The 176,098-nt window shown below is 66.8% G+C and carries 141 protein-coding genes, 3 tRNA genes and 5 pseudogenes (1 of these 149 only partly in view); 82 read left to right on the top strand and 67 right to left on the bottom strand.

Translation table 11 applies throughout. The features are described from left to right. Positions 1-284: 284 nt before the first annotated feature. The 3 genes from ACZ1JS_RS17525 (at position 285) to ACZ1JS_RS17515 (ending at position 4,719) form a co-directional block, all read left to right on the top strand. Complete coding sequence (locus tag ACZ1JS_RS17525; protein ID WP_465167155.1) at positions 285-1,367, top strand: PLP-dependent cysteine synthase family protein; 1,083 nt, start codon at positions 285-287, stop codon at positions 1,365-1,367. After that, entirely contained in the window at positions 1,364-2,716 is a 1,353-nt protein-coding gene (locus ACZ1JS_RS17520) for an L-serine ammonia-lyase (protein WP_465167154.1), read from the top strand. Before ACZ1JS_RS17525 ends, ACZ1JS_RS17520 begins: the two co-directional genes overlap by 4 nt. Positions 2,717-2,778: 62 nt before the next feature. After that, positions 2,779-4,719: a M3 family metallopeptidase gene (locus tag ACZ1JS_RS17515; RefSeq protein ID WP_465168731.1), complete on the top strand. Its 1,941-nt coding sequence runs from the start codon at positions 2,779-2,781 to the stop codon at positions 4,717-4,719. A gap of 343 nt (positions 4,720-5,062) precedes the next feature. Here ACZ1JS_RS17515 and ACZ1JS_RS17510 read toward each other — a convergent pair whose 3' ends face one another. Then, complete coding sequence (locus ACZ1JS_RS17510; protein WP_465167153.1) at positions 5,063-5,860, bottom strand: bifunctional transcriptional activator/DNA repair enzyme AdaA; 798 nt, start codon at positions 5,858-5,860, stop codon at positions 5,063-5,065. 62 nt (positions 5,861-5,922) lie between these two features. Here ACZ1JS_RS17510 and ogt point away from each other — a divergent pair, with 62 nt between their 5' ends. Further along, positions 5,923-6,489, top strand: coding sequence for a methylated-DNA--[protein]-cysteine S-methyltransferase (ogt, locus tag ACZ1JS_RS17505; RefSeq protein ID WP_465168730.1), 567 nt, complete (start codon positions 5,923-5,925; stop codon positions 6,487-6,489). Positions 6,490-6,740: 251 nt separating this feature from the next. Here the strand turns inward: ogt and ACZ1JS_RS17500 are convergent, their stop codons facing one another. After that, positions 6,741-8,156: a mannitol dehydrogenase family protein gene (locus ACZ1JS_RS17500; RefSeq protein WP_465167152.1), complete on the bottom strand. Its 1,416-nt coding sequence runs from the start codon at positions 8,154-8,156 to the stop codon at positions 6,741-6,743. Further along, positions 8,153-9,562, bottom strand: coding sequence for a glucuronate isomerase (gene uxaC / locus ACZ1JS_RS17495; RefSeq protein WP_465167151.1), 1,410 nt, complete (start codon positions 9,560-9,562; stop codon positions 8,153-8,155). The genes ACZ1JS_RS17500 and uxaC overlap by 4 nt, the downstream gene beginning before the upstream one ends. 65 nt (positions 9,563-9,627) lie before the next feature. On the opposite strand from uxaC, the gene ACZ1JS_RS17490 reads away from it, so the two are divergent. Further along, positions 9,628-11,121, top strand: a complete 1,494-nt coding sequence (locus ACZ1JS_RS17490) for a UxaA family hydrolase (protein WP_465167150.1) — start codon at positions 9,628-9,630, stop codon at positions 11,119-11,121. A 9-nt stretch (positions 11,122-11,130) separates the two neighbouring features. Here ACZ1JS_RS17490 and ACZ1JS_RS17485 read toward each other — a convergent pair whose 3' ends face one another. The 4 genes from ACZ1JS_RS17485 to ACZ1JS_RS17470 all read right to left on the bottom strand — a co-directional run bounded on the left by ACZ1JS_RS17485 (position 11,131) and on the right by ACZ1JS_RS17470 (position 16,236). After that, positions 11,131-11,529 (bottom strand): hypothetical protein, encoded by a 399-nt coding sequence (locus tag ACZ1JS_RS17485; RefSeq protein ID WP_465167149.1) that lies wholly within the window; start codon positions 11,527-11,529, stop codon positions 11,131-11,133. 44 nt (positions 11,530-11,573) lie between these two features. Continuing rightward, complete coding sequence (locus ACZ1JS_RS17480) at positions 11,574-12,107, bottom strand: gamma carbonic anhydrase family protein (protein WP_465167148.1); 534 nt, start codon at positions 12,105-12,107, stop codon at positions 11,574-11,576. A 12-nt stretch (positions 12,108-12,119) separates the two neighbouring features. Further along, complete coding sequence (locus tag ACZ1JS_RS17475; protein WP_465167147.1) at positions 12,120-13,283, bottom strand: histidine-type phosphatase; 1,164 nt, start codon at positions 13,281-13,283, stop codon at positions 12,120-12,122. 193 nt (positions 13,284-13,476) lie between these two features. Then, positions 13,477-16,236 (bottom strand): TonB-dependent receptor, encoded by a 2,760-nt coding sequence (locus ACZ1JS_RS17470; RefSeq protein ID WP_465167146.1) that lies wholly within the window; start codon positions 16,234-16,236, stop codon positions 13,477-13,479. A 205-nt stretch (positions 16,237-16,441) separates the two neighbouring features. Between ACZ1JS_RS17470 and ACZ1JS_RS17465 the strand changes: the two genes are divergently transcribed. Continuing rightward, positions 16,442-17,197, top strand: coding sequence for a DeoR/GlpR family DNA-binding transcription regulator (locus ACZ1JS_RS17465; RefSeq protein WP_465167145.1), 756 nt, complete (start codon positions 16,442-16,444; stop codon positions 17,195-17,197). Positions 17,198-17,331: 134 nt separating this feature from the next. Here the strand turns inward: ACZ1JS_RS17465 and ACZ1JS_RS17460 are convergent, their stop codons facing one another. Further along, entirely contained in the window at positions 17,332-18,600 is a 1,269-nt protein-coding gene (locus tag ACZ1JS_RS17460) for a PQQ-dependent sugar dehydrogenase (RefSeq protein ID WP_465167144.1), read from the bottom strand. 301 nt (positions 18,601-18,901) lie between these two features. Here ACZ1JS_RS17460 and ACZ1JS_RS17455 point away from each other — a divergent pair, with 301 nt between their 5' ends. Both ACZ1JS_RS17455 and ACZ1JS_RS17450 read left to right on the top strand, forming a co-directional pair. Continuing rightward, the gene (locus ACZ1JS_RS17455) at positions 18,902-19,924 is read left to right on the top strand and encodes a polysaccharide pyruvyl transferase family protein (protein WP_465167143.1); all 1,023 of its coding nucleotides are present in this window, start codon (positions 18,902-18,904) and stop codon (positions 19,922-19,924) included. Positions 19,925-19,931: 7 nt separating this feature from the next. Further along, complete coding sequence (locus ACZ1JS_RS17450; RefSeq protein ID WP_465167142.1) at positions 19,932-20,816, top strand: glycosyltransferase family 2 protein; 885 nt, start codon at positions 19,932-19,934, stop codon at positions 20,814-20,816. Between the two features lie 152 nt (positions 20,817-20,968). Here ACZ1JS_RS17450 and glmS read toward each other — a convergent pair whose 3' ends face one another. Together glmS and glmU are read right to left on the bottom strand one after the other, a co-directional pair. Next, a complete protein-coding gene (gene glmS / locus ACZ1JS_RS17445; protein ID WP_465167141.1) occupies positions 20,969-22,792 on the bottom strand; it encodes a glutamine--fructose-6-phosphate transaminase (isomerizing) in 1,824 nt (607 codons plus the stop codon). Positions 22,793-22,818: 26 nt separating this feature from the next. Next, positions 22,819-24,183: a bifunctional UDP-N-acetylglucosamine diphosphorylase/glucosamine-1-phosphate N-acetyltransferase GlmU gene (gene glmU, locus ACZ1JS_RS17440; RefSeq protein WP_465167140.1), complete on the bottom strand. Its 1,365-nt coding sequence runs from the start codon at positions 24,181-24,183 to the stop codon at positions 22,819-22,821. Positions 24,184-24,245: 62 nt separating this feature from the next. On the opposite strand from glmU, the gene ACZ1JS_RS17435 reads away from it, so the two are divergent. Together ACZ1JS_RS17435 and ACZ1JS_RS17430 are read left to right on the top strand one after the other, a co-directional pair. Next, positions 24,246-24,920 carry an HAD-IA family hydrolase gene (locus ACZ1JS_RS17435; RefSeq protein ID WP_345880013.1) on the top strand — a complete coding sequence of 225 codons (675 nt, stop codon included), beginning with the start codon at positions 24,246-24,248 and terminating at the stop codon, positions 24,918-24,920. A gap of 26 nt (positions 24,921-24,946) precedes the next feature. Further along, positions 24,947-25,732, top strand: coding sequence for an SDR family NAD(P)-dependent oxidoreductase (locus ACZ1JS_RS17430; RefSeq protein ID WP_465167139.1), 786 nt, complete (start codon positions 24,947-24,949; stop codon positions 25,730-25,732). 19 nt (positions 25,733-25,751) lie between these two features. Here ACZ1JS_RS17430 and ACZ1JS_RS17425 read toward each other — a convergent pair whose 3' ends face one another. The 8 genes from ACZ1JS_RS17425 to pyrE form a co-directional block, all read right to left on the bottom strand. Continuing rightward, positions 25,752-26,945: a glycosyltransferase gene (locus tag ACZ1JS_RS17425; protein ID WP_465167138.1), complete on the bottom strand. Its 1,194-nt coding sequence runs from the start codon at positions 26,943-26,945 to the stop codon at positions 25,752-25,754. A 19-nt stretch (positions 26,946-26,964) separates the two neighbouring features. Then, entirely contained in the window at positions 26,965-27,480 is a 516-nt protein-coding gene (locus tag ACZ1JS_RS17420) for a DUF2141 domain-containing protein (protein WP_465167137.1), read from the bottom strand. Next, positions 27,477-28,391: a hypothetical protein gene (locus tag ACZ1JS_RS17415; RefSeq protein WP_465167136.1), complete on the bottom strand. Its 915-nt coding sequence runs from the start codon at positions 28,389-28,391 to the stop codon at positions 27,477-27,479. Before ACZ1JS_RS17415 ends, ACZ1JS_RS17420 begins: the two co-directional genes overlap by 4 nt. A gap of 42 nt (positions 28,392-28,433) precedes the next feature. Beyond that, a complete protein-coding gene (maiA, locus tag ACZ1JS_RS17410) occupies positions 28,434-29,072 on the bottom strand; it encodes a maleylacetoacetate isomerase (RefSeq protein WP_465167135.1) in 639 nt (212 codons plus the stop codon). Then, positions 29,069-30,025: a signal peptidase I gene (gene lepB / locus ACZ1JS_RS17405; protein ID WP_465167134.1), complete on the bottom strand. Its 957-nt coding sequence runs from the start codon at positions 30,023-30,025 to the stop codon at positions 29,069-29,071. The genes maiA and lepB overlap by 4 nt, the downstream gene beginning before the upstream one ends. A gap of 8 nt (positions 30,026-30,033) precedes the next feature. Further along, on the bottom strand, positions 30,034-30,441 hold the full coding sequence (gene acpS, locus ACZ1JS_RS17400; protein ID WP_465167133.1) for a holo-ACP synthase: 408 nt from the start codon (positions 30,439-30,441) through the stop codon (positions 30,034-30,036). 151 nt (positions 30,442-30,592) lie between these two features. Beyond that, positions 30,593-31,321 carry a pyridoxine 5'-phosphate synthase gene (locus tag ACZ1JS_RS17395; protein ID WP_465167132.1) on the bottom strand — a complete coding sequence of 243 codons (729 nt, stop codon included), beginning with the start codon at positions 31,319-31,321 and terminating at the stop codon, positions 30,593-30,595. Next, the gene (gene pyrE, locus ACZ1JS_RS17390) at positions 31,318-31,899 is read right to left on the bottom strand and encodes an orotate phosphoribosyltransferase (protein WP_465167131.1); all 582 of its coding nucleotides are present in this window, start codon (positions 31,897-31,899) and stop codon (positions 31,318-31,320) included. The genes ACZ1JS_RS17395 and pyrE overlap by 4 nt, the downstream gene beginning before the upstream one ends. Before the next feature lie 203 nt (positions 31,900-32,102). Here pyrE and coxB point away from each other — a divergent pair, with 203 nt between their 5' ends. The 13 genes from coxB to ACZ1JS_RS17325 all read left to right on the top strand — a co-directional run bounded on the left by coxB (position 32,103) and on the right by ACZ1JS_RS17325 (position 46,666). After that, positions 32,103-33,299, top strand: a complete 1,197-nt coding sequence (gene coxB / locus ACZ1JS_RS17385) for a cytochrome c oxidase subunit II (RefSeq protein ID WP_465167130.1) — start codon at positions 32,103-32,105, stop codon at positions 33,297-33,299. Between the two features lies 1 nt (position 33,300). Beyond that, a complete protein-coding gene (gene ctaD / locus ACZ1JS_RS17380; protein WP_465167129.1) occupies positions 33,301-34,959 on the top strand; it encodes a cytochrome c oxidase subunit I in 1,659 nt (552 codons plus the stop codon). 200 nt (positions 34,960-35,159) lie between these two features. Further along, positions 35,160-36,926, top strand: a complete 1,767-nt coding sequence (locus ACZ1JS_RS17375) for a DUF1800 domain-containing protein (RefSeq protein WP_465167128.1) — start codon at positions 35,160-35,162, stop codon at positions 36,924-36,926. Continuing rightward, complete coding sequence (locus ACZ1JS_RS17370) at positions 36,923-38,314, top strand: DUF1501 domain-containing protein (protein WP_465167127.1); 1,392 nt, start codon at positions 36,923-36,925, stop codon at positions 38,312-38,314. The genes ACZ1JS_RS17375 and ACZ1JS_RS17370 overlap by 4 nt, the downstream gene beginning before the upstream one ends. Before the next feature lie 186 nt (positions 38,315-38,500). Continuing rightward, positions 38,501-40,780, top strand: coding sequence for a TonB-dependent receptor (locus ACZ1JS_RS17365; protein ID WP_465167126.1), 2,280 nt, complete (start codon positions 38,501-38,503; stop codon positions 40,778-40,780). A 96-nt stretch (positions 40,781-40,876) separates the two neighbouring features. Beyond that, positions 40,877-41,776 carry a heme o synthase gene (locus tag ACZ1JS_RS17360; protein ID WP_465167125.1) on the top strand — a complete coding sequence of 300 codons (900 nt, stop codon included), beginning with the start codon at positions 40,877-40,879 and terminating at the stop codon, positions 41,774-41,776. Further along, positions 41,773-41,907, top strand: a complete 135-nt coding sequence (locus tag ACZ1JS_RS17355; RefSeq protein ID WP_440487744.1) for a hypothetical protein — start codon at positions 41,773-41,775, stop codon at positions 41,905-41,907. The genes ACZ1JS_RS17360 and ACZ1JS_RS17355 overlap by 4 nt, the downstream gene beginning before the upstream one ends. Beyond that, complete coding sequence (locus ACZ1JS_RS17350; protein ID WP_465167124.1) at positions 41,904-42,437, top strand: cytochrome c oxidase assembly protein; 534 nt, start codon at positions 41,904-41,906, stop codon at positions 42,435-42,437. Before ACZ1JS_RS17355 ends, ACZ1JS_RS17350 begins: the two co-directional genes overlap by 4 nt. Positions 42,438-42,489: 52 nt before the next feature. Continuing rightward, positions 42,490-43,404: a cytochrome c oxidase subunit 3 gene (locus ACZ1JS_RS17345; protein WP_465167123.1), complete on the top strand. Its 915-nt coding sequence runs from the start codon at positions 42,490-42,492 to the stop codon at positions 43,402-43,404. Continuing rightward, on the top strand, positions 43,404-43,787 hold the full coding sequence (locus tag ACZ1JS_RS17340) for a DUF983 domain-containing protein (protein WP_465167122.1): 384 nt from the start codon (positions 43,404-43,406) through the stop codon (positions 43,785-43,787). Before ACZ1JS_RS17345 ends, ACZ1JS_RS17340 begins: the two co-directional genes overlap by 1 nt. Continuing rightward, a complete protein-coding gene (locus ACZ1JS_RS17335) occupies positions 43,784-44,392 on the top strand; it encodes an SURF1 family protein (RefSeq protein WP_465167121.1) in 609 nt (202 codons plus the stop codon). Before ACZ1JS_RS17340 ends, ACZ1JS_RS17335 begins: the two co-directional genes overlap by 4 nt. A gap of 10 nt (positions 44,393-44,402) precedes the next feature. Beyond that, positions 44,403-45,797 carry a threonine synthase gene (gene thrC, locus ACZ1JS_RS17330; protein WP_465167120.1) on the top strand — a complete coding sequence of 465 codons (1,395 nt, stop codon included), beginning with the start codon at positions 44,403-44,405 and terminating at the stop codon, positions 45,795-45,797. After that, on the top strand, positions 45,797-46,666 hold the full coding sequence (locus ACZ1JS_RS17325; RefSeq protein WP_465167119.1) for a class I SAM-dependent methyltransferase: 870 nt from the start codon (positions 45,797-45,799) through the stop codon (positions 46,664-46,666). The genes thrC and ACZ1JS_RS17325 overlap by 1 nt, the downstream gene beginning before the upstream one ends. 27 nt (positions 46,667-46,693) lie before the next feature. On the opposite strand, the gene ACZ1JS_RS17320 is transcribed toward ACZ1JS_RS17325, so the two are convergent. Genes ACZ1JS_RS17320 through ACZ1JS_RS17310 form a run of 3 tightly spaced genes read right to left on the bottom strand, consistent with a single transcriptional unit; the run spans position 46,694 to position 48,284 of the window. Next, positions 46,694-47,329 (bottom strand): heme exporter protein CcmB, encoded by a 636-nt coding sequence (locus tag ACZ1JS_RS17320; protein WP_465167118.1) that lies wholly within the window; start codon positions 47,327-47,329, stop codon positions 46,694-46,696. Next, on the bottom strand, positions 47,326-47,892 hold the full coding sequence (ccmA, locus tag ACZ1JS_RS17315) for a heme ABC exporter ATP-binding protein CcmA (RefSeq protein WP_465167117.1): 567 nt from the start codon (positions 47,890-47,892) through the stop codon (positions 47,326-47,328). Before ccmA ends, ACZ1JS_RS17320 begins: the two co-directional genes overlap by 4 nt. Then, entirely contained in the window at positions 47,889-48,284 is a 396-nt protein-coding gene (locus tag ACZ1JS_RS17310; protein ID WP_465167116.1) for a metallopeptidase family protein, read from the bottom strand. The genes ccmA and ACZ1JS_RS17310 overlap by 4 nt, the downstream gene beginning before the upstream one ends. 45 nt (positions 48,285-48,329) lie before the next feature. On the opposite strand from ACZ1JS_RS17310, the gene ACZ1JS_RS17305 reads away from it, so the two are divergent. After that, positions 48,330-48,617, top strand: coding sequence for a 4a-hydroxytetrahydrobiopterin dehydratase (locus ACZ1JS_RS17305; RefSeq protein ID WP_056456550.1), 288 nt, complete (start codon positions 48,330-48,332; stop codon positions 48,615-48,617). A gap of 44 nt (positions 48,618-48,661) precedes the next feature. Here the strand turns inward: ACZ1JS_RS17305 and ACZ1JS_RS17300 are convergent, their stop codons facing one another. Beyond that, a complete protein-coding gene (locus ACZ1JS_RS17300) occupies positions 48,662-49,423 on the bottom strand; it encodes an SDR family oxidoreductase (RefSeq protein WP_465167115.1) in 762 nt (253 codons plus the stop codon). Between the two features lie 41 nt (positions 49,424-49,464). After that, positions 49,465-52,614, bottom strand: a complete 3,150-nt coding sequence (locus ACZ1JS_RS17295) for a helicase-related protein (protein ID WP_465167114.1) — start codon at positions 52,612-52,614, stop codon at positions 49,465-49,467. Positions 52,615-52,761: 147 nt separating this feature from the next. Between ACZ1JS_RS17295 and ACZ1JS_RS17290 the strand changes: the two genes are divergently transcribed. Further along, the gene (locus tag ACZ1JS_RS17290; RefSeq protein WP_465167113.1) at positions 52,762-53,697 is read left to right on the top strand and encodes a TraB/GumN family protein; all 936 of its coding nucleotides are present in this window, start codon (positions 52,762-52,764) and stop codon (positions 53,695-53,697) included. A 270-nt stretch (positions 53,698-53,967) separates the two neighbouring features. Here the strand turns inward: ACZ1JS_RS17290 and ACZ1JS_RS17285 are convergent, their stop codons facing one another. The 5 genes from ACZ1JS_RS17285 to ACZ1JS_RS17265 all read right to left on the bottom strand — a co-directional run bounded on the left by ACZ1JS_RS17285 (position 53,968) and on the right by ACZ1JS_RS17265 (position 62,195). Next, complete coding sequence (locus ACZ1JS_RS17285; protein ID WP_242119293.1) at positions 53,968-54,351, bottom strand: hypothetical protein; 384 nt, start codon at positions 54,349-54,351, stop codon at positions 53,968-53,970. 90 nt (positions 54,352-54,441) lie between these two features. Continuing rightward, a complete protein-coding gene (locus tag ACZ1JS_RS17280) occupies positions 54,442-55,494 on the bottom strand; it encodes an aldose epimerase family protein (protein WP_465167112.1) in 1,053 nt (350 codons plus the stop codon). A gap of 56 nt (positions 55,495-55,550) precedes the next feature. After that, positions 55,551-58,403 carry a glycoside hydrolase family 31 protein gene (locus ACZ1JS_RS17275; protein ID WP_465167111.1) on the bottom strand — a complete coding sequence of 951 codons (2,853 nt, stop codon included), beginning with the start codon at positions 58,401-58,403 and terminating at the stop codon, positions 55,551-55,553. Next, a complete protein-coding gene (locus ACZ1JS_RS17270; protein ID WP_465167110.1) occupies positions 58,403-60,016 on the bottom strand; it encodes a DUF5597 domain-containing protein in 1,614 nt (537 codons plus the stop codon). The genes ACZ1JS_RS17275 and ACZ1JS_RS17270 overlap by 1 nt, the downstream gene beginning before the upstream one ends. A 409-nt stretch (positions 60,017-60,425) precedes the next feature. Next, entirely contained in the window at positions 60,426-62,195 is a 1,770-nt protein-coding gene (locus ACZ1JS_RS17265) for a tetratricopeptide repeat protein (RefSeq protein WP_465167109.1), read from the bottom strand. 233 nt (positions 62,196-62,428) lie between these two features. Here ACZ1JS_RS17265 and ACZ1JS_RS17260 point away from each other — a divergent pair, with 233 nt between their 5' ends. Both ACZ1JS_RS17260 and ACZ1JS_RS17255 read left to right on the top strand, forming a co-directional pair. Continuing rightward, on the top strand, positions 62,429-67,042 hold the full coding sequence (locus tag ACZ1JS_RS17260) for an NAD-glutamate dehydrogenase domain-containing protein (protein WP_465167108.1): 4,614 nt from the start codon (positions 62,429-62,431) through the stop codon (positions 67,040-67,042). 654 nt (positions 67,043-67,696) lie between these two features. Next, the gene (locus tag ACZ1JS_RS17255) at positions 67,697-69,175 is read left to right on the top strand and encodes a S41 family peptidase (RefSeq protein WP_465167107.1); all 1,479 of its coding nucleotides are present in this window, start codon (positions 67,697-67,699) and stop codon (positions 69,173-69,175) included. Between the two features lie 96 nt (positions 69,176-69,271). On the opposite strand, the gene ACZ1JS_RS17250 is transcribed toward ACZ1JS_RS17255, so the two are convergent. Next, positions 69,272-70,330, bottom strand: coding sequence for a PAS domain-containing protein (locus ACZ1JS_RS17250; protein ID WP_465167106.1), 1,059 nt, complete (start codon positions 70,328-70,330; stop codon positions 69,272-69,274). 252 nt (positions 70,331-70,582) lie between these two features. Here ACZ1JS_RS17250 and ACZ1JS_RS17245 point away from each other — a divergent pair. Continuing rightward, positions 70,583-70,658: transfer RNA gene (locus tag ACZ1JS_RS17245), tRNA-Thr, on the top strand. Here the strand turns inward: ACZ1JS_RS17245 and ACZ1JS_RS17240 are convergent. Together ACZ1JS_RS17240 and ACZ1JS_RS17235 are read right to left on the bottom strand one after the other, a co-directional pair. After that, positions 70,629-72,257 carry a recombinase family protein gene (locus ACZ1JS_RS17240; protein ID WP_465167105.1) on the bottom strand — a complete coding sequence of 543 codons (1,629 nt, stop codon included), beginning with the start codon at positions 72,255-72,257 and terminating at the stop codon, positions 70,629-70,631. The genes ACZ1JS_RS17245 and ACZ1JS_RS17240 overlap by 30 nt on opposite strands. 255 nt (positions 72,258-72,512) lie before the next feature. Beyond that, positions 72,513-73,061, bottom strand: a complete 549-nt coding sequence (locus ACZ1JS_RS17235; protein ID WP_465167104.1) for a hypothetical protein — start codon at positions 73,059-73,061, stop codon at positions 72,513-72,515. Between the two features lie 274 nt (positions 73,062-73,335). Here ACZ1JS_RS17235 and ACZ1JS_RS17230 point away from each other — a divergent pair, with 274 nt between their 5' ends. Continuing rightward, positions 73,336-73,866: a hypothetical protein gene (locus tag ACZ1JS_RS17230; RefSeq protein WP_465167103.1), complete on the top strand. Its 531-nt coding sequence runs from the start codon at positions 73,336-73,338 to the stop codon at positions 73,864-73,866. On the opposite strand, the gene ACZ1JS_RS17225 is transcribed toward ACZ1JS_RS17230, so the two are convergent. Together ACZ1JS_RS17225 and ACZ1JS_RS17220 are read right to left on the bottom strand one after the other, a co-directional pair. Then, positions 73,863-74,198 carry a hypothetical protein gene (locus ACZ1JS_RS17225; protein WP_465167102.1) on the bottom strand — a complete coding sequence of 112 codons (336 nt, stop codon included), beginning with the start codon at positions 74,196-74,198 and terminating at the stop codon, positions 73,863-73,865. The two genes, ACZ1JS_RS17230 and ACZ1JS_RS17225, sit on opposite strands and share 4 nt — an antisense overlap. Positions 74,199-74,885: 687 nt before the next feature. Beyond that, positions 74,886-75,566, bottom strand: coding sequence for a recombinase family protein (locus tag ACZ1JS_RS17220; protein ID WP_465167101.1), 681 nt, complete (start codon positions 75,564-75,566; stop codon positions 74,886-74,888). Between the two features lie 607 nt (positions 75,567-76,173). Here ACZ1JS_RS17220 and ACZ1JS_RS17215 point away from each other — a divergent pair. Continuing rightward, positions 76,174-76,982, top strand: a pseudogene (locus tag ACZ1JS_RS17215) (IS3 family transposase); the annotation flags it as partial. Positions 76,983-77,196: 214 nt separating this feature from the next. Here ACZ1JS_RS17215 and ACZ1JS_RS17210 read toward each other — a convergent pair. Beyond that, a pseudogene (locus ACZ1JS_RS17210) lies at positions 77,197-78,493 on the bottom strand (IS110 family RNA-guided transposase). Between the two features lie 154 nt (positions 78,494-78,647). Here ACZ1JS_RS17210 and ACZ1JS_RS17205 point away from each other — a divergent pair. Continuing rightward, positions 78,648-79,004: pseudogene (locus ACZ1JS_RS17205) on the top strand (integrase core domain-containing protein); the annotation flags it as partial. Between the two features lie 15 nt (positions 79,005-79,019). Here the strand turns inward: ACZ1JS_RS17205 and ACZ1JS_RS17200 are convergent. Beyond that, positions 79,020-79,406: a hypothetical protein gene (locus ACZ1JS_RS17200; RefSeq protein WP_465167100.1), complete on the bottom strand. Its 387-nt coding sequence runs from the start codon at positions 79,404-79,406 to the stop codon at positions 79,020-79,022. 84 nt (positions 79,407-79,490) lie between these two features. Here ACZ1JS_RS17200 and ACZ1JS_RS17195 point away from each other — a divergent pair, with 84 nt between their 5' ends. After that, the gene (locus tag ACZ1JS_RS17195) at positions 79,491-80,321 is read left to right on the top strand and encodes a DUF7946 domain-containing protein (RefSeq protein WP_465167099.1); all 831 of its coding nucleotides are present in this window, start codon (positions 79,491-79,493) and stop codon (positions 80,319-80,321) included. Between the two features lie 12 nt (positions 80,322-80,333). Here ACZ1JS_RS17195 and ACZ1JS_RS17190 read toward each other — a convergent pair whose 3' ends face one another. Further along, positions 80,334-80,657 (bottom strand): hypothetical protein, encoded by a 324-nt coding sequence (locus tag ACZ1JS_RS17190; RefSeq protein ID WP_465167098.1) that lies wholly within the window; start codon positions 80,655-80,657, stop codon positions 80,334-80,336. Between the two features lie 265 nt (positions 80,658-80,922). On the opposite strand from ACZ1JS_RS17190, the gene ACZ1JS_RS17185 reads away from it, so the two are divergent. From ACZ1JS_RS17185 to ACZ1JS_RS17160, 6 genes are all read left to right on the top strand, one after another. Further along, a complete protein-coding gene (locus tag ACZ1JS_RS17185; RefSeq protein ID WP_465167097.1) occupies positions 80,923-82,065 on the top strand; it encodes a succinylglutamate desuccinylase/aspartoacylase family protein in 1,143 nt (380 codons plus the stop codon). 165 nt (positions 82,066-82,230) lie between these two features. Then, complete coding sequence (locus tag ACZ1JS_RS17180; protein ID WP_465167096.1) at positions 82,231-83,427, top strand: acetylornithine transaminase; 1,197 nt, start codon at positions 82,231-82,233, stop codon at positions 83,425-83,427. Beyond that, positions 83,424-84,845 (top strand): succinylglutamate-semialdehyde dehydrogenase, encoded by a 1,422-nt coding sequence (gene astD, locus ACZ1JS_RS17175; RefSeq protein WP_465167095.1) that lies wholly within the window; start codon positions 83,424-83,426, stop codon positions 84,843-84,845. Before ACZ1JS_RS17180 ends, astD begins: the two co-directional genes overlap by 4 nt. After that, the gene (locus ACZ1JS_RS17170; protein WP_465167094.1) at positions 84,842-85,858 is read left to right on the top strand and encodes an arginine N-succinyltransferase; all 1,017 of its coding nucleotides are present in this window, start codon (positions 84,842-84,844) and stop codon (positions 85,856-85,858) included. Before astD ends, ACZ1JS_RS17170 begins: the two co-directional genes overlap by 4 nt. A 21-nt stretch (positions 85,859-85,879) precedes the next feature. Continuing rightward, entirely contained in the window at positions 85,880-87,256 is a 1,377-nt protein-coding gene (gene hglS, locus ACZ1JS_RS17165; RefSeq protein ID WP_465167093.1) for a 2-oxoadipate dioxygenase/decarboxylase HglS, read from the top strand. After that, entirely contained in the window at positions 87,256-90,138 is a 2,883-nt protein-coding gene (locus ACZ1JS_RS17160) for an FAD-binding and (Fe-S)-binding domain-containing protein (RefSeq protein WP_465167092.1), read from the top strand. The genes hglS and ACZ1JS_RS17160 overlap by 1 nt, the downstream gene beginning before the upstream one ends. Before the next feature lie 6 nt (positions 90,139-90,144). Here the strand turns inward: ACZ1JS_RS17160 and ACZ1JS_RS17155 are convergent, their stop codons facing one another. Then, positions 90,145-90,597 carry an Lrp/AsnC family transcriptional regulator gene (locus ACZ1JS_RS17155; protein WP_465167091.1) on the bottom strand — a complete coding sequence of 151 codons (453 nt, stop codon included), beginning with the start codon at positions 90,595-90,597 and terminating at the stop codon, positions 90,145-90,147. Then, the gene (locus tag ACZ1JS_RS17150; protein WP_465167090.1) at positions 90,584-92,422 is read right to left on the bottom strand and encodes an isoaspartyl peptidase/L-asparaginase; all 1,839 of its coding nucleotides are present in this window, start codon (positions 92,420-92,422) and stop codon (positions 90,584-90,586) included. Before ACZ1JS_RS17150 ends, ACZ1JS_RS17155 begins: the two co-directional genes overlap by 14 nt. Before the next feature lie 230 nt (positions 92,423-92,652). Here ACZ1JS_RS17150 and ACZ1JS_RS17145 point away from each other — a divergent pair, with 230 nt between their 5' ends. Then, positions 92,653-95,430, top strand: a complete 2,778-nt coding sequence (locus ACZ1JS_RS17145; RefSeq protein WP_465167089.1) for a TonB-dependent receptor plug domain-containing protein — start codon at positions 92,653-92,655, stop codon at positions 95,428-95,430. 70 nt (positions 95,431-95,500) lie between these two features. Here ACZ1JS_RS17145 and ACZ1JS_RS17140 read toward each other — a convergent pair whose 3' ends face one another. The 3 genes from ACZ1JS_RS17140 to ACZ1JS_RS17130 form a co-directional block, all read right to left on the bottom strand. Then, entirely contained in the window at positions 95,501-96,394 is an 894-nt protein-coding gene (locus tag ACZ1JS_RS17140) for a LysR substrate-binding domain-containing protein (protein ID WP_465167088.1), read from the bottom strand. Between the two features lie 528 nt (positions 96,395-96,922). Beyond that, positions 96,923-97,741: an autotransporter outer membrane beta-barrel domain-containing protein gene (locus ACZ1JS_RS17135; RefSeq protein WP_465167087.1), complete on the bottom strand. Its 819-nt coding sequence runs from the start codon at positions 97,739-97,741 to the stop codon at positions 96,923-96,925. Between the two features lie 43 nt (positions 97,742-97,784). After that, positions 97,785-103,565 (bottom strand): beta strand repeat-containing protein, encoded by a 5,781-nt coding sequence (locus ACZ1JS_RS17130; protein ID WP_465167086.1) that lies wholly within the window; start codon positions 103,563-103,565, stop codon positions 97,785-97,787. Positions 103,566-104,197: 632 nt separating this feature from the next. On the opposite strand from ACZ1JS_RS17130, the gene ACZ1JS_RS17125 reads away from it, so the two are divergent. The 5 genes and pseudogenes from ACZ1JS_RS17125 to ACZ1JS_RS17105 form a co-directional block, all read left to right on the top strand. Continuing rightward, positions 104,198-104,710 carry an RNA polymerase sigma factor gene (locus tag ACZ1JS_RS17125; RefSeq protein WP_465167085.1) on the top strand — a complete coding sequence of 171 codons (513 nt, stop codon included), beginning with the start codon at positions 104,198-104,200 and terminating at the stop codon, positions 104,708-104,710. Then, on the top strand, positions 104,707-105,693 hold the full coding sequence (locus tag ACZ1JS_RS17120) for a FecR family protein (protein ID WP_465167084.1): 987 nt from the start codon (positions 104,707-104,709) through the stop codon (positions 105,691-105,693). Before ACZ1JS_RS17125 ends, ACZ1JS_RS17120 begins: the two co-directional genes overlap by 4 nt. 220 nt (positions 105,694-105,913) lie before the next feature. Then, positions 105,914-108,316, top strand: coding sequence for a TonB-dependent siderophore receptor (locus tag ACZ1JS_RS17115; RefSeq protein WP_465167083.1), 2,403 nt, complete (start codon positions 105,914-105,916; stop codon positions 108,314-108,316). A 3-nt stretch (positions 108,317-108,319) separates the two neighbouring features. Next, the gene (locus ACZ1JS_RS17110) at positions 108,320-109,123 is read left to right on the top strand and encodes an energy transducer TonB (protein ID WP_465167082.1); all 804 of its coding nucleotides are present in this window, start codon (positions 108,320-108,322) and stop codon (positions 109,121-109,123) included. Positions 109,124-109,368: 245 nt separating this feature from the next. Then, positions 109,369-109,565, top strand: a pseudogene (locus ACZ1JS_RS17105) (integrase core domain-containing protein); the annotation flags it as partial. A gap of 98 nt (positions 109,566-109,663) precedes the next feature. On the opposite strand, the gene phbB reads toward ACZ1JS_RS17105, so the two are convergent. The 3 genes from phbB to ACZ1JS_RS17090 all read right to left on the bottom strand — a co-directional run bounded on the left by phbB (position 109,664) and on the right by ACZ1JS_RS17090 (position 113,907). After that, positions 109,664-110,386, bottom strand: coding sequence for an acetoacetyl-CoA reductase (phbB, locus tag ACZ1JS_RS17100; protein ID WP_242119276.1), 723 nt, complete (start codon positions 110,384-110,386; stop codon positions 109,664-109,666). Positions 110,387-110,416: 30 nt separating this feature from the next. Continuing rightward, a complete protein-coding gene (gene hemH, locus ACZ1JS_RS17095) occupies positions 110,417-111,424 on the bottom strand; it encodes a ferrochelatase (protein WP_465167081.1) in 1,008 nt (335 codons plus the stop codon). A 254-nt stretch (positions 111,425-111,678) separates the two neighbouring features. After that, on the bottom strand, positions 111,679-113,907 hold the full coding sequence (locus tag ACZ1JS_RS17090) for a xanthine dehydrogenase family protein molybdopterin-binding subunit (protein ID WP_465167080.1): 2,229 nt from the start codon (positions 113,905-113,907) through the stop codon (positions 111,679-111,681). Between the two features lie 102 nt (positions 113,908-114,009). On the opposite strand from ACZ1JS_RS17090, the gene lgt reads away from it, so the two are divergent. From lgt to ACZ1JS_RS17065, 5 genes are all read left to right on the top strand, one after another. Further along, complete coding sequence (gene lgt, locus ACZ1JS_RS17085) at positions 114,010-114,909, top strand: prolipoprotein diacylglyceryl transferase (protein WP_465167079.1); 900 nt, start codon at positions 114,010-114,012, stop codon at positions 114,907-114,909. A gap of 157 nt (positions 114,910-115,066) precedes the next feature. Beyond that, a complete protein-coding gene (locus ACZ1JS_RS17080; protein ID WP_465167078.1) occupies positions 115,067-116,134 on the top strand; it encodes a class I SAM-dependent methyltransferase in 1,068 nt (355 codons plus the stop codon). Beyond that, complete coding sequence (locus tag ACZ1JS_RS17075) at positions 116,131-116,640, top strand: GNAT family N-acetyltransferase (RefSeq protein ID WP_242119269.1); 510 nt, start codon at positions 116,131-116,133, stop codon at positions 116,638-116,640. Before ACZ1JS_RS17080 ends, ACZ1JS_RS17075 begins: the two co-directional genes overlap by 4 nt. Then, complete coding sequence (gene pgeF / locus ACZ1JS_RS17070) at positions 116,637-117,407, top strand: peptidoglycan editing factor PgeF (protein ID WP_465167077.1); 771 nt, start codon at positions 116,637-116,639, stop codon at positions 117,405-117,407. Before ACZ1JS_RS17075 ends, pgeF begins: the two co-directional genes overlap by 4 nt. A 234-nt stretch (positions 117,408-117,641) precedes the next feature. Further along, entirely contained in the window at positions 117,642-118,961 is a 1,320-nt protein-coding gene (locus ACZ1JS_RS17065; protein WP_465167076.1) for a cystathionine gamma-synthase family protein, read from the top strand. 144 nt (positions 118,962-119,105) lie between these two features. Here ACZ1JS_RS17065 and ACZ1JS_RS17060 read toward each other — a convergent pair whose 3' ends face one another. After that, positions 119,106-119,267, bottom strand: a complete 162-nt coding sequence (locus ACZ1JS_RS17060; RefSeq protein ID WP_465167075.1) for a hypothetical protein — start codon at positions 119,265-119,267, stop codon at positions 119,106-119,108. A gap of 72 nt (positions 119,268-119,339) precedes the next feature. Between ACZ1JS_RS17060 and tgt the strand changes: the two genes are divergently transcribed. From tgt to ACZ1JS_RS17030, 6 genes are all read left to right on the top strand, one after another. After that, complete coding sequence (gene tgt / locus ACZ1JS_RS17055) at positions 119,340-120,473, top strand: tRNA guanosine(34) transglycosylase Tgt (protein ID WP_465168729.1); 1,134 nt, start codon at positions 119,340-119,342, stop codon at positions 120,471-120,473. A 21-nt stretch (positions 120,474-120,494) separates the two neighbouring features. Beyond that, the gene (locus ACZ1JS_RS17050) at positions 120,495-120,695 is read left to right on the top strand and encodes a hypothetical protein (protein ID WP_465167074.1); all 201 of its coding nucleotides are present in this window, start codon (positions 120,495-120,497) and stop codon (positions 120,693-120,695) included. A gap of 118 nt (positions 120,696-120,813) precedes the next feature. After that, positions 120,814-123,645, top strand: coding sequence for a M16 family metallopeptidase (locus ACZ1JS_RS17045; RefSeq protein WP_465167073.1), 2,832 nt, complete (start codon positions 120,814-120,816; stop codon positions 123,643-123,645). Between the two features lie 236 nt (positions 123,646-123,881). Next, the gene (locus tag ACZ1JS_RS17040) at positions 123,882-124,805 is read left to right on the top strand and encodes a cell wall hydrolase (RefSeq protein ID WP_465167072.1); all 924 of its coding nucleotides are present in this window, start codon (positions 123,882-123,884) and stop codon (positions 124,803-124,805) included. Positions 124,806-124,860: 55 nt separating this feature from the next. After that, positions 124,861-125,814, top strand: coding sequence for a glutathione synthase (gene gshB, locus ACZ1JS_RS17035; protein ID WP_465167071.1), 954 nt, complete (start codon positions 124,861-124,863; stop codon positions 125,812-125,814). Positions 125,815-125,992: 178 nt separating this feature from the next. Continuing rightward, entirely contained in the window at positions 125,993-126,598 is a 606-nt protein-coding gene (locus ACZ1JS_RS17030; protein ID WP_242119234.1) for a DedA family protein, read from the top strand. Between the two features lie 65 nt (positions 126,599-126,663). Here ACZ1JS_RS17030 and ACZ1JS_RS17025 read toward each other — a convergent pair whose 3' ends face one another. From ACZ1JS_RS17025 to hisS, 4 genes and pseudogenes are all read right to left on the bottom strand, one after another. After that, positions 126,664-127,554: a DUF4167 domain-containing protein gene (locus ACZ1JS_RS17025; RefSeq protein WP_465168728.1), complete on the bottom strand. Its 891-nt coding sequence runs from the start codon at positions 127,552-127,554 to the stop codon at positions 126,664-126,666. Positions 127,555-127,798: 244 nt separating this feature from the next. Further along, positions 127,799-128,617, bottom strand: coding sequence for a peptide chain release factor N(5)-glutamine methyltransferase (gene prmC, locus ACZ1JS_RS17020; RefSeq protein ID WP_465167070.1), 819 nt, complete (start codon positions 128,615-128,617; stop codon positions 127,799-127,801). Between the two features lie 240 nt (positions 128,618-128,857). Beyond that, entirely contained in the window at positions 128,858-129,928 is a 1,071-nt protein-coding gene (gene prfA, locus ACZ1JS_RS17015; RefSeq protein WP_242119228.1) for a peptide chain release factor 1, read from the bottom strand. Further along, positions 129,925-131,272 (bottom strand): annotated as a pseudogene (gene hisS, locus ACZ1JS_RS17010) (histidine--tRNA ligase). Before hisS ends, prfA begins: the two are co-directional and overlap by 4 nt. Before the next feature lie 162 nt (positions 131,273-131,434). Here hisS and ACZ1JS_RS17005 point away from each other — a divergent pair. Beyond that, a tRNA-Gly gene (locus ACZ1JS_RS17005) sits at positions 131,435-131,508 on the top strand. A 5-nt stretch (positions 131,509-131,513) separates the two neighbouring features. Here ACZ1JS_RS17005 and ACZ1JS_RS17000 read toward each other — a convergent pair. Together ACZ1JS_RS17000 and ACZ1JS_RS16995 are read right to left on the bottom strand one after the other, a co-directional pair. After that, positions 131,514-131,867, bottom strand: a complete 354-nt coding sequence (locus ACZ1JS_RS17000; protein ID WP_465167069.1) for a YnfA family protein — start codon at positions 131,865-131,867, stop codon at positions 131,514-131,516. Between the two features lie 11 nt (positions 131,868-131,878). Beyond that, positions 131,879-131,965 (bottom strand) — tRNA-Tyr (locus ACZ1JS_RS16995). A 137-nt stretch (positions 131,966-132,102) separates the two neighbouring features. Here ACZ1JS_RS16995 and ACZ1JS_RS16990 point away from each other — a divergent pair. Both ACZ1JS_RS16990 and rlmB read left to right on the top strand, forming a co-directional pair. Continuing rightward, complete coding sequence (locus ACZ1JS_RS16990) at positions 132,103-133,698, top strand: M20/M25/M40 family metallo-hydrolase (protein WP_465167068.1); 1,596 nt, start codon at positions 132,103-132,105, stop codon at positions 133,696-133,698. Position 133,699: 1 nt separating this feature from the next. Then, positions 133,700-134,452 carry a 23S rRNA (guanosine(2251)-2'-O)-methyltransferase RlmB gene (gene rlmB, locus ACZ1JS_RS16985; protein WP_465167067.1) on the top strand — a complete coding sequence of 251 codons (753 nt, stop codon included), beginning with the start codon at positions 133,700-133,702 and terminating at the stop codon, positions 134,450-134,452. 271 nt (positions 134,453-134,723) lie between these two features. On the opposite strand, the gene ACZ1JS_RS16980 is transcribed toward rlmB, so the two are convergent. Next, on the bottom strand, positions 134,724-135,041 hold the full coding sequence (locus ACZ1JS_RS16980; protein ID WP_465167066.1) for a 2Fe-2S iron-sulfur cluster-binding protein: 318 nt from the start codon (positions 135,039-135,041) through the stop codon (positions 134,724-134,726). Between the two features lie 59 nt (positions 135,042-135,100). Between ACZ1JS_RS16980 and ACZ1JS_RS16975 the strand changes: the two genes are divergently transcribed. From ACZ1JS_RS16975 to ACZ1JS_RS16965, 3 genes are all read left to right on the top strand, one after another. Then, the gene (locus tag ACZ1JS_RS16975; protein WP_465167065.1) at positions 135,101-135,745 is read left to right on the top strand and encodes a DNA-3-methyladenine glycosylase family protein; all 645 of its coding nucleotides are present in this window, start codon (positions 135,101-135,103) and stop codon (positions 135,743-135,745) included. A 408-nt stretch (positions 135,746-136,153) separates the two neighbouring features. Beyond that, positions 136,154-136,513, top strand: a complete 360-nt coding sequence (locus ACZ1JS_RS16970) for a hypothetical protein (protein WP_465167064.1) — start codon at positions 136,154-136,156, stop codon at positions 136,511-136,513. Positions 136,514-136,565: 52 nt separating this feature from the next. Beyond that, on the top strand, positions 136,566-136,973 hold the full coding sequence (locus ACZ1JS_RS16965) for a hypothetical protein (RefSeq protein WP_465167063.1): 408 nt from the start codon (positions 136,566-136,568) through the stop codon (positions 136,971-136,973). A gap of 115 nt (positions 136,974-137,088) precedes the next feature. Here the strand turns inward: ACZ1JS_RS16965 and ACZ1JS_RS16960 are convergent, their stop codons facing one another. The 3 genes from ACZ1JS_RS16960 to ACZ1JS_RS16950 form a co-directional block, all read right to left on the bottom strand. Beyond that, positions 137,089-137,403 (bottom strand): hypothetical protein, encoded by a 315-nt coding sequence (locus tag ACZ1JS_RS16960; protein WP_465167062.1) that lies wholly within the window; start codon positions 137,401-137,403, stop codon positions 137,089-137,091. Then, positions 137,400-139,064 carry a DNA repair protein RecN gene (gene recN / locus ACZ1JS_RS16955; protein ID WP_465167061.1) on the bottom strand — a complete coding sequence of 555 codons (1,665 nt, stop codon included), beginning with the start codon at positions 139,062-139,064 and terminating at the stop codon, positions 137,400-137,402. Before recN ends, ACZ1JS_RS16960 begins: the two co-directional genes overlap by 4 nt. Before the next feature lie 439 nt (positions 139,065-139,503). Next, positions 139,504-140,511 (bottom strand): outer membrane protein assembly factor BamD, encoded by a 1,008-nt coding sequence (locus ACZ1JS_RS16950; protein ID WP_242119207.1) that lies wholly within the window; start codon positions 140,509-140,511, stop codon positions 139,504-139,506. 128 nt (positions 140,512-140,639) lie between these two features. On the opposite strand from ACZ1JS_RS16950, the gene ACZ1JS_RS16945 reads away from it, so the two are divergent. Together ACZ1JS_RS16945 and ACZ1JS_RS16940 are read left to right on the top strand one after the other, a co-directional pair. Continuing rightward, positions 140,640-141,464, top strand: coding sequence for a class I mannose-6-phosphate isomerase (locus ACZ1JS_RS16945; protein WP_465167060.1), 825 nt, complete (start codon positions 140,640-140,642; stop codon positions 141,462-141,464). A 92-nt stretch (positions 141,465-141,556) separates the two neighbouring features. Further along, a complete protein-coding gene (locus ACZ1JS_RS16940) occupies positions 141,557-142,120 on the top strand; it encodes a glycine zipper 2TM domain-containing protein (protein ID WP_465167059.1) in 564 nt (187 codons plus the stop codon). Positions 142,121-142,124: 4 nt separating this feature from the next. Here ACZ1JS_RS16940 and rarD read toward each other — a convergent pair whose 3' ends face one another. Next, positions 142,125-143,027 carry an EamA family transporter RarD gene (gene rarD, locus ACZ1JS_RS16935; protein WP_465167058.1) on the bottom strand — a complete coding sequence of 301 codons (903 nt, stop codon included), beginning with the start codon at positions 143,025-143,027 and terminating at the stop codon, positions 142,125-142,127. A gap of 4 nt (positions 143,028-143,031) precedes the next feature. Next, on the bottom strand, positions 143,032-143,253 hold the full coding sequence (locus ACZ1JS_RS16930) for a hypothetical protein (RefSeq protein WP_345879657.1): 222 nt from the start codon (positions 143,251-143,253) through the stop codon (positions 143,032-143,034). A gap of 124 nt (positions 143,254-143,377) precedes the next feature. On the opposite strand from ACZ1JS_RS16930, the gene ACZ1JS_RS16925 reads away from it, so the two are divergent. Together ACZ1JS_RS16925 and ACZ1JS_RS16920 are read left to right on the top strand one after the other, a co-directional pair. Then, the gene (locus ACZ1JS_RS16925) at positions 143,378-144,073 is read left to right on the top strand and encodes a hypothetical protein (RefSeq protein ID WP_465167057.1); all 696 of its coding nucleotides are present in this window, start codon (positions 143,378-143,380) and stop codon (positions 144,071-144,073) included. A 49-nt stretch (positions 144,074-144,122) separates the two neighbouring features. After that, positions 144,123-144,569 carry a hypothetical protein gene (locus ACZ1JS_RS16920; RefSeq protein WP_465167056.1) on the top strand — a complete coding sequence of 149 codons (447 nt, stop codon included), beginning with the start codon at positions 144,123-144,125 and terminating at the stop codon, positions 144,567-144,569. A 106-nt stretch (positions 144,570-144,675) separates the two neighbouring features. Here ACZ1JS_RS16920 and ACZ1JS_RS16915 read toward each other — a convergent pair whose 3' ends face one another. The 6 genes from ACZ1JS_RS16915 to ACZ1JS_RS16890 all read right to left on the bottom strand — a co-directional run bounded on the left by ACZ1JS_RS16915 (position 144,676) and on the right by ACZ1JS_RS16890 (position 154,205). Continuing rightward, positions 144,676-146,259: an efflux transporter outer membrane subunit gene (locus tag ACZ1JS_RS16915; protein ID WP_465167055.1), complete on the bottom strand. Its 1,584-nt coding sequence runs from the start codon at positions 146,257-146,259 to the stop codon at positions 144,676-144,678. Next, positions 146,256-149,459 carry an efflux RND transporter permease subunit gene (locus ACZ1JS_RS16910; protein WP_465167054.1) on the bottom strand — a complete coding sequence of 1,068 codons (3,204 nt, stop codon included), beginning with the start codon at positions 149,457-149,459 and terminating at the stop codon, positions 146,256-146,258. Before ACZ1JS_RS16910 ends, ACZ1JS_RS16915 begins: the two co-directional genes overlap by 4 nt. A 3-nt stretch (positions 149,460-149,462) precedes the next feature. Then, the gene (locus ACZ1JS_RS16905) at positions 149,463-150,674 is read right to left on the bottom strand and encodes an efflux RND transporter periplasmic adaptor subunit (protein ID WP_465168727.1); all 1,212 of its coding nucleotides are present in this window, start codon (positions 150,672-150,674) and stop codon (positions 149,463-149,465) included. Between the two features lie 244 nt (positions 150,675-150,918). Continuing rightward, complete coding sequence (locus ACZ1JS_RS16900; protein ID WP_465167053.1) at positions 150,919-152,208, bottom strand: L-fuconate dehydratase; 1,290 nt, start codon at positions 152,206-152,208, stop codon at positions 150,919-150,921. A 321-nt stretch (positions 152,209-152,529) separates the two neighbouring features. Beyond that, positions 152,530-153,330, bottom strand: coding sequence for an IclR family transcriptional regulator (locus ACZ1JS_RS16895; protein ID WP_465167052.1), 801 nt, complete (start codon positions 153,328-153,330; stop codon positions 152,530-152,532). A 59-nt stretch (positions 153,331-153,389) separates the two neighbouring features. Continuing rightward, positions 153,390-154,205 (bottom strand): class I SAM-dependent methyltransferase, encoded by an 816-nt coding sequence (locus ACZ1JS_RS16890; protein WP_465167051.1) that lies wholly within the window; start codon positions 154,203-154,205, stop codon positions 153,390-153,392. 366 nt (positions 154,206-154,571) lie between these two features. Here ACZ1JS_RS16890 and ACZ1JS_RS16885 point away from each other — a divergent pair, with 366 nt between their 5' ends. From ACZ1JS_RS16885 to ACZ1JS_RS16840, 10 genes are all read left to right on the top strand, one after another. Further along, positions 154,572-156,689, top strand: coding sequence for a TonB-dependent receptor (locus ACZ1JS_RS16885; RefSeq protein ID WP_465167050.1), 2,118 nt, complete (start codon positions 154,572-154,574; stop codon positions 156,687-156,689). 69 nt (positions 156,690-156,758) lie between these two features. Beyond that, the gene (locus ACZ1JS_RS16880) at positions 156,759-158,924 is read left to right on the top strand and encodes a primosomal protein N' (protein WP_465167049.1); all 2,166 of its coding nucleotides are present in this window, start codon (positions 156,759-156,761) and stop codon (positions 158,922-158,924) included. A 173-nt stretch (positions 158,925-159,097) separates the two neighbouring features. After that, a complete protein-coding gene (locus ACZ1JS_RS16875; RefSeq protein ID WP_465167048.1) occupies positions 159,098-160,645 on the top strand; it encodes a S1C family serine protease in 1,548 nt (515 codons plus the stop codon). Between the two features lie 474 nt (positions 160,646-161,119). Then, complete coding sequence (locus ACZ1JS_RS16870; RefSeq protein WP_465167047.1) at positions 161,120-161,659, top strand: F0F1 ATP synthase subunit delta; 540 nt, start codon at positions 161,120-161,122, stop codon at positions 161,657-161,659. 2 nt (positions 161,660-161,661) lie between these two features. After that, positions 161,662-163,191: a F0F1 ATP synthase subunit alpha gene (gene atpA, locus ACZ1JS_RS16865; protein ID WP_345879634.1), complete on the top strand. Its 1,530-nt coding sequence runs from the start codon at positions 161,662-161,664 to the stop codon at positions 163,189-163,191. 122 nt (positions 163,192-163,313) lie between these two features. Beyond that, positions 163,314-164,201 carry a F0F1 ATP synthase subunit gamma gene (locus tag ACZ1JS_RS16860; RefSeq protein WP_345879632.1) on the top strand — a complete coding sequence of 296 codons (888 nt, stop codon included), beginning with the start codon at positions 163,314-163,316 and terminating at the stop codon, positions 164,199-164,201. Further along, positions 164,198-164,776, top strand: a complete 579-nt coding sequence (locus tag ACZ1JS_RS16855) for a hypothetical protein (RefSeq protein ID WP_465167046.1) — start codon at positions 164,198-164,200, stop codon at positions 164,774-164,776. Before ACZ1JS_RS16860 ends, ACZ1JS_RS16855 begins: the two co-directional genes overlap by 4 nt. Further along, the gene (gene atpD, locus ACZ1JS_RS16850; protein ID WP_056453217.1) at positions 164,776-166,248 is read left to right on the top strand and encodes a F0F1 ATP synthase subunit beta; all 1,473 of its coding nucleotides are present in this window, start codon (positions 164,776-164,778) and stop codon (positions 166,246-166,248) included. Before ACZ1JS_RS16855 ends, atpD begins: the two co-directional genes overlap by 1 nt. Then, positions 166,248-166,430, top strand: coding sequence for an eL24 family ribosomal protein (locus ACZ1JS_RS16845; protein WP_055758524.1), 183 nt, complete (start codon positions 166,248-166,250; stop codon positions 166,428-166,430). Before atpD ends, ACZ1JS_RS16845 begins: the two co-directional genes overlap by 1 nt. 1 nt (position 166,431) lies before the next feature. Beyond that, positions 166,432-166,683 carry an ATP synthase F1 subunit epsilon gene (locus ACZ1JS_RS16840; RefSeq protein ID WP_465167045.1) on the top strand — a complete coding sequence of 84 codons (252 nt, stop codon included), beginning with the start codon at positions 166,432-166,434 and terminating at the stop codon, positions 166,681-166,683. Positions 166,684-166,989: 306 nt separating this feature from the next. On the opposite strand, the gene ACZ1JS_RS16835 is transcribed toward ACZ1JS_RS16840, so the two are convergent. Together ACZ1JS_RS16835 and fsa are read right to left on the bottom strand one after the other, a co-directional pair. Next, positions 166,990-167,880, bottom strand: a complete 891-nt coding sequence (locus ACZ1JS_RS16835; RefSeq protein ID WP_465167044.1) for a tyrosine recombinase XerC — start codon at positions 167,878-167,880, stop codon at positions 166,990-166,992. Positions 167,881-167,897: 17 nt separating this feature from the next. Further along, positions 167,898-168,551 carry a fructose-6-phosphate aldolase gene (fsa, locus tag ACZ1JS_RS16830; protein WP_465167043.1) on the bottom strand — a complete coding sequence of 218 codons (654 nt, stop codon included), beginning with the start codon at positions 168,549-168,551 and terminating at the stop codon, positions 167,898-167,900. A 115-nt stretch (positions 168,552-168,666) separates the two neighbouring features. On the opposite strand from fsa, the gene ACZ1JS_RS16825 reads away from it, so the two are divergent. The 3 genes from ACZ1JS_RS16825 to aguB are packed head-to-tail and all read left to right on the top strand — an operon-like array spanning position 168,667 to position 170,836. Beyond that, on the top strand, positions 168,667-169,635 hold the full coding sequence (locus ACZ1JS_RS16825; RefSeq protein WP_465167042.1) for an agmatine deiminase family protein: 969 nt from the start codon (positions 168,667-168,669) through the stop codon (positions 169,633-169,635). Then, a complete protein-coding gene (locus ACZ1JS_RS16820) occupies positions 169,632-169,982 on the top strand; it encodes a DUF3147 family protein (RefSeq protein ID WP_465167041.1) in 351 nt (116 codons plus the stop codon). The genes ACZ1JS_RS16825 and ACZ1JS_RS16820 overlap by 4 nt, the downstream gene beginning before the upstream one ends. 8 nt (positions 169,983-169,990) lie before the next feature. Next, on the top strand, positions 169,991-170,836 hold the full coding sequence (gene aguB / locus ACZ1JS_RS16815) for an N-carbamoylputrescine amidase (protein ID WP_465167040.1): 846 nt from the start codon (positions 169,991-169,993) through the stop codon (positions 170,834-170,836). On the opposite strand, the gene ACZ1JS_RS16810 is transcribed toward aguB, so the two are convergent. Beyond that, entirely contained in the window at positions 170,833-171,600 is a 768-nt protein-coding gene (locus ACZ1JS_RS16810) for a crotonase/enoyl-CoA hydratase family protein (RefSeq protein WP_465167039.1), read from the bottom strand. The two genes, aguB and ACZ1JS_RS16810, sit on opposite strands and share 4 nt — an antisense overlap. Positions 171,601-171,694: 94 nt before the next feature. Here ACZ1JS_RS16810 and ACZ1JS_RS16805 point away from each other — a divergent pair, with 94 nt between their 5' ends. The 4 genes from ACZ1JS_RS16805 (at position 171,695) to ACZ1JS_RS16790 (ending at position 175,954) form a co-directional block, all read left to right on the top strand. After that, on the top strand, positions 171,695-172,180 hold the full coding sequence (locus ACZ1JS_RS16805) for a hypothetical protein (protein WP_465167038.1): 486 nt from the start codon (positions 171,695-171,697) through the stop codon (positions 172,178-172,180). A gap of 56 nt (positions 172,181-172,236) precedes the next feature. After that, positions 172,237-172,677 (top strand): PaaI family thioesterase, encoded by a 441-nt coding sequence (locus ACZ1JS_RS16800; protein ID WP_465167037.1) that lies wholly within the window; start codon positions 172,237-172,239, stop codon positions 172,675-172,677. Next, positions 172,674-173,051, top strand: coding sequence for a PaaI family thioesterase (locus ACZ1JS_RS16795; RefSeq protein ID WP_465167036.1), 378 nt, complete (start codon positions 172,674-172,676; stop codon positions 173,049-173,051). Before ACZ1JS_RS16800 ends, ACZ1JS_RS16795 begins: the two co-directional genes overlap by 4 nt. Positions 173,052-173,152: 101 nt before the next feature. Continuing rightward, entirely contained in the window at positions 173,153-175,954 is a 2,802-nt protein-coding gene (locus ACZ1JS_RS16790) for a TonB-dependent receptor (protein ID WP_465167035.1), read from the top strand. 9 nt (positions 175,955-175,963) lie between these two features. On the opposite strand, the gene ACZ1JS_RS16785 is transcribed toward ACZ1JS_RS16790, so the two are convergent. Next, positions 175,964-176,098: the final stretch of a flagellar motor protein MotB gene (locus tag ACZ1JS_RS16785; protein WP_345879608.1), read on the bottom strand. It continues 870 nt past the right edge of the window; the window shows 135 of its 1,005 coding nt (coding positions 871-1,005); its start codon lies beyond the right edge, outside the window; the stop codon is at positions 175,964-175,966.

Genomic DNA, 176,098 nt, shown 5'->3' with positions numbered 1-176,098 from the left:
CCGGTATAAAAAGAGCAACTCGCTATCCGCGTCAGCGGAACGATCCGAAGATCAGCGAGGCGACCGGTCGGAGAAGCGAAGAGCGTCTCGTCGTCCGGTGAAGCTGCTTATATGGGCGGCTTCAGAAGGCGTCAACAACGATTCTCTACTTTTTTCGGTTCCCGGCGATTTTTCGATCGTGCGTGCCGTTCCCGGGCGTTTGCGGGCCTGTTGGCGTGGTCTTCCCCCTCCCCGGCTCGCGCGTCATAAGGTCGCTGATAGTATCTTGTGAAAGGATCGCTTCGTTGACCGCTGTTCCCGCGCCGCCTTCGCCGGATCGCACCTGGACGCTCGATGCGATCCGACGACTGGAAGCCGACTTCTGCCGTTCGGCCGATACCCATTTGATTCGCGTCGAACTGCCCGTGACGCCGGGGATCACGCTCTATCTGAAGGACGAATCGGTCCATCCGTCGGGAAGTCTTAAACACCGGCTCGCACGATCCCTAATCCTCTATGGCCTGTGCAACGGGTGGATCGGGCCGGATACGATGCTGGTCGAGGCGACCAGCGGATCGACCGCGGTGTCCGAAGCCTATTTCGCGCGGTTGATCGGACTGCGATTCATCGCCGTCGTCCCGCGATCGATCGCCAGCGCCAAGATCGATGCGATCCGGTTCCAGGGCGGCGAGGTCCACTTCGTCGATGACCCGCGGGAAGTCTATGCCGCAGCGCGCGGCTTGGCCGATGCCAGTGGCGGGCATTATCTCGACCAGTTCACCTATGCCGAGCGTGCGACCGACTGGCGCGGCAACAACAATATCGCCGAATCGATCTTTACGCAGATGGCGAAGGAGGACTCGCCCGAGCCGAGTTGGATCGTCTGCGGCGCGGGCACCGGCGGTACGTCGGCGACGCTGGGTCGCTTCATCCGCTACGGGCGTCATGCCACGCGGCTATGCGTTGCCGATCCGGCGGCGTCGGTCTTTCACCGCCATTATGACGATCCCGCCGTCCAGACCGTCGAAGGCGAATGTTCGTGTATCGAAGGGATCGGACGCCCACAGGTCGAGCCCAGTTTCGTACCCAGCGTCATCGACCGGATGATCGCCGTCGACGATGCCGACAGCATCGGGGCGATGCGGGCGATCAGTGCGCGGCTCGGGCGGCCGGTCGGCGGGTCGACCGGAACCAATATCGTCGCCTGCGCTATGCTGATCGAGGAAATGATGGCGGCGGGGCAGCGGGGATCGGTGGTGACGATCCTGTGCGATTCGGGCCTGCGCTACGGCGATACCTATTATGACGATGGCTGGCTGGCGGCGCGCGGGATCGACTGGCGACCGGCGGCGGCGCGGTTCGAGCGCTTTCTGGGGCAGCCGGCATGACCCCGCTCAGCATCACCGATCTGTTCACGATCGGTATCGGGCCATCGAGTTCGCATACCGTCGGGCCGATGCGCGCCGCCCATGCCTTTGCGACGATGCTGGCCGAAGACGGCATCGTGCCCGAGCGGGTGCTGTGCGACCTCTATGGGTCGCTGTCGCTGACCGGTCGCGGCCATGCCACCGATATCGCGGTGCTGCTGGGGCTGGCGGGCGCGACGCCCGAAGGGATTGATCCGGATGCGGTCGCGGGCATGGTCGACACGATCCACGCGACCTGCTCGATCGATCTGGCCGGCGCGCAACGAATCGCGTTCGATCCGGCGCGCGACATCGTGTTTCACCCCGGTTTCTTGCCCGGCCATCCCAATGCCATGGCGTTCACCGCAGTGTTGGCGGACGGAAGCCGGATCGTGCGGCGCTATTATTCGGTGGGCGGCGGCGCGATCCGGTCCGAAGGCGAGACGCCGCCCCGCCTGAACCTGACGCTGCCGCACCCCTTTGCCAGCGGGGCGGAACTGCTGACGATCTGCACCGACACCCGCCAGTCGATCGCCGAGATCGTCGCCGCCAACGAGAGCGCGTGGCGGCCGGAAGCGGAGACGCACGCGTTCCTCGACGCGGTACGATCGGCGATGCTGGCCTCGATCGATCGCGGTTGTGCGGGCAGCGGCGAACTGCCCGGCGGCCTGCGGGTCCAGCGGCGGGCGCGGGCGATACGCGAGAAGCTGCTGGAGCGTGGGCCGCGCACCGACCCGAGCGTCGTGTTCGAATGGGTCAGCCTTTGGGCGCTGGCGGTGAACGAGGAGAATGCGGCGGGGGGCCGCGTCGTCACCGCGCCGACCAATGGCGCGGCGGGGGTGATCCCGGCGGTGCTGAAATATTACGAGACCTTCGTCCATGGATCGACCCGCGCCGGTGCGCGGGCGCTGTTGATGACGGCGGCCGCGATCGGGTTCCTCTACAAGCAGAACGCGTCGATCTCTGCCGCCGAAATGGGGTGTCAGGGTGAGGTCGGTGTCGCCTGTTCGATGGCCGCCGGAGGGCTGGCCGCCGCGCTCGGCGCGACACCGGCACAGGTCGAGAATGCGGCCGAGATAGGCATGGAGCATAATCTGGGACTGACCTGCGACCCGATCGGCGGGCTGGTGCAGATCCCCTGTATCGAGCGCAACACGATGGGCGCGATCAAGGCGATTAACGCCGCCTATCTGGCGCTGCACGGCGATGGTCGCCACATCGTCAGCCTCGACCAGGTGATAGAAACGATGCGTCAAACCGGCGAGGATATGAAGAGCCAGTATAAGGAGACCAGCCAGGGTGGCCTGGCGGTCAACGTCGTCGAATGTTGAAGGATTTGCGTTTGCCCCAGCTTCCCGATTTCGCCGCGATCACCCCGGACACGATCGCGCCCATGCTCGACACGCTGCTGGCCGGGCGCGAGGCGGTTGCCGAACGGGCCAAGGCGGCGAGCCCCAGCTTTGCCGAGACGTGGCTGCCGGTAGAGGCGGCGGATGTCGCGCTCGATGATTTCTGGTCGACCGTGTGGCACCTGCATGCGGTGGCCGACACGCCCGAACTGCGTGAGGCGCATGCGGCGGGACAGGCGGTGCTGACCGCGCGCGGAATCGCGGCGCAACAGGACCGGGCGATGTTCGATACGCTGCGGACGCTGGCGATCGCGCCCGACTTCGCCGCGCTGGACGATGCCGACCGGGTGGCGGTGGAGCGGTCGATCCGCGATCGCACGCTGGCGGGCGTCGCACTGAACGACGCCGATCGCGAGCGGTTCAAGGCGGTCGCGACCGAATTGTCGGCGCTCCAGACCGAATTTGCCAGCGCAGTGCTCGATGCGACCGATGCGTGGACGCTGCATATCACCGATCCGGCGCGACTGGCCGGGCTGTCGGACGCCGATCGGGCGATGATGGCAGAGGCGGCGGAAGCACGCGGGCTGGATGGCTGGGTCGTGACGCTGCAACAGCCGAGCGTGGTGGCAGTGCTGACCTTCGCCGAGGATCGCGACCTCCGCGCAGAGGTCTATCGCGCCTATGGCACGCGGGCATCGGATCAGGGGCCGAATGCCGGCACGTTCGACAATGGCGAGCGGATCCGCCGGATCCTGGCGCTGCGGCACGAGGCGGCAACGCTGCTGGGCTTTGCCGATCCGGTCGCGCGGTCGCTGAGTACCAAGATGGCGCCCGACGTGGCCGAGGTGCTGGCGTTCCTGCGCGACCTGGCGCAGCGGGCGCGGCCGCATGCCGAGGCGGAGATCGCCGAACTGCGCGCCTTTGCCGCCGAGCATCTGGGGATCGACGACCTGCAGCCCTGGGATACCGGCTTCGTAAGCGACCGGCTGAAACGGCATGCCCATGCCATCGACCAGTCGGTGGTGAAGCAGTATTTCCCGGTCGACCGGGTGCTTGCCGGGTGGCAGCGGCTGTTGGGCGAGTTGTTCGGCCTCGTCCTGACCGAGCGTAGCGACGTCGCGACCTATCATGCCGATGCACATTATTACGATGTGGCGGACGATGACGGCGTGTTCGCGGGCCTCTATCTGGACCTGCACGCGCGCGCGGGGAAGAAGGGCGGCGCGTGGATGGCCCCTGCCCGGCCCTATCGCGCCGATCCGGCCGAGGGCATTCCGGTCGCGTACATGGTCTGCAACTTCGCGCCGACCGGCGGTGCGACGCCACTGCTGAGCCATGACGACGTCACGACGCTGCTGCACGAGACGGGGCATTGCCTGCACCACCTGTTCACCCGCGTGCCGCGGCCGGACATTGCCGGTACGACCGGGTTCGAATGGGACGCGATCGAACTGCCCAGCCAGTTGATGGAGGATTTCGCGTGGGAGCCTTCCGTGCTCTCGGCGATGTCAGGCCATGTCGAGACCGGCGAGCCGTTGCCGCGCGACTTGTTCGAGCGAATGCTGGCGGCGCGGCGGTTCGGCTCGGGCATGTTCCTGCTGCGGCAGATCGAGTTCGCGATGTTCGACCTGCTGCTGCATCTGGGCACGCAGGGCGATGACCCGATGGCGGTGATCGAGACGGTCCGCGATGAGGTGGCGGTGGTGCGGCCGCCGGAATGGCACCGTTTCCCTCACGCCTTCGCGCATATCTTCGCCGGGGGATATGCGGCGGGATATTACAGCTATCTATGGGCGGAATTGCTGGCGGCGGATGGGTTCGCCGCGTTTGCCGAGGCGGGGACGGTGGACCGGGCGACCGGGGATCGGTTGCGCGAGACGGTGTTGTCTCAGGGTGCGGTGCGACCCGCGATCGAGTTGTTCCGGGCGTTTCGCGGGCGCGATCCCGATCCGGCGGCGATGCTGGCGCGGCATGGGCTGGTTTGACCGGTCCAAAGTTCACAAAGTTCACACTTGCGCGCTGTTTGTGACGCGGTCGGACGAAGGGCGTTTTGCTTCAAGCGACAGCGCTAAGGCAGGGAGAAAGTAAGAGAATTGTTCGCGCAGAGGCGCAAAGGACGCGGAGGGCGCGTTCTGGGCAGTCGGTGCGCCACCGGGAGACCGTAGCGCCTTTGGCAGCAGAGAATGGGGCCGCTGACGCAGGGAAAGCTGCATCAACCACAACCCTCTGCGCCTCTGCGCCTCTGCGCGAAAATTCAATCTTCTCTTCTTTACGCTTTCGTGCCTTCGCGTGAATCATTTCGACGGGAGCGATGAGAAACAGCGGCTCTCATGCTGCCGGACGGTTCGCCTGTAGGACAGCATTTTCGGATACCGCCCGCTTCGCGGCGGCGATGGCGCGGCCGAGGGCGGGAAGCGGAACGTCGGTCAGGGCGATGCGAAGCGTCCGGCTTCCGCCAGGCGTAACCTCGGCCCGGCCTTCGGGAAGCGCGACCGCGATCGGACCGGCGGGCGTCCAATCGGGCCGGTGGGCGATGGTGACCGTAATCGGCGCGGCGGGATCGGCGGGCGGACCTTCGCGACGGAGCATGGAGGGGGCGCGCCCGAAGGCGGACTGGAAGGCTTCGTTGAAGCGGCGGACGCTGCCATAGCCGGCGGCGAAGGCGATATCGGTCAGCGGCAGGCGGGTGTCGTGGACGAGATGCTTGGCGAGATGGAGGCGGCGCGTCGCCTCGATCGCAAGCGGGGTCAGCCCGAGATGTTCGACGAACAGGCGGCGGAGATGACGGTCGGTCATGCCCAGCCGGTCGGCGAGCGCGGCCACGCTGCCCTCCGCCAGTGCGCCGTCGTCGATCAGGCGCAGCGCGCGGTGAATCGATGACAGGGTGCCGGCCCATGCCGGGCTGTCGGGGGCGGCTTCGGGACGACAGCGCAGGCAGGGGCGATAACCCGCCGCCTGCGCCGCCGCCGCGCTGGCGTAGAAGGTGACATTGCCGCGCGTCGGGGTGCGCGCCGGGCAGACCGGACGGCAATAGATGCGCGTGGTGCGGACGGCGGTGAAGAACAGCCCGTCCTGTGCCGGGTCGCGGCGGAGGATCGCGGCATAGCATTGGTCGGGGTCGAGCATGGGTGCCAACCTATCGCCGATCCGCCGCGCGACTAGCGGAAAACGGACATGGGCGTGGCGTGATGTCCGGTTTCCGCTGGCAGTCGGTTGCGCGCGGCGGCAGGTTGTCGGGCATGATAACGCTGTACGAAGAGCTGCTGCCCAGTCCGGTCGGGACGATCACCATCCTGACCGATGGCGACGGGGTATTGCGCGTGCTGGAGTTCGAGGATTTCGGTGCGCGGATGGAGCGGCTGCTGCGGCTCCATTACGGGCCGGGCGGGTGGCGGGTCGTGCCGGCGACGCGGACCAGCGACGCGATGCGGGCGATGACCGCCTATTTCGCGGGGGATGTGTCGGCGATCGACGGACTGCCGACCGCGACCGGAGGGACCGCGTTTCAGCGGTCGGTGTGGCAGGCGCTGCGCAAGGTCGGCGCGGGTCAGACGGTCGCCTATGTCGATATCGCCGCCGCGATCGGGCGGCCGAGCGCGGTGCGGGCGGTCGGGCTGGCCAATGGGTCGAACCCGATCGCGATCGTCGTGCCGTGCCACCGGATCATCGGACGGTCGGGGGCGCTGACCGGCTATGGCGGTGGGCTGGAGCGCAAGCGGTGGCTGCTGGCGCATGAGGGGGTCGGGTTGGTTTGATTGGTTCACGCGAAGGCGCGAAGGACGCGAAGAAGGAAAGAGTGCTTTTCGCGCAGAGGCGCAGAGGGGTTGTCCGCAGTGCATCGTCCCCCGCGTCAGCGGCTTCACGCCTCACTGCCAAGGGCGATACGGTCTCCCGATCGTGAGCCGATCGCCCGCAACGCAACCCCTCTGCGCCTCCGCGCCCCTGCGCGACAATCTATCTTCTTCTCTTCGCGAGCTTCGCGCCTTCGCGTGAATCAATCCACCGATCAGACCAACGCCGCCGCCAGATCCTCACCCGGCGCCAGCGCCGCATAAGCCCGCTCGACCGCCGCGACGAACACCGCGTCCTCGCCCAGATCGCCGAACACATCGCGCATCGCCAGCAATGCCGTCGGCTCGCCGGCCCGTGCGAGCAGCGCGTCGGCGCGCGGGTCGATCAGCTTTTCGCCGCTCATCTTGCGCAGTTCGAGGAAGCGGAACCATGCGGCGATCGGCACCGCCAGCCGATCGACCGGACGGCCCGCCGCGCGGGCGTCGCGGATCGTGTCGCACAGGCGATAGGGCAGCTTCTGCGAACCGTCCCACGCGATCTGCGCCAGCTGATGCGCGATCGCCGGATTGGCGAAGCGCGCCAGTACCGCGTCGATATAGGCCGACAGGTCCATTTCGGCGGGCGGCTGGATCGACGGCGCGATATCCTGCCGCATCAGCCGTTCGGCAAAGGCGGCGAGCGGCTGGCACGCCATCGCGTCGCGGACGGTGGCGAGGCCCATCAGCAACCCGACATAGGCGAGCGTCGAGTGGGCGCCGTTGAGCAGGCGCAGCTTGGCGTTTTCGAAGCCGCGCACGTCGCGAGTGAACTGGACCCCGGCGGCATCGAGCGGCGGACGCTCGCCGGCAAAATCATCCTCGATCACCCATTGCGCAAAGCCTTCGCGCTGGATCGGCCACGCATCATCGAGACCGGTGGCGGCGCGCACCGATGCCCGCAGCGCATCGTCGGTCGCAGGCGTGATCGAATCGACCATGGTCGAGGGGAAGCGGACATTATCGTCGATCCATGCCGCCAGGTCGGGATCGCGCGCAGCGGCAAGGTCGCGGACCGAGCGGCGGAAGCGGTGGCCATTATCCGCCAGATTGTCGCACGACAGGAGCGTGATCGCACCACCGCCCGCCGCCCTGCGCGCGGCAAGGCCGGCGACCAGCCAGCCCGACAGCGTCGACGGTTCGGCCCCGGTCAGTTCGCGGACGATCGCCGGATGCTCCATGTCGAGCGCGCCGCTGCCGTCGAGGTGATAGCCCTTTTCGGTAACGGTGGTGGTGACCAGCCGGGTGGTCGGCGCGGCGATGCGCGACAGGATCGCGTCGCGGCGCGGCGCGGTCAGCAATTCGGTGATCGATCCGATAACGCGATGGCTGGTCTCGCGGTCGAGCAGCGCCAGCGTGTAGAGACCGTCCTGCGGCCCCAGTGCGTCCGCGACGCCGGTCGAATTGAGTGCGACAGCGCTGATTGCCCAGCGCGGGTCGCGCGCGAGGATCGAGTCGACATAGGCGGCCTGGTGCGCGCGGTGGAACGCGCCGGGACCGATATGGACGATGCCGGGGGTCAGCGCCGTGCGGTCGTAAGCGGGGCGGGCGACCGATGCGGGCAGTTCGGCGAGGGTGGCGTTGGACAGGTTCACAGCTTGTACGCCTTCTTCACGAGGCCATAGGTCAGGTCGTACGCGACGTCGTGCGCCTCGGCTTCGTCCAGCCGGTGTTCGGCGACCAGCCGGGCGAGGAAGGCGCAGTCGACGCGGCGGGCGACATCGTGGCGCGCCGGGATCGACAGGAAGGCGCGGGTGTCGTCGTTGAAGCCGACGGTGTTGTAGAAGCCCGCCGTCTCGGTCGTCATCTCGCGGAAGCGGCGCATCCCCTCCGGCGAATCGTGGAACCACCATGCGGGGCCGAGCTTCAGGCACGGATAATGGCCCGCCAGCGGCGCCAGTTCGCGGGCATAGGTCGATTCGTCGAGCGTGAAGAGGATGATCGTCAGTTCGGTCGAGGTGCCGACCACATCGAGCATCGGTTTCAGCGCCGCGACATAATCGGTGCGGGTCGGAATGTCGGCACCCTTGTCGCGGCCATAAGTTTCGAACAGGCCGCGATTATGGTTGCGGAACGAACCCGGGTGGATCTGCATCACCAGCCCGTCGTCGATCGACATCCGCGCCATTTCGGTCAGCATCTGCGCACGGAACAGTTCGGCGTCGGTGGCGTCGGCGGTGCCGGCAATCACCTTCGCGAACAATGCTTCGGATTCCGACGCCGAAAGGTTGGCGGTTCGGGCAGTCGGATGGCCGTGGTCGCTCGACGTGGCGCCGGCGGCGATGAAATCCTGCCGCCGTTTACGGTGCGCGGCGAGATAGCCGGTCCAGTCATGGACGTCCTCGCCGGTCAGTTCGGCGAATTTGGCGAGCGCAGGACGGAAGGCTTCGTGTTCGCAGTCGATTACCGCATCGGGGCGATAGGCGGTGACGACGCGCCCGCTCCAGCCGCTGGCGCGGATCGCGCGATGATGATCGAGCGGGTCATCGGCGCCTTCCGTCGTTGCGAGCAGTTCGATACCGAAACGTTCGAACAGCGCGCGCGGGCGATAGGCGTCGGTCGCGAGCAGTTCGCCGATCCGGTCGTAATAGGTGTCGGCATTGGCGGCGGTCAGCGCCTCTTCGAACCCGAACACCGCGCCGAACACATGGTCGAGCCACAGCCGCGAGGGCGTGCCGCGGAACAGATGCTGGTTGGCGGCGAACACCCCCCACGCCTTGCGCGGGTCGGCGACGATCGTCCCGTCGCGGCGCGGCACGGCAAGGTCGTCGAGCGCGATGCCCTGGCTGTAGAGCATGCGGAAGATATAGTGATCCGGCGACAGCAGCAGCTCGGTCGCGTTGGTCCAGGGGCGGTTGGTCGCGAACCATGCCGGGTCGGTATGGCCGTGCGGGCTGACGATCGGCAGGTCGCGGACGGCGGCATAGAGGGTGCGGGCGATCCCCCGCGTCGTCGGATCGGCCGGGAACAGGCGATCGGGGTTCAGCAGCAGGGCGGGCATCGGCTTCTCCTTTGGCTGCCTATTCGTGGATTGTGCCAGCGGTGGCAATGGCCTATTTCCGTAGCATGCTGGATGTTTCCCCTGCCCGTGCCGTGCGCGTCGATCGCGACGACGACGTCGCCCTGTTGCTCGATCCCGTTGCGGCGGGGGGCGTGGTGACGGTCGATGACGAGCGGGTGGTGGCGCTTGGCGACATTCCGGTCGGGCACAAGATCGCGGTGCGCCCGGTCGTGGCCGGAGCGCCGGTGCGACGCTATCGCAGCCCGATCGGCATCGCGCGCGCCACCATCGCGGCAGGCGAGCATGTCCATGTCCATAATGTCGCGACGGCATTGGCCGGCGAGGACGAATATCGCTACGCCCCTGCCCTGCCGCCTGCCCCGGCGGGCCGCAGCGAGCCGGGCTTTGCCGGCTATGTCCGCGCCGATGGCAGCGTCGCCACGCGCAACGAAATCTGGGTGCTGCCGACGGTCGGTTGCGTCGGACGGCTGGGCGAACGGATCGCGCTGCAGGCGGGGCCGCGCCATGCCGGGCGGATCGACGGCGTCCATGCGTTCAACCATCCGTTCGGCTGTTCGCAATTGGGCGACGATCTCAACCGGACGAGCGCGATCCTGGCGGCGCTGGCGTGCAATCCCAATGCCGGGGGCGTGCTGCTGCTGGGACTGGGATGCGAATCGAACCAGTTGGATGCGATGCTGGCGCGATTGCCGGCCGATGTACTGGCGCGGGTGCGGACGGTGCGAGCGCAGGCGAGCGCCGACGAATTTGCCGAGGCGATGGCGGCGGTCGACGAACTGGCCGAAGCGGCGGCAGCGAAGCGGCAGCCGGTGCCGCTGTCGGCGCTACGGCTGGGCGTGAAGTGCGGCGGGTCGGATTCGATGTCCGGCCTGACCGCCAATCCGCTGATCGGGCGGATGACCGACCGCGTCGCAGCGGCGGGCGGCACGGTGCTGATGACCGAAATCCCCGAGATTTTCGGTGCGGAACGGCTGTTAATGGCGCGCTGTGCCGACGAAGCGGTGTTCGACCGGCTGGTCGACGTAACCAACCGCTTCAAACGCTATTTCCTCGACCATGGTGAGCCGGTTTCTGAAAATCCCAGTCCCGGCAATATCGCGGGCGGGATCACCACGCTGGAGGAAAAGTCGCTGGGCGCGGTGCAGAAGGGCGGCCTCGCCCCGGTCAAAGACGTGCTCGATTATGGCGAGCCGGTGCGCAGGCCCGGGCTGTCGGTGGTCGATGGCCCCGGCAATGACGCGGTGTCGACGACCGCGCTGGCGGCGGCGGGGGCGACCATCACCCTGTTTTCGACCGGACGCGGCACGCCGCTGGGCAGCCCGGTGCCGACGATGAAGATCGCGACCAACCGCGACCTCGCGACGCGCAAGGCGGGCTGGATCGATTTCGATGCGAGTAGGGTGCTGGACGACGGGCAGGACGCGGCGGCGGATGCGCTGCTGGCGCGAATCGTCGCGGTCGCGTCGGGCGAGCCGGCGCGCAACGAGGTGAACGAGGAACGCGCGATCGGAATCTGGAAGTCGGGGGTTACGCTGTAGCCGCGTCGATCAGAGCCGGACCGCACCCATGATATAGACGTAGGGCGGTGGCGCACCCTTGGCGGACCAACCGGCCGGGCATTGGCCGCCGGATACCGTAACGACCGCCCCGGCCCCATGGGCCTTCAGTCGTCGCGCTACGTTTTGGAGAGCGGTGAACCCGCTTCGTTGCGCACGTTCGTCCGCGCCGGGTTGATAGCAGATCGAATAGCTGTCCAACCCGTCGACCATCCATGATCGGGCGGCATTGGCGACGATGCTCTCAGCAGTTTCGTTGAGCGTTCCGTCGAAATCGAAACCGACGACGAATGGCCCCGGAATGGGGTCGATGATGGGTGGCGGCGCGTCGGGCACAGGCGGCACCGCGCGTGGCTGGGCCAAGGCTGCTGCCGACATCAACGTCGACATGCCCGCCACGATACCCCACGCCAGTGGCGCAGGTTCAATCCGACTCACGAATTGTCCCCTACCACCCGCAGGTCGTCGCGATAGTGCTTCGCCTTCTCGACATAGCCCCTCGCCGAGAGTTTCAGCCCGGCCAATTGCTCGTCGGTCAGCATCTTCACCGCCCGCGCCGGGGCACCGACGATGAGGCTTCCCGGCGGAAAGCTCTTCCCCTCCGTCACCAGCGCGCCCGCGCCGACCACGCAATCCTCGGCGATGACCGCGTGGTTGAGGACGGTCGCGCCCATGCCGATCAGCACGCGGTCGCCGATCGTGCAGCCGTGCAGCACCGCGCGGTGGCCGATGGTGCAGTCGGTCCCGAGCGTCAGCGGCGCACCGGGGTCGCTGTGCAGGACCGCGCCGTCCTGGATGTTGGTGCGATCGCCGATGACGATCGCGCCATTGTCCGCGCGCACCACCGCGCCGAACCAGATGCTGGCCCCCGCCCCCAGCCGGACGGCACCGATCACATCGGCGGACGGCGCGACCCAGCTATCGGGAGCAAGGTCGGGGACGGCATCGGTCAGGGCGTAGCACGGCATGGCCGGATGCTATCACCGCCTTACGACCGGAGCGAGCTTTGCGCGCAGCAGCGTGTCGAAGCGGTCGAGGGGGCAGCGCGTGGCGCAGCCGGGGATGGAGAGCGGGGTTTCCACCACCGTCGCCGCACCCGATCGGATCGCGTCCAGCGGCTGTACGCGGTAGGAGACGGTGACGTACGGCCCCTTGCTCCCCCGCCAGCGCTTGAAAACGATCGCACCGCCGGGGGCAACGTCGTTCCGCGCAAAGCCCGGCGCGTCGAGATCGACGCCGAGCGCCGCGCCGAGCGCGGTGACGTTAGTGTCATGGCCGACCAGCATTTCGAGGCGCGGTCCTTGCCCGGCGGACAGCGTCGCCAGCATGTGATGCCCGAGCGGCCCCGCCTGATGCGCGGCCATGTAGGGCGAACGGGTGAACACGTCGAACAGCGCGGCGTGGAGCGTTCCGATCCGGCGGATCGTCGCCGCATCGGCGCGGCCGAAGCCGACCTTCGTCATCGGCATCCCCTCGGCATATTGCAGCAGGATCACCTGTGCGGTGCCCGAAGTCGATCGTATCGGACCGGTAAAGTCGATGCCGCGTCCGTCGCGGCCGGGTTTCAGCGTCGCCGGTCCGGGCGTCGAGCAGCCGGCGGGCAAACCGCAGCCGAGCACATGGTCGAGGGCGCGGATCGCATCGGCATGGCGCGCGGTCAGCGCGTTGACGCCGCCGGTATAGGCGGTGATCGCCGCCACCGCCTTGGCCGCGTCGAAGGCGGTGGCACCGGCACGGAGCGGTTCGAACAGCGCATCGACCCGGCCATCGGGATGATGCCCGACCGGCAGATCGCATCCGGGGGCCAGCGCATCGGCATAGGCGCGGCCGGTGGCGATGGTGCGTTCGGCGGTGTTGGTCCAGATGCGGACGCTGCCGGGGATCGGGCAGGCCTTGGTAGGCAGCCAGCCTCGGTCGTGGCGGGCAAGTTGCGCGATCGCCCGCGCCCCGTGGGGGGTGAGGACTTCAGGAGCTACCGGCCATGCGGGCCATTCGCCGTCGAACCGGGTATCGGCGGGAGCCTCGCCGGTGATCGGGGCGCGGACGCCGTGGCGCATCAGCACGACGACGCGGTCGAGCGTGTCGCGCGCGGCGGCCGGTTGCGGGGCCAGCAGGGCGGCGGTCAGGAGGAGAGCGAGACGCATGGTTGGTCCTGATGGTTCGATAGGTCCGTACCCCCGCGCATTCGGGGGTACGGTAGTTATCCTACCCGTCGCCCCGGCAAAGGCTGGGGCCTCCCGCGGCGAGGCGCGCGGTCTTGCAACGGGGAGATCCCAGCCTTCGCTGGGATGACGTTGGTGGCGGGGCGGCAACGCGAAGGCCGCCACCGCCCCCCACTCACATCTTCATCGTCAGGCTGAACTGGAACACCCGACCGGTCTTCAGGTAACCGCCGTTGCGGTCGTTCGAGATGTACGTCTCGCCCTTCCCCACCGTCGCCCAATAGGTATGCTGGTCGAGCAGGTTGCGCGCCGACACACCGATTTCGAGATTGTCGGTGACCTCATAGGCCGCACCGAAGTTCAGTTCACCGACCGGCTGGACATAGATGTCGGGCTGGCTGTCCTGCACGCCCGCCAGGAACTTGCCGGTATAGTTGTACCACAGGTTCGTGCGGAAGCCGCCGCCGGCATAGAAGATCTCGGCATTGTAGATCAGGTCCGGTGCCTGGGGCAGCGTGCTGGTGCGGGTGGTGCGGACGCCGTTCAGCGGGATGATATAGGTCGCTTCGGTCTTCTGGTACGTGATGTTGCCGCCCACGCCGAAATTGCCGAGGAACGCGCTGTCGACCATGTCGCCCATGGTGAACCGGCCCGACGCCTCGATGCCCTTCGCCGTACCGCCGCCGCCGTTGATCGGGCGGATATAGGTGGTCTTGCCGATCGTCTCGCTGGCGCTGCGCGACGCGGTCGAGACGATGAAGTTGCGCAGGTCCTTGTAATAGGCGGCAAGCTGGACATAGCGGCCGACGCCCATCTGGTAATCGACGCCCGCGTCATAGCTCCACGCCTGTACCGGCTTCAGGTCCGGGTTGGGCTGGGTGATCGTCACCGTGCCGTCGCTGGCCGGTTCGCTGATCCGGGTCGGTCCGGCGAGCAGGTCGAAGGCCGGGCGGGCATAGCTGGAGCGCACCGCGCCGCGCACGGTCAGATTGCCATTGGGCTTCCATGCCGCCAGCAGGCTGGGATCGACATGGTCGTAATCGCGCCCGGCATTGACGAAGCGCGGGCCGTCGCGATCGTTCAGGAAATAGCGCGCGCGAAAACCGTTATCCTCATAGCGGACGCCGGGTATCACTTCGAGATTGCCGAGCGTCAGCGTGGCGGTGCCGTACAGCGCCTTGCGGGTCTCGTTGCCGCTCGACAGGCCTTGGTTGAGCGTCGCCTGCGACACCGGGATCAGCGGTACATAGTCGCGAACCTGCGCATTGAGCTGGGCGCGCGACAGCACCTTGATCGGGCGGGCCGGATAGTAATCGAGGAAGTCCTTCAGGACATAGCCCAGATACTGGTTGATCGAAGGCCCCTGCACCGTGCCGTTCTGCAACGGGGTCAGGAAGCGATAGCGGGTATTGTCGGGCGCGAGGCTGCGGCCCGACCGGTCGGCATCTTCGTACAGGCCGCCGACCTCGACCGACAGGACGCCGTCATTGGTCCAGCCGATGCTGCCCTTCAACGTCTTCTTGGTCTCGCTCAGATAGTCATAGCCGCGCTGGACATAGAGCTGGGTCGGCCGGTCGAGCGAAGAAACATAGGCGATCGCACCGCTCGACAGGACCGGGCGCGGCGACCGGGGGTTGGACAGGTCGACATTGACGCCTTCGGTCGCCGCACCGGTATTGGTCGTGGTGCCGTTATAGGCGATGCCGCGAAACGCCGCCTCGATCCGGGTCGGCTGGTCGAACCGACCATCGGCATAGGCCCCTTCCAGTGCGGCGGTGAAGCCTTCCCAATGCGCCTTCGCGCCGAGCTGGGCCGAGAAGAGTTCCTGCTCGACATCCTCGGTGCGGAAATAGCTGGCCGGGTTGATGCCCAGCGGGGTGTAGACGCCGGCGGCGCTGTACGATCCGCCATTGGGGTTGGTCTGACCGCGCGTCAGTTCGTTGCGCAGGCCGGTCTGGTTCATGGTATTGGTGTTGAGGTAGGTCGCGTAATTGACGCGGGCGAACAGGTCGAGCGCGTCGCCGCGGAAGTCGAACGCGCCGGTCGCGCCATAGCGCTTGATCTTGTTGTTGTAGAAATTCCACTGCACCCCGTCCGCCGTCAGGGCGTTCGGATTGGCGCGCGCATTGCCGCTGTTCGCGCGGGTCGGCTTATAGTCGTTCTGGACGGCGGTGGATTCGGCGGCGTTGCCGCGCTCCTCCAGATAGGCCGCGACATAGACGCCGAACTGGTGATCGCTGCCGAAGCGGCGCGCGGCGTCGAGGCCGATCGCCCCGCCAAACGCTTCCTGTTCGCGGTCGAGCGCGAGGCCGGCGACCTGCCCCAGCACGCGGGCGCGGGTGAAGCTCTGTGCGAAGTCGAACGCGGTCGGGGTGCGCAGGTCGACGATGCCGGCGATGCTGTCGGCATCCTTGGCGGCGCCCGGCGTCTTGTCGGTCACGATCGCGCCGATCGCGAAGGGCGAGAACAGGTTGAGCGAGATCGCGCGATTATTGCCCGAGGTCTGCGGCAGGCGCAGGCCGTCCAGCGTATAGGCGTTGTAGCTGGTGTCGAAGCCGCGGATCGTCACGAACTGCGCTTCGCCGGTCGCGCTCTGGTTGCGGCCCTGGTCACGGCTGACCGACACGCCCGGCAGCATCTTGGCGAGGTCGGCGATGCTGGTCTGCGAATGGATGGCGACGTCGCCGGTGGTCACGATGTCGATCGTCGCGATCGCCGACTGTTCCTCGTTCAGCGCGGTCCGCTGGCGCCGGCCGTTGACGACGATGTCGTCGGTCAGCGATTCGCTCGCGGTCTGCTGATCGGCGGCGGGCGCTTCCTGCGCGCGGGCGGACACGGGCAGCAGCGTTACCACGGCAAGGGCGGTGACAGCGCTCGACAGGGCGAGCGCGGAGGTGCGCCGCCGGCGTGCCGGCAGCGTCGAGAACGACGACATGGATTTCCCCTTTGGATTGGATGCGGGGTTCGCCCCCGTTCGCTGGCGCGCTTAGGCGGCCATTGCGTATAATTTGTTACAAATGATTGGGATAATGAGCGGTTGGCGGCGCAGAACGGGCAAAATCCAAAGCGGATGATGATATTATGTTGATATCGGCACCGGCCGGTTGCGATCGATGCGTTGCGCGATATGCTGCGCGGCCATGATGAAGCGCCGCGACCGCCGCCAGGAAATCCTCGATCTGCTGCGCCAGGGTGAGGCGATTGGCATTCACGGGCTGGCGAACATCCTGGCGGTGTCCGACGAAACCGTGCGGCGCGAATTGCGGCTGCTGGAAGCGGACGGGCTGATCGAGCGGATCCATGGCGGCGCGCGCATCGCCAAGTCGGTCGAGGAAGGGCCGTTCGAGGCGCGGCTGCACCGCAACGCCGCCGCGAAACAGCGCATTGCCGCCGCCGTCGCGCAAGTGGTCGAGGACGGCGAATCGCTCTATCTCGATGCCAGTTCGACCGTGTTTCACATTGCGCAGGCGCTGAAGGGCAAGCGCAACCTGACCGTGGTCACCAACGCGCTGGGGGTCGCCGCCGAGCTGGGCGGGCGCAACGGCAACCGGCTGTATCTGGCGGGCGGCGAGCTGGACGATCGCTATCGCGCATTCTTCGACGCGACGGCGCGGGCCTATCTGGCACAGTTCCGGCCGGGCTTGGCGATCGTGTCGACCGAAGCGGTAGACCCTCGGGCCGGCTTTACCGACTATCATGTCGGCGAGGGCGAAGTTTGCCGGCAGATGATCGGCCAGTCGCGGCGGGTGACGATGGCGGTCGACGCGTCGAAATTCGACCGGGCGAGCGTAATGGCGGTCGCTGCGTTCGCGGAGGTCGACCGGATCGTCAGCGACCGGGCATGCGATGATGCGTATGCGGCGGTGACGGCCGGGGTGGAGTGGATCGTGGCATAGCCCGCCAAAACCGTTCGTGCTGAGTAGGGGCTGAGCGAAGTCGAAGACCCGTATCGAAGCACCCTTGGCGGTCCTTCGATACGCCGCTTCGACAAGCTCAGCGGCTACTCAGGACGAACGGTCGAGAAATGGGGTCACCCCGTCCGGCGCACCATCCACACCGTGTCGCCGGCATCGTCGACGACGAAGATCGCACCATCGGCGCGCGTCTGTATGCTGACCGGGCGACCATGGACGGTCCCCTTCTTTTCATCCGCGACGAAGCCGGTCAGGAACGGCTGTGGCTCACCGGTCGGGCGGCCATTGGCGAAGGGCACGGCGAGCACGTCATAGCCGCTGAAGCTCGACCGGTTCCATGATCCGTGGCGCGCGACGAAGGCGGTGGGCGCCCCCTGCTTGGCGAAGCCGATGCCGAGCGCGGCGGCATGGGCGCCGACCGCGACGTCGGGCAGCAGGGTGGTGCTCAGCAATTCGCGCTTCTCGTTGGCATGGCGCGGGTCCTGCTTGCCGTAATAGCTGTACGGCCAGCCATAGAAACCGCCCTCGCGCACGCCGACCAGATAGTCGGGCGAGATGTCGTCGCCGATCTCGTCGCGCTCGTTGACCGCGGTCCACAGGGTCGCGGTGCCGGGGAAGAAATCCATGCCGACCGGATTGCGCAGGCCCGAGGCGTAGAGCCGCTCGCGCCCGGTCGAAAGGTCGATGGCGAGGATCGCGGCGCGGCGCTTTTCCTCGTCCATGCCATATTCGCCGACATTCGACGCCGACCCGACCGAGACATAAAGCGTGCGCCCGTCGGGGCTGGCCAGCAGATTGCGGGTCCAGTGATTATTGTACCCGCCCGCCGGCAGCGTGACATGGGTGCGCGGCGCGCCGGTGATGCTGGTCGCGCCTAGTTGATAGGGAAAGCTGACCACCGCATCGGTATTGGCGACGTACAGCCGCCCGCCGACATATTGCATCCCGAACGGCTGGTTCAGCCCCTCGCGCAGGACGAAGCGCTGTTCGGCCACGCCGTCGCGATCGGCGTCACGCAGCAAGGTGATGCGGTTGGCGCTGAAGCCGGTGGTCTTCGACAGCGCCTGTCCGCGCGCGACTTCGGGATCGGCGTCGAGCTTGGGCAGCGTGCGCGCTTCCGACACCAGCACGTCGCCATTGGGGAGCAGCAACGCCTGCCGCGGATAGTCGAGGCCCCCGGCGAACTTGACCACCTGCCACCCGCGCGGGGCGGTGGGGGTGCGGCCTTCGGGCCAGCCGATCGTGACCGGATGGTTCACCACCGATTCGGTCGCATAGGGCGGATCGGTTTCCTTCAGGCCCGGAATGGCTTTCTGCGGCGCCTGCGCCATTGCTGCATTCGACACCAACGCCAGCGCCACCGCGCCCAGAGTGCGGACCTTCATCGCATATCCCCATGCTGCCATCGCCGCCACAACCGCAGCGCGCCCGCATGGGGTCCGTCAGCAACGAAAAGATACGCGATCGGTACGGCAGGATTCCTGTTCCGCTCCGCACCGCGCACGCGCAGCGGCGATGGGTTTCGAAGAACAATCTTTTGTCGCGGACAAATATCGCGCCGCTTCGGGCGGGCGGAAAAGCTGCGGAGCATCGCTGCTTCCCGTTTGTGGATTAATCGTGATTGCTTGTTCAATTGACTCTTTGGCCGAACCCGATCATGCGCGCCTTATACATCATGGGGGACGTATGGGCGGACACGGTAACGAGACCTCGCGTTCGGCGGAAAGCGTCATCGCGGCACAACGCGCATTGCTGCTGACCGAATTCGGCAAGCATGTCAGCCGGGGTCAGCCCTATGCGATCATCGACTTCCCCGATCACGGCAATGTCGGCGACAGCGCGATCTATCTCGGCGAATTGTCCGTCCTGCGCGAGCTGACCGGTCGCGATCCGAGCTATGTGGCGAGCCTTGCCCGCTTCGACGCCGATGCGCTGCGCCGCGCCGCTCCCACGGGACCGATCTTCCTGCATGGTGGCGGCAATTTCGGCGACGTATGGCCGCGCCATCAGCAGTTCCGCGAAAAGATGGCCCGGATCTTCACCGACCGGCGGCTGGTACAGGCACCGCAATCGATCCAGTTTCAGGACGATGCCGCCATCCAGCAGTGCATCGACTCCTTCGGCGCGCATCCCGATTTCCACCTGATGGTGCGCGATCGCCACAGCGTGACCTTTGCACAGGAACGGCTTGGCCTCGCCCCGACGCTGGTTCCCGATGCGGCGTTCGGCATCGGCCTGCTGCCGCGCCCGGTCAGCCCGAGCCACGACGTCGTCATGCTGCTGCGCACCGACAAGGAAAAGGTGAACCTCGACGCCAGTACGCTTCAGAGCATCCCGAATGCGCGCGAAGCCGACTGGCGGGCGGAATCGTCCAAGTCGCGGACGTGGCAGCGGCGCGTCGCCAATCTCCGCGCGATCGCGACCGGGGCGGTGACCAAGAGCAAGCGGCAAGTCTCGGTCTACAACTACCTTGCCAACCAGCGGTTCGATCGCGGCGCGCGCGTCCTCAGCGACGGTCGCAAGGTCATCACCGACCGGCTGCACGGGCACATCATGTGTACGCTGCTGGATATCCCACACGTCTATCTCGACAACTCCTACGGCAAGATCGGCCGCTATGCCGATGCGTGGACCAAGGAACTGCGCATCGCGCGTCAGGCGACGTCGGCACCGCAGGCCATCGATCTTCTGAAACAAGTCGGAAACTGAGGGCGCCATGACCGACCCCGAATTCAGTGTCATCATCTGCACCCTGAACCGTGCCACGCAATTGCCGCTGGCGCTCGACGCGCTCGGCATCGCCGTCGGTCGGGCGGAGCAGTCGGTCGAGGTCGTCCTGGTCAATAACGGGTCGACCGACGACACGCAGCAGGTGATGGAAGGCTGGGCCGCGCAGCAATCGGTGCCGGTGCGGATCGTGGTCGAGGAACGGCGCGGGCTGTCGTGCGCGCGCAATGCCGGGCTGGCGGCGGCACGCGGTCGGATCATCGTCATGACCGACGACGACTGCACGCTGGAGCCCGATTATTTCGACCATGTCCGCGCCGCCTATGCCAAGGATCCGCGCGAGGTGATCCGGGGCGGCATGGTCGGCCTCGGCGATCCGCGCGACATTCCCTTCACCACCAAGCGCGCGCCCAACCCGGCCGAACTGGGACCGACGGCGATGCCGAGCGGCTTCATCATCGGCGCGAACTTCACCATGCAGCGGTCGGTCGCCGAACGGATCGGGAAGTTCGACGAACGCTTCGGCGCGGGCGCGGCGTTCATCGGGTCGGACGACACCGATTATCTGGTGCGCGCGCAGGACCTCGGCATTCCGATCCTGTACGATCCGACCTTCCGCGTGGACCATTATCATGGCCGGCGCGGGCTGGACGCGGCGCGGAAAATGTATCGCGGCTATGGCTTCGGCAATGGCGCGCTATACGCCAAGCATCTGCGGCAGAAGCGGGTGCGCGGCTGGATGCTGATGAGCCTGCGCGCCGCGCTGCGCGACGTGCTGGGCAGGTCGGAGCACGACCTGATCAAGAATCGCGACCTGTTGAAGCTGAAGCATCAGGTGCGCGGCTTCGCGGCCTATTTCCGGCACAAGGGATGACGCCTTAACTCCTCCCCACATCGTGGGGAGGGGGACCGCCGCGTAGCGGTGGTGGAGGGGGGTGGCGGCAAACGCAGCCTCACCGCCAACGGACACCCCCTCCACCACCGCTACGCGGCGGTCCCCCTCCCCGTGCCGGGGAGGATTTTGCGTCACTCCACCGTGACGCTCTTCGCCAGATTGCGCGGCTGATCGACGTCGGTGCCCTTGGCGACCGCGACATGGTATGCGAGCAACTGCACCGGCACCGCATAGACGATCGGCGCGATCAGCGGGTGGACCTTGGGCATGGTGATGGTGGCGATGCAGTTCTCGCCCGCCGCCTGGATGCCGTCATAGTCGGAGATCAGCACGACCTTGCCGCCGCGCGCCTGCACTTCCTGCATGTTGCTGACGGTCTTGTCGAACAGCGGCCCCGACGGGGCGATGACGATCACCGGCACGGATTCGTCGATCAGCGCGATCGGGCCGTGCTTCATCTCGCCGGCGGCATAGCCCTCCGCATGGATATAGCTGATTTCCTTCAGCTTCAGCGCGCCTTCCAGCGCCAGCGGATAATCGGTACCGCGCCCCAGATACAGCACGTCGCGCGCCGCCGCGATCACGCCGGCCATGCCCTCGATCGATTCGTCATAGGCGAGCGCACCGTTGATCGACGCGGGCGCCTCGGCCAGATGACGGACGATGCTGCGTTCCTCGGCCTCGGAGAGCCGCCCCTTGGCCTTGGCGAGATTGGCGGCGAGTGCCGCGAGGACGGCGAGTTGGCAGGTGAATGCCTTGGTCGAGGCGACGCCGATCTCCGGCCCGGCATGGGTCGGCAGCAGCAGATCGGCCTCGCGCGCCATGGTGCTGGTCGGCACGTTGACGACGACGGCGATGGTCTGCCCCTCGCTCTTGGCATGGCGCAAGGCGGCGAGCGTGTCGGCGGTCTCGCCCGACTGGCTGATGAACAGGGCAAGGCCGCCCTCCTCCATCACCGGCGCGCGGTAGCGGAACTCGGACGCGACGTCCAAATCGACCGGCACACGGGCGAATTGTTCGAACCAGTATTTGGCGACCATGCCGGCATAGAAGCTGGTGCCGCAGGCGACGATGGTGACGCGCTTGATCCCCGACAGGTCGAATTCGGGGATGGGCAGCGACACGCGCCCTTCGAAGCGCTGGAGATAGCCGCGCAGCGTCTGGGCGACGACGATCGGCTGCTCGTAAATCTCCTTCTGCATGAAATGGCGGTGATTGCCCTTGTCGATCAGCGCGCCGGTGACGCCCGACAACGTGACCGGGCGGTCTACGGGATTGTTGTCGCGATCGAAAATCTCGGTGCCGCCCTGACGGCAGACGACCCAGTCGCCTTCCTCCAGATAGGCGATGCGCTGGGTCAGCGGCGCGAGCGCCAGCGCGTCGGAGCCGAGATAGACCTCGTCGTCGCCATAGCCGACGACCAGCGGCGAGCCGAGGCGCGCACCGATCAGCAGGTCGGGATGCTGCCGGAACAGGATGGCGAGCGCGAAGGCGCCGTGCAGGCGCGGCAGGATCGCCTTGACCGCATCGGCCGGGGACAGGCCGGCCTCGACCTGTTCGCTGACCAGATGGGCGACGACCTCGGTATCGGTCTCGCTGGTGAAGAGCCGGCCGCGCGCGGTCAGTTCGTCGCGCAGCGGCTTGAAATTCTCGATGATGCCGTTGTGGACGACCGCGACCTCGTCGGTCGCATGCGGGTGCGCATTGTTGGTGGTCGGGCCGCCATGCGTCGCCCAGCGGGTATGGGCGATGCCGACATGGCCGGGCAGCGGATGGTCGGCCAGTTCGGCGGCGAGGTTCTTCAGCTTGCCCGACGCGCGGCGACGCTCGATCGCCGCGCCCTCGACGGTGGCGATGCCCGCCGAATCATAGCCGCGATATTCGAGGCGCTTCAGCCCATCGAGCAGCCGGTCGGCGACGCTGTCGGTGCCGATGATGCCAACAATTCCACACATGATCGTCTCTCCGGCGGGATGCCCGCTTATTTCTTCGACTTGGCGGCCTTGATCGCCGCCTGCTTGGCACGGAAGCGCTTGGCCCAGCCGGGGTGATCGGCGCGTTCAGCGCGGACCAGCGCCAGCGCGTCGGCCTCGACATCGCGGGTGACGACCGATCCAGCGGCGACCAGCGCGCCGTCGCCGATTTTCACCGGCGCGACCAAGGCACTGTTCGATCCGATAAAGGCCCCCTCGCCTATCTCGGTCCGGTATTTGAAATAGCCATCGTAATTGCAGGTGATGGTGCCCGCGCCGATATTCACATTCGCCCCGACGCTGGCATCGCCCAGATAGGTCAGGTGATTGGCTTTGGCCCCCACGCCCAACGTCGTGTTCTTCACCTCGACGAAATTGCCGACGCGACTGCCCTCCCCCAGCACCGCGCCGGGGCGCAGGCGGGCATAGGGACCGACGTCTGCCTTCGACGCGACCGTCGCCCCTTCGAGATGGCTGAAGGCGTGGACGGTCACGTTGTCGGCGATCGTCACGCCGGGGCCGAACACGACATTCGGCTCGATCGTCACGTCGCGGCCGAGTTGCGTGTCGTGCGCGAAGAAGACGGTGTCGGGCGCGATCAGCGTGACGCCGTCGGCCATCGCCTGACTCCGCCGCTTCGCCTGCCACGCGCCCTCGACCGCGGCCAGTTCGGCGCGGCTGTTGATGCCGGCCACTTCGTCGGCCGCCGTTTCGATCACGACCGCGCCGCGCCCGTCGGCGATCGCGAGCATGACGATGTCGGGCAGATAATATTCGCCCGCCGCATTGGCGTTGCCGACCCGGTCGAGCAGCGCCCACAGGTCGCGGCTGTGCACGGCGGTCACGCCGCTGTTGCACAGGTCGACCGCGCGTTCGTCTGCCGAAGCGTCCTTAAATTCGACCATCTTCGCGATGTTGCCGGCATCGTCGGCGATGATCCGGCCATAGGCGGCGGCATCGGCGGGACGGAAGCCGAGGACGGCGACGGCCGGTGCATCGGGCGCATCGAGCCGGGCGGCCAGCCGCGCGACGGTATCGGCCGACAGCAGCGGCGTATCGCCGAAACAGACGATGACGATGCCGTCATGATCGGCCAGCGTCTCGCGCGCCTGCAACGCGGCATGGGCGGTGCCGAGCTGTTCGCGCTGCCACGCAATCTCTACGCCGCGCCCAGCAACCGCCGATTCGACCTGTTCGCCAACCGCGCCGACGATCACGACGCGGCGCGAGATACCGGCGGCGTCGAGGCTGTCGAGCAGATGGAACAGCATCGGCTGCCCGGCGAGCGGGTGCAGCACCTTGTGCTTCGACGACTTCATGCGCGTGCCCTGCCCGGCGGCGAGGATCACGGCGGCGATCGGTTGCGCGTTCATGGATGCGCTCCTTGGCATACGACCCTTGCCAATTCCATATCGCGCGCGCCAAAGCGGACCAGATGACAGAGATTTCATTCGCCATCGTCGGTTTCGATCTCGACGGGACGTTCGTCGACACCAGCGGCGACCTGACCGATGCCGTCAACCATGCGCTGGCCGATGCCGGCCGGCCGGCGCTGACCCGCGAACAGGTGATCCCGATGATCGGCGGCGGCGCAAAGCATATGCTGCGCCAGGGGATGGAGGCGACCGGCGGCTGCGACGAGGCCGAGCTGAACCGGCTGAACCGCCTACTGCTCGATTATTATGAAGCACATATCGCGGTCCATTCGCGGCCCTTTCCGGGCGCGCTGGCGGCACTCGACGCGCTGGAAGCCGGCGGCGTGAAGGTCGCGATCGTGACCAACAAGCTGGAGGCGCTGGCGCGGCGGCTGCTGGACGAACTGGACCTGACACAGCGTTTCGCCTGCATCCTTGGTGGCGACACGCTGGGGCCGGGCAAGTCGAAGCCGAACCGCGCGCCGATCGACGCGATGATCGAACGCTGCGGCGGCGGACGCGCGGCGTTCGTCGGCGATTCGCATTTCGATATCGATGCGGCGCGCAATGCCGGTATCCCGTCGGTCGCCTGTTCGTTCGGGTTCATGATGCAGCCGGTGGCGGAACTGGGCGCGGACGCGGTGATCGACCATTATGACGAACTGATTCCGACACTCGCGCGTTTGGCCGCCTGACCCCCTACTCCAGTCCAGGAATTGCCATGCCCCGCCCCGTCGCCCTCATCACCGGCGCATCGTCCGGTATCGGCCTCAGCTTCGCGCATCACCTCGCCCGCACCGGCCACGACCTCGTTATCGTCGCCCGGCGCGAGGACCGGTTGCGCGACCTCGCCGAACAGCTGTCGGCCGAACACGGTATCGATATCGAGGTGATCGTCGCCGACCTTGCCGACCCCGACGACCTCGACGTGGTCGAGGAACGGCTGGAGGCGGGCGAGCCGGTCGCGCTGTTCGTCAACAATGCCGGCTTCGCCGCGATGGGCAAGGTCGGTGAGGGCGATCGCGACGACATGACCGACATGCTGCTGCTGAACGTCGTCGCCTTCAGTCGGCTGGCCGATGCCGCGATGGCCGGGATGAAGCGCACGGGCCAGGGCACGATCATCAATGTCGGCTCGGGCACGCTGTTCACCAAGATGCCGGGCTATGCCGGCTATGGCGCGACCAAGGCCTATGTCGCCTATTATACCCGCGTGATGCAGGTCGAGGCGAAGGCGTTGAACATCCGCATCCAGTTGCTGATCCCCGGCGTCACCGCCACCGATTTCCACCATGTCGCGGGCAAGAGCATCGACGATTTCCCGCCCGAACGGGTGATGGAGCCCGACGATCTGGTCGTCGCATCGCTGCGCGGGCTGGAACTGGGCGAAGCGGTGTGTATCCCGTCGCTGCCCGACGCGGCGGATTGGGAAGCGCTGGAGGCGGCGGAGGCGAAGATCGCGCCCAACGCGTCGCGCGACACGGTGGCCGACCGATACCGGAACTGACGCGCCGCCCCGTGCGGGGTTACCGCGCGAACCATTCGGGGTAACGCTGCGCCTTCTGCGCCACCAACCCTTCATAATAGTGCATCAGGTCGACCGCGTGATCGCGGTCGGTCCTGACCTGCGCCGCCGCTGCATTCGCCGCCGCCTTGACCACGTCATAGTCGCGCGCGAACATGCGTCCGATCGCGTCCGCCGCCGAACGGGGATCGCGCGCGGCATAGGTTTCGGCGAAGTCCGGCTCGGCGATCTCGGCACAGCCGCCTTCGTCGGGTACGATCAGCGGCAGGCCCGATGCCAGCCCCTCCAGCCCGACCAGCCCGAAGGGTTCGGCATCGGATCCGTGGATCAGCGCGTCGCAACTGGCCATGATCCGCGCCAGCCGCACCCGGTCGTAGACCGGGCGGAACAGCTTGATATGCGGGCTGTTCTTCAGCCGGTGTTCGAGCCGGCGGGTATGCACCCCGCTGCCGATCTGGATCATGCCGACGGCCATATGTTCGCCCGCCATCTCGACCGCGTCGAAGATCATCGGCCAGCGTTTCTCGGCATGGTGCCGGCCCAGCCCCAGCAGCAAATGCCCCTCCGGCGGCAGTCCCAGCTGTTCGAGCAGCGAGGCGCGCAACTGTTCGTCGCGATGCTCGGGTGAAAAGAAACCGCGCTGGATGCCGAGCGGCATCGATGCATGGACCGTCAGCCCGCGCGCGGCATGGCGCTTTTCCAGCGCCGGACCGTTGGTGACGAACGCATCCATCTTGGCGAGGTAGCGCGCCATGTAGCGCGTCCACCACATGAACGCCTCCTCAATCCGCTCGCGGCTGGCCAGCCGTTCGAACCAGCGCAGCGGATAGGCGCCGACATTGTCGTTATGCGCGAAATAGACCTTCACCGCATGGCCCGGCCAGTCGGCGACGATGGTCGCGGGGCGCCACGGGCTCGATGCCTCGACCACATCGGGATGGAGTTCGTCGAGCAGCGCGTGAATCGCGCCGCCGCGGACGAAGATGCCGTAATTGGGGTCGAGCACCAATGTCGGCGCCTTCACCCAATGGATGCGCCCGCCGCCGGGGCGTTCCTCGACCGCATTGTGCTTTGCCGGCGCGATGACGATCAGTTCGTGGCCCAGCTCGGCCATGATCGTCATCTTGTGATCGATATAGGTGCGGACCCCGCCGCCGGTGGGCGAATAGAATTCGTTAACATCGACGACGCGCATCGGGGATCGATCGGTCGGGTCAGCCGAGCGGGGCGAAACCGCCCAGCCCGCGCAGATACTGGGCGCGCACCGTGGTCGTCGTCACGCCCGCCGGCACGTTGACGATCGCCTGTGCCAGTTTCGGCCGCGCGCGCCCGAGCTTGCCCGCGCCCGGAAAGCCGGCGCCATCGCGCATGAAATTGAACTTGTTGCGCCCGTCGCGGTCATGGGTGAACAACAACGCATAGCGGCCGGGCGACGGGGCGCGGATGCACAACTGCACCGCGCCCGATGCCGGCATGTCGGCCCAGACGCGGCGGAAGAACTTGCCCTCGGCGCGCAGGTCGCGATCGTCCTTCAGGAAATCGTCCTCGTTCGCCGGGTACAGTTCCAGCTTCAGCCGGCCGGTGCGGTCCTTCAACCCGACGACATTGACGCGGATCGCCGGCCCCTGCCCGTTGTTGCAGGCGGCGGCATCGCTGCCGATCGATTGCGCGGCGGCGGGCGTGGCGGCGAGCAACGCTGCGCCGAGCAGCGTCAGGGGCAATTGCATCATTCTTTCCTTGCGAGCGCGGGAAGCCCGAATGCCGCCATCAACACCGCGTGGGTAAACAGGGTGAGCGTCGCGACGAAGGCGACAAGGTCGGACAGGGCTTCGCCATGCCCGATGAACATAATCGCGAAGTTGGCGAAAAGAAGGTCTTTGTTCGGCAGCAGCGGCAGCCGTGCCACGACGAGACGCCCGGCGGCGAGGAACAGCCACCATTTGATCGACACCCATGGCATGGCGAAATAGCTGGCGATACCGAAGGCGAGCGACCCGAGGACGAGGCGCAGGCAGTGGACGCCGAAGATCCAGCCGAGCGTCCGTGCCGGCAGCGAGAATACCCGGCGCGAGAACAGCAGCAGCACGCCCGAAATCCCGACCGCGACCGCCGCCGACCAGCTGAGCATCCGCAGCTGCGGCGCGGTGAACAGTTCGAAGGCGAAGGGCAGCGCGACGGCGAGCATGCCGACGGTGACGATATTGCCGGCGATACCCGACAGGATCGTCACGTCCTTCACCGCCCCGAACGGCGCGGTCACCATCTTCAGCCGGGCACGCGCCCAGGCATAGAAGAAGACGTCGCCCGAATAGCCGATGACGACGTCGTTCGCGATCCGCTTGCGCACCAGCGCGCCGAACCCGTCGAACGGCAGCCGCCAGAGCGCACGGAAGATGATGAAATCGAACAGCGGCGGCGAGAGATAGGCGAGCGCGAAGAAGAGGTAGAACCACGGCGAATCCGGTGCGGCGAGTTCGACCCCCGCCCAGCCATGGTCGAACAGCTCCCATGCCAGCCCGACGATCATCAGCCCCGACAGCGCCGCGCCGAGGATGCGCGGCCAGCGGGGGCGGAACCGTTCGAGCGGCTCCAGCCCGGCAAGGTCGGGACCAGCCCGTACGGCGTCGGTATCGCTTACCATGTCGCGCGACGTCCTACGCGCTCGGCCCGGTATTCGCCAGCATCATGCCGCGGGCGCCACCCGGTCGGGATGCGCATCCGCAAAGGCGGGCAGCGCGGATGCCCGCGCGTCGACCGCGACCAGTTTCGGCCAAGGCGACAGGTCGAGTTCGAACCGCCGGGCATTATAGAGTTGCGGCACCAGGCAGCAATCGACCACCCCCGGCACATCGCCGCCGAAAAACCCGTCCGCCGGTGCGCTCGCCTCCAGCGCGTCGAGCCCCAGCGCGATCCAGTGGCGATACCAGTCGGCCTTCGCCGCCGCATCGGCACCGAACTGGCTTTCGAGGCGCTGCAGCACACGCAGATTGTCGATCGGGTGAATGTCGGCGACGATCACCAGCGCCTGCGCCATCGCCTGTGCGCGCGCCAGCGGATCGGCGGGAAACAGTCGCGGTTCGGGATGGGCGTGGTCCAGCCAGTCGAGGATCGCCAGCGACTGGGTCAGCACGGTCCCGTCGGACAGGGCCAGCGCGGGCACCAGTCCCTGACGGTTGCGCGCCAGATGATCGGGCTGACGCTGTTCGTCCTTCAGCAGCGAAATCTCGACGCGGTCATAGGCGACGTGCTTGAGGTTCAGCGCGATGCGCAGGCGATAGCCAGCCGACGACCGGAAATAGTCGTACAGCGTGACGTCGCTCACTGCGCGGTCCCGCCTGCCGGCACCAGCGACGTGCCGGCGCGGCCGCTGCGGAACGAGCTGAACCAAGTCGCCGGGTTCAGGCTCGTCGTACCGTCGAGCGAGAAGGTGATGAACTCCGCACGCCCGCCGATATTCTCCCATGGCACCGGCCCGCCCAGCCCACGTTCGGCCTCGGAGAAGCGGCTGTCGGCGCTGTTGTCGCGATTGTCGCCCATCAGAAAGACATGGTTGGCCGGGATCACGATCGGCGCGAAATTGTCGCCCTGCGAATAGCCGAGGTCGATCGTGTCGTACTGCCGCCCGTTCGGCAGCGTCTCACGATACATCGGCAGGCGGCAGAACGCGCCCTTGTCGGTCCGCACCAGCGCGCCCGGATATTGATAGGCGTCGCAGCGGGTATTGGCGTCGACCGGGATCATCGCATCGCCCATCGCCTTGCGCGGAATGGCGACGTCGTTGATGTAGACGACGCCCCCCGCCACCTCCAGCCGATCGCCCGGCAGGCCGATGACGCGCTTGATCAGGTCGGTGTTGCTGCCCGGCGGCTTGACGATGACCACGTCGCCACGTTCGGGCATCGATCCCCACAGCCGGCCATGCCATGCCGGCAACTGGACGCTCCACGTTTCCTGCGGTTCATGCAGCACGATGTCGCGGAACATCGCCACCGGATTGGGGATGGTCGGCGATACGAACGACCAGCCATAGGCATATTTGCTCACCACCAGCCGATCCCCGACGCGCAAGCCCGGCAGCATCGATTCGGACGGGATATAGAAGGGTTTGGCGATGAAGCTGTGAAAGCCCAGCACCACCAGCAACAGCCAGAACAGCCCGCGCAATTCGCCCTTCCAGTCGAGCCGCGCACGCCGCGGCGGATGGCGGTGGGCAGGCGCCGGGGTCGGCGACGACGCGGGAACTCCATCGTTCTCCAGCGCCAGATGATCGGCCATCAATCGTCCTACTCTGTTGCCGGCACCGCCTCGATGATGACGAACGCCTGCGCCCAGGGGTGATCGTCGGTCATCGTCAGATGCACCTTCGCGACGTGGCCCTCGGGCATCATCGCGTCAAGTCGCGCTTTCGCACCACCGGTCAGCGCCAGCGTCGGCGCGCCGGAACGGGCATTGACCACGCCGATGTCGCGCATGAACACGCCCTGCGCGAAACCGGTGCCGACCGCCTTGGAAAAGGCCTCCTTGGCAGCGAAGCGCTTGGCGAGCGTCCCGGCGCGGGTGAAGGGGCGCCGGGCGGCCTTGTCCTGTTCGACCTCGGTGAAGACGCGCAGCAGGAACCGGTCGCCGAAGCGGTCGAGCGACGACTGGATACGCTCGATATTGCACAGGTCCGAGCCGAGACCGACGATCATGAAATCCTCCCCGGTACGGGGAGGGGGACCGCTCGCGAATGCGAGTGGTGGAGGGGGGCATCCCCAAACGCAACCGTCGTGGCGGAGGACATCCCCCTCCACCAGCCTGCGGCTGGTCCCCCTCCCCGTGCCGGGGAGGATTTTCCGCCTGTCACCGCGCGGTCTCCATCAGATCCTTCATCCGCCGGACCATCGGCCCCAGGCCGCCGAAGATCGCCTCGCCGATCAGGAAATGGCCGATATTCAGCTCGCGCACCTGCGGGATCGCCGCGATCGGGATGACGTTGTCGAAGGTCAGCCCGTGTCCGGCATGGACCTCGATCCCGTTCTTCGCCGCCAGTGCCGCGGCATCGGCGATGCGGCGCAGTTCGGCGACCTGCTCCTCGCCCGCCAGTTCGGTGTAGCGGCCGGTGTGCAGTTCGACCACCGGCGCGCCGAGCGCCACGGCGGCGGCGATCTGCTGCGCATCGGATTCGATGAATAGCGACACCCGCACCCCCGCCGCGCCCAGTTCGCGGACCATCGGCGCCAGCGCGTCATGCTGCCCGGCCGCGTCCAGCCCGCCCTCGGTCGTGCGCTCCTCGCGCTTTTCGGGGACGATGCAGGCCGCGTGCGGACGATGGCGCAGCGCGATGCCGAGCATCTCGGCGGTCGCCGCCATTTCGAGGTTGAGCGGCACGGTCAGTTCCGCCGACAGCCGCGCGATATCGTCGTCGGTGATGTGACGGCGATCCTCGCGCAGATGGGCGGTGATCCCGTCCGCACCATGTTCGGCCGCCAGCAGCGCGGCGCGAACCGGATCGGGATAGCCCGAACCGCGCGCGTTGCGGACGGTCGCGACGTGATCGATATTGACGCCCAGACGCAGCGGCCCGGTCATGCCGCGCGACTCCCGGGCTTGATCGCCGGGATCGCCGCCAGTTCGGCGGGCAGCGCGTCGGGCTGATAGCTCGGCACGTCGAGACGGATCAGCGGGAAGAAGGGGACGCCCAGATCGGCGGAACCGTTCGACCGGTCGACCAGCGACGCCGCCGCCACGACCTCGCCCCCCGCCGCGCCGATCGCGGCGATCGCCTCACGCGACGACAGGCCGGTCGTGACGACATCCTCCATCATCAGCACGCGGGTGCCGGCATCGATGCGAAAACCGCGCCGCAGTTCGAACGTACCGGTCGGCCGTTCGAGGAACATTGCGGGCACGCCCAGCGATCGGCCCATCTCATGCCCGACGATCACGCCGCCCATCGCCGGTGAAATCACGACATCGATCGATTCGCGCACCTCGTCCGGCAGGCGGCTGGCAAGTTCGTCGCACAGCCGTGCCGCACGGCGCGGGTCCATCAGCACGCGCGCGCATTGCAGATAGCGCGACGAGCGCAGCCCCGACGACAGGATGAAATGTCCCTCCAGCAGCGCTTCCGCCTGCCGGAATTCGTCGAGGATCGCGTCGTCGTTCATGGCTGTCATCCCGCCCATTGCCGTCGCGCGCCCTCTACTGCCGCCCGGGGTGCGTTCGCAACCATCGCTTGAGGCCGGGCGACATGCCGCGTATAGCCCGATGGGTTAGGGTTTCCAAACGCCCGCGCGACGCGACCACGCCAATCTAGAAGCGTGCCGCGTGCCAGATAACGGGGTGACGATACACGATGCGAAGCATTGGGATGAGGATGTTTGTTTTCGCCGCCGCCGCGGCACTGGCGGGCAGCGCCCATGCGCAGCAGCCGGCCGCGGTGACGCCGGGCAGCGGCGAGGTCGCGACCGCGCCGCAGGCGGGGGCCCCGCCCCCCGGATCGGCGGAGGCCAACCCGACCGGACAGGTGACGCCGCCCGCGACCGCCGCCGCCCCGACGCCGCCGGCGGTGCAGGACCCGACGCTCAACGCCGACGGATCGCCGCGCATGATCGCGACGCCGCATATCGGCCAGCCGTCGGACCGCGCGGTCGACCTGCAGACGCAGTTCACGCCGAACGGCCAGGAGGCCAAGGCCTTCCACAACCACATCCTGATGCCGGTGATCGTCGTCATCTCGCTGCTGGTGCTGTTCCTGCTCGCCTATGTCGTGATCCGGTTCCGCGAAAAGGCGAACCCGGTCCCGTCGAAGACGTCGCACAACACCGCGATCGAGATCATCTGGACCGCCGCCCCCGTGCTGATCCTCGCCGCGATCGCCGTGCCGTCGATCGGGCTGCTCGCGCGCCAGTTCAAGCCGGCGCCCGACGATGCGGTGACGATCAAGGCGATCGGCAACCAGTGGTTCTGGTCCTACGAATATCCCGATTATGGCGGCGTGTCGGTGACCGCCAACATGCTGAAGGAAAAGAACGAGGTTTCGGCCGGACAGCGGTTCCGCACCGACGCCGACGGTCCCCGCCTGCTTGCGGTCGACAATCGCATCGTGCTGCCGGTCGGCGTGCCGATCCGCCTGATCACCACCGCGACCGACGTGATCCATAGCTGGGCGATCCCCGCCTTCTGGGTAAAGCTCGACGCGGTGCCCGGCCGGCTGAACGAAACCAGCTTCACCATCAAGGAGCCGGGCCTGTATTTCGGTCAGTGCAGCGAGCTGTGCGGTGCGCGCCATGCCTATATGCCGATCGCGGTCGAAGCGGTGCCGGTGGCGCAGTTCAACCAGTGGATCCGCGCCAAGGGCGGCACGCTGCCCAGCCCCGCCGCAGCCGCCGCGCCCAGCAACGCCGTGATCCCGCAGCCGGGCGCCGACACCGCCGACGCCACGTCGGAAGCCGGCAACACCGCCAGCGATGCGGGCACGCCGGTCGTCAACGCGACCGAAGCCGCCTCCCCCTCCACCCAGCGCGCCACCGGCAACGGCGGCGGCGTCGGCAACGTGGACCAGTAAGATGACCGATTCCGCCCTTTCCGGCCACCATGCGTTCGATGCCCATGGGCATGGGGCCGACGCGCATCATCACGATGCCGACCACAAGCCGGCGTTCTTCGCCCGCTGGTTCATGTCGACCAACCACAAGGATATTGGGACGCTGTACCTGATCTTCGCGATCGTCGCGGGGATCATCGGCGGCGCGATTTCGGGGCTGATGCGCCTCGAACTCGCCGAACCGGGTATCCAGTGGCTGCCATGGCTGTCGGGCCATGAAGGCGATCAGGCGCTCCATTTCTGGAACGTGCTGATCACCGCGCATGGCCTGATCATGGTGTTCTTCATGGTCATGCCGGCGATGATCGGCGGCTTCGGCAACTGGTTCGTGCCGATCATGATCGGCGCGCCGGACATGGCGTTCCCGCGCATGAACAACATCTCCTTCTGGCTGCTGATCCCGGCCTTCGCGCTGCTGCTGGGCAGCACGATGTTCGGCGGCGGCGCGGGCACCGGCTGGACGGTCTATGCCCCGCTGTCGACCTATGGCGAACCCGGGCCGAGCGTCGACATGGCGATCCTGTCGCTGCACCTTGCCGGTGCGTCGTCGATTCTGGGGGCGATCAACTTCATCACCACCATCTTCAACATGCGCGCGCCGGGCATGACCCTGCACAAGATGCCGCTGTTCGTGTGGTCGGTGCTGGTCACCGCGTTCCTGCTGCTGCTGGCGCTGCCGGTGCTGGCCGCCGCGATCACGATGCTGCTGACCGACCGCAAGTTCGGCACGACCTTCTTCGATCCCGCCGGCGGCGGTGATCCGATCCTGTACCAGCATCTGTTCTGGTTCTTCGGCCACCCCGAAGTGTACATCATGATCCTGCCGGGTTTCGGCATCATCAGCCACATCGTCGCGACGTTCAGCCGCAAGCCGGTGTTCGGCTATCTCGGCATGGCTTATGCCATGGTCGCGATCGGCGCGGTCGGCTTCGTCGTGTGGGCGCACCACATGTTCACCACCGGCCTGTCGGTGAATACCAAGATGTACTTCACCGCTGCGACGATGATCATCGCGGTGCCGACCGGCATCAAGATCTTCTCGTGGATCGCGACGATGTGGGGCGGATCGCTGCGCTTCCCGACGCCGATGCTGTGGGCGATCGGGTTCATCTTCATGTTCACCGTCGGCGGCGTGACTGGCGTCGTGCTCGCCAATGGCGGCGTCGACGACGTGCTGCACGACACCTATTATGTCGTCGCGCACTTCCACTACGTCCTGTCGCTCGGGGCAGTGTTCGCGCTGTTCGCCGGCTTCTACTACTGGTTCCCGAAAATGTCGGGGAAGATGTACAACGAACTGCTTGGCAAGCTGCACTTCTGGGTGTTCTTCATCGGCGTGAACGTCATGTTCTTCCCGATGCACTTCCTGGGCGCGCAGGGGATGCCGCGGCGCTACCCGGACTATCCGGACGCCTATGCCTTCTACAATCACATCGCCTCGGCCGGATACGGCATCATGGCGGTCGGCATGGTGTTCTTCTTCGTCAACGTCGTCATCTCGCTGATGGCCGGGCGCAAGGCGGCGGACAATCCGTGGGGCGATGGGGCGACGACGCTGGAATGGACCTTGTCCTCGCCGCCGCCCTTCCACCAGTTCGAAACGCTGCCCAAGGTCGACTGACCGGGCCGCCGCCGAGGAAAAAACACAAACGCCCCGGAGCGATCCGGGGCGTTTTTTTACGTGGTTTTGCAGGGATCGGTACGGGTTCGAAACCGTCCCCCGAAACCTTCGGTTAACCATGTTTCAGCTTAAAAATCCGTACGTTAAACATTCCCCAACCATAGGTCTTTATCCCCGGTGTCAGCGTACAGGGGATTGCCATGTTGGGCGACGAAACGATCATCGACACTGCTGATCGGACACGGATTTCGGAACAGACGGTGCAGGCCTTGCCCGTCGATGCGGTGCCGGCCACGGGACTGGCCGCGAAACATGGCGTCATCGCCGCCGCCGCGTTGCTGGCAGCGTGCGATTCGGGCGGTGGCACCGGTCCCGGCACGGTCACCGTCGCCGGACCCAACCCCACCCCGACACCGACGCCGACCCCCAGCCCGACGCCGACGGTCGCGGCATTGAACGCCCGCAGCGCCAGCCGCTTCCTTGCGCAGGCGACGATGGGCGCGACCCGCACCAGCATCGATTCGGTGCTGAACACCGGCATCGCGGGCTGGATCGAAGCGCAGTTCGCGATCCCGCGCCAGACCAGCCATTGGGACTGGATGGTCGCCAACGGCTATTCCGAGGCGAACAAGGTCAACGTCCAGAGCGGATACGACGCCAGCGTCTGGCGACAGGTCATCGCCGGACCCGACGCATTGCGCCAGCGCGTGACGGTCGCGCTGCTCGACTATCTGGTCGTCGGCATGAACGCGCTGACCATCGACTGGCGCGCCCTGTCGATGGCGGCCTATACCGACATTCTGGCCGACAACGCCTTTGGCAATTATCGCGACCTGCTCGGCGCGATCGCCCGCAACGCGACGATGGGCGTGTTCCTGACGTTCGTGAACAGCAAGAAGGCCAATCCGTCGACCGGCAGCCTGCCCGACGAAAACTTCGCGCGCGAACTGATGCAGCTCTTCACGCTGGGCGTGAGCCAGCTCGAACAGGACGGCACCGTTCGCATGTCGAACGGACAGGTGCTGGAGACCTATACGCTCGACGACGTGTCGCAACTGGCGCGGGTGTTCACCGGGCTGCAACTGGCAACCAGCGACCGGACGACGGCCGACCGGATGCGTCAGCCACTGATCCTGAACGACGCCAACAACGAAACCGGGTCGGCGACCTTCCTCGGCGGGACGGTGTCGGGCGGCGGCTGGGCAGCGGTCAATGCCGCGCTCGACATCATCTTCCGCCATCCGAACATCGCGCCGTTCGTGTCGAAGCAGCTGATCCAGCGAATGGTCACCTCCAACCCCAGCCCGGCCTATGTCGGGCGCGTCGCCGCCGCCTTCGCCAATAACGGCAGCGGCGTGCGCGGCGACATGAAGGCGATCATCCGCGCGGTCCTGCTCGACCCCGAAGCGCGCGACGAGGCCGCGGCGCTGGCCAGCCCCACCGCCGGCCGCCTGCGCGAACCCGTACTGCGCCTGACCAACTGGGCGCGCGCCTTCGGCGTCACCTCGCCCAGCGACGCATGGGCGATCGGCGATACCACCAGCACCACCACCCGGCTGGGCCAGGGCATCGGCCGCGCGTCGAGCGTGTTCGGCTTCGTCCGTCCGGGCTTCAGCCCGCCGGGCACGCCGCTGGTACAGGCCGGGCTGACCGCGCCCGAATTCCTGATGGCCAGCGAACAGACCAACATCGCCTATATCAACTATATGCAGTCGCTGGTCGGCGGCGGCACCGGCGATACCAAGGCGGACTATGCGCCGATGATGGCGTTGGCATCGGACAGCGCGAAGCTGGTCGACGAGGTCAATCTGATCCTCGCCGCCGGGCAATTGCGCGCATCGACCGTCGCCACCATCCGCACCGCCGTCGACAGCATCCCGCTGACCGCGAACAACGCCACGCTCAACCGAACCGGGGTCGCGATCCTGCTGACCCTCGCGTCGCCCGATTATCTGGTGCTCAAATGAACGCTCCGACCATCCTGACCGACGTTTCCCGCCGCGCGTTCCTGCAACGCTCCGCCTTGTTCGGGGTGGCGGGAGTCGCGGCCCCGTTCGTCACCAGCCTCGGCGCGATCGGTGAGGCGGCAGCGGCCACCGCCAGCGATTACAAGGCGCTGGTGTGCATCTTCCTTGCCGGCGGCAACGACCATTTCAACACGCTGGTCCCCTATGACCCGACCAGCCACGCCAAATATACGTCGCTGCGCAGTTCGCTCGCCTTCTCGCGCGAAGCGCTGGCGCCGACCGTCCTGCTGCCGACCGTGGACCTGGGCGGGCGCGCCTATGCGCTGGCCCCGGCAATGGCGCCGCTCAGCCCGCTGTTCGATGCCGGGCGGCTGGCGGTGGCAATGAACGTCGGCACGCTAATTCAGCCGACGACCAAGGCGCAATATCAGAACAAGTCGGTGCGGCTGCCGCCCAAGCTGTTCAGCCACAACGACCAGCAAAGCTTTTTCCAGGCATCGAGCCCCGAAGGCGCCGGTTCGGGCTGGGGCGGGCGGATCGGCGATCTGTTCCAGTCGGGCAACGGCACCGCGGCGACCACCTGCATCAACGCATCGGGCAACGCCGTCTTCCTGTCGGGGCGCAATGCGATCCAGTATAATGTCGGCACCGGCGGTCCGGTCCCGCTGCTGCGTAACGCAACGTTGCTCTACGGGTCGAGCGTTGCGGCCCAGACGTTGCGTCAGATGATGACCGAGACCAATCCGCACATGTTCGGCACCGAATATGCGCGGATCAACAAACGCGCGATGGAGACGCAGGCGCAACTGGCCAACAGCCTGGCCGGCGTGCCCGAATCGAATTTCCCGCTTTTCCCCTCCGACAACGGCCTTGCCGACCAGCTGCGCATGGTTGCGCGGATGATCGCGATCTCGGGCGATCTGGGGACGAAGCGGCAGGTGTTCTTCGTGTCGATGGGCGGGTTCGATCTGCACGACAATCTGGCGGGGAACCAGCCGCGGCTGCTGACCAAATTGTCGGAGGCGATGCGCGCCTTTCACGACACGACGGTGGCGCTGGGTGTGGCGGACAAGGTCACGACCTTCACCGGATCGGATTTCGGCCGGACGCTGCCGTCGAACGGCAATGGTTGCGACCATGGCTGGGGATCGATGCACTTCGTCATGGGCGGGGCGGTCAACGGCAAACGGCTCTACGGCACCGCGCCGCTGGTCGGCACCAACACGCCCGACGATGTGGGGCAAGGCCGCCTGATCCCGACCATGTCGGTCGACCAATATGCCTCGACGCTGGCGCGCTGGTTCGGCGTGTCCGACGGCGACATGTCGAACGTGCTGCCCAATATCGGCAATTACGACAAATCGAGCTGGGGACAGGGGTTCGTCTAAAGCCGCGTGCGGAACCGTGCGCGGGTCGCATAATGCATACGACTGTCACGCAATTGCCATAAGTCGGTCCTAGCGCGCCCGCCGGGGGTGGTCCGCCCTGCCGTACAGTCACTTGGCCATCCGGGTTCGGGGGAACGCGGGTGGCGGTGCGGCAACGGATCCACCCGTCACAGGGAAGGAACCGACATGCATTTTCGCCTGCCGCTGCTCGCCAGCGCCGCACTGATCGCGCTCGCCACGCCGGCATTCGCACAGACCGAACCCGCCGAACCCGAGGCCGGACTCGACGATATCGTCGTCACCGCCGAACGGCGCGAGGAGCGGTTGCAGGACACGCCGCTGTCGGTCGGTGTCGCGACCGGCGACGATCTGCGCCAGTTCCAGGCGGGCGGTGAGGACACGCTGCTGTCGCTGTCAGGGCGCATCCCCGGCCTGTATGCCGAAACGACGACCGGCCGCATCTTCCCGCGCTTCTATATCCGGGGCCTCGGCAATATCGACTTCTATCTTGGCGCGTCGCAGCCGGTGACCGTCATCCAGGACGACGTGATCCTCGAGCATGTCGTGCTGAAGTCGAACCCGGTATATGACGTGGCCCAGGTCGAGGTGCTGCGCGGACCGCAGGGGTCGCTGTTCGGCCGCAACACCACCGCCGGCATCATCAAGTTCGACACGATCCGCCCGACCGCGACCTTCCAGAGCCGGGCACAGGCATCGTACGGCACCTATAACAGCGCCAGCTTCGATGCCGGGGTCGGTGGGCCGATCGCCGATGGGCTGATGGTGCGCGTATCGGCGCTGGTCCAGCACCGCGACGACTGGGTCGACAACACCTATGCCGGGTTCAGCGCCGACAATACCCAGACGCCCAAGAAGGACGCGATGGGCGGCTTCGACGACCGCAACCTGCGCGTACAGGTGCGTGCGCAGCCGAGTGATGCGGTCACCATCGACCTGTCGGGCCATGCCCGCTGGTATGAAGGCACCTCGACCATCTTCCATCGTGCAGCGTTGAAGCGCGGGTCGAACGACGTGTCGGCCGAACCGCGCGACCGCGTGGCATTGGACGAAGGCGGCAACAATCCGCAGGCCTATAACACCTATGGCGCATCGGCGCGGATGGCGTTCGATTTCGGGCCGGTGACGCTCAGCTCGATCACAGCCTATGAAACGACCAGCGGATCGAGCCGGGGCGACACCGATGGCGGCGCTGCCGCGCTGTTCCCGGTCAATGGCGTCCCCAACGGCTTCGGCCAGAGCCGCGGCAATATCCGCGACCTCGACCAATGGTCGCAGGAAATCCGCCTCGCCTCGACCGGCACCGGCCCGTTCGGCTTTCAGGTCGGCGGCTTCTATTTCGACAATCGCGACGTCACCGAATTCTACCAGCGTGGCTTCTTCCTGACGACCGCGGCGCGCAACCCCAACAACTGGGTGCGGCTGCGCGACGTCAACACGTCGTGGGCGGCGTTCGGACAGGCGCATTACGACCTGACCGATCAGCTGACGCTGACCGCCGGCGCGCGCATTACCGAGGATACGAAGCGCACCCGGCTGGTGAAGACCGCCAACACCGCCGCCAACGTCGTCACCTATCTCGGGCGCACCGACGTCCGCTTGTCGTCGACCGAGCCGAGCTGGGACGTGAGTCTGCTGTACAAGGCGAGCGACGACTTCAGCCTGTATTCGCGCGTCGCCCGCGGCTTCCGGGGGCCGACGATCCAGGGGCGCTCGGCGGTATTCAACGCCGACTTCACCACCGCCGATTCGGAAACGATCCTGTCGTTCGAAACGGGGTTCAAGAGCAGCCTGATCGACAACACGCTGCGCCTGAACGCCACGGTGTTCGGCTACCGGGTCAAGGATATCCAGCTGAACGGCAATGATTCGAACGGCAACGGCGTGCTGTTCAATGCCGACAAGGCACAGGCGTACGGCGTCGAGGCCGAGCTCGACTGGAAGCCGGTGCCGCAGTTGACGCTGGGTCTGGGCGGTAGCTGGCTGCATTCGGCGATCCGCGACAAGCGCGTCTATGCGCAGGTCTGCGCACTCAATGGTCGGGTGGTTTGCACGCTCGACACCCTGCCGCGCCAGATCGGCAGCATTTTCGTTGTCCCGATCGACGGCGAACCGCTGCCCAACGCACCCGAATATACGCTCGACCTGACCGCACGTTGGGACCAGCCGCTGAACGACGGTGCCCGCGTGTTCATCGCCACCGACTGGAATTTGCAGGGCTATACGCAGTTCACCCTGTACCGGGCGCGCGAATTCACCGCGAACGGCAATTTCGAAGGCGGCCTGAAGATCGGTTACGCCCCGCCGTCGGACGCATGGGAATTGTCGGTATTCGCGCGCAACATCACCAACGAAAAGAACCTGAAGGGCGTGATCGAAAATTACATGGCCGCCGTGTTCAACGATCCGCGGATCATCGGCGTCTCGCTGTCGGGCAAGTTCCGGTAAGGCGTTCCGCCCGCCCTGCCCTGTCATTCCGGCCACGACTGGAATGACAGGTGGGCGACGCTTTCCCCCGCCGCCACAACCCGATATAGGGCGGCGATGACCGCGCAGACGATCACCCTGCCCGCCGACTGGCGCGATTTCCTTGCCCTTACCAAGCCGCGGGTGATGACGCTGGTCGTCTTTACCGGGCTGTGCGGCATGCTCGCCGCGCCGGTCGCGATCCATCCGGTGATCGGCTTCACCGCCGTACTGTGCATCGCCCTCGGCGCGGGTGCCGCCGGCGCACTCAACCAGTGGTATGAGGCCGACCTCGACGCCAAGATGAAGCGGACACAGGGTCGTCCGCTCCCCGCCGGGCGCATGGACCGGCAATCGGCGCTGCATTTCGGCGTGGGTCTCGCGATCTTTTCGGTCGTGCTGATGGGGCTGGCGGTGAACCTTGCCGCCGCTGCGATCCTGACCGTGTCGATCCTGTTCTACGTGCTGGTCTATACCGTGTGGCTCAAGCGCCGGACGCCGCAGAACATCGTCATCGGCGGGGCGGCCGGGGCGTTTCCGCCGCTGATCGGCTGGGCGGCGGCGACCGGCGATGTCGCGCTGCTGCCGTTCCTACTGTTCTGCCTCGTCTTCCTGTGGACGCCGCCGCATTTCTGGGCGCTCGCGCTGTTCGTGAAGACCGATTACGCCAATGCCGGCGTGCCGATGCTGCCGGTGGTGGCGGGCGAGCGGACGACGCGGACGCAGATCGGGTTGTACACCATTCCGATGGCGGCGGTCGCGGTGGCGCCGTGGCCGCTGGGGCTGACCGGCGCGATCTACGGCATCGCCGCCTGCCTGCTGACCGCGACCTTCGGGTTGCTGGCGGTACAGGTCGCGCTGCGTTCGACCGGACAGGACGACCGGATGAAGCCCGAAAAGCGGCTGTTCGCCTTCTCGATCCTGTATCTTTTTGCGATGTTCGGCGCGCTGGTCGCCGACCGGTGGATGTTGGCATGAGCGAACAGGACGACCGTATCCGCGCGCGGCAGCGCGAACGGGCGAAAGTGATGGCATGGCTGCTCGGCGCGTTCGTGCTGCTGCTGTTCGCGATCACCATCGTCAAGATTCAGGCGGGGATGGGCACGTGACCCGCAATCTGCGCGTGGCATTGCTGTCGGTCGCGGCGGTGGTCGGCATGACCGGCGTCGGCTTCGCCAGCGTGCCGCTCTACCGCATGTTCTGTCAGGTGACCGGGTTCAACGGCACCACTCAGCGCGGGGAACAGGCGCCGGGCGGTATCGGCGACAAGGTCGTCGTGCGCTTCGACGCGAACGTCAATCCGGCGCTCGGCTGGGAGTTCAAGCCCGAACGCGCCTCTGAAACCGTCGATATCGGCGCGCGCGACATGGCGTTCTTCACGGCGAAGAACGTGTCGGGTCGCCCGGTCACCGGCACCGCGACCTTCAACGTGACGCCATCCCAAGCGGGCAAATATTTTACCAAGATCCAGTGCTTCTGCTTCACCCAGCAGACGCTGCAGGCGGGCGAGAAGGTGCGGATGCCGGTCATCTTCTTCGTCGATCCCAAGATCCATGACGATCCGGACGCGAAGGACATTCGCGCGATCACCCTGTCCTACACATTTTACCCGGTGGATTCGGGCGCGACGAAGAGCTAGGATCGCGCGCAAACACGCTCCGCAAAAGGCGCGAACAGCTTAGGGACGGATGATGGCAGGCGCGAAGAACCACGATTTTCATATCCTGCCCCCCAGCATCTGGCCGCTCGCCAGTTCGATGGCCGCCTTCATGATGGCGGCGGGCGGCGTCATGTATCTGAACGAGGCGCCGCTCGGCGGCTTCGTGTTCGGCGCCGGACTGATCGCGACGCTGGCCTGCATGGGCTTCTGGTGGGCCGATGTGATCCGCGAATCGAAGGCGGGCGACCATACGCCGGTGGTACAACTGCACCTGCGCTACGGCATGATCCTGTTCATCGCGTCCGAAGTGATGTTCTTCGTCGGCTGGTTCTGGTCGTGGTTCGACTTCTCGCTCTTCCCCGCCGCGATCCAGTATAATCACGAGGACGGCGTCTCGCTGATCGAGGCGGGCAATACCGCCGTCGCCGCGCAATGGCCGCCCGCCGGCCTCGAAGTGCTCAACGCCTTCGAACTGCCGCTGCTCAACACCTTCATCCTGCTGCTGTCGGGCACGACGGTGACCTGGGCGCATCACGCATTGATCCATAACCAGCGCGGCGGTGCGCTGAAGGGCCTGTGGGGCGCGATCGGCGTGGGGGAGAATGACGGGGTCAAGAAGGGGCTGTGGCTGACCGTCCTCCTCGGCGCGTTGTTCTCCTGCATCCAGGCCTATGAGTATATTCATGCGCCGATGCCGTTCAAAGGTTTGAACTACGGCGCGTCCTTCTACATGGCGACCGGGTTCCACGGCTTCCACGTGCTGGTCGGCACCATCTTCCTCGCCGTCAACCTGATCCGCGCCTATAAAGGCGACTTCACCCCGAAGCAGCATTTCGGCTTTGAAGCGGCCGCATGGTATTGGCACTTCGTCGACGTGGTGTGGCTGTTCCTGTTCGTCGTCATCTATGTATGGGGCGGCTGGGGCGCGCCGATCCACGGCGGCTGATGTCCGACCAACCGGGCGCAGGCGGTCCCGCGCCCTTCGACTGCGGCGTGCGCGGCCTGTGCCCGCGTTGCGCCGCACCGACCCTGTTCCGCAGTCCCGTCGCCTTTGCCGATCGCTGTTCGGCCTGTGAACTGGATTTCGGTGCGTTCAATGTCGGCGACGGCCCGGCGGCGTTCCTGACGCTGGGCATCGGCACGATCATCACCATCCTGGCCATCTGGCTCGAACTCGCCGCCGGTCCGCCATGGTGGGTGCATGTGCTGCTCTGGGTACCGCTGACCATATTGGGCGTGGTCGGCAGCCTGCGCATCGCCAAGGGCATGTTGATTGCCCTCGAATATAAGCGCGGCGCGCGCGAAGGCCGGATCGACCCGCGCCCGTGAAACGCCTGCCGATCCTGCCGACGCTGATCGTGCTGCTGGCGGTCGCGGCGATGGTCGCGCTGGGCGTGTGGCAGTTGCAGCGCCGCGCGGAAAAGGCGGCGCTGATCGCCCATGCCCGCGCCAATCTCGATCGCCCTGCGCAACCGCTGCCGACGCGGATCACCGACGACCTGTTGTTCGCGCGCGTTACCGCCGATTGCGCGCGGGTCGGCGACTGGACGATGGGTGCCGGCCGCGCGGTCGACGGCAGTTCGGGCTATCGCCACATCGCCGCGTGCACCGGTCCGAACGGTCAACGCTTCCGAGTCGATCTCGGCGTCGCACCCGATCCGAAGTTGCGCCCGGTCTGGGCCGGCGGCGCGGTGGCGGGTACGCTCAGCCAGGCACCGGGCGGGCCGACCCTGCTCGACCGCATGACCGGCCGCGTCACGCCACCCGCGCCGATGATCGTGGCGGACACCCCCGCCCCCGGCCTGAAACCCAGCCACCGCCCCGATCCCGCCAGCCTGCCCGACAATCACCTCGCCTATGCGATCCAGTGGTTCGCCTTCGCCTTGGCCGCGGTCATCATATACTTGCTGGCACTTCGCCGTCGCAGCCGCTAACCGCACGCCCATGCGGTATGTCAGCACCAGGGGCCATGCGCCCGATCTCGACTTCGCCGGCGCGACGCTGGCCGGTTTGGCCAGCGATGGCGGCCTGTATCTGCCCGACGCCTGGCCGACCCTGACGCGCGAAGAAATTGGCGCGCTCGCTGGTCTCAGCTATGCCGAGACCGCCGCGAAGGTCATGGCCCCGTTCGTCGGCGACGCGCTGAGCGAGGCCGAGTTGCTCGACCTGTGCGAGACCGCCTATGGCCGGTTCAGTCACAAGGCCGTGACCCCGCTGGTCCAGATCGATCATGACCAGTGGCTGCTCGAACTGTTCCACGGCCCGACGCTGGCGTTCAAGGACGTGGCGCTGCAGCTGCTCGGCCTGTTCTTCGAACGCTTCCTGACCGGCACGACCGAGCGGCTGACGATCATCGGCGCGACCAGTGGCGACACCGGATCGGCGGCGATCGACGCGGTGGCGGGCCGCGAGCATATCGACATCTTCATGCTGCACCCGGCGGGCCGCGTATCCGACGTGCAGCGGCGGCAGATGACGACCGTGCTGTCGCCCAACGTCCACAACATCGCGATCGAAGGGGATTTCGACACCGCGCAGGCGCTGGTCAAGGCGATGTTCAACGATCCCGGCTTCTCGGGTCGCTTCCGCCTGTCGGCGGTGAACTCGATCAACTGGGCGCGGTTGATGGCGCAGGTCGTCTATTATTTCTACGCCGCCGTGCGGCTGGGCGGACCGGACAAGGCGATCGCCTTTTCGGTGCCGACCGGCAATTTCGGCGATGTGTTCGCGGGCTTCGTCGCGGCACAGATGGGACTGCCGATCGCCAGGCTGATCGTCGCGACCAACGTCAACGACATCCTCCACCGCGCGCTGACCAACGGCGATTATTCGAGCGCGCAGGTCACCCCGACCGCGACGCCGTCGATGGATATCCAGGTAAGCTCGAACTTCGAACGGCTCCTCTATGACCTTGGCGGGCGCGACGGCGTGGCGCTGGGTGAGCAGATGCGCGGGTTCGAAGCCAGCCGGGCGATGCGACTGACCAATGCGCAGCAGCAGGGCGCGGCGTCGCTGTTCGTCAGCGCGCGCGTCGATGGCGATCGCATGGCACAGGCGATGCGCTGGGCGTGCGATCATGCCGCGCAGACGATCGACCCGCACACCGCGATCGCGCTTGCCGCCGCCCTCGACAGCGGCATCGACGCGCCGATGGTGACGCTGGCCACCGCGCATCCGGCCAAATTCCCCGAAGCGGTCGAACGCGCGATCGGCACCCGTGCCGCGCTGCCGCCGCGCGTCGGCGACCTGTTCGATCGCGAGGAACGCTATGTCACCCTCCCCGCGACGTTCGACGCCGTAACCGCGTGGATCGCCGAACGGGCGACGCCCCGCGCATAATGGACCCGATCGCGCTTATCGGCGAACCCTGGGGCGATTACGGGCTGATCGACTGCGGCCATGGTCGCAAGCTCGAACGCTATGGCCCGTATCGCTTCATCCGGCCCGAACCACAGGCGATGTGGGCACCCGCGCTGGCCGACTGGGACGCGCATGGCGAATTCGTGCCCGGATCGGACGAGGATGGCGGCGGGCGCTGGCAGTTCTTCAAGCAACCCCCGCGCGACTGGCCGCTGACGTGGCGCGAGGTGCGCTTTTCGGCTAGCAACACCCCGTTCCGGCATCTCGGCTTCTTCCCCGATATGGCGCCGGTCTGGGACTGGATGCGCGGGCGGCTGGACGGGGCGAGCGATCCCGAATGCCTGAACCTGTTCGGCTATACCGGCGTCGGGTCGCTGGCGCTGGCGGCGGCGGGGGCACGCGTCGTCCATGTCGATGCGTCGAAGAAATCGGTCGAACAGGCGCGCGCCAATGCCGCGCTGTCGGACATGACCGACAAACCGGTCCGCTGGCTGGTCGAGGACGCCGCGAAGTTCGTCGCGCGCGAGGTCCGGCGTGGACGGCGCTATGACGGCATCATCCTCGATCCACCGAAATGGGGGCGTGGCCCCAATGGTGAGGTGTGGAAGCTGGAGGAGCATCTCCCCGGCCTGATCGCTGATTGCCGGCAGTTGCTCGACAACGAGTCGCGCTTCCTGTTCCTGACGGTGTATGCGGTGCGCATGTCGGCGCTGGCGATCGGCGAGTTGCTGCGCCAGTCGCTGGGCGATCTCGGCGGCACGGTCGAATGCGGCGAACTCGGCGTGCGCGAGGAAACGCGCGGACTGACCCTGCCGACGGCGATCTTTGCGCGGTGGCGTAACACTTAAGGATCCTCCCCGCTCTGCGGGGAGGATTTACGTTCGCCCGATCCGCATCGCCGCTCCCGCCACGATCGGTCCGCCGGCACATAGCAACAGGCTGGTCGCCGCGAGCAGCTTCATCGCGCCCACACCCCCTTCCAGCGCCCCCGCCCCGAAGATCACGATCGGCAACGCCAGCGGCAGCATGACCAGCCCCGCCACCGCGCCCCCGCCGCGCAGTCCCGCGACCAGCGCCGCCGTCGCGACGCTCAGCGCCGCCAGCCCCGGCGTGCCGATCAGCAACCCCGCCTCCAGCATCAGCAACGTGGCGCCATCGATCCCCAGCAACGCCGCCGACAGCCCCGCCGCCAGCATCACCGCCGGCGCAAAGCCCAGCCAGTGGCCGACCGTCTTGGCCAGCGCGATGCCGCTGTCGCTCCACCCGCGCACGACCAGTTGATCGACCACGCCGCTATCGACATCGGGCGCGACCAGCCGCTCGATCGGAAGCAGCGCCGCCAGCAACGCTGCCGCCCATGCCACCCCGCCGCCGATCCGCGCGAGCAGTGCCGCATCCGGTCCGATCGCGAAGGGAAACAGCGTCGCGACCAGCAGGAAGAAAGCGACCGGCAGCAGCAGCCCGCCCCCGCTCCACGCGATTCGCAATTCGCGGACGATCAGCGCGATCACAGCGTCACCACCCCGGCCCCCGGCAACGCGACCGGCACATGACTGGCGACCAGCACCGCCCCGCCCCCGGCGCGCCGTATGGCGATCACCGCCTCCAGCCGTTCGAGCGATGCCACGTCGAGGCCATTGGCCGGCTCGTCGAGCAACCAGATCGGGGCGTCGGCGGCCACCACACGTGCGATCGCCGCGCGGCGACGCTGCCCGGTCGACAACATCCGCACCGGCACCTCGGCCAGCGCCCCGATTCCCATCGCCGCCAATGCCGCATCCACCCGATCGCGTGCGCCATCCAGCCCGGCCCAGAACCTCAGCGCCTTCGTCAGCGGCAGTTGCGGATCGAGCGCCGCCGCCTCGCTCAACAACGCCACCGCCCCGCAGCGCGTGACGCTGCCGTCGGCGGGCGGCAACAGCCCGGCGGCGATCCGCACCAGCGTCGACTTGCCGACCCCGTTCGGCCCCTGCACCAGCAACGCGTCGCCTGGGCCCAGATCGAACGACAGGTCGGCGAACAGCATTCGCCGTCCCCGCGCGCCGCTCACCCGATCGAACGTCAGCAGGCTCAATCCGCCGCTTCCAGCGCGTGCATATCGTCGTCGGACAGGCCGAAATGATGGCCGACCTCATGCACCACGACATGCCGGATCAGGTCGCCCAGATCGACGCCGGTCTCGCACCATTCGGCGAGCAGCGGCTGGCGATACAGATGGATGCGATCGGGCAGGCGCACCCCGTCGAACATCGATTTCTCACCGACCGGACTGCCATGATACAGGCCGGTCAGCTCGTACGGCTCCATCTCCATCGCCGCCAGCGTCTCGTCATCGGCGAATTCCTCGACCAGCAGCACGATGTCGGACAGGTGGCCGGCGAACGGTTCGGGAATGCGGGCGAGCGCGGCGCGCGCCAACGCTTCCATCTCGGCGGCACTCGGGGCGGTTCGCGCTTGATCGGACATGGCCCAAGCAATAGGCCATCGCGATCGAGAGACAAGGGAGGGACGATGGAACCGCTGAGCCAAGCCGAACGCGCCGATGCGCTGGATGGCCTGCCCGACTGGGACCATGATGCGGGGCGCGACGCGATCGTCCGCAGCTTCACCTTCGACAATTTCTCGCAGGCGTTCGCGTTCATGACGCAGGTCGCGCTGCTGGCCGAAAAGGCCGATCACCATCCCGAATGGTCGAACGTCTACAACCGCGTCGACATCCTGCTGACCACGCATGACGCGGGCGGGCTGTCCGACCGCGACATCGACATGGCACAGGCAATCGACGCTCTGGTGGAGTAGGGGAAGCGTCATGCCCGCGAAGGCGGGGATGACTAGGTCACATACTACCGCCGCCTCATCTGCTGCCGCAGCTTCCCCGGCATCCACCGCGCGGCGAAGCGCATGCGCTTGGCGGTCGGGCCGACCGGTGTGTGGATGGCGTCGCCATGGACCGCATCCCACGCCGCCTGCGCCACCACCTCGACGGGCGTGAACTCCAGCCCCGCCGCGCGCACCTGTTGCCGGACGTTGTAATTGCTTCCGGCCAGCGAGGCGTCGAGCAGCGGCGTGTCGATGAACCCCGGCATCAGCGAGCGCACGCGGATGCCGTCCGCCGCCCATTCGCCGTCAAGCGCTTCGGTCAACCCGCGCACCCCGAACTTGGTCGCCGAATAGACTGCCGCCCCCGCCGTCCCGTAGATTCCGGCCGCCGACGCGGTGTTGAGCAGGCAGCCACCGTTCGCCTTCAAAAACGGGTGGCTCGCATGCGCACCATGGATCACCCCGGTCAGGTTGACGGCGATGGTCCGTTCGATCGCGGCGGGCGTCATCTCGGCAAAGACGCCGCCTGCCGCGATCCCGGCATTGTTGAACAGCACGTCGATCCCGCCGTCCCCGGCAAAACGCTCAAGCGGCACATCCCATGCGGCGCGGTCGGTCACGTCGAACACGAAGGTCGCCGCGCCGCCGGGCAGCGACGCCGCCGTCTCCGCCAGCCCGGCCGCATTCACGTCGGCCAGCCCGATCCGCCAGCCGCGCGCGGCGAACAACTGCGCCACCGCCCGCCCGATACCCGACCCGCCGCCGGTGATGAAGATCGCTTTCATCCCCGCAACATCCGACAGGAACGGGGCCGACGCCAGCGGTTTCAGGCGGCCACCGTCTCCAGCACGTCGCGCACCTTCGTCAACCGCTCGCCGGCATCGTCGATCCGCGCCGGCACGATCCAGCGCCCGTTCTTCTCGGTCAGCCCGTCGACATCGGGCAACGCGCCGCTGCCCTGCGGCGTCAGCGCGATCGCCGCCGGCCCGGCATCGACCTTGGTCACCGCCGCCGCCTGCGCCAGCAACCGGATCCGCGCCAGATCGATCAGCAACTGCGCTTCTTCGGGCAAGGCGCCGAATCGATCCTCCAGTTCCTCCTCGAACGCTTCGAGCACGCCCTCCTCCTCGATTCGTGCCAGACGGCCGTAGAGGACCAGGCGCACCTCGGTTTCCGGGATCCACGTCTCGGGCAACCGCCCGGCAATGCCCAGATGCAGTTCGGGCACCACCCGGTCGACCACCTCGCCCCGCGCCGCGCGCAGCGCGCGACCGAGCAGATACTGGTACAGGTCGATGCCGATCAGCTTCATATGGCCGGCCTGCGCCTCCCCCACCAGATCGCCCGCCCCGCGCAGGTCGAGGTCGCGCGCGCTGATCGCGAAGCCCGCGCCCAGCCGGTCGAACGCTTGCAACGTCCGCAGCCGCTTCAGCGTCGCCTCGGCGATCGCATGGTCGGGATCGGTCAGCAGCAATATCTGCCCGCGCCGCCCGCCGCGCCCGACGCGCCCGCGCAGCTGGTGCAGCTGCGACAGGCCGAAGCGGTCGGCATGGTGGACGATCATGGTGTTGGCGCGCGGCACGTCCAGCCCCGCCTCGATGATGTTGGTCGCGAGCAGCACGTCGCCTTCGCCGTTAGCGAAGGAAACCATCGCCGCGTCGATCTCCGCCGCCGGCATCTTGCCATGCGCGACGGTCAGCGTCAGTTCGGGCGCTAGCTTGCGCAGCCGCGCCTCCAGCGGTGCGATATCCTCGATCCGCGGCACGACGACGAAGCTTTGCCCGCCGCGCGTCCGTTCGCGCAGCAATGCGGTGCGCACCGTCACCTCGTCGAATTCGGTCACTGCGGTGCGGATCGGCTGGCGCAGCGCCGGCGGTGTGGCGAGAACCGAGAGTTGCTGCAACCCGATCAGCGCGCTTTGCAGCGTGCGCGGGATCGGCGTCGCCGACAGCGTCATGACATGGTCGGACAGCTCGCGCAGCTTCGCCTTGTCCTTCGCGCCAAAGCGCTGCTCCTCGTCGATCACCACCAGCGCAAGGTCGCGATACGCGACGCCCTTGCCCGCCACCGCCTGCGTTCCGATGACCACGCCGATCGATCCGTCGGCCAGTCCCGCCTTGACCCGCTTCTTCTCCGCCGCATCGGACAGACGCGAGAGCCCGGCGACCTCGATCCCCGTCCCTTCGAACCGGCGACGGAAGGTTTCGACATGCTGGCGCACCAGCACCGTCGTCGGCGCGGCGATGGCGACCTGCCGCCCCGACAGCGCGGCGATCGCGGCGGCGCGCAACGCCACCTCGGTCTTCCCATAGCCGACATCGCCGATCACCAGCCGGTCCATCGGCCGCCCCGCCGCCAGATCGGCGCGGGCAGCGGCGATGGCCCGCGCCTGGTCGGGGGTCTCGGTGAACGGAAATCCCGCAGCAAAGCGTTCATAGGCGGCGATATCCGCCTCGATCGGCGCCACCTCGATCGCATCGCGCGCCGCCGCGATCGCCGCCAGTTCGCGCGCGCTTTCGGCGATCGCCGCGTCGATCGCGCCGCGACGCTTCTGCCAGCTCGACCCGTCGAGCGCGTCGAGCGTCACCGCATCGCCATCCGCGCCATAGCGCCAGATGCGGTCGGCCTCCGTCACCGGCACCAGCCGCCGCGCACCCTTCGCATATTCCAGCACGATCGCGTCGCCGGCCTCTTCGCCCGGCAACTGCTCCAGCCCGACGATGCGGCCGATGCCGAACTCCTCATGCACGATCACGTCGCCCACCCGCAGCTCGCCCGCTTCGGCGAACAGCGGATTCGCGCTCGCCGCCGCCAGCTCGTCGCCACGCGCCCGTCCGCCCAGCAGGTCGCCGCCGGTGACCACCGTCACCCCGTCCGCCACGAAACCGCGATCGATCGGCGCGGTCAGCAGCATCGCCGTTCCGGGTTCGGCGCGCACCGCCTCGTCCCACGCTTCGATCGTCACCGGCTCGGTCCGGCCGAGCGTCGCCAGCCGCTTGCGCAGGAACCGCAGGTCGCGCGGACTGCCCGCCAGTACCAGCCGCCCGCCATCGAGCACCTCGCGCGCGAACTTGCCGAACGCGCGGGCCGGCGCCCGGTGAGTGACGAAGCGCGGCGGCGGCGCGGCATCCGCCGGCAAGTCGATCCGGTCACGCGCCTTGAGCAGATCCTCCCAAGCCTGCCGATCGACCAGCGTCGCCGCATCGCGTCGCCGCCGCCGCGTCGCATCTTCGGCAAGGTCGAGGAACCGCGCGCGCCGCCGCTCGGCATCGGGGTCCATCGCGACCGCCGCTTCGGGCAGATGGTCGAGCAGCGACACGCCCCTGGTCGTCACCGGCTCGGCAGCGCGACCGATCGTCACCTCGCCCAGATCGGCGTCGCCGCGCTGCGTCACCGGATCATAGCTGCGGATCGTGGTGATCGCGCCATCGGTCACCGTCACCCGGATCGGGCAGATCGCATCGGCGGGGAAGATGTCGACCACGCCGCCGCGCACCGCGACCTCGCCCGGTTCATCGACCCGGTCGTCGACGACATAGCCGAGCTCCACCGCGCGTTCGGCGAAGTCGGCCATGTCGATCGCATCGCCGATCCGCAGCACCGGCGGCGCGGCATCGAAATCCTCGGGCGTCGCGATGCGCAGCGCCGTCGCCTCGGGCGCGGTGATGCAGGCGACGCGCCGCTTGGTCGCCGACGCCATCCGCAACCGTCGGAGCGCCGCGACCCGTGCACCGGCATTGCCGGGCGAAGCAGGCGCATCGTCCCCGGGCAGCGCGTCGCTGGCGGGCAGGTGCACGACATCCGCCCCCGGCGCGAACGCGGCCAATGCCGCCGCGATCGCTGCGGCGCGCGTCTCGTCGCTCGCCACGAACAGTATCGGGCGTTTGCCGAGTTCCACCGCCAGACGTGCCGCGATCGGCCCGATCGCATGCTCCCCCCGGTCAGGACGATCGGGGGCGGCGGTGGTGTTCGGCATAGCGGAGTTCCCGGCAAGGCCCCGATACAGGGCGGAGAGGATCGTTGAACGAAGCGTCTGCCGCGTCCGTTCCTGCGGCCTGTCGCATGCGAAGCGCCGCTGCTATGCAGGCGCCACCGCCGGTCCGCCGGCCCTGTGGAGACGCCGATGTCCTCGATCCTGCTGCGCTTCGGCGCCGCGTTCAGCCTGATGACCGCCCTGCCCGCCATGGCGCAGACCGCACCGGCCCCGGTTGCCGAAACCCCCGCCGCCGACACCGCCGCCGCAACACCGCGCGACGCCGATCCGGCGCTGTGGGTGGTCAAGGACAAGGACACGACCATCTATCTGTTCGGGACGATCCACGTCCTGAAACCCGGCCTGTCGTGGTTCGATCAGGCGGTGAAGACCGCGTTCGACAAATCGAACGAGGTGGTCCTCGAAATCCCGATGCCGACCCCCGAACAGGCGCAGGCGGCGGTGATGAAGTCGGCGGTCAACGTGACCGGCCCGAAACTGAGCGAGAAACTGCCCGCCGCCGAACGCGATGCCTATGCCAAGGCGGTCGCCGATGCCGGACTGCCGGCCGGTGCGCTCGAACAGCTCGATCCGTGGTTCGCCGCCTCGACGCTGACGCTCGTGACGCTGCAGAAGCAGGGCTATGACCCGCAAAGCGGCGCCGAGCAGACGATTTCGCAGGCGGCCAAAGTCGCGGGCAAGCCGGTCACCGGGCTGGAGACGCTCGAACAGCAATTCGGATTCTTCGATACCCTGTCCGACGCCGCACAGGTCACTTTCTTGAGCGAAACCATCAAGGAACTGCCGACCGCGGGCGAACAGATCGACAAGATGGTCGACCAATGGGCAAAGGGCGATCCCGCCGCGCTCGCCGCGACGATGAACGAGGACATGACCGTCTCGCCCGAACTGCGCCGCGTCCTGCTGACCGACCGCAACGCCCGCTGGGCCAAGTGGATCGAGGAAAGGATGAAGCGCCCCGGCACGGTCTTCGTCGCGGTCGGCGCGGGGCACCTTGCCGGCACCGGCAGCGTGCAGGACGCGCTCAAGCGCTACAAGCTGCGCGCGACGCGGGTGAAATATTGAGAGTAGCGTCGGCTGGCGCCCTACACCCCGTCACAACGAAACGTCGCCCCAGCGAAGGCTGGGGCCTCGCGCGGCACCTGCCCCGCGCTATCACGCGGAGATCCCAGCCTTCGCTGGGATGACGGTCGGCGCGACACGGGGTGGATGAAGACCACAAAGCTGATCGCGCGCGGTGCCCCCGCACAAGAAAACGGCCGGCGGATCGCTCCGCCGGCCGTCAGGCTCATGTCACGACGACGGCCCGGAAGGGAGCCGCCATCGGTAATTGGATCAGGCGTTGCAGGCCTGCGCGCCCTTGCCCGGCTGGGTCAGGGTGATCGACTTCGGGGTGCCGGTCAGGCTGTAGCCGCCCTCGGCGGTCAGCGGCTTGCCCTTTTCCTCGGCCTTCAGGCGGACGGGCATCTCGCCCTGCTTCGTGCGGAAATTCGCCTGCGTGTCGCCTTCGAAGAAGTCGACATAGACGAGGCTGTTATCCTTGCAGCGGAACGTCACGCTCGCCTTGACGGGCGGGGGCAGTTCCACCGGGGCACGGTTGGCGAGCTGCGATGCCAGCGGATCGGGCGCGCGCGTGTCGAGCTGCTCCGGCTGCGACTGACCGCAGGCCGAAAGGGCGAAGGCCGCAGCGGTGGCGGCGAGGAGAAGGGGGTGCTTCATAGGATTAAGGTCGTTCGCAAACGCAAACGTTTTCGTCAAGCACGGTTGTGCGCCGCGCAACAAACGTTCGTCGCGCTGCGGTACAAATGGTCACCGGGCAGAGAACGCAAATTGTATAATGCTGTTCCACCTTTGGCCCGGGTCAAGTCGCGCGGACGGAAAATCCGGCCGGTTCGGCGTGTCGGGATAGGCTTGCGGCTCCAGACATACGGCATCGCCCTGTCGGTACAGCCGTCCGCCCTTGCCCGGCTCCGCCCCGCCAAGGAAATTGCCGGAATAGAGTTGCAGCCCCGGCGCGGTGATCGACAGCGTCATCGTCCGGCCCGACTCCGGGTCGGCCAGCACCGCCGCCGGACGCAGCGTCCCCGGCTCCCCGCGCACGATGAAATTATGGTCGTAGCCGCGCCCGATCGCGATCTGGTCGTCGCGTCCGTCGCGCACCCGCTCACCGATCGCATGGGGGGTGCGGAAATCGAACGGCGTGCCCGCCACCGCGCGCTGCTCCCCCGTCGGGATCGACGTCGCATCGACCGGCAGAAACGCGTCCGCCTCGATCGTCAGTTGGTGGCGCAACGCCTCGCCGCGCCCGCTTAGGTCAAAAAAGGCGTGGTTGGTCAGGTTGACGACGGTCGGCGCATCGGTCGTCGCGTCATATTCAATGGTCAGCGCCTGCGACGTCAGCCGGTAGGTCGCGCCCGCCGTTACCTCCCCGGGATAGCCGGCATCGCCATCGGGGCTGGTCAGCGTCAGGCGCACCCATGCCGCGTCGGCGTCGCTGCCAATCTCCGCCACGTCCCACAGCCGCTGATCGAACCCGTCCGATCCGCCGTGCAGATGGTTGGGCGCGTTGTTGGTTTCGAGGTCGTAGCTTTGGCCGTCGAGGCTGAACCGCCCGCCGGCGATCCGGTTGGCATAGCGCCCGACCGTCACCCCGAACCAGGACGGCCGGTCGCGATAGGATTGGACGTCGTCGAACCCCAGCACGATATCGGCCACCGCCCCGTCACGATCGGGCACGCACAGCGATTGCAACGTCGCCCCGAACGGCAGGATGCGCGCCGACAGCCCGCCCGCACCGAGTTCGATCGCCTCTGCGGGTGCGCCGTCCAGCGTCCCGAATGCCACCCGTTTTTCGTCCGCCATACAACCTCTCCGCCACCATTCGCCACCGTACCACCGCGTAGGCGGGGATACGGACGTTACCGAAGCGGCAACGTCTTCTCCCGCCCGTCATACACGAACGCCGTCGCCGCATTGTCGGCGAAGTCGGGCGCCACCGCCGTCCCCGGCGTGTGGAAGCGCACCGACATCGCCCGCTTCGCCGCCATGCCCGGGAAACTGCCCTTGCGCGCACCGATGGTCAGCGTCTTCGTCGCCTCGTTCCATGTCAGCGGGATTTGCGACGACTGCCCCTTGCGATAGCCTTCGGTAAGGCCGTCATCCTCGAACAGCGTGTAGGCACCGTCCTTGCCGGTAAAGACATGCAGCACATAGGGCGCATCGAGCTTCTCGGCGGTCGACTGCACCGCCGCCCCGGTCGGCACGATCGATCCGGCGCGGACATAGAGCGGCAGCACCGCCATCGGTGCGGCGGCGGTGATCGTCTGCCCACCCTTCAGATAGGCACCGGTCGTGAAGTCGTACCAGTCCGCCCCGGCGGGCAGATAGACCGACCGGCTGGTCGCGCGATACTGCGTGACCGGCGCCACCAGGAACGCCGACCCGAACATATATTCGTCGTCGATGCCCCAGCTCTTGCGGTCGGCGGTGAAGTCCATCGCCAGTCCGCGCATCATCGTCCCGTCGCGATGCCACGTCTCGGCCGCAAGCGAGGTGATGTAGGGCAACAGCCGGTAGCGCAGCCGATCATATTTCGCGAGCGCGTCGTACAGCGCCGGGTCGCTGGCGCCCAGTTCATAGATTTCGCGATACGGCGTCTCGCCATGGCTGCGGAACAGCGGGCTGAACGCACCGAACTGGAACCAGCGCAGGTTCAGTTCCTTCCATTCGGCCAGATGCGCCGGATCCTTCTTCGCATAGCGATCCTCGACCGCGAAGCCGCCGATATCGTGCGTCCAGTTGGGAATGCCCGACATCGACAGGTTCACCCCGGCCGAAATCTGGTCGCGCAGATCGTCCCAGCGCGACGCGACGTCCCCTGACCACAGCGCCGCACTGGCACGCTGGATGCCGCCATAGCCCGAGCGGGTCAGGATGAAGGGCCGCACATCGGGCTTGGCGACGCGCAGGCCATCGGCGACCCCTTCGGCATGGACCAGCGGATAGCTGTTGAAGAATTCCTCCGCCGGTCCTTCAGCGGTCGGCCCCATCCGCTCGATCCGCTGTTCGATCGACAGGTTCGAATGGATGTCCGGTTCGGTCGCGTCCATCCACCACGCGTCGAAGCCCTTGTCGACCAGCGCGTCCTTCATCTGCCGGAAATAGATCGCGCGTGCTTCGGGGGCATAGGGATCGTAGAAGGTGTTGAAATAGCCCTTGCCGACCCAATCGCGTTCCTTCGCGATCAGATTGCCCTGATACAGATAGCCCTTGGCGTTCAGTTCCTCGGCATTCTTGGTGTTGGGATAGAATTTCGGCCACACCGAAATCATGATCCGCGCCTGCTGGCCATGGACGGTATCGACCATCTTCTGCGGCTGCGGAAAGCGCGCCGGGTCGAAGCAATGGCAGCCCCATTGATCCTCGGGCCAATAGAACCAGTCCTGCACGATGTTATCGAGCGGCAGGCCGCGCTTGCGATATTCGGCGACGACGCCCTCGACCTCGGCCTGGGTGTTGTAGCGCTGGCGGCTCTGCCAGAAGCCATAGGCCCAGCGCGGCATCAGCGCCGCCTTGCCGGTCAGCGCGCGATATCCGGCGATCACGCCGTCCATATCCTGTCCGCCGACATAATAATAATCGAGCGCATGGGCGACGTCGGACGACCACCACAGCGAATGGCGATCGGCTTGCGGCAACGGATCATTCTGGAACAGCGCGATATAGCCGGCATTCGGCTCCCATTCGATCCGAACCTCCGCCGCCTTGCCGGCGGTCATCGGCAGATCGAAATTATGGAACCACGGATTCCAGTTCTGCCGCCAGCGGTTCAACACTTCCTTCCCGTCGACGAACACCTTGACGTAGCTCGACGAATAGAGGCGGAATTTCTGGACGCCGGTCGTGCTCGGCGTGACGGTGCCGGTCCACACCACCTTCTGCGTCTGCACCGCATTGCCGGCGGTATTCTGTCCGGTGGTCGCGGCGACCGTCTGCGCCTTGGCCTCTGCCGGCCAGTTCGCCTGATCCTTGATGAACTGATAGTTGATCGTCCGCTCGCGCCGCGTCACCGCCAGCCGGTCGCCCAGATAATATTGCGCCTGCCATCCGGCCTGCCCGCCCGAGCGGACCTGCATCCCCTCGCCGACCAGCTTGTAGGGCTGCGGATTGCCGAAGCGGGTAATGCCGTTATTGTCCCACAGCACGCCATAGTTCTTCGTCGACACGACGAACGGGATGCCGATGTCCATATTGTGCTGGGCGAGTTCGACGTCCTCGCCATTGTAATTCATCTGCCGGTTCTGATGCTGACCCAGACCGTAGAATCCTTCGTCGGTCCCGCGGTTGAACTGCTGGCGGATCGACACGAACCGCTCGCCCCCGGCGCTGCGCGGGGTGAATGCGGCGCGCGGCGCTTCCTCCAGCGTCAGCTTGCCGGCAGCATCGCGAAAGCGGACCTGCCCGTCATCGGTGTCGATCTCGGCCGATCCGCCCGCGGTCTTGACCACGACCGTCCGCGCCGTCTGCCGCACGGTGAAGTCGCCCGCCGGCTTCGCGGTCACCATCAGGCTGTCGGGCATGTCGAGGCTGGCGTCGGGCACCGCCGTCACCCGGAACCGGTCGGGGCCATAGACCAGCACCCGCACCCGCTTGGCCGACCCCGCATCGGGGGTCACCACCACCCCGCCCGGCACCTTCGCCACTTCGGCGGCAAGTGCCTGGGTCGAAACCGACAGGGCCAGCGACAACAGCGTCCAGCGAAGCGTCTTCATCAGCGATACGTCCCCATCGTTACGCGCAGCAGCATCGGCTGCGCGGTGAAATTCAATCCGTAATCGGTCTGGTCGCCGTTCAGCACGCGGCGCATCACGAAGCTGCCGTCGTCGGCCAGCGTCCCCTCCTCGACCTTCAGCAACATCGCGGTCTCGCCCTTGCTCTTGTCGGCGAGGTCGATGTTGACGCGAATGTCGGTGCCGGTGACCAGAAACTGGTCGGGGGCGAGGTGCAGGACGGCCATGCCGCCGACCGGCTGTGCTGCATGCGGCGGCGGCGCGGCCTTCAGCCATGGCGAATCCATCGATCCGAACTGCCATTCGCCATATTTGGCCGATAGCTGCCACCGACCCATCGTCCGGGTCTGTTCGGCGTCGGGCGCACCCTTGGCCGTCCCCCAGCCGGGATGGGCATAGGCCAGCTTCGCCCAGCCGCGCGCCATGGGTTTCAGCAACGCATAGGGTCGCGCAAACGCATCCAGCGTCGCCGCGTCCAGCGTCACCGCGCCCAGCGGATGGTTGGAATAGCCGGTATCGTCCATCCCGAACGGCGCCCAGCCGATTCCGCCGCGCCCCAACGTCGGCCACAGGAAGCGCGCGAAATCCATGGCATTGCCGGTCTCCGGCACCAGCAGCGCATTGTCGGGGCGCGCATAATGGTCGAGGAATTTCAGGTAGTTCTTGCCGTCACGGCCATAGAGGTCGGGCGCGACCGCATCGATATGCGGCGCCGCCGCCTTCCACACGTCGATCACCTGCCAGTCGGGGCCACCACTCGCCCCGCCCGACTTGCCCGGCGCGGCAAAGGGGTCGCCGACCGCCGCATTGACGTACATCGGTACCAGCTTGATCGCCTTTCCCGCCGCCGCGATCGCGTCGATATAGCGCGCGGTGTACCAGGCGTTGAACGCCGCCTCGGCCCCCACGCCATAGGCCTGCTCCCACGTACCCTTCTTGCCGAGCTTCGACGGCACCGGTCCGGCGAACAGCCGGTTGGCCTCCGGCGAATAATCGCGTCCCTGCTGGTACACCCCGACCTCGTTCTCGGGCTGGACCATGATGACGCTGTTGTCGGTATCCTTGTCTTTCAGATAGCGCATCAGCGCGACGAACGCCTTGCGGTCCGCCGCCAGCGTCGCGGGCGCATGCGGCGACAGCGCATAATGCGTCTTGCCGTCCTTCGTCCGCATCCGCGGGAACCGCGCATTGTCGCGCTTCACCCATGCCGGGACGTAGCCGGGCGAAGTATTCTTCCACGTCCCGAACCACAGCAGCACCAGCTTGACGCCCCGCTCGCGCGCCTGCGGCAACAGCGCGTCGAGATAGCTGAAGTCGAACTGCCCCTCGACCGGTTCGATCTGCTCCCAAGCGACCGGGATCTCCAGCGTATTGGCGTGGAGCCGTTCGACCACCGGCCACACCTGCGGCAGCATGGCGGGATAGTTGCTCGAATTATTGGCCTGTACGCCCAGCATCAGGAACGGCGCACCATCAACCATCAGCGCGTGGCGGCCATTGCGGCTTTCGATCCGGGGCACCTCGCCCGGCGCTGCCGACGCCGCCGCGCCTGCGACCAGCGCCCATGCAGCCAGTGCCACCGCCCATCCGCGCATCGCCGCCCCCTCCGGTCGTCGTCGGCTTGCTGCCGACAACGTTGTCACGCCCCTTACCGCGGGACGACATGTCAGACAATTGTCTTCTTTATTTGGGCGGCTTCGCTGCGGGGTCTATCCGGGGGTCCGGTCCCCGGTCGACGACCAGCAAACGCATTCTGATCTCAGCCACCCAACCGCGCAGGTTGCCTACGCGCGGGCAAGACCGCCACAAGGGTCCACCCCACCGTGTCCCCGCGAAGGCGGGGACCCAGGGCCGCAGGCGCAAGCCTTCGTCTTCTTGGCTCTGGACCCCCGCCTCTGCGGGGGTACGGCGGGGTCGGCGATAGGTAGCGGATATTCCCGGCGGTGTTCCGCGCGCGGGGGGGTACTTTCATTACGGACGGCCCCGCAACACCACGCCCAAACCCTACCGCCCGCTCACCTTCGGCAGCAGCGCCGCCGCCGCCGCCTGTTCGGGCGTCTCGAACGGCCCCTTCGCCACCGGCAACAACGTGCTGCGCGCCTCGTCGTCGATATCACGCGCGACCAGTTCCTCGCCCAGCTTCAGCCGGGGCTGCGGCGCGGCCGGTACCGCCTGCACCACCTTGTACAGCCCGCCCACCGCGACATCGGTGGCGCGGTCGCCGGCCGCCGCGAAACTATTGTAATAGGCGATCAGCGGCAGGATGCCGTCGGGGTCCTGCCGGTTGGCCTTGACGATATAGCCGCGTGCCTCGTCCAGCCGCTGGCGTCGTTCGCCTGCGGGTGCGCGCATCGCCAATTGCGTCAGCGCGCTCCCCTTCCACACCATCGCATTGGGTTCGGCGGGCGACTGCGCCAGCGCACGGTCGGCGGCGCTCAGGCATTCGGCCGGATTGCCCGCGCGACACTCGGCCTCGGCCAGCAGGAGTTGATTCTCGATCAGATCGGGAAAGCGGGTCGCATTGCCGCGCAGCCGTTCCAGCCATGCCGTGCGCCGCGCCAACGCCGCGTCGCGGTTCGGCCCGCTGTCGGGCACATCGATCCGCGCGCCCATTTCCAGCCGCCCGCGGATCAGCCCTGCCTCGGCACGGGTCAGGCGGCGGATGGTCGGTTCGGGAATGCGATCGGCGGGAAAGGTGACGCGGTCGAACGGTGCCTTGCTGCCGCGAAACAGCATGACCGCGCGCTGCAGGTCGGCGGGTTTGCCGAACACGCTCGCCGCGCGCTTCGGATCGGCCCCGGCTGCGACAGCGGCAAGATATTGCTCAAGCCGCGGTTTCCATGTGTCGGAAAAATAAAGAAAATGAACCATCCGCCATGCGTGATAGGGCGTCCATGCCCGCCCTTCGCCGGTCAGGTAGCGGCCGTCGAAGACATGCTTGATCGGATACTCGCCGAACCGATCCATGACCTTGAAGAAGCCTTCGGGACGCCGGCCGTAATCGATATGGTCCTGGTCGGTGACGATCGTGCTGAACAATTCGCCGAAGCCCTGCACGAACCAACGTGGATAGGCGGCGGGGAAATAGGTCATCAGATAGTTTTGCGCGAACCCGGCATAGAGTCGCGAATTGGCCGACTGACAGACCACGATTTCGTTCGCCGGAAATTGCGAAAGATACTCGGCGGTTTCGCCATTGGCGATCGGATCGGGGCGTACGACGGGGAAGTTATCCACCAGCGGACTGTCTTCCCCCGCACTGCAATTGCGGCTCGACGGACGCCCCCGGGACGGTTGCAGGATCAGGTTGAGATCCGTCTCGGTCGTGGCGAGCACCGGCCCTTCCGGGCGCGGATCGTAATAGATCGTCTGCGCGAACTCGTGCGGGTACGGGCCATATTGCCAACGCGAGTCGGTCAGGCGCAGATGCTCGAACTCCGCCGCATCGCCGATGATCGTCACCGAAATCTTGATCGTATCGTCGGGCTTGTCGGTCCGGCCCAGCAATGCCGACAACAGGAAGTGCAGCTTTTCCAGATTGTGCGCGGTCGCGCGCAATCGCGCCTCGTCGCCCTGGCTGAACACCGCGACGTGCGGCGTTTCCGCCATTCGCCACGCACTCATCTCGATCTTCTTGCCGTCGACCTTCTGTACGTTCGTGCTACGGCCGGTAACGGTGATGGTGGTGTCGCCGTTGCGGACCGGCGCAGTCAGCTGGGCGTGTGCGGGGACCGCCATGACGGCGCAAGCAACGAACAGATAAAAGCGTTTCATATTGCTATGCTCCACTTGCCCGTCGAACGGGATGGGACAAGATCAGGCGCGCTAATCTTGGAAAAAGCAAGTCGCGCACCGCTTCTACTGCGACCGATCTGGACGAAACCCCAGACGTCAGCGACTTAGCGTTGCGTCGGCGCGCATGGTAATATAATTACCGCATCGCGACATTTTGTTCGCAACTGCCACAAGGGTTGAGCCGGTCGACAAGCCGTCGCATAGCCCCGGCCATGACACCAAAAGCCAAGCTCGCCCGCCCCCTGGAAACGCTGCTGGTCGACAGTGCGCTCCCCGGCGAAATCGAAAACCTGGATGCAGCGGCGCGTGCCGATGCCGCGCAGTTCGTGGCGGCGACCGCCGCGCACCGTTCGCCCGGCACGGTCAGCGTCGCGCTGGAGACGCTGAACCGGGGCGAGGCGCGGCGGATGCGGCTCGCGGTCATCAATGACGACATGCCGTTCCTGGTCGATTCGATCGCCAGCACGATCGTCGCCCACGACATCGCCATCGACCGCATCCTGCACCCGGTCGTGCCGGTCACCCGCGACGCGGCCGGGACGCTGACCGATCTGGCGGGCGAGGGTCGCCGCGAATCGATGATCTATATCGAAATGGAGCGCGCCGATGCCCGGGTGCGTCATGCGCTGGTCGCCGAGATCGAACGCAATCTCGACCATGTCCGCGCCGCCGTCGCCGACTGGCGGGCGATGCAGGCGGCGATGCAGGCCGATGCCGCCCGGCTGACCGCGCATGCCGACACTGCCGAGGATGCGGCGCTGCTGAACTGGTTCGTGGCGGGCAATCTGACGCAGCTGGCGCATGAACGCTGGTCGCGCGACGGGGTGGTCGGCGAACGGCTGGGCCTGTCGCGCGCACGGCTGGAGGTGCCGTTGCTCGCCGATGCGTCGCGCCAGCGCGCGATCGAATGGTTCGATGCCGGCAACCGCCAGCCGCTGCTGCTGAAATCCAACTGCATCTCGACCGTCCATCGCCGCGCGCCGATCGACCTCGTGCTGGTGCCGGTGGTCGAGGGCGACCAGGTGACCGGCGTATCGATCCATGGCGGGCTGTGGACCAGCGCCGCGCTGCAGGCCGATCCGGCGGACGTTCCCGTGCTGCGCCGGAACCTGGCGGCGCTGCGCACCAAATTCGGCTTCGATCCGTCGGGCCATGCGGGCAAGGCGCTGAACCACGCCATCTCGACGCTGCCGCACGACCTGACCACCGCCTTCGATCCGGAGGCGCTGGAGCAGCTGGCGCTGACCGCCATGTCGGTCGCGGATCGCCCGCGCTCGCGGCTGGTGCTGATCCGTTCGGCGCTCGGACGGCATCTCTTCGCCTTCGTCTGGCTGGGCCGCGACGACGTGACGACACAGCGCCGCCTCGCGATCGGCGACCTGCTGGCACAGGCGGCCAATGCCTCGATCCTCAACTGGTCGATCGCGATGGAGGATGGCGAGGCGGCGCTGATCCGCTACGTCCTCGACCTGCGGCAGGATGGGCGCATGCCCGAAGCGGGCGAACTCGACCGGCGGATCGAACGCATGGTGCGCGGCTGGCGCCCGGCGGTCGAGGGGGCGCTGGCCGAACTCGCGCCCGAGGGGGCGACGCGCATGGCGCTGCGCTTTGCCAACGCCTTCCCCAACAACTATCGCAACTCGAACCTGCCCGACGAGGCGGCACGCGACATCGTCCGCGTGGCGGCGCTGACCGACGCCACGTCACGATCGGTGCGGATCCTGTCGGCGCCGGGCGAGCGGATGCGGATCAAGGTCTATCGCCGCGGCGGCGCGCTGCCCTTGTCGGATGCGGTCCCGGTGTTCGAGAATTTCGGCTTCCGCGTGATCGAGGAACTGCCGACCCGGCTGGAGGATGACGAGAAGAGCTTCATCCACGATTTCGAGGTCGAGATCGCCTCGGGCACCGCGCCCCGCTTCGATGTACCCACCGTCGAGCGCGCGATCGAGGCGGTGCTGGAGAACCGCGCCGAAAACGACGCCTTCAACCGCCTGACGGTCGAGGCCGGCATCGCCCCCGTCGCGGTCGTGCTGCTGCGCGCCTGGTTCCGCTATCTGCGCCAGACGGGGCTGAGCTACAGCCTCGCCACCGCCGTCGATGCGCTGCGCCGCGCGCCGGGCGTCGCCACCGCGCTGATCGAGCGGTTCAACGCCGCGCACGATCCTTCGCGTACCGACCGGGAGTCCGGCATCGCCGCCGCCGACGCCGCGATCGAAACCGGTCTCGACGCAGTGTCGGCGATCGACGACGACCGTATCTTGCGCAGCTATCGCGGCGTCGTCGCGGCGACGCTGCGCACCAACGCCTTCGCCCCCGCCGCCAACGAAGCCCTCGCCTTCAAGCTCGACAGCGCCAAGGTCCCCGGCCTGCCCAAGCCGCTGCCGTGGCGCGAGGTCTTCGTCTATTCGCCGCGGGTCGAGGGCATCCACCTGCGCGCCGGCCCGGTCGCGCGCGGCGGCCTGCGCTGGTCCGACCGCCGCGACGATTTCCGCACCGAAATCCTCGGGTTGATGAAGGCGCAGCGCGTCAAGAACGCGGTGATCGTACCGACCGGGGCCAAGGGCGGTTTCTATCCCAAGCAACTCCCCGCCCCGTCGAACCGCGACGCATGGCTGGCAGAGGGGACCGAAAGCTACCGCATCTTCATCCGCTCGCTACTGTCGATCACCGACAATATCGTCGACGGCAAGGTCGTCCATCCCCACGGCGTCACCATCCATGACGGCGAAGACCCCTATTTCGTCGTCGCCGCCGACAAGGGCACCGCGACGTTCAGCGACGTCGCCAACGCGCTGGCGCTCGAACGCCATTTCTGGCTGGGCGATGCCTTCGCCAGCGGCGGCAGCGTCGGCTATGATCACAAGGCGATGGGCATCACCGCCAAGGGGGCATGGATCTCGGTCCAGCGCCATTTCCTCGAACTGGGCGTCGACGTGCAGACGCAACCGATCGACGTGGTCGGCTGCGGCGACATGTCGGGCGACGTGTTCGGCAACGGCATGCTTTTGTCTAAGGCGATCCGGCTGAAGGCGGCGTTCGACCACCGCCACATCTTCCTCGACCCCGAACCCGATGCGGCGGCGAGCTGGACCGAACGCGACCGGCTGTTCGCATTGCCCCGGTCGAGCTGGGCCGATTACGATCCGTCGCTGATTTCCGAAGGCGGCGGGGTCTTCCCGCGCACCGCCAAGACGATTCCGCTAACCGATGCGGTCCGCGCGATGCTCGGCGTGACCGAACGCGAAATGGAGCCGAGCGCACTCATCTCGGCGATCCTCCGCGCGCCCGTCGACCTGATCTGGTTCGGCGGCATCGGCACCTATGTGAAGGACCGCGCCGAAAGCCATCTCGACGTGGGCGATCCCGCCAACGACCGCATCCGCGTCGATGCGCAGAGCCTGCGTGCCAAGGCGATCGGCGAAGGCGCGAACCTCGGCGTGACGCAGGCGGCGCGCATCGCGTTCAGCATCGCCGGCGGGCGGATCAACACCGACTTCATCGACAATTCGGCCGGCGTCGATTGTTCGGACAACGAGGTGAACATCAAGATCGCGCTGAACCGCGAAGTGATCGAAGGACGCCTCGCGATCGACGATCGCAACGCGCTGCTCGCCCGCATGACCGACGATGTCGCGCATCTGGTGCTGGAGGATAACCGGCTGCAGACGCTGGCGTTGTCGGTGATGGAGAATGACGGTCCCGTCGCGGTGCCGAGCTATGTCCGCGTCATCGAACTGCTCGAAGCCGCCGGCAAGCTCGACCGCGTGGTCGAGGGGCTGGCGACCAGCGACGACTATGTCCGCCGTGCCCAGGACGGACGCGGCCTCACCCGCCCCGAACTCGCGGTGCTGCTGGCAAGCGTCAAGCTGGCGCTGCAGGAGGCGATCGAACACTCGGCCGTAGCGACCGATGCCGACATGGCGGGCGACCTGCTGGCGGCGTTCCCGAAGGAGATGCAGGAGACCCATAAGCAGGCGATCCTCGACCATCGCCTGCGCGGCGAAATCGTCGCGACCAAGCTTGCCAACCGCATCGTCAACCGGCTGGGCGTGCTCCACGTCTATGAACTGGCGGAGGAAGAGGGCGAGGCGCTGGCCGATATCGCGGCGATGTTCGTCGCCGCCGAACGGCTGTTCGACATCGACGCGCTGTACGACCGGATCGAGGGGGCCGACATTTCGGAACGCGCCCGTATCGCCCTGCTCGACGAAGTCGCGGTCGGGGTACGCTCGCAGATCGCCGACCTGCTGCGCGCCTTCCCCGCCGGCACCATGCCGGCCCATGCCGTCGCGCATCTGCAAAAGGGGGTGGCGAGCCTCGCCGGACAGACCAGTTCGCTGCTCCGTGCCGAGGCCGCGCAACAGCGCGACCGCATCGCCGGCGTGTTGCAGGATGCCGGCGCACCGCAGGAACTGGCCGGGCAGGTCGTCCGCCTGTTCGAACTCGACGGCGCGGTCGGCCTTGCCGATCTCGGCCGCCGGCTGAAGCTCGACGAGACCCGGCTGACGCTGGCGTTCACGCATCTCGGCTTCGCGCTGGGGCTGGACTGGGCGCAGGCGGTGGCGGCGCGGATCCAGACCGGCGATCCGTGGGAGCGGCTGCTCATTGCCGGCCTCGCCCGCGATTTCCAGCAGTTGCGCTTCGACTTCCTCAACCGCAACGCCGGCAAGGACCCGCAGGCGGCGGTCGAGGCATGGCTGGAGGCGAACCGCGACCGCGTCGCCCAGTTCGCCGCCCTCGTCCACCGTGCCCGCCAGGCCCCGGTCGCCAGCGCGGCGATGCTGGCGCAAATCGCCGGACAGGCACGGGTGCTGCTGGCGCGATAGGGCCGACCGACCACTACCGCCCCGCCCTCCCGGGCCCGCCCCGGGGTCTCGCGTCGTCTGCGACTGCAGCACGGCGGGACCCCGGCGCAAGGCGAGCCTCCGACTGGAAACGTCGCCCCGGCGAACACCGGGGCCTTTGGCGCCGCCTGCTGCGTACTATCGCCGCCCCATTCCGGCCTGCACGGGGATGACGTCCGGTCCGACATGGAAGGACCGGACGCTCGACCCGATCGACATGCGGCGCTTTCTACCTGTCTTCGTCATTCCCGCGCGGGCGGGGCTTCAGAGCATGATGGCAGCAAGTCGAACCGTTCGTGCAGAAAAGGGGCTGAGCGAAGTCGCAGACCCGTATCGAAGCACCTGTTTGAAACGGTCCTTCGATCCGTCATTTCGACCAACCCAATGGCTACGCAGGATGGATGGGCCAAGCTTATGGCATCATGGTCCGGCGCCATGACGGTAACGCTCGTCGTGCTCGCCCCTGCCCCCCGCCCCCGCGACGGCCCGGTGGATCCTGAACCATGCCAGCGTTCGCAAAGGTCGCGGCCCGGCCCGGGGCAGTAAAAACATCGTCCGCGCCTGTATCCATCGAAATCATGGCGTTAGGCAGAAAATGGGGCGACCACCCGATACTTTGGGATTACTATACGGCGCATGGACCGCCGCGATCTCCTCTGTGCCCTCACCGCGCTCCCGCTGGTGTCTTCGGGCAGCGCCCTTGCCGCGCCGGACGCTTCCGGCATCGACGAGGATTTTGTGGTGCTGCGCGCGGCGATGGCGATCCATCCCGGGGCGCACCGCTATCTGTCGCCGGGCGAATTGGCCCGTAATCTGGCGGCATTCGAATCGGACTATGCCGCCGGCGCACGCGCGGCATCGTACGATCGTTGCTACCTCGCTTTGTCCCGCTTCCTGACCACCATCCGCTGCGGACACAGCTATCCCAATTTCTTCAACCAGACCGATCCGGCGGTGAAGGCCCTGTTCGACCGGCCTACCCGGTTGCCGTTCGACTTCGAATGGATCGGTCGGTCGATGATCGTCACCGCCGATCACAGCGGCACGAACGCACTGCCGCGCGGGTCCCGCATCACCGCGGTCGACGGACGCGATGTCGGCGACATTCTCGATACGCTCATGCCCTACACGCGCGGCGACGGGCATAATGACGGCAAGCGTCGGTCGCTGCTGGGGGTACGCGGGGCGGAGGATATCGAATATTTCGACGTCTTCCACGGATTGCTGCTGCCGCCGATTGGGGGCGTGCATCGCCTCGCGCTGGTGCAGCCGGACGGTCGGGCAACCCGGGTCGAAGTGCCGGCGATCGGACTGGCCGCCCGGCAGGCGACGATGACCCGCGTGCGCGAGGACAGCGACGCCCCGCGCTGGACCTATCATGTCCGGCCGGACGGGGTCGCCGTGCTGGACATGCCCGGTTGGGCGATGTGGAACTCGAAATGGGACTGGAAAAGCTGGCTGTCGGACCGCCTCGACGATGCGGCAACCACCCATGGCCTGGTGGTCGACCTTCGTCGGAACGAGGGCGGCGACGATTGCGGTGACCCGATTTTGGCGCGATTGATCCAACGCGATCTGATCGGCTGGACCTTCGAACCGAAGGTGCGGTTTCGCGAGGTGCCGGCGACGCTCGCACCGCATGTTTCCACCTGGGACGACGGTTTCCGGCGCATCGGGGTGGGCGGCGCCGATCTGGGCGGCGGATGGTACGGCCTGCCCGACCGCGCAAGGCCGGTGCCGATCCGGCCGGATGCGAAACGCCTCGACATACCCGTCGCGGCGCTGATCGGCCCTGCGAACAGTTCGGCGACCTTCGGTTTCATCTATGCGGCACGGCGCAGCGGCCGCGTCAGGATGTTCGGTGAACCGACCGGCGGCAACCGGCGCGGAATCAATGGCGGTGGCTTCTTCTTCACCAAGCTGCCCGGCAGCGGGATCGAGTTCGACCTGCCGCTGATCGGCTATTTTCCGACGACGCCGCAGCCCGATGCCGGCATCGAACCGGACGTCGTCATCCCCGCGACCGCCGAAGCAATCGCGACGGGACACGATGCCGTGCTCGAAACCGCCGCGACATGGGCGGTGGCGCAACGCACCCGTCCATCGCGGCGCTGACCACGCCGATCCGCTGCGACATCCGCCGGATGTTCCGATGGCGCGCCCGGCCGATCGTCCGTCGGGACGGAACGGCAATCGCCGCCCGCCCGTGCCTCAATATCCCAGATCGCGCAGCGCCGTCTCGACGAACGCCGCATCCGTCTGGACCCGGCCGACGATCTCGACCGATCCGGCGTCGACCGCACGCGCCAGCAGCACGACATAGGGCTCGTCGCCCGGCGCGACGGGCACGACCACGTTCGGCGTCGCGGCAGGGCGGGCACCGGTGCGCTCGATCCATTCGGCGAACTCGCCCTCCCCTACCCCGGCGCGATAGGCGCGGGCGAGCAGGCGGACATGGCCATCATTCGGGGAGCCGAACAGCAGGCGGACCAGCGCCTCCACCGGTGCGCGCGGATCGACGGTCAGTCCCGCACCCGCCAGCATCGCGGCATAGCCTGCCGCGTCGCGGTCGCTCGCGACCAGAAAGTCATAGGCCGTGGCCAGCGCGTCGGGCGATGCCGGTGCCGCCTCGATCGTCCGGCGCGTCGCGACCAGCTGCTCGGCCAGCGTCGGTGCAGGCTTCGCCGCCGCGGTCGTGGGGGTGCTGGCAGCGGCGGGGGTGCTGGGGGCGATCGGTGCGCTTGGGCCGTCGGCCCATGCGGTTGCGGTGGCGAGCACGGGGGTGCGGCGTGGCGCGGTGGTGCGGCGCGCCTCGGTCAGTTCGGCGGCAAGCTGCGACTGGACGCTGGCGTCGACCACTTCCTTCCAGTTGATGACGCCGTACAGGTAATCGATCGCCTCGCCGTCCGACGAAAACGGCATCAGGATGCCGCGATACAGCATCGGAAAGCCGCGATGGCCGACGAATTCGGCCTCGAACCCGATCGGTGCGCGGTTGGCGATGATCTGCAGATAATGGTCGGTCAGCCGCGACAGCAGCGATCGCGACGGCACCTGCGACAGGCGGACGATCGACGAATCGGTGCCGCTTTCCTCGCGCAGGGCATGGCCCAGGAACCGGATTTCGGCATCGTCCTGCCCGCCCGTGAAGTCGAGGAGCACGCTGTTCGGACCGAAATCGGCGATGCCTGCGGGGTCGAGCGACTCGATCAATGGGCACGGCCGCCCGTTCAGCAGCGACACCCAATAGTTGTACGCCCGGACATGCATGCGCCGCTCGTCGGTCCCGACGGAGACCACTTCGCTACCAACGCCCTCCCGGTCCCCATCCCCCCGCTCCGAAGGCCCACCCACGATATCCATATTCAGATCCCCATGGGCCTTCTGCCCGATTGCTCGCCTTGTGTACCACGCGTGGTAAACGTCCGGTAAAGCGCATGGAGACCGTTTCCGGCGTAAATCCACTTGCCACCCCCGCGCCCCGCTGCTAATCGCCCGCGTCCAGACGGCAAACCGTCCAGAGCCGCTTTAGCTCAGTTGGTAGAGCATCGCATTCGTAATGCGGGGGTCACAGGTTCGAGTCCTGTAAGCGGCACCATTTCCGGTCAAAGATGGGCACCATCCACATTACGGCCGGTTCCGTTTTTCCGATGGCCCGTTCGAGTAGCCGGGCGGAGCCGGATATCCGGATGCTTTCCTGATCGACCGCCACTTCAGATCTGAAAAGAGCGACATAGGCTTTACGGAGCGCAGGATCGTCTCCGCTCAGGCGATCGCGCACGAGTGCGCCGAACGCATCCACCATCTGCGGCGTCACACGCTTCGTGGTCTTGCTGATCTGCCGTTCGAGCGCTTCGATCGTCGCGGTCGCCGAGGCGATGCGGTTGTTCGTTTCCGCTAACAGGCCGGTGAAGGTTGCGTCCTTGAGCGAGGCGTGGCCATCCGCCAGCGCCTCGTATAGGTTGCGCAGACGCGTTTCGGCCTGGGTCTTGGTGAGACGGGCCTGGGTGAGATCGCGGGCGCGACGCTCGTCGGCCTCGGCCGACGCTTCCAGCATTTCGGACAGCAGCATCCGCAGCCGCTCAGGCGCAAAAATCTGCCTTTCGAGCGCATCGAGCACGACGGCGTCGAGCCGCTCTTCGCGGATATTTGGGCAGCCACAACGGGAGGCGCCTTTGTTCACCTTCGCATTGCAGGAGTAATAGGAATAGCGACCACCCTTTCCGGTGTGGATCGTCATGCCCTCGCCGCAGATGCCGCACTTTGCGACGTTCGTCAGCAGCGTCGGGCTGTTGACGACACGCGGTGGGGTTACGGTCGGCCGACGCACGGCGCGCAGCGCCGCGACCGCATCCATCGTCTCCTCCGGGATGATCTGCGGGCATTCGACCCGTACCCACGTCTCCTCGGGTGCCTTCCCGCCATGTTCGTCGCGGGTCATGTCGAAATAATAGCCGCGGTAGTGACAACGACCCAGAATGCCGGCGACGTTCGAGTTACTGAACTTGTTGCCGTTGGACAGCGTGTACCCGCGCTCGTTGAGCCATTCGGAGATCGCGCGGGCGCCCAGCGGACCGCTGCCCTTACCAACGGTGGCGAGGTCGAAGATCACCCGGACGGTCCGCGCATCATTCTCGTGGATGAAGAGCTTTTTCTTAGCCTTCGTCCCGCGCATTTCCACCGTGCGACTTTCGTAGCCGAAAGGAACGGGCCCGCCGTTGAAGAAGCCTTCCTCCGCGTTCCGCCGCATCGTTCGACGCGTATGTTTGGCTGTTTCGAGTGCGAAATACTCGTCGAACGCGGCGATGACGTTGCGCATCATGGCGCCCATCGGATCGTCGGAAAAATTTTGAGTCAGCGAGAGCAGTCTGACCTTGGCGCGCTTGAGTCGCGCGAAGGTCGGGATTTGGGTTTCCATGCTGCGGGCGAAGCGCGACAGGGAGAGTATCTTGATCTCGCAGATACCATTGGCGGGATCCTCGACGAAGTCGAGCATGCGGTTGAACTCGGGTCTGCGGGCATCCTGCCCGCTCTCGCCCGGCTCCACGAAGATGCGGACGACGACCTGCCCCTTCGCCTCGGCGTCCGCGCGGATCTGCGCCTCCTGGCTGTCGAGCGAGGTGCGATGATCGGCCTGATCGTCGGTCGAGACGCGGACATAGCCGACGATCCGTTCTGCTTCGGGCTTGATACGCATGATTTACGCTCCCTCGATCAGGTCCATGACCGCCTGACCTAGCAGGTGGAGCAGCATATCAGATTCTCCCTCCAGCGGCGGCACAAAGTCGGGCGCCGGCGCTAAAATGCGGACCAGCCGCGTGACCGTCCCGGAACGAGTCGGTTTGCGCGGCTGGCGTGGTGTTGGAGATTGCGTCGGCGGGTCCATGCGCCGGTGGTGCGGATAGCGATCCGGGAGAGGTTCCCGCAAAAAGTCCCCGGAAAACTGGGATTTTTACGTCCTGAAGATCGTGCAGAATTGCGGATCGGAGGCGAGTGCCGAATACCCCTGGCTTATTCGCGCCATGATTCGCGCGGTCAGGCGGGTCGGACGGCTTTTAACGTAGAGCGGCAGGTAGGCATGAACCGCCTTCTTCGCTTCGAGCATGATCTGCCGCCAGCGCGAGGGCGGCGCATCGGCTGGCGTCGAAGGTCGTCCCTGACAGCCAGGCAGGGCTTCCCGCTCCGCCTGCAGGTGAACGAAGGTGGAGCCCGATGCACCATACCGCTTCGCTTCCGTCTGGAGCCGGTCCCAGAAGGGGACGTCCCGGTCGCGATCGAACCAGCCCGCATAGTCGAAGAAGGCTCCACATGGGCGGTCGAAGTCGCGATCGTCGAACCGTCGGGCGAGTTCGCTCGCCCTGTTCACCAATCCCTTGCACGTGGCTTCGTCGGCACCGAGCGAGGATGTCGCGGCCAGGCGAGCGGCCAAAGTCGGCATCCCGTGCGACAGGATGCGATGCACGACCAAGCCGAAGGCGACCCGCCAGTCGGCACCGGTCACACCCCGGTGGCTGAGTCTGTCCGTGATCTGCCGCACGGCGAGGATGCCCGCGCATACCGCACATACAGATAGGCTGATGAATGAGGCGCGGGCCGGGGCCGCTCAGGATCGCCCTGCGGAAGCCGCTGAGAGGCATTCTGACCGGGCGGCAGGGTATGTGGCCGGGGCGCTCGCAGCGAGTCTGGACGCGGCTGAGAATGACCGTGCCGCCGTGGATGAACAGGAGGAGCGCCGCGCCCTACGGGCCGATGACCGGGCCTATCGGCGGGAGCGAATGGGCTTCACCACCAAGGAGCTTACGCCTCGGGAGGCTGCGGTTAAGGACCTGCTGAGGGAGCGGGACTTTGACCTTGAGATTGCCCGTGCCGAGCTTGCCCACCTACGCATGACGCTCAAGCGGGCCGAGAAGGCCGGTGACCCCGACATCATAGCCAAGGCTGACACGCGCCGGCCTGCGCCTGCAATTACGCCAGTCCCGCTGCTCACCCTTTTTGACGCCTACGCCAAGGAACAAGCCCTTAAGCCGAATACGGCAGGCGAGTGGAAGGCCATGCTTACGGCCCTCACTACCTTCCTCGGGCATGACGATGCGGCACGCATCACAGCCATAGACCTTGATCGCTGGCGCGATGCCCTGCTGACCGAAAAGACCAAGGCCGGGAAGCTGCGCGATCCTCTGACAGTCAAGAGCAAGTATTTCACCGCTCTTAGGGCAACGCTCAACTACGGGGTGGAGAAGCGCAAACTGCCTGAGAATGTGGCCCGTACCCGAGCCTGTGAGAGTGTGATTGCGAAAGGAGCTTAGCTGCCGAAGGTCTGAGCAAACATGCTACTCGGTAAGCCCCGCGCCTCAGCTAGCTTAGCCGCAGCTTGTGCATACTTGATCTTGTTCGCAGCTTCGGCTTTCTCGAAATGCAGTTGCTTCGCGGTCTTGCCGTTATCCAAGGCATGGGCAGTAGCGATGTCACGGGCCGGGGTTCGTCCTGGCTTACGGCGTTCGGCATACATAGGCCGTGGAATGCCAAGGATTTCGAGCGCAGCCCTAAGCCCGATCATCACGCGCCTGTCGGCATTAACAAAGTAATCCTCAGCGTGCGGACTGTTCAAAAGCGTATCATCAACGGTAATCGTAGCCACGGTAATCCTGTGATTAGAAGCGAATATGTGGGAGCAATTAAGTCCCGATGATTTAGAGAGATAGCAGCCGTGCATGTACGCCTAGGCTTAAGCTATGAGAGGCAGAGGCATTAGGATTGTCTGCCCTTGGATCATCCGCTGTCGGCTTAGCTTTGCAGTAGCGCCGATCTACTGCTTAGCCGTTGCTGGACACAGACTTGGATTGCTAGCAGCGGATGATCGAAAGGCAGGATGGTGGCCTGCTCGCGTGGTCATGTACTGTGACCAAAGGGAGATAATGCAGAGGGTATGCCGCCCCACCCGAGGTATATGCGCAGTGTATGCCGAGCAAATAGATACCGGGTCTGAGCCTACAATCCTGTGACCATCGGGAGATGAACGCGCGAGTGTGATGCCGTGCAGCCGCCATATTGCTATGGCCCCACCAATTAAGCTGCTTGATGTTTAGCGCCGTCCCCGGCCTGCACTGTGGATCGGCTGATCCGTTGTGTGTGAGAGTACCAAAACTAGTCCCGGCATAGCGGCGCATCACTCCCGTCGATGCAACCCGTGGAGTGCCATGCTGATGCGCGGCCTCAGAGACTCACACAGCGCCTCAGCGGGAAAGTGGCCCCTGCATGCCCATCGAGCCGGATCGACTCTCCACGGGCCGTTCCGGGCGAATGCGGGCATGTCCAGCCGCGCCCCTCAGGCCTCCAACAGATTGGCAGCGCGCATCACGTCGCTGACGGACTGAGCCGCCCACTTCCCGCCCCGAGCGGTCATGATCCCGCGTGTATTAAGCTCCCCGGCCACTGCCCTGAGGCTGGTATGGCCCTCGGCTTTGATGGCGGTGATGATCGGGGCAACGTCCATAGCGAACGCCTGCGCCTTGGCCTTGATGGCCTCCACGGCTGCGCCATTGCCCTTGGCATCCCCAAAGGCCTTGGCACCCATAGGGTTGCCGAGCTTGGCACCTCGGGCCTTGGCCGCTGCTAGCGCCTCCTTGGTCCGCCTGCTGATGGCCTTGCGCTCAGCCTGTGCCATCGCTGCCATAATGTGGATTGTAAGCTCGTTGGCCTCGGGCATGTCGGCTGCAATGAACCGGGTGCCTGCATCCTGTAGCTTGGCTAGGAAAGCGAGGTTGCGACTGAGCCTGTCCAGCTTGGCAATGATGAGGGTAGCGCCTGTGACCTTCGCATGATGCAGGGCCTTGGCTAGCTCAGGCCGATCATCCCGCTTGCCACTCTCTACCTCGACATACTCAGCCAACGGCTGGCATTCCCGCGATGCGCAGAACGATGCGATGGCTGCGCGCTGCGCCTCTAGGCCTAGGCCGCTGCGCCCCTGCTTGGCTGTCGATACCCGGTAGTAGTTGATGGTCCGCATGGCTGGCTCCCGTGCTGCCAAGCCTATGTGGAAGTGCCGTCCAGAATTGTCAATCGTTCGTTTGTGGATTGTGGACATGGCTGTTTAAGCTGGTCGGCGGCGAAACATTCTCGGCAGGACAGACCGATGCGGGATTGGTTTGACTGCCAGATAATGATGACCTTGCAGGAGCGCCCGCTTTGCGCCGGGGAAGGGCCGGGTACACGGGGCCTGCGCGCCTCATACGATCAGAGGTGTCCCTTCGCGTGCGTTCACCAGATACAGGTCGTGCAGTGGGTAAGATGCAGTGGCCCAGAGCAGCAGAAGGCTGAGCCGACTGATTAAGCTCATTGCTCACGTTGTTGATTATAGCCGCCTTGCCGTCTAGCTTATCTTTGTCAGCCTCGGCCTTATGGTCAGCAAACAGCCAATACCATAGCGCCGCAATAACTACGAGTCCGGCCAGAACCTTCGTGATGATAAACGTAAGCTCGCCTCTCTTAACCCGCTTCCACTCGTATTTGAGAAGCTCTTTGGAGGCGTTTAGAAAGTCGAGTTCGATTTGACGTGACCCCCGTTTCTTCATCCAGATGGAACTAGAGACCGGCCCTTCGAAGGGACGGACGGAATGAAGCGGAAGCAGTTTTCTGAAGAGCAGATCATCGGCATTCTGAAGGAGGCCGAGGCGGGTGCGGTGGTGACGGAGCTGTGCCGCAAGCACGGCATGTCGAGCGCGACCTACTATGCGTGGAAGGCGAAGTTCGGCGGCCTGGAGGTGTCCGATGCAAAGCGCCTGCGGTCGCTCGAAGAGGAGAACGCCCGGCTCAAACGGCTACTGGCGGACACGATGCTCGACAACGCGGGGTTGAAAGACCTGCTGTCAAAAAAGTGGTGATGCCCGCCGCGAAGCGACAAGCGGTCGCGCATCTCCAGGCGACGTTGGGGATGAGCGAGCGGCGGGCATGCGCGGTTGTCGGAGCGGATCGCACGAGCATGCGGTATCGCTCGTGCCGGGCAGATGATGGCGATCTGCGGTCAAGGCTGCGTGAGCTGGCGCAGCAGCGTCGGCGGTTCGGCTATCGACGGCTGCACATCCTGCTGTGCCGGGACGGTATCACGATCAACCGCAAGAAGACCCAGCGGCTCTACCGCGAGGAGGGCCTGACGGTGCGTCGTCGTAAAGGACGAAGGCGTGCTACAGGCAGCCGGGCACCCGCGCCGGTGCTGGCGCTGCCGAACCAGCGCTGGAGCCTGGACTTCGTGCACGACCAGCTCGTCACCGGCCGGCGGTTCCGTGTGCTCAACATCGTCGACGACGTGACGCGCGAATGCCTCCGGGCGGTGGTGGACACGTCGATCTCGGGCCGGCGCGTCGTGCGCGAGCTGGCCGATCTGATCGCCGAACGTGGCAGGCCGAAGATGATCGTCAGCGACAACGTCCTATGTCGGGAAGCAGCGGCGGGTTTTGGCCAGCAGATATCCATGCGCCGACAACCGTCGGCGCGGCATGCAATCTGAGCCAGATGGCTCCCACCGTCAACGGGATCGCTCCCTGCCATAGCAAACACAGGATCCAGCAGCGCCGAGGCGGCCGTGGTCCTCACCATCCTTAAAACGAGATACGCACCCAGGTGGAAGGCCCGAACATTATCTACAGGGTCGCTCGACGAGCGCCCTCACGGCACTTGCAGAGAGGGGTCCTTCCACCTGGCATCCGACCGTTCGAGGAACGGCCGGTACTCTGTCCCCGTCTTGATGACGGCGTGAGCCACGCGCGCCATCTTGGCGGTGAGCGCCGTCATCGCCTTGCGGCGACGGTCGGCATCGTCCGCGTGCCCGGCGACATATCGTCCGAGCTTGTCGCGGAAGCTGTTGTCGCGCTGACGCGCGGCGACCTGGGCAGCCATCCAGAAGGTCCGGCGCAGGCGCGCATTGCCGTACTTGGACAGCTTCGTGCGGCCACGGAACGTGCCTGACTGACACGTTGCGAGATCGAGACCGCAGAACTTCAGGAACTGACGATGATGGTTGAAGCGCCGCAGATCACCGGCCTCGGCCAGGATGGTCAGCGCGTTGATCGGACCGATGCCCGGAATGTTGCGCAGCAGCTGGTAGTCGACGTCATCGGCGAGCCGCGCATGGGCCAGCCGCTCGATCTCGTCTCGCTGGTGGATGAGGCTGCGGCCCTGCGCGATGACCATGCGGAACATGGTGATGGCGGCTGAGTTCTCCGGCACCGGCAGTGCCGTCGAGGCGGACGCCGTCTCGTAGATGTCGTTGATGAGGCGTGCCTTGGAGACCTTGCGGCCGATGAGCGGCCATGCCGCGGCCGAGAACGCCTCGCGGTCCAGCGCCGTGATGGTGGCCGGCGTCGGAAACCGCTCGATGAGCGCCAGGAACCAGTCGGACCGGCTGTTGCCTGCGAAGCGGGCGATCTCGGGGAAGTACAGCGGCAGGTAGTGGGTCAGGATCCGATGCCAGGTCTGCGTCTTCATCCTTGAGATCGTCTCGTGAGTCTTCGAGAGCTCCTGCAGGTCGTTGATTCCGGCCACCAGCGGGTCGACGTAGCGCTGCGTCGCACCGATCCGCAGCATGTGCAGGATGACCTGCGCGTCCTTGGAGTCGTTCTTGTCCCAGCCGTTGTGCAGCGCCTCGCGCGTTCTGGCGAGCGCGACCGACGAGATGAGGCGCAGCTCGAACCCTGCCGTCAGCAGCCGGTGCGCCAGCGTACGATGGTAATTACCCGTCGCCTCGAACCCGACGATGATAGGGCGCCCGATAGCAGCGAGTTGCTCGGCAAAGCCGTCATAGTCCTGCCTGGTCGCCATGACGGTCATCCGCCGGCGCCGGCCGCCTTCCGGTCGCTCGATGAGAACCTCCTGTCGGCTCTTGGACATGTCGATGGCTACCAGCACGGCGCCGGCAGGCGTAGAGGTGAGCTTGGTCATGGTCGGTCGGCCTCCAAAGTGTTGTCTCGACAACCTCACTTTAGATACCTGCTGACCGGCCATGGCTTGCCCTGATGAAGTCTGCGGCCGCTACGCGGCCTTGTCTTCATCAGGGCCATAGCGGCTCCCGAACCAGCGCTTCCCAATGTGCTATGGGACCGAGCTGACGTCGAACGCGGTGCTCGCCTGGTCCGGCGACGTGGGCATCGAGTGGCATTACATCGCGCCGGGCAAGCCGACGCAGAACGGGTTTGTCGAGAGCTTCAACGGTCGCATGCGCGACGAACTGCTCAACGAGACGCTGTTCTTCACCATCGGCCAGGCCCGCTCGATCCTGGCGCGCTGGGTCGACGACTACAATACCGAGCGGCCGCACTCGTCGCTCGGCTACGCCACTCCGGTAGCCTTCGCTGCCGGGCTCGAACAGCAACGGGCGGGCTTAACCCCGCTCGTTGCTTCACCTGCGCTCGTGCGCGACAACACCGGTCGGTCTCTGGTTGCAGCTGGATGAAAGACCGGGGTCACGTCAGATTGGCCTTATGTTGGCGGGTACCATGTTACTGTCGTTAGCAGTAAGCTGCTGAAACCGCTTCATGCAAGCCAGCACTGCCTTCGACCGGCTCTCATCGGGGTTGACCCGCAAAGTTATAGCGAAGCTTGCTTGGTTTAGCTGCGAGTAAAGCGGGGCGAGCGCCTTAACCTTTTCAGCTTGATCCTTGTAGGCAACTCCCACCGCATCCGCTATGGCATTGAAGCTTGTCAGATAGGCCGTGATCTCGGACCTAAGCGCATCCACCCAAGCTTGACGAAACTCGGAAGTTTTCTGCTCCTTGCTGATGATGAGGCCGAGGAGCGACACGACGCCAGCGATGAGTGCGGCACCGACGGCCCCAATGCTGATGTCCCCGCCCATTCAGATGTCCGCGCCTTACCCCTTGACCAACAGGGGTTTAGCACGGAGGCTGTGCGGGGGAAGATAGTAGATAAGTGGGGGCCAATGCCTGCGATTGTACCTTATCGCCTGAAGCTGACTGGCGACCTTGCGGACGATCATCAGTTTGAAGGCTATGATGGGTACATGGCGCTTGCTGGGTTCGCTTGGACCCTATCGCTGGTCGCCAACTATGCCGATACCGGCAAGATAAGGCAGCGGGGTGAGTTCGACGGCAGGCACGCCGTTCGAGCCAAGGCCCCTGAGGAAGGCAGCGTTATCGCTGACTTCTTTGTTAAGCTGACCAATAATTCCGCTGATGTATTTGGCTCTGTGGCTGGTGGTGCGGCCAGTGGCAGCTTTCTTGACGCGCTGGTCCGGCGAGTAATCAATAAGAACCTAGGCCATACCGCCGACGACGAAGCTCTGGCCCGACTTCTCGCTAATCGGGCGCGAACAGGTGATGTCGAGGCGCTAGTAGCTATAACAGAAGCTCCTATCCGCCAAGCTCACAGCGTCATCGGCTCTGGTGCTGAGGAGATGTTGATCTCCGGTGGCATAAACATCAATCCCATAGCGACCTTTGACGAGTCAACCAAGGAATACGTAAAGCAAAACGTCGAGGATAATCATGAGATAACCAAGGAGTTCAGCGTTTCCGCATTCAATGCTAACTCAGGGTATGGAAGCGTCTTTGACCAAGATCATGGCCACGTCATTCCATTTAGCATGAAGCGTGAGAAACTTAGGCAGTTTCGGCAAGTCTTTTCATGGGGCCTAGACCAATACACAAACCGAACTGGCGGTAAGGTCAGCGCCACGTTCACTCGCATCCTTGCGATGGATGGCAGACCGAAGCGGTATGTCATTCACAGTGCCGAAAGGGCTGTCGCTTAGTCCGAAGGACTGTTACATTCGGCTGTACCAACCGGACAGCCGCCCTCGGCTAAGTGTTGATTTTGCTTGGTTTTTCTGGCGCTTCGTCGCTTCCTGTAAGCGGCACCACTTCCAGTCAAAACCGCGAACGGCGGTTGCACTGATCATATCCCCCTTGATCGCTGCCGCTTCAAGCACGGTCGTGGACCCGGCGATGACGATCTCGTTGTTGTCGACCGAAACGTCACCGACCGGGATCCGAACGTAAAAACGTCGCAGTTCCGCGTTCTCGCCGGGGATTTTGGTGCGGATCGTCGTGGAAGGCGCGTAATCGCCGGGCAGGCGCGCCAGCGGCATCCGGGGGACCAATCGATTAATCGACCCCGTTCGGCCAGGAGCAACCGCCTCGCCCCGAACCATCGATGCTATCCGCGACCATTGCGCCTCCCTCAACTCTGAGAGCGACAGCTTAGAAGATCCACCACAAACACGAGGCTGTGGTCGAAGGGACAGTTCCTATCCGCTAACCGATGAGCGATGCGCATCAGGATATGACGGATTATCGCTTGGTCGCCTCCGTAACGACATGCGACGTCGGGTTTGGTTGTTCCGGAGAATTGTCATGACCCACCCGTTCCGTGCCTTGGCTTGGCCCGCGCTGGCTGCAGCATTGTTTGCCGTCCTGCCTGCCGCCGCCATGCCGAGCGCGCCGGGTGATCGCATCGACGGGGCGCCGGTGATAGAGAAATTGGACGTCGCCTCGCTGCCCGCCGGCAAGACGCGGCTGTGGCTGCGGGTCGACGACAATGACGTCGGACAGGGATATTATGTGCCGATCGTGGTGGTCAAAGGCGCGCAGCCCGGCCCTCGCTTCCTGCTGACCGCAGGCATTCATGGCGACGAACTGAACGGCATCGGCGTAATCCACCAGTTGGTCGAAGGCCTCGACCCGATGGCCATGAAGGGAACGCTGATTGCCGTGCCGGGTCTCAACGCGCCGGGCCTGCGCAATTCGACGCGCGCCTTTACCGGTGGTCACCACGGCGCAGGCGAAAATCTCAACCGGCTGATCCCGCGCGATCCGAACGCGCATGGCGATGAGGGGAATGCGGCGCAGCGTTATGCCGGACGCCTGTGGTCGCGAATCTTCATCGGCAATACCGATTTCGCCATCGACCTGCACACCCAGTCGCGCGGCGGCACCTACCCGGCCTATGTCTTCGTCGCGACCCCGGCCGCCAAGCGGATCGCGATGATGCTGCGGCCCGACAGCATCTATGTGAATGCGGGCATCGACGGCGCGGTGGAGGACATGCTGAACGCCAATGCCATCCCGGCCGTCACCTATGAACTGGGCGGTGCGGAGGTGTTCGACAATGCGATGATCGCGCGGGGCCTGCGCGGCGTGCGCAACGTCATGATCGACCGGGGGATGCTGCCCGGCAAGCTCGACCTTCGCGATCCCGAACCATTTCTCGGCAATGTCGTCACCAATGTCGACAGTCCGCGCGGGGGATGGGCACAGTTGCGTGTGAAGCTGAACCAATATGTCAGGAAAGGCGATGTGCTGGCGATCGTCACCGACCCCTTCGGTCGGACGACCGCTACCTTGACCGCGCCGCTCGACGCGCGGGTCGCGGGGCTGGGCACCGACCCGCGTACCCAGCCGGGCGACATGGTCGTCCGCCTGCTGTCATGGGATGACAGCCTCCCCTGCAAGCGCGACGGATGTCCGTCGACCGTCACGCCGATCAAGGGGCGTTGACGCGCGTTCCTTCATTCCGATTACGCATCAACAGATGATGTCATTGCGTTTGTTCGCGCAGGTTCGTGGGACCAATAAGGCCTTCGCATGGCCCGCTTCCGCAAAAGCTGGTGCCACCCTGGCTGCGCCCGCCGGTGCATGTCCGAATTCGCGATAGGAGCCGTCATGACCCAAGCCCTGATGAACCTGTACAACCGCGCACCGATCGCGGTGGATCGTGGCGAAGGCGTGTGGCTGATCGATACCGAGGGGCGGCGTTATATCGACTGCGTGGCGGGAATCGCGACCGACGCGCTGGGCCATGCCCATCCCGCACTCGTCGCGGCGCTGACCGAACAGGCGGGCAAGCTGTGGCATGTCTCCAACATCTTCCGCATTCCGGGGCAGGAGGCGCTGGCTGAGCGGCTTGTTCGTGCGTCGTTCGCCGACTGCGTGTTCTTCGCCAATACCGGCACCGAAGCGGTCGAATGCGCGATCAAGACCGCGCGCCGCTATCACCATGTGAACGGACAGCCGGAGCGGATCGACATCGTCGGTTTCGCCGGATCGTTCCACGGCCGCACCTATGCCGCGATCAACGCGTCGGGCAATGCTGGCTATATGGAGGGCTGCGGTCCGCGCCTGCCCGGCTTCGTCCAACTCTCGATCGACGATCAGGCGGCGATCGAGGCCGCGATCGCCAGCCCGACCACGGCGGCGGTGATCGTCGAACCGGTACAGGGCGAAGGCGGTGCGCGTGCGCTGTCGGGCGAATGGCTGCTGCGCCTGCGCGAGTTGACCCGCCAGCATGGCGTGCTGTTGATCCATGATGAGGTGCAGAGCGGCATGGGCCGCACCGGCCGTCTGTTCGCGCACCAGTGGTTCGACGGCGCGGCGCCCGACATCATGGCGCTTGCCAAGGCGCTGGGATCGGGCTTTCCGGTCGGCGCCTGCCTTGCCACGACCGAGGCCGCCAAGGGCATGACGCCGGGCGTCCATGGCACGACCTTTGGCGGCAATCCGCTGGCGATGGCGGTCGGCATCGCCGCCTTCGACACCATCGCGAACGAGGAGACGCTGGCCCATGCCCGCGCCGCCAGCGCCGATTTCTTCGAACGGCTGGAGGCGCTGCGCACCCGCTTCCCCGACGTGATCGCCGAAGTCCGGGGCAAGGGGCTGTTGATCGGCCTGAAGATGATTCCGAACAATCGCAAGTTCATGGGGGTCGCGCGCGATCACGGCATATTGGTCGCGGGCGGTGGCGAGAATTGCGTGCGGCTGCTGCCCTCGCTGCTGATTTCGGCGGAGGAGATCGCCGAGGCGGTCACCCGGCTGGAAGCGGCCTGCGTCGCGGCGCGCGGGAACATGGCGCAGGCGGCATGAGCGTGCTGACCTCGACCTGCCCGGCGACGGGCGAGACGATCTGGACCGGCGCGACCGCGACCGTCGACGATGTCGATGCCGCGGTTGCCCGTGCCCGCGCCGCGTTCCGCGACTGGCGACGCACCTCCATCGCGGAACGCGTGGCCATCGCCCGACGCTATGCCGGCGTACTCAAGGCCCGCTCTTCCGAACTCGCCGAACTGATTGCGCGCGAAACGGGCAAGCCCCTGTGGGAAACCACGCAGGAAGTCGGCACGATGGTCGGCAAGGTCGAACTGTCGATCGCCGCCCAGGCCGAACGCGCCGGTGAAAAGCGCAGCGCGATGCCGTTCGGGGAATCGGTGCTGCGCCACCGCCCGCACGGGGTGATGGCGGTGCTGGGGCCGTACAACTTCCCCGGCCATCTGCCCAACGGCCATATCGTCCCCGCGCTGCTGGCGGGGAACACGGTGGTGTTCAAGCCGTCCGAACTGACCCCGGCGGTCGGCGCGGCGATGGCCGATGCCTGGGCCGCAGCCGGCCTGCCCGACGGCGTGTTGCAGGTGGTGCAGGGCGCGCGCGAGACCGGGGCGGCGCTGGTCGCGGCCGATATCGACGGGCTGTTGTTCACCGGATCGGCGACCACCGGCGCGCATTTCCGCCGCGCCTTTGCCGACCGGCCGCAAGTGATCCTCGCGCTGGAACTGGGCGGCAACAATCCGCTGATCGCCTGGGACGGCGACGTGGCCGAGGCGGCGGCGCTGATCGTCCAGTCCGCCTATATCACCACCGGACAGCGTTGTTCCTGCGCCCGCCGGCTGATCCTGCCCGACGGCGCGTTCGGCGATGCGGTGGTGGAGGCGGTCGCCGCGCTGATCCCGCGCCTGCCCATCGGCCGCTGGGACGAAACGCCCTATATCGGCCCGCTGATCTCCGACGCCGCCGCCGCGACCGCCCGTGCACAGGTCGCCGCGCTGGAGGCCGCCGGTGCCCGCGCCATCGTGCCGTTCGGCGGGATTGCGGGGCGCAGCGCCGCCTTCGTCACGCCCGCCCTGCTCGACGTGACCAGGGTGACCGTGCCGGACGAGGAGATATTCGCGCCGGTCCTGCAGGTCATCCGCGTCGCCGATGTCGACGCGGCGATCGACGCCGCCAACGACACCCGTTTCGGCCTGTCCGCCGGGCTGCTCACCGCCGACGATGTGCTGTGGGAACGGTTCGTCCTCGAGGTACGTGCCGGCGTGGTCAACCGCAACCGCCCGACCACCGGCGCAGCGGGCGCGCAGCCGTTCGGCGGCATCGGCGATTCGGGCAACCATCGCCCCAGCGCCTATTATGCCGCCGATTACTGCGCCTATCCGATGGCGAGCTTCGAGGCGGGCAGCGCGGCGGGCAATTGGGACGCACTGAAACCCGTGCTGGAGGCTGGCGCGGCGTGACGATCCTTCTGCGCGCGGCGGGCGGGCATGACCTGTCCGCGCTGTACGAGATGGCGCAAACCACCGGCGGCGGGTTCGTAAACCTGCCGGCGGACAAGGCGAAGCTCGGCGACCGGCTGGCCGCCGCCGATGCCGCCTTTGCGCGCGACACCGACACGTTCGGCATCGACCGGTTCCTGTTCGTGCTGGAGGACGTGGCGGGCGAAGCGATCCACGGTACCTGCCAGATCTTCTCCCATATCGGCACCGACACGCCCTTCTACAGCTATCGCATCGACCGGCATGGCGCGGACCATGCGGTGCTCGGCCGGGCGGTCGATCACACCACCCTCACCATCTGCACCGACCATGCCGGGTGCAGCGAGGTAGGCGGGCTGTTCCTGCGCGCCGATGCCCGTTCGGGAGGCGCCGGCACGCTGCTGGCGCGCAGCCGTTATTTGTTCATCGCGATGCACCGCCCGCGCTTCGCCGACCGGACCATCGCCGAACTGCGCGGGGTGGTCGACGATGCCGGCGAAGCCCCCTTCTGGGACGGGATCGCCGCGCGCTTCTTCGGCATGGGTTTCGCGGCGGCGGATGCGTTCAATGCGCAGCATGGCACCCATGTCCTCGCCGGCCTGTTGCCGACCACGCCGGTCCTGCTGGCGATGCTGCCCGACTGCGCGCGCGCCGTGCTGGGCGTGCCGCATCCCTCCGGCCGCCCCGCGCTGCGGCTGCTGGAGAAAGAAGGCTTTCGCTACGATCACTATGTCGACCTGTTCGACGGCGGCCCGACCGTGACCGCCGCGACCGACGACATCGCCACCGTCCGCGATGCCCGCACCGCCATCGTCCGCGCGGTGGCCGACAGCGACGATGCCGCGCCGCATATCACCGCCGCCGGCCGGCTGGCGGCGTTCCGCGCCTGTTTCGCCCGCCTTGCCCCCCGCGACGACGGCATCGTCATCGATCCGGCAGCGGCAGGGGCGCTGCGCGTCGGAATCGGCGACCCCATTACCTTCGCCCCGCGCTGACCTTATCTGACCGAGATAGCCATGACCCACAGCTTCACCGATCCGAACGCCATCCGCACCCGCTTTTCCGAAGCGATGTCGGCAATGTACCGCAACGAGGTGCCACTTTACGGCGACCTGCTGTCGATCGTGGCGGAGGTGAATGCCGCGGTGCTGGCCGACCGCCCCGATCTGGCGGCGGAAATGGCATCGGCCGACGAACTCGACCGGCTGGACGTCGAACGGCATGGCGCGATCCGGCTGGGCACGGCGGACGAACTCTACATTATGCGCCGCGCCTTTGCGGTGATGGGGATGCATCCGGTCGGCTATTATGACCTGTCGGTTGCGGGCGTGCCGGTCCATTCGACCGCGTTCCGTCCGGTCGACGACGCCGCGCTCGGCGCCAATCCGTTCCGGGTCTTCACCTCGCTGCTGCGCCTCGAACTGATCGAGGATGCGGACCTTCGGAACGAGGCGGAAGCGATCCTGTCGACCCGGCGGATCTTCACCGACGAAGCGATCCGCCTGATCGAGCGGGCCGAGGCGCAAGGCGGGCTGGACGCCACCGACGCCGAACGCTTCGTGGACGAGCTGCTCGAAACCTTTCGCTGGCATGGCGATGCCCGGGTCGATGCCGCGACCTATCGCCGGCTGCACGACGCCCACCGCCTGATCGCCGATGTCGTGTCGTTCCGCGGCCCACACATCAACCACCTGACCCCGCGCACGCTCGACATCGATGCCGCGCAGCACGCGATGCAGGCGCGCGGCATCGATGCGAAGGCGGTGATCGAGGGGCCGCCGCCCCGTGCCGTCCCGATCCTGCTGCGCCAGACCAGTTTCAAGGCGATCGAGGAAGCCGTAACCTTCCCCGGCGACCAGCCCGGCCACCACACCGCGCGTTTCGGTGAGATCGAACAGCGCGGCGCCGCGCTGACGCCCAAGGGCCGCGCGCTGTACGACCGGCTGCTGGCGACCGCGCGCGGCGAACAGGGGGCACAGGGGTCGAGCTATGCCGATCGCCTCGCCACCGCCTTCACCGCCTTTCCCGACACGGTAGAGTCTTTGCGCGAACAGGGTCTCGCCTGGTTCCGCTACGAGCTGACCGAGGCCGGACAGCGGCTGGTCGCGACCGGGATACGGCCGACGGGCGATATCGATGCGTGGCTGCGCGCGGGCTATGTCCGCGCCCTGCCGATCGTGTACGAGGATTTCCTGCCGGTCAGCGCGGCGGGCATCTTCCAGTCCAATCTGGGCGGCACCGAACAGCGCAGCTATGCCGCGTCGGCGGCGCAGGCCGCGTTCGAGGCGGCGCTGGGCGACAGGGTGCAGGACGAACTGGCACTCTATGCCGAAACGGAAACGCAGTCGATGAAGGCGGTGCGCGAAGCGTTGCGTGGGGTCGCGGCGGCCTGATGACGGCGGTCGCGAACCTGCTGCGCCGCCTCGACCAGGCTGGGTTCGCCGGCGATGTCGAGGACGGCATCGGCGCGCGGCAGGTCGCATCGACCGACAACAGCATCTATCAGGTCCGCCCGACCGCGATCCTCTATCCCCGCACCGGCGACGACGTCACGCTGCTGGTGCGGACGCTCGGCGATACCGGCCTGTCGCTGACGGCCCGCGGCGGCAATACCGGTACCAACGGCCAGTCGCTCAACGACGGGATCATCGTCGATTTCGCGCGCCATATGCGCGGCATCGGCACGTTCGATCCGGATGTGAACACGGTAACGGTCGAACCGGGCGTCGTACTGGATCAGCTCAACGCTTTCCTCAAACCCCATGGCCGTTTCTTTCCGCCGATGGTGTCGACCGCCAGCCGCGCGACGATCGGGGGGATGGTCGCGACCGATGCGTCGGGCAAGGGATCGCGCCGTTGGGGCAAGACGTCGGACTATATCGTTGCGCTGGATCTGACCTTGTCCGACGGGACGCCTTGGCGCGCCGAACCGATGACGCGGGCGAAGGCGGAGCGGATCGCGGCCGGCAGCGGCATCGTCGCCGACATCCACCGCGAGGCGCTGCGCATCGTCACGACCCGCGCCGACGATATCGCCGCGATTTTCCCCGACATGAACCGGGGCCTGACCGGCTATAACCTCCAAAAAGCGTGGGACGCCGCCGCCGACCGTTTCTTCCTCGGGCCTCTGCTTGCCGGGTCCGAAGGCACGCTGGCGATCACCCGCGCGATCACGCTTCGCGTCGCGCACAAACCGAAGAAACGCGCGCTCGCCGTCATCCGCTACGGCGCGTTCGACACCGCGATGCGCGACGTGCAGCGACTGATCGCCGCCGATCCGGTCGCGATCGAGATCCTCGACGACAAGGTGCTGGGCGTCGCGCGCAGCGACATCATCTGGTCGAGCGTTGAAGGGCTGCTGGGCGGGGCGAGCGCTGCCCCCGTCGCGGCGATGAACTTCGTCGAATTCGCCGCCGACGACGATGCGACTATCGACGCCGGCCTCGCCGCGCTGACCGCCATCGGCCCGCAGGGCGACATGCGGATCGTCCGCGACGATGCTGCGATCGGCCAGCTCTGGACCCTGCGCGAGAAATCGGTCGGGCTGCTCGCCCGGCTGGGCGGCACGCGACAGGGCATTCCCTTTGTCGAGGACACCGCCGTCCCGCCCGAAAAGCTGGCCGATTTCGTCGCCGAGTTCCGCGCGCTGCTCGACGGCCATGGCCTGAACTATGGCATGTTCGGCCATGCCGATGTCGGCTGCCTGCACGTTCGCCCGTTCCTCGACCTGCGCGACCCCGAACAGGCGGCGCTGATCCGCCCCATCTCCGACGAAGTCGCGCGGCTGACCAAATCCTATGGCGGGCTGCTGTGGGGCGAACATGGTCGCGGCTATCGCGGCGAGTTTTCGCCGCTGTTCTTCGACAACCTCTATCCCGAACTACAGGCGCTGAAGGCCGCGTTCGATCCCGACAACCGCCTCAACCCCGGCAAGCTCGCCGCGCCTGCCGGGCAGCCGATCGACCGGATCGACGGCGTACCGCTGCGGGGCGAAGCCGACCGCCGGATCGAAGCAGTGCGTTCCAAGCAGTTCGACCGCGCGGTCGCCTGCAACGGCAATGGCGCGTGCTTCGCGTGGGACTCGCTCGACGTGATGTGCCCGTCCTACAAGGCGACACGCGACCGCGCGCAATCGCCCAAGGGCCGCGCGTCACTGCTCCGCGCCTGGGCACGGCTCGACTCGATTATGAAGCCGACCCCGGCCGAGGCCGCCGAGCGCGACGCCTTGGCCGCCGACACGCAAGCCTCGCTCGCCACCTGCCTGTCGTGCAAGGCTTGCACGACGCTCTGCCCGGTCAAGGTGGATGTGCCGACGATGAAGTCGCGCTTCGCCGAACGCTATTGGGCGAAGCGCAGCCGCCCGCTCCGCCACCATGTCGTCGCGCGGATGGAAGCGATGCTCGCCGCCGCTCGCGCGTTGCCGGGGATCGCCAACAGCATGGCGGGCAGCGACCGCGCACGGGCCGCGCTGGAACGCCGGCTCGGCTATGTCGACCTGCCCGCCTTCGCCGTCGCCGATCCGCGTAGCCTGCCCCCGATCGTCTCGCTGTCGAAGCTCAAGGCCACCCCTGCCGAGGAGCGTACACGGGTGGTCGTTCTGGTCGAGGACAGCTTCACCGCCAGCTTCGACGGTCCGCTGGCCGCCGCCGCCGGGCGGGTGCTGGCGGCGTGCGGCTATAGCGTGCTGCGCCTGCCGCCCCGCAACAATGGCAAGATACTGCACCTGCTGGGGATGCGCGACCGCTTCGCCCGCATCGCCGCGAGGCGCATCGACGAAGCGCGGGCGCTTGCCGATATGGGCGTCCGACTGGTCGGGCTGGACGCCGCGACCGCGCTGATGTTCAGCCAAGAATTTGCCGAGATGACCGGCGACAGCGTCGACGTCGCCGGGCTGGAAACCGTGCTGGCAGAGGCGGTGCGGCAGGGTCGCGCGCCAGCCGCTACCCACGCCCTTCCCCCGCAACGCCTGCTCGGCCATTGCACCGAACAGGCACTCCGGCCACAGGCGCTGGCCCAATGGGCGGAGGCGCTGGCCGGCTTCGGCATCACCGCCGCGCCGACCCGGACCGGCTGTTGCGGCATGGCCGGGCTGTTCGGGCACGAAGCGCAGCACCAGAAACTGTCGCGCGACATCTTTGCGCTGAGCTGGGCGGACGTGACGCAGGACGACGCGATGCTGGCCACCGGCTTTTCCTGCCGCTGCCAGACCAAGCGCCTGACCGGCCGCCGCCCGCTGCATCCGGTGGAATTGATCGACCGGATATTGACGGAGTAGGCGCCGCTACCGCCGCAACCGCGTCGCCAGCACGACCGCCGACATCGTCCGTCCGATGCCCTCCATCCGCCCGATCGCGTCGATCACATCGTTCAACCGTTCCAGGCTGGGAGCCTCGACCATGGCGATCAGGTCATATTCGCCGGCAATGGCATAGACCCCCGTCAGCTCCGGAATCGCCGCCAGCGCCTCGTTCGTCTCGTCCAGCAGCTTGGGCAGTGTCGTCATCATCACATGCGCGCGCACCATGCGCCGGTCATGCGCCTCGCCCAGCCGCACGGTATAGCCGTCGATCGTCCCGTCCTGCTCCATCCGTGCGATGCTGGCATAGATATGGGCACGCGACACGTTCAACGCATGCGCCAGTTCGGACACGGGAACCCGCGAATCCTGCCGCAACAGCGCCAGCAATCGCGCGTCCAGTTCGCGCTTGGATGGATTCGGACTATCGGCCGGCATCCGGTTCTCCCGCATAGATGGCAGTTCGTGCCGGTTGGTCGTCCGCCACGCTACCACGATACATACCGTCGCTGTTCATCGCGAAGGCGATGCGTCCGCTGCCGTCCATTGCGATCAGCCCGCCATCGCCGCCGATCTCGCCCACTTCGCCAATCGTGTCGCTGGCCGCGGCGGCGATGTCCTGCCCCTTCCACTGCACCCGGTCACAGATCTGGCGGGCGGCGACCTGCCGGATGAAAAATTCGCCGGTGCCGGTTGCCGACACCGCGCAAGTCTTGTCCATCGCATAGGTCCCCGCGCCGATGATCGGCGAATCGCCGATCCGGCCCCAGCGTTTTCCGGTCAGCCCGCCGGTCGAGGTCGCGGCGGCGAGATGCCCGCGCTGGTCGCGCGCCACTGCCCCGACCGTGCCGAAGCGGTGCGTCGGGTCGAGCGCGGCGTGCGCCTCGTCCCGCTTCCATTCCAGATAGTCGCGCCACCGCTTGTCGGTGCGGAAATAGGATGGATCGACCTGCTCCACCCCCTGCTCGCGCGCGAACTGGTCGGCACCCGCACCGGTCAGCAGGACGTGGCGGCTATGTTCCATGACCGCGCGGGCCAGTAAGACGGGGTTTTTGGTGGCGCTGACCCCGGCGACCGCGCCCGCCCGCAAGGTCGCGCCGTCCATGATCGCCGCGTCGAGCTGGTTCTTGCCCTCCGCATCGAACACCGCGCCGCGCCCGGCATTGAAATTGGGGTCATCCTCCAACACGCGCACCGCCGCCTCGACCGCGTCGAGGCTGGAGCCACCCTTCGCCAACACGGCCGACCCTGCAGTCAGCGCGGCGTCCAGTCCGTGGCGATAGGCGCGTTCCTGCTCGGGGGTCAGCGATCCTTTCGGAATGACCCCCGCCCCGCCATGGATCGCCAGCGACCAATGGCCGCCGGGCGGCAGCGGCGCGTCGATCAGCTTCCCCGCAACGACCCTTGCCGTCCCGGCGAACGCAGGCTTCGGCACGGACAGCGTATTCAGATCGATCGTACTGCCCGGTGCGACGCCGGTGACGCGGATGCCGTTCCAGTCGAGCGGCTTGCCCTTCGTCAGTACCGGCACGCCTTGCGGCTGCACCAGCCATGCATGGGTATCCGCCGGGCCGCGATAGGTCGCACGCCCATCGGCATCGACGCACAGCGCGCCCTTTTCATCGATGCCCAGCCCGATCGCGGTCTTGTCACCCAGCGCCCGTGCCTTCGCAACGAATGCGATCAACCGCCCCAACCGGTCGCGCTGGTTGAAATGCGTGTCGGTCACGACATGGGCGAGGCGCGGCATGTGCAGGAAATCGCGGACCAGGGTCACCGCATCCCCCAGCGGGTCGGACAGCGCCTTGAACGAATCGATGCTGCCGCCATCCGTCGCGCCGTAGGCGGTGCCGCCCAGTATGGCGAGGCCGGCACTGGTCCCCGCGATCGGCTTGCCCGCCGCGACATGCGCGTCGAGCGCCTTGGCGACCGGCGTCCCCTGCCAGAAGCGGACATAGTTCGCCTGATCGCCACCGGCCAGAAAGATACCGTCGGCTCTGGCGATCGCCGCCAGCACGCGCGGGTCGGTCGATGCGGCGCGGTCGGTGAACAGGATCGTCGATACCGACTGGACGCCCGCCATTTCGGCGAACATCTCGCGTCCGCCTTCTCCATCGCCCGACGCGCGCAGGATCAGGATGTGGCCGTACCCGGCCTTCTTCGCGAACCATGCGAACGCCTGCTTGTCCCAATCGCCACCGCCCATCAGCATCAGGCCCTGTGACGGTACGGCACGGCGGGGGCTGGCGGGATCGCCGGTCACGAAAAAGCGCGCGCCTGCGACCGTTTCTGTCGGTTGCTGTCCCCGAGCGACTGGAACCGCCGATACAATTGCCCCGCAAATCAAAGCGATGCCCAATCCATAGTGTCGCAAGGTTACGCTCCCCATCAAAATATCACTACGCGTGTTCAACCTGAAGTTTTTATGTTTCAATATGTCAAAAGTCTATGGCATTATGATTACGTATCGGGGCATGTTTGGGGAGCATTATAATGCGGGGGACTGAAGTAGCGCGCTGGCTGGCGGGTACCGGGCTGATGGCGATGGCGGGCAGCGCGATGGCGCAGGACCTGCCGAGCACCACCCCGGCGGCGGACGCATCGGACGAGATCGTGGTTCTCGGATCGCGCATTCCGCGCGTGCAAAAGGAAGGCCCGGCACCGGTCACCGTCGTCACGTCCGAGGACATATTGAAGGGCGGCTTCCTGAGCGTCCCCGACGTGCTGCGCAGCCTGACCCAGAATGGCGGCGAAACGCAGGGCCAGCAAAGCGCCTCGGGCGCGAGCTTCAGCCCCGGCGCGCAGCAGGTCGATCTGCGCGGGCTCGGCCCCAACCACACCCTGGTCCTGGTCAATGGCCGCCGCATCGCCGACTTCCCGCTGCCGTTCCAGGGCAACAGCAACTTCACCGACATCTCCAACATCCCCGTCGGCCTGATCGACCGGGTCGAGGTGCTGAGCGGCAGCGCGTCGGCCATCTATGGCTCCGACGCCATCGCCGGCGTCGTCAATTTCCAGCTGAAGACCAAGCCCGACGGCACGCGCATCGACCTGCGCTACAGCGATACCGAACATGGCGGCGGCGAAGCATATCGGCTGATGGCGACGACCGGTTGGGAAACCGGGGCTTTCCACGGCGTCGCTGGCATCGAACTGCTCAACCAGCGCCCGCTATGGCAGTATCAGCGCGAGCGGCAGGATTCGACCGCCGACAACCCGACCACCGCGACCCCGCTCGCCCAGCGCACCTTCCTGCGCTCCGACGAGGATGCGAACTATATCGATCCGGGGCAGGCGACCTGCGCTGCGCTGTCCTCGCTGAACCAGGGCACCATCTACTACGCCAACCGGCGCCGTTATGGCCAATTCTGCGGCAGCAACGAATCGGTCGCCTATGGTACGATGATTTCGGAGCGCAAGTCGCTCACCGCCTATAGCGCGATGGGCTATGACCTGGGCGGCGGTACCGAACTCTTCGCCGACCTACAATTCAGCGTGTCGAAGCTGAAGCTCTTCCGCCGGATGAAGAGCTGGTATTATGTGTCGCCCGACGGGAATGAGGAAGGCACCTTCTTCAACCCCAACCTGTCGCCCGACGATACCGACAGCGGCCTGCAACTCGACAACTGGACGCGCCAGTTCACGCCGGAGGAGATTGGCGGTTTCGACAACGGCATGACCCGCAACCGCTCGATCACCTTCAACATCACGCCCGGTATTCGCGGCCAGTTTGGCCGGAACGACAAGTGGACGTACGAAGTATCCTTCAACCACGCGCAATATACCTCGCGCGTGACCTTCCCCGAAATCGTCATCTCCAAATCGAACGCGCTGTTCCTGGGACCGCAGCAGGGGGTTGATCCGGCCACGGGTTATGCGATCTTCAACGCCGATGTCCGCCGTCTCTACACGCCGCTGACGCCCGAGGAATATCGCTCGATCTCGGTCGATGCTTTGTACAAGCCGCGGTCGTGGACCGACACGCTGGCCGCATCGCTCAACACGACCGACCTGTTCCAACTGCCCGCCGGCCCGGTCGGCTTCGCCTTCGTCGCGGAGGCCGGCAAGCAGGGCTATGACCTAAACCCCGATCCGCTGACCCTGACCAACTATTATGTCGGGCTGGTCGATTCGGACGGCAGCGGGTCGCGCCGCCGCTGGGGCCTCGGCTATGAATTCCGCGTGCCGGTGCTGTCGTTCCTGCAACTGAGCACCGCCGGCCGTTATGACGGCTTCCACATCGCCGGCAATAATTTCGGGCGCTTTACCTACAATATCGGCAGCGAACTACGCCCAACCAGGCGGTTGCTGTTCCGCGCCGCCTACGGCACCGGCTTCCGCGCGCCGGACCTCAACTATGTCTTCCGCGGGCCGGGCAACACCCACCCCTCGGCCACTGACTATTATCTGTGCCGCGTAGAGGAGCCGGACGAGACGATCGGTGACTGCAGCTATTCCGACCAGACGATCATCGCCCGCAAGACCGGCAATCGGCAGTTGCAGCCTGAAACCTCCACCTCTTTGAACGCTGGCATCGTGTGGCAACCGTCCAGCCGGATCGACCTGTCGATCGATTATTTCCGTGTGAAGATGCAGGATCAGGTGCGCGACATCAGCATCGATTCAGTACTGCGCGACGAATCGCGCTGTCGTGCCGGCGGCGGTGCCGATGCGTCGTCGCCGACCTGCCGCGACGCGCTTGCCCGCGTGATCCGCTACACCAGCGGCGCGCTGGCCGGACAGCTACAGGCGGTGGCGGTCAACCCGATCAACGTCGCGGAGGAAACCACCGACGGCATCGATATCGCCGCCAATTTCCGCCTGCCGACCGCCGCAATCGGCGAATTCGCCCTGTCGGGCGGCTATACCTATGTCTTCAACCACACGGTGCGGCAGTATCCCGGCGATCCGATCATCAACAAGTTCGCGCTCGACAGCAATTTCGATATCCCCCGCGAAAAGGGCACCGCCAGCCTGACATGGAGTCTTGGCGGTTTTTCGACCACGCTCACCGGCCTGCGCTTGGGCAAGCTGCCCAACTACGACCAGGATGCGTTCATTAAGGAAAGCTATCTGTTCAACCTGTCGGCCCGCTACGACCTGAACGAACGCCTTCGCCTGACCGGAACCGTGACGAACCTGTTCGACCAAGCCCCGATCCACGACCGAACCTACGCCTCCTATCCCTATTACGACATTTCGTGGTTCGACGGCATCGGCCGCAGCTTTGCGGCGCAGCTGACGTGGAAGATGGACGGCAAGCCGCTGTAGGAGGGTGATCCGAAACGCAGCATCGTCGCCCCGGACCTGATCCGGGGCGACATCCGGTTCCATTGCCCCCTCACGCCTCTCGCTTGGCTTCATCCAGCAGCCAGTGGCGGAAGCGGTCGAACAACGGGCTGTGGCTGCTCCGGCGAGGCCAGACCAGATAATAGGCTTCCGACGCGACAAGGGTGATATCGAGCGGCGTGACCAACGCGCCCGACGCCAGCTCGGGGCGGATCAGGAAAGACGGGATCAGCGCCAACCCCATTCCCGCCGCCGCGGCATGGGCGAGCATCAGGAAATGTTCGTACACCGGCCCTTCCGGTGTCGCCATATCGTCCATGCCGGCGGCGGCGAACCACCTCGTCCACGCATCGGGCCTTGCTTCCAGCGATAACAGGCTATGCCGCAGCAGGTCGGCGGGCGTCGCCACCGGATGGCGTGCCAGCCAGTCGGGCGAACAGACGGCGACGACATCCTCATGGAACAGCAGCGCATGATCCGCGCCCGGCCAGTCGGGCAGGCCGAAATGGATTGCCGCATCGAACCGCTCCTCGGCGAAATCGAACGGATAGGATCGTGCGGCAAAGTTCACCAGCAATTCGGGGTGCCGCGCGGTCAGCCCGGGCAGGCGCGGGGCCAGCCAGCGCATCCCGAAACTCGGCAGGGTCGCGATGGTCAGCGCGCGATCGGCGGCCGGGGTCAGCAACCGCCGCGTGGCGCTGCGCAATTTCTCGACTGCCGGCCCCACCGCCTCGGCATAGGCCAGCGCCGCCGGAGTCGGCATCACCCGCCGCCCCCGCCGCTCGAACAACGGCACGCCCAGCCAATCCTCCAGCAGCGCGATCTGCCGGCTGATCGCGCTTTGCGTCAGCGCCATACGTTGCGCCGCGCGGGAGAAGCTGCTGGTTTCGACCGCGGCGAGAAAACTGGCCAGGGCAGGCAGCGGCGGCAGTTCCCGGCGATTCACGTCGTGATGATCGTTCGACATAAGGGGCGAAGCAAATCCGGTAGCATTGCGGGAATTTCACGCTTGCATTCCAGCCGTGACCCGGCAAGGAAATCGTGACAGTATCGCATCAAAGGGTGTCCTGTAGACGCAGGGTCAGGACCCACTGATTTAAGGCGGACGGTCCACGCACGCTCCGCTAGGAGCGATCTGTTTCGTACCTGTCCGCACGCCGCCGGTACCAGCATGGACTTCTGCTTCGCCGTCCATATCTGGCCCCGCTCCGCGACCCTCATCACGGTCCCTTGGGCCATCGCAACGTCGCGAACATCCGTACAGACACTCGCGCTTGTACCTGTGCTACTCGAAGATGCGATAGCCCCAGGCAATGCGCCCTTGACCTAAAGGGTATGAGTGATCGGCCATCGCGCCAGCCGATGCTGTCATCTTCTGGCGATGGACGCCGAGTTCTGAACGTTGGCGATTCCTATACGAACGGGCAGTCTGCGGACAGCGAAGTTCGGCATTCCGCCGACCGCCCGTTCAGCGTCAGAACTTCTTACGAACCTGCACACCGGTGGTTGCCGCCCGTTCGCCATCGGCGGCCCGGACACCTACATCCAGCCCAACGTCCCAACCCGACGACAGCGTCAGGCCAATGCCGGGTGCGACCATGAATTGTTCACGCGACCACCCGGACGCGAGCAGGCTGTAATAGGATGGTCCGGCAACATCGGCATAGTCCAGCCCTTGGCGAGTGCCACTGGTGAACTCGTGCAGCCATTCGGTCCGCAGCCGCCCGGTCAGCACCCCGAACGGTAGCGGTCGCTGCCACGCGAGGCGCACACCGAGCGCACCGGTTACCGATCGCAGGTCGCGATCGTCGAAACGCAGATTGTAGATGCCGGCGCCCTCTTCGATATAGCGGTTCAGGCGTCCGTTCAGATACTCGGCCCGGCCATAGACCGACCAGCGCAGCGCACCGGTGGAACGATCGATCCCGGACGACAACGCACCGGTGCTGAAGCTGCCCGACCGGTCCGCAGTGGCCAACGCTCCCGCACCCTCATCGAGCCGTCGCAGCGAATAATCCAGCCAACCATGTGCGAGCATGCCGTCAACGAACCATCCCTGCATCGGCGTCGCGCTGCCGTAGATGGCCACCACCTGACTGTCGCTGTTCACCTTGCCGGCACCCCCGGCGATGGTGCTGCGGTCATGGCCAAGCCCTCCGCCGATGCCGAGGGTAAGCCCCTTCGCGACGTGGAGATCGACACCGGCACTGATGCCCGAGGTCGTTGCACTGACTTTCGACCGACCGGTCGTCGCGTCGCGCGTGCCGATGTCGATGGTACCGCCAGACCACACGCCTACCCGTCCACTGCATCCAGCGGCCGCGACCTCCCGACCTTCATTGCGACGTTCGTCCTGCTCCGACGTTTCCCCGGCACTTGCGCGACGCCGGTCGCGTTCGGACAAGCTCCGCTCGATCGGCTGCCCCGGCATGTGCGAGGTGCTCGGCATGTCCGTCGACCCCAGGCGGAGGCCATTGGTCGAACGGCCGCATTCGGCCCCGTGCAATGCTTCGGCGTGGCTCATGAAGTTGGCGACCTGTGCCCGCGAGAAGCGGCGTGCCGCCTCGGCCTGCGCATCGCTCATCGCGCCTACCTTGGCATCCTGCGATGGGTCCGGGCGTGCCGTGACGTTGATCGTCACCATGGCCGGCGCCGACGTGCCGAACACGTTGGCGATCGTGTACCCGACCTCGATCATCCCGTTGAAGCGCGCCTTGGGCGTCACTTTCAGGAGGAACGTCCGCGCCTCGGCGGTGCCGCCGGCGACGATGGTGGCGGTTGCCTGATCGGCAGGCGATACGCTGGTGACCGTGGCGGCCGTGAACGCCCCCCCCCGAAGCGGCTGCGGTGAGATCCACCGAGATGGGCTGGCCATCGGTCGCGGATGCGGTGATCGCCTTTGCGGTCGGCGCCGTACCGACCACCTGGATCGTGGCGGTTGCCGGTGCCGAGGTACCGCCCGGTCCGACTGCAACATACTGGAACGTGTCGGTCCCTTGGTATCCCGCTTCCGGGGTATAGACCGCGATGATCTGGCCCGGTACGGACACCGACGACATGGCGATCGCCATTGCCATAAGCGGCGATCCGCCGATGCCACGCATCGCAAGCGTCCGCGAGATCGTGACCGTGCCATGCGCGGGCTGGGTGACGATGCGAATATCATCGAACTGACCGGTGACCAGGCTCGACAGGTTGAGGCTGACGCTTTTGCCGGCCTCGGTCTGCGTATTGGCCGCGACCGAGGTGGTCACCGGATCGGCGGCGACCGGAGGCGGCGGCGGGTTAACGGCGAGCGTGTAGGTGGCGGTGCCGGTAGCGCCATTGGCATCGGTGACCGCTATGGTGACGGTATAGTTGCCGGCAGTGGTCGGCGTGCCCGAGAGCGTACCATCTGCCGCCAGCGTGATGGCGGCAGGCAGGTCCGTGGCGCTGTAGCCGTACGGCGCGGTGCCGCCGGTGCTGGCCAGCGTCGTACTATAGGCAGTGCCCACGGTCGCCGAGGGCAGCGGACCCGAGGCCGGCGAGACGACCAGCGTCGGTGCGGTCACCGTCACAGTGACGGTCGCAGGAGCGCTGGTGCCCGACGCATTGGTTGCGGTGTAGGTAAAGCTGTCGCTACCCGAATAACCCGCGCTCGGCGTATAGCTGATGCCGGTGCCCGAGGCCGTGGCGGTGCCGTGTGCCGGCGCGGTGGCGACCGCGACCGAGGTCGCAGTCCCACCCGACAGGGCGAGCGTCACCGCATTGGCGGTGCTGTTGGCGACGACGGTCGTGCTGACCGCGCCGGCCACCGGTGCCTGGACGGCGACGGTGAGCGTGTAGGTCGCGGTGCCGGTGGCACCGCTGACGTCGGTGACCGCAACGGTGACGGTGTAGCTGCCGGCGGTGGTCGGCGTGCCCGACAGGGTGCCGTTCGACGCCAGCGTGACGCCGGCGGGCAGACCCGTGGCGGTGTAGCCGTACGGCGCGGTGCCGCCCGAGCTGGTCAGCGTCGCGGTGTACGCGGTCCCGACGGTGGCCGCAGGCAGCGGACCCGAGGCCGGGGCGACGACCAGCGTCGGTGCGGTTACTGTGACGGTCACGGTAGCTGGCGCACTGGTGCCAGACGCATTGGTCGCGGTGTAGGTGAAGCTGTCGCTGCCCGAATAACCCGCGCTCGGCGTATAGCTGATGCCGGTGCCCGACACGGTGGCGGTGCCGTGTGTCGGCGCAGTGACGACGGCGACCGAGGTCGCAGCCCCGCCCGACAGGGCGAGCGTCACCGCATTGGCGGTGCTGTTGGCAGCAACGGTCGTGCTGACCGCGCCGGCCACCGGTGCCTGGACGCTAACCTCCAGCGTATAGGTCGCGGTGCCGATGGCACCGTTAGCGTCGGTGACCGCAACGGTGACGGTGTAGCTGCCGGCAGTGGTCGGCGTGCCCGAGAGCGTACCGTCTGCCGCCAGCGTGATGCCGGCGGGCAGACCCGTGGCGCTGTAGCCGTACGGCGCGGTGCCGCCGGTGCTGGTCAGCGTCGCGCCATAGGCGGTACCGACGGTAGCAGCCGGAAGCGGACCCGAGGCCGGGGCGACGACCAGCGTCGGTGCGGTCACCGTCACAGTGACGGTCGCAGGAGCGCTGGTGCCCGACGCATTGGTTGCGGTGTAGGTGAAGCTGTCGCTTCCCGAATAACCCGCGCTCGGCGTGTAGCTGATGTCGGTCCCCGAGACGGTGGCGGTGCCGTGTGCCGGCGTCGTGGCGACCGCGACCGAGGTCGCAGCCCCGCCCGACAGGGCGAGCGTCACCGCATTGGCGGTGCTGTTGGCGACGACGGTCGTGCTGACCGCGCCGGCCACCGGTGCCTGGACGGCGACGGTGAGCGTGTAGGTCGCGGTGCCGGTGGCACCGCTGACGTCGGTGACCGCAACGGTGACGGTGTAGCTGCCGGCGGTGGTCGGCGTGCCCGACAGGGTGCCGTTCGACGCCAGCGTGACGCCGGCGGGCAGACCCGTGGCGGTGTAGCCGTACGGCGCGGTGCCGCCCGAGCTGGTCAGCGTCGCGGTGTACGCGGTCCCGACGGTGGCCGCAGGCAGCGGACCCGAGGCCGGGGCGACGACCAGCGTCGGTGCGGTTACTGTGACGGTCACGGTAGCTGGCGCACTGGTGCCAGACGCATTGGTCGCGGTGTAGGTGAAGCTGTCGCTGCCCGAATAACCCGCGCTCGGCGTATAGCTGATGCCGGTGCCCGACACGGTGGCGGTGCCGTGTGTCGGCGCAGTGACGACGGCGACCGAGGTCGCAGTCCCACCCGACAGGGCGAGCGTCACCGCATTTGCGGTGCTGTTGGCAGCAACGGTCGTGCTGACCGCGCCGGCCACCGGTGTCTGGACGCTAACCTCCAGCGTATAGGTCGCGGTGCCGATGGCACCGTTAGCGTCGGTGACCGCGATGGTGACGGTATAGTTGCCGGCAGTGGTCGGCGTGCCCGAGAGCGTACCGTCTGCCGCCAGCGTGATGCCGGCGGGCAGACCCGTGGCGCTGTAGCCGTACGGCGCGGTGCCGCCGGTGCTGGTCAGCGTCGCGCCATAGGCGGTACCGACGGTAGCAGCCGGAAGCGGACCCGAGGCCGGGGCGACGACCAGCGTCGGTGCGTTCACGGTAATGGTGACGGTCGCAGGCGCGCTGGTGCCCGACGCGTTGGTCGCGGTGTAGGTGAAGCTGTCGCTGCCTGAGTATCCGGCTGTCGGCGTGTAGACGATGCCGGTGCCCGAAGCGGTGGCGGTGCCGTGCGCCGGCGCGGTGACGATCGCGACCGAGGTCGCAGTGCCACCCGACAAAGCGAGCGTCACGGCATGGGCCGTGCTGTTGGCGGCGACGGTCGTCGAGACTGCCCCTGCCACCGGCGCCTGGACGGCAACGGCGAGCGTATAGGCAGCAGATGCGGTCTGATTGGCGGCATCAGTGGCCGTGACAGTGAACGAATAGGAACCTGCCACGGTCGGCGTACCGACGATAGCACCGGTGGCTGGATCCAGCGACAGTCCGGCCGGCAGTGTCCCGGTCGTTACGGCGTATGTGAAGGGCGCGGTTCCGCCACTTGCGCTGACCGTCTGGCTGAACGCCGTGCCGACGACCGCCCCGGGCAGAGCGCCCGCCGCCGGCGACATCACGACCGCCGGTGCCTGGTAGGTAAAGGCACCCGTCTTCGTACCGGTGCCGTCCGGGTTGATCACGACGACATCCGCTGGCCCAACATTGCCCGCCGGCACGACCGCGGTAATGCTGGTCGCGGATACCACGCTGAACGAGGTTACCGGGTTCCCGCCGATCGTAACCGCCGTGGCTCCGGTAAAATACTGGCCGGTGATAGTGATCGCAGTGCCGCCCGATGTCGGACCTGCGGCGGGCGTTACCGACGTCACCACCGGAGCGGCGGAGACCTGCAACGTCGCGCTATTCGAATAGACGGTCTGACCATCGGTGCCAGTAACGGCCAACCGGAACACATATCCGTTGAACAACGCTGGAACGCCGCTCAATGCCAGCGTCGGCGCGTTGGCGACCGTATGATATTGGCTGCTCGCGGCAATGTTGCCGAAGGTGGATTGCTGAGGAGGGTGCGCCTGCCACCAGTAGGACGCCGCATTCGTCGCAGAGACCGAGAAGGTGGCCGATCCACCGACCGTCGTCCGGACGTCCTGCGGATGCGACGTGATCACCGCCGGCTGACCGGCAACATCGATCGTGACCGTTGCTGGCGCACTCGTGCCGCTGGCGTTGGTGGCGGTGTAGGTGAAGCTGTCGCTGCCTCGATAGTTCGTCATCGGCGTATAGGTGATGCTGGTGCCCGAAGCCGTGGCGGTGCCGTTCCTCGGGGCCGACGCGACGGCGACCGATGTCGCCGCGCCACCCGACAGGACGAGCGTGATCGCGTTGCCGCTGCTGTTGGCATTGACTGTCGCGGTCACCGCACCGACCGTCGGCGGTGCCAACGGCCCGACCGGCGTCACCGTGTTGGACGCAGCCGAGGCCGGGCCGCTCCCCGCGCTGTTGATAGCCTTGACTGTGAAGCTGTAGGCGGTGCCGTTGGTCAGGTTGGGAATGGTGATCGGGCTGGACGCACCGGTCACCACCGTATTGCCCGGACTGATCGTCACCTCATAGCCGGTGATCGTGGCACCACCCGTGCTCGTGGGCGCGGTGAACGTCAACGTCGCCTGCCCGTCGCCGGCAGTAGCGGTGCCGATCGTCGGCGCGCCCGGTGCAACCGCATTCACCGCGAAACTGCGCGATACGGTAGTAGCGGCCTGATAGGTCGCGTCACCCGCCTGGTCGGCGTTGATCGTACAGGTTCCGACCGTGACGAACGTCAGCACCCCAGCACTGGATATGGTACAGACGCCCGTCGTCGCAGAGGTGAACGCGAGCGCGAGGCCGGAACTGGCCGACGCCGTCAATGTCGGGGCGGCTCCGAAATTCTGCGCGCCGGGATCGGCGAAGGTGATCGTCTGCGCCGCCTTCGCGTAGGTGAACCCGTTGGTCACCGTCGTGGAACCGGCGGACGCCGTCGCGACGACGTTTACTGCGCCCGCAGCGTGGGCCGGCGTGCGGACCGTGACCGACGTGGCGGTATTGCCCGTGATGTCGGTAGCGGCGGTACCGCCGAAGCTGACGTTCGTGATGCCGGTCAAATTGGTGCCGGTCAGGGTGACCGTGGTACCACCGAGGACGGACCCGGTCGTCGGCGAAAGCGAGGTCACCGTGGGCGTCGCCGAACCGGCAGGGGTGCAGGACACTGTAATCGTCGCCGTCCGGTTGTACATGGCCGGGTTGTCGGAACTATTAATGACGTCGCCATTGGCGTCGAGCTGTAGCGGCATCGCCGAGATGTTGACGTAATCCGTCGCCGTCTGGACGGTGAAGGATCCCGACCCCGATCCGGTCCGATTGAGGGCCGAGGATGGATATGGCGTGTTCAGCTCGTTCGCCAGCTGGATATGGACATAAGGCGACGTGCCGCTGGTCGTGAAACTCCAGCTGATGACATCCCCCGGCTGGAAGGGACTAAACCAGCCGACGACGTTTCGATCGAAGTCGAAGTTGCCGCGCGACGTGTACACGCCCGACATGGTCATGGGCGGCGTTAACCCTTGCCGGTCGTCCGGCAGCCCGCCATTGATACCGTTACAGCCCGCTGAAGCTGCATATGCAGCGCCTGGCAACCATGCGAAGAACGCACAGATGGCAAGGACGACCTGAAATACCGCGGAAACAACCACGGACAGCGTTTTATTCACCGACATTATCCCCCACGGCGACCCGACAAGAGTCTCCGCCTCCACTGTACCTTAGAAACCTAAAGGAAATGTGAATCCTCGAATCCTATAGATACTTTTAGATCGCTTTTTCCACAGGCGGACAATTTGCACCCCTGTCCGACTATGGATGCAAATCGAGAGGGATTTTCCTCTAAATTCTATCTTCGAAGAAAAATTATCTGAAATTCGGCTTCTCGCCTTTGACAGGACAGGCTTATTTCCTATCCACGCCGGCGCCGATGGCCATTGTCCCTGACATATCCAGAGCCCCCGCGATCGAACGCCGGTGAAGATCGACAGGTGGCGGCGCGGGCCGACCGACATTGCTCCCCACCCACGAACAGGCATGGCCTCCTGCGTGACAGACCATGGCCCAAAACAGTTGATAATGCCCGGCCACGGCAATATCGTATGCGAAAGGAGCAGGGAGGCTTTTCGGTAACTTTATCGTGACGTTTGAGCCGTCCGCAGAAAGCCTGTACGAGGCGCATCGTCCTGCGCTACTGTCCTACGCAAAGAAATTATCGGGCGATCCGGCAGTAGCGGAAGACATCGTGCAAGATGCTTGGTTGTTGTTCGACAATCGCCCGATGGACCCGCCGGTTCGGCAGCCTTTGGCTTATCTTCGTCGTATCGTCCGCAATCTTGTCTTCGCGCAGTTTCGCCGACGTCAATATGAAGGTGCGACTGGTCAGACCGATATCGCAAACGTGATGGACAGGATCCCGGATGAGACGCCGTCCGTAGAGGTCGACATGATCGCGCGCGACGAACTGCGATCGGTCATGAACGTCATCGATGGCTTGCCGGAGCGTCAGATCGCCGCTTTCAAAATGTATTATTTCGAAGAGATGACGTTGCGCGAAATCGCCCTGAAGCTCGGCCTGTCGACGTCGCGGGTGCATGTGCTGGTGACCGATGCCATAGCGCGCTGCGATGCGCATAGGTCGCTGGCGGAATGACGATGCCGGACCGAGATGCGGCACGGAAAGACGCGGCGGATTGGTATGTCGCGCTTCGCGAGAGCCCCGAAGACGACAGCCTGCGCGCCGAGTTCGACCGCTGGATTGATGCCGACCCCCGGCACGGTAAGGCTTGGGCGAGTGTGAACAACACGATGAAGGTCTTTCGTCGGGCGCCGGAAGCGTGGCGGACGCCCGCCCTTACCGTGCCGGAGCAACGACGGAGGCACCGCGCGCAACCGTCACGACGGCATAGGCGGAAGCTGGTCTATGGAGCGATTGCCGCTGCCGGGGCTTGGGCGTTCCTCTGGCCGACGATAAGCCTTCATCTCCGCGCCGATCATGTCACGGGCACGGCGGAAATCGCGCATTTCCGGCTGGGCGACGGCTCTTCGGTCGCTCTCGGGCCGCAAAGCGCGCTGGCGTTCGAGACCAGCGGGGGAAGGCGAACGGTTCGCCTGCTGGCCGGTCAGGCACTGTTCGATGTCCGGCGCGATCCGTCCCATCCCTTTGTCGTAGAGGCGGACGGCGTAACGACCACGGTGTTGGGCACCCGGTTCGACGTGCGACGATTGGAGGAGTCGACCAGCGTCGCCGTGGCGCGCGGGCATGTTCGGGTCGGTGTCGCGGCACCGGCAGATCATCCGTCGACAGACCTGTTGGCCGGTGAATGGATCCGGATCGACGCGAAAGGACGGGAGCAAAGCGGCAAGGCTGATGCCGAGATCGTGGGCGGCTGGACCAAGGGCGAGGCGCTGGCCGCAAACCGAACGATTGCCGACGTCGTCGACGAGATCCGCCCCTGGTTCCGCGGTCGCATTGTTCTAGCCGATGCGCAGTTGGGAGAGCGCCGTATCACCGGAATCTACGATGTCCGTCGACCCGAGCAGGCACTGGCGATGATCGTACGTCCATATGGGGGGAGAATACGGCGCATCACCCCTTGGATCCTGATCGTCGATGGCGTGCGCGGAAAGATTTAGCCTGCAGCGCAACGACTTGGCGCGATCAATGAAAAAATAAGCGGAAACCGATGGAAAACGCCCGCCCTCGCTCATCACTTCCGTGAGATGCAAATGCATCGCATTTGCTTATAGAATGGCGGAGACTGAAATGACGTTGGGAATCACGCGGGCGAAAGAACGGTTCGGACGCAGGCGAACCATGCTCGCTTTCGCCGCGGTATCGAGCGGCCTGGCCCAAATGACCATCATCGCTCCCGCCTCTGCCCAGCAGGTCCAGGTCGCGGTTCGGTTCGACATCCCGCGCCAGTCACTCGCCACGGCGCTCATCCTGTTCGGACGACAAGCCGGAATACAGGTAACGGCAGAAGCGGCACTGATCGAAGGCAAGACCGGGCGGGCGGTCAAGGGCCGCCTCGCACCGGCGGCGGCGCTTAGCCGATTGCTGGCGGGTACAGGACTGACCTATCGGATGACCGACGATGGGGCACAGATTACGGCATCGCCGGTGATCGCCGGGGTCGGGCAGGACAGGGACATTCGACTGGGCCCGGTGCGGGTTCAGGGCAGCGCCGCAAGTGCGGGTTCGATCGCGCAGGCCGCGGACGACGAACGCGCCACCGGCCCGGTCCCCGGTTATGTCGCGCGCCGGAGCGGCACCGGCATGAAGACCGATACGCCGCTTACGGAAACGCCCCAGTCGATTTCCGTCATAACCGCCGATCAGATCGAGGCGACGGGATCGCTGCGGCTGGCCGATGCGCTTGCCTATACCCCGGGTATCGATGTTGCCGCGAACGGCACCGACTCGCGCTATGACTGGCTCACCGTGCGCGGCTTCGACCTGTATTCGCCAGGCTTCTATCTGGACGGGCTGGCGCTGCGGAACGTCGGAAATTTCGCGGTCTGGCAGATCGAGAATTACGCGGCCGAACGTATCGAGGTGCTGCGCGGTCCCGCTTCGGTCCTCTACGGCATGTCCAACGGGGCGGGCATGGTGAATGTCGTCAGCAAGCGCCCGACCGCCGAGCGGCGCGGCGAAATTCAGGCGCAATGGGGCACGTATGGCCGCAAGCAGCTCATGGCCGACCTGTCCGGCCCGCTCGATCGAGACGGAGTTTTACGGTACCGGATGATCGGCTTGGCGCGCGACGCGCGGCTGCCCGCCGGTGGGATGCCCGATAACCGGGTCTTCGTCGCCCCATCGCTGACATGGCAGCCCGGCGCGGCGACGTCGCTGACACTGCTCGGCCAATATGGGCATATCGATGCCGGGGTGTATACGCGCGTCCGGCGTGCAGTGGGATCGCTGGTCCCGACCGCGATCGGTACGACCGTCCCGGTCGGGTTCTCCGCTGCCGAACCCGGTTTCGACCGGCTGCGACAGGATCAGTGGTCGATCGGCTACCTGCTGGAACATCGGCTGGGCAGCGCGTGGACCGTCCGACAGAATACGCGCTTCAGCGAGGTCGACAGCGACTTGCGTCAAATTTCGGCAGGCGATTTCATGACGGTCGATCCGATCGATCCGCGCAACCCCGCCAATTTCCAGACCGTGTCGCGCAACGTCTTCGCAGCAAAGGACAATACGCGAAATTTCGGCGTCGACACGCAAGTGGAAGGACAGTTCGATACCGGGCCAGTGCACCACACGGTGCTGTTCGGTGTCGACTATCTGAACAGCCGCTTCGACACCGTCCTGCGTTATGGTGCCGCGCCACAGATCAACGTCTATCGTCCCGTCTATGGTCAGGCGATTGCGATTCCCGGAGCCTATCAGGACAGCCTGACCCGATTGGTCCAGACCGGCATCTATGCGCAGGACCAGATCAAGCTGGGCGATCGCTGGGTCGCGTCCGTCGGCGTTCGCAACGACCGTGCGATTACGCACGTGACCGACCGGGCTGGCGGGGCGGCGTTCCGAATCGCCGACGACAAGACGACGACCCGTGCAGGGTTGGTCTATCTGGGGCCAGGCGGCTGGGCACCCTATATCAGCTATTCCACGTCGTTCACGCCGACCGCCACGATCGATCCCCTGACCGGGCGGGCGTTCGAGCCTGAAACCAGCCGCCAGTATGAAGCCGGGCTGCGGTTCCAGCCGGTGGGACGCAATGACAGCTACAGCATCGCGATCTTCGACCTTCGGCGAAAGAACTACATCACCTACGACCAGAATTTCATGCCGAAGCAGACCGGCGAAGCGCTCGTCCGCGGCCTGGAGTTCGAAGGCAAGGTGGAGCCGTTGCCGGGCCTGAATTTGATCGGCGCCTATAGCTACACGCCCACGGCCCGTGTCATCAGCAGTGCGACACCGGCAGCGATCGGCCGACAGGCGGTCGCAATGTCGCGGCACAAGGCATCCCTGTGGGTCGACCAGCGCTTCGACGGAGGTCTGCAACTTGGTGTGGGTGGCCGCTATGTCGGGCCGAACCGGGGTAATGAGGAGGCAGTTCGCCCGTACAAGGTTCCGGCCTATCTGGTACTGGATGCATTGGCGGCGATCGATCTGGGACGCTGGCGGCTGGCGGTGAACGCCCGCAACCTGCTGGAGAAGGCCTATTTCGCGAACTGCGATGCCTTTGGCAGTTGCTACTACGGCGAACCGCGACGCGTTACGGCCACGCTTTCCTTCCGCTGGTAAGCAATGGTGTCTGGCCGGAAAGACAGGATGTCGGGTGGACCGACCGGTTGCGGGAGGGATTGCCACCCACAGTCCGTATCGCTGGGGCGATCCGACGTCGTAATTACCCTGAATACCGACACGGCTGGTCGCTATCGTCCCGACGTTCGACGGCGGTGGTTCGGCATCGCGTCGACCGGCGGTGTCGCCGGGATGCTGGGTATCGCCTTCCTCATCGCGACATCGTCGGCCCGCTATGTCGAACCCGCCAGTTCCGCGAGCTTGGCGACTTTCGATGTCGACACCCCGGACCGGCAGCCAGCACCGCACCCTTCGTGGAAGCCGGCCCAATCACCGGCCCGACCGCCCCTAGAACGGTCTGCGCAGGAACTTACGCCGGTCCGGCCGATACCTACCGCTACAACATCTCCGACCATTACAGTGGTGCAGCAACAGCCCCTGCCGCACGCGCCGCCGCTCCAAGTCTCCGCCCCGCCGAGCACGCCGCCGGACCGTCAGCCCCAGCCGGAAGCCGAAGGTCCCGACACTTGGGAAGGCAGGGTCCTGACAACGCTGATCGCAAACCGCCGCTATCCTCGCGCGGCACTCCTGCGCCGATATCAGGGGACACCGATCATTAGATTAGTGATGGACCGAAACGGCGTCGTCCAATCGGTACGTCTGGAGAAGTCATCGCGGATACCGGATCTCGACCGGGAAGCCCTCGCACTGCCCAAGCGCGCCCAACCGCTCCCAAAGCCGCCAGAGAGCAAAGAGGGCACGTCATTCGAGTTCGTAGTACCGATCGAATTCAGTCTTTCATCCTGATCCCGCAAACTATCCGTAGGGCAGAGTATGCGACTTGAAGGGATTATCTGGAACCGAAGCCGATCGATGCAAAGCTTGACTGTCTCAATGCCGACCGTCCGATGATCCGGCCTACCAACCGGGGAGTCGCTGTTTGCGGTGCGGATGCCGACCGCGCTTCACTCCGAAACTTCGCCGCTGGCGCTTGCCTCATCTGCGCGGGGTGAATCGTCTTCGGAAGGCGGGTGGAGGGCTAAGATCACGTTGAGAGCTTCAACGCGCCGCTGCGCGACGGACTACTCAATGGCAGATCTTCTATTGCCCGGCCGAGGCTAAGGTATTGATCGAGGCATGGAGGTGTCGCTGCTACGCCGTTCGCCCGTACAGCGGCTTGGAAGCGACCACACTACCGATGGCGGCAGCGATGACGATGCACCAACAATCGAACCGGACCACTAACTAGCGGCTACCCGCGCGCAGATACGCGCACAAAAAAACGCCCCGGTTTCCACCGGGGCGTTCTCGAACGATCGAACCCGCAGCACGCCTGCGGGAACGCGATCAATACATATGCTGGCCGCCGTTGATGCTCAGCGTCGAGCCGGTCACGAACCCGCCCTCTTCCGAACAGAGGAACGCGACGCCGCGCGCGATTTCGCTGGCCTGGCCCAGACGGCCGACCGGAATCTTCGCCACGATCTTTTCGAGGACGTCGGCCGGGACCGCAGCGACCATGTCGGTGTCGATATAGCCCGGCGCGATCGCGTTGACGGTCACGCCGAACCGCGCGCCTTCCTGTGCCAGCGCCTTGGTAAAGCCATGGATGCCCGACTTGGCGGCGGCGTAGTTGACCTGACCATATTGGCCCGCCTGCCCGTTGATCGAGCCGATATTGACGATGCGGCCCCATTTGCGGTCGCGCATGCCTGGGAAAGTGGCCTTGGCAAGGTTGAAGCAGCCGCCAAGATTGGTGCGGATCACGTCTTCCCACATCTCGTACGTCATCTTCAGCAGCGTGCCGTCGCGGGTGATACCGGCATTGTTGACGACGATATCGACCGGGCCGATCGCTTCCTCAACCTGCTTGACCCCGGCCTGGGTCGCTTCGAAATCGCCCACGTCCCATTTGAACGCGGCGATGCCGGTGCGTTCGGTGAACGCCTTCGCCTTTTCGTCATTGCCGGCATAGTTTGCGGCAACAGTCACACCCATGTCCTTGAGCGCGAGGCTGATCGCCTCGCCGATACCGCGCGTGCCGCCGGTGACGATCGCTACCCGTGCCATGCATTCTCTCCCAGTCGATTTCCGTTACTGCTAGGCGGGGTCGATCCAGCCCGCAAGTTCGCGCGCGATAATGTTGCGCAACATTTTATTGCCTGTCGGCTCGGCATTAAGACAGGGAAGATAGGCGAAATCGGTGCCGCCCGCTTCTTCGAAACTTTCCTTGCCACGGATGGCCAGTTCCTCCAGCGTCTCCAGACAGTCCGCCGAGAAACCGGGTGCGAAGATCGCGACGCGGCGCTTTCCGGCCTTGGCCAGTTCGACCAGCGTTTCGTCAGTGGCGGGACCGAGCCATTTCGCGGGGCCGAAGCGCGACTGGAACGCGACGGTCAGCGGCCGGCCCAGCGCCTCCTGCACCAGCCGCGCAGTCTTCTGGCAATGGCAGTGATACGGGTCGCCCAGTTCCAGTGTCCGTTTGGGCATGCCGTGGAAGCTCGCGACGATCGCGTCGGGTTCGAAGGCTAGCTTCGCCAGGTCCTCGCGCAGTGTCGTCACCAAGGCGTCGATATAGAGCGGGTCGTCATAATAAGGCGGCAAGGTGCGGATCGCCGGCTGCCAGCGCAGTTTGGCGAGGTGCGCGAACGCCTTGTCATTGGCCGTCGCCGTCGTTGCCGCGCAATATTGTGGATAGAGCGGGGCGAGCAGGATGCGGTCGCAGCCCTGCTGGCGGAGCGCATCTATCCGGGTGGCGATCGAGGGATTGCCGTAGCGCATCGCCCAGTCGATCACGACCCCGTCCCCAAACTGACCCTGCATCGCCTCCGACTGCGCGCGGGTGATCGCGGCGAGCGGGGAGCCCTGGTCGCTCCATACCTGCTGATAGGCATGGGCCGATTTCTTCGGTCGGGTATTGAGGATGATGCCGCGCAGGATCGGCTGCCACGCGATCGGCGGGATTTCGACCACGCGGCGGTCGGACAGGAATTCGGCGAGATAGCGCTTCACCGATCGCGGCGAGGGATCGTCGGGCGTGCCGAGGTTCATCAGCAATATGCCGACGCGGCGCTTCGGGATGGCGGGGTGATTCGGCGGCAGGTCCATGGCGCCGTGTAACGCGCGAGCTTCGGCTTTGGTGCAAGGGGATTTGGTCCATGCGAGGGTGCCGAGAAGAAGAAGGTTTGTTATCGCAGAGGCGCAGAGGGCGCAGAGGGGTTGCGTTATTTGCTGGCGTTTCGCGACCGGGAGACCGCTTCGGCCGCTGCAACCCAATAAAGAAGGCGCTTATGCGCGAAGCATTTCCAAGCGCACCTCACTCTGCGTCCTTTGCGCCTCTGCGCGAAAACACACTTCGTCCTTCACTCGAGCAGCGGCAGCGTGCGATAGCGCCGCCCGGTCGCGGCGTGCAGCGCGTTGGCGATGGCGGGGGCGACGACCGGCACCGCCAATTCGCTGACCCCGCCCGGATCGGCATCGGATTCGATCAGTTCGATCATGATCTCGGGACTGTCGGCCAGCCGCGGCAGGTTCAGCCCCCCGAACCCCCGCACATCGGGCAGGTTCGCATCGAACCCGGTCGCCGCGCCGACCGCCTGCGCCATGCCGAAGAGCAGCCCGCCCTCCACCTGTTGCCGCACCAGATCGGGGTTGATGACCCGCCCGCAATCGACTGCGACGACCAGCCGGTCGACCTTGACCCGCCCCCCTTCGAGATGCGCCTCCGCCATGCAGGCGATCGCCGATCCGCGCATCCGGTGACAGGCGATACCCTGCGCACTGCCCGGCACCCCGCCCTGCCAACCGCCCATCGTCGCGACCGTCGAGAGACAACGGGCAAGCGCGACGTCGCCGCCCAGCATGGCGATGCGGAACGAATGCGCCTCCATCCCCGCGAACCCGGCCAGTTCGTCGAGGAAACATTCGGTGAAGAAGGCGGTGTAGCTATGTGCCCCGGACCGCCACCAACCGGCGGGCAGGCCCAGTTCGGCCAGATGGTGATCGACCGCCACGTTCGGCACGCCATAGGCCGGCACCGCACCCTCGGTCGCCAGTGCATCGCCACGGTCGCCGGGCAAGGCCATGCCCAACGACGCGGCAACATCGCCGCCCAGCAGCAGCCGGGTCAGGTCGCGCCCGGTGCGCGGTGCCGCGATCTGCGCGCGCCAGCCCAGGATGCTGCCGCCCCGCCCCAGCCGCGCCGTCATCCGCGCGGCGGCGGGGGTGCGGTAGCGATCGGCGAGACAGTCTTCGCCGCGCGACCACGTCAGCTGCACCGGCCGCTCCAGCCGTCGCGCCAGCACCGCGACCTGTTCGGCGACGCGGTGATCTAGGTTCGCGCCGAACGACCCGCCGGCGATGGTCGGGTGCAGGATCACCCGATCCTCGCCGATGCCGATCGCGCGTGCGGCGGCGGCGCGCGCCAGCGTCGGCGCCTGCGTCGGCATCCATAGAGTCAGCGTGCCGTCATTCCATTCGGCGGTGGCGCTGGTCGGCTCGATCGCGGCGTGCAGCGCGGCACGCACGCGATAGGTCACGGTCTGCGTCCGCCAGCCGGCGAACGCCGCATCGACATCGCCCGCGTCATGGACGCGCGCCCCCTCCCCCGCCAGCGCGGCATCGAGCGCGGAGGCGATCGAGCGGTCGTCGACCAACCCATGCGTTTCGAAACGCGGCGCCATCGCATCGACCGCGCGATTGGCCGCCCACCATGTCGTCGCCGCCGCCGCGACCCAGCGATCGGTCTCGATCACACTGACCACGCCTGGCACCGCTTCGGCCGCCGCCTTGTCGACGCTCAACAGCTTCGCATCGCCGATCGGCCCCTGCCGGATCGAGGCGAAAACCATGCCGGGCTTGCGGACATCGCCGGCAAAGGTCGCGCTGCCATCGACCTTGGCTGGCGCGTCGAGCCGGGGGGCCGGGGTGCCGACCAGCCGCTTGTCGTCGCCGGTGCGCAAGGGAAGCTCGCCGCCGGGCAGGCTCTCGCGTACGGCGCGTTCGGCCAGCACGCCGAAGCGTTCGCGCCGCTCCCCCATCACCACGAAACCATCGGCGGTGCCGCAACTGCGCCAGTCGCCGCCCCAGCCCCGCGCCGCCGCCTTGCACAACAACACCCGCGCCGCCGCGCCCGCCGTTCGCAGCGGTGCCTCGAACCGGCGGACCGAGGTCGATCCGGCGGTCAGCATCAGCGCGCTACGCTCGGCATGGGTGGCGCGCGTCGCTTGCGGGAGCAGCGCCAGCGCATCGCCGAACAGGATGCCGGCGGCCAGCGGATTGGAATAGAGCGGGTTGATCGGCGCCGCCTCCACCGCGACCGTGCGCCAATCGGCACCCAGTTCGTCGGCGACGATCTGCGGCAAGGCGGTATAGACGCCCTGACCATGTTCGGCCTGCGGTACGGCGACGGTCACCTGCCCGTCGCTGCCGATCTTCAGGTAAGCGCCGAACACGCTTTCACCCTCCGCCGCCGCCAGATTGACGCCGTAGCGGCGCGGCCACAGGCCCCATGCGACGATCAACCCGACCCCCGCCCCGCCGCCGATCAGCAGGTTGCGGCGGGTGATGCGGGGCGTGGAAGGTCCGGGCATTACCCTGCCCTAGCAAATCCTCCCCGGCACGGGGAGGATCTTCTGTTTCCCTGGATCGCCAAGCCCGATATTACCCGCCGCCACACAGCCGGAGCGTTCCTCTTGATCCTTTCCACCCTCGCCGCCGCCACCGGCGAACTCGGCATGGCCGCGGGCCATATCCGCTACAGCGACCTCGGGCTGGACCCGGTCGCGCTGAACCTCGGCTTCTTTCAGCTCAAATGGTATTCGCTGGCCTATATCGCCGGCATCCTGATCGGCTGGTGGTATCTGCTCAAGCTGCTCGACCAGTCGGGTGCGCCGATGGCGCGGCGTCATGCCGACGACTTCGTCTTCTACGCGACGCTCGGCATCATCCTCGGCGGGCGGATCGGCTATGTGTTGTTCTACGCGCCCGAAATGATCCTCGACCCGATCAAGATCCTGCGGCTGTGGGACGGCGGCATGTCGTTCCATGGCGGCGCCATCGGCACCATGGTCGGCATCATTCTGCTGTCGCGCAAGCACGGCCTCAACTGGCTGCGCGTGCATGACTATGTCGCGTGCTGCGCGCCGTTCGGGCTGTTCTTCGGGCGGCTGGCGAATTTCGTGAATGGCGAGCTGTGGGGCCGGCCGAGCGACGTGCCATGGGCGATCGTGTTCCCGCGCACCGTTCCCGGCGGGCTGGACCCTGCACGCCATCCCAGCCAACTGTACGAAGCGGGCCTCGAAGGGCTGCTCCTCGGACTCGTCCTGTGGTTCCTGTTCTGGAAGACCGATGCCCGCTACCAGCCGGGCAAGCTGGTGGGCGCGTTCCTGCTCGGTTACGGCCTGTCGCGCTTCTTCGTCGAATTCTGGCGCGAGCCCGATGCGCAGCTCGTCGAATTCGCGCAGGCGACCGGGCTTCACATGGGCCAATGGCTGACGCTGCCGATGATCGCGGGCGGCATCTACCTGATCGCGACCGCGAAGAAGCGCCGCGTGCGGGTGGAACCGATCGCCGGCACGGAGAGCGTGGCGTGAAGCTCCTGAAATTCCTCCCCACCCTGTGGGGAGGGGGACCAGCCGCAGGCTGGTGGAGGGGGATTGCCCCGGGCACCACGTCGGCGTTTGCGGCATTGCCCCTCCACCACGCCCTGCAGGCGCGGTCCCCCTCCCCGCACTGCGGGGAGGATTTGGCGTGACCGAACCCGTCGTTACCGCAGCCGATCCCGCCCTCCCCGAACGGCTCGCCCGTGCGATCACGCTGGCCGGGCCGATCAGCCTCGCCCAGTTCATGGGCGCGGCCAATGCGCATTATTACGCGACGCGCGACCCGCTGGGCGCGAATGGCGATTTCACCACCGCGCCCGAAATCAGCCAGATGTTCGGCGAGCTGATCGGCCTGTCGCTGGCCGACCAATGGGATCGCGCGGGCCGTCCGGCGGCGCGCTATGTCGAATTCGGTCCCGGTCGCGGGACGCTTGCCGCCGATGCGTTGCGCGCCATGGCATCGGCCGGCTGCATCCCCAGCGTTCATTTCGTCGAAACCTCGCCCACGCTGCGCGCCGAACAGGCGAAACGCGTGCCGCAGGCCGAATGGGCGATGGACAGTGTCGGACTGCCCGAGGATGGCCCGCTGCTGGTCGTCGCCAACGAATTCTTCGATGCGCTGCCGATCCGGCAACTGGTGAAGACGGCGGAGGGCTGGCGCGAACGGCTGGTCGCGTGTCAGGATACGCTGTTCCTGCCGATCGTGGGACAGCGCGGCTTCGACCCGATCATTCCGCCGCACCTGCGCGACGCGCCGGTCGGGTCGGTCCTCGAAACCGCGCCCGCATCGGTCGCCATCCTGCGCCAGCTTGCCAAGCGGCTCGTCGCGCAGGGCGGCTGCGCGATCGTCATCGACTATGGCTATAGCGGCCCGGCGGTTGGGGATACGTTGCAGGCGGTGCGGGGGCATGGCTTCGTCAACCCGTACGACCAGCCGGGCGAACAGGATCTGACCGCGCATGTCGATTTCGCGACGCTCGCCGAAGCCGCACGGGCCGAGGATGCCGTCGCCTACGGCCCGGTCGAACAGGGCGCGCTGCTGAAGGCGCTCGGCATCGACGCGCGGGTACAGGCGCTGTCGGCCAAGTCGCCGGACCGGGCGGAGGGACTGCGCGCCGATCGCGACCGGTTGGTGGAAGACGATCAGATGGGCAGCCTGTTCAAGGCGATCGCGATCACCAGCCCCGGCTGGCCGGTCCCGGCGGGGTTCGCATGACCCCGGTGCTGCGCCGCGCGACGATCGCCGATGCCGCGCTGCTGGCGAGGATCGGGGCGGAAACCTTTACCGAGACGTTCGGCCATCTCTACGACCCCGCCGATCTCGCCGCCTTTCTGACCAACCACACGCCCGACAAGTGGACGGCCGAACTGGACGATCCGCGCTATCACGTCGTGCTGGCGCTGGCGGGGGAGGACGCCGCCGGCTATGCCAAGCTCGGCCCGCCCTCGCTGCCGTTCACGCCGCAGGGTAAGCCGATCGAACTGCGCCAATTCTATGTGTGCCGGCCGTGGCAGGGCAGCGGCCTGGCCGCGCGGATGATGGAGCATATGCTGGAACAGGCGCGCGCGACCGGCGCGGACGAATGCTATCTGTCGGTGTTCGTCGACAATCATCGCGCCCGGCGATTCTATCAACGCTATGGTTTCGAACGGGTCGGTACCTATGACTTCATGGTCGGCAATCATCGGGATGTGGATGACGTGATGCGGGTAGCCCTTTGAGCGGGGTCGAGGTGATCCGCGCCGCCGCGCTGGACGGCGTGGCGCATGGCTTTCTCGGGCGGCGAGGCGGCGTGTCGCACGGAGTCGTCGCCGGGCTGAACGTCGGCCTGGGATCGGCCGACGATCCGGCGGCGGTGGCGGAGAACCGCGCGCGTGCCGTGGCGGCGGTGCTGCCGGGCGCGGCGCTGTGCGGGCTGTACCAGACACATTCGGCATCGGTCGTCCGCGTGCTGACCGCCTTTCCCGACGCCGACCGGCCGCAGGGCGACGCGATGGTCACCGAACGGACCGACATATTGCTCGGCATCGTCACCGCCGATTGCGCGCCGGTGCTGCTTGCCGACCGCGACGCCGGGGTGGTCGGCGCGGCACATGCCGGGTGGAAGGGGGCGCTGGCCGGCATCACCGACGCGACCATCGCGCAGATGGAAAAGCTGGGCGCCCGCGCCGACCGCATCGCCGCCGCGATCGGCCCGTGCATCGCGCGGGCGAGCTATGAAGTCGATATGGGGTTCGTCGAACGCTTCTGTGCGACCGATCCGGCCAATGAACGCTTCTTTGCCGAAAACCGTCCCGGCCATGCCCGGTTCGACCTCGAAGCCTATGTCGTCCATCGGCTGGCGACGGCGGGCGTGCGCCGGATCGAGGCGCTGGGACAGGACACCTATGCGCAGGAAGACCGCTTCTTCAGCTTCCGCCGGGCGACGCATCGCGGCGAACCGGATTATGGGCGGCAATTGTCGGTGATTGGAATCGCCCGGGACTGATCCACCGCTTCAACCGTCACCCCAGCGAAGGCTGGGGTCTCGCCGCCAATAGCACGACCATAGCTTTCCATTTCCGTCACCCCAGCGCAGGCTGGGGTCTCCTGGTGGCCGGGCGCAACGCCGGAACCGCGAGAGACCCCAGCCTGCGCTGGGGTGACGTTCGTGATCGATCGGCCCATTTGGTTTCTACCGTAACTATCGCTACCCTCTCCGAAAAAGCAGGAGAGATTCGCAATGTCCGACGAAACCGAAGCCGATCTGACCGGCGTGCCGCCGCGCCGCCGTCCGAAACCGCCGGTCGACACGGTCGGCGGGCGGCGGCTGAAGCCGGCGACGCTGATGATGGGCCATGGCTATGATCCGGTGCTGTCCGAAGGATCGCTGAAACCGCCGATCTTCGCGACCTCGACCTATGTCTTTCCCAACGCCGCCGCGGGCAAGCGCCATTTCGAGGGCGTGACCGGCAAGCGTCCCGGCGGGGCCGAAGGGCTGGTCTATTCGCGCTTCAACGGTCCGAACCAGGAAATCCTCGAGGATCGGCTGGGCGTGTGGGAAGCGGCGGAGGACGCGCTGGTCTTTTCCAGCGGCATGTCGGCGATCGCGACGCTGTTCCTGTCGATGGTTCAGCCGGGCGACACGATCGTCCATTCCGGCCCGCTCTATGCCGCGACCGAGACGCTGATCGGCCGCGTGCTCGGGCGCTTCGGGGTGAATTATCTCGACTTTCCGGCGGGCGCGACGCAGGACGAGATCGAGGCCGTGCTGCGCAAGGCGACAGGCCGCGTGCCGCTGATCTATCTCGAAAGCCCGGCCAACCCGACCAACGCACTGGTCGATATCGAAGCGGTGGCGGCGGCGCGCGATGCGGTGTTCGGCGAGCATGCCGAAAAACCGCCGATCGCGATCGATAACACGTTCCTGGGGCCGCTCTGGCAGCAACCGCTCCAACACGGTGCCGACCTCGTCGTCTATTCGCTCACCAAATATGCGGGCGGACACAGCGACTTGGTCGCCGGCGGCGTGCTGGGATCGAAGGCACACATCAACACCATCCGCTCCATGCGCAACACCATCGGCACCATCTGCGACCCCAATACCGCGTGGATGCTGTTGCGGTCGCTGGAGACGCTCGAACTGCGGATGAGCCGGGCGGGTGAGAACGCCGCGAAGGTCTGCGCCTTCCTGCGCGATCATCCGAAGGTCGAGCGGGTCGGCTATCTCGGCTTCCTGAAGGACGCCAAGGGAATGGAGCGCCAGGCAGACATCTATCACCGCCATTGCACCGGCGGCGGGTCGACCTTCTCGCTCTATCTGAAGGGCGGCGAGCGCGAGGCGTTCGCGTTCCTCGACGCGCTGACCATCGCCAAGCTGGCGGTCAGCCTCGGCGGTACCGAGACGCTGGCGAGCCATCCGGCGGGGATGACGCATCTGTCGGTGCCCGACGCCCGCAAGGCGGCGTTGGGGATCACCGACAATCTGGTGCGCATCTCGATCGGGGTCGAGGATGCCGACGATCTGATCGCCGATTTCGAGCGGGCGCTGGCGGCGATCTAAACCAAAGATCCTCCCTACCATGTGGGGAGGGGGACCAGCCGCAGGCTGGTGGAGGGGCGTTGCCACAGGCATAGCGCTCGCGGCCTTGCCCCTCCACCACTCGCTGACGCGAGCGGTCCCCCTCCCCGCAGGGCGGGGAGGATCTTACCCGCCGTCGATGCCTTCGATCACCTTCCCCGTGCCGCCGCAATTCTGGCACTCGCCGCCTTCGATCATACCCTTGCCGCCACAGCGGGGGCAGATGTCCTCGCCGGTGCCGGGCGTGCCGGGGGCGGCGTCGTCGCCGGGATTGAGCGGTTCGGGCATGGCGTCTCTCCTATCGCGAAGCCGCAACAACGGTCGACAGCGCGGGTAAGGTCCGGCATGACGCGACCCCTTATGCCGCCCCGTTTCGCCTTTACCGTCACCGCCACCTCCGGCCGCGCCCGGACCGGGACCATTGCCATGCAGCGTGGCGAGATTCGCACCCCCGCCTTCATGCCGGTCGGCACCGCCGCCACGGTCAAGGCGGTCAAGCCGCAGGACGTGCGCGCCGCCGGTGCCGATATCCTGCTCGGCAATACCTATCACCTGATGCTGCGGCCGAGCGCCGAGCGGGTCGCGCGGCTGGGCGGGTTGCACGCCTTCATGGGGTGGGACCGCCCGATCCTGACCGACAGCGGCGGCTATCAGGTGATGAGCCTGTCCGAACTGACCAAGCGGTCCGAGGACGGCGTCGAGTTCAAGAGCCATCTCGACGGCACCCGCCATCTGATGAGCCCCGAACGGTCGATGGAAATCCAACGGCTGCTGGGCAGCGACATCGTCATGGCGTTCGACGAACTGGTGCCGACGACCTCGACCCGCGACGTGCAGGCGCGGGCGATGGAGCGGTCGATGCGCTGGGCGCGCCGCAGCCGGGCGGGCTTCGATTCGGGCGAGGATCATGCGTCGCGCGCCGCGCTGTTCGGCATCCAGCAGGGTGCGCTCGACGAAAAGTTGCGGAAAGCTTCCGCCGATGCGCTGATCGATATCGGCTTCGACGGCTATGCGGTCGGCGGTCTTGCGGTCGGAGAGGGGCAGGAGGCGATGTTCGGCGTGCTCGATTATGCGCCGCAGCAGTTGCCGGTCGACAAGCCCCGCTATCTGATGGGTGTCGGCAAGCCCGACGATATCGTCGGTGCGGTCGAACGCGGCATCGACATGTTCGATTGCGTGCTGCCGACCCGGTCGGGCCGCACCGGACAGGCGTTCACCCGCTCGGGGCCGATCAACATCCGCAACGCCAAGTTCGCCGAGGATCTGGGGCCGCTCGACCCCGACTGCGCCTGCCCGACCTGCGGCAGTTTCAGCCGCGCCTATCTCCACCATCTGGTCCGCGCGGGGGAAATCCTCGGCGCGATGCTGATGACCGAGCATAATCTCTATTTCTATCAGGCGCTGATGGCCGATCTGCGCGCCGCCATCGCCAGCGACACGCTGACCGTTTTTGCCGACGATTTCCGGGCACGCTACCGCGCCGAGAAACGTTAGAGCCATAAGAGGGAGAGGAACATGACCGAGAAGACCGAACTGAACGAGGTCGCCGCGGCCGCCAAGGAAGCCAAGCGTGTCGCCGACGCGGCTGCCGACACGAAGCAGCCTTCCAAGGGGCAGCCATGGCCGCTGGTGCCGATCGGCGTGGGTATCGGCATCGGATCGGCCGCGCTGGCCGCCGCGCTGCTCTATGCCAATGCAGGGCGCAAGAAGGGCTGAACCGGCGGTCGCAGAGTCACGCCGGCCAGTCCGGTGTGACGCTGGTAACCGATGATACGTTGACACCTGCCGTTCGGGCGGCCCACACCTCCGGCACCAATCCTGCCGGAGTTTCACGATGCGTCTCGGCCTTGCGCTGCTGCTTTCGACCGCCCTGTTCGCCCCCGCCCAGGCGCAACAGCGCCCCGCCGCCGCTGCCCGAGCGACAGTCCCGCCGATCGCCTATACCGAACGCACCCTGCCCAACGGCCTGCGCGTCTATGCCATTCGCGACACGTCGAGCGCGAACGTGTCGGTACAGGTCTGGTACGATGTCGGGTCGAAGGACGATCCCGCCGGGCGGTCGGGGTTCGCGCACATGTTCGAGCATCTGATGTTCAAGGCGACGCGCAACCTGGTCCCCGAACAGCTCGACCGGCTGACCGAGGATGTCGGCGGATACAACAACGCGTCGACGGCAGACGATTACACCAATTATTACGAGGTGGTGCCGGCCAACCACCTGCAACGGCTGTTGTTCGCCGAGGCCGACCGGATGGCGACCTTGGTCGTCGATCCCAAGACCTTCGCTTCGGAACGCGAGGTGGTGAAGGAGGAATTGCGCAGTCGCATCCTCGCCCAGCCCTATGGCAAGCTGTTCGGCCTGTACGCGCCGATGGTGTCCTATAGCCGCCATCCCTATGCCCGGCCGGGCATCGGGTCGATCGCCGATCTGGATGCGGCGACGATCGACGATATCCGCGCCTTCCACGCGACCTATTACCGGCCCGACAATGCGGTGCTGGTGGTCGCGGGCAATTTCGATCCCGCACAGTTGAACCGCTGGGTCGACCAGTATTTCGGACCCATCGCCAAGCCCGGCCGGCCGATCCCGCGCGTGACCACCGACGAACCCGTCCGCCAGCAACCGGTGACGAAGACGGTGTACGAGGCGAACACGCCGTTGCCTGCCGTCCTGATCAGCTATCCGCTGCCGCCCGCCAACCATCCCGATCAGGCGGCGCTCGAGGTACTCGACGCCATCCTGGCGAGCGGCGACAATTCGCGCCTGCACCAGTCGCTGGTCTATCGCGACCAGATCGCACAGGACGTCGGCGTGCAGCTCGACGCCAAGCAGGGGCCGGGCACGCTGTCGCTCTACGCCATCCTTGCCGGCGGCAAGTCGGTGGCGGAGGGCGAGGCGGCGCTGAAGCGCGAGGTCGCCCGCCTGATCGCGACCCCACCCACGTCCGCCGAACTGGCCGAGGCCAAGAACGAGATCACCACCGCCGAACTGCTGTCGCGCGAAACGGCGGAGGGGAAAGCGTCCGCACTGGCGCAGGGCGTGATCGTCGAGCGCGACCCGAAGGCCGCCGACAAGGGCCTCGCCGCGATCGGTCGCGTCACCGCCGCCGATGTCCAGCGCGTCGCCCGCACCTGGCTGGCGGCCAACCGCGCCGCGACGATCCGCTATCTGCCCGATACCGCCAAGCCGGCGAACGCGACCAGCGACACGATCGCCATCGCCGACAGCGTCGTCACCGCGCCGCTGGCGGTGCCGCCGGGCATCGCCATCCACACGCCCGCGCCCGAGGGGCAGCGCATCCTGCCCCCCGCCCCCGCCGCGCCGGTGCAGGTCGCGATTCCCGTGCCGGTCGAACGCCGCCTGCCCAACGGCATGCGCGTCGTCGTGGTCGAGAAGCGCGGGCTCCCCGTCGTGACCGCCGCGCTGGTCGGCGGCGGCGGTGCGGTCGCCGATCCGCAAGGACGCGCGGGCGTCGGCGAACTGACTGCCGGATTGTTGACGCAGGGGACGAAGACCCGGTCGGCGACCGAGATCGCGCGCGCGGTCGAATCGCTCGGCGGCAGCATCGGCAGCGGTGCCGGCTGGGATTCGCAGAGCGTGACGCTGACCGTCGGGTCGGCACAGGCGGCGCCCGCGCTCGCCATCCTTGCCGATGTCGCGCGCAACCCCGCCTTTGCGCAGGAAGAGATCGACCGGCTGCGCACCCGGACCATCGACGGCGTGTCGGTGGCGCTGACCGATCCGGGGCAGTTGGCGGGCCTCGTCGCCGATCGCGCGGTGTTCGGCGCGTCGCCCTATGGTCATCCGGCAACCGGCACGCCGGCTTCGCTGAAGGCGATCACGCGCGACGACGTGGTGTCCGCCTATCGTCGCGCATGGCAACCGGACGAGGCGACGCTGATCCTGGTCGGCGATCTGACCGCCGATGCCGGAACGGCGCTGGCCACGCGCCTGTTCGGCGACTGGGCGGCCGATCGGGGCACGGCCCCTCCTCCCCCGCCGGTCTATGCCGCGTCCCAACCGCGCGTGATCGTCGTCGACATGCCGGGTGCCGGACAGGCGGGCGTGGTCGTCGCGCGTCCCGGCATCGCCCGCGACGACAAGGATTATTTCCCCGCCGCCGTCGCCAATGCGACGCTGGGCGTCGGCTTCTCCTCGCGGCTCAACCAGGAAATCCGCATCAAGCGCGGGCTGGCCTATGGCGCACGTTCCGAGCTCGATGCCCGTCGCGCGGACGGGCTGATCGGCGCGTCGACCCAGACCAAGAACCCGTCGGCCCCCGAGGTCGTCAAGATCATCACCGACGAATTCCGCCGACTGGGCAGCGAACCGGCACCGGAAGCCGAACTGGCGACGCGCAAGGCGGTGCTGACCGGCAATTTCGGCCGCACGATCGAACGGACCAGCGGCATTGCCGGCACCATCGCCACCTATGTCGCCGATGGCGTCCCGCTCGCCCGGATCGCGACCTTCCTCCCCTCGGTCGAAGCGGTCGGGCCGGCGGCGGTCCAGTCGGTCGCGGCGCGGGTAATGGACCCCAAGGCGGCGAGCATCGTCGTGGTCGGCGACGCCAAGCAGTTCCTCGAACCGCTGCGCGCGGCGTATCCGGGGCTGGTGGTGATCCCGGCGGCATCGGTCGATCTGGGGAGCGCGGATCTGCGATAACCAAATCCTCCCCGCTCCGCGGGGAGGGGACTGCCTCACGCCTGTCCAGTTCGGATTTCACCAAATCCTCCCCGGCACGGGGAGGGGGACCGCCGCGTAGCGGTGGTGGAGGGGGATTGCCGCAAGTGGAACGCCCTTGGCCACCCCCCTCCACCAGCCTGCGGCTGGTCCCCCTCCCCGTGCCGGGGAGGATTTGTTCACGAAGCGGGCGGATATTTAGGGTAGAGCGCTCGGCCATGGCCAGCCTTGTTCGGAACCGGTGGATCGCAGGCGGCAGCGCGCTGCTGCTTGCCGGTACCGTGGCGGTGCAGTTCCAACCCCACGAACCGCAACCGGCACCCCCGCCGGCCCGCTTCGGCTATGAAGCCGACGACCATTTCCCCGGCGCGGCGCTCCTGCTGCTCGACGCCCCCGTCCGCCGGGGCGAGACCGGCACGACCGCCCTGCCCCCGCCGGCTGTCCCGAACGACACTACCGACACCTCGATCCGCGCCGCCCAACCCTTCGTCCTGCGCGGCACCCAGCTCGATCGTGCCCGCGCGCTGCAATGCCTGACCAGCGCGGTCTATTACGAAGCCGGCAACGAACCCGATGCCGGGCAGCGCGCGGTGGCGCAGGTCGTGCTCAACCGGGTGCGGCATCCCGCCTTTCCGGCGACGGTGTGCGGCGTAGTGTTTCAGGGGTCCGATCATCCGCGCTGCCAGTTCAGTTTCGCCTGCGACGGCGCGATGGCGCGGACGCCGGCACCTGCGGTCTGGCTGCGCGCCCGGCGGGTCGCGGCGCGCGCCTTGACCGGCGAAGTGTTCGCACCGGTCGGGCTGGCGACGCATTACCATACCTATGCGGTCACGCCGTCGTGGAACCGGGGGCTGGTGATGACCGGAGTGTTCGGCGCGCATTTCTTCCACCGGTGGAAGGGGTGGTGGGGCACCCCCGCCGCGTTTCGCGACCGCTATATGGGTGGCGAGCCACTGCCCGGGGCGTTGCAGCCCCCGGCGCTACCCGCCGCCGCCATGCCGAGCGTGACGATACCGATCGCAGCGCCACCCCCGCCCGCGCCCGCCACCATGGCGACACCCGCGGCACCTGCGGCACCGGCGCTGCCGGCCGACTCGCAGATCCTCGATCGCTGGAAGGATTCGGGCCAGCCGCTACGCTGACGTGACATTCGCGGCACCCGCGCCTACCTGAACCGCGAACCACCGGAGATACCCTATGTCGCTGACCGTCGCCGTCCAGATGGACCCCATATCGGGCATCAACATCGCGGGCGATTCGACCTTCGCGCTGATGCTGTCGGCGCAGGCGCGTGGCCACCGGCTGTTCCATTACGCGCCCGAGGACCTGAACCAGTCGGGCGACCGGGTGTGGACGCGGGCCCATCCGGTGACGGTGCAGCGGGTGGTCGGCGATCACTTCACGCTCGGCGATCCGGTGTCGCTCGATCTGGGCGAGCAGGCCGATGTCGTGCTGATGCGACAGGACCCGCCCTTCGACCTCGGCTATATCACCGCGACGCATCTGCTCGAACGGATCAGCGACCGGACGCTGGTGGTCAACGATCCGGCATCGGTGCGCAACGCGCCCGAGAAGCTGTTCGTGCTCGACTATCAGCGCTTCATGCCGCCGACGCTCATCACCCGATCGGTCGACGAGGCGCGTGCGTTCCTCGCCGAGCATGGTTCGATCGTGGTCAAGCCGCTGCACGGCAATGGCGGCAAGGCGATCTTCAAGATCGACAGCGATGCGCAGAATCTGTCGTCGCTGATCGAGGTGTTCAACACCGCCTATCGCGAGCCGCATATGGTCCAGGCGTTTCTGCCGGCGGTGGCGCAGGGCGACAAGCGGATCGTGCTGGTCGATGGCGCGGTCGCGGGCGCGGTCAATCGCCTGCCGGGTGCGGGGGAAATCCGCTCCAACCTCGCGGTCGGCGGCACTGCGGCCAAGACCGAACTGACCGAGCGCGAGCGCGAGATCTGCGCTGCGCTGGGGCCGGAATTGAAGCGTCGCGGACTGATCTTCGTCGGAATCGACGTGATCGGCGGCGAATGGCTGACCGAGATCAACGTCACCTCCCCCACCGGCATCGTCGCGATCGAGAAGTTCGACGGCACCGACGTCGCGGGCATGATCTGGGACGCGATCGAGGCACGGGTGGCGGCGAAGTAGCCACACGTTCCCCGTTAACAAGCGTCACCCCAGCGCAGGCTGGGGTCTCTTGCGGCTCCTGTCGCGCGCCATCACCGCGAGACCCCAGCCTGCGCTGGGGTGACGTAGGTGGCGGGAAGCGGCGGCGGGCACGTACCCCCAACGGCACGAAAGCCGGCGCCGCACGTTCCGCACTCCCATGACGACCTTCATCCTCGATGCCATCGCGCGTGGCGGTTATCTCGGCATCTTCCTGCTGATGGCGCTGGAAAATGTCGTTCCGCCGATCCCGTCGGAGGTCATCATGGGCCTGGGCGGGATGGCGGTGGCGCGCGGCGACATGGCGATGGTGCCGCTACTGCTCTGGGGTACGGCGGGCACCACCGCCGGCAATTATTTCTGGTACGCGATCGGGCGGCGCTTCGGCTATCACGGGCTGAAGCCGTTCGTCGATCGCTGGGGCCGGTGGCTGACGGTCGAGTGGGAGGATGTCGAGAAGCTCCACCGCTTCTTCCGCAAACATGGCGGCAAGACGGTGTTCGTATTCCGCTTCATGCCGACCTTTCGCACGATGATCTCGCTGCCCGCCGGCATGGCGTGCATGCCGCGCTGGCGCTTCTTCCTCGCGACCTTCACCGGCAGCATCGTGTGGAACGCGGTGCTGGCCTATGCCGGATTGTGGCTGGGATCGAATTTCGAACAGCTCGACCATTATGTCGGCCCGGTCGCGATCGGCATGTCGGTCGCGATCGTGCTGTTCTATCTCTACCGCGTCGTGACCTGGAAACCACGCGCACAGCGTTGAGGCCGACACGAAAAACGCCCCGGTTTGACCCGGGGCGTTTTCGTTTTCAGCGATCCTGCATCCGATCAGGCAGCCGGCGGTACGGCTTCTTCCTCGGTACGGACGCGGCGACGGCGACGCGGACGCTCGGCGGTATCGTCGCCGGCCGACAGCGCCGGCGGCAGCCGATCGGCTTCGATCGACGGTGCCGCTTCCTCGACCGGCGCGGGCGCTGCTTCGACGCGCGCGCGCGGGGTGCGGCGGCGAACCGGCTTGGCCTCGGCCGCTTCGGCGGCGACCGGTGCTGGAGCGGGCGCAGGCGCCGCTACCGGAGCAGCCTCGACCTGTTGGGTGCCGACTTCGCCTTCGACGCCGCGCTGTTCGCCAAGATCGGCGGCAGGCTGCTGCATCCGGCCACTGTCACGACGCAGCCGCTCGCGGGGCTGACGCTCTTCACGCGGCTGACGCTCCTCGCGCGGCGCGCGGTCTTCGCGGGCCTGACGCTCTTCGCGCGGGGCGCGATCGTCGCGCTGGCCGCGGTCTTCGCGCGGCTGGCGATCGTCACGGGCATAGCGGTCCTCGCGCTGGCCACGCGGCTGGCGGTCGTCGCGATTGCCGCGATCGTCGCGCTGGTTGCCGCGATCATTGCCGGTCTCGTTCTCGTCGAGATCGAAATCCTCGTCCTCCGCACCGTCGAACTCGTCGCGGGCGCGACGCTGTTCCTCGACGCGCGAGCGGCCGGCTTCGAGCACGCGGAAATAATGGTCGGCGAACTGGAGATAATATTCGGTGTTCACCCGGTCGCCGGCGCGTTGGGCGTCGGCGGCGAGGTTCTTATACTTCTCCAGCAACTGCGCGGCGTTGCCGCGGGCGCGATTGTCGATGCGATTGCCGTTGTCGCGCGGGTTGCCGCCGCCGCTTCCCGGCTGACGCTGGCCACCGCGACCGCGACGGCGGCCGGCCTGACGATTGTTCATCAAGGGTTGGTTGTCCTGTCCTTACCTGTCCGTCGATCTACCGATCCCGGATGCGAGCAAATCCGCAAGGCGATGCATGGGCACCGTCCGCCTGCCATGACCACCGGACGACAGTGGTACACATGACGATGGAAGGAGCCACGCCCCGCAATCAACGACCTGGTCGATGGTGCCTGCCCCAAGCCGGTCTTAGCGGCTGCGCACGGCTTATCCAAGGGAAAATATGTGTCCGATCCGGTGCATTTCAACCGGCAATCACACAACGCGCCCGCCCGCCCAGATCGCGCACCAGCCGTGCGGGCAAATCGGCCGCGCGGACCAGCGCCATGACCGCGTCGCCCTGTTCATGGCCGATCTCGATCGCGGCGATCCCGCCGGGGGCAATCAGGCGCGGCAGGTCGGGGATGATCCGCCGGTAATCGTCGAGCCCATCGACCCCGGCGAACAGCGCCGCTGCGGGCTCGTGGCCGACCACCTCCTGTGGCAGCACCTCCGCCGTCCCGATATAGGGCGGGTTGGCGAGGATCAGGTCGAAGCGTTCGTCGATGCCGGCGGTCCAGTCGCCGGTGCGCAGGACGGCACGATCCGACAGCCCAAGGGCGGCGGCGTTGCGGCGGGCATAATCGAGCGCCGTTTCCGACGCATCGATGCCCAGCCCGCTCGCCCCCGGCCATTCGGCGAGCGCCGCCAGCAACAGCGTGCCGGGTCCGGTGCCGAGGTCGAGGATCCGTGCGGGCGCACCGCCGGCGAAATGCGCGACCGCCGCCTCGAGCAGCGTCTCGCTGTCGGCGCGCGGCACCAGCACGCCCGGGCCGACCATGAGCTCGATCGTCCAGAAGGCGCGGGCGCCGGTGATATAGGCGACCGGTTCATGGGTCAGGCGGCGTTCGACCAGCGTGTCGAACCCTGCCGGGACCGGATCGTCGAGCCGGGCGAGCAGCATCGCCTCGCGCGTGCAGCCCAGCGCGTGGGCGGCGAGCAGTTCGGCGTCGAGACGGGGGGAGTCGGAGACAGCGGCGATGCGGGCCGTTGCTTCGGTCAGCGCTCGGCGCAGCGTGATCATGGGTTCACGCGAAGGCGCGAAGACGCGAAGAGAAGAAGAGGGATTTCGCGCAGAGGCGCAGAGGCGCAGAGAAGGTGTGCTCCGAGCAATCTTCCGCGCCGAACGGCGCTTTCCGACTGGATTGCGAGGACGGTTGAGAGGGATCGCTGCGCGATCAGCCTTCGCAACCTCTCTGCGCCTCTGCGCCTCTGCGCGAAATCAATCCTTCTTCGCGTCTTCGCGCCTTCGCGTGAACCAAATTCAAGCATCCAGCGTCGCCAAGCGCTCCGCTTCGTCCTGTGCGATCAGCGCGCCGATCAGTTCCTCCATCTCGCCTTCGAGAATTTCGGGCAGGCGATGCAGCGTCAGGTTGATGCGGTGGTCGGTCACCCGTCCCTGCGGAAAATTGTAGGTGCGGATACGTTCCGACCGGTCGCCCGATCCGACCATCGACCGGCGCGTCCCCGCACGTTCGTCGGCCAGCCGCTGGCGCTCCGCCTCGTACAAGCGGGTGCGCAGGACCTTCAGCGCCTTGGCCTTGTTCTTGTGCTGCGACTTTTCGTCCTGCTGGATCACGACCAAGCCGGTCGGCAAGTGGGTGATGCGCACCGCCGAATCGGTGGTGTTGACCGACTGGCCGCCCGGCCCCGACGAGCGATAGACGTCGATGCGCAGGTCCTTGTCATCGATCTGCACGTCGACATCCTCCGCTTCGGGCAGGACGGCGACGGTGGCGGCGCTGGTGTGGATTCGCCCGCCGCTTTCGGTCGCGGGCACGCGCTGGACGCGGTGGACGCCGGACTCGAATTTGAGGCGCGCGAAGACGCCCGCCCCGGTGACGCTGGCAACGACTTCCTTGTACCCGCCCGCATCCGACACCGACGCCGAGATCAGCTCGACCCGCCAGCCGCGATTGTCGGCATAGCGTTGATACATGCGGAACAGGTCTCCCGCGAACAGCGCGGCCTCGTCGCCGCCGGTGCCGGCGCGAATTTCGAGCATCGCCGCACGTTCGTCGGCGGCGTCGCGCGGCAGTAGCGCCAGCGCCAGCGCGCGTTCGGCGGCATCGAGCTGCTGGCGGTTGGCGTGGAGTTCCTCCACCGCCATCGCGCGCAGATCGTCATCGGCGTCCTGCGTCATATAGGCGAGGCTCTCGCTCTCGGCGCGCAGCCGCCGCACCTCGCCCGCCGCCTGTGCGACGGGTTCGAGTTCGGCATATTCCTTCGACACCGCGACGAAACGGTCGCCCGGCAGATCGCCGGTCGCCATCTGCGCCGCCAGTTCGTCGCGCCGCGCCTCGATCTGGGCGATGCGTTCGGGGGCGATGGTCATTCGCTATCCGATACCTGCCAGAGCCCTTCGCGCCATTCGCCGATCATTTCGTCCAACACCGATTCGCCGTCGACTTCCCCATCGGTCAGTCCCGATGAATAAAGCGTGGCGGCATGCAGGAATGCGTCACGATCCTCGGCGGACAAATCGATCTGACGACCGGTGGCAAGCAACTTGACCGTCACCGCCCCGTCGGCCCCGACCAGCGCAACCATCGATGCGCCCTGCGTATCGGCCTTGGCCATGCGGCGCTTCAGGTTGCCGCGATACGCCATGTCGGCAACCGCGCCCGCGCCCCGCAACTCCTGCAGCAACGCCATGGCTGGCGTGTCTGCTCCGGCCTCTCGCGGGATAACGCAGACGGCGGCGCGCGGTGCTTCCGGCTCCTCCAGCAGCATCGCCAGCCGCTCGATCCCGGCGGCCCAGCCGACACCCGGCGTGGCGGGGCCACCAAGGCTTTCGATCAGCCCGTCATAGCGCCCGCCGGCCAGCACCGTGCCCTGCGCGCCCAGCCGATCGGTGACGAATTCGAACGCCGTGTGGCGGTAATAGTCGAGGCCGCGCACCAGCCGGTCGTTACGGGTCCACTTCACCCCCGCCGCGTCGAGACCACCGGTCACCGCCGCGAAGAAATCCGCCGCTTCCGTCGTCAGATACCCGTCGATCCCCGGCGCCGAGTTCGGCGATCGGGCGATCACGCGGATCCTTCGAATCGAGGATACGCATCGGGTTCTTGTCGAGCCGCTTCAAGCTGTCTTCCGACAGGTCGCCGCGATGCGCCTCGAAATGCTCGACCAGCGCGGTGCGCCATGCATCGCGCGTCGCGGCGTCGCCGAGCGTATTGAGCTGCAGCGTCACGCCGTCGGCGATGCCCAGTTCGTGGAGCAGCTGATCGGCCATCGCCAGCAATTCGACATCGGCCATCGGCTCGGCCGCGCCGATGACTTCGGCATCGATCTGGTGGAACTGGCGATAGCGGCCCTTTTGCGGGCGTTCGTAGCGGAAGACCGGACCGTGGGTCGCGAGCTTCAAGGGCGCATATTGCTGCCACCCCTCGGTCAGGTACGCGCGGGCGATGCCGGCGGTGAATTCGGGGCGCAGCGTCAGCGAATCGCCGCCGCGATCCTCGAACGAATACATTTCCTTCGACACGACGTCGGTCGTCTCGCCCAGCGAACGCGCGAATACTGCGGTCGATTCGAAGACCGGCACCTCGACCCGCGAAAAACAGTAAAGGCGGCGGACGCGTTCGAACGTTTCGGCGACATGGGTAAAGCGCCGCTCGAAATCGCCGAATATGTCCTGTGTGCCCCGGACGGGGCGTGGGGTCGTGATCTTGGCCATTGGGCGGCGGTATTTATGGCCTCCGCCGTCCGAACGCCAGCGATTAGCGCGAGGGTACGGCGTTCGATCCTGTCCGGTTCGGCGCAGATGCCGCGAACGCGCACCATTGACCATGTCCGCCCGACTGTGGCAGGGGCAGTGCCTCCACGCCGCAGCGTGCGGGCGGGTATAGCACAATGGTAGTGCAGCAGCCTTCCAAGCTGAATACACGGGTTCGATTCCCGTTACCCGCTCCAATCCCCTATCGCGGACCGAACAGGATCACGGCGCAGCCGCCGACGCACAGCGCGGCCCCGATCAGGTCGAACCGGTCGGGCACCAGCCCTTCGACCGCCCAGCCCCATAGCACCGCGCTCAGCACATAGATGCCGCCATAGGCCGCATAGGCGCGCCCAGCCCCGGCGGCGTCGCTCTGTGCGAGTACCCATGCGAAGGCCGCCAACGCGGCGAGGCCGGGCAGCAGCCACCATGGCGACCGGTCGAGGCGCCACCATGCCCAAAAGGCGAAACAACCACCGATTTCGAGCAGCGCGGCGATGGCGAAGAGGATGGGGGTCGGGATCGTCTTGCTTCCCGCGAAACACCGCCGCGCCAAAGCGCGGGCGGTGGTGGACAGGGCTGGATTCGAACCAGCGTACGGGAAACCCGGGCAGATTTACAGTCTGCTGCCTTTAACCACTCGGCCACCTGTCCAGCCGCCGCTTGGACGGGCTGGCCGTCCGAGCGAGCGCGCCCATTGCCGTCCCCGGGCGGCGCTGTCAACGCCTTGCGCCACTTTGTCGGGCAACTTAGCGTCGTCGGCACATATTTTTCGACGCGAGGACCCCGAATTGCGCGCAATCCTGCTGGCCACCACCCTGATCGCCGCACCGCTGGCGGCGCAAAGCGTCGATCGCGACGCCGTCAACCGGATCATCGACGAAGGCACCAGCCATACGCAGGTGATGCCGATCGCCCAGCATCTGACCGACGTGATCGGTCCGCGCCTGCCCAATTCGCCGGCGATGCGCGACGCCGAGCGCTGGACCGAGGCCAAGTTCCGCGAATGGGGACTGAGCGCCGGCAAGGAAGGATTCGAGTTCGGTCGCGGCTGGACGATCGAGCGCTCCAGCGTCCGCATGGTCACGCCCCGGCCGATCCAGCTGACCGCGATCCCGATCGCGTGGACGCCGGGCACCAATGGCCGCATCACAGCGCCGGTGATCGTGGCGCCGATCGCCGAGGAGGCGGACTTCGCCGACTGGCGCGGCAAGCTGTCGGGCAAGGTGGTGATGGTATCGCGGCCGGGCGAGGGATCGGAACCGGGCGAGGCACCGTTCCGCCGCCTGACCGGCGAGGATCTGGCCAAGGCCGATAGCTGGAAGGAACCGGTGTACGATCCGGCCGATACCGACCGCCGGGCGAAGCGGCTCGACTTCTCCCGCAAGCTCGATGCGTTTCTGAAGGCCGAGGGTGCGGTGGCGATGGCGACCATGTCGTCGCGCGACGGCAAGTTGCTGCACGGATCGGGCTATCTGTTCACGCGCGCGGTCGCGCCCGCCGTGCCGGGGATCGAAATCGCGGCGGAGGATTATCGCCGGCTCGCGCGGCTGTCGGTCAGCGGGGCGGCGCCGACGATCGAGATCGACAGCCAGGTCCGCTTCGACGACAGCGATGCGACCGCCTACAATATTATCGCCGACCTGCCCGGCACCGATCCCAAGGCGGGCTATGTCATGGCCGGCGCGCATTTCGACAGCTGGGTCGCGGGCGACGGTGCCGCCGACAATGCATCGGGCACCGCGGTGGTGATGGAGGCGGCGCGCATCCTGTCGGCGCTGAAGGTCCGGCCGAAGCGGACGATCCGCTTCGCGCTGTGGAATGCCGAGGAACAGGGGCTGCTCGGCAGTCTCGCCTATGTCGAGCGGCACATCGCGACGCGGCCCGAACCGGCGGGCGGCAAGGATGGTGGCCTCGCGCGCTTCTATGGCTGGACCAACCGCTTCCCGATCACGAAGAAGCCCGGCTATGACGCGATGACTGCGTATTTCAACATCGACAATGGCTCGGGCAAGATTCGCGGGATCAATGCCGAGAACAATATCGCCGCGGTGCCGAGCTTACGCGAATGGCTCAGCCCCTTCGCATCGATGGGTGCGACCACCGTCGCCAACCGGCGGACGGGATCGACCGATCACTATTTCTTCCAGTCGGTCGGGCTGCAGGGCTATCAGTTCATCCAGGACCCGCTCGACTATGGCAGCCGCTTGCACCATAGCAGCATCGATACCTTCGATCACCTCAAAGGCCCCGACATGCGGCAGAACGCGATCATCCTCGCGTCGCTGCTGCTGAGCGCGGCCAATGCCGAACGGCCGCTGCCGCGTCCGCCCCTGCCCACCCAGCCGGTCGCCACCGACCCCTACGCTACCCCTGAGAAAGACTGACATGGCCCGCAAAGGACATCGCCCCAGCAAGGCTTCGCCGCAGCGTCCGCGCTTCTGGGGCCGGCATGCCGCCTTCGCCGCGCTCGACAATCCCGAGCGGGTGATCCGCAAGATCTGGTGCACGCGCGAAATGGGGTCGCAGCTGGTCCTGCCCGAGGGCGTGCCGGTGGTGTTTGCCGAGGCCGCCGACCTCGCCCGCTTTGTTCCGCCCGATGCGCCGCACCAGGGAATCGTGGTCGAGGCCGATCCGCTGGAGGATATCTGGCTGGCCGACCTGATCGAACAGGGACGCGACGACGACCGGCCGATCCTGCTGCTCGATCAGGTCACCGACCCGCATAATGTCGGTGCGATCCTGCGCTCGGCAGCGGCGTTCGACGCGCTGGGGATCGTGACGCAGGACCGCCATGCCCCGCCCGAATCGGGCGTGGTGGCGCGCTCCGCGTCGGGTGCGCTGGAGAGCGTACCGTGGGTGCGGGTGGTGAACCTGTCGCGGGCGCTGGTCGAACTGGGCGAGGCCGGTTACTGGCGCGTCGGGCTGACGGGGCATACCGACACGACGCTGGCGCAGGCGCTGGGCCCGAAGCGCGTCGCGCTGGTGCTGGGCGCCGAGGGCGAGGGCATGCGGCAGAATACCGAGGCGCATTGCGACATCCTCGCCAAGCTGCCGATTTCGGACCGGGTGGAGAGTCTGAACGTGTCGAATGCCGCGGCGATCGCCTTGTATGCGGTGGCGACGGCGCAGGCGGGCTGACGAATTAGCAGGGCTAATTCGCACCCCGCCTAGCCCGGCCGGCGGGGCAGCGCCCCGTCCGACGACATGGGCTTTGCCCATGGCGGGCTTTGGTTCGGGGCGACAGGGTTCTCGACGGACGCTTCTCGACTTCGCTCGAAGCTGCTCGAACTGAACGGGGGAGTTGGCATACGGACGCCCGTCATGGGCAAAGCCCATGACGTCGGTCGGGCCGATGGCCCGCTGGCCGGGCGGGGCATGACGCGATTGCGGCGATCGCTGGTCTTCGCCTCTAGTCTTCGTCCGCTATGGTCACGGTGAGCCCATCCAGCCCCGCCTCGAACGGCACCTGACACGAAAGCCGCGACGTATCCCGCCGGTCGTCGACCGCATCGAGCAGATCGTTCTCGTCCTCGCTCATCGGCGGCAGGCGGTCGAGGAACGCCGGGTCGACATAGACATGGCAGGTCGCGCACGAACAGCAGCCGCCGCACAGCGCGAGCAGTTCGTCGAAGCCATTGACCTTGAGCACTTCCATGACCGACAGCCCGGCCTCGCCGTCCACGGTTCGTTCTTCCCCGGCGCGGGTGACGACGGTAAGCTTGGGCATCGTGCATTCTCCTGTCGCCGCCCCATGCCGGGACGGCCGAAGCTTTTCAAGGACCGGTCATGGGGCTTTCCGCCGAACAATTGCGCAGCTCGCTCGACGCGCTCGCGCGGATCGAGCCGGCGTTCGGGGCGGCGCTGGCCTATGCCGGCTATCCCGAACCGCGCATCCGCGAGCGGGGCTATGCGACGCTGTTCAGGACCATCGTCGGGCAGCAGGTGAGCTACAAGGCGGCCGATGCGGTGTGGCGGAAGCTGGAGGCGACGCTGGGCGATGCGACCGATCCGGCGCGGATCGCGGCGACCAGCGACGAGGCGTTGCGCGCCGCCGGGCTGTCGCGGCAGAAGACCGGCTATGCCCGCAGCCTTGCCGACGAAGTGCTGAGCGGGCGGCTCGACCTCGCCAACCTGCCCGCCGACGATGAGGAAGCGATCGCGCAGCTGGTGCGGATCAAGGGGATCGGGCGGTGGTCGGCCGAAATCTATCTGCTGTTCGCCGAAGGACGGACCGATGTCTGGCCGGCGGGCGACTTGGCGGTGCAGGTCGAGATCGGGCGGATATTGGGCCTGCCCGAGCGGCCGAGCGAAAAGGCGATCCGCGAACTGGCCGAGAAATGGCGCCCGCATCGCAGCGCCGCGACGGTATTCGCATGGCATCATTACATGTTCGACCCGGCGACGCAGGCGGCCAAGAATAGTGCGATCTAGGCGCGGCGCCTGAGGTTCAGCAAGGCTGCACCGAGGCTTCAAGCCGCACCCGGTCGGCGGTGCGAGCAACCCCGATTTCGCCCGCGGCGGACCACTGAAAACAAAGCGAAAATACGCATAAGTTCACAAAGTTCACGCTCGCCGCGTTGTGCGCGCTTCGCCTGACGTTACCGCGATCGAGCAGCACATGCGGTTATCAAGGAGCGGCGGCAAATATGACAGGGTGGGCGGCTGTAGGACAGCGGTTCCGGTTTGCCCTCGAACGTTGCGATCTCCGGTCAACCTCACCCTTCGGCAACTGCGCCGCTCCCTCCCTCTCGCGCCGGGAGAGGGAAAAGACGCCGGTGTTAGGCTATGGGCAAGACCGGATTTCGGTTTTAGTTTGCCGCCGATTTTCGGGGAACTGCCATGCGTCGGATGTTGCTGCTCGCCATCGTCTGTGCCGCGCCGCTTACCGCTGCCGAGCCGGCCAACCCGCTGGCCGGGCGCTGGGTCGTCGATCTGTCGACCGATCCGGCCAAGCCGTATCGCAAGACCATGGAGTTACAGCTGGCGGCCGATGGATCGGTCACCGGCAGCTTCTATGACAGCATGATCGAAGGCGGGCGGTGGAAGACCGATCGGGGACGGACCTGCGTCAGTTTTCGGACGAGCGATGGCGTCGGGCCATATCACAGCAGCGCGTGCCTGCGCGGCGCGGTAGTCGAAGGACAGACCTGGGCCGAGCATCGCAGGTTCCTGTTCAACTGGAATGCGACGCGGGGGTAGCTGCGATCTATCCTTGGCATCCAACAGATTTTGGCATGTACAGGACTATAGCGTGCAACAATTCGTGTCGAGGCGACGGGAATCCTTTATCGGCATGGTCCTGTCCGCAGGAAGCACAGTACTTCTCGCCGGTCTCTTCCTCCATTTGCTGGCGGCGTCCGGAAGCCATGTCACTTTGGCGATGACGGTATTCATGTTTGCGGCGATGGCGTACGCGACGATCGATTTCGCCATCCGTTTTGCCAGACCCACTAGAATTGGACTTGAGGAACGGGGTTTGGTCGTCGAAACGCCGTTCGGCACCCGATATTTCGAGCGAGGCCGGATCGTTCGCGTTGCGGGGATCGGCAGCCTGCTCCTGTTCGTCAAGCAGCCGGACGGGACGGAAATGGCCCTGTCGATAGGCCATTGGCCGAAGGAACTGCGTCCGGCGCTCGAAGCCTATGCTGCGAAGGGATAGGAGCAGCGCTGGCCGATCCGCGACAGGATTCGTGGTTTAGCAGGACCATAGGGTCGGGGGTAGCGACCGGCAGTAGGCGCAGCAGGAGCCCCGCGGTGACGCGGTCTTGAGGACGCTACCGCCCCGCCCACCAGCCGGCATAGGGCGTGTTCTCGACCTTTCGCCGGTTATAGTCGGGCACGCCGTCGTCCCACCAGACCGGGCCGCGTTCGCCGAGCGCCACCTTGGCCGCATCGACCGCCTTGCGTGCCTTCGCCACCGCGGCGTCGTCGCTCGCGCGCTTCCCCGCACCGACCGCGCGGCGGGCGTCCATCAGGTCGTGGACCAGCCGATCGCGCTCCGCCTGCGAAAGGTCCGGCCGCGTCGCGCGCCACAACACGCCATCGACCACGATATAGCGGCCGTCGGGCGTGCGCGGCGGATCGGTCATGCCGGTTCGATCAGTCGCCGGGCCTGGGCGCGGGCTTCGTCGGTGATTTCTGCACCCGAGAGCATCCGCGCAATTTCCTCGCGGCGTTCGTCGCTCGACAGGGGCCGCACGCCGGTACGGGTGACGATGCCGTCATGCGCCTTGGCGATCAGCAGGTGACGGTCGCCGCGGGCCGCGACCTGCGGACTGTGGGTGACGACCAGCAGTTGCGTCGCCCGCGACAGGCGGGCGAGGCGATCGCCGATCGCCGAGGCGACCGCCCCACCGACGCCGCGATCGATCTCGTCGAAGATCATCGTCGCCGCCCCGCCCTCTTCGGCCAGTGCGACCTTCAGCGCGAGGATGAAGCGCGACAATTCGCCGCCGCTCGCGATCTTGGCGAGCGGAGCGAAGGGCGCGCCGGGGTTGGTCGAGATTTCGAATTCCACCCGGTCGCGGCCCGAGGACGACCATTGCCCTTCGTCGAGATCGGCGACGACGGTGCGGAAGCGCGCTGCGTCGAGCTTCAGCGGCGCGAGTTCGCCCGCGACGGCGGCGTCGAGACGGGTCGCCGCTTCGCTGCGCGCGGTGTGGACTCGATCGGCTTCCTTCACGAAGGCGGCACGGGTGGTCGCGACCGTCGCCTCCAGCTTGCCGATGCCGGCCTCGCCCGATTCGAGCAGTGCCAGCCGGGCGGCGAGGTCGCCGGTAAGCGTGGCGAGGTCGTCGGGCTGGACCCGGTGCTTGCGCGCCATCGCCCGCAGCGCGAACAGTCGCGCCTCGTCCTCCTCCAGTGCGCCGGCATCGAAGGCGAGCGCATCGGCGGCATCGCGCAGCGCGGTTTCGGCGGCCTCGGCCTCGACCAGCGCGCGGTCGACGGCGGCAAGCGATTCGGTCAGCGCGGGATGCGCCTCGGCGATGCGTTCGAGCGCGCGCGCCGCCTGTCGCAGCGCCGACAGCGCGCCATTGGGGCCGTCGAGTCGTTCCTCGACCTGGGTCAGGTCGCCCGCGACCTTTTCGGCGCGCTGCATCGAACGGCGACGTTCGGCGAGCGCCTCTTCCTCACCCGGTTCGGGGGCGAGCGCGGTCAGTTCGCCGACGGCATGTTCGAGCCAGTCACGGTCGCGCTGCGCCACCTCGATCTCGGCCAGCGCGACGCCCAGCGCCGCTTCGGCATCGCGCCAGTCGCGATAGGTGCGGGTGAGCGGGGCGGTGTCGATCCGGCCGAAGCCGTCGAGCAGCGCCCGGTGGCCGCGCGGGTTGAGCAGGCCGCGATCGTCATGCTGGCCGTGGATTTCAACGAGATATGGGGCGAGGTCGCGGAGCAATCCCGCGGACGCCGGCTGATCGTTGACGAAGCCGCGGCTGCCGCCATCGGCCTTGACGATGCGGCGGATGATGAGCGGCTCGCCGGGTTCGAGGTCGAGGCCGTTATCGTCGAACAGCCGCGCGACCGGACCGTCGGGCGCGGGCGGCGTGAAGATCGCGGTCACCGCCGCCTGTTTCGCGCCATGTCGGACCAAAGCGGTATCGCCGCGCGCGCCGAGGGCGAGGCCGAGCGCATCGAGCAGGATCGATTTGCCCGCGCCGGTCTCCCCGGTCAGCACGCCGAGACCGGCGGCGAAATCGAGGTCGAGCGCCTCGATCAGCACCACGTCACGAATGGAAAGCGCCGTCAGCATCGCGCCTTCCTTACCCGCGGAACAGCCGGAGAACAAACCCCTTCGTGTGGCGCGGCGCGGGTTTTGGGGGGTGGAGCGAGGGGTTTCGCTTCAACTACGATGTACCCCTGCGAAGGCGAGTCCTCTGCAAAAATCTTCCACCTATCCCTTAACCCTACCGTACCCCCGCGAAGGCGGGGGCCCAGAGCCAAGCAAGACAGAGGCAGGGGCGTGTGACCCTAGATCCCCGCCTTCGCGGGGATACGGCCGTGAAGCGGCCGGTCCGACAGCGACAGAGCCCGTATCCCCGCCTTCGCGGGGATACGGGCTCTGTGGATTTGCGCAGGCGTCTGGCCTGCACGGGGGGTACGGTAGCGTTTCGGGTCGACACCACTCCCCGCAGACTTGCCGGGAAGGTTGGCGCAGCCCGAACACCAACCGGACGTAGGAAAGGCCGGCCTCAGTTGCCCGGATTGCCGACCGATCCGCCCGAACCGCTGGTGGTGGTGCCATCGGTCGGGCCGGTCGGCGATCCGGTGACCGGGGGCGGCGTGGTGGCGGGCGGGGTCGGCGCGCCGGCAGGGTTGAGCGACGCTTCGGGCGTGTCCTCGGCCGGTTCGACCGTCACCGTGCCGACCGGCGGCGGGGCGGGCTTGGCATAGGTGACCGGGATCGGCTTGGGCGGCGGCGGGCTCTTGTCCTTGATCAGGTCATAGGCGCGCTGATACCAGTCGGTGCCGGGATAGTTGGCGCCGAGTACGGCCGCCGACTTCTTCGCTTCCTCCGGCACGCCCAGCGCAAGATAGGTTTCGGTCAGGCGCATCAGCGCCTCGGGCGCGTGGGTCGTCGTCTGATACTGGTCGATGACCGCGCGGAAGCGCATCGCCGCGCCCAGCCACTGGCCGCGCTGCTGATAGAAGCGGCCAATCTCCATTTCCTTGCCCGCGAGGTGATCGCGCACGAGGTCGAGCTTCAGCCGGGCATCGGCGGCATAGGGCGTGTTGGGATAGCGGCGCGATAGTTCGCCCAGCGCGTCCATCGCCTGCATCGTGATCTTCTGGTCACGCGTCACGTCGCTGATCTGCTCGTAATAGGAGAGCGCGATCAGATAATAGGCATAGGGCGCGTCGCGGTTGCCCGGATGCACCGACAGGAAGCGCTGCGCCCCGGCAATCGCTTTGGTATAGTCGCCGTCGAGATAATAGCTGAACGCGCCCATCAGCTGCGCACGGCGCGCCCATATCGAATAGGGGTGCTGGCGCTCCACCTCGTCGAACAGGGCGGCGGCGACCTTGTATTGCTGGCGGTCGAGCCTGCTCTTGGCGGCGGTGTAAAGCGTGCCCACGTCGCGGGCGACATAGGGCAGATCGCGGCCGGCCCCCGCGCCGCCACGGGCACAGGCGGAAAGGCCGACGCCGGCGAGAGCGACGAGGATGAGCGCGGATGCGCGGGTCGATACGGTACGCATGGGCGACGCTTCTACTGCGCAAGGGGTATCGCGAACAGTCCCTTTCGCGCGAGGGTAAGGGGTAGCGCTAACCATGGGTTTCGCGCATGGGAGCCGCGACCTGTTCAACGCCCAATCGGAGTGCGTTCATGCCCGTCACCAAGCTCGAAATGCACCGCGTCGAAAAACCATGGGGCCGCCACAGCCTCGGCTTCGGTTTCGAGGACCAGCCGGCGGACCGCGATCCGGTCGGCGAAATCTGGTACAAGACGCCGGGCGACGATACCCCCGACCTGCTCGTCAAGTATCTGTTCACGTCGGAAAAACTGTCGGTGCAGGTCCATCCCGACGATCGTCAGGCACAGGCGCGCGGGCTGCCGCGCGGCAAGGACGAATGCTGGACGCTGCTGGCCGCCGAACCCGATTCGACGATCGCACTGGGTACGCTGGAGCCGATGACCGCCGAACAGCTGCGCGACGCGGCGCTGGACGGGTCGATCGAGGCGAAGCTCGACTGGAAGCCGGTGAAAGCAGGCGATTTCTTCTATGCGAAGTCGGGCACGGTCCATGCGATCGGTGCGGGCATCACGCTGATCGAGATCCAGCAGAATTCGGAGACGACCTACCGCTTGTACGATTATGGCCGTCCGCGCGAACTGCATCTGGACGACGGGGTCGCGGTGTCGGACGCGCGGCCGTTCGTGGCGCCGGAAGCGCCGGGCAAGATCGCCGAGGACCGCGCCATCCTGGTCGACGGGCCGAAATTCGTGCTCGAACGCTGGACCGGCGGCGAGCGCACGGTGACGGTGCCCGCAGGCGTCAAGGGCTGGTTCGTGCCGGTCACCGGATCGGGCAGCGCCGACGGCGTCGCCTGGGCGGCAGGCGACTGCCTGACCTTCGAAGGGCAAGTTACCGTCCGGTCGAACGAAGATGCCGACCTGTTGTTCGCCTATCCCGGCGACAAATATAGCTGACCCAAAAGTGAACGGAACGTAGTTTTCCGTTCACGCAACTTGGACCGGGGCACGCCGTTCTACTTGCCATCCTCACGGAGTGGAGAAGTAAGATGCGTACCCCGATCCTTGCCACGCTGGTCGCGGCGATTGCTCTGCCGACCATGGCCGCCGCACCGGCGATGGCGCAGACCCCGCGCCAGGAATATCGCGAAGACCTGCGCGATGCGCGCCGCGATTACCGCCGCGACGTCCGTCGGGCCGACGACCGCCGCGACCTGCGCCGCGCCGAGAACGAATATCGCCGCGACGTGCGCGACGCGCGCCGCGACCTGCGGCAGAACCAGCGCGACTGGCGCGGCTATCGCAACTACGACTACAACCGGTTCGAACCGGGCCGGAACCGCTATTATGCCGACCGCTATTATCGCGACGGCCAATATTACCGGACCCGCGCGCTGACCCGCAACGACCGCATCTATCGCGGGCAGGACAACCGCTATTATTGCCGGCGCAGCGACGGCACGACCGGCCTCATCATCGGCGGCCTGGGTGGCGGTGTCCTCGGCAATGTGATCGCGGGCGGCGATTCGCGGCTGCTCGGCACGTTGCTGGGCGGTGGTGCCGGTGCGCTGCTCGGCCGGTCGATCGATCGCGGACAGGTGGTCTGCCGCTAATCGGTTAGCGGGTGGCCGGGGCGGTGGACCGCTGCCCCGGTTGACGCCCGCCGACGATATAGACGGCAAGGCCCGCCCAGATCAGCCCGAAACAGGCCAGCCGGGTCGGCGTCAGCGTCTCGCCGAACACCGCGATCGCCAGCAGGAATTGCAGCGACGGGGCGATGAATTGCAGCATACCCATCGTCGCGAGGCGCAAGCGGCGCGCCGCGGCGGCAAAGAGGAGCAGCGGCGCGGTGGTCACCGCACCGGCCAGCACCAGCAGGCCCGCCATGCCCGGCCCCTGTTCGAACGCCATGGGCTGTTTGCTGCCCAGCCACAGCAAATAGCCGAGCGCGATCGGCGCGAGCAGCGTGGTTTCGACCATCAACCCTTCGAGCGCGCCGACCGACACCGTCTTTCGGATCAGGCCGTAGAGCGCGAAGCTGATCGCGAGGCTGAGGCTGATGCCCAGCGCGATCCAGGACGATCCGAACGCGAACAGCGCGACCCCCGCCCCGGCCAGCGCGACCGCGAGTCCCTGCGTCCGGTTCATGCGTTCGCCGAGCAGGACGAGGCCGAGCAGCACGTTGAGCAGCGGGTTGAGGAAATAGGCGAGGCTGGCGGCCAGCACCTGTCCGTGGAGCACCGCCCAGACATAGACCAGCCAGTTGATCGCGATGAAACCGGCGCTGGCGACCAGATTGGCCAGCGCCTTCGGATCCGTGAACGCCGCGCGCAGCAGCGCCCCGCGCCGGACCACGATGACGATGCCCGCGACCAGCAGCGCCGACCACAGCACGCGCTGCGCGACGATCTCGCCCGCGTCAATCGGCCCCAACAGCCGGAAATACAGGGGCAACAGGCCCCACAGGACATAAGCGCCGACGCCGAACGCCAGCCCCTGCCGGTCCGCCCCCTCGCTCATGTCGTCAGATCAGGCCGCCGGTCAGGAAGAGGCGCAGGCCGCTGACGATCAGGATGATCAGGTTCAGGTTGCGGCCCGACGTCTTCGACGACAACAACCCGACGACGAAGCCGACCAGCGCGATCGGGAACACGATCCAGTTCATCAGCGAGATGAAGGGGATCAATGCCGGGATGGCCAGCACCAGTGCGACAAGGCCGATCAGGATCGAAAATATGTTCAGCATGGGACAGGACATGGCCCCACGTCCGCCTTCGAGCAATGGCAGCAATGGTTTTTTACGGTACGATGGAATCTTAAGGCGGGCGCCCTAACGGTTGCCGCCGACCGACCACCGGAGCCGCAAGTCGATGATTCGTGCCCTGCCCCTCGCGATCCTGTTGCTGTTGGGCGGATGCGGTGGCGCGACCGGCCTCGACACGCTCGATGCGCAGCTTGCCCAGGCGAATGCGACCGATCCGGCGGTGACCGCCGCGTTGCAGGACCAGATCATGGTCGACCCGACGCTGACGACCCAGGCCAATGGCGACGCGGTGCGCCCGCCCGACCGGCCCTACAGCGCCGCCGCCCCCGCCCCGACGATCGCGGCGGGCAGCGCCGCGCCGGAGGAACCGCTGCGATCCGCCCCCGCCCCCGGCGCCTGTCCGTCGTGCAAGGGCGGGCGCGAGGCGCTGACGCTGGGCGAACTGGCCAGCGTCCAGCGCGGCGGCAATCGGCAATGCGCGAGCAAGGTCGGCTATTCGGCGGGCTGGGCCAACCGGTTGCCCGCCGCCTTCGCGCTGCATCCCGATGCGCGGGTGACCGAAGCGGCGGGGACCGATGCCGATGGCTGCCGGTTGCGGGTGGTCAGCTTCGTGATCGCGCAGCCGGTCGGGCGCATGGTCGACTGGTATTATACCCGCGCGACCAAGGGCGGCTATTCGGCCGAGCATCAGGCCGATGGCGACCAGCATGTACTGGGCGGCACGCGCGGCAATGCGGCCTACGCAGTGTTCCTGTCGCCCGAGGGACAGGGCACGTCGGTCGACCTGATCGTCGACGGCTGATCTTTACGCGCGTCGACCGGCTCCCCATGTCGTTACGGAAGGGGAATATATGCTGATCGTCGGTGCCGTTCTGATTGCCTGTATCGCCATCTTGCGGTGCTGGCCCGAGCTGCCCCTGGCGCGCGCGTTGGCGGCGGTGCTGGTCGTGCCGCCGGCGCGAAGGCTGGCCGCGCTGACGCCGGGGCATTGGCTGTTGTTTCTGATCGTGTCAGCGGCGACGGGCACGGTGCTGTGGATGGGCGGCGACATGATCATCGTGTCGGCATTGGGTGCGCCCGAGCTGGCCGGCGTTTTGGCGATGATCGATGTCGCGGCGTATCTCGACGCGATGCTCGCGGCGTTCGCGGTGGCGGGCGCGGTGCGCGGCAGCGCGGTGCGGCTGTGGGTCGCGCGGTGGCTGCCGCGCGGGCGCAGCCGGCGGACGCGGCGGGTGCGCGCGGCGCGGAAGGCGGCGAATGACGATGGGCCGGCGGGGGTCTGGCTGGCGGTGGCCTGAACCCGATGATACCCCGGGGGGTGATCCGAAGCGTCTACGGCAGACCGGTTCCTTGCCTTCTGGCGTACCCCCGCGCAGGCCGGGGTCCAGAGCCAAGCAACCCAGCCTATCGATCCTGGCTCTGGACCCCCGCCTGCGCGGGGGTACGATCGGAAGCCGAGGCGGCTGTATCTGCCGCCGGCACCGGCCCGTCCGGTCCCGCCTCCAGCAGCGAATCGCCGCCGAGCGTCCGGTACAACGTCACCCGGTTGGTCGCCGCGACCAGTTGCGTCGCGACCAGCCGGCGTTGCGCGGTGTAATAGGAGCGCTGCGCGTCGAGGCTGGACAGGAAGGTATCGATGCCGCCGCGATAGCGCGCCTCAGTCAGGCGGAACGTATCCTGTGCCGCATCGAGGTTCGCGCGGTCGGCGCGGGTCTGTTCGGTGATCGTCCCCTGCCGGGCGAGCGCGTCCGATACTTCGCGGAACGCCGACTGGATGGTGCGTTCATAGGTGGCGAGCAGCGCGTCGCGCTGCGCCTGGCTGAACTCCACCCCGGCCCGGCCCGCCCCGGCGCGGAAGATCGGGTAGCTGAGCGAGGGGGCGACCGAATAGTTGAACGCACCGCCGGTAAAGAGCGTACGCAGCGCATCGCTGGCGAAGCCGACCAGCCCGGTCAGCGACAGGCGCGGGAACAGCGCCGCGCGCGCCGCACCGATATCCGCATTGGCGGCGAGCAGTTCATATTCGGCCTGCACCACATCGGGCCGCCGCAGCAAGATGCCCGAATCGACCCCGGCCGGCAGGTTGGCGATGGTCGGCAGCACGCGGTCGATCGACGCGGGCAGCAGCGCCGGATCGATCGGGGCACCCACCAGCAATTGCAGCGCATTGACGTCCTGCGCCAGTTGCGTGCGCTGTTCGGCAAGGTCGCTTTCGGCGGTCGCGAGAATCTGTTCGGCCTGGCGCAGATCGGTGCGCGGGGCGACCCCGCCCTGCAGTCGCGCGCGGGTCAGGGTGACGCTGCGCCGGGCGGTCGCCGCCGTCGCTTCGGATATCGCCATCAGGCTGCGGTCGGCGCCGTACGCCGCCCATGCCTCGGCAATGTCGCCGACCAACGTCAGCCGGGTGGCGCGCGCGCCGGCTTCGGTCGCGAAATAGCGATTCTGTTCGGCCTCGGTCAGCGAGCGGATGCGGCCGAACAGGTCGATTTCGAACGCGGTCGCGCCGAGATCGAGCGAGAAGCTGCTCGGCGACCGGCTGCTGGTGACGATCGTCCCGCCGGTGCCGGTGCCGGTGCCGCCATTGCCGGTCCCCGTTCCGGTGCCGCCGGTTCCCGTACCGGTCCCGGGAATGGTCGTCGTGGTCGCGCCGTTGCCGGTGCCGCGATAGCTGTAACGGCCCGACGCATCGACCTGCGGCAACAGGTCGGCACGCTGGATGCGATATTGGGCGCGCGCCGCGCGGATATTGGCGGCCGCGATGCGCAGGTCGCGGTTGTTGACCAGCGCCTGCCCGACCAGCGTGCGCAGCCGCGGATCGGTGAACACCTGTTCGAAGGTCAGCGCGGGCAGCGTCGCCTCGCTCTGCCGCAGATAGGCGTCGCCGACCGGCCAGGACGGCGGCACCACCGCCTGCGGCCGTTCATAGGCCGGGGTCATCGAACAGCCCGCCAGCAGCAGCGCCGGCAGCGCGAGGGTCAGCCGCTTCATGCCGATGCCTCCGCCTGCTTGTCCGTCGCCTTGCGGCCGCGCAGCTTGGCAAGGCCGTCGCGCACGCCGCGCCGGACCAGCACGAAGAATAGCGGGATGTAGAAGATCGCCAGCACCGTCGCGGTGAACATGCCGCCGATCACCGCCGTGCCGATGGCGATGCGGCTGTTGGCGCCCGCCCCGGTCGAGATGGCGAGCGGCAACACGCCGAAGATGAAGGCGAGCGAGGTCATCAGGATCGGGCGCAGACGGATGCGCGCCGCCTCCAGCGCGGCATCGATGACGCGCGCGCCCTTCTTTTCGGCCTGTTCGGCGAATTCGATCATCAGGATCGCGTTCTTGGCGGCAAGGCCCATCGTCGTCAGCAGCCCGATCTGAAGATAGACGTCGTTTTCCAGCCCGCGCAACGTGACGAACGCGATCGCGCCGATCAGGCCGAGCGGAATGACCAGCAGCACCGCGATCGGGATCGACCAGCTTTCATAGAGCGCGGCGAGGCAGAGGAACACGACGAGGATCGACAGGCCGTACAGGAGCGGCGCCTGTCCCGACGACAGCCGTTCCTGGAACGACAGCCCGGCCCACGCGACGCTGGTCCCCGGAATCTGTCCGGCGAGTTCGGCGATGCGGTCCATCGCCTCGCCCGAGCTGACGCCGCGCGCCGCCTGTCCCTGAAATTCGAACGAGGGCAGGCCCTGAAAGCGCGACAGGGTAGTCGGCGCGACGGTCCAGCCGGTGCGCGAGAAGGAGGAGAAGGGCACCATCTGTCCGTTCGACCCGCGCACGAACCATTGCGACAGGTCGCCCGGTTCGCTGCGATAGGGGGCGTCGCCCTGTACGAACACGCGCTTCACCCGGCCGCGGTCGATGAAGTCGTTGACGTAGCGCCCGCCCCATGCGGTCGACAGCGTGTTGTTGACGTCGCCCTGGCTCAGCCCGAGCGTCGACAGGCGCTGCTGGTCGATATCGACGTTCAGCGTCGCGATGTCGGGCAATTCGGACAGGCGCACCCCGGTCAGCATCGGATCGGCGTTGGCGGCGGCGAGCAGCTTGTCGCGCGCCTCGGCGAACTGCGCCGCGCTCATGCCGCTGGCGTTCTGCAGCTCCATGGTGAAGCCGTTCGACTGCCCCAGACCGCGGATCGCGGCGGGCAGCAGCGCGAAGACCTGTGCATCGCGGAAGTTGCGGAAGGCGGACGAGGCACGGTCGACGATCGCGTCGGCGCCATTCTCCTTGCCCTTGCGATCGGCCCAGTCGGTGAAGTTGATGAAGCCCTGCCCGGTATTCTGACCCGAGGTGCCACCGCCCCCACCGGCGACGGTCAGGATCGTGCGGATATTGTTCTTCTCATGGGTCAGCAGATATTGTTCGACCGAGCGCTGCACCTCCTCGGTACGGCCGCGCGTCGAGCCGGCGGGAAGCTGGAAGCGGATCTGCGCCGCGCCCTGATCCTCGGTCGGCAGGAAGCTGGTCGGCAGGCGGACGAACAGCAGCACGAGGATGGCGAGCACCGCCGCATAGAGCAGCAGGTACAGCCATTTGCGGTCGATGACATGGACGACGCCGCGTTCGTATTTCTCGACCCCGCGATCGAACCGGGTGTTGAAGCCGTTGCGCAGCCGTTCGCCGACATGGGCGACGCGCGGGAATTTACGCTCCAGCCAGCCGCCCTCCAGACTGCCGTCCTCGCCGCGCTTCTTCTGCTTGAGCAGGGTCGCGGTGAGCGCGGGCGACAGGATCAGCGCGACCAGCACCGACAGGATCATCGCCGCGACGATCGTCACGGAAAACTGGCGATAGATGACGCCGGTCGACCCGCCGAAAAACGCCATCGGCAGGAACACCGCCGACAGGACGATGCCGATCGCGATCAGCGCGACCTGGATCTCCTCCATCGACTGGATGGTGGCTTCGCGCGGGGTGAGGTCGGGATTCTCCTCCATCAACCGCTCGACATTCTCGACGACGACGATCGCGTCGTCGACCAGCAGGCCGATGGCGAGGACGAGGCCGAACAGGGTCAGCGTGTTGATCGAGAAGCCGGCAAGATAGAAGACGCCGAAGGTGCCGAGCAGCACGACCGGCACCGCGATCGTCGGGATCAGTGTCGCGCGCCAGCTTTGCAGGAACACGAACATGACGATCACGACGAGGATGACCGCCTCGACCAGCGTCTTGACCACTTCCTCGATCGACAGCTGGATGAAGGCGGTGGTGTCGTTGGCATAGGCAAAGGTCAGGCCGGCGGGAAAGTTGGCCGATTGCCGCTCGACCTCGGCCTTGACCAGCTCGGCGGTTTCCAGCGCGTCGGCACCCGGGGCGAGGCTGATGGCAAGGCCGGCGCCGGGATGGGCGTTGACCCGGCTCAGCGCCGCATAATTTTCCTGGCCCAGTTCGATCCGCCCGACGTCGGACAGGCGGACGGTCGACCCGTCGGGCAGCGTCTTCAGGATGATCGCCTTGAACTGCGCCGGGGTCTGCAGCCGCGACTGGGCGGTGACGGTCGCGTTCAATTGCTGTTCGGGGCCGGACGGCTGGCCGCCCAGCTCGCCCGCGGCGACTTCGGTATTCTGGTTCTGGATCGCGGTGATGACGTCGCCGGGCATCAGCGAGAAGGAAGCGAGCTTCGCCGGATCGAGCCAGATGCGCATCGCATATTGCGATCCGAACACGTTGGTTTCGCCGACCCCGTTGATCCGCGCCAGCGGCTCGACGAGGTTCGCCTCCATATAGTCCGACACGTCGCCATTGGTGCGCTGGTCGGTTTCATCATAGATGCCGACGATCATCAGAAAGTCGGGGTTCGACTTGGTGACGCGAATGCCCTGTTGCTGAACCTGTTGCGGCAGGCGCGACAGGGCCTGCTGCACCTGGTTCTGCACCTGCACCTGCGCGATGTCGGGGTCGACGCCCTTGTCGAACGTCGCGCTGATCGTCACCTGCCCGCGCGACGAGCTTTGCGAGCTGAAATAGAGCAGCCCGTCGATGCCGGTCAGCTGCTGTTCGATGATCTGCGTCACCGAATTCTGGATGGTTTCGGCATTGGCGCCCGGATAGGTCGCACGAATATTGACCTGCGGCGGGGCGACGTCGGGATATTGCGCGATCGGCAGCGACAGGATCGCGCCCAGCCCGGCCAGCATGGTGATGATCGCGATCACCCAAGCGAAGATCGGGCGGTCGATGAAGATGCGGGACATGGCTTATCCGCCCTTGGCAGGCGCGGACGCGGTATCGCCGGCGGGTTTGGGGGCGATCCGTTGCGGCACGTTCGCCGGCACCGGCTTGATCTTCGCGTTCGGGCGCAGGTTCGCGGTCCCCTGCGTAATCACCTTGTCGCCGGGGTTTAGGCCGCTGGTCACGACCCAGAACTGGCCCTGCGTCCGGTCGGCCTGCACCGTCTTTTGCACCGCGCTATCGTTCGGGCCGACGACGAAGACGGTCGCCTGTCCCCGGGGATCGCGCTTCACCGCCTGTTGCGGCACGAGGATCGCGCGCTGGTCGATCGCCTGCGCGAATTTGGCGCGGACGAACATGCCGGGCAGCAATATCCCCTGCGGATTGGGGAAGCGCGCGCGCAGCGTCACCGTGCCGGTCTGGGCATTGACCATCACCTCGGCGAACTGGACGGTGCCGGTCTGGCCGAAATCGCTGCCGTCCTCGAGGGTCAGGCGCACCGCCGCCGATGCCGGCACCGCCCCGCCGCTCGCCAGTTGCCGGCGCAGCGCCAGCAGGTCGGCGGCCGATTGCTGGATATCGACGAAGATCGGGTCGAGCCGCTGGATCACCGCCAGCGGATCGGTCTGGTTGGTAGTGACCAGCGCGCCTTCGGTGAAATAGCTGCGCCCGATGCGACCGGTGATCGGCGCGGGGACGTTGGTGAAGGACAGGTTGACGCGGGCGGTTTCGAGCTGCGCGCGGCTCTGTTCGACGGCGGCCGCGGCCTGACGCGCCTGTGCGGCGGCGTCGGTATAGTCCTGGCGGCTCACCGCCTCGATCTCGGCCAGCGGGCGGAAGCGTTCGGCGCGCACCCGCGTCGCCTCGGCATTGGCCTGGGCGCTGTTCAGGTTCGCGACCGCTTCGTTGGCCTGTGCGCGATAGAGCCGCGGGTCGATCTGGTAGAGCGTCTGTCCGGCACGGACCAACGCGCCTTCGGTAAAGAAGCGTCGGCGGATGATGCCGGCGACCTGCGGGCGGACTTCGGATTGCTGGAAGGCGACGACGCGCGCGGCGAGGTCGGCGGTCTGGGCGACGCTGGTCGGCTGGACCACGACGAAGCCGACCTGGGCCGGGCCCTGATTGCCCTTGCCGTTCTTGCCCTTCTCCTCCGCCTCACCGCCGCCGCAACTCGACAGGAGCAGCACGGACGACAGCAGCAACAGGCACGGGCGAGCACGCGACGACGCGGATCGGATCAAGGCGACAACCTTTACGACGGGATACGGCGCGGATGCGCCGGCCGCATAACCGACCGGCCACCCGAAAGTTTCGTGAACCGTTTTCATACGCCCGGCGTCAAGCGACGCAATGCGCGAGTTGTCGCAATTTGTCGCGGGGCCGTACCAATCGCCATCCCAGCGAAGGCTGGGATCTCCCGGTGACAAGGCGCGACAGGAACCGCCTGAGACCCCAGCCTTCGCTGGGGTGACGTTCGAGGGGCTAAGACGGAGCGCCGCCCGTCCAGCGATACGCTTCGCGCGATTCCGGCTTCATCTCGATCGAATAGCCCGGCCGGGTCGGCGCGCGATACGCCCCCTTCTCGACGATGCACGGGTCGACGAAATGTTCGTGGAGATGGTCGACGAACTCGGCGGCGCGATCGTGCTTGACGCCCGAAAAGCACAGATAGTCGATCATCGACAGGTGCTGGACATATTCGCACAGCCCCACGCCCCCGGCATGCGGCCAGACGGCAAGGTTGAAGCGGGCAGCCATCAGCAGCACCGCCAGCACCTCGTTCACTCCGCCCAGCCGGCAAGCGTCGATCTGCACCACGTCGAGCGCGTGGCGCATGATGAACTGTTTGAAGACGATGCGGTTCTGGCACATCTCGCCGGTCGCGACCTGCACCGGCCGCACCCCCTCGCGGATCGCGCGATGCCCCTCGACATCGTCGGGCGAGGTCGGTTCCTCGATGAAGCGGGGCTTGGCGAAGGCGAGGGCGTTGACGCGGGCGATGGCGTCGGACACTTCCCACACCTGATTGGCGTCGATCATCAGGTCGATGTCCGGCCCGATCGTCTCGCGCGCCAATGCCACGCGGCGCCGGTCGTTCTCGGGATCGCCGCCGACCTTCAGCTTGATATGGGTGAAGCCGTCGGCCACCGCCTCGCGGCAGAGGCGGACCAGCTTCTCATCCGAATAGCCGAGCCAGCCCGGCGAGGTGGTATAGGCCGGATAGCCCTCCGCCAGCAGCGTGGCGCGCCGCTCCGCCTTGCCGATCGCGCGTTCCTCGAGCAGCGCGATCGCCTCTTCGGGGGTGATGCAGTCGGTGATGTAGCGAAAGTCGATCAGGCCGACGATCTCGCTGGCCGACATCGATCCGATATAGTCCCATAGCGGCAGGCCCGCCGCCTTGGCGAGTAGGTCCCAGACCGCATTGACGACCGCGCCGGTAGCGAGGTGGATGATCCCCTTTTCCGGGCCGACCCAGCGCAGCTGGCTGTCGCCGGTCATCCGGCGCCAGAAACCGGCACCGTCGCTGCGGATCGCGTCGAGCGACAGTCCCTCGACCAATGGTGCCAGCGTCGCGATCGCCGCGCAGCACAGGTCGTTGCCGCGCCCGATGGTGAAGGTCAGGCCGTGCCCTTCCAGACCGGGCGTATCGGTTTCGAGAATGCAATAGGCCGCCGAATAGTCCGGCTCCGGGTTCATCGCATCCGACCCGTCGAGGAAGGTCGAGGTCGGAAACCGGATGTCGTGGACCGATAGCCGGGTGATGATCGTCATGCGCAGCCCCCAAGGGGCATCGGTGATGATGATCGATCCGCCCCGTCCCGGTCACCGCCCGTCGGGTACCGATGGCGTTTTCATATGTGAACATGTTTTCGCTTGCAACCGGAAAGCGGTTGAACGCGGCGGACCAAAGGCGACGCCGCCGCCGCCCCCGCTAAGGCCAGACCACTGCGGAAGCGCTCCGCCTCTCCCGGGACCCTGCCGTACCCCCGCGCAGGCGGGGATACGATAGGGCGGACTTTCGCAAAGGTCCCGCCTGCGCGGGAAGGACGGACATTCACGATCGTCGCCGAAGGTCGATCGACCCCGGCTCTCTCAGGGATGGTGGTCGTCGTCGACCAGTTGCGCCGAGATCCGCGCCGCCGCCGCCTGCACCGCCTCGGCCGCAGCGTCGATCGCATCGGGTTCGCCGAGCTTGGCCAGATAGGGCATGGTCAACGCCGCCGCCGCCGCGCCGCCGCGCAGGATCGGGGCCGACAGGTCGGTCACGCCGCTGACGAAGCGGCTGGGGATGCGTTCGACCGCACGCTGGCGGACGTCCTCGGCATGGGCGCGAAAGGCGGCCAGCGTCTCGGCATCGGGCTGCGGGTCGAGCAGCTTTTCCCAGCGGGCGCGGACATCGTCGGGCTGAAAGGCATAGAGTACCGCGCCCGACGCCGCCTGCAACAAGGGCCGACGATAGCCGACCCGCACCGAAAAGCCGAGCTGCTCGGCCGACTCCATCCGCGCGACCACGGCCATGTCGCCCATGGTATGCACCGCGACATGGCAGGACTGGCCGGTCTCCTGCGCCAGCCGCCGCATTTCGGGGAGTGCGACCTCGATCAGATAGCGGGTGCGCGGCTGGTTCATGCCGAGCGAGAACAGCCGATCGCTCAGGCTATAGCCTTCGCCCCCCGCTTCGGTCGTCAGATAGCCGCGATATTCGAGCACCTGCACCATGCGGAACAATTCGCCATGCGACCGCCCCAGCCGCTGCACGATCTGCGTCAGCGTCAGCGGCGTCGCGCAGCCGGCGAGCAGTTCCAGGATATCCAGCCCCTTTTCGAGCGCAGGCGCGCGATAGCGGCGATCGTCGTCGGTATCGGCGGCGGGGTCGGCGGCGTCGGTGGTCATGGCGACGACCTTCGTCGCAAATGCGATGCCGTGCAAGCCGATGCCGGAGCGGCGTCCGGTCAGAGGCGGTAGCGGGTCATCGCGATCCGCGGATAGAAATTCTGAAAGGCGCGAATGGCAAGCCGGCGCCCCCGCGACGGAGCGATGGCCCGGTCGAGCGCTTCCAGACCGTCGGCCCGACGTTGCGACCGACCGTTGGACGATGTCGCGATCGCCCCGACGCACAGGCTCCAATGCCCCTTGGGATGGGGATACAGGTCGATCGCGCAACGAACGACATCATAGCCCGCGGCTTGCAACAGATTGTGCAAGCTGGCGGGGGTGAAGAAGTTCACATGGGTCACCGGCTCGGACCTTGCCGGCAATTGCCGGTACATTTCATAGGGAACCTCGACATACAGGACGCCGTCGGCCGCGAGCGACCGTCGAAGCTCCTGCAGCGTTTCCAACGGATCGGGCAAATGCTCGACGACGTGGCTGCACAGGATCGCGTCGTAGCGATCCTGCGGGGGGATGCCGCGTTCGGTATCGGCGATCTTGCGTACGCCCGGAACGGGACGATCCGCATAGTCGACAAGGGCGCAATCGAACCCCCGATCCACGAATTTCTGCAGCAGGCGCCCGTCCCCCCCGCCGAAATCCAGCGCCGTCCGCGCCCCGTGCGAAAGGTGGCGCGACATGAGGCCAAATACCCGCCGGGCGCGCAGGGCCGTTCGTTCGGGGCGTTCCGACTTGCTGGGCGTCGCGTCACCCAAACCCCCGACATAGCTGTATTTGTCCGCAATATCCTGCGCGGTCGGCCTGGGTTCGTAGATCATCAGGCCACAATTGCTGCACGCGAGGAATTCGAACTGCGCCTCCGCTACGTCGGGCATCCACCGTTCGAACAATATCTGCAAGGCGGTCTTCGTCCAGCCGCGCGACCGTTCGATAGCATCCCGGCCGTAACGGCGATGCCCATAGGAACGGAAATCACGGACCTTACAAGTAGGACATATTACAGGACTTTGCATCGAACCGCCCGGATACGTTTCGGCAAGTAGAAAGGCAGGATCGACAGAGTCCATACTCAATAAGGTGTAGTGTATCCTGCCTCGGAACGGCGCAATGCGGGTGCCCGCGACCTGCACGCCGGTCCGGCCGCCTCCATGGCGCAAAAACGCTGCATCGCACAAAGCACTTGATACGTTGTATCATATTACGGTAGCGGCACGGTTCACTGTACATCGGAGTCGTAGCAAATGGTCCGTGCCGCCCTGTGGTTGTCGAGCGCCGCCCTGATCCTTCCCGCCGCCGCCTTTGCCCAGAGCGCGCCCGGGGCGGCGACCGGCGACGACTATCATCGAGATGCCCCGCCCGAGATCATCATCACCGCCCCCTATGCCCGCAACCAGGCCGATATCCTGTCGGGCACCAGCGTGCTGAGCGGCGAGGAACTGACCCGCGAACTGCGTCCGACCATCGGCGAAACGCTGGCGCGCCAGCCGGGCGTATCGGCGACCAGCTTCGGCCCCAACGCCTCGCGCCCGGTGCTGCGCGGCCTGCAGGGCGAACGGGTGCGCGTGCTGACCGACGGCATCGGCAGCTTCGACGTGTCGAACACCTCGGTCGACCATGCCGTCGCGATCAACCCGCTGACCGCCGACCGGATCGAGGTGCTGCGCGGGCCGTCGGCGCTGCTGTTCGGGTCGTCGGCGATCGGCGGCGTGGTGAACGTCATCGACAGCCGCATCCCGCGCCGGGTGCCGACCGAACCGATCCATGTCGATGCGATCGGCACCTATGGCACCGCCGCCAAGGAGCGCAGCGGCGCGGCGGCGGTCGATGTGCCGGTGACCGACAAGGTCGTGTTCCACCTCGACGGCACTTTCGGCCAGACCGACGATCTGCGCACCGGTGGCTATCTGCTGTCGCGGCCCTTGCGCGAACAGGCGGCGGCGAGCGACGAGGCAGAGGTGCGCGAGCTTGCCGACCTGCGCGGGCGGCTGCCCAATTCGCAGTCGCGGATGTGGGAAGTGGCCGGCGGCGCCGCGATCGTGACCGATACCGGCAATCTCGGCTTTTCGGTCAGCCATCTCGACAATCGCTACGGCGTGCCCGAACGGTTCGACGTCGCCGATCACGACCATGAAGGCGAAGCGGAGGGCGAGGAAGAGGGCCATGCCCATGAACAGGTGACGCTGCACGTCCGCCAGACCCGCGCCGACATGCGCGCCGAGGTGAATACCGGCGACGGCTTCGTCGAAAAGCTGCGCGTGCGCGGCGGCATCGCCAATTATCGCCACGACGAGATCGAGGACACCGGCGAGATCGGCACCAGCTTCTACAATCGCGGGCTGGAGGCGCGCGTCGAGGCGGTGCAGGCGGCACAGGGCGCATGGCGCGGCGCGTTCGGCGGGCAGATGTATATCCGCGACCTGAACATCGTCGGCGAAGAGAAATTCATTCCCAAGAGCGAGACGCAGCAATTCGGCCTGTTCACGCTCCAGTCGTTCGATCTGGGCGCGTTCCGGGCCGAGGCGGGCGGCCGCTACGAATATTCCACCGCCCGCGCCGCGGCCGATATCGATCTGGGCAACGACAATATCCGCCGTCGCTTCAACAGCTTTTCCGGCTCGCTCGGCGCCAGTGTCGGGCTGGCCGACAATGTCCGCTTCGGGCTGAACGCCAGCCATACCGAACGCGCGCCATCGGCCGAGGAACTGTTCGCCAACGGCCCGCACGCCGGCACCCAGGCGTTCGAGATCGGCAATCCGGGCTTTGCCAAGGAAATCAGCGACGGCCTCGAAGCGACGCTGAAGGGGTCGGGCGACGGCTACAGCTTCGGCCTGTCGGCCTATCACAACTGGTTCCGCAACTTCATCTACGAGAATCCGACCGGGGCCGAGCAGGACGAACTGCCCGTGTTCCAGTACAGCCAGGCCGATGCGCGGCTGTGGGGCTTCGAGGCGGAAGCGTCGGCGCGACTGGCGAAGATCGGCGAGACCGCGATCAATATCGACGGCCTTGCCGACTATACCCGCGCGACGATCGTCGATCGCGGCCCCGCCCCGCGCATCCCGCCGCTGCGCGTGCTGGGCGGCGTCGAGGCGCAGGGCCGGCTGGTGCAACTGCGCGGCGAGGTCGAACATGTGACCGCACAGGACCGTGTCGCCGACCTGGAGACGACGACGCCGGGCTATACGATGGTCAACGCGTCGGTCGCGCTGCGGCCGTTCGGCCAGGACAGCAAGACGACGTTCATGGTGTCGGCGAACAACCTCTTCGACGTCGAGGCGCGCCGCCATGCGAGCTTCCTCAAGGACTATGCGCCGCTCGCCGGGCGCGACATCCGGGTGACCGCGCGGCTGGCGCTGTAACCGCCTCCCGGCTTGCGGACGGGGCGTGATGGATTTCCATCCGCCCCCGCCCACCCTATCTAGCGCGCCATGTCCCGCGCCCGCGTTCTCCTGCTCAATGCCGCGCTCGGGCCGCTCGACTATCGCGTGCCGCACGGCATGACCGTCGAGCCCGGCTCGATCGTCACCGCCCCGTTGGGCCCCCGCCAGTTGCTGGGCGTGGTGTGGGATGCCGAGCGGCTGGCGACCGAAGAGGTCGGCGACAATCGGCTGCGCCCGTTGCTGGGCGTCGCCGACGTGCCGCCGATCGCCGCGCCCTTGCGCCGGCTGGTCGAATGGACGGCGGGCTATTATCTGGCCGCCCCCGCATCGGTGCTGCGCATGTGCCTCGCGTCGAACTCCGCGCTGGAGGGGGCGAAGCTCGCCATCGAATATCGCGCGACCGGCGAAGTGCCCGAGCGCATGACCCCGCAGCGGCAACAGGCGCTGGAGCGGATCGGCGAGCGGCGCGGGCTGGTCCGCGAACTGGCCGCGATCGCCGACGTGTCCGACGCGGTGATCCGCGGCCTCGTCAAGCTGGGCGCGATCGGGGCGGTGTCGGTCGATATCGACCAGCCCTATCCGACACCCGACCCCGACCATCACCGTCCCGAATTGTCCGCCGACCAGCGCGCGGCGGCGGACATGCTGACGGGGGCGGTCGATGCGCACGCCTTCCACCCCTTCCTGCTCGACGGCGTGACCGGATCGGGCAAGACCGAGGTCTATTTCGAAGCGGTGGCGGCGGCGATCCGCCAGAACCGACAGGTGCTGGTGCTGCTGCCCGAAATCGCGCTGACCGAACCCTTCCTGAAACGCTTCACCGCGCGCTTCGGCTGCGAGCCGGTGCCGTGGCACAGCGACCTGCGATCGACGCAGCGCCGCCGGGCATGGCGCGCCATCGCCAGCGGCCAGGCGAAGGTCGTGGTCGGCGCGCGCTCGGCGCTGTTCCTGCCCTATGCCGATCTCGGCCTGATCGTCGTCGACGAGGCGCACGAAACCAGCTTCAAGCAGGAAGAGGGCGTCCATTATCACGCCCGCGACGTGGCGGTGATGCGCGGGCTGTTCGAGAAATGCCCGGTGATCCTCGCCAGCGCGACCCCGGCGATCGAGACGCGGCAACAGGTCGCGCAGGGCCGCTATACCGAGGTCAAGCTGCCCGGCCGCTATGGCAAGGCGCAACTGCCCACGATCGAGGCGATCGACCTGATCGAGCAACCGCCCGAACGCGGTCGCTGGATCGCGGCGCCGCTGGTCAAGGCGATCGACGAGACGCTGGCGCGCCGCGAACAGGCGTTGCTGTTCCTCAACCGGCGCGGCTATGCGCCGCTGACGCTGTGCCGGTCGTGCGGGCATCGCTTCCAATGCCCCAATTGCACCGCGTGGATGGTCGAGCACCGGCTCATCCACCGGCTGTCCTGCCATCATTGCGGCCATGTCATCCCCACCCCGCGCGCCTGCCCCGAATGCCAGGCGGAGGATGCGCTGGTCGCCTGCGGCCCCGGGGTCGAGCGCATCGCCGACGAAGCCGCCGCGCTATGGCCGACGGCAAAGATCGCGATCGTCACCTCCGACACCATCTGGTCCCCGGCCCAGGCGGCGGAGTTTGTGGGTCGGATGGAGGCGGGCGATATCGACATCGTCGTCGGCACGCAGCTGGTGACCAAGGGCTATCACTTTCCCAACCTGACCTGTGTCGGGGTGATCGACGCCGATCTGGGGTTGCAGGGCGGCGACCTGCGCGCGTCCGAACGCACCTTTCAACAGATCGCGCAGGTCGCGGGCCGGGCCGGACGCGGGACCAAGCCCGGCCATGTCTATATCCAGACGACCCAGCCCAATGCTTCGGTGATGCAGGCGCTGATCTCGGGCGATGCCGACAGCTTCTATGCCGCCGAGACCGAAGCGCGGCGCGAGGCGGAGGTGCCGCCCTTCGGCCGCTATGCCGCGATCATCGTGTCGTCGGAGGACAAGGCCGCCGCCGAGGCGACCGCCCGCGCGATCGGCCGTGCCGCGCCGCAGGTCGATGGCTGCCATGTCTATGGCCCCGCCCCCGCCCCGCTGGCGATGCTGCGCGGCCGGCATCGTTTCCGCCTGCTGGTCCATGCCACCCGCGCGCTCGACGTGCAGGATGTGCTGCGCGACTGGTTGGACGGCGTCGAATGGGGACCGAAGGTCCGCGTCGCGGTCGACGTCGATCCGTACAGTTTCGTTTAGGACGCCGAGCCGCAGCCATTCCGTACCCCCGCGCAGGCGGGGGTCCAGAGCCAGGCAGAACAACGGCTTGCGTATGTGGTCTGGATCCCCGCCTGCGCGGGGATACGCCTTGTGAAGTCGACGCGCCGCACCCCCTTGCCCCCGGCACCGCTTTGCCCGAAACGGCAGCGGTCATGGTTACCAACGCGAACCCGTTCCCGCGACTGCTGACGCTCTGGCTGGCGGCGCTTGCCGCTTTGCTGGTCCTGTCCGCCCCCGCCCGCGCCGACGACGTGTCGGCGGCGGCGCGCGGGGTCGTGCGCGTCGTCGTCATCGCCACGGTCGATGGCGAGATGGTCGATGTCGAACACGGCACCGGCTTTGCGGTCGCGCCCAATCGCGTCGTCACCAACGCGCATGTCGTCGAACTGATGGAACGCTATCCCGGCGATACCGTCGTCGGCGTCGTCCCGTCCGAAGGCGACCGGTCGTTCGAAGGGCGCGTGGTGCGCATCGACAAGTCGCGCGACCTCGCGCTGATCGAGGTGAGCGGCGTCCGCCTGCCGCCGCTCACCCTCTATACCGGCGGCGTCGGCGAAGGCGACGCGGCGATCGCGCTCGGCTATCCCGGCAATGTCGACCTCGCCACCGCACGGTCGGTCGACGATTTCGTCACGCCGACCGCGCCGGTCCGCTCGCAGGGCGTGCTGTCGGGCAATCGTCGGCTGGAGGGGACGGCGGTGCTGGTCCACACCGCCAACATCGCGCGCGGCAATTCGGGCGGGCCGCTGCTCGACGCTTGCGGCCGGGTGCTGGGCGTGAATTCGGCGCTGACCCGCGGCGAGGAGGGCGATGCCAGCTTCGCCTTCGCCATTTCGGACGGCGAACTGATCGCGTTCCTGCGCGAGGCGGAGCAGCCGGTCTCCACCATCGCCACCCCGTGCCTGACGCTGGCCGATGCCGATGCCCGCGACCGCGCCGATGCCGAACGCCAGAGCGTCGAGGACCGCGAACGCGCCCGCGCCGCCGCCGAACGCGCGCGCGAGGAACGCGCGACCGCGCTCGAACAGGCACGCGCGGACAATGCCGAGACGCGCGAGAACATGATCGCCGCCGCCGCGCTGCTGCTGGCGCTCTCGGTGCTGGCGACGGGCGGGGCCGGGCTGTTGCTGACGCGTGGGCAGAAACGCGAGGCGAAGTTCGCTGCGATCGGTGGCGCCGTGCTGTTCGTCGGTGCGATCGCGACCTTCCTGCTCCGGCCCGATTTCGATCCGGCCTCGATCGCGTCCGCCGACGAATTGGGCAATACCGCCGCGACCCGCGTCACGCCGCTGTCGGGGCCGCTCGAATGCACGCTGGTGCCCGAACGCAGCCGGATCATCCTGTCGCCGGTCGAAACCGTCCGCTTCGACTGGCGCGCCGATGGCTGCATGAACGGCCGCACCCAATATGCCGAGGCGCCGGGCGGCGGCTGGGAACGCATCCTCGTCCCGAACGAAGACGCGACCGTATCGGTGCTGCGCTTCGATCCGGTCAGCGGCAGCTACACCAACAGTCGCTATCTCCTGTCCGCCGAATCGATGGACCGTGCCCGAACGCTGCGCGGACAAGTCCAGCAAAAGGCATGTGCCGCCGACACCGGCGCACGCGCCGCGCTGGCCACGCAGCAATCGGCGATTCGCACCTCGCTGCCGCAACAGGTCAACGAACGGCTGGTCTATCGCTGCACGGCGGCAAAGTAGACTAAGGGGGTTTCATGCGAAGGCGCGGAGCGGTCGCATCGAGGGTGGTACTTGGTCGCCACAACGTCACCCCAGCGAAGGCCGGGGTCTCCCTCGGTTAACGCTACGTGCCATTACCATGAGATCCCTGCCTTCGCTGGGATGACCTTTGTTGCGAACAGGAAGGATCAGATCCTCCTTCGGCTCTTCGCGCCTTCGCGTGAACCGGATCTGCTTCCTGCTTCGGCTGCATCACCCCCCGTTCAGCTTCGGCACGAATCGCATTGCGCCGCATCCTTGCCGCAAAGCTTGCGAAATCGTGACACCGATGCTAGCGGCCCCACGACCCATCGGGGGCGCATGGGCCGGTCAGCGGCGCGACACTTGTTCGCGACGGCGGTTGGGAATGCGGCCCCCTTTCATGCATGGGACGATGAATTGACCCCTGACAAGGACGCGCGCGTGGAGACATCCAGCGGAACTACTGGCGGTGGCATGATCCAGGCGAGCCTGGGTGGCCGCTATGCGACCGCGCTGTTTGACCTCGCCCAGCAACAGGGCCAGCTTACCGCGGTCGAATCGAGCCTGAAGACGCTGTCGACCGGCATCGCCGAATCGGCCGATCTCGCCGCGCTGGTGAAGAGCCCGCTGATCGGTCGCGCCGATGCCGCGCGCACCATCACCGCGCTGGTGCCGGTGCTGGGCCTCGACCCGCTGACCGCCAATTTCCTCGGCGTGCTGGCGCAGAATCGTCGTCTGGGCGATCTGCCCGCGATCATCCGCGCCTTTCGCGAACTGGCGGCGCGCAGCCGTGGCGAGACCAATGCAGAGGTCGTCTCGGCGCATCCGCTCGACGATTCGCAGGTCGACGCGCTGCGCCAGCAGCTGCGCCACCGGGTCGGTCGCGACGTCGCGATCGACCTGAAGGTCGACCCCACTCTCCTTGGCGGACTGGTCGTGAAGATCGGCAGCCAGATGATCGATAGCTCGATCAAGACCCGACTGAACATGCTCGCGCACGCGATGAAAGGCTGAACATGGATATCCGCGCCGCAGAAATCTCGAAGGTCATCCGCGACCAGATCGCCAATTTCGGCACCGAAGCGCAGGTTTCGGAAGTCGGACAGGTGCTGTCGGTCGGTGACGGCATCGCCCGCATCCACGGGCTCGACAACGTCCAGGCGGGCGAAATGGTCGAGTTCGGTGGCGGCATCCAGGGCATGGCGCTGAACCTCGAAGCCGACAATGTCGGCGTCGTGATCTTCGGCTCGGACTCGTCGATCCGCGAAGGCGACACCGTCAAGCGCACCGGCACCATCGTCGACGTTCCGGTTGGCAAGGGCCTGCTGGGTCGCGTCGTCGACGGTCTCGGCAACCCGATCGACGGCAAGGGCCCGATCGTGTCCGAACAGCGCGCCCGCGTCGACGTGAAGGCGCCGGGCATCATCCCGCGTCAGTCGGTCAGCGAGCCGATGCAGTCGGGTCTGAAGGCGATCGACGCGCTCGTGCCGGTCGGCCGTGGCCAGCGCGAACTGATCATCGGCGATCGTCAGACCGGCAAGTCGGCGGTGGCGATCGACACCTTCATCAACCAGAAGACGGCGAACGCCGGCTCGGATGAATCGAAGAAGCTGTACTGCGTCTATGTCGCCGTCGGCCAGAAGCGCTCGACCGTCGCGCAACTGGTGCGCACGCTCGAAGAAAATGGCGCGATGGAATATTCGATCGTCGTCGCCGCGACCGCGTCGGACCCCGCTCCGCTCCAGTATCTGGCGCCGTACACCGGCACCGCGATGGGCGAATATTTCCGCGACAACGGCATGCACGGCCTGATCGTGTTCGACGATCTGTCGAAGCAGGCGGTCGCCTATCGTCAGATGTCGCTGCTGCTGCGCCGTCCGCCGGGCCGCGAAGCCTATCCGGGCGACGTGTTCTATCTGCACAGCCGCCTGCTGGAGCGCGCCGCCAAGATGTCGGACGCCAATGGCGGCGGTTCGCTGACCGCGCTGCCGATCATCGAAACCCAGGCGGGCGACGTGTCGGCCTACATCCCGACCAACGTGATCTCGATCACCGACGGCCAGATCTTCCTCGAAACCGACCTGTTCTTCGCCGGCATCCGTCCCGCGATCAACGTCGGCCTCTCGGTCAGCCGCGTCGGTTCGGCCGCGCAGACCAAGGCGATGAAGAAGGTCGCCGGCAGCATCAAGCTGGAGCTGGCCCAGTATCGCGAAATGGCCGCCTTCGCGCAGTTCGGCTCGGACCTTGATGCCTCGACGCAGAAGCTGCTGAACCGCGGCGCGCGCCTGACCGAACTGCTCAAGCAGGCGCAGTTCTCGCCGATGCCGTTCGAGGAACAGGTCGCGTCGATCTTCGCCGGCACCCAGGGCTATCTCGATCAGGTCGCGGTGAACGACGTGACCCGCTACGAGCAGGCGATGCTCGCCGACCTGAAGGCGAACCACCCGCAGGTGCTCGCCAAGATCCGCGATACCAAGGATCTGGGCGACGAGGCGAAGTCGGGCCTGAAGGCCGCGCTCGACCAGTTCGCAAAGAACTTCGCATAAGCAAAAGCCCTCTCCCCTTCAGGGGAGAGGGTTGGGAGAGGGGAAGAGCGGAACGGCCGAAGTTGCCACTCCCGCTCTTCCCCACCCTCTCCGTGCAAGCCGGGAGGGAGTAGGGAAGACAAATGGCTAGTCTCAAGGCCCTGAAACTGCGCATCGGCTCGGTGAAGTCGACGCAGAAGATCACCAAGGCGATGAAGATGGTCGCCGCCGCCAAGCTGCGCCGTGCGCAGGAGGCGGCCGAGGCCGGTCGTCCCTATGCGAGCCGCGTCGAACAGGTCGTCGCCAGCCTCGCCAGCAAGGTGCAGGTCACCGAAGGTAGCTCGCCGCTCCTCGCCGGTACCGGCAGCGATCAGGTGCATCTGTTCGTCGTCGCGACCTCGGACAAGGGGCTGGCCGGCGCGTTCAATTCGAACATCGCCCGTCTGGCCCGCCGCCGTGCGCTCGAGCTTCAGGAGCAGGGCAAGACCGTCAAGTTCCTGACGATCGGTCGCAAGGGCCGCGCGGTGCTAGCGCGTCAGTTCCGCGACGGATTCGTCCATGCGGTAGAACCCGGCGATCTGGGCAAGCTGACCTTCGCCGATGCGAAGGGCTATGCCGACGACCTGATCCGCCGCTTCGAAGCGGGCGAATTCGACGTCGCGCACCTGTTCTATGCAACCTTCAAGACGGTGCTGACGCAGGAACCCACGGAACAGCAACTGATTCCGGTCAAGATTCCGACCCCGTCCGTGGCAACTTCGCAACCTTCCGCCGACGCGGTCGTCGAATATGAGCCGAGCGAGGAAGCGATCCTCGACAGCCTGTTGCCGACCAATATCGCGGTGCAGATCTACCGCGCGATCCGCGAAAACGCGGCATCGGAACAGGGTTCGAAGATGACGGCGATGGACAATGCCACGCGCAATGCCGGCGACCTCATCAACCGTCTGACGATCGAATATAACCGCACCCGTCAGGCCGCGATCACGACCGAGCTGGTCGAAATCATCTCGGGCGCCGAAGCGCTGTGATCCGCGGTGCCGTCCTGCTGGCGCTCGTCGCCATGCTGGCCGGCTGTGGTCAGCCAGCTGCCGACAAGGCGGCGGAGCGTCCGCGCGCGACGCCGACGCCCTTCGTCACCGGCGGCTGGGCAACGGTGTTCGGCGATGCGCCGAAGACGATCGAGCTGCTGAACGGCATGGGCTTCCGCCTGTCGCCATACGCCGCGGCCGAGGGCGGGATGAAGGCGACGGCACAGCCGACGCCGATGGCCGATCCGTCGATCAAGCCGGTCAATACCGCCAATCTGACGGTGACCGGCGATGCGCAGCGGATCGACAAGTTCGCCTTCTCGCTCGACATCGTGAACCTCGATTCCAGCCCGTTTGCGAAGGAACAGTTCGCCCGCTGGGTCGACCGCCCGCTCGCCAGCCTCGGCCTGCCCGGCCGCGAGGAAGTGAAGCGCGGCATCATGACCGAGAGCCCGACATCGGCTAAGGTCGCCGGTGCCGATTATCAGATTACCCGTACTCCGATCGACGGCGGACGCCGCCTGATCGTGACCTTTACCCGCCCCGCGACGGGGACCGAACCGAGGAAGCAGTGATGGCAACCGCCGCAGACACCTACGCGCCCCAGGGCAGCACCAACAATACCGGCCGGATCGCGCAGGTCATCGGCGCCGTCGTCGACGTCGCATTCGACGGCGAACTGCCGGCCATCCTGTCGGCGCTCGAAACCGACAATAACGGCAACCGCCTCGTCCTCGAAGTCGCACAGCATCTGGGCGAGAACACCGTCCGCACCATCGCGATGGACGCGACCGAAGGTCTGACCCGGGGTCAGGCGGTGCGCGACACCGGATCGCAGATCCGCGTGCCGGTCGGTCCCAAGACGCTCGGCCGCATTCTGAACGTCGTCGGCGAGCCGATCGACGAGCGTGGCCCGGTCGGCGCCGAAACCACCGCCCCGATTCACGCATCGGCGCCGCTGTTCGTCGACCAGTCGACCGAAAGCGCGATCCTCGTCACCGGCATCAAGGTCATCGACCTGCTCGCCCCGTACGCGAAGGGCGGCAAGATCGGCCTGTTCGGCGGCGCGGGCGTCGGCAAGACGGTGCTGATCCAGGAACTGATCAACAACATCGCGAAGGGCCATGGCGGCACGTCGGTATTCGCGGGCGTCGGTGAGCGCACCCGCGAAGGCAACGACCTGTACCACGAATTCCTCGACGCGGGCGTCATCGCCAAGGATGCCGATGGCAATCCGACCAGCGAGGGATCGAAGGTCGCGCTGGTCTATGGTCAGATGAACGAGCCGCCGGGCGCGCGTGCCCGCGTCGCGCTGTCGGGCCTGACCATCGCCGAATATTTCCGCGACGTCGAAGGCCAGGACGTGCTGTTCTTCGTCGACAACATCTTCCGCTTCACCCAGGCGGGTTCGGAAGTGTCGGCGCTGCTCGGTCGCATCCCGTCGGCGGTGGGCTATCAGCCGACGCTGTCGACCGACATGGGCGCGCTGCAGGAACGCATCACCTCGACCAACAAGGGCTCGATCACCTCGGTGCAGGCGATCTACGTCCCCGCCGACGACTTGACCGATCCGGCGCCGGCGACGTCGTTCGCCCACCTCGACGCGACGACCGTGCTCAACCGCGCGATCTCGGAACTCGGCATTTATCCGGCGGTCGATCCGCTCGATTCGACCAGCCGCGTTCTGGAACCGCGTACCGTCGGTCAGGAGCATTACGACACGGCGCGCGCCGTGCAGTCGCTGCTCCAGCGCTACAAGTCGCTGCAGGACATCATCGCCATCCTCGGCATGGACGAACTGTCGGAAGAGGATAAGGTCACGGTCGCCCGCGCCCGCAAGATCCAGAAATTCCTCAGCCAGCCGTTCCACGTCGCCGAAGTTTTCACCGGCATCAGCGGCAAGTTCGTCGCGCTGGAAGACACGGTGAAGTCGTTCAAGGCGGTCGTCGAAGGCGAATATGACCACCTGCCGGAATCGGCCTTCTACATGGTCGGCGGCATCGACGAAGTCGTCGCCAAGGCGCAGAAGATGGCGCAGGACGCCTGATGACGGCGCTGCGCCGCGAGGATGCCGTGAACGACGTCTGTCCCTGGTCGGCCAAGCCGATCAGCGACGACGCCCTGACGGTGTATCGCGGCGCGGTGGTCGGCTTCTGCAATCCCGGCTGCCGGGACAAGTTCGATGCGGCCACCGCCGCGTTCGACCGCGCGATTGAAACGAGACCCTGACATGCTGCACTTCGAACTCGTGACCCCCGAAAAGCTGGTGCGGTCGGAATCGGTCTACATGGTCACCGTACCGGGCACCGAAGGCGACTTCGGCGTGCTGGAGGGCCATGCGCCGTTCATGTCGACGATCCGCGATGGCGACCTGCTGGTCCAGCGGAACGAAAAGGGCGAGGCCGAGCGGATCGCGATCCGTGGCGGGTTCGCCGAGGTAACGCCCAAGGGGCTGACGATCCTCGCCGAACAAGCCGGCTGATCGACGACTCCTTGCGTTCCACAAGACGCCGCGCCGGACCGAGGTTCGGCGCGGCGTTTTTGTTTCGGGACAAGTAGGTGTTCCCGTCACCCCGGACTCGATCGGGAACTCTGCGAACGTCGCTCCTTGTACCCCGGCGAAGGCCGGGGCCCAGTTGGGAAGGTTTCGCCGTATCTCACTAACGTCGCCCAACTGGACCCCGGCCTTCGCCGGGGTACGGAAGGCTTCAAGCAATCACGCGACTTTCTCGGAGATCTCGATCAAGTCCGGGGTAATTTCGGAAGGGGGAAGCGCAACCACGTCACCCTACCCATGCGGGTGCGCATTCCGATACACATCGAGCAAATGCGCCGCGTCGACCGCGGTGTAGATCTGCGTCGAGGACAGGCTGGCATGGCCCAGCAACGCCTGTAGCGAGCGCAGATCGGCGCCGCGCCCGAGCAGATGCGTAGCAAAGCTGTGGCGCAGCGCATGCGGCGTGGTGCGGTCGCTCAGCCCCAGCCGTCCCCGCGCCGCGCGGACCGATCGGCGGATCACGCCGGCCGACAATGGCCCACCCTTCGCCCCGCGAAACAACGGGGCATCGCGCCCCGTGCCCCAGGGTTGCTGCGCGACATAGGCGTCGATCGCGGCGCGGACCGGGGGCAGCAGCGGCACGACCCGCGTCTTGTCGCGCTTGCCGGTGACCATGATCGTTTCGCCCAGCGGCAGGATCGCACCGGTCAGCGACAGCGCCTCGCCGATGCGCAGCCCCGCGCCGTAAAGCAGCAGCAAGACGGCCCAGTCGCGCGCGCCGATCCATGGTTCGGCAGCCTCGTCGGCGACGTCCTCGGCCAGCGCGACCGCTTCGTCGGGGGATATCGGCCGCGGTATGCCCTTTCCGGTGCGCGGACCCCGCAGGCGGGGGGCGTCGATGTCGAGAAAGTCGAGAAAGGCGCGCACCGCCGACAATTCGCGTGCGGCGGACGTATTGGCGAGGCCGTCCTCGCGCCGACGGGCGAGGAAGGCGCGCAGGTCGGTCGCGCCGATCCGACCCAAGGCAGCGGCATCGACCGCCCCGCCCCAATGGCCCTGCAGAAAGGCGATCAGCCGCTCGGCGGTCGCGGTATAGGCGCGCACGGTATGCGCCGATCGCCGCCGGTCGCGCGAGAGATGGGTGGCGAAGGCGAGTGGCAGGGGCTGCGTCAGTTGGTCCATTGCAGCCCCCGCGTCGATCAGCCGATCGTCTGGCCCGACTTGGCCCAGTCGGCCATGAAGCCTTCGATCCCCTTGTCGGTCAGCGGATGCTTGACCAGCGCGCGGATGACCGAGGGGGGCGCGGTCATCACGTCCGCGCCGAGCTTGGCGGATTCGAGGACATGGACCGGGTGGCGGACGCTGGCGACGAGGATTTCGGTGCCGAAATCGTAATTGTCGTAGATCAGGCGGATATCGCTGATGAGGCCCATGCCGTCGAAACCGATATCGTCGTGGCGGCCGACGAAGGGCGAGACGAAGGTCGCGCCGGCCTTTGCCGCCAGCAGCGCCTGATTGGCGGAGAAGCACAGGGTGACGTTGACCATCGTGCCGTCGTCGGTCAGCGCCTTGCAGGTCTTCAGCCCATCGATCGTCAACGGCACCTTCACCGCGACATTGTCGGCCAGTTTGCGCAGGATCTCCGCCTCGCGCATCATGCCTTCATGGTCGAGCGCCACGACCTCGGCCGAAACCGGCCCCGGCGTGATCGAGCAGATTTCGCGTACGACCTCGAGGAAGTCGCGGCCCGATTTGTGGATCAGCGACGGGTTGGTGGTGACGCCGTCGAGCAGGCCGGTTTCGGCCAGTTCGCGAATGTCGTTGGTATCGGCGGTATCGACGAAGAATTTCATGGGACTCGGTTCCTGCGCGGGCCGTGAAGGAGATGCCGCCCCATCGCTCATCGGCGCGGCGGGAGCAAGATCGCGGGTCTTTTCCTGTGGGCCGCGATCCATTATCTGCGCGCGCATGACTGCGCCGCAACCCGAATGGGCCCCCCACGCCGCCGTATGGATCGGCTATCCCAGCCATGCCGAATTGTGGCTGGAGGACCTCGACCCCGCCCGTGACGAAGTCGTCGCCTTTGCCCGGGCCGTCCATGCAGAGGGACGCGGCGAGACGGTGATCCTGGTCGCCGCGACGGTCGAGGCGGCCGACGACGCGCGCGCGCGTGCCCCCTTTGCCGAGGTGACGATGGAGCCGTTCGGCGACATCTGGCTGCGCGACACCGGCCCGATCATCGGCGGCGACGGCACGGCGCACCGGTTCGGCTTCAACGGCTGGGGCGGCAAATACGACCTGCCCGGCGACGACGATATCGGCCTGCGCCTCGCGCGCGGGCGGGACATGGCGGTCGCCGAACATGACTGGATCGTCGAGGGCGGCGCGATCGATGGCGACGGCACCGGGCTGGTGGTGACGACCGAGCAATGCCTGCTGAACCCCAATCGCAACACCGGCTTCTACAAGACGGCGGCGGAAACGCGGTTGCGCGAGGATCTGGGCTATGACCGCGTCCTGTGGCTGGGCGACGGGCTGCTCAACGACCATACCGATGGCCATGTCGACAACCTCGCCCGCTTCGTCGGCCCGAACCGGCTGGCGATCCCGCAGGCGGCAGAGAACGATCCGAACTGGCGCATCTATCAGGATGCGGCGGCACGGGCGAAGGCGTTCGGCGTCGAGGTCGTGCTGGTTCCCTCCCCCGGTCGCGTGCTGTCGCCTGAAGAAGAGATCATTCCCGGCAGCCATATGAATTTCTATATCGGCAATGCGGCGGTGGTCGTGCCGCTGTACGGCACCGGAACCGACGATGCGGCCATCGCCGCCTTCGCCGAAATCTTCCCCGATCGTCAGGTCGTGGGGCTGCGCGCCGATCACATCCTGACCGGCGGCGGCAGCTTCCACTGCATCAGCCAACAGATTCCGGCGGCTTGATCGCGTTCGTCGTCCGCGCCGCGCTGTCGGGGCTGATCGTCGCGGCGGTCGCGTTGATCGCGCGGCGTAATCCGGCGGCGGGGGCGCTGGTCGCCTCGCTGCCTTTGGTGTCGCTGCTCGGCATGATCTGGCTGTGGCGCGACACCGGCGACGCGATGCGGCTGGCCGATCATGCGGAGGCGACCTTCTGGTATGTGCTGCCCTCGCTGCCCCTGTTCCTGATCGTGCCCGCGCTGCTGCGGCATGGCATCCCGTTCTGGTGGGCATTGCTCGCGGGTTGCGGTGTCACGATCCTGCTGTATCTGGCCACTATCCCCGTCGCCGCCCGCTTCGGCGTAACGCTGTAGGACTGTTCATGACCGAGATCACCGTCGCCGCGCTCCAGCTCGGCTTCTCGACCGATATCGACCGCAACATCGCCAATGTCTCGCGTCTGGTGCGCGAGGCGGCGGCACGGGGGGCGCAGGTCATCCTGCCGCCCGAATTATTCGAAGGCGAATATTTCTGCCGCGTCGAGGACGAAGGGCTGTTCGCCAATGCCAAGCCGGTGGCCGAGCACAAGGCGGTGCTGGCGATGCAGGCGCTGGCCAGCGAGCTGAAGGTGCATATCCCGACCAGCTTCTTCGAAGCCGATGGTCCGCATCACTACAACAGCCTCGCGATGATCGACCCCGATGGCCGCATCCAGGGCGTGTATCGCAAGAGCCATATTCCCGACGGTCCGGGATATGAGGAGAAATTCTATTTCCGCCCCGGCAATACCGGGTTCAAGGTATGGGACGGCCCGGCCAAGCTGGGCGTCGGCGTCTGCTGGGACCAATGGTATCCCGAAACCGCGCGCGCATTGATGCTGATGGGCGCGGAAGTGCTGTTCTATCCGACCGCGATCGGCAGCGAACCGCACGATACCAGCCTCGACACCGCGCGGCTGTGGCGCCGCGCGATGGTCGGCCATGCCGTGTCGAACGTCGTGCCGGTGGTCGCCGCCAACCGCGTCGGCACCGAACATGGCCAGACCTTCTACGGCACCTCGTTCATCGTCGATGAACGGGGCGACGTGCTGGCCGAACTCGACCGCGAGGAAGAGGGCGTCATCACCGCGACGCTCGACCTCGACCGGGTAAAGCGCCACCGCGCCGCCTTCGGCTTCTTCCGCGACCGCCGGCCGGAGCTGTACGGGCGGCTGGTCCAGGATATTTAACGGAAATCGGGCGTGCGCCGCTCCATGCCGGCGCGGACCGCCTCGACCTGATTGGCGGTGCCGAGCAGTGCGATCTGTTCGGCGCTTTCGGCGGCGAGGATCGTCGCCGCATCGGCATCGTCGACAAGGTTGGCGAGGCGCTTGGCCGCGCGGACCGCGTCGGGGCTGCGTCCGGCGATGCCGCGGGCGATTGCCATCGCCGTGTCGACCGGATGGTCGGCGATGCGCGTCACGAAGCTTGCCGCCTGCGCCTCGACCGCGTCGAACTCGCGCGCGGTGAACGCCAGTTCGCGCAAGACGTCGCCCCGCACGTCGCGCCACAGCGCGAAGCCGGCCATGTCGGCGACCAGTCCCCATTTCGCCTCGAGGATCGCGAACCGGGTATCGGGCGCGGCGATCCGCACATCGGCCCCCGCCATGATCTGCAATCCGCCGCCGAACGCCAGCCCGTGGACCGCCGCGATCACCGGCATCGGCAGCGTCCGCCAGCCCCATGCCACCTGCTGCACCCGGTTCGCCAGCCCATGCGTCCGCGTCGCGAGGTCGAGGCCCGCCGCCCCCGCCGCCATGCTCGCCATGTCCAGCCCGGCGCAAAAGGCCCGTCCCTCGCCCGACAGCACGACGCAGCGCGCCGGGGACGTGCGCAGCGTCTCGATCGTGTCGATCAGCGCGTCGAACATCGCCGGATCGATCGCGTTCATCTTGTCGGCGCGGGTCAGGCGGACCTGCGCCACCCCGTCCGCGATCGTGGTCGTCACCCGCATCCGTCCCGCTCCCCAACTTCCCCCTTTTCAACCGGCCATGGCGGCGTAGCATGGGGGTAGCCGGACGATACCGGCAGGGGAGAGGAGAGGAAAGATGCGTCCATGGTGGTTGGCCCTGGCGGTGGTGGCGACTCCGGTCGTCGCGCAGGATGCCGGTTCGGGCGATATCTATGGCACTGCGCTCAGCAACGGCTGGGAGAATCGCAGTACCGCGACGGTCGAGCTGTCGACTGAGATACAGGGATCGCAGCGCAAGCCGATCTGGGTCGAGGCCGGCCCCTATCAGGCGCTGTCGCTCTATCATGCGCCGTTCGACACCACGCCGTACAAGTCGGTGGCGATGCTGATCCAGGGCATGGACGGCGGCGCGCAGCAATTGCGGATCGTCGCGGTGGTCGATGGCAAGCCGCTGGAGGCACAGGCCTATCCGGTCACCTTGCCCGCCAGTGGCTGGAAGAAGGTCGAACTGCCGCTTGTCAAGATCGGTGCCGACAAGAAGCGGATCGATGGCCTGCTGGTGCAGAACGCGACCGACAAGGCGATCGCGCCCTTCGTCGTCACCGAGATCGCGCTGCACTGACCGCCGGCCAGTCTTCGCCTTCAACCCGCGGGCGATCCGTTCTACAGGAACCGGCGATGACTGGCTTTCCGCTCCCGCCCGGCTTCGATCCGGCCCGCTTCTTTTCGGCGCGGGTCGGCGGCCATGGGTCGCGGCTGGGAATCGGCTATCGGGCGCATGGCGCGGACTGGTGCGAATTGCTGCTGCCGTTCCGACCCGACCTGATCGGCGATCCGGCGCGCGGCGTGCTGGCGTCGGGGCCGATCCTGACGCTGATGGACATGGCGACCAGCGTCGGCGTGTGGCTGAAGCGCGGTGCGTTTTTGCCGCATGCGACGCTCGACCTGCGGCTCGACTATCTCCGCCCGGCAACGCCCGAGCGGACGGTGATCGGACGGGGCGAATGCTACCGCGTCGCGCGGCAGGTCGCGTTCGTGCGCGGCATCGCCCATGACGGCGATCCGGGCGATCCGGTGGCGCATGTCGCGGGCACCTTCATGCTGCTGGACGCGGCATGACCCTGCCGCCCTATGCCGAACTGCTCGGGCTGACGCTCGATCACGATGCGGACGGCCATCCGATCGTGACGATGGCATTTGCCGACGACCTGCTCGGCCGCCCCGGCTTCGTCCATGGCGGCGCCATCGGCGGGATGCTTGAGATGGCGGCATGGATCGCGCTGCGCCATGCACTGGGCAGCGACGCGGCGACGATCAAGCCGATCAACGTCACCATCGACTATATGCGCGGCGGCCGCGAGCGGACGATCTGGGCGGCGGGCAGCGTCACCCGGCTGGGGGCACGCATCGCCAATGTGACCGCGACCGCATGGCAGGACGATCGCGACCGACCGATCGCGGCGGCGCGGCTGAACTATCTGCTGCGGCGCTGAACCCGCCCGGATATTTTCAAGACCTGCGATAGTTGTGCGACATTCGGGACGTAGCAACCCTGGACCGCGACAATGCGGCTTGGGTTTCAAAAGGGTTTCGCATGGCGCGGTGGACATTGGCGGTTTTGGCATTGGGGACGGCACCGGCGGCGCTAGCGGCACAGACTGCCCCAACCGCCCCGGTAGCAGGGACCACCCAGACTCCGGCCGCGCAGGCGCCGACGACGCCACAACCGGGTGAACCGGCCGATCCGGCGGGCGCGGGCGGCACCGATATCGAAAGCGAAGCCGAAGAGATCGTCGTAACCGGCCGCCCGCCCCCCGGATCGGTCCCCGGCGACATCAAGCCCGAACTGCAATTGTCGCCGGCCGATATCCGCTCCTACGGCGTCAGCTCGGTCGCGGAACTGGTTGCCGAACTCGCTCCGCAACTGCAATCGGTGCGCGGCGGGCAGCCGGTGTTCCTCGTCAACGGCCGGCGTTCGGCGGGTTTTCAGGAAATCCGCGACCTGCCGACCGAGGCGATCCTGCGCGTCGACATCCTGCCCGAGGAAGTCGCGCTGAAATATGGCTATCGCTCGGACCAGAAGGTCATCAACTTCGTCCTGCGCCCGCGTTTCCGCAGCTATACCGGCGAATTGCAGGGTAGCGTGCCGACCGATGGTGGGTCGAGCAATGTCGAGGTCGAGGGCGGGCTGGTCCGCATCGACCGCGACAAGCGCTTCAACCTGAATCTGCAGGCGGAAACGACCAGCAATTTGCTGGAAAGCGAACGCGGCATCATTCCGAACACCTCCGGCACGCCCTACGACCTGATCGGCAACGTCACCGGCATCCCCGATGGCGCGGCGATCGATCCGGCGCTGAGCGCCTTGGCCGGTACGCCGGTCACCGTCGCGGCGGTGCCGGACGGCACGCCGACGCTGGCCGGGTTCGCCGCCGGGGCCAATGCGCCGCGCGTGACCGACACGACGCCGTACCGGACGCTGTCGGGCGCGGTCGACCGCTTTTCCGCCAATGGCGTCTATGCACGCAGCATCTTCGGCAATGTCGCGGCGACGGTCACCGGCCGCGTCGAGCATAACCGCACCGAATCGCTGCTCGGCCTGCCCGCCATCTCGCTGACATTGCCGGGCAACACACCCTTCTCGTCCTTTGCCAGCGACGTGATCGTCCGCCGCTATGCCGAAGCGAGCCCGCTGGTGCAGAATGGCGAGACGACCACTGCCAATCTCGGCTTTGCGCTGAACGGTGATATCGGCCGGTGGCGCTGGACGGTGAACGGCAATTACGACCGGATCGACACCAGCACCCGCACCGAACGCGGGGTCGACGTGACCGATATCCAGGCGGCGGTCGGCGCGGGCACGTTCAGCCCGTTCGGCGATCTCGGCAATCTGATCCGCACCACCGATCGCGCGAAGTCGGTGTCGAGCATCGCCGGCATCAACGCGCTGGTCGCCGGGTCGCCCTTCTCGCTACCCGCCGGCGACGCCAGCACCAGCATCCGCATCGCCGGGACGACCAGCGATTTCAGCAGCGATTCGGTCCGCGCGGGACTGGCCAGCGCCGCCGATCTCGGTCGCGACAGCGGGTCGGTGCGTGCCAATATCGACCTGCCGATCGCCAATGCCGCACGCGAAGTCCTGTCGGCACTCGGGCGGCTGTCGCTGAACGGCAATGCCGAGGTCGAACAACTGTCGGACTTCGGTACGCTCACCTCCTATGGCTATGGCCTCAACTGGCAGCCGATCACGCCGCTGCGCATCCTTGCGTCGGTCAGCCACGAACAGAATGCGCCGTCGCAGCAGCAATTGGGCAACCCGCTCATCACCACCCCCTTCGTCCGCCGCTTCGACTATGTACTGGGGCAGACGGTCGACGTGACCTCGATCAGCGGCGGCAACCCGGACCTGGTGCAGAGCGACAGCCGCGTGCTGAAGCTGGGCGTCAATCTCAAGCCGTGGAGCGAGCGCGATATCTCGTTCCAGTTCGATTACACCAACAACCATACCGACAACCCGATCCGCACCTTCCCGACGATCACCGCCGAGATTCAGAACGCCTTCCCCGACCGCTTCACCCGCGATCCGGCTACCCGCGTGCTGACCCGCGTCGACAACCGCCCGGTCAATTTCGCCCGCGCCGACAGCAGCGTGCTGCGCTACGGCATCAACTTCGCCAAGCGGATCACCACCGCGCGGTCGCGTGCGGCAGAGGCGGCGCGCCAGGCCTTCATGGAACGGCGTCGCGCCGAACGCGAAGCGGCGGAAGCCGCCGGCACGCCGCCACCCCCGCCCGGCGAGGGTCGCGGTCCCGGCGCCGACCGTGGTCCTGGCGGCGGTGGCGGTGGCGGCGGTGGACGCGGGTTCGGCGGACCGGGCGGCGGCCGCGGCGGCTTCGGCGGGGGTGGTGGCGGCCGGCTGTGGTTCGGCGTGTATCACAGCGTGAACCTGACCGACACGATCGTGATCCGCGACGGGCTGCCGCAACTGAACCTGCTCGATGGCGACGCGGTCGACGACAATGGCGGGACACCGCGCCACCAGATCGATTTCAATGGCGGCTATGTCCGCGACGGACTGGGCGCACGCGTCACCGTCAACTGGCGATCGGCGACCGAGGTCAATGGCGGCGCCAGCGGCACCGGCCAGACGCTGAATTTCGGCGGGCTGGCGCGCGTCGGGCTGCGCTCCTGGATCGAACTCGGGCAACAGCCGGGGCTGGTGCGCGACAATCGCTGGCTGCGCGGCGCGCGGATCAGCCTGGGCGTCGACAATCTGTTCAATGCACGGCAGCGGGTGACCGACGCCAATGGCGTCGTGCCGATCAACTATCAGCCCGGCTATCTCGATCCGACGGGGCGGGTCGTGCGCCTGACCTTCCGCAAGCTGTTCTTCTGACCCGGCCGATCAGTGCGCTTCCGAACGCTCCTCGCCGGAGCGTTCGGCACCGGGGCGGGGCACGTCGGCGCGCCCGGGTGCGTCACTGTCGGTGCTGGCCATGCGGCGGCCGCCGAAGCCGGCAGTCTCCTGATACAGCAGGGT

The organism is Sphingomonas sp. BL-S-05 (assembly GCF_055521695.1).
Note: the sequence above shows the minus strand (reverse complement) of the source record. Positions and strands in the feature narration are given on the sequence as shown.

What these genes read in the sequence shown, in the direction of transcription:
- ACZ1JS_RS17520 (WP_465167154.1), top strand. Translation starts at nt 1,364, where the DNA reads ATGACCCCGCTCAGCATCACCGATCTGTTCACGATCGGTATCGGGCCA.
- ACZ1JS_RS17515 (WP_465168731.1), top strand. Translation starts at nt 2,779, where the DNA reads ATGCTCGACACGCTGCTGGCCGGGCGCGAGGCGGTTGCCGAACGGGCC.
- ACZ1JS_RS17510 (WP_465167153.1), bottom strand. Translation starts at nt 5,860, where the DNA reads ATGCTCGACCCCGACCAATGCTATGCCGCGATCCTCCGCCGCGACCCG.
- ogt (WP_465168730.1), top strand. Translation starts at nt 5,923, where the DNA reads ATGTCCGGTTTCCGCTGGCAGTCGGTTGCGCGCGGCGGCAGGTTGTCG.
- uxaC (WP_465167151.1), bottom strand. Translation starts at nt 9,562, where the DNA reads ATGCCCGCCCTGCTGCTGAACCCCGATCGCCTGTTCCCGGCCGATCCG.
- ACZ1JS_RS17490 (WP_465167150.1), top strand. Translation starts at nt 9,628, where the DNA reads ATGCTGGATGTTTCCCCTGCCCGTGCCGTGCGCGTCGATCGCGACGAC.
- ACZ1JS_RS17485 (WP_465167149.1), bottom strand. Translation starts at nt 11,529, where the DNA reads ATGTCGACGTTGATGTCGGCAGCAGCCTTGGCCCAGCCACGCGCGGTG.
- ACZ1JS_RS17480 (WP_465167148.1), bottom strand. Translation starts at nt 12,107, where the DNA reads ATGCCGTGCTACGCCCTGACCGATGCCGTCCCCGACCTTGCTCCCGAT.
- ACZ1JS_RS17475 (WP_465167147.1), bottom strand. Translation starts at nt 13,283, where the DNA reads ATGCGTCTCGCTCTCCTCCTGACCGCCGCCCTGCTGGCCCCGCAACCG.
- ACZ1JS_RS17470 (WP_465167146.1), bottom strand. Translation starts at nt 16,236, where the DNA reads ATGTCGTCGTTCTCGACGCTGCCGGCACGCCGGCGGCGCACCTCCGCG.
- ACZ1JS_RS17465 (WP_465167145.1), top strand. Translation starts at nt 16,442, where the DNA reads ATGATGAAGCGCCGCGACCGCCGCCAGGAAATCCTCGATCTGCTGCGC.
- ACZ1JS_RS17460 (WP_465167144.1), bottom strand. Translation starts at nt 18,600, where the DNA reads ATGAAGGTCCGCACTCTGGGCGCGGTGGCGCTGGCGTTGGTGTCGAAT.
- ACZ1JS_RS17455 (WP_465167143.1), top strand. Translation starts at nt 18,902, where the DNA reads ATGGGCGGACACGGTAACGAGACCTCGCGTTCGGCGGAAAGCGTCATC.
- ACZ1JS_RS17450 (WP_465167142.1), top strand. Translation starts at nt 19,932, where the DNA reads ATGACCGACCCCGAATTCAGTGTCATCATCTGCACCCTGAACCGTGCC.
- glmS (WP_465167141.1), bottom strand. Translation starts at nt 22,792, where the DNA reads ATGTGTGGAATTGTTGGCATCATCGGCACCGACAGCGTCGCCGACCGG.
- glmU (WP_465167140.1), bottom strand. Translation starts at nt 24,183, where the DNA reads ATGAACGCGCAACCGATCGCCGCCGTGATCCTCGCCGCCGGGCAGGGC.
- ACZ1JS_RS17435 (WP_345880013.1), top strand. Translation starts at nt 24,246, where the DNA reads ATGACAGAGATTTCATTCGCCATCGTCGGTTTCGATCTCGACGGGACG.
- ACZ1JS_RS17430 (WP_465167139.1), top strand. Translation starts at nt 24,947, where the DNA reads ATGCCCCGCCCCGTCGCCCTCATCACCGGCGCATCGTCCGGTATCGGC.
- ACZ1JS_RS17425 (WP_465167138.1), bottom strand. Translation starts at nt 26,945, where the DNA reads ATGCGCGTCGTCGATGTTAACGAATTCTATTCGCCCACCGGCGGCGGG.
- ACZ1JS_RS17420 (WP_465167137.1), bottom strand. Translation starts at nt 27,480, where the DNA reads ATGATGCAATTGCCCCTGACGCTGCTCGGCGCAGCGTTGCTCGCCGCC.
- ACZ1JS_RS17415 (WP_465167136.1), bottom strand. Translation starts at nt 28,391, where the DNA reads ATGGTAAGCGATACCGACGCCGTACGGGCTGGTCCCGACCTTGCCGGG.
- lepB (WP_465167134.1), bottom strand. Translation starts at nt 30,025, where the DNA reads ATGGCCGATCATCTGGCGCTGGAGAACGATGGAGTTCCCGCGTCGTCG.
- acpS (WP_465167133.1), bottom strand. Translation starts at nt 30,441, where the DNA reads ATGATCGTCGGTCTCGGCTCGGACCTGTGCAATATCGAGCGTATCCAG.
- ACZ1JS_RS17395 (WP_465167132.1), bottom strand. Translation starts at nt 31,321, where the DNA reads ATGACCGGGCCGCTGCGTCTGGGCGTCAATATCGATCACGTCGCGACC.
- pyrE (WP_465167131.1), bottom strand. Translation starts at nt 31,899, where the DNA reads ATGAACGACGACGCGATCCTCGACGAATTCCGGCAGGCGGAAGCGCTG.
- coxB (WP_465167130.1), top strand. Translation starts at nt 32,103, where the DNA reads ATGAGGATGTTTGTTTTCGCCGCCGCCGCGGCACTGGCGGGCAGCGCC.
- ctaD (WP_465167129.1), top strand. Translation starts at nt 33,301, where the DNA reads ATGACCGATTCCGCCCTTTCCGGCCACCATGCGTTCGATGCCCATGGG.
- ACZ1JS_RS17375 (WP_465167128.1), top strand. Translation starts at nt 35,160, where the DNA reads ATGTTGGGCGACGAAACGATCATCGACACTGCTGATCGGACACGGATT.
- ACZ1JS_RS17370 (WP_465167127.1), top strand. Translation starts at nt 36,923, where the DNA reads ATGAACGCTCCGACCATCCTGACCGACGTTTCCCGCCGCGCGTTCCTG.
- ACZ1JS_RS17365 (WP_465167126.1), top strand. Translation starts at nt 38,501, where the DNA reads ATGCATTTTCGCCTGCCGCTGCTCGCCAGCGCCGCACTGATCGCGCTC.
- ACZ1JS_RS17360 (WP_465167125.1), top strand. Translation starts at nt 40,877, where the DNA reads ATGACCGCGCAGACGATCACCCTGCCCGCCGACTGGCGCGATTTCCTT.
- ACZ1JS_RS17355 (WP_440487744.1), top strand. Translation starts at nt 41,773, where the DNA reads ATGAGCGAACAGGACGACCGTATCCGCGCGCGGCAGCGCGAACGGGCG.
- ACZ1JS_RS17345 (WP_465167123.1), top strand. Translation starts at nt 42,490, where the DNA reads ATGGCAGGCGCGAAGAACCACGATTTTCATATCCTGCCCCCCAGCATC.
- ACZ1JS_RS17340 (WP_465167122.1), top strand. Translation starts at nt 43,404, where the DNA reads ATGTCCGACCAACCGGGCGCAGGCGGTCCCGCGCCCTTCGACTGCGGC.
- thrC (WP_465167120.1), top strand. Translation starts at nt 44,403, where the DNA reads ATGCGGTATGTCAGCACCAGGGGCCATGCGCCCGATCTCGACTTCGCC.
- ACZ1JS_RS17325 (WP_465167119.1), top strand. Translation starts at nt 45,797, where the DNA reads ATGGACCCGATCGCGCTTATCGGCGAACCCTGGGGCGATTACGGGCTG.
- ACZ1JS_RS17310 (WP_465167116.1), bottom strand. Translation starts at nt 48,284, where the DNA reads ATGTCCGATCAAGCGCGAACCGCCCCGAGTGCCGCCGAGATGGAAGCG.
- ACZ1JS_RS17305 (WP_056456550.1), top strand. Translation starts at nt 48,330, where the DNA reads ATGGAACCGCTGAGCCAAGCCGAACGCGCCGATGCGCTGGATGGCCTG.
- ACZ1JS_RS17300 (WP_465167115.1), bottom strand. Translation starts at nt 49,423, where the DNA reads ATGAAAGCGATCTTCATCACCGGCGGCGGGTCGGGTATCGGGCGGGCG.
- ACZ1JS_RS17295 (WP_465167114.1), bottom strand. Translation starts at nt 52,614, where the DNA reads ATGCCGAACACCACCGCCGCCCCCGATCGTCCTGACCGGGGGGAGCAT.
- ACZ1JS_RS17290 (WP_465167113.1), top strand. Translation starts at nt 52,762, where the DNA reads ATGTCCTCGATCCTGCTGCGCTTCGGCGCCGCGTTCAGCCTGATGACC.
- ACZ1JS_RS17285 (WP_242119293.1), bottom strand. Translation starts at nt 54,351, where the DNA reads ATGAAGCACCCCCTTCTCCTCGCCGCCACCGCTGCGGCCTTCGCCCTT.
- ACZ1JS_RS17280 (WP_465167112.1), bottom strand. Translation starts at nt 55,494, where the DNA reads ATGGCGGACGAAAAACGGGTGGCATTCGGGACGCTGGACGGCGCACCC.
- ACZ1JS_RS17275 (WP_465167111.1), bottom strand. Translation starts at nt 58,403, where the DNA reads ATGAAGACGCTTCGCTGGACGCTGTTGTCGCTGGCCCTGTCGGTTTCG.
- ACZ1JS_RS17270 (WP_465167110.1), bottom strand. Translation starts at nt 60,016, where the DNA reads ATGCGCGGATGGGCGGTGGCACTGGCTGCATGGGCGCTGGTCGCAGGC.
- ACZ1JS_RS17265 (WP_465167109.1), bottom strand. Translation starts at nt 62,195, where the DNA reads ATGAAACGCTTTTATCTGTTCGTTGCTTGCGCCGTCATGGCGGTCCCC.
- ACZ1JS_RS17260 (WP_465167108.1), top strand. Translation starts at nt 62,429, where the DNA reads ATGACACCAAAAGCCAAGCTCGCCCGCCCCCTGGAAACGCTGCTGGTC.
- ACZ1JS_RS17255 (WP_465167107.1), top strand. Translation starts at nt 67,697, where the DNA reads ATGGACCGCCGCGATCTCCTCTGTGCCCTCACCGCGCTCCCGCTGGTG.
- ACZ1JS_RS17250 (WP_465167106.1), bottom strand. Translation starts at nt 70,330, where the DNA reads ATGCATGTCCGGGCGTACAACTATTGGGTGTCGCTGCTGAACGGGCGG.
- ACZ1JS_RS17240 (WP_465167105.1), bottom strand. Translation starts at nt 72,257, where the DNA reads ATGCGTATCAAGCCCGAAGCAGAACGGATCGTCGGCTATGTCCGCGTC.
- ACZ1JS_RS17230 (WP_465167103.1), top strand. Translation starts at nt 73,336, where the DNA reads ATGGGCTTCACCACCAAGGAGCTTACGCCTCGGGAGGCTGCGGTTAAG.
- ACZ1JS_RS17220 (WP_465167101.1), bottom strand. Translation starts at nt 75,566, where the DNA reads ATGCGGACCATCAACTACTACCGGGTATCGACAGCCAAGCAGGGGCGC.
- ACZ1JS_RS17200 (WP_465167100.1), bottom strand. Translation starts at nt 79,406, where the DNA reads ATGGGCGGGGACATCAGCATTGGGGCCGTCGGTGCCGCACTCATCGCT.
- ACZ1JS_RS17195 (WP_465167099.1), top strand. Translation starts at nt 79,491, where the DNA reads ATGCCTGCGATTGTACCTTATCGCCTGAAGCTGACTGGCGACCTTGCG.
- ACZ1JS_RS17190 (WP_465167098.1), bottom strand. Translation starts at nt 80,657, where the DNA reads ATGCCGCTGGCGCGCCTGCCCGGCGATTACGCGCCTTCCACGACGATC.
- ACZ1JS_RS17185 (WP_465167097.1), top strand. Translation starts at nt 80,923, where the DNA reads ATGACCCACCCGTTCCGTGCCTTGGCTTGGCCCGCGCTGGCTGCAGCA.
- ACZ1JS_RS17180 (WP_465167096.1), top strand. Translation starts at nt 82,231, where the DNA reads ATGACCCAAGCCCTGATGAACCTGTACAACCGCGCACCGATCGCGGTG.
- astD (WP_465167095.1), top strand. Translation starts at nt 83,424, where the DNA reads ATGAGCGTGCTGACCTCGACCTGCCCGGCGACGGGCGAGACGATCTGG.
- hglS (WP_465167093.1), top strand. Translation starts at nt 85,880, where the DNA reads ATGACCCACAGCTTCACCGATCCGAACGCCATCCGCACCCGCTTTTCC.
- ACZ1JS_RS17160 (WP_465167092.1), top strand. Translation starts at nt 87,256, where the DNA reads ATGACGGCGGTCGCGAACCTGCTGCGCCGCCTCGACCAGGCTGGGTTC.
- ACZ1JS_RS17155 (WP_465167091.1), bottom strand. Translation starts at nt 90,597, where the DNA reads ATGCCGGCCGATAGTCCGAATCCATCCAAGCGCGAACTGGACGCGCGA.
- ACZ1JS_RS17145 (WP_465167089.1), top strand. Translation starts at nt 92,653, where the DNA reads ATGCGGGGGACTGAAGTAGCGCGCTGGCTGGCGGGTACCGGGCTGATG.
- ACZ1JS_RS17130 (WP_465167086.1), bottom strand. Translation starts at nt 103,565, where the DNA reads ATGACCATGTCGGGCGTGTACACGTCGCGCGGCAACTTCGACTTCGAT.
- ACZ1JS_RS17120 (WP_465167084.1), top strand. Translation starts at nt 104,707, where the DNA reads ATGACGATGCCGGACCGAGATGCGGCACGGAAAGACGCGGCGGATTGG.
- ACZ1JS_RS17115 (WP_465167083.1), top strand. Translation starts at nt 105,914, where the DNA reads ATGACCATCATCGCTCCCGCCTCTGCCCAGCAGGTCCAGGTCGCGGTT.
- ACZ1JS_RS17110 (WP_465167082.1), top strand. Translation starts at nt 108,320, where the DNA reads ATGGTGTCTGGCCGGAAAGACAGGATGTCGGGTGGACCGACCGGTTGC.
- phbB (WP_242119276.1), bottom strand. Translation starts at nt 110,386, where the DNA reads ATGGCACGGGTAGCGATCGTCACCGGCGGCACGCGCGGTATCGGCGAG.
- hemH (WP_465167081.1), bottom strand. Translation starts at nt 111,424, where the DNA reads ATGGACCTGCCGCCGAATCACCCCGCCATCCCGAAGCGCCGCGTCGGC.
- ACZ1JS_RS17090 (WP_465167080.1), bottom strand. Translation starts at nt 113,907, where the DNA reads ATGCCCGGACCTTCCACGCCCCGCATCACCCGCCGCAACCTGCTGATC.
- ACZ1JS_RS17075 (WP_242119269.1), top strand. Translation starts at nt 116,131, where the DNA reads ATGACCCCGGTGCTGCGCCGCGCGACGATCGCCGATGCCGCGCTGCTG.
- ACZ1JS_RS17065 (WP_465167076.1), top strand. Translation starts at nt 117,642, where the DNA reads ATGTCCGACGAAACCGAAGCCGATCTGACCGGCGTGCCGCCGCGCCGC.
- ACZ1JS_RS17060 (WP_465167075.1), bottom strand. Translation starts at nt 119,267, where the DNA reads ATGCCCGAACCGCTCAATCCCGGCGACGACGCCGCCCCCGGCACGCCC.
- tgt (WP_465168729.1), top strand. Translation starts at nt 119,340, where the DNA reads ATGCCGCCCCGTTTCGCCTTTACCGTCACCGCCACCTCCGGCCGCGCC.
- ACZ1JS_RS17050 (WP_465167074.1), top strand. Translation starts at nt 120,495, where the DNA reads ATGACCGAGAAGACCGAACTGAACGAGGTCGCCGCGGCCGCCAAGGAA.
- ACZ1JS_RS17045 (WP_465167073.1), top strand. Translation starts at nt 120,814, where the DNA reads ATGCGTCTCGGCCTTGCGCTGCTGCTTTCGACCGCCCTGTTCGCCCCC.
- ACZ1JS_RS17040 (WP_465167072.1), top strand. Translation starts at nt 123,882, where the DNA reads ATGGCCAGCCTTGTTCGGAACCGGTGGATCGCAGGCGGCAGCGCGCTG.
- gshB (WP_465167071.1), top strand. Translation starts at nt 124,861, where the DNA reads ATGTCGCTGACCGTCGCCGTCCAGATGGACCCCATATCGGGCATCAAC.
- ACZ1JS_RS17030 (WP_242119234.1), top strand. Translation starts at nt 125,993, where the DNA reads ATGACGACCTTCATCCTCGATGCCATCGCGCGTGGCGGTTATCTCGGC.
- ACZ1JS_RS17025 (WP_465168728.1), bottom strand. Translation starts at nt 127,554, where the DNA reads ATGAACAATCGTCAGGCCGGCCGCCGTCGCGGTCGCGGTGGCCAGCGT.
- prmC (WP_465167070.1), bottom strand. Translation starts at nt 128,617, where the DNA reads ATGATCACGCTGCGCCGAGCGCTGACCGAAGCAACGGCCCGCATCGCC.
- prfA (WP_242119228.1), bottom strand. Translation starts at nt 129,928, where the DNA reads ATGACCATCGCCCCCGAACGCATCGCCCAGATCGAGGCGCGGCGCGAC.
- rlmB (WP_465167067.1), top strand. Translation starts at nt 133,700, where the DNA reads ATGGCCCGCAAAGGACATCGCCCCAGCAAGGCTTCGCCGCAGCGTCCG.
- ACZ1JS_RS16980 (WP_465167066.1), bottom strand. Translation starts at nt 135,041, where the DNA reads ATGCCCAAGCTTACCGTCGTCACCCGCGCCGGGGAAGAACGAACCGTG.
- ACZ1JS_RS16975 (WP_465167065.1), top strand. Translation starts at nt 135,101, where the DNA reads ATGGGGCTTTCCGCCGAACAATTGCGCAGCTCGCTCGACGCGCTCGCG.
- ACZ1JS_RS16970 (WP_465167064.1), top strand. Translation starts at nt 136,154, where the DNA reads ATGCGTCGGATGTTGCTGCTCGCCATCGTCTGTGCCGCGCCGCTTACC.
- ACZ1JS_RS16960 (WP_465167062.1), bottom strand. Translation starts at nt 137,403, where the DNA reads ATGACCGATCCGCCGCGCACGCCCGACGGCCGCTATATCGTGGTCGAT.
- recN (WP_465167061.1), bottom strand. Translation starts at nt 139,064, where the DNA reads ATGCTGACGGCGCTTTCCATTCGTGACGTGGTGCTGATCGAGGCGCTC.
- ACZ1JS_RS16950 (WP_242119207.1), bottom strand. Translation starts at nt 140,511, where the DNA reads ATGCGTACCGTATCGACCCGCGCATCCGCGCTCATCCTCGTCGCTCTC.
- ACZ1JS_RS16945 (WP_465167060.1), top strand. Translation starts at nt 140,640, where the DNA reads ATGCCCGTCACCAAGCTCGAAATGCACCGCGTCGAAAAACCATGGGGC.
- ACZ1JS_RS16940 (WP_465167059.1), top strand. Translation starts at nt 141,557, where the DNA reads ATGCGTACCCCGATCCTTGCCACGCTGGTCGCGGCGATTGCTCTGCCG.
- rarD (WP_465167058.1), bottom strand. Translation starts at nt 143,027, where the DNA reads ATGAGCGAGGGGGCGGACCGGCAGGGGCTGGCGTTCGGCGTCGGCGCT.
- ACZ1JS_RS16930 (WP_345879657.1), bottom strand. Translation starts at nt 143,253, where the DNA reads ATGCTGAACATATTTTCGATCCTGATCGGCCTTGTCGCACTGGTGCTG.
- ACZ1JS_RS16925 (WP_465167057.1), top strand. Translation starts at nt 143,378, where the DNA reads ATGATTCGTGCCCTGCCCCTCGCGATCCTGTTGCTGTTGGGCGGATGC.
- ACZ1JS_RS16920 (WP_465167056.1), top strand. Translation starts at nt 144,123, where the DNA reads ATGCTGATCGTCGGTGCCGTTCTGATTGCCTGTATCGCCATCTTGCGG.
- ACZ1JS_RS16915 (WP_465167055.1), bottom strand. Translation starts at nt 146,259, where the DNA reads ATGAAGCGGCTGACCCTCGCGCTGCCGGCGCTGCTGCTGGCGGGCTGT.
- ACZ1JS_RS16910 (WP_465167054.1), bottom strand. Translation starts at nt 149,459, where the DNA reads ATGTCCCGCATCTTCATCGACCGCCCGATCTTCGCTTGGGTGATCGCG.
- ACZ1JS_RS16900 (WP_465167053.1), bottom strand. Translation starts at nt 152,208, where the DNA reads ATGACGATCATCACCCGGCTATCGGTCCACGACATCCGGTTTCCGACC.
- ACZ1JS_RS16895 (WP_465167052.1), bottom strand. Translation starts at nt 153,330, where the DNA reads ATGACCACCGACGCCGCCGACCCCGCCGCCGATACCGACGACGATCGC.
- ACZ1JS_RS16890 (WP_465167051.1), bottom strand. Translation starts at nt 154,205, where the DNA reads ATGCCCGACGTAGCGGAGGCGCAGTTCGAATTCCTCGCGTGCAGCAAT.
- ACZ1JS_RS16885 (WP_465167050.1), top strand. Translation starts at nt 154,572, where the DNA reads ATGGTCCGTGCCGCCCTGTGGTTGTCGAGCGCCGCCCTGATCCTTCCC.
- ACZ1JS_RS16880 (WP_465167049.1), top strand. Translation starts at nt 156,759, where the DNA reads ATGTCCCGCGCCCGCGTTCTCCTGCTCAATGCCGCGCTCGGGCCGCTC.
- ACZ1JS_RS16875 (WP_465167048.1), top strand. Translation starts at nt 159,098, where the DNA reads ATGGTTACCAACGCGAACCCGTTCCCGCGACTGCTGACGCTCTGGCTG.
- ACZ1JS_RS16870 (WP_465167047.1), top strand. Translation starts at nt 161,120, where the DNA reads ATGATCCAGGCGAGCCTGGGTGGCCGCTATGCGACCGCGCTGTTTGAC.
- atpA (WP_345879634.1), top strand. Translation starts at nt 161,662, where the DNA reads ATGGATATCCGCGCCGCAGAAATCTCGAAGGTCATCCGCGACCAGATC.
- ACZ1JS_RS16860 (WP_345879632.1), top strand. Translation starts at nt 163,314, where the DNA reads ATGGCTAGTCTCAAGGCCCTGAAACTGCGCATCGGCTCGGTGAAGTCG.
- atpD (WP_056453217.1), top strand. Translation starts at nt 164,776, where the DNA reads ATGGCAACCGCCGCAGACACCTACGCGCCCCAGGGCAGCACCAACAAT.
- ACZ1JS_RS16845 (WP_055758524.1), top strand. Translation starts at nt 166,248, where the DNA reads ATGACGGCGCTGCGCCGCGAGGATGCCGTGAACGACGTCTGTCCCTGG.
- ACZ1JS_RS16840 (WP_465167045.1), top strand. Translation starts at nt 166,432, where the DNA reads ATGCTGCACTTCGAACTCGTGACCCCCGAAAAGCTGGTGCGGTCGGAA.
- ACZ1JS_RS16835 (WP_465167044.1), bottom strand. Translation starts at nt 167,880, where the DNA reads ATGGACCAACTGACGCAGCCCCTGCCACTCGCCTTCGCCACCCATCTC.
- fsa (WP_465167043.1), bottom strand. Translation starts at nt 168,551, where the DNA reads ATGAAATTCTTCGTCGATACCGCCGATACCAACGACATTCGCGAACTG.
- ACZ1JS_RS16825 (WP_465167042.1), top strand. Translation starts at nt 168,667, where the DNA reads ATGACTGCGCCGCAACCCGAATGGGCCCCCCACGCCGCCGTATGGATC.
- aguB (WP_465167040.1), top strand. Translation starts at nt 169,991, where the DNA reads ATGACCGAGATCACCGTCGCCGCGCTCCAGCTCGGCTTCTCGACCGAT.
- ACZ1JS_RS16810 (WP_465167039.1), bottom strand. Translation starts at nt 171,600, where the DNA reads ATGCGGGTGACGACCACGATCGCGGACGGGGTGGCGCAGGTCCGCCTG.
- ACZ1JS_RS16805 (WP_465167038.1), top strand. Translation starts at nt 171,695, where the DNA reads ATGCGTCCATGGTGGTTGGCCCTGGCGGTGGTGGCGACTCCGGTCGTC.
- ACZ1JS_RS16800 (WP_465167037.1), top strand. Translation starts at nt 172,237, where the DNA reads ATGACTGGCTTTCCGCTCCCGCCCGGCTTCGATCCGGCCCGCTTCTTT.
- ACZ1JS_RS16795 (WP_465167036.1), top strand. Translation starts at nt 172,674, where the DNA reads ATGACCCTGCCGCCCTATGCCGAACTGCTCGGGCTGACGCTCGATCAC.
- ACZ1JS_RS16790 (WP_465167035.1), top strand. Translation starts at nt 173,153, where the DNA reads ATGGCGCGGTGGACATTGGCGGTTTTGGCATTGGGGACGGCACCGGCG.